Source organism: Sphingobacterium thalpophilum (assembly GCF_038396785.1).
Lineage (GTDB): Bacteria > Bacteroidota > Bacteroidia > Sphingobacteriales > Sphingobacteriaceae > Sphingobacterium > Sphingobacterium thalpophilum_A.
The window spans coordinates 173015-403700 of sequence record NZ_CP151087.1; the positions used below are offsets into that span (position 1 = coordinate 173015).

The 230686-nt window shown below is 40.6% G+C and carries 219 protein-coding genes, 4 tRNA genes and 2 pseudogenes (1 of these 225 only partly in view); 101 read left to right on the forward strand and 124 right to left on the reverse strand.

The features are described from left to right. Positions 1 to 555: 555 nt before the first annotated feature. Positions 556 to 906 (reverse strand): hypothetical protein, encoded by a 351-nt coding sequence (locus AACH28_RS00760; protein WP_341831950.1) that lies wholly within the window; start codon positions 904 to 906, stop codon positions 556 to 558. A gap of 166 nt (positions 907 to 1072) precedes the next feature. Then, complete coding sequence (locus AACH28_RS00765) at positions 1073 to 1480, reverse strand: GNAT family N-acetyltransferase (protein WP_341831951.1); 408 nt, start codon at positions 1478 to 1480, stop codon at positions 1073 to 1075. 893 nt (positions 1481 to 2373) lie between these two features. Here AACH28_RS00765 and AACH28_RS00770 point away from each other — a divergent pair. The 4 genes from AACH28_RS00770 (at position 2374) to AACH28_RS00785 (ending at position 7825) form a co-directional block, all read left to right on the forward strand. Next, on the forward strand, positions 2374 to 3246 hold the full coding sequence (locus tag AACH28_RS00770; RefSeq protein ID WP_341831952.1) for a helix-turn-helix transcriptional regulator: 873 nt from the start codon (positions 2374 to 2376) through the stop codon (positions 3244 to 3246). Positions 3247 to 3320: 74 nt separating this feature from the next. Continuing rightward, the gene (locus tag AACH28_RS00775; RefSeq protein WP_341831953.1) at positions 3321 to 4430 is read left to right on the forward strand and encodes an FAD-dependent monooxygenase; all 1110 of its coding nucleotides are present in this window, start codon (positions 3321 to 3323) and stop codon (positions 4428 to 4430) included. 772 nt (positions 4431 to 5202) lie between these two features. Continuing rightward, complete coding sequence (locus tag AACH28_RS00780) at positions 5203 to 7425, forward strand: glycosyltransferase (RefSeq protein WP_341831954.1); 2223 nt, start codon at positions 5203 to 5205, stop codon at positions 7423 to 7425. Positions 7426 to 7702: 277 nt separating this feature from the next. Next, the gene (locus AACH28_RS00785) at positions 7703 to 7825 is read left to right on the forward strand and encodes a hypothetical protein (protein WP_262707334.1); all 123 of its coding nucleotides are present in this window, start codon (positions 7703 to 7705) and stop codon (positions 7823 to 7825) included. 237 nt (positions 7826 to 8062) lie between these two features. On the opposite strand, the gene AACH28_RS00790 is transcribed toward AACH28_RS00785, so the two are convergent. After that, complete coding sequence (locus AACH28_RS00790) at positions 8063 to 8293, reverse strand: hypothetical protein (protein ID WP_341831955.1); 231 nt, start codon at positions 8291 to 8293, stop codon at positions 8063 to 8065. A gap of 111 nt (positions 8294 to 8404) precedes the next feature. On the opposite strand from AACH28_RS00790, the gene AACH28_RS00795 reads away from it, so the two are divergent. Both AACH28_RS00795 and AACH28_RS00800 read left to right on the forward strand, forming a co-directional pair. Continuing rightward, complete coding sequence (locus tag AACH28_RS00795; protein WP_120333768.1) at positions 8405 to 8776, forward strand: response regulator; 372 nt, start codon at positions 8405 to 8407, stop codon at positions 8774 to 8776. Further along, the gene (locus AACH28_RS00800) at positions 8776 to 9489 is read left to right on the forward strand and encodes a hypothetical protein (RefSeq protein ID WP_341831956.1); all 714 of its coding nucleotides are present in this window, start codon (positions 8776 to 8778) and stop codon (positions 9487 to 9489) included. The genes AACH28_RS00795 and AACH28_RS00800 overlap by 1 nt, the downstream gene beginning before the upstream one ends. A gap of 138 nt (positions 9490 to 9627) precedes the next feature. Here the strand turns inward: AACH28_RS00800 and AACH28_RS00805 are convergent, their stop codons facing one another. The 7 genes and pseudogenes from AACH28_RS00805 to AACH28_RS00830 form a co-directional block, all read right to left on the reverse strand. Beyond that, positions 9628 to 10122 carry an alpha/beta hydrolase gene (locus AACH28_RS00805; protein ID WP_341833096.1) on the reverse strand — a complete coding sequence of 165 codons (495 nt, stop codon included), beginning with the start codon at positions 10120 to 10122 and terminating at the stop codon, positions 9628 to 9630. A 24-nt stretch (positions 10123 to 10146) separates the two neighbouring features. Further along, positions 10147 to 10446 (reverse strand): hypothetical protein, encoded by a 300-nt coding sequence (locus AACH28_RS00810; RefSeq protein WP_341831957.1) that lies wholly within the window; start codon positions 10444 to 10446, stop codon positions 10147 to 10149. A gap of 82 nt (positions 10447 to 10528) precedes the next feature. Next, positions 10529 to 10720, reverse strand: coding sequence for an SHOCT domain-containing protein (locus tag AACH28_RS00815; protein WP_201639097.1), 192 nt, complete (start codon positions 10718 to 10720; stop codon positions 10529 to 10531). 24 nt (positions 10721 to 10744) lie between these two features. Further along, positions 10745 to 10852, reverse strand: a pseudogene (locus tag AACH28_RS25460) (TM2 domain-containing protein); the annotation flags it as partial. A 363-nt stretch (positions 10853 to 11215) separates the two neighbouring features. Next, the gene (ilvD, locus tag AACH28_RS00820) at positions 11216 to 12904 is read right to left on the reverse strand and encodes a dihydroxy-acid dehydratase (protein WP_121124779.1); all 1689 of its coding nucleotides are present in this window, start codon (positions 12902 to 12904) and stop codon (positions 11216 to 11218) included. A 10-nt stretch (positions 12905 to 12914) separates the two neighbouring features. Further along, on the reverse strand, positions 12915 to 13484 hold the full coding sequence (locus AACH28_RS00825) for a Crp/Fnr family transcriptional regulator (protein WP_341831958.1): 570 nt from the start codon (positions 13482 to 13484) through the stop codon (positions 12915 to 12917). A gap of 587 nt (positions 13485 to 14071) precedes the next feature. Further along, positions 14072 to 14581 (reverse strand): dihydrofolate reductase family protein, encoded by a 510-nt coding sequence (locus AACH28_RS00830; protein WP_341831959.1) that lies wholly within the window; start codon positions 14579 to 14581, stop codon positions 14072 to 14074. 89 nt (positions 14582 to 14670) lie between these two features. Between AACH28_RS00830 and AACH28_RS00835 the strand changes: the two genes are divergently transcribed. After that, positions 14671 to 15012 (forward strand): helix-turn-helix domain-containing protein, encoded by a 342-nt coding sequence (locus AACH28_RS00835; RefSeq protein WP_341831960.1) that lies wholly within the window; start codon positions 14671 to 14673, stop codon positions 15010 to 15012. Between the two features lie 179 nt (positions 15013 to 15191). On the opposite strand, the gene AACH28_RS00840 is transcribed toward AACH28_RS00835, so the two are convergent. The 6 genes from AACH28_RS00840 to AACH28_RS00865 all read right to left on the reverse strand — a co-directional run bounded on the left by AACH28_RS00840 (position 15192) and on the right by AACH28_RS00865 (position 21228). Beyond that, a complete protein-coding gene (locus AACH28_RS00840) occupies positions 15192 to 16367 on the reverse strand; it encodes an IS4 family transposase (protein ID WP_341831961.1) in 1176 nt (391 codons plus the stop codon). 117 nt (positions 16368 to 16484) lie between these two features. Beyond that, entirely contained in the window at positions 16485 to 17078 is a 594-nt protein-coding gene (locus AACH28_RS00845) for a nucleosidase (RefSeq protein ID WP_088469095.1), read from the reverse strand. A gap of 1 nt (position 17079) precedes the next feature. After that, on the reverse strand, positions 17080 to 17673 hold the full coding sequence (locus tag AACH28_RS00850) for an LUD domain-containing protein (RefSeq protein ID WP_341831962.1): 594 nt from the start codon (positions 17671 to 17673) through the stop codon (positions 17080 to 17082). Continuing rightward, the gene (locus tag AACH28_RS00855; RefSeq protein WP_341831963.1) at positions 17666 to 19051 is read right to left on the reverse strand and encodes a lactate utilization protein B; all 1386 of its coding nucleotides are present in this window, start codon (positions 19049 to 19051) and stop codon (positions 17666 to 17668) included. The genes AACH28_RS00850 and AACH28_RS00855 overlap by 8 nt, the downstream gene beginning before the upstream one ends. 12 nt (positions 19052 to 19063) lie before the next feature. Further along, positions 19064 to 19813: a (Fe-S)-binding protein gene (locus tag AACH28_RS00860; protein ID WP_031503813.1), complete on the reverse strand. Its 750-nt coding sequence runs from the start codon at positions 19811 to 19813 to the stop codon at positions 19064 to 19066. 239 nt (positions 19814 to 20052) lie between these two features. After that, positions 20053 to 21228, reverse strand: a complete 1176-nt coding sequence (locus AACH28_RS00865; protein ID WP_341830984.1) for an IS4 family transposase — start codon at positions 21226 to 21228, stop codon at positions 20053 to 20055. Positions 21229 to 21404: 176 nt separating this feature from the next. Between AACH28_RS00865 and AACH28_RS00870 the strand changes: the two genes are divergently transcribed. Together AACH28_RS00870 and AACH28_RS00875 are read left to right on the forward strand one after the other, a co-directional pair. Then, positions 21405 to 22139, forward strand: coding sequence for a hypothetical protein (locus AACH28_RS00870; protein WP_341831964.1), 735 nt, complete (start codon positions 21405 to 21407; stop codon positions 22137 to 22139). Between the two features lies 1 nt (position 22140). After that, positions 22141 to 23283, forward strand: coding sequence for a cysteine desulfurase family protein (locus AACH28_RS00875; protein WP_341831965.1), 1143 nt, complete (start codon positions 22141 to 22143; stop codon positions 23281 to 23283). Between the two features lie 59 nt (positions 23284 to 23342). Here AACH28_RS00875 and AACH28_RS00880 read toward each other — a convergent pair whose 3' ends face one another. From AACH28_RS00880 to AACH28_RS00900, 5 genes are all read right to left on the reverse strand, one after another. Next, complete coding sequence (locus tag AACH28_RS00880) at positions 23343 to 24176, reverse strand: hypothetical protein (protein ID WP_341831966.1); 834 nt, start codon at positions 24174 to 24176, stop codon at positions 23343 to 23345. Positions 24177 to 24253: 77 nt separating this feature from the next. After that, positions 24254 to 24754: a hypothetical protein gene (locus tag AACH28_RS00885; RefSeq protein ID WP_259253983.1), complete on the reverse strand. Its 501-nt coding sequence runs from the start codon at positions 24752 to 24754 to the stop codon at positions 24254 to 24256. 17 nt (positions 24755 to 24771) lie between these two features. Further along, positions 24772 to 25092 carry a hypothetical protein gene (locus AACH28_RS00890; RefSeq protein WP_259253981.1) on the reverse strand — a complete coding sequence of 107 codons (321 nt, stop codon included), beginning with the start codon at positions 25090 to 25092 and terminating at the stop codon, positions 24772 to 24774. Positions 25093 to 25501: 409 nt separating this feature from the next. Beyond that, positions 25502 to 26128: a zeta toxin family protein gene (locus tag AACH28_RS00895; RefSeq protein WP_341831967.1), complete on the reverse strand. Its 627-nt coding sequence runs from the start codon at positions 26126 to 26128 to the stop codon at positions 25502 to 25504. Beyond that, positions 26128 to 26379: a hypothetical protein gene (locus tag AACH28_RS00900; protein ID WP_088161872.1), complete on the reverse strand. Its 252-nt coding sequence runs from the start codon at positions 26377 to 26379 to the stop codon at positions 26128 to 26130. The genes AACH28_RS00895 and AACH28_RS00900 overlap by 1 nt, the downstream gene beginning before the upstream one ends. Before the next feature lie 217 nt (positions 26380 to 26596). Here AACH28_RS00900 and AACH28_RS00905 point away from each other — a divergent pair, with 217 nt between their 5' ends. Then, entirely contained in the window at positions 26597 to 27064 is a 468-nt protein-coding gene (locus tag AACH28_RS00905; RefSeq protein WP_341831968.1) for a hypothetical protein, read from the forward strand. Next, on the forward strand, positions 27061 to 27285 hold the full coding sequence (locus AACH28_RS00910) for a hypothetical protein (protein WP_341831969.1): 225 nt from the start codon (positions 27061 to 27063) through the stop codon (positions 27283 to 27285). Before AACH28_RS00905 ends, AACH28_RS00910 begins: the two co-directional genes overlap by 4 nt. Positions 27286 to 27796: 511 nt before the next feature. Here AACH28_RS00910 and AACH28_RS00915 read toward each other — a convergent pair. Genes AACH28_RS00915 through AACH28_RS00930 form a run of 4 tightly spaced genes read right to left on the reverse strand, consistent with a single transcriptional unit; the run spans position 27797 to position 31079 of the window. Continuing rightward, positions 27797 to 28210 carry a hypothetical protein gene (locus AACH28_RS00915; protein WP_341831970.1) on the reverse strand — a complete coding sequence of 138 codons (414 nt, stop codon included), beginning with the start codon at positions 28208 to 28210 and terminating at the stop codon, positions 27797 to 27799. Positions 28211 to 28220: 10 nt separating this feature from the next. Beyond that, a complete protein-coding gene (locus tag AACH28_RS00920) occupies positions 28221 to 29174 on the reverse strand; it encodes a hypothetical protein (protein WP_341831971.1) in 954 nt (317 codons plus the stop codon). A gap of 8 nt (positions 29175 to 29182) precedes the next feature. Further along, positions 29183 to 30382: a LicD family protein gene (locus tag AACH28_RS00925; protein ID WP_341831972.1), complete on the reverse strand. Its 1200-nt coding sequence runs from the start codon at positions 30380 to 30382 to the stop codon at positions 29183 to 29185. Next, positions 30342 to 31079: an IspD/TarI family cytidylyltransferase gene (locus AACH28_RS00930; RefSeq protein WP_341831973.1), complete on the reverse strand. Its 738-nt coding sequence runs from the start codon at positions 31077 to 31079 to the stop codon at positions 30342 to 30344. The genes AACH28_RS00925 and AACH28_RS00930 overlap by 41 nt, the downstream gene beginning before the upstream one ends. A gap of 152 nt (positions 31080 to 31231) precedes the next feature. On the opposite strand from AACH28_RS00930, the gene AACH28_RS00935 reads away from it, so the two are divergent. Then, the gene (locus AACH28_RS00935; RefSeq protein WP_341831974.1) at positions 31232 to 32161 is read left to right on the forward strand and encodes a cysteine peptidase family C39 domain-containing protein; all 930 of its coding nucleotides are present in this window, start codon (positions 31232 to 31234) and stop codon (positions 32159 to 32161) included. Between the two features lie 128 nt (positions 32162 to 32289). On the opposite strand, the gene AACH28_RS00940 is transcribed toward AACH28_RS00935, so the two are convergent. Next, positions 32290 to 32691 (reverse strand): hypothetical protein, encoded by a 402-nt coding sequence (locus AACH28_RS00940; RefSeq protein ID WP_341831975.1) that lies wholly within the window; start codon positions 32689 to 32691, stop codon positions 32290 to 32292. 938 nt (positions 32692 to 33629) lie between these two features. Between AACH28_RS00940 and AACH28_RS00945 the strand changes: the two genes are divergently transcribed. Genes AACH28_RS00945 through AACH28_RS00960 form a run of 4 tightly spaced genes read left to right on the forward strand, consistent with a single transcriptional unit; the run spans position 33630 to position 40015 of the window. Beyond that, a complete protein-coding gene (locus AACH28_RS00945; RefSeq protein WP_341831976.1) occupies positions 33630 to 34004 on the forward strand; it encodes a hypothetical protein in 375 nt (124 codons plus the stop codon). A gap of 18 nt (positions 34005 to 34022) precedes the next feature. Beyond that, the gene (locus AACH28_RS00950) at positions 34023 to 35432 is read left to right on the forward strand and encodes a TlpA disulfide reductase family protein (protein ID WP_341831977.1); all 1410 of its coding nucleotides are present in this window, start codon (positions 34023 to 34025) and stop codon (positions 35430 to 35432) included. Positions 35433 to 35435: 3 nt separating this feature from the next. Beyond that, positions 35436 to 38642 carry a SusC/RagA family TonB-linked outer membrane protein gene (locus AACH28_RS00955; RefSeq protein WP_341831978.1) on the forward strand — a complete coding sequence of 1069 codons (3207 nt, stop codon included), beginning with the start codon at positions 35436 to 35438 and terminating at the stop codon, positions 38640 to 38642. 17 nt (positions 38643 to 38659) lie between these two features. Then, on the forward strand, positions 38660 to 40015 hold the full coding sequence (locus AACH28_RS00960) for a RagB/SusD family nutrient uptake outer membrane protein (RefSeq protein WP_341831979.1): 1356 nt from the start codon (positions 38660 to 38662) through the stop codon (positions 40013 to 40015). Between the two features lie 65 nt (positions 40016 to 40080). Here the strand turns inward: AACH28_RS00960 and AACH28_RS00965 are convergent, their stop codons facing one another. The 4 genes from AACH28_RS00965 to AACH28_RS00980 all read right to left on the reverse strand — a co-directional run bounded on the left by AACH28_RS00965 (position 40081) and on the right by AACH28_RS00980 (position 43308). After that, positions 40081 to 40476, reverse strand: a complete 396-nt coding sequence (locus AACH28_RS00965; protein WP_112376318.1) for a hypothetical protein — start codon at positions 40474 to 40476, stop codon at positions 40081 to 40083. Positions 40477 to 41118: 642 nt separating this feature from the next. After that, positions 41119 to 41793, reverse strand: coding sequence for a hypothetical protein (locus AACH28_RS00970; protein ID WP_341831980.1), 675 nt, complete (start codon positions 41791 to 41793; stop codon positions 41119 to 41121). Between the two features lie 35 nt (positions 41794 to 41828). Next, positions 41829 to 42836 (reverse strand): helix-turn-helix domain-containing protein, encoded by a 1008-nt coding sequence (locus AACH28_RS00975; RefSeq protein ID WP_341831981.1) that lies wholly within the window; start codon positions 42834 to 42836, stop codon positions 41829 to 41831. 85 nt (positions 42837 to 42921) lie between these two features. Then, positions 42922 to 43308, reverse strand: coding sequence for a hypothetical protein (locus tag AACH28_RS00980; RefSeq protein WP_341831982.1), 387 nt, complete (start codon positions 43306 to 43308; stop codon positions 42922 to 42924). A gap of 190 nt (positions 43309 to 43498) precedes the next feature. On the opposite strand from AACH28_RS00980, the gene AACH28_RS00985 reads away from it, so the two are divergent. From AACH28_RS00985 to AACH28_RS01010, 6 genes are all read left to right on the forward strand, one after another. Further along, a complete protein-coding gene (locus AACH28_RS00985) occupies positions 43499 to 44521 on the forward strand; it encodes a hypothetical protein (protein ID WP_341831983.1) in 1023 nt (340 codons plus the stop codon). Positions 44522 to 44621: 100 nt separating this feature from the next. Further along, a complete protein-coding gene (locus AACH28_RS00990; RefSeq protein ID WP_286726974.1) occupies positions 44622 to 45005 on the forward strand; it encodes a hypothetical protein in 384 nt (127 codons plus the stop codon). Positions 45006 to 45454: 449 nt separating this feature from the next. Continuing rightward, on the forward strand, positions 45455 to 46099 hold the full coding sequence (locus AACH28_RS00995) for a DUF6266 family protein (protein ID WP_070561184.1): 645 nt from the start codon (positions 45455 to 45457) through the stop codon (positions 46097 to 46099). A gap of 70 nt (positions 46100 to 46169) precedes the next feature. Then, positions 46170 to 46724 (forward strand): DUF6266 family protein, encoded by a 555-nt coding sequence (locus AACH28_RS01000; protein ID WP_341831984.1) that lies wholly within the window; start codon positions 46170 to 46172, stop codon positions 46722 to 46724. Positions 46725 to 46738: 14 nt separating this feature from the next. Next, a complete protein-coding gene (locus AACH28_RS01005; protein WP_341831985.1) occupies positions 46739 to 47182 on the forward strand; it encodes a DUF5675 family protein in 444 nt (147 codons plus the stop codon). Positions 47183 to 47312: 130 nt separating this feature from the next. Continuing rightward, entirely contained in the window at positions 47313 to 47669 is a 357-nt protein-coding gene (locus AACH28_RS01010) for a hypothetical protein (RefSeq protein WP_341831986.1), read from the forward strand. A 235-nt stretch (positions 47670 to 47904) separates the two neighbouring features. Here the strand turns inward: AACH28_RS01010 and AACH28_RS01015 are convergent, their stop codons facing one another. The 4 genes from AACH28_RS01015 to AACH28_RS01030 form a co-directional block, all read right to left on the reverse strand. Then, positions 47905 to 48840 (reverse strand): 1-phosphofructokinase family hexose kinase, encoded by a 936-nt coding sequence (locus AACH28_RS01015; RefSeq protein WP_159332989.1) that lies wholly within the window; start codon positions 48838 to 48840, stop codon positions 47905 to 47907. Between the two features lie 22 nt (positions 48841 to 48862). Next, positions 48863 to 49429, reverse strand: a complete 567-nt coding sequence (locus AACH28_RS01020) for a hypothetical protein (RefSeq protein ID WP_313419340.1) — start codon at positions 49427 to 49429, stop codon at positions 48863 to 48865. 14 nt (positions 49430 to 49443) lie between these two features. Next, positions 49444 to 49557: a DUF1398 domain-containing protein gene (locus AACH28_RS01025; RefSeq protein ID WP_236560215.1), complete on the reverse strand. Its 114-nt coding sequence runs from the start codon at positions 49555 to 49557 to the stop codon at positions 49444 to 49446. Between the two features lie 132 nt (positions 49558 to 49689). Then, entirely contained in the window at positions 49690 to 50652 is a 963-nt protein-coding gene (locus AACH28_RS01030) for an aldo/keto reductase (protein ID WP_341831987.1), read from the reverse strand. Between the two features lie 105 nt (positions 50653 to 50757). Between AACH28_RS01030 and AACH28_RS01035 the strand changes: the two genes are divergently transcribed. From AACH28_RS01035 to AACH28_RS01045, 3 genes are all read left to right on the forward strand, one after another. Beyond that, positions 50758 to 51117, forward strand: a complete 360-nt coding sequence (locus tag AACH28_RS01035) for a helix-turn-helix domain-containing protein (protein ID WP_341831988.1) — start codon at positions 50758 to 50760, stop codon at positions 51115 to 51117. A gap of 268 nt (positions 51118 to 51385) precedes the next feature. Next, entirely contained in the window at positions 51386 to 52801 is a 1416-nt protein-coding gene (locus AACH28_RS01040; RefSeq protein WP_341831989.1) for an aldehyde dehydrogenase family protein, read from the forward strand. Positions 52802 to 52863: 62 nt separating this feature from the next. After that, positions 52864 to 53658 (forward strand): AraC family transcriptional regulator, encoded by a 795-nt coding sequence (locus AACH28_RS01045; RefSeq protein WP_341831990.1) that lies wholly within the window; start codon positions 52864 to 52866, stop codon positions 53656 to 53658. A 4-nt stretch (positions 53659 to 53662) separates the two neighbouring features. Here AACH28_RS01045 and AACH28_RS01050 read toward each other — a convergent pair whose 3' ends face one another. The 9 genes from AACH28_RS01050 to AACH28_RS01090 all read right to left on the reverse strand — a co-directional run bounded on the left by AACH28_RS01050 (position 53663) and on the right by AACH28_RS01090 (position 64448). Further along, complete coding sequence (locus tag AACH28_RS01050) at positions 53663 to 55147, reverse strand: DHA2 family efflux MFS transporter permease subunit (RefSeq protein WP_341831991.1); 1485 nt, start codon at positions 55145 to 55147, stop codon at positions 53663 to 53665. Between the two features lie 77 nt (positions 55148 to 55224). Then, positions 55225 to 57201, reverse strand: a complete 1977-nt coding sequence (locus AACH28_RS01055; RefSeq protein ID WP_341831992.1) for an ATP-binding protein — start codon at positions 57199 to 57201, stop codon at positions 55225 to 55227. 366 nt (positions 57202 to 57567) lie between these two features. Next, positions 57568 to 58986, reverse strand: a complete 1419-nt coding sequence (locus tag AACH28_RS01060) for an SDR family oxidoreductase (RefSeq protein WP_341831993.1) — start codon at positions 58984 to 58986, stop codon at positions 57568 to 57570. 285 nt (positions 58987 to 59271) lie between these two features. Then, positions 59272 to 60264 carry an ABC transporter permease gene (locus AACH28_RS01065; RefSeq protein ID WP_205397862.1) on the reverse strand — a complete coding sequence of 331 codons (993 nt, stop codon included), beginning with the start codon at positions 60262 to 60264 and terminating at the stop codon, positions 59272 to 59274. Continuing rightward, a complete protein-coding gene (locus tag AACH28_RS01070) occupies positions 60227 to 61228 on the reverse strand; it encodes an ABC transporter ATP-binding protein (RefSeq protein ID WP_341831994.1) in 1002 nt (333 codons plus the stop codon). Before AACH28_RS01070 ends, AACH28_RS01065 begins: the two co-directional genes overlap by 38 nt. A 21-nt stretch (positions 61229 to 61249) precedes the next feature. Continuing rightward, positions 61250 to 62104, reverse strand: a complete 855-nt coding sequence (locus AACH28_RS01075) for an NEW3 domain-containing protein (protein WP_341831995.1) — start codon at positions 62102 to 62104, stop codon at positions 61250 to 61252. Positions 62105 to 62313: 209 nt separating this feature from the next. Beyond that, entirely contained in the window at positions 62314 to 62604 is a 291-nt protein-coding gene (locus AACH28_RS01080; RefSeq protein WP_341831996.1) for a hypothetical protein, read from the reverse strand. Positions 62605 to 62680: 76 nt separating this feature from the next. Continuing rightward, complete coding sequence (locus AACH28_RS01085) at positions 62681 to 63127, reverse strand: Hsp20/alpha crystallin family protein (RefSeq protein ID WP_088161805.1); 447 nt, start codon at positions 63125 to 63127, stop codon at positions 62681 to 62683. Positions 63128 to 63386: 259 nt separating this feature from the next. Then, positions 63387 to 64448 (reverse strand): acyl-CoA desaturase, encoded by a 1062-nt coding sequence (locus AACH28_RS01090; protein ID WP_341831997.1) that lies wholly within the window; start codon positions 64446 to 64448, stop codon positions 63387 to 63389. A 447-nt stretch (positions 64449 to 64895) separates the two neighbouring features. Here AACH28_RS01090 and AACH28_RS01095 point away from each other — a divergent pair, with 447 nt between their 5' ends. Then, positions 64896 to 65348, forward strand: coding sequence for a hypothetical protein (locus AACH28_RS01095; protein WP_153848213.1), 453 nt, complete (start codon positions 64896 to 64898; stop codon positions 65346 to 65348). Between the two features lie 43 nt (positions 65349 to 65391). Here AACH28_RS01095 and AACH28_RS01100 read toward each other — a convergent pair whose 3' ends face one another. Continuing rightward, positions 65392 to 66303 (reverse strand): helix-turn-helix domain-containing protein, encoded by a 912-nt coding sequence (locus tag AACH28_RS01100; RefSeq protein WP_341831998.1) that lies wholly within the window; start codon positions 66301 to 66303, stop codon positions 65392 to 65394. Positions 66304 to 66368: 65 nt separating this feature from the next. Continuing rightward, positions 66369 to 67172 carry an SDR family oxidoreductase gene (locus AACH28_RS01105; RefSeq protein ID WP_341831999.1) on the reverse strand — a complete coding sequence of 268 codons (804 nt, stop codon included), beginning with the start codon at positions 67170 to 67172 and terminating at the stop codon, positions 66369 to 66371. Positions 67173 to 67450: 278 nt separating this feature from the next. Here AACH28_RS01105 and AACH28_RS01110 point away from each other — a divergent pair, with 278 nt between their 5' ends. Continuing rightward, on the forward strand, positions 67451 to 67711 hold the full coding sequence (locus AACH28_RS01110; protein ID WP_112376336.1) for a hypothetical protein: 261 nt from the start codon (positions 67451 to 67453) through the stop codon (positions 67709 to 67711). A gap of 63 nt (positions 67712 to 67774) precedes the next feature. Here the strand turns inward: AACH28_RS01110 and AACH28_RS01115 are convergent, their stop codons facing one another. Both AACH28_RS01115 and AACH28_RS01120 read right to left on the reverse strand, forming a co-directional pair. Beyond that, on the reverse strand, positions 67775 to 68698 hold the full coding sequence (locus AACH28_RS01115; protein WP_159332976.1) for an AraC family transcriptional regulator: 924 nt from the start codon (positions 68696 to 68698) through the stop codon (positions 67775 to 67777). Positions 68699 to 68776: 78 nt separating this feature from the next. Continuing rightward, on the reverse strand, positions 68777 to 69772 hold the full coding sequence (locus AACH28_RS01120; protein ID WP_341832000.1) for an aldo/keto reductase: 996 nt from the start codon (positions 69770 to 69772) through the stop codon (positions 68777 to 68779). Positions 69773 to 70102: 330 nt separating this feature from the next. Here AACH28_RS01120 and AACH28_RS01125 point away from each other — a divergent pair, with 330 nt between their 5' ends. The 7 genes from AACH28_RS01125 to AACH28_RS01155 all read left to right on the forward strand — a co-directional run bounded on the left by AACH28_RS01125 (position 70103) and on the right by AACH28_RS01155 (position 76182). Further along, positions 70103 to 70753, forward strand: coding sequence for a transcriptional regulator (locus AACH28_RS01125; protein WP_341832001.1), 651 nt, complete (start codon positions 70103 to 70105; stop codon positions 70751 to 70753). 152 nt (positions 70754 to 70905) lie between these two features. Beyond that, entirely contained in the window at positions 70906 to 71682 is a 777-nt protein-coding gene (locus tag AACH28_RS01130) for an SDR family NAD(P)-dependent oxidoreductase (RefSeq protein ID WP_341832002.1), read from the forward strand. A gap of 58 nt (positions 71683 to 71740) precedes the next feature. Next, a complete protein-coding gene (locus AACH28_RS01135; protein WP_088161795.1) occupies positions 71741 to 72667 on the forward strand; it encodes an AraC family transcriptional regulator in 927 nt (308 codons plus the stop codon). A gap of 125 nt (positions 72668 to 72792) precedes the next feature. After that, positions 72793 to 74112, forward strand: coding sequence for an NAD(P)-dependent benzaldehyde dehydrogenase MdlD (gene mdlD / locus AACH28_RS01140; RefSeq protein WP_341832003.1), 1320 nt, complete (start codon positions 72793 to 72795; stop codon positions 74110 to 74112). A gap of 249 nt (positions 74113 to 74361) precedes the next feature. After that, positions 74362 to 74694 carry an SDR family NAD(P)-dependent oxidoreductase gene (locus tag AACH28_RS01145; RefSeq protein WP_341832004.1) on the forward strand — a complete coding sequence of 111 codons (333 nt, stop codon included), beginning with the start codon at positions 74362 to 74364 and terminating at the stop codon, positions 74692 to 74694. Between the two features lie 10 nt (positions 74695 to 74704). Continuing rightward, positions 74705 to 75118, forward strand: a complete 414-nt coding sequence (locus tag AACH28_RS01150) for an SDR family oxidoreductase (protein WP_341832005.1) — start codon at positions 74705 to 74707, stop codon at positions 75116 to 75118. A gap of 221 nt (positions 75119 to 75339) precedes the next feature. After that, complete coding sequence (locus AACH28_RS01155) at positions 75340 to 76182, forward strand: helix-turn-helix domain-containing protein (protein WP_341832006.1); 843 nt, start codon at positions 75340 to 75342, stop codon at positions 76180 to 76182. Positions 76183 to 76711: 529 nt separating this feature from the next. On the opposite strand, the gene AACH28_RS01160 is transcribed toward AACH28_RS01155, so the two are convergent. The 16 genes from AACH28_RS01160 to pfkA all read right to left on the reverse strand — a co-directional run bounded on the left by AACH28_RS01160 (position 76712) and on the right by pfkA (position 89231). Beyond that, positions 76712 to 79042, reverse strand: a complete 2331-nt coding sequence (locus AACH28_RS01160) for a GAF domain-containing protein (RefSeq protein WP_341832007.1) — start codon at positions 79040 to 79042, stop codon at positions 76712 to 76714. Between the two features lie 239 nt (positions 79043 to 79281). Continuing rightward, entirely contained in the window at positions 79282 to 79707 is a 426-nt protein-coding gene (locus AACH28_RS01165; protein ID WP_341832008.1) for a hypothetical protein, read from the reverse strand. 45 nt (positions 79708 to 79752) lie between these two features. Beyond that, positions 79753 to 80610, reverse strand: a complete 858-nt coding sequence (locus AACH28_RS01170) for a retropepsin-like aspartic protease (RefSeq protein ID WP_159332967.1) — start codon at positions 80608 to 80610, stop codon at positions 79753 to 79755. A 265-nt stretch (positions 80611 to 80875) separates the two neighbouring features. After that, entirely contained in the window at positions 80876 to 81784 is a 909-nt protein-coding gene (locus tag AACH28_RS01175; RefSeq protein WP_159332966.1) for an SMP-30/gluconolactonase/LRE family protein, read from the reverse strand. Positions 81785 to 81829: 45 nt separating this feature from the next. After that, on the reverse strand, positions 81830 to 82903 hold the full coding sequence (gene arsB, locus AACH28_RS01180; protein WP_341832009.1) for an ACR3 family arsenite efflux transporter: 1074 nt from the start codon (positions 82901 to 82903) through the stop codon (positions 81830 to 81832). Positions 82904 to 82924: 21 nt separating this feature from the next. Further along, entirely contained in the window at positions 82925 to 83344 is a 420-nt protein-coding gene (locus AACH28_RS01185) for an arsenate reductase ArsC (protein ID WP_341832010.1), read from the reverse strand. A 15-nt stretch (positions 83345 to 83359) separates the two neighbouring features. Next, positions 83360 to 83929 carry a DUF6428 family protein gene (locus tag AACH28_RS01190; protein ID WP_341832011.1) on the reverse strand — a complete coding sequence of 190 codons (570 nt, stop codon included), beginning with the start codon at positions 83927 to 83929 and terminating at the stop codon, positions 83360 to 83362. Between the two features lie 39 nt (positions 83930 to 83968). After that, positions 83969 to 84298, reverse strand: a complete 330-nt coding sequence (locus tag AACH28_RS01195; protein WP_112376344.1) for a helix-turn-helix transcriptional regulator — start codon at positions 84296 to 84298, stop codon at positions 83969 to 83971. 101 nt (positions 84299 to 84399) lie between these two features. Continuing rightward, a complete protein-coding gene (locus tag AACH28_RS01200; RefSeq protein WP_341831486.1) occupies positions 84400 to 85248 on the reverse strand; it encodes a transposase in 849 nt (282 codons plus the stop codon). Between the two features lie 115 nt (positions 85249 to 85363). Further along, on the reverse strand, positions 85364 to 85729 hold the full coding sequence (locus AACH28_RS01205; protein WP_149525777.1) for a transposase: 366 nt from the start codon (positions 85727 to 85729) through the stop codon (positions 85364 to 85366). Between the two features lie 188 nt (positions 85730 to 85917). Beyond that, a tRNA-Leu gene (locus AACH28_RS01210) sits at positions 85918 to 86002 on the reverse strand. Between the two features lie 5 nt (positions 86003 to 86007). Continuing rightward, positions 86008 to 86080 (reverse strand) — tRNA-Gly (locus AACH28_RS01215). A gap of 50 nt (positions 86081 to 86130) precedes the next feature. Then, a tRNA-Phe gene (locus AACH28_RS01220) sits at positions 86131 to 86206 on the reverse strand. A gap of 175 nt (positions 86207 to 86381) precedes the next feature. Next, complete coding sequence (gap, locus tag AACH28_RS01225) at positions 86382 to 87380, reverse strand: type I glyceraldehyde-3-phosphate dehydrogenase (RefSeq protein WP_070561154.1); 999 nt, start codon at positions 87378 to 87380, stop codon at positions 86382 to 86384. 4 nt (positions 87381 to 87384) lie between these two features. Continuing rightward, positions 87385 to 88236: a hypothetical protein gene (locus AACH28_RS01230; RefSeq protein WP_341832012.1), complete on the reverse strand. Its 852-nt coding sequence runs from the start codon at positions 88234 to 88236 to the stop codon at positions 87385 to 87387. Between the two features lie 17 nt (positions 88237 to 88253). Beyond that, on the reverse strand, positions 88254 to 89231 hold the full coding sequence (pfkA, locus tag AACH28_RS01235; RefSeq protein ID WP_075994837.1) for a 6-phosphofructokinase: 978 nt from the start codon (positions 89229 to 89231) through the stop codon (positions 88254 to 88256). A 185-nt stretch (positions 89232 to 89416) separates the two neighbouring features. Between pfkA and AACH28_RS01240 the strand changes: the two genes are divergently transcribed. From AACH28_RS01240 to AACH28_RS01270, 7 genes are all read left to right on the forward strand, one after another. Then, positions 89417 to 90088 (forward strand): NrtR DNA-binding winged helix domain-containing protein, encoded by a 672-nt coding sequence (locus AACH28_RS01240; protein ID WP_075992906.1) that lies wholly within the window; start codon positions 89417 to 89419, stop codon positions 90086 to 90088. A gap of 255 nt (positions 90089 to 90343) precedes the next feature. Beyond that, positions 90344 to 90943 carry a TetR/AcrR family transcriptional regulator gene (locus AACH28_RS01245; protein ID WP_341832013.1) on the forward strand — a complete coding sequence of 200 codons (600 nt, stop codon included), beginning with the start codon at positions 90344 to 90346 and terminating at the stop codon, positions 90941 to 90943. Positions 90944 to 90971: 28 nt separating this feature from the next. Then, the gene (locus AACH28_RS01250) at positions 90972 to 92315 is read left to right on the forward strand and encodes a TolC family protein (protein WP_341832014.1); all 1344 of its coding nucleotides are present in this window, start codon (positions 90972 to 90974) and stop codon (positions 92313 to 92315) included. Positions 92316 to 92329: 14 nt separating this feature from the next. Next, positions 92330 to 93385, forward strand: a complete 1056-nt coding sequence (locus AACH28_RS01255) for an efflux RND transporter periplasmic adaptor subunit (RefSeq protein ID WP_341832015.1) — start codon at positions 92330 to 92332, stop codon at positions 93383 to 93385. A gap of 64 nt (positions 93386 to 93449) precedes the next feature. Continuing rightward, positions 93450 to 96632: an efflux RND transporter permease subunit gene (locus tag AACH28_RS01260; RefSeq protein ID WP_341832016.1), complete on the forward strand. Its 3183-nt coding sequence runs from the start codon at positions 93450 to 93452 to the stop codon at positions 96630 to 96632. Positions 96633 to 96781: 149 nt separating this feature from the next. Continuing rightward, a complete protein-coding gene (glmS, locus tag AACH28_RS01265; RefSeq protein WP_341832017.1) occupies positions 96782 to 98623 on the forward strand; it encodes a glutamine--fructose-6-phosphate transaminase (isomerizing) in 1842 nt (613 codons plus the stop codon). Between the two features lie 8 nt (positions 98624 to 98631). After that, positions 98632 to 100812 carry a DUF4954 family protein gene (locus AACH28_RS01270; RefSeq protein ID WP_341832018.1) on the forward strand — a complete coding sequence of 727 codons (2181 nt, stop codon included), beginning with the start codon at positions 98632 to 98634 and terminating at the stop codon, positions 100810 to 100812. Positions 100813 to 100979: 167 nt separating this feature from the next. Here the strand turns inward: AACH28_RS01270 and AACH28_RS01275 are convergent, their stop codons facing one another. The 4 genes from AACH28_RS01275 to lgt form a co-directional block, all read right to left on the reverse strand. After that, complete coding sequence (locus AACH28_RS01275) at positions 100980 to 101546, reverse strand: AraC family transcriptional regulator (protein ID WP_120334066.1); 567 nt, start codon at positions 101544 to 101546, stop codon at positions 100980 to 100982. 429 nt (positions 101547 to 101975) lie between these two features. Continuing rightward, positions 101976 to 102518, reverse strand: a complete 543-nt coding sequence (locus AACH28_RS01280; protein ID WP_341832019.1) for a L,D-transpeptidase family protein — start codon at positions 102516 to 102518, stop codon at positions 101976 to 101978. Between the two features lie 94 nt (positions 102519 to 102612). Next, positions 102613 to 103803 carry a tryptophan synthase subunit beta gene (gene trpB, locus AACH28_RS01285; protein ID WP_341832020.1) on the reverse strand — a complete coding sequence of 397 codons (1191 nt, stop codon included), beginning with the start codon at positions 103801 to 103803 and terminating at the stop codon, positions 102613 to 102615. A gap of 154 nt (positions 103804 to 103957) precedes the next feature. Next, positions 103958 to 104773 (reverse strand): prolipoprotein diacylglyceryl transferase, encoded by an 816-nt coding sequence (gene lgt, locus AACH28_RS01290; protein ID WP_120334068.1) that lies wholly within the window; start codon positions 104771 to 104773, stop codon positions 103958 to 103960. Positions 104774 to 105045: 272 nt separating this feature from the next. On the opposite strand from lgt, the gene AACH28_RS01295 reads away from it, so the two are divergent. The 16 genes from AACH28_RS01295 (at position 105046) to AACH28_RS01370 (ending at position 122607) form a co-directional block, all read left to right on the forward strand. Further along, positions 105046 to 106164, forward strand: coding sequence for a M42 family metallopeptidase (locus AACH28_RS01295; RefSeq protein WP_070561144.1), 1119 nt, complete (start codon positions 105046 to 105048; stop codon positions 106162 to 106164). Between the two features lie 36 nt (positions 106165 to 106200). Further along, the gene (locus AACH28_RS01300) at positions 106201 to 106542 is read left to right on the forward strand and encodes a DUF3467 domain-containing protein (RefSeq protein WP_046672455.1); all 342 of its coding nucleotides are present in this window, start codon (positions 106201 to 106203) and stop codon (positions 106540 to 106542) included. A gap of 333 nt (positions 106543 to 106875) precedes the next feature. Further along, complete coding sequence (locus AACH28_RS01305) at positions 106876 to 108384, forward strand: bifunctional GNAT family N-acetyltransferase/carbon-nitrogen hydrolase family protein (protein WP_046672920.1); 1509 nt, start codon at positions 106876 to 106878, stop codon at positions 108382 to 108384. Positions 108385 to 108413: 29 nt separating this feature from the next. Beyond that, positions 108414 to 110456 (forward strand): M13 family metallopeptidase, encoded by a 2043-nt coding sequence (locus tag AACH28_RS01310; protein ID WP_341832021.1) that lies wholly within the window; start codon positions 108414 to 108416, stop codon positions 110454 to 110456. Between the two features lie 160 nt (positions 110457 to 110616). After that, the gene (rplU, locus tag AACH28_RS01315; protein WP_028068281.1) at positions 110617 to 110928 is read left to right on the forward strand and encodes a 50S ribosomal protein L21; all 312 of its coding nucleotides are present in this window, start codon (positions 110617 to 110619) and stop codon (positions 110926 to 110928) included. A 44-nt stretch (positions 110929 to 110972) separates the two neighbouring features. Next, complete coding sequence (rpmA, locus tag AACH28_RS01320) at positions 110973 to 111236, forward strand: 50S ribosomal protein L27 (protein WP_046672918.1); 264 nt, start codon at positions 110973 to 110975, stop codon at positions 111234 to 111236. Positions 111237 to 111585: 349 nt separating this feature from the next. Further along, entirely contained in the window at positions 111586 to 112329 is a 744-nt protein-coding gene (locus AACH28_RS01325) for a hypothetical protein (RefSeq protein WP_341832022.1), read from the forward strand. Between the two features lie 5 nt (positions 112330 to 112334). Then, entirely contained in the window at positions 112335 to 112925 is a 591-nt protein-coding gene (locus tag AACH28_RS01330; protein ID WP_341832023.1) for a hypothetical protein, read from the forward strand. Between the two features lie 235 nt (positions 112926 to 113160). After that, positions 113161 to 114129 carry an SUMF1/EgtB/PvdO family nonheme iron enzyme gene (locus AACH28_RS01335; protein ID WP_341832024.1) on the forward strand — a complete coding sequence of 323 codons (969 nt, stop codon included), beginning with the start codon at positions 113161 to 113163 and terminating at the stop codon, positions 114127 to 114129. A 26-nt stretch (positions 114130 to 114155) separates the two neighbouring features. Further along, positions 114156 to 115469: a Gfo/Idh/MocA family oxidoreductase gene (locus AACH28_RS01340; RefSeq protein ID WP_046672915.1), complete on the forward strand. Its 1314-nt coding sequence runs from the start codon at positions 114156 to 114158 to the stop codon at positions 115467 to 115469. A 12-nt stretch (positions 115470 to 115481) separates the two neighbouring features. Then, entirely contained in the window at positions 115482 to 116504 is a 1023-nt protein-coding gene (locus AACH28_RS01345) for an FAD:protein FMN transferase (protein ID WP_341832025.1), read from the forward strand. Positions 116505 to 116519: 15 nt separating this feature from the next. Next, complete coding sequence (locus AACH28_RS01350; protein WP_336829920.1) at positions 116520 to 117443, forward strand: TIM barrel protein; 924 nt, start codon at positions 116520 to 116522, stop codon at positions 117441 to 117443. A 95-nt stretch (positions 117444 to 117538) separates the two neighbouring features. Further along, positions 117539 to 118777 (forward strand): nucleoside permease, encoded by a 1239-nt coding sequence (locus AACH28_RS01355; RefSeq protein WP_341833097.1) that lies wholly within the window; start codon positions 117539 to 117541, stop codon positions 118775 to 118777. A gap of 42 nt (positions 118778 to 118819) precedes the next feature. Continuing rightward, positions 118820 to 120505, forward strand: a complete 1686-nt coding sequence (locus AACH28_RS01360; RefSeq protein WP_070561136.1) for a GMC oxidoreductase — start codon at positions 118820 to 118822, stop codon at positions 120503 to 120505. Positions 120506 to 120524: 19 nt separating this feature from the next. After that, on the forward strand, positions 120525 to 121958 hold the full coding sequence (locus AACH28_RS01365) for a Gfo/Idh/MocA family protein (protein ID WP_070561135.1): 1434 nt from the start codon (positions 120525 to 120527) through the stop codon (positions 121956 to 121958). A 19-nt stretch (positions 121959 to 121977) separates the two neighbouring features. Next, positions 121978 to 122607: a gluconate 2-dehydrogenase subunit 3 family protein gene (locus AACH28_RS01370; RefSeq protein WP_070561134.1), complete on the forward strand. Its 630-nt coding sequence runs from the start codon at positions 121978 to 121980 to the stop codon at positions 122605 to 122607. 82 nt (positions 122608 to 122689) lie between these two features. Here the strand turns inward: AACH28_RS01370 and AACH28_RS01375 are convergent, their stop codons facing one another. Then, a complete protein-coding gene (locus tag AACH28_RS01375) occupies positions 122690 to 123415 on the reverse strand; it encodes an acyl-ACP thioesterase domain-containing protein (protein ID WP_341832026.1) in 726 nt (241 codons plus the stop codon). Between the two features lie 324 nt (positions 123416 to 123739). Here AACH28_RS01375 and AACH28_RS01380 point away from each other — a divergent pair, with 324 nt between their 5' ends. Next, the gene (locus AACH28_RS01380; protein ID WP_172462508.1) at positions 123740 to 124006 is read left to right on the forward strand and encodes a hypothetical protein; all 267 of its coding nucleotides are present in this window, start codon (positions 123740 to 123742) and stop codon (positions 124004 to 124006) included. 123 nt (positions 124007 to 124129) lie between these two features. Here the strand turns inward: AACH28_RS01380 and AACH28_RS01385 are convergent, their stop codons facing one another. The 6 genes from AACH28_RS01385 to panB all read right to left on the reverse strand — a co-directional run bounded on the left by AACH28_RS01385 (position 124130) and on the right by panB (position 131441). Beyond that, complete coding sequence (locus AACH28_RS01385) at positions 124130 to 125431, reverse strand: TolC family protein (protein ID WP_341832027.1); 1302 nt, start codon at positions 125429 to 125431, stop codon at positions 124130 to 124132. Between the two features lie 7 nt (positions 125432 to 125438). Further along, the gene (locus AACH28_RS01390) at positions 125439 to 128522 is read right to left on the reverse strand and encodes an efflux RND transporter permease subunit (protein ID WP_341832028.1); all 3084 of its coding nucleotides are present in this window, start codon (positions 128520 to 128522) and stop codon (positions 125439 to 125441) included. 6 nt (positions 128523 to 128528) lie between these two features. Beyond that, complete coding sequence (locus AACH28_RS01395; RefSeq protein WP_341832029.1) at positions 128529 to 129590, reverse strand: efflux RND transporter periplasmic adaptor subunit; 1062 nt, start codon at positions 129588 to 129590, stop codon at positions 128529 to 128531. 187 nt (positions 129591 to 129777) lie between these two features. Next, complete coding sequence (locus AACH28_RS01400; RefSeq protein ID WP_341832030.1) at positions 129778 to 129930, reverse strand: 30S ribosomal protein THX; 153 nt, start codon at positions 129928 to 129930, stop codon at positions 129778 to 129780. An 83-nt stretch (positions 129931 to 130013) separates the two neighbouring features. Then, positions 130014 to 130616, reverse strand: a complete 603-nt coding sequence (locus AACH28_RS01405) for a hypothetical protein (protein WP_336835788.1) — start codon at positions 130614 to 130616, stop codon at positions 130014 to 130016. A gap of 9 nt (positions 130617 to 130625) precedes the next feature. Next, entirely contained in the window at positions 130626 to 131441 is an 816-nt protein-coding gene (panB, locus tag AACH28_RS01410) for a 3-methyl-2-oxobutanoate hydroxymethyltransferase (RefSeq protein ID WP_341832031.1), read from the reverse strand. 83 nt (positions 131442 to 131524) lie between these two features. Here panB and AACH28_RS01415 point away from each other — a divergent pair, with 83 nt between their 5' ends. From AACH28_RS01415 to AACH28_RS01440, 6 genes are read left to right on the forward strand one after another with little or no spacing between them, the layout of a single operon-like run. Next, on the forward strand, positions 131525 to 132268 hold the full coding sequence (locus tag AACH28_RS01415) for an RluA family pseudouridine synthase (RefSeq protein ID WP_046672902.1): 744 nt from the start codon (positions 131525 to 131527) through the stop codon (positions 132266 to 132268). A 15-nt stretch (positions 132269 to 132283) separates the two neighbouring features. Next, entirely contained in the window at positions 132284 to 132877 is a 594-nt protein-coding gene (locus AACH28_RS01420; RefSeq protein ID WP_341832032.1) for a TlpA disulfide reductase family protein, read from the forward strand. Positions 132878 to 132900: 23 nt separating this feature from the next. Continuing rightward, complete coding sequence (gene pyrF / locus AACH28_RS01425) at positions 132901 to 133737, forward strand: orotidine-5'-phosphate decarboxylase (RefSeq protein WP_070561124.1); 837 nt, start codon at positions 132901 to 132903, stop codon at positions 133735 to 133737. A 42-nt stretch (positions 133738 to 133779) separates the two neighbouring features. Next, positions 133780 to 135330: a glutamine-hydrolyzing GMP synthase gene (gene guaA / locus AACH28_RS01430; RefSeq protein ID WP_046672899.1), complete on the forward strand. Its 1551-nt coding sequence runs from the start codon at positions 133780 to 133782 to the stop codon at positions 135328 to 135330. After that, complete coding sequence (locus tag AACH28_RS01435) at positions 135287 to 136570, forward strand: ABC transporter substrate-binding protein (RefSeq protein ID WP_341832033.1); 1284 nt, start codon at positions 135287 to 135289, stop codon at positions 136568 to 136570. The genes guaA and AACH28_RS01435 overlap by 44 nt, the downstream gene beginning before the upstream one ends. Before the next feature lie 7 nt (positions 136571 to 136577). Beyond that, positions 136578 to 137753: an RsmB/NOP family class I SAM-dependent RNA methyltransferase gene (locus AACH28_RS01440; protein WP_312747006.1), complete on the forward strand. Its 1176-nt coding sequence runs from the start codon at positions 136578 to 136580 to the stop codon at positions 137751 to 137753. Between the two features lie 77 nt (positions 137754 to 137830). On the opposite strand, the gene AACH28_RS01445 is transcribed toward AACH28_RS01440, so the two are convergent. Continuing rightward, positions 137831 to 138304: a universal stress protein gene (locus AACH28_RS01445; protein ID WP_046672897.1), complete on the reverse strand. Its 474-nt coding sequence runs from the start codon at positions 138302 to 138304 to the stop codon at positions 137831 to 137833. 73 nt (positions 138305 to 138377) lie between these two features. Here AACH28_RS01445 and AACH28_RS01450 point away from each other — a divergent pair, with 73 nt between their 5' ends. Beyond that, entirely contained in the window at positions 138378 to 139154 is a 777-nt protein-coding gene (locus tag AACH28_RS01450) for a C40 family peptidase (RefSeq protein WP_341832034.1), read from the forward strand. 66 nt (positions 139155 to 139220) lie between these two features. Here the strand turns inward: AACH28_RS01450 and AACH28_RS01455 are convergent, their stop codons facing one another. From AACH28_RS01455 to AACH28_RS01480, 6 genes are all read right to left on the reverse strand, one after another. After that, a complete protein-coding gene (locus AACH28_RS01455) occupies positions 139221 to 139808 on the reverse strand; it encodes an outer membrane beta-barrel protein (protein ID WP_341832035.1) in 588 nt (195 codons plus the stop codon). 314 nt (positions 139809 to 140122) lie between these two features. Further along, positions 140123 to 141277, reverse strand: coding sequence for a molecular chaperone DnaJ (gene dnaJ, locus AACH28_RS01460; RefSeq protein WP_341832036.1), 1155 nt, complete (start codon positions 141275 to 141277; stop codon positions 140123 to 140125). 10 nt (positions 141278 to 141287) lie between these two features. After that, positions 141288 to 141839 carry a nucleotide exchange factor GrpE gene (locus AACH28_RS01465; protein WP_112376358.1) on the reverse strand — a complete coding sequence of 184 codons (552 nt, stop codon included), beginning with the start codon at positions 141837 to 141839 and terminating at the stop codon, positions 141288 to 141290. 151 nt (positions 141840 to 141990) lie between these two features. Then, on the reverse strand, positions 141991 to 142671 hold the full coding sequence (locus tag AACH28_RS01470; RefSeq protein ID WP_070561120.1) for a cell division ATP-binding protein FtsE: 681 nt from the start codon (positions 142669 to 142671) through the stop codon (positions 141991 to 141993). A 5-nt stretch (positions 142672 to 142676) separates the two neighbouring features. Beyond that, positions 142677 to 142880, reverse strand: coding sequence for a fructose-6-phosphate aldolase (locus AACH28_RS01475; protein WP_070561119.1), 204 nt, complete (start codon positions 142878 to 142880; stop codon positions 142677 to 142679). Positions 142881 to 142935: 55 nt separating this feature from the next. Next, on the reverse strand, positions 142936 to 143949 hold the full coding sequence (locus tag AACH28_RS01480; protein WP_341832037.1) for an acyl-CoA reductase: 1014 nt from the start codon (positions 143947 to 143949) through the stop codon (positions 142936 to 142938). Positions 143950 to 144105: 156 nt separating this feature from the next. On the opposite strand from AACH28_RS01480, the gene AACH28_RS01485 reads away from it, so the two are divergent. The 3 genes from AACH28_RS01485 to AACH28_RS01495 all read left to right on the forward strand — a co-directional run bounded on the left by AACH28_RS01485 (position 144106) and on the right by AACH28_RS01495 (position 147725). Then, positions 144106 to 144456, forward strand: a complete 351-nt coding sequence (locus tag AACH28_RS01485; protein ID WP_046672889.1) for a 4Fe-4S dicluster domain-containing protein — start codon at positions 144106 to 144108, stop codon at positions 144454 to 144456. Between the two features lie 175 nt (positions 144457 to 144631). Next, positions 144632 to 146068: a cation:dicarboxylate symporter family transporter gene (locus AACH28_RS01490; RefSeq protein ID WP_341832038.1), complete on the forward strand. Its 1437-nt coding sequence runs from the start codon at positions 144632 to 144634 to the stop codon at positions 146066 to 146068. A 310-nt stretch (positions 146069 to 146378) separates the two neighbouring features. Then, on the forward strand, positions 146379 to 147725 hold the full coding sequence (locus tag AACH28_RS01495) for an IS5 family transposase (RefSeq protein WP_112373584.1): 1347 nt from the start codon (positions 146379 to 146381) through the stop codon (positions 147723 to 147725). A gap of 16 nt (positions 147726 to 147741) precedes the next feature. On the opposite strand, the gene AACH28_RS01500 is transcribed toward AACH28_RS01495, so the two are convergent. The 5 genes from AACH28_RS01500 to AACH28_RS01520 form a co-directional block, all read right to left on the reverse strand. After that, the gene (locus tag AACH28_RS01500) at positions 147742 to 148161 is read right to left on the reverse strand and encodes a YchJ family metal-binding protein (protein ID WP_336829927.1); all 420 of its coding nucleotides are present in this window, start codon (positions 148159 to 148161) and stop codon (positions 147742 to 147744) included. Beyond that, complete coding sequence (gene metQ / locus AACH28_RS01505; protein ID WP_070561115.1) at positions 148139 to 148951, reverse strand: methionine ABC transporter substrate-binding lipoprotein MetQ; 813 nt, start codon at positions 148949 to 148951, stop codon at positions 148139 to 148141. Before metQ ends, AACH28_RS01500 begins: the two co-directional genes overlap by 23 nt. 15 nt (positions 148952 to 148966) lie before the next feature. Next, positions 148967 to 149620 (reverse strand): methionine ABC transporter permease MetI, encoded by a 654-nt coding sequence (gene metI / locus AACH28_RS01510; RefSeq protein ID WP_046672885.1) that lies wholly within the window; start codon positions 149618 to 149620, stop codon positions 148967 to 148969. Beyond that, the gene (locus AACH28_RS01515) at positions 149613 to 150632 is read right to left on the reverse strand and encodes a methionine ABC transporter ATP-binding protein (protein WP_341832039.1); all 1020 of its coding nucleotides are present in this window, start codon (positions 150630 to 150632) and stop codon (positions 149613 to 149615) included. Before AACH28_RS01515 ends, metI begins: the two co-directional genes overlap by 8 nt. Positions 150633 to 150781: 149 nt before the next feature. Then, complete coding sequence (locus AACH28_RS01520; RefSeq protein WP_341832040.1) at positions 150782 to 151642, reverse strand: fumarylacetoacetate hydrolase family protein; 861 nt, start codon at positions 151640 to 151642, stop codon at positions 150782 to 150784. A 165-nt stretch (positions 151643 to 151807) separates the two neighbouring features. Between AACH28_RS01520 and AACH28_RS01525 the strand changes: the two genes are divergently transcribed. Beyond that, positions 151808 to 152983 (forward strand): IS4 family transposase, encoded by a 1176-nt coding sequence (locus tag AACH28_RS01525; protein ID WP_341832041.1) that lies wholly within the window; start codon positions 151808 to 151810, stop codon positions 152981 to 152983. A 72-nt stretch (positions 152984 to 153055) separates the two neighbouring features. On the opposite strand, the gene AACH28_RS01530 is transcribed toward AACH28_RS01525, so the two are convergent. Beyond that, a complete protein-coding gene (locus AACH28_RS01530; protein WP_341832042.1) occupies positions 153056 to 153991 on the reverse strand; it encodes a TIGR01777 family oxidoreductase in 936 nt (311 codons plus the stop codon). Positions 153992 to 154167: 176 nt separating this feature from the next. Further along, positions 154168 to 155001, reverse strand: coding sequence for a DUF3347 domain-containing protein (locus tag AACH28_RS01535; protein WP_341832043.1), 834 nt, complete (start codon positions 154999 to 155001; stop codon positions 154168 to 154170). A gap of 766 nt (positions 155002 to 155767) precedes the next feature. Here AACH28_RS01535 and AACH28_RS01540 point away from each other — a divergent pair. The 7 genes and pseudogenes from AACH28_RS01540 (at position 155768) to AACH28_RS01570 (ending at position 165482) form a co-directional block, all read left to right on the forward strand. Further along, positions 155768 to 156808: pseudogene (locus tag AACH28_RS01540) on the forward strand (IS5 family transposase). A gap of 165 nt (positions 156809 to 156973) precedes the next feature. Then, on the forward strand, positions 156974 to 157426 hold the full coding sequence (locus tag AACH28_RS01545; RefSeq protein ID WP_341832044.1) for a DoxX family protein: 453 nt from the start codon (positions 156974 to 156976) through the stop codon (positions 157424 to 157426). A gap of 293 nt (positions 157427 to 157719) precedes the next feature. Further along, entirely contained in the window at positions 157720 to 158238 is a 519-nt protein-coding gene (locus tag AACH28_RS01550) for a sigma-70 family RNA polymerase sigma factor (protein ID WP_341832045.1), read from the forward strand. Between the two features lie 116 nt (positions 158239 to 158354). After that, entirely contained in the window at positions 158355 to 159413 is a 1059-nt protein-coding gene (locus AACH28_RS01555; RefSeq protein WP_341832046.1) for a FecR family protein, read from the forward strand. 28 nt (positions 159414 to 159441) lie between these two features. Then, complete coding sequence (locus tag AACH28_RS01560) at positions 159442 to 162594, forward strand: TonB-dependent receptor (RefSeq protein WP_341832047.1); 3153 nt, start codon at positions 159442 to 159444, stop codon at positions 162592 to 162594. A gap of 11 nt (positions 162595 to 162605) precedes the next feature. Continuing rightward, the gene (locus AACH28_RS01565) at positions 162606 to 164126 is read left to right on the forward strand and encodes a RagB/SusD family nutrient uptake outer membrane protein (RefSeq protein WP_341832048.1); all 1521 of its coding nucleotides are present in this window, start codon (positions 162606 to 162608) and stop codon (positions 164124 to 164126) included. 3 nt (positions 164127 to 164129) lie between these two features. After that, complete coding sequence (locus AACH28_RS01570; RefSeq protein ID WP_341832049.1) at positions 164130 to 165482, forward strand: glycosyl hydrolase family 18 protein; 1353 nt, start codon at positions 164130 to 164132, stop codon at positions 165480 to 165482. Positions 165483 to 165580: 98 nt separating this feature from the next. On the opposite strand, the gene AACH28_RS01575 is transcribed toward AACH28_RS01570, so the two are convergent. Beyond that, positions 165581 to 166786, reverse strand: coding sequence for a tyrosine-type recombinase/integrase (locus tag AACH28_RS01575; protein WP_341832050.1), 1206 nt, complete (start codon positions 166784 to 166786; stop codon positions 165581 to 165583). Positions 166787 to 166896: 110 nt separating this feature from the next. Between AACH28_RS01575 and AACH28_RS01580 the strand changes: the two genes are divergently transcribed. The 3 genes from AACH28_RS01580 (at position 166897) to AACH28_RS01590 (ending at position 170696) form a co-directional block, all read left to right on the forward strand. Continuing rightward, positions 166897 to 167019, forward strand: a complete 123-nt coding sequence (locus AACH28_RS01580; RefSeq protein WP_341832051.1) for a hypothetical protein — start codon at positions 166897 to 166899, stop codon at positions 167017 to 167019. 97 nt (positions 167020 to 167116) lie between these two features. Then, on the forward strand, positions 167117 to 168463 hold the full coding sequence (locus AACH28_RS01585) for an IS5 family transposase (protein WP_112373584.1): 1347 nt from the start codon (positions 167117 to 167119) through the stop codon (positions 168461 to 168463). Positions 168464 to 168677: 214 nt separating this feature from the next. Beyond that, positions 168678 to 170696, forward strand: a complete 2019-nt coding sequence (locus AACH28_RS01590; RefSeq protein ID WP_341832052.1) for a glycoside hydrolase family 43 protein — start codon at positions 168678 to 168680, stop codon at positions 170694 to 170696. 8 nt (positions 170697 to 170704) lie between these two features. On the opposite strand, the gene AACH28_RS01595 is transcribed toward AACH28_RS01590, so the two are convergent. From AACH28_RS01595 to AACH28_RS01610, 4 genes are all read right to left on the reverse strand, one after another. Further along, a complete protein-coding gene (locus AACH28_RS01595; RefSeq protein ID WP_341832053.1) occupies positions 170705 to 171004 on the reverse strand; it encodes a hypothetical protein in 300 nt (99 codons plus the stop codon). Between the two features lie 113 nt (positions 171005 to 171117). After that, positions 171118 to 173286, reverse strand: a complete 2169-nt coding sequence (locus AACH28_RS01600) for an ATP-binding protein (RefSeq protein ID WP_341832054.1) — start codon at positions 173284 to 173286, stop codon at positions 171118 to 171120. Between the two features lie 163 nt (positions 173287 to 173449). Continuing rightward, a complete protein-coding gene (locus AACH28_RS01605; protein WP_070563921.1) occupies positions 173450 to 174076 on the reverse strand; it encodes a hypothetical protein in 627 nt (208 codons plus the stop codon). A 97-nt stretch (positions 174077 to 174173) separates the two neighbouring features. Continuing rightward, positions 174174 to 174929 (reverse strand): Ku protein, encoded by a 756-nt coding sequence (locus tag AACH28_RS01610; RefSeq protein ID WP_070563924.1) that lies wholly within the window; start codon positions 174927 to 174929, stop codon positions 174174 to 174176. A gap of 125 nt (positions 174930 to 175054) precedes the next feature. On the opposite strand from AACH28_RS01610, the gene AACH28_RS01615 reads away from it, so the two are divergent. Then, positions 175055 to 176260, forward strand: a complete 1206-nt coding sequence (locus AACH28_RS01615) for an FAD-binding oxidoreductase (RefSeq protein WP_070564496.1) — start codon at positions 175055 to 175057, stop codon at positions 176258 to 176260. Positions 176261 to 176268: 8 nt separating this feature from the next. Here the strand turns inward: AACH28_RS01615 and AACH28_RS01620 are convergent, their stop codons facing one another. The 4 genes from AACH28_RS01620 to AACH28_RS01635 form a co-directional block, all read right to left on the reverse strand. After that, entirely contained in the window at positions 176269 to 177228 is a 960-nt protein-coding gene (locus AACH28_RS01620) for a hypothetical protein (protein ID WP_341832055.1), read from the reverse strand. Between the two features lie 36 nt (positions 177229 to 177264). Next, complete coding sequence (locus AACH28_RS01625; RefSeq protein WP_341832056.1) at positions 177265 to 177738, reverse strand: PA2169 family four-helix-bundle protein; 474 nt, start codon at positions 177736 to 177738, stop codon at positions 177265 to 177267. Between the two features lie 215 nt (positions 177739 to 177953). Beyond that, positions 177954 to 178139, reverse strand: a complete 186-nt coding sequence (locus tag AACH28_RS01630) for a hypothetical protein (protein WP_070563932.1) — start codon at positions 178137 to 178139, stop codon at positions 177954 to 177956. 79 nt (positions 178140 to 178218) lie between these two features. Continuing rightward, complete coding sequence (locus AACH28_RS01635) at positions 178219 to 178719, reverse strand: RNA polymerase sigma factor (RefSeq protein ID WP_070563934.1); 501 nt, start codon at positions 178717 to 178719, stop codon at positions 178219 to 178221. Between the two features lie 422 nt (positions 178720 to 179141). On the opposite strand from AACH28_RS01635, the gene AACH28_RS01640 reads away from it, so the two are divergent. After that, positions 179142 to 180317, forward strand: coding sequence for an IS4 family transposase (locus tag AACH28_RS01640; RefSeq protein WP_341832057.1), 1176 nt, complete (start codon positions 179142 to 179144; stop codon positions 180315 to 180317). 157 nt (positions 180318 to 180474) lie between these two features. Beyond that, positions 180475 to 180726, forward strand: a complete 252-nt coding sequence (locus tag AACH28_RS01645) for a hypothetical protein (protein WP_046673499.1) — start codon at positions 180475 to 180477, stop codon at positions 180724 to 180726. A 42-nt stretch (positions 180727 to 180768) separates the two neighbouring features. On the opposite strand, the gene AACH28_RS01650 is transcribed toward AACH28_RS01645, so the two are convergent. Next, positions 180769 to 181119, reverse strand: coding sequence for a hypothetical protein (locus AACH28_RS01650; RefSeq protein WP_341832058.1), 351 nt, complete (start codon positions 181117 to 181119; stop codon positions 180769 to 180771). A 141-nt stretch (positions 181120 to 181260) separates the two neighbouring features. On the opposite strand from AACH28_RS01650, the gene AACH28_RS01655 reads away from it, so the two are divergent. Together AACH28_RS01655 and AACH28_RS01660 are read left to right on the forward strand one after the other, a co-directional pair. Beyond that, positions 181261 to 181839, forward strand: a complete 579-nt coding sequence (locus tag AACH28_RS01655; protein WP_046673497.1) for a hypothetical protein — start codon at positions 181261 to 181263, stop codon at positions 181837 to 181839. Positions 181840 to 182024: 185 nt separating this feature from the next. After that, the gene (locus tag AACH28_RS01660; protein WP_046673496.1) at positions 182025 to 182294 is read left to right on the forward strand and encodes a hypothetical protein; all 270 of its coding nucleotides are present in this window, start codon (positions 182025 to 182027) and stop codon (positions 182292 to 182294) included. Positions 182295 to 182369: 75 nt separating this feature from the next. Here AACH28_RS01660 and AACH28_RS01665 read toward each other — a convergent pair whose 3' ends face one another. The 6 genes from AACH28_RS01665 to AACH28_RS01690 form a co-directional block, all read right to left on the reverse strand. Next, positions 182370 to 184181 carry a glycoside hydrolase family 15 protein gene (locus AACH28_RS01665; protein ID WP_070563945.1) on the reverse strand — a complete coding sequence of 604 codons (1812 nt, stop codon included), beginning with the start codon at positions 184179 to 184181 and terminating at the stop codon, positions 182370 to 182372. After that, positions 184181 to 186364, reverse strand: coding sequence for a bifunctional alpha,alpha-trehalose-phosphate synthase (UDP-forming)/trehalose-phosphatase (locus AACH28_RS01670; protein ID WP_341832059.1), 2184 nt, complete (start codon positions 186362 to 186364; stop codon positions 184181 to 184183). The genes AACH28_RS01665 and AACH28_RS01670 overlap by 1 nt, the downstream gene beginning before the upstream one ends. Before the next feature lie 214 nt (positions 186365 to 186578). Next, positions 186579 to 187220 (reverse strand): hypothetical protein, encoded by a 642-nt coding sequence (locus AACH28_RS01675; RefSeq protein WP_341832060.1) that lies wholly within the window; start codon positions 187218 to 187220, stop codon positions 186579 to 186581. Continuing rightward, positions 187221 to 187727 carry an S-ribosylhomocysteine lyase gene (locus tag AACH28_RS01680; protein ID WP_075992695.1) on the reverse strand — a complete coding sequence of 169 codons (507 nt, stop codon included), beginning with the start codon at positions 187725 to 187727 and terminating at the stop codon, positions 187221 to 187223. A gap of 109 nt (positions 187728 to 187836) precedes the next feature. Next, positions 187837 to 188127: an antibiotic biosynthesis monooxygenase gene (locus AACH28_RS01685; protein WP_088161631.1), complete on the reverse strand. Its 291-nt coding sequence runs from the start codon at positions 188125 to 188127 to the stop codon at positions 187837 to 187839. A gap of 117 nt (positions 188128 to 188244) precedes the next feature. Beyond that, positions 188245 to 189177 (reverse strand): LysR family transcriptional regulator, encoded by a 933-nt coding sequence (locus AACH28_RS01690; RefSeq protein WP_341832061.1) that lies wholly within the window; start codon positions 189175 to 189177, stop codon positions 188245 to 188247. A 77-nt stretch (positions 189178 to 189254) separates the two neighbouring features. Between AACH28_RS01690 and hutH the strand changes: the two genes are divergently transcribed. The 4 genes from hutH to hutG are packed head-to-tail and all read left to right on the forward strand — an operon-like array spanning position 189255 to position 195096. Further along, positions 189255 to 190814, forward strand: coding sequence for a histidine ammonia-lyase (gene hutH, locus AACH28_RS01695; protein WP_341832062.1), 1560 nt, complete (start codon positions 189255 to 189257; stop codon positions 190812 to 190814). A gap of 7 nt (positions 190815 to 190821) precedes the next feature. Next, a complete protein-coding gene (gene hutI / locus AACH28_RS01700) occupies positions 190822 to 192072 on the forward strand; it encodes an imidazolonepropionase (RefSeq protein ID WP_341832063.1) in 1251 nt (416 codons plus the stop codon). Positions 192073 to 192076: 4 nt separating this feature from the next. Beyond that, a complete protein-coding gene (locus AACH28_RS01705; RefSeq protein ID WP_341832064.1) occupies positions 192077 to 194095 on the forward strand; it encodes a urocanate hydratase in 2019 nt (672 codons plus the stop codon). After that, complete coding sequence (gene hutG, locus AACH28_RS01710) at positions 194092 to 195096, forward strand: formimidoylglutamase (protein ID WP_341832065.1); 1005 nt, start codon at positions 194092 to 194094, stop codon at positions 195094 to 195096. The genes AACH28_RS01705 and hutG overlap by 4 nt, the downstream gene beginning before the upstream one ends. Positions 195097 to 195176: 80 nt before the next feature. Here the strand turns inward: hutG and AACH28_RS01715 are convergent, their stop codons facing one another. Next, complete coding sequence (locus tag AACH28_RS01715; protein ID WP_341832066.1) at positions 195177 to 195470, reverse strand: GNAT family N-acetyltransferase; 294 nt, start codon at positions 195468 to 195470, stop codon at positions 195177 to 195179. A 261-nt stretch (positions 195471 to 195731) separates the two neighbouring features. Here AACH28_RS01715 and AACH28_RS01720 point away from each other — a divergent pair, with 261 nt between their 5' ends. After that, complete coding sequence (locus AACH28_RS01720; protein ID WP_341832067.1) at positions 195732 to 197192, forward strand: exonuclease domain-containing protein; 1461 nt, start codon at positions 195732 to 195734, stop codon at positions 197190 to 197192. 560 nt (positions 197193 to 197752) lie between these two features. On the opposite strand, the gene AACH28_RS01725 is transcribed toward AACH28_RS01720, so the two are convergent. The 6 genes from AACH28_RS01725 to AACH28_RS01750 all read right to left on the reverse strand — a co-directional run bounded on the left by AACH28_RS01725 (position 197753) and on the right by AACH28_RS01750 (position 206501). Then, the gene (locus AACH28_RS01725; protein WP_341832068.1) at positions 197753 to 198874 is read right to left on the reverse strand and encodes a DUF5009 domain-containing protein; all 1122 of its coding nucleotides are present in this window, start codon (positions 198872 to 198874) and stop codon (positions 197753 to 197755) included. A gap of 68 nt (positions 198875 to 198942) precedes the next feature. Further along, positions 198943 to 200493 carry a RagB/SusD family nutrient uptake outer membrane protein gene (locus AACH28_RS01730; RefSeq protein WP_341832069.1) on the reverse strand — a complete coding sequence of 517 codons (1551 nt, stop codon included), beginning with the start codon at positions 200491 to 200493 and terminating at the stop codon, positions 198943 to 198945. Between the two features lie 18 nt (positions 200494 to 200511). Further along, complete coding sequence (locus tag AACH28_RS01735; RefSeq protein WP_341832070.1) at positions 200512 to 203784, reverse strand: TonB-dependent receptor; 3273 nt, start codon at positions 203782 to 203784, stop codon at positions 200512 to 200514. A gap of 35 nt (positions 203785 to 203819) precedes the next feature. After that, positions 203820 to 204959, reverse strand: coding sequence for a FecR domain-containing protein (locus AACH28_RS01740; protein WP_341832071.1), 1140 nt, complete (start codon positions 204957 to 204959; stop codon positions 203820 to 203822). A gap of 67 nt (positions 204960 to 205026) precedes the next feature. Beyond that, positions 205027 to 205584 (reverse strand): RNA polymerase sigma-70 factor, encoded by a 558-nt coding sequence (locus AACH28_RS01745; RefSeq protein ID WP_341832072.1) that lies wholly within the window; start codon positions 205582 to 205584, stop codon positions 205027 to 205029. A gap of 212 nt (positions 205585 to 205796) precedes the next feature. Beyond that, positions 205797 to 206501, reverse strand: coding sequence for a TIGR00730 family Rossman fold protein (locus AACH28_RS01750; protein ID WP_341833098.1), 705 nt, complete (start codon positions 206499 to 206501; stop codon positions 205797 to 205799). Between the two features lie 115 nt (positions 206502 to 206616). On the opposite strand from AACH28_RS01750, the gene recR reads away from it, so the two are divergent. Further along, positions 206617 to 207231 (forward strand): recombination mediator RecR, encoded by a 615-nt coding sequence (gene recR, locus AACH28_RS01755; RefSeq protein WP_341832073.1) that lies wholly within the window; start codon positions 206617 to 206619, stop codon positions 207229 to 207231. Here the strand turns inward: recR and AACH28_RS01760 are convergent. The 3 genes from AACH28_RS01760 to AACH28_RS01770 are packed head-to-tail and all read right to left on the reverse strand — an operon-like array spanning position 207228 to position 209391. Then, on the reverse strand, positions 207228 to 208424 hold the full coding sequence (locus AACH28_RS01760) for an oxygenase MpaB family protein (RefSeq protein ID WP_341832074.1): 1197 nt from the start codon (positions 208422 to 208424) through the stop codon (positions 207228 to 207230). The genes recR and AACH28_RS01760 overlap by 4 nt on opposite strands. Beyond that, positions 208409 to 208762 carry a hypothetical protein gene (locus tag AACH28_RS01765; RefSeq protein ID WP_145326766.1) on the reverse strand — a complete coding sequence of 118 codons (354 nt, stop codon included), beginning with the start codon at positions 208760 to 208762 and terminating at the stop codon, positions 208409 to 208411. Before AACH28_RS01765 ends, AACH28_RS01760 begins: the two co-directional genes overlap by 16 nt. A gap of 14 nt (positions 208763 to 208776) precedes the next feature. After that, complete coding sequence (locus AACH28_RS01770; protein ID WP_088161617.1) at positions 208777 to 209391, reverse strand: hypothetical protein; 615 nt, start codon at positions 209389 to 209391, stop codon at positions 208777 to 208779. A 384-nt stretch (positions 209392 to 209775) separates the two neighbouring features. On the opposite strand from AACH28_RS01770, the gene AACH28_RS01775 reads away from it, so the two are divergent. From AACH28_RS01775 to AACH28_RS01785, 3 genes are all read left to right on the forward strand, one after another. Then, positions 209776 to 210627 (forward strand): helix-turn-helix transcriptional regulator, encoded by an 852-nt coding sequence (locus AACH28_RS01775; protein ID WP_341832075.1) that lies wholly within the window; start codon positions 209776 to 209778, stop codon positions 210625 to 210627. A 77-nt stretch (positions 210628 to 210704) separates the two neighbouring features. Further along, on the forward strand, positions 210705 to 211130 hold the full coding sequence (locus AACH28_RS01780; protein ID WP_341832076.1) for a hypothetical protein: 426 nt from the start codon (positions 210705 to 210707) through the stop codon (positions 211128 to 211130). 23 nt (positions 211131 to 211153) lie between these two features. After that, the gene (locus AACH28_RS01785) at positions 211154 to 211960 is read left to right on the forward strand and encodes an amidohydrolase family protein (RefSeq protein ID WP_341832077.1); all 807 of its coding nucleotides are present in this window, start codon (positions 211154 to 211156) and stop codon (positions 211958 to 211960) included. A gap of 81 nt (positions 211961 to 212041) precedes the next feature. On the opposite strand, the gene AACH28_RS01790 is transcribed toward AACH28_RS01785, so the two are convergent. Then, positions 212042 to 212641, reverse strand: coding sequence for a hypothetical protein (locus AACH28_RS01790; protein ID WP_341832078.1), 600 nt, complete (start codon positions 212639 to 212641; stop codon positions 212042 to 212044). A gap of 547 nt (positions 212642 to 213188) precedes the next feature. Between AACH28_RS01790 and AACH28_RS01795 the strand changes: the two genes are divergently transcribed. From AACH28_RS01795 to AACH28_RS01805, 3 genes are all read left to right on the forward strand, one after another. Further along, a tRNA-OTHER gene (locus AACH28_RS01795) sits at positions 213189 to 213250 on the forward strand. A 402-nt stretch (positions 213251 to 213652) separates the two neighbouring features. Continuing rightward, complete coding sequence (locus AACH28_RS01800; protein WP_145326765.1) at positions 213653 to 214747, forward strand: slipin family protein; 1095 nt, start codon at positions 213653 to 213655, stop codon at positions 214745 to 214747. Positions 214748 to 214850: 103 nt separating this feature from the next. After that, positions 214851 to 216272: an RtcB family protein gene (locus AACH28_RS01805; protein WP_341832079.1), complete on the forward strand. Its 1422-nt coding sequence runs from the start codon at positions 214851 to 214853 to the stop codon at positions 216270 to 216272. A gap of 60 nt (positions 216273 to 216332) precedes the next feature. Here AACH28_RS01805 and AACH28_RS01810 read toward each other — a convergent pair whose 3' ends face one another. The 5 genes from AACH28_RS01810 to AACH28_RS01830 all read right to left on the reverse strand — a co-directional run bounded on the left by AACH28_RS01810 (position 216333) and on the right by AACH28_RS01830 (position 219688). Next, positions 216333 to 217622 carry a chloride channel protein gene (locus AACH28_RS01810; protein WP_341832080.1) on the reverse strand — a complete coding sequence of 430 codons (1290 nt, stop codon included), beginning with the start codon at positions 217620 to 217622 and terminating at the stop codon, positions 216333 to 216335. A 95-nt stretch (positions 217623 to 217717) separates the two neighbouring features. After that, positions 217718 to 218176, reverse strand: coding sequence for a GyrI-like domain-containing protein (locus AACH28_RS01815; RefSeq protein WP_341832081.1), 459 nt, complete (start codon positions 218174 to 218176; stop codon positions 217718 to 217720). A gap of 61 nt (positions 218177 to 218237) precedes the next feature. After that, a complete protein-coding gene (locus AACH28_RS01820; RefSeq protein ID WP_341832082.1) occupies positions 218238 to 218702 on the reverse strand; it encodes a YciI family protein in 465 nt (154 codons plus the stop codon). Between the two features lie 165 nt (positions 218703 to 218867). Beyond that, a complete protein-coding gene (locus tag AACH28_RS01825) occupies positions 218868 to 219095 on the reverse strand; it encodes a hypothetical protein (RefSeq protein ID WP_341832083.1) in 228 nt (75 codons plus the stop codon). A 35-nt stretch (positions 219096 to 219130) separates the two neighbouring features. Then, positions 219131 to 219688 (reverse strand): DUF4256 domain-containing protein, encoded by a 558-nt coding sequence (locus AACH28_RS01830; protein WP_341832084.1) that lies wholly within the window; start codon positions 219686 to 219688, stop codon positions 219131 to 219133. 133 nt (positions 219689 to 219821) lie between these two features. On the opposite strand from AACH28_RS01830, the gene AACH28_RS01835 reads away from it, so the two are divergent. Then, complete coding sequence (locus AACH28_RS01835; RefSeq protein ID WP_333627590.1) at positions 219822 to 220691, forward strand: DUF808 domain-containing protein; 870 nt, start codon at positions 219822 to 219824, stop codon at positions 220689 to 220691. Between the two features lie 81 nt (positions 220692 to 220772). Here AACH28_RS01835 and AACH28_RS01840 read toward each other — a convergent pair whose 3' ends face one another. From AACH28_RS01840 to acnA, 3 genes are all read right to left on the reverse strand, one after another. Beyond that, the gene (locus AACH28_RS01840) at positions 220773 to 222158 is read right to left on the reverse strand and encodes a WG repeat-containing protein (RefSeq protein ID WP_341832085.1); all 1386 of its coding nucleotides are present in this window, start codon (positions 222156 to 222158) and stop codon (positions 220773 to 220775) included. Positions 222159 to 222296: 138 nt separating this feature from the next. After that, positions 222297 to 222863 (reverse strand): pentapeptide repeat-containing protein, encoded by a 567-nt coding sequence (locus AACH28_RS01845; RefSeq protein ID WP_341832086.1) that lies wholly within the window; start codon positions 222861 to 222863, stop codon positions 222297 to 222299. A 287-nt stretch (positions 222864 to 223150) separates the two neighbouring features. Continuing rightward, the gene (acnA, locus tag AACH28_RS01850) at positions 223151 to 225919 is read right to left on the reverse strand and encodes an aconitate hydratase AcnA (RefSeq protein ID WP_341832087.1); all 2769 of its coding nucleotides are present in this window, start codon (positions 225917 to 225919) and stop codon (positions 223151 to 223153) included. 233 nt (positions 225920 to 226152) lie between these two features. Here acnA and AACH28_RS01855 point away from each other — a divergent pair, with 233 nt between their 5' ends. From AACH28_RS01855 to AACH28_RS01870, 4 genes are all read left to right on the forward strand, one after another. Continuing rightward, on the forward strand, positions 226153 to 226683 hold the full coding sequence (locus tag AACH28_RS01855) for a TlpA disulfide reductase family protein (protein ID WP_070564020.1): 531 nt from the start codon (positions 226153 to 226155) through the stop codon (positions 226681 to 226683). A 113-nt stretch (positions 226684 to 226796) separates the two neighbouring features. Next, a complete protein-coding gene (gene metA / locus AACH28_RS01860; protein ID WP_112374108.1) occupies positions 226797 to 227738 on the forward strand; it encodes a homoserine O-succinyltransferase in 942 nt (313 codons plus the stop codon). Between the two features lie 60 nt (positions 227739 to 227798). Continuing rightward, positions 227799 to 228008 (forward strand): hypothetical protein, encoded by a 210-nt coding sequence (locus AACH28_RS01865; protein WP_046673330.1) that lies wholly within the window; start codon positions 227799 to 227801, stop codon positions 228006 to 228008. Between the two features lie 105 nt (positions 228009 to 228113). Continuing rightward, complete coding sequence (locus AACH28_RS01870) at positions 228114 to 230117, forward strand: M13 family metallopeptidase (protein ID WP_286802022.1); 2004 nt, start codon at positions 228114 to 228116, stop codon at positions 230115 to 230117. 75 nt (positions 230118 to 230192) lie between these two features. Here AACH28_RS01870 and AACH28_RS01875 read toward each other — a convergent pair whose 3' ends face one another. Beyond that, a protein-coding gene (locus tag AACH28_RS01875; RefSeq protein WP_341832088.1) for an MFS transporter crosses the window boundary here: on the reverse strand, positions 230193 to 230686 show its 3' portion. It continues 721 nt past the right edge of the window; 494 of the gene's 1215 nt are visible here — the last part of the coding sequence; the start codon falls outside the window, past its right edge; the stop codon is at positions 230193 to 230195.

Genomic DNA, 230686 nt, shown 5'->3' on the forward strand with positions numbered 1-230686 from the left:
TATCTCAGGTAACACAGTGTAACTAGCGGTTGTTTTTCCGGCTCCATTGCACCCAGAGATAATGTAGATATTTGGCATATGCGTTTTTTTGTCAAAATAGGGAAAATTGATAGAATTTTAATTTCTTATTTTAAATTGGTTATTTCGGTGTGGTTCTTCTGTATTTATGTTTTCCAAATCTTTTTAAGAAAGATTTTTGTAGACGGAAATTACCTTTTAAGATTATTTGGCGCTTATTTGCTCTCTTCTAAAGGGAAAGTGGCGCAAAGCAGTAGTCACACTTTCTATTTCTTGTTCCAAAGAATTCGATATCTCGAAGGTCAATGCTGCGAAAATAAAATATTGCGGGCTTTTATAAAGTTACTAGATGCCAAATCGATGTTATCTGCTGTTTTTTTAATAAAAGGTGCTGTATAGACGGCGGATTTTCCCCATCTGCCTCGAAGATATCAACCTTTGTTTGTAGCAACCTATCATCTATAATTATCAGATGCTCAGGGAAAACATTGTGTACTTTCGTTTTCAGCTTTTCAAATACCTGAAAATCAGTGTCGCTTACTGGGTAAATGATTTTTCCCGATTGGACAGGCTCATTATCCTGATCGCAAAATAGGGTAAAATAACACTGACAAATAAAGAGTATAAAATGTCTTCATTCTGCTCAAGGCGGAAGGAAAAGTGATATGAAGGGCTTCCCCCTAAGAAGGAGTAGTCCCAGATTTCAGCAGACAGGTCGGTAAGGGACTCTTTTAATTGTTCCCATTGCCCGCGGTCTGACCAGGCTGATTCAATACATCGTTTCCGGTTATTGTAAGCTTCTGAAGCGGAATAAACCATGATATTGTCGAGGGTAAGACCCTCCGGATAATACTCTTTTAACTGCGCTGTTATTTGTTCCTTTCGCATTCGAATTTATTTACAATTAGGATCACAGTTTTTCACTCCAGCCTCAGGATCAGTTCCTGCCATATTGGCTCCTCTCGCAAGATTCGCGCCAAGCTGTGCGTTGATATAAACCTGCATTTCAGTCTTTATAAATGCCTGAGTTTGGGCAGGCTACCTTAACCTTCTCTCAGTGATCATTACCTTTATAGATCCACATCGGCTCTGTTTGACCTGCTCGTTCAAAGCCGTTCTTTTTATAAAAGTCGATAGCATTTCCATCAGCCGTAAGCATCTGCATGTGAAAACCCTTATAGATCTCTTGCATTTTATCCATAATCAAACGTCCAACACCTTTGCCTTGATAGGAGGGGAGCACCAGTAGATGTGGATAATAAACTATGAGATACCCATCGGAAATAGCATTTCCTAGGCCTACCAATGTCGTACCATCCCATGCCGTAACCAAGGAATGCGAATTTAAGAGTGCTTTGATCAGCTGTTCTGGTTTATCGGCTACACTCCATTTGTTAGCTTGATAAAGTTGTAGTATGTCGTTTGCGTTTAAATCTCTGTTGACACTTAGCTGTATGTTCATCTATTATTCTGTAGTTTTCGTTGGTATTTTTAAGCAGCTATTCTTAGCTAATAAATATGCGAATAGGTGTTGTAATATAGCCGTCTCGAATATACAAAAGTGAAGCTGTTTTACCAATTCGCGTGTTGTAAGCTGTCCATTTAGTGACGGCTCACGTCAATTCTTATCTTACAGTTTCCTGTAACCAATCCTCCATTCAACCGATATCTTGGTCTTAAATTGTATGTAAGGCTATTTTAATTGTTACTTTTGGATGATCAGAAGCCGTGTTCGACTTTAAAATTAACTTTCTAATTTGGCAAATTGCGTATATTTGAGAGTTATGTGACATAGTTGTAAATCAAGTACTAAATTGAACAAAGAGAATTTATAAAATTAATACTTAAATTCCTGGAAGGAAATTATCCGCAGTTTGCTCAGACAATAGAGTTTCAAGATGATGTATCTTTTGATTGTGATTTGAAAAGTGAATCCGGAATATTTTAAATTGGGATTGCAACATAAAATACCGAAATAACTATTCGAATTGAAGATCCAAAGGGAAAAACCGATATTCATAGTCATATTCCATGTTATGGGTTAGATGATTTAGAAGCTTGTGTTGCAGAATTATCGTCATTTCTTTCAATATATTAGCAGTTGAAAAACTATTATGATTTCCAAGAATTACCGATGAAACATAACATTTTGGAAAATAGATAGTTTCTTAATTTTTTAAGAAACTATCTATTTTGCATTTACTGGATTGAGCGATTTTTTTTCTTGCCAATAAGATCCTATTTTATAAGTTCTAAAAAAGGATTTTGATTATTGATCGCAGTTAGCTAAATGATATTGGCATTAGAAATTGCAGCGTTTTAATAACTATGATTTTAACGGAATAAAACAAATAAGTGGCAAAAAGACAAGAAAGTATATCTGTAAACCCGATGGACAATGAATTTGTTCATGGGATTGCCATAGATAGAATTTTAATTGAGCAAGCTGACTTTAAAGCCAGTAACTATTATGCACAAGCGACCCAGCCACATCGGGACGAGGGCCACACATTTCATATTGTGGAGAACGGAAGTGTCTTTATTGAAATTGATTTTCAAAAATATCAAATCGATGCACCTGCAGTAGTTTATATGCATCCAAATCAGGTGCACCGAATTTTAGAATTTTCAAGTATGAATGTTTGCTCTCTTGCTATAACATCCGAAAATCTTAATCCAGAATATTGCAGCTTTTTGGAACGTCTGGTTCCTTTAAAACCACTACAGCTAACTCGAGATTTCAGCGCGAAAATTTCTGAACTTTTTGCTATTTGCTTAAACTTTTTGAGGGCAAAAAAAGACGTGCTTCATCATTTAGTTTTAAAAGACAGTTGTAATACTTTGGTAGGTTTTATTATTTCAGCATTTTTAAGCCAAGCAGGACCTCCCGCAAAACTTTCAAGAACAGAGCTAATTTCAAAAAGGTTCCAACAATTGTTAGAAATAAGCTATTTAACAAATAAGCGGCCGAATGAGTATGCCAAGCTGCTGCATATTTCTACCCATTATTTAAACGAAAACGTAAAAAATACCACAGGCTTATCAGTTTCGCAACATATTCAAAATCGTGTTATATTGGAGGCAAAACGCCTACTTTACCACACTGACAAATCAGTGAAAGAAATTGCTTTTGAACTTGGTTACGATGATTATCCTTATTTCTCCAGAATTTTTACCAAGGCAGTAGGATTGTCCGCATTAGCTTTTCGAAGTAAAAGGCACGAATAGTCCAATACTTCCTCCGAAAAGACGTTTTCCAACTTTAGTTTTATTCGGATTTTTGTTGTATAGAATTCAAACAAATGGAAATACAAGAAGGTAAAAAGGTGCTTATATCCGGTGCAAGTTTTGCGGGCCTGACAATGGCATTTTGGCTAAATAAACAGGGAAATAATGTTACTGTAGTTGAAATTGGTGGTCACCTAAAAATGGGTGGAACTCCAGTAGATATTAAAGATGAAACCATAGAGATCGTTAAGCGGATGGGATTGTTTGATCGGATAAAAGCCAATAGAATCGGTCCTAGCAAGTGGGAGTTTAAAAATAAAGAAGATGTCAGCGAGCATACTGTCCAATTGGAAAAATTACCTGACAATGAATTCGAAATAGAAAGAGATCTAATGCTCAATATGCTTTTTGATCTTATAAAAAACGATGTTGATTTTATTTTCAATTCCAGTATTACTGCATTACATGAGTCTGAGCGTAACATTGAAGTTACCTTCAAAGACGGATCTCAAGGAATTTATGATCTTCTATTTGGCTGTGATGGCGTGCATTCTATGGTAAGGAAGATCTGGTTTGGAGAGGAAAAGCTGTATAGTCATTTTTTAGGGCAATATTTTTCCATCGCCATTGCAGATCGATTACTGGTAGAAGAAGGAGCTTACCAAACGTATGCAGAGCCCAATAAAGGTGTGGCACTTTACGCATACAATGCCAAAACAGACATTATATTTACTTTCCGTACAGAAACTGAGATCCAATACGATTTTCGTGATCCGCAGCAGCATAAAAGAATTATTTTGGAGCAATTTGCTGGTGTTAAATGGCGAACTTCAGAATTATTAAAGGAACTGGTAAATTCTAAATCATTCTATTTCGATAAATTTTGCCAGATAAAAATGCCTGCTTGGACAAAAGGAAGAGTGGCACTGGTAGGAGATGCGGGCTATTGTGCTTCACCTGCAGCAGGTATGGGTGGTTCATTGGCTATAATTGGTGCGACCGCTTTGGCGGATGCTTTAGAAAAAAATGACGGAAATTTTGAATTAGCCTTTGCAACCTACAACCGGGACTTGAGATCTTTTATAGAAGGTGTACAGGCGGATGCTGTAGAAACATTGGATAAACTTTTACCCAAGACGGAGGAAGAAGTAAGATTGAGAAATAAAAATGGATTGAATATTTAATTAGCATGGGAGAGTTAGCATTTTATTTTACTCTTTCTTCGGAAGACTTGTTGATCAATAAATTCTGAAATGCGATAATTTTTTTCAGGTATGGTCTCTAAATTCCTCAAGATTTTTGCATCACTATTGGGACTTTAAAATAACCTCAATGATGGAGTTCGGGCCAAGAAATACAGCCCTTGGCATATTTATCTCAATAATGCTTATGTAGGAAGTATTCAATATTACACCTTCACTAAGCAGTTCAATTACCACCTTGAAGACAATTGCTTATTGACCATTGATCAGGTGCAAAAATATATAGTCCTGATCCAACGTGGGGAATTAAAGTGGATAAAGGATGATATTCGATAAAAAAGGATATAAAAGGAATAAAAAAACCTTGAGTCTGGGAGGATCTCAAGGCTTCCTAATTACTACCTATTTTTGAAAAGTACTATTAATACTTATTGAATCCTGTTTGGTTTTAAAAAAAGTTTCCTGTACCCAATCTCGCTTCCAAACCAATACCTTAGCCTTACAGTTTTTACTTAAGAGATGAGCAAGACGTTGCTATTCTTTATAACGCTTCGTTAGAAGGCAATTTGACAATTACGGATAAAAAAGTGTTGATATTCAAAGTTTAACATATCATTACTAGTTTTTCAGATATAACATTCCAGTTAGCATTTCTCTCATTTTATTTTCGTACATTTATAAACCTCCCTACGTGTAGCACCTTGTCAAAGATACAAGAAGATCGTATGCAAGGACTTCACTTAAAAAATCCAACATGATTTCAAAGACAAAAAAAGGAGTTGCGTTCCTTTCCACTTTTCCTCCACGCGCCTGCGGTATTGCAACCTATACAACAGATCTGATAAATGCTATCGCGAGTAAATTTGAAGAGTCGTACCGGCTAATTCCCATACCGATTGTAGATAATAATACATCGCAAGATGATGGCCCATTGGGGAAGCTAGATATTTTAAATCCGCTTTCATTCGATAATATCCTTCAAAATATCCTGTGTGATCTGGATATTAAATTGATTTGTGTCGAACATGAGTTTGGTCTCTTCCTTGGCCAGGAGGCTAAATTCATATCTTTTCTTTCGGATCTCAATGCAGCACAACTTGCTACTGTTGTCACTTTCCATACAGTGTTGCCTGCACCTGATCGCACTATGCTCGAACATGTATCTGCCATTGCTTATCATTGCTCGCAAATCATCGTGATGACCCAGGGATCTGCCGATATCCTTATTCATAATTACAAAATTCCGACCAGTAAAATAACTGTAATTGCGCACGGCACCCATTTAGCCCCAGCTAAGGATAAACATGCCATTCTTGAGTATTTTAACCTCGTGGGCAAGAAAGTCCTCAGTACATTTGGTTTGCTGGGGCCCAGCAAGAGTATAGAAACCACACTTTATGCACTTCCATCTATTATCGAACAAAACCCAAATGTGATATTCCTTGTTTTAGGAATGACACACCCCAACCTGCTGCGAAGCGAAGGAGAGTCGTATAGAAACGAGCTTGAGGCAATAGTTGATGAATTCGGTATTTCAGCTCATGTGCGTTTTATTAATGAATTTCTTTCCACGGAAGACTTATTAGCCTACCTATCTATAACCGATGTGTACCTTTTTACGTCAAAAGATCCGCTACAGGCCGTTAGCGGTACGTTTTCTTATGCGCTTAGCTCCGGATGCCCCATCATCTCTACGCCAATCCCTCATGTGAAAGAGGTTTTAAAGGAAGATATGGGCATCATAATAGATTTTCAAGCTTCTGATCAGCTCGCAGCTGCTGTCAATCATATTTTGGATGATGAACTTCAATTAAGGAAGATTCATCATGTTAACCTTGAGAAGATGGTCAAGACTTCCTGGCAAAACGTTGCTATAGCTCATGTATATCTTTTTGAGCTTCTTATAGATAAAAAAGGGAAAATGATCTACTCCATTCCACCGATCAATCTGGACCATATTTTTCGGATGTCAGAGGAGCGCGGCTTTGTTCAATTTGCTGATATTTCCACGCCGGACCTTTCAAGCGGTTATGCTTTGGATGACAATGCAAGAGCGCTTATAGCCATGTTACATCACTATAGATTGTACGAAACCTACGATGACCTTGGTCTGATACAGAAATATCTGGATTTTATAGGTCATTGTATGCAAGAGGACGGCACGTTTCTGAATTATGTAGATATCTACGGTAATTTCACGATACAAAACCAGCAGGAGAATCTTGAAGATGCCAACGGTCGAGCAGTCTGGGCTCTGGGCGAAGTGGTGGGCATGGCCAATCTTTTGCCGGAAAGAATAGTTAAGCTTGCAATAGAACTTATGGAGCGAGCCTCCAAACATGCTTTAGTGTATTTTTCGACAAGATCGATGGCCTTCACGATTAAGGGACTGAGTTTTATGAAGGGCAAAAATTATAAAGCTATAATCCAAGTACTTGCCGATCGATTGGCAGCCATGTTTGAACATGAGAGCACCGCAGATTGGCAATGGTATGAATCATATATGACCTATGGCAATAGTGTAATTCCCGAAGCCATGTTGATTGCCTATGAGGCCACCGGAGATAGCAGATATAGCGACATCGCTTATCAATCTTTTGATTTCTTGTTGAGCAAGATTATTGTTGACAATGAGGTTCACGTGATTTCCAACAAAGGATGGTCACAACGGGGCCAGCCGGCAACCAAAACTAGGGGCGGGGAGCAGCCCATTGACGTTGCCTATACCATTATTGCGCTAGATAGGTTTTATAAGTTTACAAGAGATGAGCAGTATAAGAGAAATATACGAATCGTATTTGAATGGTTTTTGGGACGGAATCATATTCGGCAGATTGTTTATAATCCTGTTACCGGTGGATGTTTTGACGGTCTAGAAGAGCACACGATCAACATCAATCAAGGCGCAGAATCCACTATAAGTTATTTAATGGCCCGGCTTAAGATGGAGGATTATAAGAATGAACCTGTTCGTTAGTGTCTTTAAAAAACGTGATGCCTGTTTGTCAATTATTATGCGTATATTTATTACTGCGATCTACTATTCATCTTAACCCATTCAGTAGATCCAATATGATAAATACACTTGTTTTATCTTTAAATTCTCCACGATATACCTTTCGGAAATTTTCAGTTCAACAATTAGCAGCTTGCGTACTTCGAAGAGCAAATACGATTCAGCTTAATATTATTCCTTCCGATCAATGATAGCTATTGAAAGTAAAAGGACCATCACTTTATAAAATCCATACATCATGAGTAAAGACATTAAAAAGGAAAAAAGCACCAAAGAGAAAGCACAATCTTCTTATCAAAAGGAAAAAGATGGCTCCTCTAAAGAGGTAACGGAAAATGTTTTCCGTAAAAAAAAGAAATAGGCAATCGAGAAGGTAGCTTATTTTTTGCACTTGCACAAGGCAGATTATTTTGAAGCGGGTATACAGTCTGGATTATTAGACCAGGCTTTTGCTCGCTTTTTTAATTTGCAAAGCTGAATTTGATTAACGTCCCTCTATACTAAACAATTATATTAAAGTTTATTGACATGATCAAATTTAAAGATGCTACACCCATTGTTTTGACAACAAAATGAGTTTCACCACAAAGCGATGTTTTTATACGTCTTCGTCTGAATATACACGTGAAGTATAGGTAATGACGTTTGAAGTAGAACCAAATCTGTTCGATGGACGTTCAATTTTAAAAAGCTCTAGGGCGATAAACTTACTGAACATGGCAACAACAACTAAGAGTACCACACGTGAAAACTCTGAAAATGGCTCGATGAAAAAGCAATCTACAGGCGACACATCTGATTGAACTTCCCTAGCAGAGAACCATCTCAATGCAAAAGCTTATTAATGGCCAATCAACAATCAAGGAAGGTGGATCTTATGCCTAAGATCCATTTTTTAATAAGTGATGAGTGATGAAAAAATATTTCTTAAAAACGTAAGATGAAAAAGACAATAGTAGTGTGCGATGATGATAAAGAAATACTAAATGTATTTTCCTTGGTGTTAGAGAATCAGGATACGATTGTTATATCTGTAGCAAACAGTTTAGTCCTGACGGAAGTGTTGGATACTATAGATGCTGATATACTCTTTTTGGATATTCATATGCATGCACGGAATGGTGACATGATACTGCGTGATCTCAAGAGTTCAGCTAAATATGATAAGCTGCCCGTGATTATGATGTCAGGTCATATCGACGGAAGAAGAATCTCTTTGGAATGTGGGGCCGAAGGTTTTTTAGCAAAACCTTTTGAACTTACCGATCTGGAAAACTACATACGAAGATTTGTTTATGAAAGTGAATCGTAATGCCCAATCGTTACAATAGAGCTTGCCGGCAGTCCATTAGCATTGGACGTTTTACATTAAGGGCTCCATTGCAGATCATTTCATTAAAAAATCTTGAAGATTACAGGCCATTTGAATTTCAGATCGTGGATTTGATATTGAAAAGTTTATGTTGGTCGATCTTATTTACTAAAACTCGAAGAAGAGCTGTCAAAACCAGTTCGGAAGCAAGCTATAAATCTCGATCTCAGGGCGTGTGGCAATTGGCATTCGGTGTACTTGCCGAAGACATCAAGGAAGCGTGCATTGACGCCCTTATACTTCGCTTTGATACGGATGTGCCTGAGTTGTTTTATCATCATGGAAAACGCCAGGTCGTGGAAGTTCGGGCCAAGAAATACAGCCTTTGGCATATTTATCTCAATAATGCTTATTTAGGAAGTATTCAGTATGACACCTTCAGTAAGCAGTTCAATTACCACCTCGTAGATAATTGCTTACTGACCGATGATCACGTGCAAAAGTATAGCCATGATACAACGTGGGGAATTAAAGTGGATAAAGGACGATATTCGATGAAAAAGGATATAAAGTTCGAATGTGACGTGTGTGGTCAAAAGCAAGTGGTTGAGGTTTCTGTTTTGCATGGCGGTGGAACCTTGCAAATTATGATTGATCGGTTTTTTTATAATGGATGTAGATTTTCGCAATGGCGAATGGGTAATGCTATGTAACAATACGAGCTGGTTGACAATCGATGAACTTGCTATTATCCTGTTAATCTAATTACACTCAGTGCTATTGATGGAATACAAAGAAATAATTGTCATTAAAATTCCACAACATGACCACGAAAACACTCCCAATTTTTGCTACGTAAAATGACAAATTAGCCTTCTCATTAAGCAGATATAATACGATTTGTTTGCTCCGGTAAATCCAGCTGATTCAAAGGTCGAGACAAATACAGACAGTTCGCTTTCTTCCATCAGAGGCTTGCCAATTGGTTCTACTGCTCTCGCGGGATTGATCATGAGCATGCCGGGATCAGGTCGAGCGGGAGGGATATCCTTGCGGAATGTGTCCCGCAGGAACCGGTGTACGTTTTCATTCATTATGGCATCTGCAATTCCGATCTGCTTATTGAAATGAACAAAGTAGAAGTCTTCTCCAAATAGGATTTCCATCAGTTCAGTCCATGGTTGTTCTCCTCGCTCCTGATAAGGCAGCGCTAAGTTTATTATTTTATTTACCCGTTCAGGATACAATAGTGCGAGATTCCACACCACATTAGCACCCCAGTCATGACCGACGAAGGTAGCATCTTTGTATCCGAAATGATCAAGTAGAGCGGATAAGGTCAGCAGTCAAGTGCTTTATGTTATAATCCGTTACTTCAGTTGGGCAGGATGAGTTACCATAGCCACGTTGATTTGGGACAATGCCGTAGGTTGATTATTTTCGCTAAAGCCTATGCTGAAATTCTCATTAATTGGAACGAGATCGATTATGGGACAAATTTGATTTGTTTGGCTGACATAATTTTTGTCTAGAAATGACCCTTTAAAGTGAAACCACCGACTATAGCGATGGTCACCAAGCTCATCATTGTAATAATGCCATACTTCACATTCTTTTTTATAACCAATTCCCAAATCTTCGAATAAAAGTTTGATTTCATATTGCCTCATTTAACCGTTATAAAGGTGCCATTTGATGCCCTATTTTTCCAGGTCATAGCTAATAATGTCTCTCTTGACATTCATCAATCCTTTACAGCAGTTTACGTTTTGCATCCTCAAATTCTGCTTGTGTAATCATTCCTTTTTCCATCAATCCATGTAATCGTTCTATTTCAGTCGCAGCATCTTTTTGGGTAATGGGGGAGATAGGCACATAATTATGAACGACGGGTTGTGAAAAATATACGCGGTTGTATTTTAAATCAAAATTCTCTTTGCGCATTGTTAGAAAAGCAATAAAGTCGATCAATGCGATAAAAGCAGGTATAAGCGTCCAACAGAAAAGGAGATAAAGGAAACCTAATCCGGTCTGCCCTAGGTAAAATCTATGTGCACCAAATACTCCAAGAAAAATGCCATTAAAGCTGCGGTTGTTTTATCTTTCATATGTTATTGATTAATGCGGTTTGTATTGTCTTTTCAAACCTAAGGATTGCCTGTTAGACATTCTTACGGTTTTCCGTAACCGATCCCACTTTCAAACCAATATCTTAGCCTTACAGCTTGTAATAATCTAGATAGTTAAAATTGACCAACATATTCATTCAGAATAAATAATGTATAGTAGGCTTTGGTATTAACCTTGCCCGATTGAAAAATAGCATGCCATGATGGTAACCACCACCAGTTCTGTTCTTTTTCTGTTACCTTCCTTATTTGCCTAAATCATTAGAATTTGGCTATCACGTCAATTCGCTAAGCTGAGACGATTTTATTTTCAAAAATCACAATTTAATATGGCACCACTGCTAGCATTGCCAACAAGCTGCCGATATTGACTCAACCATTTAGAATTTAGTTTTTTTCTGATCGGAATAAAGTCTTTTCTTCGCAATTGCATCTCATCTTCGCTAATGTCAGCTGAAAGCATATGTTGGTCGATATCAATAACGATATGGTCTCCGTTTTTTAGTAATCCAATCAATCCACCTTCAGCAGCCTCAGGTGAGACATGTCCAATAGCTATTCCCCGAGTAGCTCCGCTGAATCGGCCATCTGTTACCAACGCTACAGAACTACCCAATCCCATCCCCATGATCAGGCTAGTAGGTGTCAACATTTCCTGCATCCCCGGGCCACCTTTGGGACCTTCGTAACGGATCACCACAACATCTCCAGCTTTGATCTCACCGGCAAGGATGCCTACTATGGCATCATTTTGACTATCATAGCAAACTGCAGTCCCGCTAAATTTCTTTTCGCCTGTGATTCCTGCGGATTTTACCACAGCTCCCTGCTCTGCAAGATTTCCAAATAGAATCGCCAATCCTCCAACAGGACTGTATGGATTGTTTATTGTATGTATGATTGTTGGATCTTTGATCGCTGCATTGGCAATCTTTTCGAATAGCATTTCGCCACCGACCGTCATATTATCCAGGAGAACATGGTTGCTGCGCTTGGTCATTTCGTTCATTACAGCGTTAACACCTCCGGCGCGATGGACATCTTCCATGTGAACGGTGCTTAAACTGGGCGATATTTTTGCGATGTGCGCTACTTGATCTGATATTGAGTTAATGTCCCTAAGCTGAAAATCTATATCTGCTTCGTGAGCTACAGCAAGCATATGAAGGACAGTATTGGTACTACCGCCCATGGCCATATCCACTGCAAAAGCATTCTGGATGGCGTTTGCATTGATGATGTTTTTAAGTTTGAATTGTTTGGAAAGCTGATCGTCTTTAGCGATTTCACAGATCCTTCTGGCTGATTCCCGATATAGATTTTCACGCTCGGGTGTTAATGCCAATATGGTTCCATTTCCAGGTAATGCAATACCCATAGCTTCCATCAGCGTGTTCATGGAATTTGCTGTAAACATACCCGAGCAACTACCACCACTGGGACATGCATTACACTCGATATCTTTGAGCTCTTCGTCACTGATTAAGCCTGCTTCGTGTTTGCCCACAGCCTCAAAAGCAGTAGACAAGTCAATGGCAGTACCATCTTTGGTATATCCTTTTCTCATTGGGCCTCCACTGACAAAGATTGTGGGCACATCTACACGTAGCGCACCCATAATCATCCCGGGTACAATCTTATCGCAATTAGGTATAGCTATCATCGCATCCAATTTGTGTGCATTCATGACACTTTCAATTGAGTTGGCAATCAATTCTCGGCTGGGGAGCGAGTACAGCATACCATCGTGTCCCATAGCAATACCATCGTCAATACCGATCGTATTGAATTCAAAAGGAATACATCCGTTTGCCTTGATTTCTTCTTTAATAATCTCAGCAACCTTATTCAGAAAAAAATGTCCGGGTATAATTTCGATAAAGGAGTTTGCCACTCCAATAAAAGGTTTATCAAAATCGTTATCATTTACGCCTGTGGCCCGAAATAGGGCTCTATGGGGAGTACGTTGGTATCCCTTCTTTACTTCGTCGCTTCTCATTTTTTATTAGTTAGATAGTAGATTTTAACCTACTTAGTGTTTCAGGCGATATCGCCAGATAAGCTGCAAGGTTGACATTAGACAAACGCTGTATGAGCTCAGGATTATTTTTCAGTAGATCGCGATAGCGTTCTTTAGCGGTTTGAGTTAATAAGCTGCTGAGCTTATTATTAACAACAGTTAATCCATATTCGAGAATGTAGATATAAAAATTGTCCCAGCCAGGCATGTTTTCTCTCAAAAAGGTAAAATCAGTGTTGCTGATGCTGAGCACCTCCGTATCTTCTACTGCTTGGATAAATTCTGTAGCGGGCTGTCTTGAGATAAAACTAACGATAGAGGTTAGAAAAGTATGCTCAAAAGCCATGAATCGGGTTGCCGTTGATAGTTCGTCATTGCGAAAATATAGGCGCAAACAGCCCTTACCGACAAAGAAAAGATAGTCTGCAATGGAACCTTCGTTGAGCAGATGGTTATTTTTCTTTATCGATTGATGTTTAAAATAAGTTAGGGCCTCCGTTAATTGCTGTTCGGTTAACGACGCTTTCTCACGTAACAATTGTAATAGTTGCTCTCTCATCGCTTATTATTTATCGGTCAAAGATGCACTTTATATTAGGATATAGTCGTTGACATTGGTCAAAAACGTCAACGATTTATTAAAGTTTTAATCTCCTTTGATAATGGAACTTTGGTAAGTTTAAAGCTAACATAAAATTAAAATATGCGCCAGTTATTTCTTTTTAAGGTGCGAAAGCTGTTCGTTTGACCACAGCTCACCAAAAAAAATAAAATCCATTTCAAACTAATTGATACCTTAGGAAATGTCGTGCGTGAAAGAACGAGGAAAATTAAGCCCGAACCGCAAAACTTTGTTTCTTTCAGAAATACCGACCTTGACATCTATGTATTAGTTAATAGATTCTTTACCGAGACTATTTGCTTTGCACTAGATAACCATGGTGATTTAGTCGTGCCGAGTGAGTCGACAGCTGGCGGTTTTCTTATTCTCTTTCCGCTCGCCGGCGCCCTTAACCATGATGTATATACTTATCGTCGTGTGGATTCAGTCGCCAATTGAAAGATATAGATCCGAAAGAAATAATTTTAGCGGATTTGTTTCCGTCATTCAACTATTTTTGAAAGACATTTTTGCTCTGTTGTTATTCAGTCTTCTTTAGTTAGATACAATTGAAGAAAACCGTTTTTAAGCTTCTGTCCTTTGTACTTGAACGTTGAACTTAACTCCTCATTGTTTGCTAAAATTGCTCCAGCTCCAGTGATTATAGGGCTGACGTTAAAATAAATATCGGTAACCAAATTCTTGTCAAAAAAAGCGTTGAAAGTACCTGCTCCGCCTCCAACGGCTATTTCCCGCACTCCCTTTGCAGACATATATGCAATTGCCTCTTCAGGACTTGCTACAGTCTTGTAGCCATCAGCCGTATAAGGTTTATCGGCCAATATGATGATTTCTATGCCATTAAAATGTTCTTTTACTTGAGCTGGAAAATTTAGAAAATTTTCAAATGTTTTCAATCCTATCACTACATTTCCAATCCGTTTTACAGATTGTATGTAAAATTCCATTGCTTCCGGTGGCAGTTTATGATGCGGATTATCGGATATCAAAATTCTTCCATTAGCCGAAATATTTGCGATTACTGTTACTTTCATAATGATTTTCTTTAAATTTCTGTTCAACAAAACTATTGGATATTCAACATATATTTACTATTCATTACCTTTAGGAAAGTAACTATCTTATGAGCAATAAAAATATTGATAAAGAAACTATATTGGCATTAAAAGATGGCATTGAATTGCTCAGTGGTAAATGGAAATTTTGTATTCTGCACAATTTGCAGAAACACGGCACAATGCGGTTTAAAGATCTGCAAGAGATGGCTCAGGGAATATCCCCAAAAGTTCTATCCAAGGAACTTCAGGAATTAGAAGATAATTTACTGATTAGTAGAACGGTTAAAGACACCAAACCTGTAACTGTTTCTTATGCGCTTACCGCCTATGCTAAAGAAACGGAGGAAGTTGCCAATGCTTTAATTAAATTTGGTCTAAAGCATAGAGATAAAATTAAAGCAAAATGAGGTTTCTATTTTAACAGCTCATTTGGGGAAGTTTGGAGCCTTCTCTATGTAACAATCCGAATAATTATTCCTAACCTTATTAAGTATTGATAACACATCTGTCCTAAATAAATTTTAGGATTGGATTTCTGTGGTACAGGCATAGCTTTTTTCATCATTTCGATATTGACCCCTATTTTTCAATCTGCGAAGATCTTTAGCTGTCCCTTTTTTCCTTTTATAGGGGGCCTGAGAAAGGGATCATCTATCCATTGCCAGATGTTTATTTTCACGACGATATTCATTCTGATGAATGCGACCAGATTGGACAGGTTCCAGTCATATTTGGCCTTTTTTTGTAAGTATTTTAACAGTAATATGCCAATGAGTGAAGTCCAGATCTGGATCATCACTGCATTTTCAGAAGTCCCTATGAATGTCGATACTTTTAAGCGCTGCTTTAGATGCTTGAAGAAGACTTCGATATGCCAGCGTTGTTTATAGATGTTTGCCACCAAAGAAGCCTTCCACTTCGTATTATTGGTCAAAAAGTGGTACTCATTGCCAGTGGTGCTGTCCCAAAAGTGGATCAGGCGTAACGGCTTGCCGTTGTATTTATTGCAGGCAGCACCGGATAGCTCAATGAGCTCATCCTTAAGGATCCCCTTTTCCATGAGTGCTTCACTCTGATAGGACTTGATAACCTTGTACTTCATATTAACTTTACTCCTGGTAACGAAGTAACACCCCCTGCTGTCCAAATCCCCAAGCCAGCTGTAATCCACGTAGCCACGGTCCACTACCACCACGCTTCCCTTGGAAAAACTGTAACTACCGGCTCGCTGGCTCTCATGTACTTTTCCATCGGTAATCTGCATAAAAACAGGTAGGCAGCCATCATAATCCAAGACAGTGTGCAGCTTTACGGCACCTTTGGTGCTGCGAAACTTTGCCCAGTCAAATACAGATAGACATAAGGGGATGATGCTTGCATCCATCAGATATACTTTACGCTTTAGCTGAACAAGATCTTTGCGAAAATGCGTATCCTTTTGCCAAAGCCTTTCCAAAACAGAGAAATAAAGATCTTTGAAAAGTTCATGGGTACGGTGTGTGTTGATATAGGATATATTGGACTTACTTGGAGCTCTTACTACACCTAAGTGGTTCAGATTACCAGTGGTACTGCGTAGACCGTTACTAATATCACGGACCGAATCTGCCGAGGAAAAATGACAGAAAAGCATACTGACTAGATGCGTCCAGCTGTTGATCCCTTTCTGATGTTTGTCACTTTTGTGCTTTGAAACCAAATCTTTGAATAATTCGCGGTCGATAAGAGATAAAATCTGACTAAAAACATTTAAATTTATCATGGCGGTGTGTTATAATTTTGTGATTTAAATATAGCGATCTCGCTATATCAAAACACCGCCATTTTTTAAACGTTTAGGACGCAAGTGCTGTTTTCTAATCCTGTTTTTAAATATAAATTAAATAGTGGGTTTTGTTAAGGAACGACTATCTAGTTCTCTTTTTAATGCGATTGAAGCTTTTTTGACTTCTTGTGTCCAATCATCAGCAGCATTTCCGTCTGCTCCATCAGAAATATATTTCAAACATAGAAAATCGATTTTTTCCTGCTCAGCGACTTTCGCCAACGCAAAAGCTTCCATATCGATGACATTATATTCAGGATTGATATGCTCCATTTCGAATTGGTCGCCGGAACCGCAGATCCCGTTCGGGAGATGGCTTGTTTTAATTCCATATTCCAAAAGAATTGGTTCATCAGAAAATGGCGTCTCAAATTTCTTAAAACCCAATGCTCTTACATCCATATCCCGCTGGATAAAACGGTTGCAGTTAACAATAGTTCCTCTGTCAAAAACTGTACTTCCTGCTGTTCCCAAATTGATTATGAGATCTGGCTTAGATTTTTGAATGGCTTTTACAAGATGATAAGTCGCTTTAATTTTTCCTACACCAACAAACAATTTATTAAAACTCTCAAATTCTTTTCCGGCTTCTGATTCCAGAGCAAAAACCAAAAGGATGTTGCTGTAAAGCTTTCCGTTAATTGTCATTTTAGAGCACAGTTTTTTTCAGAAAGAACAAAGTCAATGTCCGTGCGCCCTGTGCACCGTGTACCAAAACGGCGCTGATGTCCGCTGTTGCAGATGGCCCCATCACAAAACAGCCATAATGTGAGTGTGGAAAATCTACTCTTTTGTAGGCGGTATGCATATTTTCGGTCAAATCTTCAGGATCCAGCAAAACAGCGAGGTGTTGAGATAAATAACCTAATGAATTGGTAACCAGAGATTTTTCGGTGACCCAGACCATTCCCATCTCCGCCACACCAAACTCTGCACGGAAAATACCCAAATCCACATCATTAAGATCCGCGGGCTTTTGCACGTGTATATCTTTATTCCCTCTCCATTCAGGCGTTGCAGAGCAAGTGACCTTAGCATCAGGAAGCTTTTTTCGCATAATTTCCTGAGCTTCTTCTACCGATGCGACATCATAAAAATCGACGGCAGCAATTTTGGCGTTAATTTCAAAAACAGCTTTAAGATCTGTCCCTGGCTTTTTATAATCCGGGATGGCGGGATAATCCACTTTTTCGCGGTTAGCAAGATTGGTTCTTACCGAACTCAGTAATTCTTCTTTAGTCATTGTTTTTTCGGTTTTTTTTGTACCAGTCTCTGAAGGTTTCTTTTTTCACGTCAGGCAATTCACGGTCTTCTACCCAAGGATCCAACGTGCTGTTTTCCAATAGAGATTTTGGGAGAATATTCAGCATATTGTAAGTGGTCTTTTCCATCATTTTAAAAGCAGTTGCACTGCCCAGCATTCGGTCAGCAGCAGCAAATGCCAGCCTTCTGCCAAAAGGTGTTTTATTTTTCTCCATCATCACTTTTCGCCACTCGATAATCTGGTCCGAAATATTAATATGAACGGGGCAGATCTCTGTACAGGAGCCGCAAAGCGATGAATGGAAAGGTAATTCTGAATAGGTGTCTTCATCAAAAGTAGGATCCAGAATAATCCCAATCGGGCCGGAATAAGTAGCACCATAAGACAATCCGCCACTCCTTCTGTACACAGGGCAGGTATTCATACAGGCACCACAACGGATACATTTGAGAGAATGCCAGAATTTGTCCATAGACAATCGTTTGCTCCTACCATTATCTGTGAGTACAATGTGCATCTCAGATCCTTCTCTTGGGCCTGAAAAATGAGAAGTATACTGCGTTGCCGGCGTCCCTAAAGCACTGCGGGAAAGTAGTCTGATAAAAACACCCAGATCTTCTACCTTCGGCAGGATCTTTTCTATACCAATACTGGCAATATGAAGCGGTGGAATGCTTGCAGTAAGATCGGCATTACCTTCATTAGTACAGACTACAAAAGTACCGGTTTCGGCAACGGCAAAATTGGCGCCTGTCATCCCGGCATCTGCCACCAAAAATTTGGGCCGGGCATTGTTCCTCATTGCTTCTGCGAGAGAATGCGGATCATCATCGTTGGGATCCGTACCAATTTTATCTGCAAATAGTTTAGCAATATCTTCTGTCGTTTTTTGGATGGCAGGCATTACAATATGACTTGGGCGCTCGTCTGATAGTTGCTGGATTCGCTCACCCAGATCGGTCTCCAGGACATCAATTCCTCTTTCTTCAAGAAAAGGTGTCATCCCGCATTCTTCCTGCAACATCGATTTGCTTTTGATGATGCGCTTTGCGCCGTGAGAATTCAAAATATCAAAAACAATAGCATTATGTTCATCGGCATCTTTTGCAAAATGAACTGTGATACCGTTTTCCTCTGCTTTTGTTGCAAACTGTTCAATGTAGTGATCCAAATGCGTCAGCGCATGTTCCTTGATTTGCGAAGCCAGATTCCTAAGCTCTTCCCATTCCGGAATCTCAGAGGATACTTTACTACGTTTAATGATAGTATTATAAAGATTTTTATCGTGTTGCGCCTCGTGAATATCATCCTGTTTGATGAATTTTCTCGCATTATCTTCTACGTTTACTTTTCCCATTGTTTGTGATTTTTAGAATGGTCCGTTATTCAAAACCTGAGCAATATGTACAAATTTGAGGTCTGACTTTTCTCTTTTGGCAATGCCTTCCTGATGCATCAGGCAAGACATATCCGGCGAAACTACATACTCGACCTGATGTCTTGTATAATCAGCAACTTTGTCCTGCCCCATCTTGGCACTCACCGCTTCATCGGTTACACAAAACGTCCCACCAAAGCCACAGCATTCTTGTGGCCTGTCAATCGTTTCTACTTTAACCCCTGACACCTTCTTTAACAGATCTTCGGTTTTATTAAAGTAAGGTTCCTGCCACTCAAAACGGGATGCAATGTGTAAGCCGCGGATAGAACTGCAGGAATTATGGATAGCCACCGTATGCTGGAAATCTGCCCAAGGGAATTCTTCTATCTTGAGAACATCGTGTAAAAACTCTACTAATTCTATGGTTTTGTGACGGATTTCTGTAACAGTTTCGGTTTGCGGAATTGCATCCATATGGAGCTTGACGTGCTTGACACAACTCCCTGCCGGCCCAACGATATAATCAAAATTCAAATCCTTAAAATTTTCACAAAACTGAGTTTCTGTCCTTATAGAATGTTTCTGATCGCCCTCATTGGCCATAGGCTGTCCACAACAAGTCTGCTGCAAAGGTACTGTGACCTCTACGCCCAATCGCTCCAAAAGCTCAAGTGTGGCAATACCGACTTTGGGGTAAATCAGATCTATATAACAGGGGATAAATAGTGCTACTTTCATTACAAAATTTTATAGAAACTCTAAATTAGCACTTTTTCTTCTTTTCCTGATTAGGCTTAGGATGAAAAAAGCCTATACGAGAGGTTATTTATATTGAGTAAAAATAATTTACCTGGCATTAAGACAATAAAAAAGACCTTTGAAATCAAAAGTCATATGTGTCCTAAATAAATTTTAGGATTGGATTTCTGTGGTACAGGCATAGCTTTTTTCATCATTTCGATATTGACCCCTATTTTTCAATCTGCGAAGATCTTTAGCTGTCCCTTTTTTCCTTTTATAGGCGGCCTGAGAAAGGGATCATCTATCCATTGCCAGATGTTTATTTTCACGAAGATATTCATTCTGATGAATGCGACCAGATTGGACAGGTTCCAGTCATATTTGGCCTTTTTTTGTAAGTATTTTAACAGTAATATGCCAATGAGTGAAGTCCAGATCTGGATCATCACTGCATTTTCAGAAGTCCCTATGAATGTCGATACTTTTAAGCGCTGCTTTAGATGCTTGAAGAAGACTTCGATATGCCAGCGTTGTTTATAGATGTTTGCCACCAAAGAAGCCTTCCACTTCGTATTATTGGTCAAAAAGTGGTACTCATTGCCAGTGGTGCTGTCCCAAAAGTGGACTAGGCGTAGCGGCTTGCCGTTGTATTTATTGCAGGCAGCACCGGATAGCTCAATGAGCTCATCCTTAAGGATCCCCTTTTCCATGAGTGCTTCACTCTGATAGGACTTGATAACCTTGTACTTCATATTAACTTTACTCCTGGTAACGAAGTAACACCCCCTGCTGTCCAAATCCCCAAGCCAGCTGTAATCCACGTAGCCACGGTCCACTACCACCACGCTTCCCTTGGAAAAACTGTAACTACCGGCTCGCTGGCTCTCATGTACTTTTCCATCGGTAATCTGCATAAAAACAGGTAGGCAGCCATCATAATCCAAGACAGTGTGCAGCTTTACGGCACCTTTGGTGCTGCGAAACTTTGCCCAGTCAAATACAGATAGACATAAGGGGATGATGCTTGCATCCATCAGATATACTTTACGCTTTAGCTGAACAAGATCTTTGCGAAAATGGGTGTCCTTTTGCCAAAGCCTATCCAAAACAGAATAGTAAAGATCTTTGAAAAGTTCATGGGTACGGTGTGTGTTGATATAGGATATATTAGACTTACTTGGAGCTCTTACTACACCTAAGTGGTTCAGATTACCAGTGGTACTGCGTAGACCGTTACTAATATCACGAACCGAATCTGCCGAGGAAAAATGACAGAAAAGCATACTGACTAGATGCGTCCAGCTGTTGATCCCTTTCTGATGTTTGTCACTTTTGTGCTTTGAAACCAAATCTTTGAATAATTCGCGGTCGATAAGAGATAAAATCTGACTAAAAACATTTAAATTTATCATGGTGGTGTGTTATAATTTTGCAATTTAAATATAGCAACTTTGCTATATCCAAACACCGCCACTTTTTAAACGTTTAGGACGCAAGTGTATTGATAAATAATATTTATCTTTAAGCTAATGTTATTTATCCTATGCGGCTAATCTTAGGCGTGTAAGGTTAGCCAAAAGCCTAATTTATGCGTATCATACAAAAGCTTAGCACTTATTTAAACGAGAAATTCGATGGATTAGTTTTAATCGGTACCCTTTTGGCTCTTGTTATTAACGCCATGGGTTTTGAATTTTTTAATCAATATACTGCTTTGTTGTATGGACTGTTTTCGGGATTAATATTGGTTCTTTTTTTTAAAAATTGGCTTATTGATAATTTCTTCACCCTGTGGTCAACGGGATTTTTTACTTTTTGTATAGTTTTTGAATTTGCATTTATGCTATATGATCAGGTTCATCTGAAAGATGATTGGTACTTTCTGCCGTGGGCGGTTCTGTTGGGTGGAGTTGTTGTGGTAGCCATTTCCATCTTAATCGTATTAAAAAAGATCACTCTTCGAAAGACACCTTTGAAAGCGTTGTATATAAGTGCTATTTTTCTCTTTTCAACAGTCTATTCCTACGGGCTGCTATCTCTTATAAACATTTTTAATGCACGGCAAGTCGTTACATGGGAGCGTGCCAAGGTAGGTTTACCATCCTGGGTAATTACTTTTGGAGGAAATTACAATGATGCCGTATTTGAGAACAAAGAATGGGGAGGTCGGATGATGAATCTATTTTTTATAAAATGGGAAGGTGATTTTCCGCATCCGCCAACGACTGCCGAAGTAAAAGTTTTTAAAGGCAACCTGGGAAAAGATTATATGCTCAAAACGTATGATAAAGATGAAAAAAATGACGCAAGGCAAATCGACTAACATGGACAAAATTATATATCTTGACAACAACGCATCCACTCCAATGGATCCTAGGGTCTTAGCTGAAATGATGCCCTATTTGACAGCCAACTATGGTAATGCAGCAAGTCCTCACAAGCTAGGTAAATATTTAGATACTGCGGTAGAGAAGAGCAGGAGAAAGATTGCTGATCTTATCGATACCAATGCAGAAGAGATTTTCTTCACAGCCGGTGCCACTGAAGCTATCAATATGGGATTACGTGGATTAGTGAGGCCAGGGAAACAACATATTATAACTGTGCAGACCGAGCATCCAGCAGTATTGGAAACCTGTATGTGTCTTGAGGCCAGAGGTAATGCGGTTACTTACCTCTCTGTAGATAGCGATGGATTGATAGATTTTGAGGAACTAGAGCTCGCCTTTACACCTTATACAGCTTTAGTGTGTGTGATGCACGTCAACCATGACACTGGTGTGGTTCAGGACATAGAGCGAATTGCAGAAATAACGCATGCCCATGGCGCCTTTTTTATGACCGACGGAAGTCTGTCTGTCGGAAAACTGCCTGTCCGCGCGCGATCATTTATAGATATTCTCACTTTTTCTGCCCATAAATTTTATGGACCAACGGGTATGGGCGGCATTTATTTTAGTTCCGAAGTACCCATGAAACCGCTTATCTTTTCTGGGGGACATGAAGGGGAGGCGAGAAGTGGTACACTTAATGTGCCGGGTATCGTTGGTATGGGCAAAGCCGCTGAACTCGCAGCTTTACAGATGAATGAAGACGAAGAACGCATTGGCAAACTACGTGATATCTTAGAACAACAATTATTGGCAATCGGAGGGACGAAATTAATAGGTTCTAAAACACACAGGATCTATACAACAAGTACTATTCGTTTTGATGGTATTAACAGCGAAAATATTGTTCAAAAACTCGATAATATATGTGTTTCCAACTGCTCAGTACTCAGTTATTTTGAAGCAGCACCTTCTCCTGTACTTCAAGCTATGGGATTGAGTAGGAATGAGGCATTTAATGCACTAAGATTTAGTTTAGGGCGTTTCACTACAGCAGAAGAAATCGGACAAACTGTGGAAGCTGTAAGCGAGATCATAAACCAATTGCACAACAATAAATCGCTATACCGAAATTAGGATTTGAATAACATTTTCTAAGAAAGGAAAAGCTATTATCTCAAATAATCTAACGATCTTTACAATCGTTGACAAGATGTATATGTCTCTTGGGAGAAATGTTTTGTTATATCCAAAAATACTTCTCGATCGGCAATTGAGAATAAGAGCATTTCAGTATAGAAAAGTTGGTCGCATTTCTCTTTTTGTCCAACCCAAAGTCTTTTTGCTATCTCTTTAATGAGGCAATTGAGTGTTTGGTATGCTCGTTCTTTACTGATATATAACTCGTTGTCTATTTTGCTAATATACTTTTTGTTGCTTAGCGATGTTTTATCTGGAGCAACATATTTATGTACATATTTTAGTCTGATCAGCGTATCCATATTGAAAGCGGACATTTTAGAATTGCGGCCGTCTGGGATTGGAAAAAATTTACGACCCGCATTTTGAGAGAGTAATATCCAATTTAGGGAGTAAGCAACACGAGAATCATAAATAATGCATTCTTCGGGGAACATATATGCCGCAACTTTTGAGATACTGGCAATACGGTCAAATTTGGCTACTCGATTTTTGAGAAATTCCTGTATTAATAGTTTGGTACTTTCTTCATTTGCGGCTTTAATTCCACCCCATTCTTTAATAATCCACATTGTCAACTTATCAAACAATATGGTGTCATTGGTATGAGCATCAATTAAATGCGGACGCAAGATAGCTTTTAGTGTTACTTCTTTTTCATAGAAACTTTTACTATTTAGCTCATCTACCATTTCTTGCGCCAGTATTTGCAGAGGAATTAGTGCTGTTAGATTTGCATTCCAGTTGTAAAGTTCATTTAAATAGCCACACAATGGCTTTAAATAATTAACAATTTTATCGACATCAAAATTGGTCATGTTATCCTGCATATAACGTTAATATTTTAGTAGATTTCGAAAATAAAGTATTGACAGATATTCACGTTACGGAATACCGTAAAGCGAAACTATTCTATTTCTTCATCAGGCTGTACTTCATCTTCAATATCTATTTCTTGTTCTTCATTAAAGTCTTCAGATATAGAGCTATCCGTGAACTGGCAATTTTTACCTAAAATAGTTACATTATACTCATAGCCTTTATCGCTTGTAAACGAACAAGCACCACTAGAAATGTCTTCCGAAATAAAATGAGACTCGTCCAGCCAACCACCATTTGGCCAATGTATAATAACTAAGTTGTCACTTTCCACCTCAATATTTAAGGTATATGTACTACTAGTTCCTGTATTTGGATTATAGTATTCTACGGATGCACAGTACATTCCATCTTTGTATTCATATCCGTCATCATCTTTCTCGTCCTCGAGGATGTTCTGCTGTTCAGACTTTTCATAAAAAGAATTTGCGTTATCTTCGTTAGAGTTGACGTAGTATCTTTTATTTACGTCCGATTTACAGGATATAAATAAATAAATGCATATGATGAGAATAGCCCTAATAGTCATAGATCCTGTTTGCCTAATCAATTACACATGCTTCTATCCACATAAGTCTTGTTGCCATTGGAGTTGATATAATAACAGCCTCCACGAGGGCCACGGATGTAATTTCTCGAAGAAGAACTACTTTTAGAAGAATTTGTTCTGCGCGGCGAAGGGGAGTAGCTCGTACTTTTAAATTGATTGATATTTGATGATGTAGATTTGTCTTTTACATATTCCCAGGTTCCGTCGCTTTTTAATAATACCGTTTTTCCATCCGTCGTTGTTGCATACTTGTTTTGTGCGATTACGGGAAACGAGATTGTATACAGTAAAATAATAAACAGTACTTTTTTCATCATAGCTTTACGTGTTATATCTAATGAATTTTCAAACCGAGCAACTTTTAACAAAATTAAATCATTACCATATTTCAATGGCGCCTTGTTGAGTTTCAGTTCGAAAAGATACTTCGTGAATAAGTTAACACTGTCAATTTACAGTTTTTTATTCATAAGCTAAAAATTAAACTATCTAAAAAATGGAGTCTTAATTGTTGGTTGTGGGCCAAAACGGATTGAAACAATAGATGGAAAAAGATATGAAGTACAAAGCGTACCATCTTATAGTTTACGACTGGCTGTCCGAAGTCGAGATCACTCGCTTAAAGACAAATTTGACACGAAGACAATTTCAAAAGAAGAATTTAATAGATAGATTATCTGCAATAGGATAGGAAAGGTTGATTTACTCAATTAAATAAGGCCGAAGTTAGATCAAAGCAGCAATTACAGGCATATAAGTTGTGAACCATTCAGGTAATTCATCTTTTTCCACCGAATACTCTATTTTACCGTCGGATAATTTCAATAAAATGGTATGTTTAAGATCTGAAGTGTCAACAATAGTTAATTCATCGATGAAGTGAAAGTGATCGTTTAGCTTCTCAAGATTTCCAAAAAAATTATTTTCCAATGTTTGAGGATCTACATAATGTCCACCGTCAGTAACTCTTTCCGTTACACGGAACTGAGAAAGTTCGGTATTTTCTAAACCAAAAAACAATAAATATATTCTATAACCCGACTTCTTGAACAGCTTGGGCGTTTCCCAAGTTTCGTCATTTGTAAAATGTCCTTCATAGACGTAATCTAACCGGTTTTCTAATGCATGTTTTGTCTGTTCTTCAAATTGCTGTACTACATAATCCAAAGCCTCTTTTCGAGCGTATTTTGCTGAAGGAACAATTTTTGGGAATATCCGAGATAGTTCTTTCGTATAGAGTAAATCACCATCGAAAATAATATTATTACTCTTTATATGCTCTGGAAGATATTCTGCACCTAATGTAGATTTCCCGGCACCGTTAGAACCCGTTATTATGTAAAGATCAGGCATTAGTAAATATTGAGTTCTCTCAAGATATCTTTTGATTGACGAATATTAAATTCCTGTACTACATCAAAAGATCGTTTATCAGAAGAAACAATCACAATTTTAACTAAATGATTTGGGTATTCGATGTAGCTTTGATTTTTGGGTAATTTGCTAGATCTTATTAAAAATGGTTGCCCTTTATCAAGCTTTTGTTTGCGCAACTTGAGAACAATGCTGTTGCTAACTTCTTTTAAGTGCTCTAAATTTCTCATAATACCACATTAATACTATTCAAAAATAGTAATTTTTAAGGAGAAAAGCAATTGTTCGACCAGTAGAAAATGACTCTTTTTGTGTTATTGCTAGCTATATTAAAGAATTAAAATGCGATGAAATTCAGATCTTTATTACAATGACATATAAAAAATGAGAAACCCTAAATATCTTTACCGTATACAATATTACTAATATTATTAGTAATATTGTAAAATGAAACCGCTAGAAATCTTTTGCCGAAATCGGGTAATGTACGCTCAAATTACCGTGCATGATAAAAGCATGGGCATGAAAGATTATCATCTTTACAACAAAAATGGTCTTGCTTTTTATGTTTTCAGGAAATCTCAGGGAGTGTGGGAACTGGCATTCGGTGTACTTGCCGATGACATCAAGGAAGCGTGCATTGACGCCCTTATACTTCGCTTTGATACGGATGTGCCTGAGTTGTTTTATCATCATGGAAAACGCCAGGTAGTGGAAGTTCGGGCCAAGAAATATAGCCTTTGGCATATATACCTCAATAATGCTTATGTAGGAAGTATTCAGTATGACACCTTCACTAAACAGTTCAATTACCACCTTGACGACAATGGCTTATTGACCGATGATCACGTGCAAAAATATATAGCTATGATCCAACGTGGGGAATTAAAGTGGATAAAGGATGATATTCGATGAAAAAGAATATAAGGTTCGAATGTGACGTGTGTGGTCAAAAGCAAGTGGTTGAGGTTTCTGTTTTGCATGGCGGTGGAACCTTGCAAATTATGATTGATCGGTTTTTTATAATGAATGTAGATTTTCGCAATGGCGATTGGGTAATGCTATGTAACAATACAAGCTGGTTGACAACCGACGAACTTGTTATTATCCTCGATGAGTTGGGCTATGAGGAATAAAAAAACCTTGAGTCTGGGAGGATCTCAAGGTTCCTAATTACAACCTATTTTTGAAAAGTACTATTAATACAATATCGAAACCTGTTTGGTTTTAAAAAAATTATTTCTAGCTATTGAGCACGGAGTACTAGCTTTCAAAAAGTTTTCTGTTACCGGATTTTTGACTATAGATGATCTAAGCACCAAAAAATATTTTACATTGACGGATCAGGTGTGGACGATCATGGAAGAACTTTTTGATAATAGAATGCTGTCATTATCGAGACAGGGGTTGATCTGGAGTGTTCGTGAACATGATAATAATATTTGATGCAATAAACTAGCATTCCGGAATGAAAGTATTATCGGGAAGGAACTTTTGAACAACATATTCAAACAAATGAATAATTATTATCTGTGGGATTTACATACAATTAAACCAAAGAATGAAAGCAATTCACAACCTATGTAGTGGCCATTAATATAAACCCTATAATGAGTCCAGCCGAATCTATCAGCTGGACTTTAGTATTTATCTCTTCAAAGCTTTCTCCTTTTCCTTTTCTTTAAGCATCCAGTTTCGGAGCTTTTCCTCTCTTTCAGGACTGATGCGTTTTAGAACGATTACTCCTTGAAGATTCTGAGTTCGGTTTTCTGTAAACCTATCGAATTCGACTGTAATATCATATGCTAGATGATTCCATTTTGGTGAAGTGAGACTGTCAAATGGAACTCTGAATATGGAGTCTGCCTCCTGAACATAAACCAGTTTAGCCCAATTGACTGATGTCCTACTTGGAACACCAGACATCATTGCAACATCACGGAGATCCAAATGTATTTTTTCGACCAAAGTCTGTAGTATCGATAAGTCCTTTTCTTTTTTTTGACTGTAGGCAGATGTTAAAAAACAAATACCCAAAATTGTTAAAATGTTATTCTTCATTTGTTATCAATTAATTGGGGTTAGAGGATACGCCATGGATCGGACAGTTTTTCCCGTCGCCTAAGTTTGCGTATGGTTTGATCGTTTGTGGTTGACCATCGGCGCCCGTCACTGTGATAGTTTGGTTTTTTACCCAGGTTTCATTTATTTCAACAGGTGGATTACCAAAGGTTGCATAATTATTTGCAAATGCGAAAGCTTCAACTTCATCCTCGATACCGTATTTAAGTTTTATTTCATTATCAAACATGTTAAAACCGATCCTGCCATCTAAAAATTGCTCAACATGCTTTAATTCATGAGCTAATACTTCATTAAAAGCGGCATAGTTTAAATCACCCTTCTTATGAAGGAGGATTTCGGTGCCGGCAAGATATTCATCCTTTTTATAAACCAATTCGGACTGATCCATTGTAATTTTCACATCTTTGTTTCCGCTGAGGGATGTATAGGCTGCGCTGCCATCGGCATCTCCAAAGTTGATCACCAGATTAAAATTAGAACTCTCGATCCTGTTAAAAATCTGATTCAGTCCATTTAACGTGTCTTTGAATGCCTGGTTTGTATTTGGGTTATTTAGATCAGCAGTTATTGCACTTCTAAAAGTACCCAAATGATTAGAATAGTCAACAATCCCTCCGGAACCTAGTCCCACAATTCCTTTTGTACAGGTACATTTCGGTTGTTCTTCTTCATCATTGGAGCCACTATCGCCACCGTGATCATCGCCGTCCCAGTCTTCATCCCATTCATCATCCCATGGATCTTCCGGGCCGTCATCACCGCCATCATCCCAATTGTCATCGTCACCACCACTATCCGGGGGATATACATCGATTTCCGGGCCTTCGGTTTCCCATGCGATATCACTGTCACCACCTTTTAATTTAAATAGCTCATTCTCGGGTAATAGGTCGACATCGCTTGCAATGTCAAAAAAATTCAAAATAGGCTTTCTTTTCATATTTCCATTCATTTATAATTTGTAAATCTTCCTTTCTTGTCTGTGTTGATGGGAACGCTGATCTGTTTGACGCTGTGCTTTTTAAATTTATGCGACCACGAAAATATCTTGATTTCATTTCTCCAGCCTTTATACATTGTGTCCAGTATATCTGTTGCCACGGCGGGATGATAGAATTTAGCATTTTCGAATTCGATAGGCTGCAATGGAAAGTAGCTCTTCTTATCAAAAACATACCCGTCATTGGTATGGATTTTATTTCCGATTTCTTCAGTCCACCAGATGTCCACAAAGGGAAAAGTGTATTCATAGCCTTCTGTTTTATAACCGCCTTCTTTCCAGATTTTATAATATGTTTTTCCTGTTTTTGACCATGTCCATTCGGTCACATTATATATGTTGTCCTTTCGTATAGCAGGGATCAAAATTGTAAGATCTTCCTTTCTCACCATGAGATCGATATCATCGTCCCAGGGCATAATTTTTCCGCTATGCCTGATCGACCCGAGCAGCGTTCCAGCATGCAGAAATATCTTCACATCCAGTGATGCGGCAGTTTCCGAAAGGTAGCATAATATTTCCCGTACTTCTTTTATCTCGTCCTTCTCCCATGCGCTGTACGACTCAATGTATTCGATCATACTTTTTTTTCTTGCCAAATAAGAAGGGGCTTTGCGGTCGGCGAACATGGTCCAGTCCGTATCAGCGACAATCATCTTGATTTTACGGGTAATTCCCAGTTCCAAGAGCTGTTCTGCTAGTGGCCATCTTATTTCCGAACAGTTCTCTATGAGTTCCTTTATGGACTTCCTGGAGATAATATAGGACGAAGTACCCCAATAAAACCCAAATCTGCTGAATGCGATAGGCATTTTAAGACGTGTGTCCGAGTTAATGAGATCAAATGGGAATAGGACATGGAAATTTATATTTTGTTCCCGTAATACCGATTTTATTTCCGCTAGATCTTTTAAAATTACTGTCCCATGTTCCTGGATTAGGCAATAGTCTTTGCTGGAGTTTTCCAAAAAGTCTTTCCAGATCGCATGATGGACCTGAAATAAATTGACTTCGTAATCAGGAATCTTCGTTCCATACTTGCCCTGATAATCTTCTCCCAGAGCTAGTTGAGCCGATCCCTCTTTTGCCGACTTTTTGTAGTCGTTCTTATAATATTTTAGTGTAGGAGTTACCGTATATTTTTCCATTTGTTTCAATTGAACTGCTATCGAGCAATCTGTCAAGTCCTTCTGCGATGTAAAGGTCTTGGGGATGTGTTATTTTTATATTTTCGTAATTGCCCTGGCAGAGCTGTATTTTGTAGCCCGCCATTTCGACGATCGTTCCATCATCAAGCATGTCGGGCGTATAGTTTTGGCAGTATGCGGTTTTTATAATCTTGGAACGGAATACCTGCGGGTTTTGGACAATCTTGACGTACTGCCTATTAAGTGCGTTATTCTGGTTCTCTTTTGCTATCCGAATTGTGTTGACCGCATTAAAGACAGGCACCGCGGTACCGTACTGAGAAGCGGTGGTGTAAGCACCATCGATGGTTTCTAAGGTAACAAAAGGGCGTACGCCATCATGTATTCCGATCAGGTCGTTGTCACTGGAGTCAATAGATGCTAATCCATTTTTTACCGAATGAAATCTTTGTTCGCCACCGTCAATAAATGTTATTTCACGGATAAGCGGATAGTCAAGTTTAAGCTTGTTCCAGTGCGCAATGTGACCAGGGTTGATGACAACTCTTATCCTTTGAGGTTCAAAACGTTGTAGGAATTTATCGATGGTCTTAATGATCACCGGCATACCGTTTATCAATTGAAACTGCTTGCTCATAATGCCTCCGTATCTTTCCCCAAGACCTCCTGCAAGTATCACTATATAATTTTGGTGCATTTATTATTTGTCTTTTAAACGCTGAAAAATTTCTTTAAGTTTCTTTATGTGTAGATTAAATTTAGTAATTTTCATTTGTATTTACAAAATATAGTGTAAGGTTAATGTGTTTTTAACATTAAGTGTACGTAAATTTAATAGCCTAGGATTTTATGAAGTTGTTTTTTAAGCGTTTTCCATCTGAAATTCAGATGGATAAGATGGATTGTGGACCAACCTGCCTCAGGTTGATCGCAAAGTATTATGGACGGTTTTATCCGATCAATTTTTTAAGAGAACTATGCGGCACAACAAAAGAGGGGATCTCTATTATTAACCTGATCCATGCTGCTGAAAAAATAGGACTAAAGAGCAGGGGCGTTAAGTGTACCCTCGCACAGCTGCAGCACGATGTTCCACTCCCTGTTGTTGTTCACTGGAAAGATTCTCATTTTTTGATCGTATATAAAGTAGATAGAAAGTATTTTTACGTTTCTGACCCCAGTGCCGGACTAGTGAAACACCCCATAAAAACGTTTGTTAAAAACTGGTATAAATCGACAACAAAGAAAGGGGTGGTGATCGGATTTGAACCTGACGGTAATTTTTTTGATCTTCACCAGGAAGAGAATTTCAGGCGGAAGAAGAGTTTTAATACTATATTCCAATATTTTAAGCCATACCGGCTGAGTATTATTAACCTTTTTATTGTGATGCTTTTTGTCACAGGGCTTCAGGCCATCATCCCTTTTATTGCGCGGTCAATAATTGACATAGGTATAAGCACCCAGGATATGAATTTTGTCAATATTATGCTCTTTGCAAATATTACCATACTTTTAGCCACGACACTTTCCAATGCAGTAAGGGACTGGATTGTTCTCCATCTCACGAGCCGCATCAATATTTCTTTGATTTCTGATTATCTGGTCAAGCTTATGAAACTTCCCATTGGCTTTTTTGAGAACAAAATGATAGGTGATATTCTTCAGCGGGCACAGGATCATCAGCGTATCAAGGACTTTATTATGAGAGATGGATTTTGCGTAATGTCTTCTTTCTCGATCTTAAAATATTTCAGTAGTGAAATATCAAATTCGTAAAGTAGTGTCAGTAAAAGGTACAATCCACTCAAAAAATAGACCATAAAGTCTCTAAAAGTATATTTTTCACTCATACTAAAAATCAAAATTAAATGCTCTTATTTACCAGAGTAATAAATTTAGAAGGTTTATTTCCTACTTTGTTTATTCCCCTCCGCCTTAGTCTCCGCATCAACAACAACAATCTCAACGACGACATTTTCCATCAATTTTGAATCTGTGCCATCAGCTTTTTTCTTAGGAACTTTCTTATAATGAATTACAATTTGCTCATCTTTAGGTATTCCATTGGGAAAAAAATCATCTAAGCTTTTCAAACCAAACACATTCTTTAATATTCCCATATGGCGAACGTTATACTTTTCAGGTTGGTCGAGCGATTCGCATTTGCCTACAAAATTTTCAGCTAAGCCCATTTTTCCACTTAGTACTTCCTGCGACCACCCCCTTTCTCCACGCAGATCTTTAATATTAAAGATTAATTCGTACTCAATTCGAAATATAGCTTTCGTTTTATAAATTTTATCCATGTCAAAATTTTTACCACCAAATGTTTGGTGGTCTTAATGATTGTTTTTATATTTGTGTACCCAATCAAGGATTGGTAATAAATATGTTAACTATGTCTATTTTAAATAGACCATGAGTTGAACGAGCCTTTGAATCCGAAACTAGCAATTGAAAATTCAGCGTAAGGCAGCAAGTTTAACCCATGTCTAAAGATATTGTGTATCTTTGCACAATCTTTAGGCTGGGCTTGTTGATTGTTACGCTGTGGGATTGCTAGTTCCCGGATGATAGCAGGATACAAGTTCCAGCCTTCTTAATTCTAGCTCGTTCATATAACCAAAATGATTATGAGAACGAACACAAAAAACACCACCCATCACCCGCAATCGATCCAAGTTGGATTGACTAGGTATTCCCGCAAATCACTTTTAAAGAACATATTCCGCGCACCCGAATAGGTCGCGCTCCATCAAACACAGGCTGTAAAGAGCATTAAAGAGGGGAGGTCTTGACTTTCCTTAAAATGAAAAGACAGCTGAACCCGGTTCAGTTTAATTCTCTCTTTTTACGCCTGTCACCGACCTATACATTTATTTAATTGCATTAAAAGGTAATATTGGCCAATGATACAGCTTGATTTAATATTTGCACATTAAAATTAAGCAAATTTTCATTCAGTCCAAAGTTTTTACCTCTAGTTTTTATTGCAATCCAATAGCTGTGGTAGGTCGGTTTTTACTTCTTTCCGACAGGGAGCGCCATAATTAACCCTAATTTATGCTTTGAAATTGTATCAAGGCGCTTTTCGGACTTTTAATATTATTTGTCCATTTGGCATAGGTCGCATTTGACCTGTGCAATGACAAGCCTTTTGAACGTGAAAAAATCGCGAAGGGGAAAGCTATACTTTTAGCTGAGCGAGCATCCAAAGGTTTGTCGTACTCGATGAAACTAGATTATGAACCAACACGCAAACAATCTGCTACCCTTTGAGCTAGCATGTTATGAAATATACGACAATGGATACGATCCATTACATACCATTCGGGAGTTCTGGTCCCAACATACCATTACCGACTGTCAGGAAACCCTGTGGACCCTCTTCGAAAACTATAGAAAAGGCATCGCACAGGAAGATGCTGCCGACGTAAAGCAAATACATACCTTTTTGATGAAAGTATGCCGTGTGCTGATGGCTTATTTCCTGGTACACTTTCGTAAGATCGGCATCGATGCGGTGCCATTTACCTTTGCTGAGCCTGCCGAAGTCATTACGGCAGATCTGGAAGCCAAGCAAAGGATCCATAGTTTCTTTAATAGAATTGTTGAATAATACCTAATCCATAAGCAGATGATAAAAAGATCTAATCTATGCACTGCCTTATTGGATAAGGTAGTCAATATTCCAGTTATACAGATTACATTACTTGTAATCGTGTTCCTCTTAGTTTTTCAATCCTATTTAACTTGTTTTTTAAAGGCATTGAAGAACATAAGAGCTTTTATCGTATTAGCTCTTATGTTTCATATGTTTAGTATATCGGCTCAGACGCCCCGCAAGGACAGCGGGGCCGATGGGCCAACTCCGCTGCAGATCGGTGATACTATACCCGAATCACTTTGGAGTACGCCTTTGCAGGTTGTAAACCACTCCGATGGTAAGAAAGTCATTTCTTTAAATGACTACAGAGGAAGGCTCATTATCTTGGACTTCTGGGCGACTTGGTGTAGCCCCTGTGTAGCAGCCCTTCCAAAATTGCAAAAGCTACAGGCCGCTTTCAGCGACCAAATAGCGATAGTTCCCATTACCTTTCAAAAGGAACAGATTGTAAATACCTTTATAAAGCGTAATGAAATTGGTAAGAAGCTGAACTTCTCACTTGTCACCGGTGACACATTGCTTTCCACCGTTTTCCCGCATCAATTACTTTCACACTTGGTGTGGATTGATAAAAAGGGAATACTTAGGGCAACCACATGGTCTGAATATGCCAATGCTGCAAACATTAGTATGGTATTGGAAGGCAAAGTGCTAAACTGGACAATGAAAAATGACATGCTCCAATTTAATAAGGACATGCCGCTGCTCACATCTACAGAAAACGGGGCTCCAGTGCCATCAAAAATTTATTATACAATGTTTTCAGGGCATCTTAATGGTGTGAACCCAACTGTGGGTACATCTAGGGATAGCATAGCCAAATCAGTCCGTAAATACTTTATCAATGTAAGGTTGGTAAACCTTTGTGTGATCGCATGGGGAAAATCCATACCCGAACTATCTGCAAAGCAATATGTATATCCGACCGCTAAAAAAAGTATGTACGTCCGGCCTGAAGCTGTTTATAGTGAGGACTGGAATAGGGAAAATACCTATTGTTACGAGGCGGTGATGCCCGAACATACAAGCTCAGCAGATTTTAACGATATGCTGGCGCAAGACCTTAAACGCTATTTTGGCATAGCGGGATATTTGAATAGAACCAATATGCAATGCCTTGTTATCCGTTCTACAAAAACTGCTAGAAATAGGATTAAGGTCGGTATCAAACTATCTGATCTAATTTGGAACTTCAATAATACGATTTTTTCAGTTCCGCTGATTGTGGATGAAACGAATGATCCAACGAAGCAAGTCTCTTCTTCGATTATGCAGTGTAAAGATCTCATAAGTTTGCGTACATCGCTTGAAGCCGAGGGATATGCTTGTACGCTGGAAGATCGGGAGATAGAAACATTTACCATCCATAAAATCCGATAAGCCATGAAAAGCATAGTAATAATAATATTCGTTGCCTTAGCCGGAATGAAAGGGTTGATCGCTCAAACTACGCTGCTGGGGAAAGTTTTTGATACAGATACGCATAGGCCATTATCCCATTGTACTATAAAAGTTGGTGGAGAAGCAAATTTCCTTGTCACTGATGAGGGTGGAGTATTCAGTTTAAAAATCGATAAACCAACGGTGATTTTGATGATTAGTTATACGGGATATAAAAAGAAGGAAATACAGGTGGATCTTCCCCAAAAGGAAATGCTCTTAATTCCTATGGGTAAAGAGGTAGTGGCGCTGGAAGAAGTCAGTGTCATCAACACGGGGTATCAGAATATTCCAAAAGAAAGGGCTACGGGCTCATTTGAACATATCGACAGTGCCTTGTTTAACCGAAGGGTAGGGCCCGACGTGCTTTCGAGGCTGGAGGGAGTGACGGGAAGTTTACTAGTCGATAAAAGAAATGCCGACCAGGTGAAACTTCAAATAAGGGGAGTCAGTACGCTTTATGCTACCGATGATCCACTGATTATATTAGATAATTTTCCGTATGAGGGGGATATCAACAATATCAACCCTAATGATATAGCGTCGGTATCAGTTTTGAAGGATGCAGCAGCGGCATCCATCTGGGGTGCTAGGGCAGGAAATGGGGTTATTGTGCTCACCTCGAAAAAAGGTAGGTACAATCAGTCGGTTCATTTGGATCTGAATACAAACCTCACGATTGCACAAAAGCCTAATCTTTTTAACATTCCAATAATGTCTACCCCAGATTGTATTGAAGCGCAAAAGTTTTTGTTCAAAAATGGCTTTTATGATAATGAACTTAATGACTTAGATTATCACCCTCCAGTGGGACAACTGATTGAACTACTGGAAAAGCAGAAAAATACTCCGGAAAGTGACTTGGCGGGCATATCTGCTATTGATCAGCAGATTAAAGCATTGGGAAAGATTGATATTCGTAACGATTTTAAAAAATACCTATACAGGTCAGCTATTAACCAGCAGTATGCACTGAACCTGAATGGCGGGAATGAAAAAATAAAGTATGTGCTGAGTGCCGGCTATGATAAGACTGCCAGTGAGTTAAAAGGCAATAGCAGTGAGAGGTTCTCATTTCGTTTTAATCAAAGTCTGAAACCTATTAAAAATCTTGAAATTAGCACGAATATATTATTTACTCAAAATTCAACCCAATCCAACAGCCCTGGTGGTTATTTTGGAGCCTATTCGATCGGAAATAGACAGCTTTACCCGTATACAAGATTTGCTGATGAAGCGGGTAATCCCTTGCCTATTGAACGGAATCTGCGCCAATCTTATATCGATAGCCTGCAAACGACGGGTTTATTGGACTGGTCTTATAGGCCGTTAGAAGAATTGGAATTAGCCGACAATAGAAATAGGGGTAAAGACCTTCGGATCGGTGCGAATGGTACATATAGTTTTTCATCCGCCTTTAAACTGGATGTCCGTTATCAATATGGTACGTATGATGTAAATGGTAGGAATTACCATAATGCGAAAACCTATTTCGCACGTGATCTGATCAATAGATTTACAGATATATCGTCCGGTAAAATGATCCGAAATATTCCTTATGGAGGTATCCTTGATGAAAATGTGAGTCAGTTGACCGAAAACTCAATCCGTTCTCAGCTGAATTTCAACAAGAACTGGAAAAATGATCACCAAGTTGTCGCAATTGCTGGGATTGAAGCGAGGGAGATCAAAACTCAAAGTAAAACAACGCGAACTTATGGCTACGATGATAATCTGCTCACTTTTGTTCCCGTAGATTATGTTACGGAATTTCCGAGTTACAATAATTTATTTGGGTCGAATAGGATAGAGGGTAATCAGAATTTTGGTTCCTTGTTGAACCGTTTTATTTCGTTGTATAGTAATGTTTCATATACCTATAAAAAGCGATATACGGTAACAGGAAGTGCGCGGAAAGATGCTTCAAATTTATTTGGGGTAGAAACAAATAGAAAAGGAGTGCCACTATGGTCTGCAGGAGTCTTGTGGAATATTGCAGATGAACCTTTTTACAAGATTGATGGATTGTCAAATCTAAAACTAAGACTTACTTATGGTTTTAGTGGTAATCTGCCAGCGAACCAATCTGCCCTGGTAATTATGAACTATCAGCCCGCTACTGCAAGTCAGGTAAAACTTCCTTATGCAACCATTACCAATCCGCCAAATCCAAATTTGAGATGGGAAAAAGTTGGTATGTTCAATATGGGGCTTGATTTTGGGTTAAAGGGTAACAGGCTTTCTGGAACTATCGAATATTTCAATAAAAATGTAAGGGATATGCTTGGAAATAAGACGATGGACGCTTCTACAGGATTTAGCAGTATGGTGACCAATAGTGCCAATATGGAAGGACGAGGGTTGGATATAAACCTAAGCTCTGTGAATACAACTGGTGCCGTAAAATGGAGCTCCAATGTATTGTTCAGCTACGTAAAGAATAAACTTACGCGTTTCCTGACAAAACCATCAGTATATGCAAATAGTTATGTCAACAGTGGCGATTTAATTTCAATTGAAGGAAAAATGCCCTATATGGTGGTGAGTTATAAATGGGCAGGCTTGGATGGCAATAATGGTAATCCCCAGGGCTTTTATAACGGCGAGCTTAGTCAAGACTACTATAATCTCGTCTATAGTTCACTATTATCGGATGCGGTATTTCATGGCTCGCCCTTACCTTTATATTTCGGGGCAATACGCAATGATATATCCTGGGAAAATCTATCATTTTCGCTCAACATCAGCTACAATTTTGATTATTATTTCAGGCGCAACTCCATTGACTATTCTTTATTGGCAAGTTATGGGAAGGGGCATAGCGATTTTGCGCAACGCTGGCAAAAGCCAGGCGATGAAAAATTGACAAATGTACCTTCGTTTACCTATCCATTAGATAATGACCGTGACAACTTTTATGCACTTTCAGAAGCTACGGTAGAACGGGGCGATCATATCCGGCTAAATGATATGCAGATAAATTATAGCATCAACAAAAGTGGTCTATTTAAACAGATCCAGATTTATGCCTATCTGAACAACCTGAACATCATCTTATGGAAAGCCAATAAGAAAGGAGTTGACCCCAATTTTGTCAATGGTTTAAAAGCACCTTTAAGCATTGCTTTTGGGCTGAAGACAAGTCTCTAAATTAAAAGATTTAAATTATGAAAACTAGATTCTATTTCATCGTTATACTATGTAGCATGTTTTTGGGATGCAAGAAATATCTTGATGCAAAACCCGATAAAAAATTAGCTATACCAGCTAAGATAGCAGATTTGTGGGCACTGTTGGATAACTATACAAAGATGAATATGTCTTCTCCAAGAGCGGGAGAAGAATATGCAGACACGTATTATTTAACCGCTACGGGTTTCAAAGCGATTTCCAACATAAATACCCGCAATAATTATATTTGGAATGACAAGGGCGAGCTTTTTAGCGATTGGGTAAATGCTTACAGTGCGATTTTTTATGCCAATGTTGTATTGGATAAAGTTGATGACGTAGCTAAGAACGAGCCTGATGATATGCACCAATTTGATGCAGTTCGTGGATCTGCGTTGTTTTTTAGGACTTTTATGTTTTATGAATTGGCACAGATCTTTGCACCGCAATATGCGCAAAATACTTTATCGGCCCCATGCATTCCACTGCGTCTGAATCCTGATCCTACTATACCTTCGGTGAGGGCGACCGTTAGCGAATGCTATTCCCAAATGATAAACGACCTGCGTACTGCTGCCCGGCTCCTGCCTGAGAATTCAGAAACGAAAAACAGACCAAGCAAAGCTGCTGCTTTCGGACTGCTCGGCCGCATATATTTAAATATGGGGGATTATAAAAATGCCGCGTTGTATGCCGATTCCTGCCTGCGAATTTATAGTAAGCTGATGGACTATAATTCATTAAGTCCAACGGCAGCAGTACCCATCCCAAAATTTAATGAGGAAGTGATCTTTGCAAGCCGTTCTTTTAGTGAATCGTCGTTGCTGTACACATCAAGGTGCAGAATAGATACTGTCTTGTATAGGAGTTATGCGGAAAACGATCTCCGTAAAGACATCTTTTTTAAAGCTAACACGGACGGTTCTTTTACAGTAAAAGCGAGCTATGACGGGAGTTATGGAGGTGCTTATTTTAATGGTCTTGCTACGGATGAACAATACCTGATTTTGGCCGAATGTTATGCAAGATTGAACAATATACCGGCTGCAGTGCAGTATCTGAATCTTATGCTTGAAAAACGATTTTTGAAAGGCAAATATCAGGCAATACAGGCTAGTACTTCCCAACAGGCATTGGATATTGTTTTGTCGGAAAGAAGAAAGGAGCTGGTTTTTAGAGGTGTACGTTGGTCGGATATAAGAAGACTGAATAAAGAAGATCGGTACCGTATCTATCCGGTCAGAAAACTGGATAACGAACTGTTTGAATTAAAACAGGATGATAATCGGTATATCAGCTTGATTCCGTTAAAAATAATTGAAATTACCGGACTTCCACAAAATGAGCGTTAAAAGAGAACTGGAGGCCCATATATCGGCCTCCAGTTCCTTTATTTACAACTAATCTCAATTTACAACTAATCTCTTAATTTAACATTAGTCGTTTCCACACCGCTGGCTTGCGCATTATTGATTTCGTTTTTAAACGCAGTTGAAAACGAAGCAGGGTGCATTCCACTACCTTCCGGCGCATTAATTACACAGATCTCACCTACATTCGGACATAAATTTGCCGCTTCGGTTTCATTTGCAGGCTGTGTGCTTAACAGGGTATAGTTGCTTTCGGCAGTTCTTGACCCACTACCATTGTATTGATACCACTTAGTAGCAAATACTTTATTGGCATTGTGGTTTGAACTGTCTTTAACATCTGGCTTAAAAGCAAATGTTAGGGTCGCAATTCCGACCATAGTGGCTAGCGCAGACGCACTGAACCATCTTTTATTATTTTTAATGATTTTTTTTGAAATCATGGTTGTGGTCTTTTTTATACGTTCAAAAAAAGGTTGCCTCAAAAAACTTTGATTAATTTTTATTTTGTTGGGTGTCTTTTAGCAGACCTCGCTGGCCGGCTTTGCATCCCGATACGTTGCCGGCCTGTTCCCAGATGACCCCTAAGGGCCATCCGGGATTTCCGTGAACACTGCCCCTTTACGGTTGTGCAACGTTCGCTGTACAACTCTCTTCTGGGCGAAGGCAATCCGATGCGGTAAAGTGTCCAGTTGAAACGGGTCTTTGACCAGCCTGCTGACCAATGCCTCGGGCATAGACAGCAGATGCACCTGCGCCCTCCGGGACGAGTATAGCTCTCCGATGCAACGGAAAAGGGCTATCATCCTATTCAATATATGGTACTTTCTGTTCATAAAACTTTGTTTTACCTGATCCATTTGTCTGTTGGCAGCGGCGCATCCTTAGCGCGGCCTGCCCACTGGGCTTTTATTGTTTCTTCGTTTTTATCCTACTAACTTTTTCGTCGTTAACTTATACCAAAGTTCGGCCTTAAAGGAGCACTGGGCTTGGCCGAATCTGGAGTTGGGTATGTACCGGATTGAAGTGATGATAGGGTATGGCAATAAAAAATCCCCTCGGGAGGGGATGCTGCGGTTAAATTTTCAAAGGTGTATTGTGGTGGCTTCTTGGATAATCTCGTCAATGAATGCCAGATATTCGTTTTCGCTTTTAAAATTTGGCTTAATTTTCCGATCTACTCGATAAAGAATATGATCGCGTATAAAGGCTTCTTCAAAAACAGAACAGATAATTACATATTTATGTGTCAGGTCAATCTTCGAAAGAAGATGATTTACTTCAAGATAATCACCACCGCTGCTTAAGATCAATAGCTCGGCTTTCGCAGCAGACAGTTCCAGCGTTTCCTCACGAATTTCTATTAAACGAGGGTGTTTGGTGAGGGTTGTGACGATATCCACTTTTGATAGATTGATCATCTGCCAGGCCACATAGCTATAGCTCGTTTTAATGGGTAATGGCTGCCGTGGTGCCGCTACCTTTCTCGCATGGGACAAAAGATAATAAAGCATAGCCTTTGGAGAATAAATGTTGCCAGCAACATTTGCTGCCTTGATTACCTCTTCATCAAGCTGATAATTTTCAGGGAAATAGGAGGCGGCCATTTCGATACAAATACGTAGCGGGCCATATTTCCAGGCTCTATATTTTCCACAGACTTTTCTCGCAATAATCTTGCTTTTGTCAGCTGGCTCAGCTACAAAAAAATTTCCGATCGCTCTAAAAAATTTTCCGGTTTTTTGAATGATTTCTCTCATGTTTTTAGGTTACTAGGTTAATTTAATAATAAATTTTATAAATAGTCTTGGGTATGCCGCTTAAAAAACTCCGTTGCGGTCATGCCCGTTTTCTTTTTAAAAAAGCGCGCAAAGCTGCTGGGTGACGCATAGCCCAGTTCATAGGCGATTGCATCGGTAGGCATACCGTCTACAATATATTTCTTGGCGAGATCTAGCATGAATTCTATTTTCAGCTCTTGGGGACTCTGTCCATAATGAAGTTGGATAAGCTGATGCAGATAGTCCATACTGATTCCGAGCTGCCAGGCAATATCGTCCAGTTTAAAATCCTGGCCAAGCTCGGCTACTGCCTGCTTAATGGCTGCATGGGCTTCTTTGGATTTGATTTGGGATTCCGAAATCTTGTCATATTCTTCAAAGATCTTTTCCTTCGATAGCTGGATCAGTTTCTTGATACCCCAGAGGATATTGACCTCACTATCGAGGTCGCCTTTCTTGATTTTTGACGCAATGGTTTTTAGCAATGAAATAGTCCTGGTGCCGGCACGGAAATCGATGCTACACCACGAATTCGGATCGTGTTTTCGATAGGCATGGATCAAGGCGTGAAGAAACTGGAAGGGACGCTCATTGCCATCGCGAAAAATGCTGCCGCGGAAATAGAAGTTAACGAGGGTATACCTTCCGGCAGGAACATGGATTTCATAATCACTTCTGGTTAAGTAGAAGTAGCGGCCGCGATTGCAAGAAATGCTGTAACTGATCCGCTTCTGGACATCCCTGATCTGAATGGCACGATCTTCTGTGAAGAGATAAAAGATATGCATATCCGACGCTGTGACTTGCATCGGAATGACAATATTGGCAGGTAGATACAGATCCAATATATTGATGTAGCCGAGCATGCCATCAAACTGCTGCAGGCAGGCTTGCCCATGTTGGTTTTCGTAATGTTGATAGTCCGCATTGGACATGCTTATGCTTGGCTTGAGCGTATCAGTTCTCGGACTGATCGGCTGGTCAAATACTTGTGCGATATCGATCTGTAGTGCTGTTTTCATAATGGTGTATAAGTCAATAAAAATCCCCCCGGTCAGGATTTCGGTATGATCGGGGGAAATGGTTTTTGGATAACGTGGTGTTGGATTACTGCTGCGGACCCGTGTAGGAAATCCGGATAAACAGGGGAGTGAACATCATCGTCGCCACACCATCCTGCCATTCATTGAGGCCGTGAACCATAAGCTCCTTAAATTCTGGATCATCATCATCACCCTTGTCTTCTTTTTGAAATTGAAGTACGTTGCCCTGCATGAGATAATTGCTGATAGCCGTGCCAAGTTGTTTCCGAAATCCAGGTGAAAAATCATAGAGCTGCTCCACCTGATGGGGCTTCAAGTCAAAATTGTATTCCATCCAGTTTGCAAAATCGTCTTTAAGAAGTTGCATCTCGAGCGCGCGCTCCGCTAAGGGTAGCGCAAGAAGCGTGGCTACTTTTTGTGCCACACCTGCATTGTCAAAGTTCACTTTCATACAAATTGTGTTTTTGCAAATATTTATTTAAATAGATCAAATTAGCAACCGACCTGTCCTAACCTCCGGTATTTTGGAGGATAATCTTCTTTTGGCTGATTAAATTTTGCTTAATATTTGATTTTATTTAGTAAATTGGTTCTGTAAACCAGTATAAACCTGAGCCATTTAAGAGAGCTTGACATAACATATGAAAGTATTAAAACTAACGGTGGAGAGTTTACTCATCTCCATGCTTTTTAATTTAATCGGAAATCACGGTATTTATCTGAATCGATTCTGGACACAGACCTATTGGATGTGGACAGTGGCATTTGCAATTGCGATTGGTGTTGCGGTCGTGTTCACGCAGATGTTTCTTGAAGCCTTTTGGACTTATTGGCAGAAGCGGTACCCTGCTTTGATACTCATGAGCAAGGGGAGGGTCATGACCAAGAGTATACCCAAAGGTCAGCTCTGCTGTGCAATTCTTGCTACAACTATATCGATTCTATCGATTTATCTCTTCATTATCTATTGTTTCGCTTCTGTGCGCAGCGAAGATACGTACAGCTTGTTAAGAAGCTATCTGCTGCATTATATGCCTTTTATTGGTCTAGGCTTTATAGCCTACGTGATCTATGTTTTTCGTAACGGCAAATTATGGTGGCTAACAACTGAAAATGTGATGGCTTTGTTAGGGAAAGAGGTCATGTCGCAGGAAAACACAACAGATAGAGCGGGAACTATAGCACCTCCAAGTGCATTGGATAGGACTATCGTAATCGGATCACTCTATGATGTGCTGCATAAAGATTCGCCATTCAATTTAAATACCTTGCAGATGGATGCTGTACGTATGTTTGATGTGCCCTTTTATTTTTCCCAAAAAAGAAAAAAAGAAGTCGTCCTGATCAATGGTATCCGTTTGGAAGCCCATCATTTCATGCAGGAGCTAGAAAGGTTGGGGCTTGATAAATGGTATTTCCGCATCAATAAAACCTGTAGGGTAAATATGATGCTCGTCCGTCAACCGATATTGCCAAATGCCACTTACCTGGAGTTTCGTAAGGAAGTGTTTGACAGCCTCAAGTTGAATATGACGGAATTGGAGATCAGCAACCTGCTGCAGATAACCGAATGGATGCGCAAAGAAAAAAAACTAAAGGATTTTTTGGATAACGTCAATAACCTGGAGCATGAGGGATGGGATAACCTTATTCGGCTCAATTGAATCATCCCACTTTATAAACTTAGATAGACCGAGCGCAGTAGACAACAGGTCTGCTGCTGCGCTGGATTTCGGCGGTTAGTCGAGCTAACCTTACCCGTTTATGTTTTTTGTAAAAGGATCTCCCGATCAACAGGAGATCACGCCTCGTTTTGTGTCCAATGCGACAGCTATTCACCTAAAAATCCACTATTCTTTTCAATTAAAGTCAGGCATCGGATATACGCCCTTAGCGGCCAAGCTGGACCGTATCCTCGACCTGCTGCAAGAACAGCAGTATACGGAGCTCCACAAGCTGACCGGTACAATGACCATCCACGAAGTCGCCTATTTTTTGAGCAAAAGTGTGCGCACCATCGAGCGGCGTATCGCCAAAGGCCTGCTCAAAGCCACCTATAAAGAGGGTAATGCGGATCTCTTTCTCAAAAAAGATGTGGTGCAGCTGTATGTGACCGAATATAAAAAATGGCCGCGGCAAATGCCTTAAATCCCTACGCTATTCGTACCTGCTTCGTATTGTCTTCGGGGCTGCATGTAACAGCCGCTGTTAATCCGTTGCTGAACAGTAATTCCCTGTTCGGAGACTGGTGAAGGTCTGGTCAGTATCTGTACAAGATCTATTGCTGATCCGAAGCAGGTACGGAGAAGGTCCGAAGCAAAGGCCCGAGACTGCTGCTCAAACCCGTAGTTTTTGAAGTGCCAGACGGCGGTGTACCTGGAATATGCCCGATTGCAGGGGCTTGTTTTATAGCGGCTATCGTATAGTCTCCGACAGGTCTCCGACAAAAGACGGGCTGCCGCCGACGAGTCTCCGCCAACCTGTTTTATGCTATTGACAAGGGGCTATGTGATGTGGTATGTTTGTCGAAGTAAAGCAATACATACCGGTATAAATGAAAGCTTTATGGGGTTTAACTTTTTAAAAAAAATAACAACATGGCAACAATCAACAATGGTGTAATCGGAAGAGCAAGTGGTAAAGTGGGCGCGGTGATAGCTTCGTCCTGGAAATCCATCAACTACCTCAAAGGCCTGCCCAAAAAGCGGACGAAAGGGATGTCCGAAGAACAGCTGATCCAACAGGACCGTTTTCTGAAAATCTCCAAATTTCTGATGCCGATCACGCCGATCCTGCAGGTGGGGTTTGGGCTCTCCAAAACCGAAAAGATGACGCCCACAAACGTGGCACTGCAGCTCAATATCGCACAGGCGGTAAGCGGTACTTATCCAAACTTTAGCTTGGATTACAGCAAGATCGAAATCAGTACGGGCTCTTACCTCAACGGCGGCGGCATGGAGGCTGCTGTGGATAATGGAATTCTTTCTATCTACTGGGATACCATCCTCAACAGCCTGTACAAGACCAAGGCCGATGATCAGGTCATTATCTTGGTCTATTCACCCGAAAAGGATGAATTTATGACAGCACCTACACCGCCTACCCGTGCTGCCGGTACGATAGACATCCAGATCCCGGCCCACCTGCTCGGTGGCAAGGGGCATGTCTGGATCTTCTTTACCGACCGCAAGGCCGAAAAGGTATCCAAAAGTACGTATTTGGGCGAATTTGACCTGGCTTAGCCGCTAAAGGATTAATTGAACGGGAGGAGCATGTGGCTCCTCCTGATTTTTGAACACAAAACGATAAGATATGCTGGTGATTTCTGAGTTTAAAAAGCAGGTTACAGATCCGACACGTAGGGAAGCTGCGCAGGAGCGCTTTCGGCTGGCACGCCGATTTTTAAATCCGCTGTACCCGCTCATCCGCAAAGGTTTTGCCCACAGCAAGTGCACGGTGCAGGCGGCTTTTGGCCGGGCCATGTCACATACGCTGACGAACGTGATACAGGGGGAATATCCGGATTTTAAGGTGGTGCCCGCCCTAGCAAAAATTAGCAATGGCATGCTGTCTCCGCTCGCAGTGAATACCTGTTTGCGTACGTCCAATACGATTCAGCTGAGCTGGGATGTAACCGAATCCAACATCAAAGATTATAACCAATGGGATGACCAGGTCATACTCTGTGCTTATGATATTATTGGCGAGCAGGCTGCGATCAATGAACAACAGGTGCTGCGGAAGGATCTCCAGATGACGATCGAGCTACCATCTATCCTGCATGATCGGCCGGTGCACCTGTACCTATTCCTACATGATCGTGATGAAAACCTGTATTCCAGAAGTCAATACCTCGGTCTTTTCTAATGAATAGCTAGCGTATGAAATCAACGATAAAAGTTCTCCGCACAAAACAGGGCAAGCATAGCACGTTGTCCGAGATTTATGTGAACAATCAGTTTGTCTGCTACGGACTGGAGAATATTCCGCGTCCCGTGAAAATAAGGGGCGAAACCGCCATACCAGCAGGGCATTACCCACTCGGTTTTAACCGCGACGGGGCAATGAATGGCCGTTACTACGACGCTTACCCCAAAATGCACCGCGGTATGCTGGAGATTGGAGCTATACCCAACTTTAGCTATGTCTACTTCCATAAAGGAAATAGCTACAAAGAGACCGCCGGCTGCATTCTGGTAGGCGCGCAATATGTACTGGAGGATGGTGATTATCGCCTGTTAGCTTCGGGTGTCGCCTACAAAAAGTTCTATCCGCTGGTGGTCGAACTAATGTTGCAGGGACTGGTCGAAGTACAGGTCGAATGAGTAGCGGTTTCTGCTATAAAACTGATCATCCTTAAAAAAGTAAACATGAAACCATCATGATTTATTCAATCATATTGGGGAATGAATAAATCTGATAGCTTCATCTCAATTGAAAAACAAATTTATACAGATGAAAAAGATCTTCAATAAAATAGGACAGGTGCTGCAGTTGCTGTTGGCGGCACCTGTTAAGCTGCCGGGTAAGGTGGGGAATGTAATAAAATACCTGGCTTTGGGGCTTGGTATTGTCGAAACGGTATTGGACGAGGCTAAGTCACATTCCGAGGTAGACGATGGCAAGGAGCCGCAGGAAGGGAAATACAATCCGGACGATGGCGAAAGGAATCAGTCGGCAATGGATGATACGATGTCGGCAGCTGAATCGCCTACCGATAAGGATGCTTCGGTGGGCGTCAGGGAGAATAAGTCCGTTAAAAATGGAAGCGAAAATACCGTAGAAAGGAGCGCGATGGATGAAAGTGAATGATATCCGCGTCTCGGCCATCGGCGGTACCATCTGTTCCATCTGGGCCAGCATCTCGCTGGGGGATGTATTGCAGACTGCCCTCACGGCAGCTTTGGGCACCCTGGTCAGTTTTGCCACAAGTAGGTTATTGGCGAAACTGGGTAAACGGAAAAGATGAGCAGAACAAAAAGGCGCACGGGATTGTGCGCCTTTTTGTAAAGCAATATCTTCATTAGTAAGGCAGAATCCTCAATATTTATCTTTTTTTTATTTCCGAGAACAGCCGATCGACATCTTCCTTAGCGAATAGCCCAGTTCCTTCCGCCATCGTCGTGGCCGAGCCACAGGCGATTCCCATTTGAAGGACATGCTCCATATCTCCCTGTTGGGCTAAGACAGACACCATTCCGGCAACCATACTGTCACCTGCGCCCACCGTACTGCGTACCTTGACCAGTGGGGAAGGCAGCTGTATTCGTTCTGTTTTTGAATATAATATAGCGCCTTGAGCACCTAAAGAGACAACGATTAAAGTTGCTTTACCCTCCGAAATTAGTTGCTGGGCTGCCATATCCAGGTCGGAATGCCCCAATTCCTCTTTTCCCACAAGCGCAGCAAGCTCGCCGGCATTTGGTTTGATCAAAAAGACACCTTCCTCCAGTGCAAGGCGAAGTGCATCGCCAGAGGTATCAATGATTATTTTACTGCCCTTCGTTTTGTACGTATTGATCAGCGATCGTGTAAACTCGGGCGGCATACCAGCGGGCATACTACCGCTGATAACGACAAAATCCGGAACATAGGTGATTTCCTCAATCGAAGTCCTGATCCCCTCCAGTTCGTTGGACTCAAACTGTTCGCCTGGCAACCCAAATCGATATTGCTGATTCGTTGCGCTGTCAACCACGATAAAGTTTTCGCGGGTCTCGCCGTTCACCCAAATAGGTTCTATAGCAATATCTTCCAGCTTCAATAAGCTTTCGAGTAAACTGCCTGTCTTTCCCCCGGATGTAAAAAGGGCTGTTGATGCCAAACCAAGTCTTTTCAATGCCCGAGATACGTTAATTCCCCCACCGCCTGGTTCATATACAGGCGCTTCACATCGTAATTTCTTTTCAGGAACGATATGTTGTACACGGGTACTCTTGTCTATGGATGGATTCAGGGTAATTGTTAAAATAGATTTTGCCATTTGTTTATGTTATAAATTTGAATCATTGCTGTTGGTAGACCAGGTCTTTGCTCAGGCAGTGTTCTTCCCAGGGTAGTGTTATAAGCCGACTATGGGCATTTTGGGGAATAATACTTTTTGATGTCGGCAGGTAAAAATGGTTTTTATTTCCACTGCTCAGGGTATCGCGTAGATCGGGGATTTTTTTGAGGCTGCGCTGCAAGGCCGCAAAAAATGCTTTTGCGGATTTGTCCGCTTGTTTCATGATCTGACGCAAGTGGATAATTTCCCTTGTCCGGTCAGTTTCATAGCCCCCGCTTCCTGCAATGGTATATTCGGCTACAGGTGAATCATAGAAGATACCTGAATCTAAGATAGTTTCCTGATCTGAAAAAGGATAGGTGGAAAGGAAAAATCCCTGATAATCTACTGAGGAAAAGCTTGCCAAAAACGCCGACGGATTTTCCTTGCTGTATTTCAGATAACTCCGTTTGCCTGAACGACGGTTTATCTTCTCAATATAGGCGTGCGTCCGATGTTTTTCCATCGTTTCTCCGCAATACTGAAAAAACAGCTCGGCAGGTATCGCAATCCAAAAGTATTGACCCATTTTCTTTTATGTATTTAATTTAACTTCGATGTGTCACCTAACTTTTTGATGTCCCGGATATAGGCCGGAAAGTCAGCGCCTGATTTTACGTTGCTATGAGCAGCTTCAATTTGTTCTATTGTAAACATGTTTTCTTGATTTACACGTGTTAAACCCCTCTCCAATATCCTCCCATTTAATAGTAAAGTAAATATACTAAAGAATCTCTTTAGCTCCCTTATATTTCAACTCCGATACTGCTGCTGAAATTCATGCTGTTCTCAACCTCGTACTGTATTCAGCAGGTCGTGTGGATACCCGAGGCTAATGGAGCTTAAAGCGTCCAGTTTGGTCAGCTCATCAGCTGTCAAATTAATTTCAATAGCGCTAATAATTTGCTCAAATTGATTGATATTGCGTGCTCCCAGTAATGGAAATGCCTCTTTCGATAAGTTCCAAGCAAATGCAATCTCACCGGGTGTTGCTTCATATTTTTTTGCGATTAATACCAGTTCATCAATGATCAGTTTGGTTTTCTCGTCCTCGGAATATTCAGCGCCAGAAGAATAGCTGATTCGCCCAGCTTCTCCTTTTCTATATTTTGCGGTCAGCAGGCCGCCAGCCATTGGCGAGTACATCATCACACCAAGACCAAATTCCTTTGCCATCGGGATCAGTTCACGGTCTGCGGTACGCTGTAATAAATTATATTCAATCTGTAAAGCGGTAAGCTTTGTTGCTGATGCAATGGCCGATGCTTTCCATGCGGGGAAATTAGTGAGTCCCGCATACACTATTTTCCCTTCACTGACCAAATCTTGGAGTCCCAAAGCTATTTCTTCCCATGGAGTTACACCATCATCATAATGCGGCATATAAATATCGATGTAGTCCGTCTTCAGTCTTTTCAGACTTTGTTCAACAGCCTGTCGCATAGATTTACGGTTATTCCCAAAATTACTGATGGAAGGGTTGGGATCGCTGCTTCGGGTATATTTTGAGCAGACAATAAAATTATTTCGCTGCCCCTTTAAATAGTTGCCAACGATTTCTTCTGCCTCTCCAAATTGATAAACATCCGATATATCGATAAAATTACCACCCGCATCTGCATAAGCTGTTAAAATCTTTTTTGATTCATCGGGATCGGCTCCGTAGCCTTTTCTTGTACCAAAGTTGGCCGCTCCTAAAATTATTTCACTGGAATGCAGTCCTGTTTTTGAGCCAAATAACTTGTATTTCATATTTTTATATTTACTTTGTTGCAAAGTTAAGGGCATCAAGTAACCGTGTCAATTACGGATAAATTTATCTATACCCACTTTGTCCCTAAGTAAATAATATCAGCTATGTACGAAAAAAAGCTTCCGGTTAATTTAGATTGCGGTTTACATTTGTTTTTGCAGGTCGTTCAGGGCAAATGGAAAATAAACCTGCTCTGGGCCATTCATTCAGGTATCAAGCGTCCGGGTGAGCTGCAGCGGAAAATCCCCAATGCAACCCGCCGTGTACTTGATGCGCAGCTTGGCCAATTGATTGAACATGGATTAATCAATAAAGTCGTCTTTGATCAGCTTCCACTGAAAGTAGAATATGAACTGACTGCTCTGGGGGAAAGCCTTATACCAGTCATTGCGGTAACAGCCCAATGGGGTGAGGATCATAGAAATGAACTGGAAAAGATTTCCACTTTTTATAAACCTGGGTAAATAGGATAGCTAAAGCAACGGTTGATCCCCTCAATATATTTGCGTAAGCGCCTCCTAACGATGTATTGTCAAAATTAAATAAAACCTAGATGTAAGCCCCCAGAAAAATAGGTATTCCAATAATAAAATAAGTAAGTAATAAAATATACCGGTGGTTCTCTTGGAGACTGGTTCAGTAACCTGAGCTTTTTTGCAAAGTATAATTGAGCTTTTTTGCCAAGTTAGGTGAATAGGGTATAGCTAAATTTGTATTATAAATAGGAACAAAATGAAAACAGTCAATAAGATTTATAGCAACGGGGAATTTGTAAACCCGCACGGAACGGAAATTTATGAGCTCATCAATCCGTCTACGAATCAAAAAATCGGTGAAGTCACTTTAGCCGATGTAACCGATACAAGAAATGCCATTACAGCGGCTAAAGCGGCCTTCCGCACATTTTCAAAATCTACCGTTTCGGAACGTATCGGTTATTTAACAAAATTGAAAACGGCGATTGAGAAGAGAAAGCAGGATTTTATCGATGTGATGATCGAAGAATACGGCGGAACACATCAATTTGTCACGATGAGCAATGCGCATACCGGAGTCTGGTTTGACAGTATGATCGAAGTGCTTAAAAGCTTTGAATTTGAACGGACAATTAACGCCGCATCGGTACGATTTCAGCCTGTGGGTGTTGTGGCGATCATTACCCCCTGGAATGCCAGCAACAGTTCGGTGGCCAGTAAAGTCGCTACCGCAATCGCGGCAGGATGTACCGTAGTCGTCAAACCCAGTGAAATGAGTGCTTTGCAGACGAATGTGCTGATGGAAGCTTTTCGCGAAGCCGGTTTACCAAAAGGTGTGATCAATGTGGTAACTGGTCTCGGAAATGTGGTGGGCACGGAACTGACCGAGAATCCCGGAATTGCCAAAATTTCATTTACAGGTTCTACAGCCGTCGGAAAATCCATCGCCAAACAAGCGGTAGATACCATGAAACGCATTACGCTCGAACTGGGTGGGAAATCGCCCAATATTATACTGGATGATGCAGACCTCGATAAAGCAATTCCGATGGCCGTATACGGCGCTTATATGAACAGTGGTCAGGCCTGTATAGCGCCTACAAGACTCCTCGTGCCGCAGCATAAGCTGGATCAGGTAAACGCCTTAGCAAAGGCCACTGCGGAAAGTATGGTTGTCGGCCTGCCACAAAATGCCGATACCAACATCGGACCGATGGTGAGCGTGAAGCAGTTTGATCGCGTACAGCAGTATATTAAAACGGGTATCGAGGAAGGGGCAACCTTGTTGACCGGTGGATTGGGAAAACCTGAAGGTCTGGAAGAGGGTAATTTTGTGAAAGCCACCATTTTTACCGATGTCAGTAATGCGATGACCATTGCGCGGGAAGAGATTTTTGGTCCTGTTCTGTGTATTATTCCTTATCAAACTGAAGCCGAAGCCATAGAAATTGCCAATGATACGCCTTATGGACTAGCGGCCTACATCTCATCGGCGGATAGCGAAAGGGCAAAACGTGTAGCCGCAGGAATCGATGCCGGACGGATCTGTATCAATGGTTTCAGTCACGACCCCATGGTTCCGTTTGGGGGATTCAAGCAGTCGGGCATTGGACGGGAATATGGCGTATATGGTTTGCAACCTTACCTTGAAATCAAAGCCGTACTAAGCTAAATTTTTATACATTTGACAAAGCGTTGTCGTACGCCCGGCGCTTTGTCTTGATCGATCGTCTTATGATAGAAAATTCGGATATTGTCTATTCCTGTTACCACCAGGTGAGCAGAAAAGGGGAAAATTTTGTGGCTCAGCATACGATTTCTTATCAGCTGTCGGGAAATTTTATGTTGTCTGACAATAAAGACAAGCATATTGCGAACCCGGGCGATTTTCATCTCATCCGAAAGAATCAGCTGGCGAAATTTGCAAAAATTCCGCCACCAAACGGCGCCTGTGAAAGTCTGAATATCTATTTGAGTGACGAAACGCTAAAGAATTTTGCGCATGAGTACCAGCTGAAATCCGAACATTCAACCGTAACGGAAGCGCTGGTTAAAATTGATGTCAATGCGGTTCTCGAGAATTTTATTGTGTCGCTGAAGGCCCTTCTCCAAAGCAATTTGAATAATAAATCGCTCACCGATCTCAAAATCAAGGAACTTTTGTTGATCCTCTTACAAACGAAACCAGCGCTCAAAAATATCCTGTTTGATTTTTCTGAACCGCATAAAATAGACCTTGAAGCCTTTATGAATCAGAACTACAGGTATAACGTCAATTTAGAGCGTTTTGCCCATCTTACAGGTCGGAGCCTGGCCACGTTCAAACGCGATTTTGAAAAAGTGTTTCAAACCTCGTCGCACCAATGGATGCTGAAAAAAAGACTGGACGAAGCACATTATCTCCTAAAAGAAGAAAAGCGGGCTGCTTCAGACATCTTTGTTGATCTGGGCTTTGAAGATCTGTCGCATTTTTCTCATGCGTTTAAAAAACAGTTTGGCTACAGCCCCAAAAATCTAACTAAAATTTAAAGGCCTAAGCGGCATTCTGAACTTCTTTCTTGATTGATATACCCCTTAAATTGGCTCCGTCGTTTGGTTTAATTTTGAAATACTCGATCAAGGATAGGAGCGATAAGCCAGCAATTAACTGCAAGGCCAAGCTAAAATCCCGCATCTGATAAACCGTATCCTGATAATAACTGCTTGCCAGGTGTAGCGTCACTGCGCCTAGGGCGATCCCCATACCAAGTGCCATTTGTTGTGCCGTATTATACAGCGTATTTGCATTGCTCATCTGTTCGTTTGGCACGTCTGCGTACGCCAGGGTATTTAGGCTGGTAAACTGGAGCGAGCGTGTAAGTCCCGAGAAAAAGAATACAATTGCCACCAGCCAGATCGGCGTTTGTATGGAAAGGAGGGAGAGTCCAGCGGTTACCACTGTTAAAATAATACCGTTGCCGATCAGGACCTTGCGGAAGTCATACCGTCGTGTTATCCACATAGCTACGGGTTTCATACTCATACTACCGAACATGTTGGCCATATAGAGGAGCCCGGCGTGAAAGGGGCTCAGTCCAAAACCCAGCTGTAACATAAGGGGCAATATAAAAGGAGCAACATTGATGACCATACGGGTGATGGAGCCTGAATATACCGTAACCCGGAAGGTTTTGACCTTTAGAATACTGTAATCAATCAACGGGTACTTGATACGTTTGGAGTGCCAGATTGAAATGGCCATCAGCGCAAAGCTTGCCACAATAGTCGCAGCTGGTTTTGTATAATCGCCTTGGGCTGCGCCGATCATTTCAGTCCCCAGCATAATGCCGGCAAGACCGATACCGCTGATAAAAAAACCGATAATATCAAGCGGACGGCTATTTTCGGAATCCATTGCTGGAATAAATTGATGCACGGCCCACAGGGCAAATATGCCGACGGGTATATTGATAAAGAAAATCCAGTGCCAGCTAAAATAGGTTGTAAAAAATCCGCCCAGTACGGGACCGATAATAGGGCCTAACAATCCGGCCCAGGCAATATAGCCGATCGCTTCGACCAGATCTCTCTTTTCGGTGTGTTTTAGTACAATGAGACGTCCTACCGGTACCATGAGGGCTCCGGCTGTACCCTGGCAGATACGTGCAATGACGAAAGATGTTAGGTTGGTACTCAGTCCACATGCGATTGAAGAAAGTATAAAGCCGATAATCGCCATATTGAAAACCTTTTTTGCGCCGTAGCGATCGGCAATCCAGCCGCTGATTGGAATAAATACAGCTAACATGACGGTGTAAGAGGTAATACCTGCACTGAGGTGTACAACATCACTCTCAAAATCATGTGCCATTTTGGGTAAGGCTGTCGATATCGCTGTGGTGTCGAGCATTTCCATAAGTAAAGTGCCACCTACAATGAGCGATATGATGCGCGATTCTTTCTTCATCTTGCTCTTCTTAAATCCCGAACGGGAAACATTTGCGACAAAAGTAAGCCTATCGTAAAAAAGAAAAGTCATTTAAAGGCAATTAAACGACCAACATGTTCGCGTATGTGTTTTCCGAAGAACCGAAGAAAAGAATTTATAATATTATATTATTGAGCTGGAAGCCGTACCTTAAATGTGGTTCCTCCGGCCGAGTTGCTCTCCACAGCGATATGTCCATTATGCAGTTCTACAATTTCACGGCAGAGATACAGTCCTATGCCAAATCCCGAAATTGTTCCGACCTTATCTTTTCCTGCCCTGTAAAATCGCTCGAATATCTGATCCCGGTCTTCTTCGGCAATACCCATACCCTCGTCACTGACAAAAATTTCGATAACGTTATTTGCCTTGGGCGAATAACCAAATGTAATCTGGGTTCCTATCGGCGAATATTTGGCCGCATTTTCCACAAGGTTTTGGACTACCTGCGAAATCTTGTTGGGGTCAGCAGCAATGGATAGACTTTGCGTCAGGTCAGCGACAATCTGATGGGTGTTGATCCTCAATTTAAATTCATCTTCAAGTTCAGCAAATAATTCCTTCAGATCAAACACTTCTCTTTCTATCATCATTCTGCCGGAGTCGAATCGCGAGATGTTCAAGAATCCATTGATTAAGTTCTTCATATTGCGAACTTGTCGAAGGGATTTCATTGTAATGTTTTGGTAATTCGTGTTTGCTGTAAGGATTGCCTGACGTTGCATTAATTGAAGATAGGCGTTTATGGAGGTCAGCGGTGTCTTCAATTCATGGCTAACGATGCTTATAAAATCATTTTTCCGCTGTTCCTCAGCTTTCTGTTCGGTAATATCCTGTAAAGTACCATTGAGGCTGGCAGCGTTTCCCTTGGCATCATAAAACACTTTACCCCGTGCCTGCACGAGTCTGTCGTTCGGGTCTTGTGGATTTAGGATACGGTATTCAATAAAGTAATTGCCATCCGACTCTTGGCTAAGTGCATCAGTTATGGCAGCCGATACACGTTCCTGATCCTGTTCTGCAATGGAAGCAATAGCAGCCGATAAATCCAGCTGCTCTTCATCGGCCAAACCAAACCATGATTTTAACAGGGCGTTTCCGGAGAACAGATTATTTTGGGGCTCGTAATAGAACGTCGCAAGCTCGCCGGCATCTATTGCCATGGACAGCATGTGTTGATCTTTTTCACTTTTCCGCCGTTCAAGGACTTGGTCGGTAATATCTTCAAGGATAATCAGAATTCCCGTGACTTTATTGTCAGCTGAAAAAATAGGTTGATAAATCGAGTTTACAATAGCCTCCCGCAGCCCATCATTGTGACGCAGCAATATGGAAAGTTCATTGTTTGTTTTCCGTTCGCCTTTTTCGAACGCTTCCCGTAGCCATTCGCTCATGGGCTGGCCTTGCAGCTCGGGCCTCGCAATTTCGTGGGGCCGGCCCTGCACATCGGCTAATTGATGTCCCCAGATTTTTAATATGGTCGGATTGGCTATGTCAATGATTAACTCCGGTCCCTTCAGCATCGCTATGCCGACCGGTGCCTGCTCAATAATTGTCCGTACTTGCTCACGGCTTTCTGCCAGAAGTTGTAAGGAACTGTTGAGTTCATCGTTTGTAGCGGTCAATTCTTCGAGCGTTGCCGCCATTTCCTCCATCAGCCCTTGTTCCTTTTTTTCTTTTTTCTGTATCTGTTGCTGATGCTGCCTTCTTAAAGTAACGTTGCGGGCGGTGTTTAAAATACACCATGTTTTATGGTTTTCGTCTAATAGTGCTCTGTATTCATAATCGAAATAATCAGTCACCGGAACACCATTCTTGATGAGCCGGGCTGGTGCCTCGGTAACGGAATAGGATTTCCCCGTACGCCAAACCTCTTGCAGAATAGCTAAGAACGGCTGATCTTCCAGTTCGGGAATAGCACTGATCAGCGCTTTGCCGATAACGGATGCGTCTTTGCCCCAAAGGGAAAGCATGCCCGCATTGGCAAACTGGATGGTCATCTCTGTTCCAGTATAGATTGATGTAGGCTCGGGAGAACAACTCAGTGCCTGTAAGATAAAGTCTTCGCCAAATGAGGCACTACCAAATTTTTTCTTGATGTCCATTAGAACAAAGATAAAAAATACATTCTATAGCGTAACACATTATCTTCCGCTCTGGGAAGTAAAGTCTTGAAGAAAGCCGAACCGTATGCTTTCTTTATGAAAATCCTAGCGAAAAGTTGCTTAAGGCTTCGCATAAGGTAATCGTTCAATCCGCCTTGTGGTATGATAGCTGTCAAGACCGCTAGAGGTAACTGTCCCGGCTTCTTCGATAGCGATATAACCATCCTCGTTTAAACAATTATCGGGCACGAAAGCTGTTTGTAACTTTTAAATCCGCCCAGCGAGTTTATAAAATTTGCTCTGTATCTTCTTTCAAATGCCGCAATTGCGTTCTCATTATAAATCATCGTTTATGAATTTTTATTTTTAAGGTTTAGCTATTCTATTTATCATGCCCCTAAATATGAAGCCGTGAAAAGGCCATACGGCATACCAATAGAGCCTTCCGGCAAGGCCCAGGGGTCTAAAGGTCGCGGTCTGCAGCAGGATATTATCTTCGATTTTAAATTCTAGCCATGCTTCTCCAGGAAGTTTCATTTCGGCATAAAGGAGTAATCTTTTCGTGGTTCTATCGGCGATCAGTACGCGCCAAAAATCAAGTGCATCACCTGCAGCCAAATCGCTTTTATTTTTTCGCCCTCTCCGTATACCCACTCCGCCGACCAATTGATCCATGAAACCACGGATTTTCCAGAGCCAGTTGCCATAATACCAGCCGGAATTTCCTCCAATGGACCAGATTTTGGTCAATGATGCTTCACTATTGTGGAGGGGAACCGAGCGGACATCCTTAAAGCAACCATAACTGGGCACTTCCAGTAGCCTGCTGAGGCCGCCCGATAAAATGTGACTGGTCTGTGCGTCTTTCCAGCTGGAAACCACATTGTCACTTTCAATTTTTTGAAAAGCTAATTGGATGGATTGCCTGTAATTGATCAACGTAATACCGAGTTCGTCCGCTAGAGTATTGGGTTTACAGATGACTTCTACTTTCATGCTATCGACCAGGTTTTTGGCCAGGTTATAAGACGTCGAGGTAACAAAATAGAGCCAGTAGGAGGAAAGCCGCGGCGTCATGAGCGGGATAACAAAGATCTGTCGCCTAAGTTTTCGTTCGGCAGCATATTGCAGCAGCATCTCTTTGTAGCTAAGAATGTCTGGACCCCCGATATCATAGCTTTTGTTAAAGGTATGCGGGTTGGCGATAACACCGATCATAAATTCGACTACATTACGTATGGTGATGGGCTGACAATTCGTCTGCAACCATTTAGGCGTAATCATAACAGGGAGTTTTTCCACAAGATCCCGAATAATCTCGAAAGATGCGCTTCCCGAGCCAACAATGATGCCGGCCCGCAAGGTGGTGATCGGAATCCGTCCGCTTGCCAGGATGTTTTCTACGTTTCTTCTCGAGTCGAGATGCTTCGATAAGTGATCTGAATTAATTATTCCGCTCAGATATATGATCTGTTGCGCGCTGGTATTTTCCATGCAGTTGCGGAAGTTTGTCGCACATTGCGCTTCCATTTGCTGGAAATCACCTGACTGCGTCGCCATGGAATGGATCAGGAAATAAGCAATATCAATTTCAGGTGGAATTTCTTTCAGACTTTCTTTATTCAGGAAATCGACTTCAACAACTTTAACATGCCCCTGGATTGCCGAGGTATCAAAACGATTCTTATCTCTTACACAACAAATAATTTCATGTCCCTGTTCTAACAGCACAGGCAAAAGACGTTTTCCAATATACCCCGTCACTCCGGTCAATAGAATTTTCATAGCCTGATTTGTTAAGTTCAGCTGTTATTAAATGTATACAAATATACCAAAATACCACCTAAATTGTTTTTATTTGGTGTGTTTTTATTCTAATGTAGCAAGGCGCACGCTATTGATCTTTTCTTTCTTCAGTAAGCAAAACATTAATTGCAACATCCTGTGTACAGCGTTTTTGGCACTACCCTGGCTTCGACCAGTTCCAGTGGGAGATAATAAAGGCGCACAAGAGCGTGCGCCTTACAGTTTATGAATGCAGTTTTTACAAAGCTGCTTTGGTGGAAACACTTAACTTCTGATTTCCCTTCGCATAAAAATGTAATAGGACCAGGCAAAACAGATCATCATGGCTGCGCAGAGTCCACTGACCTGTGGCCAGACCATCAGAAAACTTTCCCGAAAGGAAAGCGGTGCGGGGATGGCACCGACCATCTGTTCCATGGAAATGGGACCTAAGCTGCGTACAGAGGGCATCAATAGGGTAGTGGTGGCATCGGTATAGAGCTGGCTCGGTGATAAGCGGAGCAGATTTAAGATGAGCTCATTATAGCCGATGTACTCCTGCTCCGAAATATAATTGGGGTTGGGCAAAAAGGGGCGTATTGCCAGATTGACCAGGATAGGAAAGAATACCGTAAAAAACAACCAGATGCCGATCGCGGTAAGTGCTGAGGTTGCCGGCTGGCGAAAGCGTATCGACAACAGAATGGAAAGGCTCAGCCAGAAGGCAACATAGAGCACACTGATCAAGGTAAAACCGAAGATACGCAGCAACTCCTGGGGTTCTATCCGGACACCTGTACCCAGGAGACCGCCGCCGATCATAAGCATGACCAGCGCAACAAATAATGTGCCCACCACGGCCAGTGGCGCCAGAAATTTGGCGAACAGCAGGTTGTCTCGGTAAATTGGCTGCGCCAGCAAACGGGTGAGTGTTCCGTTGTTGTATTCTGCATTGACGGCGTCAAAACCCAGGGCTATGCCCAAAAGTGGGGCCAGAAAGTTTAAAAAAACATGAAATGGCGGAATGGAATTATCCGTTGTGGTCAGTAGCTTGAGATAGAGAAATGACTGATCAGGATCGCGCATATTGCTGACAGCGTCTTTCAGCCCCATGGATGAAACGTAGAGGGATGCGCCGAAAGTCAGTACGATGAGCAGGATCAGTATAATAAAACGCCAGCTGCGGATATGTGCCGCAATTTCTTTGCGGACCAACACCTGCATCGGAAAGGATGGCCGTTTATTGGTATCTTTTGAAGAAACCCTTGGATTTTTCATAAGCATTATCTGTAGTTATGCTGTTCTCAAAATATGTATTATAAATATCGTCGAGCTGGTAGTCGTTGCGGTTCACGGAAACGATATCAGCGCCATTGTTTACCAGCATGCGTACCACTATTGCTGTCATATCGCTGTCTGTCTTTAGTTCGATCGTAAATCCGTTCACTTTAAGATTACGGAGTCCGGGCAGGGTCTTTAATGCTTCTTCAAACCGTTTGGTATCGCCCTGGGCATGGTCAAGGGTAATGACGGTACTGATGCCTTTCTGCTGCTGCAGGTTATGGGCAAGGCTTTCAAGTGATCCTTCAACCAGTAATTTTCCGCCAACAAAAATACCCACCCGATCGCATACACGCTGCACCTGGTGGAGGTGGTGTGAAGAAAGCAGTACCGTTAGGTTATGCTCCCTGCTGAGCTGCTTGATGAGCTCAAGGAATTCGTCAACACCCTTGGGATCAATGCCCAGTGTAGGCTCATCAAGGATGGCAACCTCGGGAGCCTTGATCAGCACTTCGGCCAAGCCTAGACGTTGTTTCATACCGCGGGAAAAAGCGCCGGTTTTTTTATGCATTTCCCGTTCGAGCCCCACGACATGTAACATGTCTTTTGCAGAAGCTTGTGCATAGGATTCTGTGAGACCATTTAATCTGGCAATAAAGCTTAGGTTTTCCAGCGCTGTCATATCCGGGTAGAAACCTACGTTGTCGGGCAGGTAGCCGACTTTTCGTTTCACGGCGATCGGATTGCGCGTGGCATTATGGCCACAGACATAGGCTGTGCCGGAAGTGGGTTCGGTCAGGCCCAGCATCATGAGGATGCTGGTTGTCTTGCCGGCACCATTGGGGCCGAGCAGGCCAAAGATCTCTCCGGGATAAATGTGCAGGTCCAACTGATCTACGGCGGTTACTTTGCCATAGTTTTTTGTCAGGCCTGTCAATTGAATGATAGGGTCCTTCATCATGATAATCTTTTTGTAGCGCCCTTATCTGCGGCCGTATTTGCGGATGAGAAAATACACCAAACCAATGGCCAATACAATTATAAGCATACCGATCCAGCCAGAAAGCAAAGAAGTTTTCACAATCATACGGAATGAAATGTCGGCGCTGCTGTTGGGTGATTTGATCTCAAATTTGGAAGCATAGTCACCGGCAATGGTTTTGTCGGGAACTTTTAGGTTGACTTTGACGTCAATAGATTTACCTGCTTCGAGCTGTTTGATGTTCGACGGATCGAAGCTTGCCTCCCATCGGCTGGGTAATTGGGACGTCAGTTCCAAGGCATTGAGCGGCAGGGTGCCCGTGTTTTTGACTTTAAGTAGGATTTCTTTGCTGCTACCAGATATAACTTCGTCACTTAGCCGCCCACTGGGGGTGGTCAACTCAAGGGCATAGGAGCCTTTGACGACTGCTTCGAGCTCAAGCTTTAAGGTATCGGTTGAGGATATAGCCCGTATTGGAATTTTATATTTATCGGGCTTGGCCGTGATCGGACAGCTGATTTCAATGCTGATTTCCTGTGCCTTATTGGGCTGTATCTGAAGGGAAGTCACTTGCGAGCCTTCTACGCGGTAGCTAATCTGCCATCCATCGGGCAGCTGGGCATTCAGGTTGTAGTTAACCAATTGAGCGGATCCGTTGGTCAAGGTGGTCGTATAACGAAAGGGTTCGTTGCTGGGGGCCTCAATATTGATGAGCCTCGCTTCGAAACCGGATTTGAGGGGCTTCAAGACTTGCCCAGATAGATAGAAACTGTTAGCCAGCACAATAATTGCGATAAGAAATGGCCTGAAAGAAAAACGTCGGTCTGTGTTTGTAATTAGTAATTCTGTTAACATGATCCAATAACTAAAATTTATATTTAAATAGAATATTAGCTTTTAAAAAATGTCGGTTTGGGTATCAGCTACCTTTTTGAAAAACCGCACCCAAATTAAAAATCAATTTGATAAAAATCAAGATTGAAATAAAAAAAATAGTGTAAAAAAAATGTGTTTAAATGGTCTATAGGCTGATAGCTTGTGTTGTATGCTGCAATGCACTTCCGTCAGTCAAAGTTTACTGAGCGGAATGTCTTCTTGATGATAATCTTGGTGTTCTCGGCCAACTCATCCAGTGTACAGTGGATGGATCGTAATTGTGTCCGCTGAATCGTAGCGTCGTTCAGAAGAAGATTGATGCGAAGACGTCTGCTGTCTGAGGCTTCAGGCTCACCGCGCAGTTCATCAAACAATTCATGAATAATCTTTTCGCAGCTTTTTTGGTCAAAATTGGCGATAGTGATATAATGTCCGTGGCTGTACATCTGTAATTCAATATAGTAATTCGACGTTTTCATAATCTTCGTTGTAAAGATTGAAAAAAATAGGTTAGCCTCCCACGGAGGCTAACCATTAAATTTGCTATTTGGATCTTTAGGATATTTCGATCATCCGCGGTTCTTTCTGTTTGGCTTCTTCTTTTTTTGGTATTGTCAAACGGAGCATACCATTCTCATAGCGTGCTTGGATATTGTCCTGATCGACAACCTCCTTCTGAAGTTCGAAGCTGCGTTGAAAAGATTGGTAGCTGAACTCCCGGCGGGTGTAGTTGTCCTTATGCTCCTCGTTTTGTTCTTCCTTAGCCGAGGATATGGTCAATAGATTGCCGTCGAGTGTCACCTTAAAATCTCCTTTGGCCATGCCAGGTGCGGCGACCTCCACTTCGAAGCTTTCTGCGTTTTCCTTGATGTTGACTGCAGGAACGGTGGTACTTGTTGATGAGTAATTTTTGTTGTCCCAGTTTAAAAGCTCGCGGTTAAAATTATCAAACATGGGCGAAAAAAGTGAAAAATTGTTCCAGTTTCTTTTTGCAAGTTTCATAGTAACCTCCTTTTAATGAAGTATAACAATAATTTAAATCTATCAGCCGGCCGACTGTATTAAAAATCTCACAAAAAAAGTACCGAGCTTAAAAAACTGAAATTTTTGCAGCAAAACTGTCAAATTTTACCTGATAAATTGACAGAAAAGATATACGCTCTGTACAACATACCGAAAATTTGCTGGAAGCTGCCCACTTCGATGGCACATAATGGCCATAGGGGGGCAAGGGAAATGAAGCGACTAGCTAATAACTAGGTTATTTTGACATGGCCTCCAGCACTTTTAAATGCGATCTAAATGCTGTCCAGAAGCTCCGAAACTCGTTGTATTTTATTTTATATTCCTTGCAGGTCTGCTTCACAATCCTATTGAGCGCAGGATAATGCACATGGCTGATCTTTGGAAAAAGGTGATGTTCAACCTGAAAATTGAGACCGCCAAGCAACCAGGTAAGTACCTTGCTACCCGTAGCAAAATTTGCGGTGGACTGAATCTGATGAATCATCCATTCTTCTTCGACCTTTGACTGGTCAATGGTTTTGAATTCGGTTTCTTCCACCACATGGGCCAGCTGGAATACTGTGGCCAGACTCATACCACACACACTACCAGCAATCAGCAAACCGATAAGTGTGGGCAGCCACCCGACGAAAATGATCGGAATAATGACAAATAAGCTGAAGTGAATTAGCTTACTGACCCAAAAAATAATACGCTCTTTGACCGGAAAATGAAATTGCTCCGTTTTATGTCCCATGCGCCCACGGAAATATTTCTCATAATCCTGATAAAAGATCCACGCTAAATAGGAGATTCCATAGAGCAACGGAAAATAAAAACGCTGATAGCGATGGTGTTTCCGAAGTTTCTGGTCATGGTGTATACGCATAAACTTTACTTCGATATCGTGATCTTCGCCATCGATATTTGTAAAGGTATGGTGTGCAATATTATGTTTGAGCTTCCAAAAGTAGATATTGCCGCCCAGTAGATTGAGCGAGTAGGAGAGCACAGTGTTCAGGTTTTTATTGTCTGAAAAAGAATTGTGCCCAGCATCGTGCATAATGTTAAAACCAATCGCAGCGAGGTTAGCTCCGAAAATGATACATAATGCTATTGCAATACTCCAATGCAAAGGTGCGAATACCAGAAGGAGATACAATACCGCAAAGCTGATCAGGAGGATAGCGGCTTTCAGATAGATCTTTCGATTCCCGGTTCTTGGCTGAAGTGAATTTTGAAAATAATTATTGATTTTTAGTTTTAACGTTTTAGAGAACAATGTATTTACATTGCTGAATTTTACAGACTGGGACATTTGGGGTTTTACTCGAGAAATATGCTTAATTTTTATAACGTTCGATCTTGAGCGATAGAACAATGTAAATATACGCTATAAAATTTGAAAGATCCCAGTAGTAAAGTTAAAGATTGTTAAAGGTCATTCTGCCATCCTTGATTTCCCATGGTCCGGAAGATATACCTTTTGAATTTTTGAAGCCTCCGAAAACAATATTATGACTCCCGAAAAATTCCTTCGGACCCAATAAAATAGATACATATTGCCTCCGGTATTTATCCTAAGGTCGATGATCCAGGCTTTATTTTATAGACCTTCCCTTCTGGGAAGCAAAGGTTGTTGTGCGTCCAAGCTGCATAAAGCAATTAGCGGTGGATTTGATTAAACTATTTTAGGCTGCACGCTGTTCTCAGAATAACTGTACATACATGTGACAGGCAGGATTGAAAACAAAAAGAACACCATATGAATGGATTCAATAAAAATATGCTGGGCGGACTGATCGGTGCGCTTGTACTCAATGTCGTTCATAGCGCGGCTAAAAGATTTGATAATCAAGCGCCTGAAGTCGATAAAGTAGGCGAGGAAGCAATGAAAAAAACAGTTCGTTTTGCCGGATTTAAACCGCCAAAAGGCAACGCGCTGGTGGCAGCAACTTTTGGCACAGACGTAGCTTCCAACGCCATGTTATATACCCTCATCGGCTACGGCGGTCAGAAAAATCTGCTGCTCAAAGGAGCACTGCTCGGAACAGTAGTAGGCCTGGCGACATTGACCATTCCTGAGCAGGCAGGTCTGGACGCTACGCCGATAAAAAAGACCGACCGTACCAAGTTGATGACCGTGGCCTGGTATGTGATCGGAGGATTGGCCGCAGGGATGGCCATGAAAGCATTGGGGAAGCGCAGGTTTCTTTAAATGTAACACACAACTCGCACTAAAATTTTTTTACACTGTTCTGTCAGTTAAACGATTGCCTGAATGCTAAAGGTGAAACATTGGTTTTTTTCTTAAACAGTTTGTTGAACGATTGCGGATGTTCGAAACCGAGTTTGTAGGCAATTTCGGCAACGGAAAGGCTTGTTGCCGTGAGTTGTTCCTTGGCTTCTTCAATTAACTTATCGTGAATGTGCTGCTGTGTGTTTTTACCGGTAACTGAACGTAGTAAATCGCTTAAATAACGTGCTGATACATGGAGGCTTTCGGCTAAATACTCTACGGTTGGAAGCCCCTGTTTTAGGGTTTCTTCGCTGTCGAAATAATCGTCCAGCAATTTTTCCAATTGGGTCAGCAGCGCATGGTTAACCGCTTTTCGAGTAATGAATTGACGCTCATAGAAACGGTTGCTGTATTGCAAGAGCATATCTATTTGCGACAAAATAATGTCTTGGGTATGCTTGTCGATATGCTGATATTCTTGTTCGATTTTAAGAAAAATTTCTATAATGTCTTTTTCTTCCCGTTCGGAGAGATGTAACGCTTCGTTAAGCGCATACGAAAAGAAATTGTAGTTTTTTATTTTGGTGGTCAGGGGATGGGTATACAAAAAATCAGGGTGGAATAGCAGCATGTAACCTTTTCCGCATTCGATATTCATCTTTCTGATTTCGGCGATCGTTAACGATTGAATCTGCTTGGGCGCAATAAAATTCATTGTTCCTTTGTCAAAATCGTAATACTGTTGGCCGTACTTTATTTTTGCAGTAACATCTTTTTTGAGCGAAATACTGTAAAAATTCACGTAGAACTGCTCCCAGATGTCGCTTTCATCGGGTTTAATTCCAGCTACATCAATTACACTGACGAGCGGATGTAATGGGGCCGGCAAGGACAATTGCCGATGAAATTCGGATATGGAATTGATACGATGCATCCTGTTTTTGTTATACAAATTTACAAAAAACAACTGCCTCGCAAGGCAGTTGCTGATTTAAAAAATTAGGCATCAAATTGTTTTGCAATTTCTTGCCTGAACGCTTCTTTTCCGATTTGTAATCGTCTTTCATAGAGTGCATGTGCATCTTCGCCTGCCAGATAACGTACCTGATCTTTATTGTCCGTGGCGGCTTCATACACCACTTGGGCAATTTGCTCGGCTGTGGATGCATTTTGCATCATCAGACCCATTTGTTCGAACAGTTTGTCTTCAATGTCCTGATAGTCGGAAGTTCGGTTTAGATCCAAAGAACGACCTGCAAAATCTGTCGCTATTCCTCCCCGAGCAACTGTTTTGATGGCTATTCCAAATTTTTTCAGTTCAAAGGACATGCTTTCGCTCCAGCCCTCCAAGGCGAATTTTGTGGCATGATACATCGAATGTAACGGGAACCCCATAAATCCACCAATTGATGTGGTTGAAATAAATAAACCACTTTTCTGTGCTCTAAAATGGGGGATAAAGGCTTGTGTAACCCGCAATACACCCAACAGATTCGTGTTGATTTGGCGAAGTATCTTTTCGTCGCTCAACGTTTCAAACGCACCCATTAACCCATAACCTGCATTATTGAAAACGACATCAATGTTACTTATAGCGATCGCTTTTGCTACAGTTTCTTTGATCTGGGCCGGATCGGTAACATCCAATTTTAATAGCCTGATGTTTTCGATCCCGGTAAGTTCGGTTTCATTTTCGGGATTTCGCATAGTTGCGATCACATTCCAACCCGCCTGTTGAAATAATTTGGCAGTTGCTTTTCCCAAACCGGAAGAAGCCCCTGTAATGAAAATTGTCTTTTGCATGCTGTTATTGTTTGATTCCATACCACAAATGTCTAAAGAAGGCATCGGGTACCTGTTGCCAAATTGAGCTTGATTGTAGCCAAAATGACGAAATCAAAATGTGTGAAAAAATCATCGCCAATGGAGCGGGAAATTCATCGACTTTGGCACGATTATTTGTTGATATTCGTTATAAAAACGATGCAATGTTAAGCTGATTTTTGCTCAATTTTATACTTTTTGGCGTATTCGTATTGGCGTAATTGCTGTATTTTAAAAATTTTAGAAGATCTATATTTATGCAAGGCACAATTGACGGGATAAGCGGGGAACCACATCGTTCACAGGTGTTCCGTTTAACTTACAAAGGACAGGATTATCAACTGGTGTTGTTGAAAAAGTCTTTATCAAAGCTCGATACGGAATTGCCAATTTCGCTTGATGGAATTGATCAAAAAATCGTAAAAAAAGGCGACCACTGGTTTTTTGAAAATAGGCATTCAGATCAGCATTTTGCGACAGAAATCTGGCGCAATTTATCGCTTCGATATCGCCTCTAAGGCCAAAAGTCTGCTGTATGGTGGCCCGCAGCTCAATATACAGCAAATTTTAAGGATGTTATCTTAGCTTGAGGCCATCTTCCGTCTAAATTCTAGCGGTGAGAGCTCCGTTTTCTTTTTGAATAAATGATTGAGTGACTGTGGCTGTTCAAAACCCAGCTGATAGGCAATTTCGGCAACGGAAAGTTGCGACCTGGACAGCAGATCTTTCGCTTTTTCGATGAGTTTATGTTGGATATGGTTCTGTGCACTTTCACCGGTCTGCAACCGTAATAAATCGCTTAAATAGTTTTTCGACATATTCAGCCGCTCAGCAAAGTAGCCCACCTGCGGTAAACCCTTGCGTTCGGTGTCGGCTTCAAAATACTGATCCAGCAATTGTTCAAACCGGCTCACCAAGGGTACATTGTGTACCTTACGCGTAATAAACTGCCGGTTATAAAACCGCTGCGAATACACCAGCAACAGCTCGATGAAACTGACAATGGCATCCTGGCTATAGCTGTCGATCGGACTGTCATATTCGCTTAAGATCCCTTTTCCGATATTTCGGATCTGCTCTTTTTCCCGATCGGACAGAAAAAGTGCTTCGTTGACTTCGTAATCGAAAAAACTGTAGCTGCCGATTTTGTGTGCCAGGTCATAGGTGCGGATAAAATCGGGATGGAAAACAAGGGAATAACCTACTTCGGCATGGGCAGTATCGGGATCAACACTGATCGTCTGCCCGGGTTTAAAGAAGGTCATCAGGCCTTCCCGGAAGTCGTACTGATGTGGGCCATAACCCAATACGCATTGCGCATCTTCTTTGATGGAAATGCAGTACAGGTTGAGCTGAAAGGTGGTCTCTACCGTTGGATGTATATGCTTGTTTTTGGAGAAATCGGTGATGCTAAAAAGCGGATGCTGCGGTTTGGGCAGCTGTAGCGCTTCATGATAGTCAGCGATACTGTTGATCCTGATCAGTACGGGTTCTTTCTTTGACATGCTCTTTTTGCCTGTTAAATAATAGCCTAATTTAAGTAAAATGCCATGCGCTTTCTGCGCGCAGGGCATTTATATTTTTTAAGATTGCAGCGGAATACTTACATCGCGGGATCCGGTATCCAGTCCGACCGGAAGAATAGCCTCAATGCGTTGCAGCTCTTCGGCGGTCAACAGGATGTCTGTTGCGGCGATATTCTGCTCCACATAGCGCACTCTTTTTGTCCCCGGTATCGGCACGATTCCTTTCTGGATCAGCCAGGCAAGGGCCAGCTGGGACGAAGTAATGTCTTTTTCTTTTCCAATCTGTTCAAGTTCACGCACCAGATCGGGGTTTTTATAAAACTGCTCGCCCTGAAACCTCGGGATAAGCCTGCGGAAATCATCTTCGGGGATATCGTCCGGCGACTTGATCTCACCCGTGATAAATCCACGGCCTAAAGGGGAGTAGGCGACCAGGCCTATACCCAGCTCCTGTGTCAGATCGTATACGCCATTGGTCTCTACTTCGCGTCCGAACAGGGAGATTTCATTCTGCACAGCCGTGATCGGGAAGGTCGCATGAGCCTTGCGGATCTGCTCGGCACTGACTTCCGAAATGCCTAGGTACCTGACCTTGCCCGCTGTGACCAGCTCGCCCATGGCACCTACGGTTTCCTCATTGGGTACATTGGGGTCGGGGCGGTGCATATAATAGAGGTCAATCACATCGGTATCGAGGTTTTTCAGCGAGCGCTCGATAGACTTTCGGATATAATCTGGCCGACCGTTTATGCGCCAGGTCACCTGGTCCTTATCATCAATCTCAAAGCCGAACTTGCTGGCGAGGATATAGTCGTTGCGCTTGCCCCGTATGGTCCTGGAGATCAACCTTTCGTTTTCAAAGGGTCCATACAGATCGGCCGTATCCAAAAAGTTACCTCCCAGTTCCAACGATCGATGGATGGTGGCTATGGATTCTTTTTCGTCGGCCTTCCCGTAGATATCGCCAGTGGACGCAAAACTGCTCATCCCCATACAGCCTAAGCCGATCATTGGAATTTCAAGTCCCTGCGTGCCTAATTTTCTTGTTTTCATCTGCTTCTTATTTTTGTTACCCAAAATTACAAAGCAGAGCCTGCAGCATGTTTACCCCAATTACGGAAACTTGTAACTGAATTACGGATCTAATCGCTAATTAAGCTACCCTGAATTTATCGTTATAAGCATCTTCTGAAGCTTTTTTAAACGATTTGAATCTGATTAGCCAACTGTTGCGAATATGAATTAATATCCAGCGGATTGTAAATGCGATTAGCCAGATTTCGAACAATAGAGGGAAACAACTGACAAAAAGTGTAATTTACATGAATATCAGGTCTCAAGATCAGATTTTAATCGTTTTGAAATCGCTAAATTAAAACAATCATGATGAGAAAATATGTTGGTATAATACTCTTTTTTATTGCTACAGCGGGTAGCCTACATGCGCAAACGCTGACGACTAAATTGGTTCCGATGCGTTTAGCGGCAAGTTTTGACCGCGTAAAAGAGGGCATCCCCGATATGTCCGGCCAGTTTGTCGACAGCAAGATGAAAATCACAGCCCTGGGAAGTACAGATTCGACTGCCCGATTTGAAATCGAGGAGCAGGGGATAAGCATTGAAACGGTTGTGGATAACGAAAAAGAGTATCATAAATTGGTCACTGCTGCGGCAAAAGATGTTTCCAAACCAAGTATTCATATGCTGTATACGTATTCGTTAAAGAATAAAAAATTGAAAGTACCGCCGCCGAGAAAAGTCTTTTTCTCTCCGGAGTATGGGGTAATCTGGACTTTGACGTTAAAAAAAATAGCCGAAAAGGAAACCGAAGTTGTACTTAACTACAAATCACTATCGCCTGCATTCGCCGAGAAAATCGAAAGTGAGTTTGAAAGCGACACCTATTATAGCCACAAAATCGTAAAAATCGACGTCAATGATAAGAGAATGAATCACCTGATCAAGGAGATTTTGATCAATCAGATGCATGTCGATAGGGATTATCCAGCGCCAACGTATCCCGCGCGCAATTAATTATTCCACATTAATAAATAAAGTACAGTCGCCCAACCGTTGAATCTGAATCTGAATCTACCCTTATTTTGGTTAGAAATATCCTCAATTCAGCTACAATTGACCGCCCATAGTTGCGGAACTTTGTCCTGTTACATTTAAATAAGTTTAACATGCAGACAAATGAAATAAAAGTAGCCCTAGTTACAGGTGCCAATACAGGTGTTGGTTTTCAGATTGCCAAAGCTCTTGCTGAAAATGGATATCATGTGTTTGTTGGATCACGAGATTTAGAAAAAGGAAAGGATGCCGCCAATCAGATGGGGGGTGAAGCGCATGCCATTCAGCTGGATATTACCGACAATAATTCAATCAGGAATGCTGTCAGTAAAATAGAAAATGAGTTTGGGTACCTTACTCTGCTGGTCAATAATGCGGCAATTTCAAACGCAGGGATCCCCGGCCGTACAATGTGGGAAATTCTTAGTGCCCAGAAGGCAAGCGTCACATCCATAGCTGAAATGCGCCAGGTTTGGGAAACCAATGTCTTTGGCACGCTTGCCATAACACAGGCCTTATTGCCCTTCCTCCGGAATGCAAAACAATCTAGGATCGTAACCGTTTCAAGTTCTCTAGGCTCACTAACCCTGAATGCAGATCCAGACAATACATTCCGTAGTGGATTTGATGCCGTATATGGCGCTTCGAAAACCGCTTTAAATGGTGTTTTCCTTTCTCTTGCAAATGAATTGGAAAATACAAATGTTAAGGTGCATCTGGTAAGTCCGGGTTTTACAGCGACAGCCCTGAATAACTTTGAAGGTACAGATACGGTGGAGGAAGGCTCACTTGAACCGATACGCGTGGCACTGGCGGAAGATATACCCAATGGAAGCTTTACTGGACCGGCGACCTATCGCACAGAACAAGGCGATCAAGTGCCCTGGTAGAATCACACAAAGGAAGACCTGTAGCTATAAGCTACAGGTTTTTTTATAAATTTATTGTATGAAAAAGAAAGAGGATAAGTTAAAACGCTTTATTTCTATATCCGAGAGTCACGAAGCTTTTGGCCTGCCAAAACCGCAGCATCCCCTGATTAGCCTGGTCCATTTCAATCAGGATAATCCATTCAATACCGATATGGCACCAATATACGATGTCCTAAGTTTCTACAAGATAACTTTTATAACAAAAAACAGCGGAAAACTCAAGTACGGCAGGGGTTATTATGATTTTAATGAAGGAAGTATGCTTTTCTTTGCGCCCAATCAATTGGTGGGTAGCACAGAATATAATAGGGATACCTATGCTTATCTGCTGCTGATCCATCCTGACTTTTTCCTGGGTTCCCCTTTAGCCCATAAAATTAGGAAGTACGGTTATTTTTCTTATTCTGTGAATGAAGCATTACATCTATCTGATCAGGAAAGAGAAACAATGATAGCGATCTTGAATTTTATGAAAAATGAACTTGACAATCGGATAGACGAATTTAGCCAAGAAGTCATTATCTCGCAGGTGGAGTTGATGCTGAGCTACGTCAACCGGTTTTACAAGCGGCAGTTCATTACGCGAAGAAATATAAACAATGATATTCTACTGAAGGCAGAAGCGCTGTTGGATGATTATCTGGATCATGATCATTCGGTAATTCAGGGAGTGCCAACGGTCCATTTTCTTTCGGAGCAGTTGAATGTGTCTGCGGGTTATCTAAGCGATATGCTACGTTCGCTCATTGGCCAGAGCACGCAGCAGTATATCCACCATAAACTTATTGAGCGAGCAAAAGAGAAATTATCAACGACACAACTTACCGTAAATGAAATTGCTTACGAACTGGGTTTTGAGCATGCACAGAGTTTCAGCAAACTGTTTAAAAAGAAAACCGCTCAGACGCCACTGGAATTTAGAGGGATGTTTAAGTCAAAGTAAGAAGTTGAGTAGTTAAGCACCACAATCTTGTTCTACAAGATATAAACACGCTAGATACTTTTACTTTATTAAAACAAACAGTTTATGTGCTAGGTGTGTTTTAAAACGCATAAAATCATGAACAAATGACTACAGAAATTAAAAACAGAATAAGAGAAGTATTCGAAAAACAGAAAGACTTTTTCGGCACGCAAGCAACGAAGGAAATCACATTCCGTAAAAGACAGTTGCAAAATTTCCGTAAAGTTTTTGCGAGTTATACGGATGCGATCTGTGAAGCAGTGAATATCGATCTTGGAAAAAGCAGGGCAGAAGCAGAATACGTCGAAGTTCAGATTGTTCTCGATGAACTCGACGATATGATCGAAAATATGGAAGAATGGGCAAAACCAACCTATGTCAAATCAAAACCGCATGCTTCGGGAGCGGAAGTCATCAGTAAGTACATCTATGAGCCCTACGGTGTAAACTATATTATAGGTCCCTTCAATTACCCGGTGCAGTTGACTTTCAGTCCGCTGATCGGGGCCCTGATGGCCGGAAATACGGCTATCATCAAACCTTCTGAAAACACGCCCCATGTTGCCCAGGTTATTGAAGATATTGTTAGCGAAGCTTTTGATGAACAATATGTTGCCGTTTTTCAGGGCGCTATTGAAGAAAACACCTATCTATTGAGCCTTGCTTTTGATTACATCTTTTTTACGGGAAGCCCTAATGTTGGCAAAATTGTCATGAAGGCAGCTGCCGAACAACTGATTCCGCTTACTTTGGAACTGGGCGGAAAATCCCCAACGATCGTACACCATGATGCGGATATCGAAAAAGCCGTTCAGCGCATTTCTGCCGGCAAATGGATCAATTGCGGACAGACCTGTGTTGCTCCGGATTACGTGTATGTGCATGAATCTGTGAAGGGCGCCTTTATCGATCAGTTGAAATCTTATCTTAAAGCTACGTACAACGACGAATCTTTAGGGAAAATCGGTAAGATTGTAAGTCAGCATCAGATCGGGAATTTAGCGGGATACCTGGATGCCGCTCCCGAAAAAGTTATTTATGGGGGAAAATATGATCTGGAAACACGCCATTTTGAAGCAACCTTGATGGACGATGTCAACTGGAATGACGCGGTGATGCAGCAGGAAATTTTTGGTCCGATCCTTCCTATTTTAACTTACAGCAATATCGATGAAGTGCTGAAAGAGATCAATGGCAGACCCAAGCCATTGGCGCTTTATGTGTTTTCTGAAAGTCAGCAATTTGCCGATGACGTGATCGCAAGAACCACCAGCGGCGATGCGGAGATCAATAGTACATTGATCCACGTCGGATCGCATTATCTTCCTTTCGGTGGCGTAGGTGCTTCGGGAATGGGAAAATATCACGGCAGATTTAGTCTGGAAAACTTTAGCCACCAGCGTTCGATCCTGCAGGTAAAATAGCGCTACTCCTTCTAGCTATCGAAGCATATGGGTTGATAACCAGTGGACTATTTACTATTTTGATAAGTGTGATAGCATTGTGAAACCCTGTTTTTTTTGATTGGCAGCTAAATTATTGATATTTGGTTTGAGAGATTCCAGCGGGGTAAAATGGCTTTGAGAGGCCCGAATAAGCGCTGATAGAATCTAAACCTGTAATCCAGACGTCCACGGCAAATCAGTGGGCGATGGATTTAAATTTTCAAATTTATGGCAAATCAAGAAGTAAACGGAAAAGTAGTTTTGATCGCAGGTGGTGCGAAAAACTTAGGGGGACTGTTGAGCCGGGATTTTGCGGCACAAGGAGCAAAGCTTGTCATTCCCTACAATAGTGAGAGCACAAGAGCCGAGGCAGAAAAAACATTGTCGGATGTACAAGCGATTGGTGCCGAGGGACTGCTTGTCCAGGGCGACCTTACACAGCTATCAAATATAAAAGCGCTATTCGACCAAGCCGAAGAAAAGTTCGGAAAGGTTGATATCGCAATCAATACAGTCGGTAAAGTACTGAAAAAAACCGTTTGTAGAGACGTCAGAGCTTGAGTACGACAGCATGAGTGATATTAATTCGAAGGCCGCTTATTTTTTTATTCTCGAAGCCGGCAAGCGGATCAACGACAATGGCAAAATCTGCACTGTCGTTACGTCTTTATTAGCAGCCTATACGGGCCTTTATTCGACATATGCGGGAATAAAAGCCCCTGTAGAACATTTTACAAGGGCTGCGTCTAAGGAATTCGGACCGCGTGGAATTTCAGTTACGGCAGTAGCTCCGGGTCCGATGGATACACCTTTCTTCTACGGACAGGAATCTGAAGATGCTGTGGCCTATCACAAGTCGGCGTCTGCGCTGGGTGGACTTACCGATATTAAGGACATTGCACCACTGATTGAGTTTCTGGTAACGGATGGCTGGTGGATAACTGGACAGACTATTTTCGCCAATGGCGGGTATACCACAAGATAACATGTGTAAGCAAAAGGCAGTCAAAGCTGACTGTCTTTTGATACACAGATAACAGAGCATGATAACATAGCACAGCTTCATAATACAGCATAGCTTCATAATATAGCACAGCTTCCAATCCGATTTGGGTTCCAAACAGGGGCAGCTTATGATCTCAGACAAGTGAAGATGATCTGCAGGAGGTTCTCGTGCTGATAACTGTATAAACGCTTATCGAGACGATGATGAATAGTAAGGACCTAGAAATAGGGCTACAGGATTTTGGGATTTGTACACTCGCCGAATTCCAACAAACCGAAAGTGATATAGCAAGTGATACTTATTACATCATAAAAATAAATGAACCGATCGTCATTGCTGTAAATAGGGAGTTTTATACGCTGGATAGCGGACAGCTACTATTTGTAGGGCCTAGAAAGCGAATCAAATTCATGAAGGATGCACCAATAGGGGGCTATGTGCTATCATTTACCGCAGCGTTTTATCTGCGATCAAAATCCGACGTGAAGATGCTCAACTCCATATTGTTCTATGGCATTCAGAATGCCATACAAATTGAAGGTAAAATGGGAAATCAGGCCTATTTTGATGGGGCTATTATTGAACGCATAAAAATGGCGCGGGTACAGGGACCGGAAATATTGGATCTGGTCGCTCATCACTGTGTCGAGTCAATTTTAATGGAAGGACATTACAGGCTCTCTCTTCAGGGGATTCTATCAAAGCTGTGCAGTTCATCGGAGCAGATTGTTTTTAATAGCTTTAACATTTTGGTATACAAGTATTATCGTGAAAGTACGTCCGTCAGTTTTTATGCCAATAAATTAAAACTTACAAGCAGAAGGCTTTCCGCGCTATGCGCAGCTAACAGCGAAAAATCTGCAAAAGCATTCATTTCGGGAATTGTAGTCCAGGAGGCTATCCGCTTGATCAGACATTCGAATCTATCCATTTTACAGATTTCTTTCGAAATAGGTTTTAGTAATGTCGCAAATTTCAGAAATTTCATCAAGAAACATACCGGCAAACAACCCCATTTGTACCGTAACGAAAGAGATCAATAATTTTGGATATCGTATATCATTTGCGGTCTAAGGGCTGGGATGAGTATAAACCAGACAGATCGGTGAGGGTAGGCAACCGCAAACCCTAAGCGGCATTTCACAAAGACTATTTTTTCAATGACGCAGCCCCCGGGCTGCGTCATTTGATATGGAGCAATATCCACAGCTTTAAAAAAGGCTTTTGTAAATCGTGACTTTGCTTTTTCAAATCCTGATTGAAATCAAGTATTTATTTCAATAAATCGATAATTATTTACTAATTTTATTAGTATGTCAATCGCTTTTAGTATATTTGTTTAGTCAACGAAACGTTTCCCCGGATGCAATTTCACGCTCAAAGCATGAGGAATGTAGGTAGCGCAAGGTTATCTCAAGCTCATGGCCGAACAGCCAGATCTGCTGCACAACGTACCCATGCAATATATCGCATCGTTCCTCGGCATGAACCCCAAAAGTTTGAGCCGTATCCGCAAACAGATCATTAGATGATACTCTTCTTGGCCTACCTGATGGAACACCAGGAATTACTTTAGTGCAGATCTTGAAAATTGAATCCCACACGGATCGCTTTCAGACCAACCAGTCCCTGCAGATCTTCCACCTCAAACTGCTCGATATTTTCGTCGAGTAATCCTTTGTGCTGTAGTAGGTTGATGTATCCCATATATTCTGTTTCTTCATGTACATTGGAGTAGACAACAACCAGTTTGCCTTTTTGTGTGATGCGCTCCGTCGAGCCCTTGATCTTGGCTTTATCAATGCGTTTCTTGGCAATCTCGTAGCGTACATTATAGGATCCATCGATATCAAACTGCTTCTCGTCCATGCGAAAGCGGATGGAAATGGGGGTGGCAAAGACCAGTACCAATGAGGTCACTTCCAGCTGATGCGGAAGGGCGGGCTGGAGCTGCCTAAACTCGCGTTCCATCGCGCACATCACCTGCAGCTGCCACAGCCGTAAATTGCGTAGGTAGTAGAGCTCAAAATTCCGACCGGGAGCGATGGAGGCCCCGATATACATGTTGTGCTCGATACCGTCTGTCTTGTAGCGCTCGTAGTAATGTGGAAAGTATTCTTGGGCTTCCACCTGCTTTTCGTCGAGGATGGCCACCAGCTTTTTATTGATCAGCGTGATGGAGTTGTCATAATCCTGTCGGGCCTCATAAAAACCGCCGATAGAGAGGTTGATCCGCTCAAAATAGCGGTCGATGGCTTCGGTGGCGACGCTATTTTTGTTGTTTTTCCTGAAATTTTCTAGAATAGGGTGAATATCCTGGTTAAAATAATCGAGCATAAGCTGTTCCGTATCGGTCAGCAGCGCTTGCTGCAGCGTCGTCAGGTTTCTTTCCAGATCGAAGACCTTCTGCTCAAAGAGTGGCAATCGCTGCGTTTGGTTGACTGCCGTGAACAGTGCGATCAGTTCCTTGCTCTGATTGATGAGGTCCTGACGGATGGCCTGATTGCGGGATTCTGAGGACCCCTGTACGTCGATCTGTCCATAGAGCGGATAAACATGGTCAAAGACGATTTCCTGCAGGACATAGTCTTTTCCAAAGGCACGGTCGTTGAGGAAATGGATGGCTTCCTCCTGAAACCGCCATTTGACACTAGGGTGTATGGCGGTATATTCCTTTTGGATCACCGCTTCGACCTGATTTTCAGTTTCGGCAAATGCTTTCGAGACTTTATCTTTGATAAAGGGTAAAATGAAGTTGAGCTTGTTGGCATTGACCGAATTGAGCTCCCGCACTTTGGATGAGGACATTTCCAGTAAGCCCAGCACTTTGTCGCCTTCGACGAGGGGAACAAAAATAAAGCTCTTCACCTGTTGCTGCTTGAGCTTGTTGATAAAATAGGCCTGCTTTGGATCACCCAGCGGCAGCTTGTCAATATCCGGTACAACAAAATATTCATCCTTGGTGAGCAGGTTCTCCAAGGTCTCGCTGCAGAGCATGTTTTCACATTCCTCGATCGTCGAATCGTAAAGCAGATGACTGTACAGCTGTTTTTCGACAATCCGTAAGTTGTACTCGTTCCTGACCTTTTCAAAGGAGGTCAATCCGATGCGCAGATCATTTATTTTATAAATCGACCTGAAAATGCTTTCTATTTCTGCCAGCTGGACAGCACTTTTTTCGCGCAGCAGATTGCTTTTGAAGCTTGACTCAGCATTTTCAATGGTCGCATCAAAAAGCGTCATAATGGAAAAGCCTTTCAGGATCCAGCTCTGCTCGGGAAATTTGGACTTCCATAGGGCAATATCCGAAAAGTTATCGACCAGTTCGGTAATATCTTCAGCCGTAAGATCGAGCGCCTGTTCTGTCGGAAGGACATCGATAAAATCGGCATTGAATAAGACGCGGTAATGATGGATGATATTATTCTTATCTGGAATATCCAAGAAGAGGGGGGCATCCATGGCATCCACCTTAAAGCCGTAATACTGGCTGATGATAACGCAGCAATTGAGAATATAATAGGTATCGGGCGAGATATCACGAAGACTAAATTCATAGTGATCGCCGGCATCCGCTAATATTTTTTCCAGTCTTGCGGTATGGTTGAACGTATAGAGATGGAAGGGAATGGTAACGGCCTTGATCTCATTATGTGTCAGTGAGCTCGGGAACAGGTCGGCCAGCAGCACCTTGATAATAGGCTCATAGCGCAGAAGGTCTTCTGCTTTTTCGATCCCATCAATAAGTTCGGGGTATTTGCTGATTTCTTCCAGTAGCGATCGGGCATAACTGGCCTGAAAGCCAACCGGCGATAGGGCCGCTGCTTCAAAGGATGGTATAATATTATGAAAAGCGATCAGGGTTTTAAACGGACTGGAATCAAAGGCGAAGTTAAACTGCATAATGGTTGTTCCCGACTAAATTAGATTATTGCTGGAAGATGTACAAAAATATAAAATAATCGGCGAAAAGAAAACCCAAAGCGGACGGATAAAAACACTGCAATGACATTGACGCCATTGAACTGTGTTTGCAAATAATGTTGCATGCTTCGAAAACTACAGTGCAAGAATATGAACGAACTGATGCGGTTTCAGCTGTTTTTGTAGTGCGTATTACTTACATTTTTTGATTTTTTCTTTTAACCTTTTGCTTGCAGTTCTGATGTTCTCCTTTTCCCAAAAGTCAGGGGGATCAATTCCTTTACGAGAAAAGCTGCTAACTTTTCTTTTTCAAGAAATTCTGTATTTCGATCGACCTGCATGATGCCGACCAGATTTGATTTGGGCATTTCAGCAGTCGCGGTAAGGTTATCTGCAGATTGCAAAACAGTTCCGTTTATGTGGGTATCGTCAGCATCAAAATAGATAACGGTCTTCCTTGCCAACGTATCCGATTTGCCCATTAACGATTTGGTGAGTATGACTTTTCTATCGGAATTAAAGATTTGTGATTTAATCGAAAGTGTATCGGATTTTCCATACTGGGTAAGTTGCTGGCCCTGTATGTGCTTAAGATTGCATAGTAAAAATAGGACAATGATCAATAGAGGTTTTATTGTATTCATCTTGTATTTTTTAATAATCCAAATTTTATATAAATCTAAGAGTGATTAATCCAATAAATAGATCTTCTTTTCTTTTAAGTTGAATCCGAGCTTTTTGCCCAGCCAATTGATGCTGGTCTTTCCTTCATAGATCAATCCTTCAACAAATGAGACCGTAGGAGTCTCTACTTTTGAGAAAGAATTGGAGACAGATGAAATTCTTCCTTTGTAATATTTTGTTTTTATCTCGGGATTAAACTCACTAGCTCTCGCCGTTATTTCCAGTTTGGACGGATCCAATCCCAAGATAGGGATAAACCGATCGCTAAACCAAAATGAATCATCGCCAGCTCCTGAATCCAATAAAATGTTGATCCTGTACTTGTCGTTTAGATATACTTCCGTGGTGATATCAAGAGATCGATCGGCATTGGTCGTCAGTTGTATCTGAATAATTTTCTCACTTTTTAGTTTTTCCTTCGGAAAAATAAGCTGTTTCTTTGTGTAGTCTATTATAAACTCAGTGTCGTAAAGCATTGGAAGGGAAATTAGGCCATTAATACCGGCCAATTTCATGTCGAATGTTGAAAACGGAATATCATTAAACTCTTTACCATTGAATTTAATGGTAGAGGATCTGTAAATAGGGATTGTCATTTTTTCACCTGTTGCGCGAAATGCCGTGAGAAAATTATAGCTTTCATTTTTTTTCAGGTCTTTGGCAAAATCTTCAAAAAAAAGATTAATCCCCCCGCCTGTATCGAAGATAAAATTTCCTTTCTTTCCTTCGATTTCAGCTTCTACTACAATATGACCGGAGGCTAATAGTTGTAATGGAAGGCTTTGGCCCAAGGTGGTAAATGGTAAGATTATGATGGCGATTATGCTTAAATAAAATTGCCTCGTTAATACGGTTTTATACATGTCGGAGTGATTTTAGATTTAAAGATGAAATGGTCATTTTTAATCGCTTTTGCCAGAATAGCTAAGCGAATCTTTATTTCAATATAAAGATAAATAAAATTGCTTATAGTTTCATCATCTACCTTTAAAACTGGACTGTTACTTATCAGGTAATAAAGACAGCTGTCGACACACTTTCAATTTCTATCAGCATCAATTCAAAAATTCCAGCTTGTTCATTACGGTCGGAACACGAGACAAGAAAATGTTTTTTCTTTCGTTGGTATTAATCCACTCCCTGGGTATGCATGGGGATCTTATAGATAGCTGTTGATGCGGTTATAAATAAAACCGTACGATCTTCACCTCCAAAACAGACATTGGATGTCCATGGTTCATTTACTTCAATATGGCCAATCAGCAGGCCCGTCGGACTATAAATAAAGACGCCTTTGCCCGTTAGGTAAATATTTCCTTGATGATCCAATGTCATCCCGTCAGATCCTTTATCGATAAGCGCTGTCTGTCCGCTGAGCTTGCCGTCAGATTCAATGGTATACCTGTACGTTTTATTCCGTTCGATATCTGCGACATAAAGGTATCTTCCATCGGGCGAGCCGACAATGCCGTTCGGTTTGCTGACATCATCAGCTACTACGATGGGTTTCTTCGCTTTTCCTGGAGGAAGGTAGTAGACTTTCTGCCCCGCTATTTCTGGCTTTTTCCGGGTCCAATAATCGCGCAGATAAAAGGGGTCTGTAAAGTAGATGCCACCTTTCTTGTCTGCCCAAAGATCATTTGGACCATTCAGTTTCTTTCCATCGACAGCTGTCAGCAGGACGGTAACCTGACCATCTTTGCTGATTGACCAGATTTCGTTCTTTTCGTCGGCACAGGCAAGGAGCTGCCCCTGATGGTTAAAGTACAATCCATTTGCGCGGCCTGCAGAATCTTTAAAAAGCGCAAGTTGCCCTTTGGTGCTATATTTCCAGATTTTGTTGTTGGGCTGGTCGGTAAAATAGATGTCCCCGGCCTTGTCCACTGCCGGCCCTTCGGTAAAGGCAAACTGTCGGGCTATTAATTTTAAGCTGTCCTGATGAAACAACTGTGCGCTGAGATCTAAGCCATTTAAGGAGAAGAGTACGGACAGCAGGAGTGTAGGCCAGTGCCTGCGAGAATGAGCTGAATGGAACATATCAACTAATTTATCAATTTTCTGGCAATAAATAATTTTCTTGGGCTATACCACCTGGCCTTTGTAATATTTCTTTCTTAACCAAAAAGCTACATTGACCAAGGCAATCAATGCAGGCACTTCCACGAGTGGACCGATAACACCGGCAAATGCCTGGCCACTGTTGATGCCGAAGACGCCAATAGCAACTGCAATAGCCAACTCAAAATTATTACCGGAAGCTGTAAAAGAAATGGCTGCATTTTTGGAATAATCTGCGCCCATTCGTTTACCGATAAAAAAGCTCACCAGGAACATAATGGCAAAATAGATCACCAAAGGAATCGCAATTCTGACAACGTCCATAGGAATCTGAACGATCAGTTCGCCTTTCAGGCTGAACATGACTACAATTGTAAATAATAATGCGATTAAGGTGATGGGAGAGATCAGCGGTACAAATTTGCTTTGGAACCATTCTTCTCCATTTAACTTAATCAGGCCATAACGGCTGATTATGCCCATTGCAAAGGGAATGCCCAAATAAATTCCGACACTTTCCGCAATCTGACCGATCGAAATATTGACATCAAGACCTTTCATCCCAAATACTGGGGGCAGAACGGTGATAAAGATATAAGCATAGACGCTGTACAATAAAACCTGAAAAATGCTATTGAGGGCGATGAGTCCAGCGGCATACTCGCGGTTTCCTTCTGCCAGCTCATTCCATACAACGACCATTGCAATGCAGCGGGCTAGCCCGATAAGAATAAGGCCGATCATATATTCGGGGTAGTCCCGCAGAAATACAATAGCTAGGATAAACATTAAAATAGGCCCTATGATCCAGTTCAGGAGTAGGGAGGCCCCCAGTATCTTTGTGTCCTTAAATACCTTGCCCATATTTTCATATTTCACCTTGGCAAGTGGTGGATACATCATCAGTATCAGGCCAATGGCAAGTGGAATATTGGTGGTGCCACTTGAGAAAGAATTGATAAAATCAGACGAAGACGGGAAAAGGAATCCAATAGATACTCCGATTGCCATCGCCAGGAAAATCCATAAGGTAAGGTATCGGTCGAGGAAACTCAATTTTTTCCTTTCATGTGCTGGGGCGCAGTTGTTGGCTGACATATTTTTTTGTTAGTGGGATGTTTATTTATCGAGATTTTCCGCTACAAATTCAGCATTGTATGTTTTGATAAGATCACGTACCCTTCTGAATTCATTCATAACTTCTTCCTCCGTCCCGGTAGCTTTTGCCGGGTCTGGGAAATTGTAATGTAGTTTTTTAGCCCTTGAAGGAAAATATGGACAACTCTCTTTGGCATTATCACAGACCGTAATTACATAGTCAAAGTCTATTGCCGCATACTCATTGACATGATTAGAGGTGTGGGATGAGATATCAATGCCGGCTTCAGCCATAACCTGAATGGCTTTAGGGTTAACACCATGCGTTTCTATGCCGGCGCTATAAACCTCGGCTCGGCTACCTGCGAAATGTCTTAAAAATCCTTCTGCAATTTGGCTGCGGCAACTGTTGCCGGTGCAGAGTACCAATATTTTTTCCATTTTTTAAGTTCTTGATTAGCAGCAGCCGCCACCAGGTTTACAAACGGGGCCATCAGCAGCCAGATTAACCATTTCCAGCTTTACAGGTTCGGCTTTGGCAACGGGGGCGCAGCATTCTTCTCCAGCTGACGTGGTGCCACAACTTCCTCCGCGGTTAATGGCTTTGCACTGGGTATAATCTGGAGTAAGGTTAACGATTAAATCTTGTCCGGACACGGTAAAATTACCCGGATACATTTGGCGTGTATCGAACTGCGAGTTGCCAAATTCAATTTTTACAATAGCATTGGGATTAAGCGGTAATTTCTTTTCAACGATATCCACGATAGACATCGCTTTACTTGCTTGCATTGCACGGCCTTCTTCTGTTTCCCTTGGTTCCCATAGTTGGACAATGATTTCAGTCCAGGAGTTCATTACGCCACCACAATCGACGGATACGATCGGAGCCTGTTTGATTTCTGTGATATGGTAGGAGGGATCTACCCATTTACCTGCTGCATATTCAAATTGTAAAATTTGATTCGGGTTTTGCTGGAGCTGCGTTTTAAACGTTTCCCAGTTGATAAATTCGGAGTTGTTCATGCTATATTGCAATTTAACGATTAATTGATATAAATTTTTTTAGCAACAGTTTGTGTTCTCTTTATAAGAGTCAAAGAAAGCTGCCAGGTTTGTTTTCAATAATTTCCAGGCTTTCGGTTCAATGCAATAGCATACCCGTACACCCTCAATGGTGCCCTGGATAATACCCGCATTCTTCAATTCTTTAAGGTGCTGGGAAATTGTTGGCTGTGCCAATCCTAGTTCCTCAACCAGATCACCACAGATACACGAATTTGCATGGATGATGGATTGAAGGATCGCAATACGGGCAGGATGGCCCAACGCTTTGAGCATTGTGGCGAGCTGATTCTGCTCTTCTGTGAATATTTCTGTCTTAGTAAGTCCCATAATATTATTGCAATATTACGATTAATTTTTCTAAAATCCCAAATTGTAAACATAAAAATTATGCTACGATGATATTAAGGATCAGTTTCAAAACCTGTGGACTACGCAAATAATTTGGTCAATCTGAACAGGAAGAAATTGATGTCACCTACACCTCTAAACTGACTTCTGAAAGCTTTTATCTTTGCATTGAAAGATTCTGCTGAAGCATTTGTACTCTTGTTGTCGAAGTAGTTCAATATTTTTTTGTGATGGATATTTATGGTTCTGGAGACGGTGTTGAATGACTTGAAGCCGGCCTGTTCCACTTTATCCGCCCATTTTGCCAACCTTGTAAAGGCGTAGATCTTATCTATGGTGGTGTTGAATATCCAAGAGAGTTCTTGGGATAGCCTGTACGCCTTTTCAATATCGGGATATCGCTCAAAGAGTACAGCAGCCCTTTCTCTTTGCTCGTAAGTCCATTTATGTTCACTTTTATAAAGCAGGTATCGGCTTCTTGCAAGTAACTGTTTGATGGTTTCACTGTTGGATAGGACTTCCGGAAAATAGGTTTCCTTATTCTTTCGTGCTTGGTCAATTGCTTGATTTTCATCGTCAATGGCCTGCCAGCGGTGCTTTATCCTTATTTCCTGAAGCGCTTCGTTAGCAAGTTGCTGAACATGGAAACGGTCTATTACCTGAACAGCATTGGGAAAGCATCTTTTGGCTATCAATCCCATATTACCGGCTAAATCAAGCGTTATCTCTTGAACTTTATTTCGTAATCTCTGTGGGATCTTTTGAAGGATCGGGATAATGTTCTCTGATTTTGTCCCGTTCAGTATGGCTACAATGGTCCCTTTTTTGCCCCGTGCTTCTTTATTGGTGACAACGGTATAGAGCTCGCCATGGGATAGGCAGGTCTCGTCAATAGAAAGATGGCCGCTGACATTCTGTGGGAAGGTCAATCCATCTCGCGCATTTTCGCGATGCTCCCAATCCTGGAAACCGCTCAGTTTATTGCGGTAGTATCTCCTTAGTTTACTGGCTGATATCCCATAGAATGAACTGATGGTCTGAATGCTATGAGCCTGGTTGTCCGCTGATACCTTTTAAAAAAGCTGCGAAATCCTGTGTGATGCGCGTCCCTTTGGCTACTAGTTCCCAATTTCTGTAGACTACTTTATCGGTATCCTGGTTGAGCCACCTGCGGCGCTTGACATGAAGATAGACCTGCATGCCACGGATAGGAAAATCTTGAAGGGTAACGGGTTCGAAAAACCCCTTGGAAATCAACTTCTGGCCTTGATATTCTTCAGGTGTATTATTGAGTTCCTCCAGAAAGATATCCAGTCTTTTTTCTTCTTTGGAATAGTGGGTCATCTCAAAATAATCGGAAACTCCTTCGGGAATAATTAAGGGCATTAACGCGTTAAAAGATTCGTGCATCTGTATAAATATCAAAGCACAAATATCTAATTATTTTTTATCCCCTCCACAACTTTTGTACATGATCCGATATTAATCGAAGTATTGCGCTCAAATCGAACTCGAAATGGCCTAATATCAACTTTTGGAGCAAAGGGTTATATTGGTGTAAAAAAAAAGAGACAACCGATACTCGGCGTCTCTTTTTGTACCTAGGGCGGGAATCGAACCCGCACTCCCTTAACGGGAACAGGATTTTAAGTCCTGCGTGTCTACCAGTTCCACCACCTAGGCAGGTGAGCGAAAAACGAGATTCGAACTCGCGACCCCAACCTTGGCAAGGTTGTGCTCTACCAGCTGAGCTATTTTCGCATTGGAATTATTATTCTTTCAATCTGTCAGAACCTTGCGTTCTTCCCTTTTGGTGGTGCCAGCTGGATTCGAACCAGCGACACAAGGATTTTCAGTCCTTTGCTCTACCAACTGAGCTATGGCACCTTTTCAATTAAGCTGTTTGCCTTATTGATGATGCAAATATAGACGGATTATTTGAATTACGAAAGCTAAAAGCGCTTTTTTTTGCGTTTAAACGCCAACCTGCTGATTTTTAAGGAAAAAAAATAAGGGGCTATTCGTGTAGAATAGCCCCTCTATAGGATATTGGTCGAGTTGATTAAGACAATTTACCAACTTCTAATACCAAGTCAACGATTTTGTTTGAATATCCCCATTCGTTGTCATACCAAGATACAACTTTAACGAAGTTATCATTCAATGAAATTCCTGCTTTTGCATCGAAGATTGATGTACGTGCATCACCTAAGAAATCTGAAGAAACAACTTCGTCTTCAGTATAACCTAAGATACCTTTCAATTCGCCTTCAGAAGCTTCTTTCATTGCAGTTTTGATTTCTTCGTATGAAGCACCTTTGTTCAAACGTACTGTTAAGTCAACAACTGAAACGTCTGCTGTAGGAACGCGCAATGACATACCGGTCAATTTACCTTTCAATTCTGGAAGAACCAAACCTACTGCTTTAGCAGCACCTGTAGATGAAGGGATGATATTTTGGTATGCACCGCGACCACCTCTCCAGTCTTTTACTGAAGGACCGTCTACAGTTTTTTGTGTTGCTGTAACCGCGTGTACTGTTGTCATCAAACCTTCAACGATACCAAATTTATCGTTTAATACTTTAGCGATAGGTGCTAAACAGTTTGTTGTACATGAAGCGTTTGAAACGATGTGTTGATCAGCTTTCAATTCTTTGTGGTTTACACCCATTACGAAAGTAGGGGTGTCGTCTTTCGCTGGAGCAGACATCACTACTTTTTTAGCACCTGCATCGATGTGTTTTTGAGCCAACTCTTGCGTCAAGAAGAAACCTGTAGATTCGATGATTACTTCAGCACCTACTTCATTCCATTTCAAGTTTGCCGGATCTTTCTCAGCTGTAACACGGATAGTTTTTCCGTTAACAACCAAATTACCGTCTTTTACTTCTACAGAACCGTCAAATTTGCCATGTGTTGAATCATATTTCAACATATAAGCCATATAATCTGGTTCAACTAAGTCATTGATACCAACAATTTCAATTTCTGGACGATTGATAGCCGCTCTAAATGCTAAACGACCAATACGGCCAAATCCGTTAATTCCAATTTTCATATTCTTAATTTTTATTGATATAATATTTAATTAAATTATGTATCGGTTCTTTTATAACAGTACCAATACTGATATTAAATTCGTCTGTGGCAACTTCCCGAAGCAAGTGCTCATAATTAAACGCTACTGAACCCGTAAAGTTTACGTCACTGTCCGGATATTCTTTCATTAAGGGCTTGATGTAGGTTTTTATAAACGTACGAAGCCCATTTTTAACCAATTGACTAATGAATAGATGATCTTTATTTTCGAGGACAAAGTCTGTAAATGAATTCAGAAAATTTGTCGGTTGTGGGGAAATATACACCCTTTCCAAAATGGTTTTCTTATCGATGTTAAATTCTCTTTCCAGTTTGTCCCGCAGATCAACAGGTAAGGTATCCGTCATGTAATGTTTGAGCAGCTGCTGGCTATTCCAGTTTGTCGCCCCCTCATCGGCCAGAATATAACCTAGACCATAGTTATTGTCAATAATTTTTTTCCCTGTATAATAAGCTGCATTTGATCCACTCCCAATGATGCCAATAATTCCTCTTTCGTCGCCGAAAGTGGAAATTGCCGAAGCAATGACATCATGATCAACCCGTACGCGCGCATTGACGAAAAAACGTTCGAGGACGTTTTTTATTTTATCTTTACGTTCCTTCGAGGAAGATCCCGCTCCGAAAAAATAGATCCGTCTGATTTTTTCGGCGTTGTTGATCAGGTTGGTGTTTTTATGCAAATGCTGTAGTATGGAGCGCTCATCTTGAAGATAAGGATTGATCCCGTTCATGCGGAACCCCGTAGTGATCCGCCCCTTGTCGGCCAATCTCCAGTCTGAAAATCGAGATCCACTATATACTACTGCTATCATGTCTGTTCAAATTACGATTATAAAATCTCAGCCATTTCCAATAAATCAGGGCTAAGTTTAATTTCCTTATTGCTGATTGCTTCTTCAATTGGAGTTGTCTTGATTTCATTACCACGAAGCCCAACAGTAACTCGTGTGTTTCCGGCCAATAATTCATTGACCGCAGCAAAGCCCAATCTACTCGCAAGCACGCGGTCGAAACTCGTCGGAGAACCACCCCGTTGCAAATGCCCTAATATACTAACTTTCGTGTCGTAATGATCAAACTTTTCTTTTACTTTTTTTGCGACATAATAAGCACCACCATTTTGGTCGCCCTCTGCAACAATAACTATAGATGACGATTTCTTCTTAATGGCACCGTCTTCTAAATGACGGATTAGATCGTCAATGGCCGTTTCTTTCTCTGGAAGTAAAATGGCTTCGGCTCCGCCAGCAATACCGGCATTTAAGGCGATACAGCCTGAATCACGGCCCATCACTTCAACAAAGAAAAGACGTTCATGTGACGCCGCTGTATCTCTGATTTTATCAATCGCTTCGATGACAGTATTGTTGGCTGTATCGTAACCAATCGTATAATCAGAACCGTAAAGGTCGTTATCTATTGTACCAGGTATACCTATAATAGGTATCTCAAATTCTTTGGAGAAAAAATTAGCCCCTGTAAAGGTACCGTCACCACCAATAACCACCAAGGCATCCACACCGGCAGCGATCAGATTGTCATAGCCTTTTCGACGGCCTTCCGGCGTCTTAAACTCCATGCAACGTGCTGTTTTTAAGATCGTACCACCACGTTGTATAATATTGCTGACCGAACGCGTATCCATTTCAATGAAATTTGCGTCGATCAAACCTTGGTATCCTTGATAAATACCCGTTACTTGCAATCCTTTATGTAATGCTGTTCGAACGACAGCACGAATACAGGCATTCATGCCAGGAGCATCACCTCCCGACGTCAATACACCTATTTTTTTAATTTCTTTTATCACACGCTATATTTTAGGTTTTACGAATATAAGATTTTTATAGTGTATATTCTACACTTTGAATAAATTTTTCAATATTTTTTTGCGCATCACGTTTAGGAAGCGTATAATTGTTACAGATAACCCGATGATTAGTAACCGCTAAATTTAGCTCAGTATATTGCACATAAATAAATTTAGAAGTTTTGTATAGTAATTTTACCGTTGACTGTGTCATATTAGGCTTTCACGAAGGAGAATTAAAAGTTCTTTTGGCCGAAAGAAATGAATATCCTTTTAAGGATTGGTGGGCATTGCCAGGTTTTTTCGTGGATAATGACGAAGAGATGGAAGATGCCGTAAAACGAATTTTGTATGAGAATACAGGTTTGAAAGATGTATTTATGGATCAACTGCATTCCTTTGCCGGATTAAAACGACATCCAAAGGGGCGCATTCTGACGGTGGCCTATTACGCCCTCGTACAGCTGGACAATACCAAATTGAAAACCAAACCTGTTACAAACTATATGAAACAGGCGAAGTGGTTCCCCGTTCGGAATGTACCTGAACTGGCCTTTGACCATAAGCAGATTTTGGACCTCTGTCTGGAGCGGTTGCAGCGCCGCCTCGCCTATAAGCCGATTGCTTTCGAGCTGCTGCCTGAAAAATTTACGCTCACCCAGCTACAGCTGGTGTATGAGGGAATTTTGAATAAACCACTCGATAAACGCAATTTTAGAAAGAAAATGCAGAATTATGGCTTTCTAAAAGAGCTCGATGAAGTGCAGACTGGAGTAGCCTATCGTGCAGCAAGGCTCTATAAATTGGATAAACGAAAGTTTTTAAAACATTTTCAGAACACGGTCGCATTCTAACAGATCTGTTCGTATAATAAAAGGCAAACTCTCGAGTTTGCCTTTTTTTTCTGAAAGTGTCTGATCTTACTGGCCAGAAAGAACCTTCAGTTTGCTTTCATTGCTGTTGGTGTCTGCGAAGTCATGAAGGTTTTGTTGTCAGGTTAATATCAAAATTATTACAATTTCAAAATTTATTTTGCCCAACATGTTACTTTTTATATTTTTGAACAATTTTTGATAAAAGTCAGAAAGTAGAAAGGAGTTTTTTGAAGAATGGAAGATAGAAAAGATCAAATCATTCATGCGGCGATAAGACGCTTTATGCATTACGGTTTTAGTAAGACTACGATGAATGAAATTGCGGAGGATATAAAAATTACCAAAGCGAATTTGTATTACTATTATTCGGAAAAGAATGCACTTATACGGGATGTGATTGTGCGTTTGACGGATGAATATAGGGAAGAGGAGGAGAAGATGGTGGCTGTGCACGTGGGCACCACTTACGAGCTGATCATGAAAATACTGGAGCTGCGCGATGCATTTGTCCGGAAATACTATATGTTGCACATGAATGAAAACCTGGAATGGATCAAGGGACTTTCCATGCAGGATTTTTTTCAATGTCTGCACGACCGAGATGTGAAGGCCTTGTTTGAGATTCTTCAGATCGGTGCCGAAAAAGGTGAAATTGATGGGGAGCACTTATATGAAACGGCGGAAATCTATGTGAAATTGATGAAGAGTTTATCCCTGATGTGCAATATCTCGGATATCATTTCGGGGATTCCAAATCAGGATCGTTTTGATGAAGTGTTGCAGAAACAAAAGCTAGCTACCAAGCTGTTTTTTAATGGTATAAATAAAAAGTAGATATAAAATTAGGACAAATAAATTAGGAATGAAAACAATCAGAATACTAGCCAGCCTTTTATTAGGTACGATGGTTTTCCAGAGTCATGCACAGCAACAATTGAGTTTAAGTGATGCGATTAAATTTGCTTTGCAGAACAAGGCTGATGCGAAAAAGGCAGGTCTCGATGTCGTAAATGCCGAACATAAAATTGCGGAAGTTAAATCGGGTGCATTACCACAGGTCAATTTTAACGGTGGTATCACTTACAATCCAATGATTCAAAAGGTCGCTTTACCAGGAGAGCTTGTGGGCCAACCGGGAACCACAGTAATGGCTGCTTTTGGACAAAAATGGCAATCGACAAATTCGATAAGCTTAAACCAACAGCTATTTAATCAAACTGTATTTACTGGACTGAAAGCTGCCAAGACGACACGCGAATTTTATGTGATCAACAAAACATTGACCGATGAGCAATTGATCGAAAAGGTGGCCAATAGTTATTATGATGTTTATCAATCCAAATTGCAGTTAAAAACGGTTGACAATAACTTGGAAAGTACCACCAAAACTAGGGATGTCATCGAAGGACTTTTTAAGAATGGGTTAGCGAAGAAAATTGACCTTGACCGTACAAATGTAGCCGTTACAAATTTGAAAGCTTCTCGCCAGCAGCTGATTAATGCCGTTGAATTAAAAGAGAATGCACTAAAATTTGTCATTGGTATGCAGATGTCGGAGCAGATTGTTATGCCGGCGTCTACGTTTGAAACAGTTGCTCTGGATGCCATATATGACCCACTTGATGTGTCCAGTAGAACGGAGATCCAGGTGCTCACTAAACAAAATGAATTACTAGAGTTGAACAAAAAAGCTGAAGCATCCAAATACTACCCCACTTTATCTTTGACTGCGAATTACGGTCGTCAGGGTTTGGGACCTGTTTTCCCAATCTTTTCGAAAGCTGAAGGTGTAAATTGGTCGGCATTTTCAGGAATTGGTCTTAATTTGACGGTTCCTATTTTCAATGGTTTCCTCACACGTTCTAAAGTTCGTCAGGCACAGATCGATATCGATAAGTTGCAGGTTGATATCGCGGATACAAAATTAGCACTGAACCTGGCAGCAGAAAACTCCAAGGTTCAGATTAAAAATTCTTTGTTAACAATTGAGGCAAACCGTAAAAACGTGGATTTGGCCAAATCGGTGCTGGACGATACCAATAATAATTACAAAAATGGTCTAGCGACATTGACTGATCTTTTGGATGCGGAAAATGCCTATGCAGATGCTCAGAATAATTTAAATACCTCTTTGCTTGATTATAAAATTGCTGAAGTGCAGTTGATCAAAGCAAATGGAAACCTTAAATCACTAATTAAAGAATAAACGACTAATACAATATGAAACGCGGAATTATTACCTTACTTATTATTGCTGCTGGTCTAGCAGGAATATTTTTTGTGTTAAATAAAAATAAAAAGAAAAATGAGGCCGAAACTGCAGAAGTAGCAAAGAAAAATGTGGCTATTGCAGTGCGTATCGATACGGCAAAAGTATCTTCCATGGACTTACGTTATACGGCTAACGGAACATTTTCTCCGAAACAGGAAGTAACTGTTTCGGCTGAAACTGCCGGCCGGGTAGTGAAAGTATTGGTTGATGAAGGTTCTCATGTGAGCGCCGGACAGACTTTGGCGATCATCGAGGGCGATAAACTGAATGTGAACGTAGCGAATGCGCAGGCTGCATTTACCAATGCGCAGGCCGCTCTGCATCGCTTTGAAAGTGCCTTCTCTACAGGTGGTGTAACCAAACAACAGTTAGACCAGGTGAAATTGCAATTTGAGAATGCGAAAAATAACTTAAAAGCGTCTAAATTAAATGCTGGCGATGTAACCATCAAAACTTCGGTTTCGGGTATCGTCAATTCACGTAAAATCGAACCGGGTACTTACCTAAATGTGGGCGCTGCAGCATTCGATATTGTCAATGTCGCCACCTTGAAATTGCGTGTCAATGTAGACGAAAAGAATGTGGCTACCTTAAGGATCGGTCAATCTGTTGATGTGACAGCGAGTGTATATGCAGATCAACGCTTTACAGGTAAAGTAACTTTTATTGCTCCTAAATCGGATGGTAGCTTAAACTTCCCAGTGGAAATCGAGGTAAATAATGCATCGAACCAATTGCGTGCTGGTATGTACGGTACAGCCATCTTCGGTGAAGGTGTTGCTAGCAATACGTTGATCGTACCTCGTAATGCCTTTGTGGGTAGCGTGAGCGACAACAAGATCTTTGTGCTGAAAAACGGTAAAGCCATCGAAACAAACGTCAAATCAGGTAGAAACTTTGGTGATTACATCGAGATCTTAGGTGGTTTGCAAAATGGGGATCAGGTGATTGTTTCGGGGCAGATCAATCTATTTGACCAAAGCCCTGTAGAGATTATTAAATAGAGCATACTGTAATCGGTAGCAGATGGAACCTCGGTTGCATAGCTATTAAAAATAAATTATTCGAATGAAAATTACCGAAATATCGATAAAACGCCCCAGTATAATTATCGTATTATTTATAATACTGACATTAGGCGGGTTGTTTTCTTATACGCGATTGGGCTATGAATTGGTCCCTAAATTTGAAATTAACGTCATTACGGTACAGACGGTCTATCCGGGAGCTTCGCCCGCAGAGGTGGAGAGTTCGGTGACCAAAAAAATAGAGGATGCTATTTCATCCTTGGAAAGTATCAAAAAGGTGGAGTCGACTTCGCTGGAAGGGGTATCGATTGTCATGATTACCCTCAACAACGGTGCGGATGTCAACTTCCTGCTTACGGATGCTCAACGGAAAATCAATGCCGTGATCAACGATCTGCCGGATGATGTAAAGACACCTTCACTCTCCAAATTCTCCCTGGATGATGTGGCCATCATGAGTTTGGCCGTCACGTCCAATTTATCGGAAAAAGAACTCTACGATCTTTTGGACAATAAAATCCAACCGGTCTTTGCGCGGATCAATGGTGTTGCCAAAGTGGACCTGATCGGTGGTGAGGAACGTGAAATCCAGATCTCTGTAGACCCGAAGAAAATTGAAGGTTATGGACTGACAATTTCGCAGGTACAGCAAATTGTAGCATCATCCAATCTCGATTTCCCGACAGGTAACGTCAGTACTCGTGATAATCGGACAACCATCCGTCTTTCGGGTAAAGTAACTTCGATTGAGGAGCTGCGTAACCTCCCGATCACAACGCCGGCAGGGGTGCAGATTTATCTGCGCGATATCGCCGATGTGCGGGATGGTATCAAAGAGATTGAAAAAGTAGCTCGCCTGGACCGTCAGAATACAATCTTATTGCAGGTCTTTAAACAGTCCGATGCAAATGCGGTAGCGGTGTCCGAAGCGGTCAAGAAAACCATTGCGGTACACGATAAAGACGGAAAAGTAATTTCTGGTGTAGAGAAGGATTATGCGGCACAGAATATTAAAATTCTGGTGGCCAATGACTCTTCAGAATTTACCTTGAATGCAGCCGATAACGTGATCCATGACTTAATGATTGCCATTGCATTGGTGGGCTTTATCATGTTGTTCTTCTTACAAAGTTTACGTAATGCGGCGATTACCATGGTGGCGATTCCTTTATCTTTGATCGCTACCTTTATTGGCTTGCTTTTGATGGGCTATACCTTAAACTTGATGTCTTTACTCGGTTTATCCCTGGTAGTAGGTATTCTTGTGGATGACGCGATCGTTGTTATCGAGAATATTCACCGCCACATGGAGATGGGTAAAAACAAGGTGCGTGCGGCCTATGATGGTGCTTCGGAAATCGGATTTACCGTAACGGCGATCACCTTGGTTATCGTGGTAGTGTTCCTGCCGATCGCAATGTCTACGGGTTTGGTGGCCAATATCCTGGCACAATTCTGTGTGACGGTAATCATCTCGACTTTATTATCCTTATTGGTGTCATTTACGGTAGTGCCTTGGTTATACTCGCGTTTCGGCAAATTGGAGCACTTGAGCAAAACTTCTTTCTTTGGTCGTATTATTCATGGTTTTGAAAGCGGTTTGAACAGCTTTACACATTGGGTTGCTGGATTGTTGACCTGGGCTTTAAAGAACGTCGGTACGAAATTGGCTACGTTGTTTTTGGCAATCGGTTTACTTGTTGCATCGTTTTTTTTGGTCGGTATGGGGTATATTGGTTCGGACTTCTTCCCGAGTATCGACCGTAAGGAGTTTTTCATCCAGTTGGAACTCGATAAAGATGCTTCCCTGGAGAAGACCAACTTGTTGACGCAAAAAGCGGAGGCTTACATTAAATCGAAACCTGATGTCAAAGAAATTATTACGACAGTGGGGCAGTCTTCGGACGGTATGGCTTCAACAACGGGTTCGCGTTATAAATCGGAGATCCACGTGATCCTCGACAAGGAAAATTTTGAGGGTAACTCACAGGTGTATTCAGCGACGCTGAAGCGTGAACTGGAAAATAAACTGATCGGTGCAAAAATCAAAACCGTCAATGTGGGTATCATGGGAGCGGAGCAGGCACCATTGAAGCTGACCATTATCGGTGCTTCTGTCGAAGATGCACAGGAATTTGCAGAGAAGGCGGCAGATCAATTACGTAAGATTCCTGGGGCTGCGGGTGTCAAATTGACTTCTGAAGCGGGTAACCCTGAGATCAATGTGAAGATCGACCGTAATAAAATGACCTCTTTGGGACTGAATGTCTCTACTGTGGGTATGACAATGCAGACGGCATTTTCAGGAAATACGGATAACAAATACAGAGCGGGTGATAACGAGTACGATATCAATATCCGCTATGCGGAAAATGGTCGTGCCAATATCGACAACGTACGTGATCTGAAATTTATCAATAATCAGGGTGCCTCTATTTCTTTGGATCAATTTGCCAATGTAACTTTTGGTTCGGGACCTACGTTGTTGGAACGTCGCGACAAGTCGCCGGCAGTATCCATTCAGGGACAGGCAATCGGTAGACCAATGGGTACCGTAGCGCAAGAGTGGCAGGCACAGTTTGAAAAACTGCCGCGTAAACCGGGTATCGTCTTTATCTGGGGTGGTAATATGGAAAACCAAACCGAAGGTTTTGGTACTTTGGGTATTGCCTTATTGGCATCTATTATCCTAGTATACTTGGTAATGGTTGCTTTATACGATAGTTTTATCACACCATTTGTGGTCTTGTTCTCGATTCCATTGTCGTTTATCGGAGCCCTATTGTTCTTGGCGCTGGGAAATCAGACCTTGAATATCTTTACGATTTTGGGTATCATCATGTTGATTGGTCTGGTGGCCAAAAATGCGATCATGCTGGTTGACTTTGCCAACCATCGTAAGGAAGCTGGCGATAATACACACGATGCGTTGGTGGCAGCCAATCACGCGCGTCTTCGTCCGATTTTGATGACGACAATTGCCATGGTATTTGGTATGATTCCTATCGCAATCGCTACTGGAGACGGTGCCGATATGAATAGAGGTCTTGCGATCGTTATCATTGGTGGTTTGTTATCTTCTTTATTTTTAACCCTGGTTGTTGTACCAGTGGTGTACTCCATTTTTGACAGTCTTCAACGTCGTTTTGGAAAGAAAGAAAAGACAAATTATGAAGCCTTGATGAAGGAAGATTATGACCATGTCGACGTGGCAGAACACTAAAAAATAATATATTTTACAATAGAAAAAGGCGGCTAATGAAACATTAGCCGCCTTTTTTGTGTTAATTTTAGGTTAATCAATCGATTGCGTAAAATTTTTTATTACATTGCGGCGCATTAACAAAATATACACTTAAAATTGAGACATACATGTGTGGAATTGTAGGATACACAGGTTATCGTCAGGCGTATGGTATCGTCATTGACGGATTACAAAAGTTAGAATACCGTGGTTATGACAGTGCTGGAGTGGCATTGCATAAAGGTGAGCAGATCGATGTTTACAAAAAAACAGGTAAAGTTGCAAACTTGGAGGAGTTTGTATACGACAAAGATCTACAGTCGACCACAGGGATAGGCCACACCCGTTGGGCTACCCATGGTGAACCTTCTGATCGGAATGCACATCCGCATTATTCCAATAGCGGACGTATTGCGATGATTCATAATGGCATCATTGAAAACTATGCTTCCTTAAAATCAGAATTAATCAATAAAGGTTATACATTTAAAAGTGATACCGATACAGAGGTTCTGGTCAACTTTATCGAAGAGATCCAATTGCAGAACGAATGCTCTTTAGAAGAAGCTATTCGTATTGCTTTGAAACGGGTTGTAGGGGCCTATGTGATCCTTGTATTGGAGGCAGGTCATCCGGATCGTATTATTGCAGCGCGTAAAGGAAGTCCTTTGGTGATTGGTATCGGTAAAAATGAGCATTTTTTGGGTTCAGATGCTTCCCCGATGCTAGCATACACCAAAGAAGTTGTTTACATCAATGACTACGAACTGGCCATTATCACTCCGGAGGAGTTGATCCTTAAAAATCTGGGTAATGAGCGCATCACACCTTATGTCCAAAAATTGGATCTGGAGTTGTCGGCTATTGAAAAAGGTGGCTTTGATCACTTTATGTTGAAAGAGATCTTCGAGCAACCGCAAACGATCTTTGACTCCATGCGTGGACGTCTGGATCTGCAATCCCATCAGATTACATTGAGTGGCATTGAAAAATTTGCGAATGAGATCAGCAATACCAATCGCATTGTTATTGTTGCCTGTGGTACGAGCTGGCATGCTGGACTTATTGCAGAATATGTTATTGAGGAATTATGCCGTATTAATGTAGAAGTTGAATATGCGTCGGAATTCCGCTACCGTAATCCGGTTATTCATCCGGGGGATGTTATCTTGGCAATTTCCCAAAGTGGTGAAACGGCTGATACATTGGTTGCATTGGAAAATGCAAAAAAACAAGGCGCTATCATATTGGGTGTTGTCAATGTTGTCGGATCTTCTATCGCCCGACTTTCGGATGCAGGTGCCTATACACATGCTGGACCAGAAATCGGCGTAGCAAGTACAAAAGCATTTACAGCACAGTTGACTGTATTGAACCTGATTGCCTTAAAGATTGCTTCTTTGAGAGGTTCGATCAGCGAAGGACGTTATCAAAAACTTGCACAGGAATTAAACGAGGTGCCTGAAAAGGTCGAGTGGATTTTGGATACGCAGGTTGATAAAATCAAAGCCATTGCCAAAAAGTACAAAGATGCCCGAGACTTTCTTTTCTTGGGTAGGGGGTATAATTTCCCGGTTGCCCTGGAAGGTGCGCTTAAACTCAAGGAAATTTCCTATATCCATGCAGAAGGTTATCCTGCAGCAGAAATGAAGCATGGACCTATCGCATTGGTTGACGAGAACTTGCCGGTTGTTTTTATTGCTACAAAAGATGCTTATCACGAGAAGATAGTTTCAAATATTCAGGAGATCAAAGCGCGTAAAGGAAAGATTATATCGGTGGTTACCAAAGGCGATGCTGTTTCGGAAAATCTATCGGATGATTTTATGGAAATTCCGGAGGCCGATGAGATCATTGCTCCATTGATTTCGGTTGTACCATTACAATTGTTATCGTATTATATTGGTGTAGAGCTAGGCTTGGATGTGGACAAACCACGTAACCTGGCGAAGTCGGTAACTGTAGAGTAAGGAGGCCGATGAGTGTATTGAAAAAGAAACCTTTGGAACGGCTGGGCTATGGATTTATCCCAGATGAGTTTATTCCAGCAGAACAGGACGAATATACCCTGCGCTTTCAGCAAAACCCGCGTAATGACTACCGTGATTTGACGGAAACGGAGGTTCAACAGTTGATTAACAATGGAAACTGGTCCAGCGACTGGTCCAAGGTCAAAGTATCGGCAGTCTTTGATCCGAATCAGGTTCAGCACTGTAAATTCTATGGTCTGGTCCGTATCGGCAATTTGAGTCCGAGTTACCTGGATTACCGCAATTTGCAGCTGCCCATTGGCCTGTATCATTCGACGATCATCAGTTCGGACTTTGGCGACGATGTTGCTGTCCACCATGTGGGTTACTTGTCCTACTTTATTGTTGGTAATGAAGTGCTGTTGAGCCAGATCAAGGAAATGGAGACCGGCAGTACAGCCAAATTCGGTAATGGTATTCTCCGTGATGGTGAAGAGTCAGAAAAACGGATCGAGTTGGAGCTCTGCAACGAAAATGGTGCCCGCTCAGTTTATCCTTTTGATGGTATGCAGGCTGCAGATGTGTACCTGTGGACCCGCAATCGACATGATCATGCTCTACAGCAACGATTTGGAGAACTGACTGATCAGAAATTTGGAGGTCAACGGGGCTATTACAGCCAGATTGGCGACCGTTGCGTCATCAAAAATACGTTAACGATCAAGAATGTCAAGATCGGGACTGATGCTTATATCAAAGGGGTCAGCAAGCTGAAAAATGTTACCGTCAATTCCTCGCAGGAATCGTATACGCAGATCGGTGAAGGCTGTGAGCTTGTTAATGGAATTATTGGCTATGGCTGTCGTATATTTTACGGCGTTAAAGCTGTACGTTTTATCCTGGCATCCTATTCGCAGTTGAAATATGGCGCGCGTCTGATCAACTCTTATTTGGGCGACAACTCGACAATTTCCTGTTGTGAAGTGTTAAATTCCTTGATTTTTCCAGCGCATGAACAGCACCATAACAACTCGTTTTTATGTGCGGCATTGGTGATGGGCCAAAGTAATATGGCTGCTGGAGCAACCGTAGGATCCAATCACAACTCCAGAGCTGCGGATGGTGAAATTATTGCGGGACGTGGTTTTTGGCCTGGGCTCTGTGTGAGCCTAAAACATAACTCCAGATTTGCATCGTATTGCCTTATCGTAAAAGGGGATTTTCTGCATGAACTGGATATCAAGTTGCCTTTTACCTTAGTGAGCAATGACGTACAACATGATCAACTGGTCTTGATTCCGGGGTATTGGTTTATGTACAATATGTATGCTTTGGTACGGAATGCCAATAAGTATGCGGCGCGAGACAATCGACATTTCAAAAACCAATATTTTGAATACGATATGTTGGCACCGGATACGGTGAACGAGATGTTCGAAGGGATGGATATGCTGGCCTTGGCTGTGGCAGATAGTCTCCACACTGCAGTTGGGAAGGATAAGCACGAACGTATTGTTGTCGGCCGGGCACTGCTTGCCAACAACATGGACCTGAAAGATCAGACAATTGTGCTGCAAGGAGCCGAAAATTCACGCAGACCGACTGTTATTCAGAAGGTTGGCGAGGCTTATCATTTATATCGTTCGTTTATTAAATACTATGGTGTACTGCACCTGATGGATGCCCTCGAGGAAGGCCTGTCACTGCAGGATATTATTGGAGCCTTATCGGGTAGATCGCGTACGAGCTGGGAAAATATAGGTGGACAGCTGATCGAAAGCAATACCCTGCAAACTTTCCTAGATGACGTCAAATCAAAAAAAATAGATTCATGGGATGATATTCATGAATTCTATCATGATAAAAGTAAAGCATACCCCTTAGATAAACGTGAACATGCACTCTTGTCTTTAATAGAAGTCTTAAATTTGGAAGGTATGGTTTTATCAACAGATAAAGTTGTATCTTTGTTGGATCAGGCGCTTGGACACCGGATCTGGATTGGTGAACAGATTTATAAATCCCGTGCCAAAGACTACAATAATCAGTTCAAAAACATGGTTTATGCCAATGATGAAGAACGTGATATTGTGGTAGGAAAATTGGAGGAGAATTCTTTTATCAATCAACAACAAAAAGAATTAGAGATATTTAAGATAAGGGTTGCTAATTTGAAAGGGCAATTTTAAAAGAAAGGCTTCCGCTCGGAAGCCTTTTCTTTTTTTTGTGAATCACGTATTAGCGGTCTTGACTGTTGGTAATGTCCCAAAAGTGGCGTTGTAGATTCTTTTTCTGCGATAGCCAGAAGCGGTCAAACTTTGATTTCTTCCAGCGCTGTGAAGCGCATCGCAGGTCCTTAGTCGTTGATCTTATCAAGTGGTTTGCGTTTATTATCTTTGATTTGCTTAAAGTGGCTTGGCGTCAATCCGGTTACTTTTTTGAATTGATTGCTTAAATAAGCAACACTGGAGTAATTGAGTTTATAGGCAATTTCACTCAAGGTAAGTTCATCGTAAACCAATAACTCTTTGACATATTCAATTTTCTGGCCGATGAAGTATTTTTCGATGGTTATGCCTTCAACATCCGAAAAAAGATTGGAGATGTAGTTGTAATCATGGTGCACCTTCGTGCTGATGATTTCGGAAAGATTAAGGGTGGTATCGTTATGTTGATTACGGATAAGATCCAATACGACATGTTTTACTTGTTCGATGATGACGGTTCTTTTATCGTCAATGAGTTCAAAACCAAGTGCCGAAAAATTTGAGGCAAGTTGCTTGCTCTCCGCTTTGGTCAGCTCTTCTTCAATCTCAACCTGCCCCAAAGAAATATGCTTAACATGGAGATTGAGCTTAGCCAATTCATTTTCAACAACCATAATGCATCTATTGCATACCATATTCTTTATTGCAAGTTTCATATATAAATTATTACTGATTTGTGTCTGCATCCTATGGTTTCATGAATGCTTCGCATGTTGTCTTTTAGAGGTCCTAAGGAATATCCTGTTGATTTTATGTAGGTATATTTAATTCTTGGATGCCCTGCATGCTGTGATGCGGTCATCGGTATTTGTGCTTATCACATTGGATATTCCATCGGAATTATTTTAAATACAAGTTACTAATGTAAACTCAAAAATCGATAATTTATTAGACATGGAGTTGTAATATTTAGGGTTTATCTTGTAGTATTTTGAAAACCGTGTGTGGAAAAAAAGGACGGAATGGCTAATCGGCCAGCGGATGAGCGTAATGGGCGTAATGGGCGGGCCATTCGGCGCTTTGGCCTTGAGGTCGTTAGGGGTGTGTTCCAGCCAAGAGTTGTTTTAGTTAAGTCTTTATTCCAGTTAGGGTTTTATTTCAATAGCTGCACCCATGGGAACAGCATCAAAAAGTTCGTCAATCTCTGCATTTGTAAGTGCCATACAACCGAAAGTCCAGTCCATGTGGCGCTGCAATTTACCAATAAAGCCTAGTCCGTTTCGAAGTCCGTGGATCTTGATGTCGCCACCGGCCTCTTTTCCTAAACTTTTGGCGTGGGCAATATCCTGTTCATTTGGGTAGGAGACCCCCAGGTTTTTGTGATAGCTGCTATATTGATTTTTATCGTTGATCGTGTAAAGCCCTTCGGGTGTTTTTAAATCGCCTTCAAATTCTTTGGCGCCCACAGGTTGGCCGCCCAATGAAATACGGTAAGATTTTAGGAGCTTTCCCTTACTATAGGCCAATAGTGTTCTTTTTGATTTATAGACGATAAGCTTGTCTACTTTGGCATGCTGATCCAACGTTGGTTCTGGATAAAGATTATAGCCTATCAGGCCCAGGCAAAGTAAGATGACGAGGCTGATTACTGTTTTTAAAACTATTCGACGATTTCTTGGTCGCTTCATCTTGGAGATTGTTAGCTAATGGATAAAACGTTTAGACCGAGTGCCTAACCTAGGGCCCTGCACTCGGCCTACTCATGTATTTTGATGCTGCAGCTTAGAATTCGCGGTCAACATCTTTGTCGCCACGTCCCGAGAGGTTCACAATAGCGATTTTGTTTTTGTCTTTTAGCAATTTCACCGCAAGGGCAACAGCATGGGATGATTCAATGGCCGGAATAATACCTTCCAGTCGGGAAAGTAGCTTGTAGGCTTCAATCGCTTCTGCATCTGTCACGGGGTGATAGTTTGCACGATTGCTATCTTTTAGCTGGGCATGTTGTGGCGATATCCCTGGGTAATCAAGGCCTGCAGACACCGAGGTTGACGGGATCGGGTTGCCCTCATCATCGACCAAACAGTACGAAAAGGTTCCCTGGAATACGGTTGGTTTGCCAAAAGAAAGTGTCGCAGCTGTTTTTGGATAAGTTCCGGTTCCACCGCCTTCGCCACCATGAATTTCGACCTCATGATCATCGAGAAAACCCGAAAATAAGCCAATGGCATTTGATCCGCCACCTACACAGGCGAAGATGCTGTCTGGAAGGCGCCCTTCCTGATCAAGTATCTGCTGGCGTGCTTCCTTACCAATAACGCTTTGAAAATAGCCGACCATTTTTGGATAGGGGTGCGGGCCGACGTGCGATCCCAGTAGGTAATAAGATGTTGGATTTTCAACGTAATACATCAAGGCCGCATCGACGGCATCTTTCAATGTACGGCTACCTAAGTTGGTCGTTACAACTTCGGCGCCCAACAATTCCATGCGTTTGACGTTCAGGGCCTGGCGTGCAGCGTCGATTTCGCCCATAAATACTTTACATGGTATGTTTAACAATGCTGCCGCTGTTGCTGTTGCAACACCGTGTTGACCGGCGCCAGTTTCGGCAATGATCTCTGTTGCTCCCATTTGTTTAGCCAAAAGAATTTGACCGATACAGTTGTTTATCTTGTGGGAACCTGTATGGTTTAAATCTTCCCGCTTTAAATAGATTTTGGAACCTACGTGTTCGCTTAAATTCTTCGCGTAATATAAAGGTGAGGGGCGACCGACATAATGTTTTAAGATCGCAATAAACTCTTTCTGGAATTCTTCTTTTTGGACATGACTATCGAAAAAAGCAGCCAGTTTATTCAATTGCTCTTCCAATACCGGTGGGATGTAAGATCCGCCAAATTCTCCATATTGACCATTGTATTGAAGCATCTTCTCATTTGCTTCGACAGATGCAGCTTGTGTTAGACTCATTTTAGGCTTATGTTTCTTGTTGTAAAAAGATATATTATTTATTGAAGCCTAATATAGTAATCTTTGCAGGTATAGAAAAAAAACAAGGCATCTTTTCTAGAAAAGATGCCTGTAAAATCTTGTATTTGCAAACAAGGATATATTGCAGCCTGTTTTAAGCTTTGGTTTTCCGGAAGATAAAGTAGAAGCCCACCAGGATAAAAGGTATACTCAGTAATTGGCCCATGTTTAAAGCCATACTTTGCTCGAAAGCTTCCTGGTCAATTTTAAAATGTTCCAAGACCATGCGTGCACCAAATAATAGGACCATGAATATGCCAAATAATTGGCCTTTTTGGCGATTGGGATTTGATTTGAATAGGGAACCAATGATAATAAAGATCAAAATATAGGCGATTGCTTCATAAAGCTGCCCAGGGTGGCGTGGTACATTGTCTACACGTTCGAACACGATAGCCCAGGGTAGATCTGTAGGTGTGCCAATAATTTCGGAATTGAAGAAATTTCCGATACGGATAAGTGCACCGGCAATAGGGACTACAACGACCAATCGGTCCGCTAACCACAAGAAGTCGGTTTTTGTTTTTCTGCAGAATAAATAGAGTGCGAGGATAATTCCGATGGCGCCGCCATGGGAAGCCAATCCTGCGAAGCCGGTAATATGAAATCCTGTTTTATCCCATTTGAATGGCAGGAAGATTTCAAGTATATGATCTTTGTAATAGTCAAAATCGTAAAATAGGCAGTGTCCTAATCGTGCTCCGATCAAAGTGCCCAGAAAAATATAAATTGAAAGCTGATCCAACTGTTCCTGTGTGCGGCCTTCCTTTTTGAATATACGCAACATGATCACGTATGAAACAAAAAATGCTAACAACCAGCATAAGGCATAATAGCGAAGGGCAAAAGCGCCAAAGTTGAACATTTCGGGGTCAATATTCCAATGTATTGCACTTAATATTGAATTCATAAATTTTATAGCTTTTTAAATTACTTTGAAGTAAAGATAAGCTTTAATCTCATTTTTTTATTCCTACAATTTGTTTTTAAGCAGAATATCATTGGGCTGCGGATCTAATTCATTCATCGTGAACAAAATATTGTCTTTTGCGGATCCTTTTTACTTAAAGAGGAGCGTATAACCTAAAATAAATTGCGCAAACAATATTTCAAAAAACATTTTTACTTTTGCATTTCATTGAAATTTTCATATTTTGACGAAAGTAAAAAGAAAAGGAAAAGATGGCAGAAAAAAACAAGAAAAAAGAGCCGAAGCACGACGCGGTTGTGACGAAAGATTCGCTTTCATTTTTTGAGAAATATATCAATAATGCTTCTCCTACAGGATTTGAGTGGGAAGGACAGCGCCTGTGGTTGGATTATTTGAAGCCTTATGTTGATGATACATTCGTTGACAACTACGGTACAGCTGTAGGGGTAATCAATCCAAAAGCGGAGTATAAGGTCGTTATAGAGGCTCATGCGGATGAGATTTCTTGGTTTGTCAATTACATTACCAAAGACGGACTGATCTATGTAATACGTAACGGTGGTTCAGATCACCAGATTGCGCCGTCTAAGCGCGTGAATATTCATACGGAAAAGGGCATTGTCAAAGCGGTATTCGGCTGGCCGGCAATTCATACGCGTTCGGGAGAGAAAGAAGAAAATCCTTCGCTGAAAAATATCTTTTTGGACTGTGGCTGTAGTACCAAAGAAGAGGTTGAAGCCTTGGGAATACATGTCGGTTGTGTCATTACATACGAAGATACATTCTCTATCCTTAACGACCGTTATTATGTTGGGCGGGCTATGGACAATCGTGCCGGTGGTTTTATGATCGCTGAGGTTGCTCGTTTGCTAAAAGAGAATAAAAAGAAATTGCCATTTGGATTATATATCGTAAATTCGGTGCAAGAAGAGATTGGTTTACGCGGTGCCGAAATGATTGCAGATCGTATCAAACCGAATGTCGCCATCGTAACCGATGTGACACATGATACGCAAACTCCGATGATCAATAAGATCACGCAGGGCGATCTATTTTCAGGGAAAGGTCCGGTATTGTCCTACGCTCCAGCGGTTCAGATCAATCTGAATAAACTGTTGGTTAAGGTTGCTGAGAAGAATAATATTCCTTTCCAGCGTCAGGCTTCTTCTCGTTTTACAGGAACTGATACGGATGCATTTGCCTATAGCAATGGTGGTGTACCGTCTGCATTGATTTCTTTACCACTCCGTTATATGCACACAACAGTGGAGATGGTGCACAAGGAAGATGTGGATAACGTGATCCGGTTGATCTACGAAACATTATTGAATATTGAGAACGGACAAGATTTTAGAACATTTACAAAGTAGAATTTAAGAATATATTAACTTATCATTAGAATTATTATGGAAAATAACCAAAATCAAAACGAATTGAGCATCGAGTTGACAGAAGAAGTAGCAGAAGGAACCTACTCAAATCTTGCGATTATCACTCACTCTAATACTGAATTTGTGGTTGACTTTATCCGTGTGATGCCAGGAGTGCCAAAAGCAAAAGTGAAATCAAGAATCGTTTTGACTCCAGAGCATGCAAAACGCTTGTTAGGTGCATTGGTTGATAACGTGAACCGTTTCGAAGCATTAAATGGCCCAATTAAAATGGACTTAGGTGTTGCTGAACAACCTCAACAAGGTGGTGATCCTACAGTTGCATTCCCTTTTGGAACGCCACAAGGTCAAGCATAGTTGATTGCAGCTATCATTGAGATATCAAAAGCGCCAATTGAACATTGGCGCTTTTTTTATGATGTTATTTTTAGGAAGCGCCTAACTTTAGCCGCGTAGCTGATTCTTCGAGATTCATCGGCTGATTCTTCTTTTCCATTCTGACCGGCTCTTGGAAGGAATTTTCTAGGCATATTGGCTATGCCTGCGAACTAAAACGGATAAAGTTTGTTATCTATGGATATTGGCGCCTGTAGTCGATGCGCCATACCTGGTATATTACCTGTGGCCAGCCCTTGTGCCTGGCCTTTACTTTTACTAAATTTAGATAACTAATTCAAAAAGGAGATTTATATGGATATTCAAGTGCGGAACTTGACAAAGAAGGATTATGTTGATTTGAAACGATCGATGGAACAGGCTTATGATGGTGCAGGTGAGACCTGGTCAAAGGAAAATATTCAGGATTTGATTGATATATTTCCCGAAGGGCAATTATGTGTGGAGATTGATGGACATGTCGTTGCCTGTGCCTTGTCCATTATCCTGAATTCAAAAAAGAATAATATTTACGATAGCTATTATGAGATTATCGATGATGGTAAGTTTACCAAGCATAGTGATGATGGAGACACCCTTTACGGGATAGAAGTGTTTGTTCATCCGGCACATCGGGCGTTACGTCTCGGCCGGCGTCTCTATGATGCGCGAAAGGAGCTGTGTGAACAGATGAACCTCAAATGTATTGTTGCCGGGGGCCGTATTCCCAATTACCATAACTATGCGGATAAAATGAGTCCGCGGGTTTACATCGAGAAAGTCAAACGCAAGGAGATCTATGATCCGACGCTGACCTTTCAGCTTTCAAATGATTTTCATGTCAAAAAAATACTCAAGCATTATCTGCCTGAAGATGCTGAATCGATGGAGTTTGCTACCCTGTTGGAATGGAATAATATTTATTATGAGTCAGAGACACGGTCCATTTCGACCACCAAGCAGACGATCCGTTTGGGGCTGGTGCAATGGCAGATGCGTTTGTTTGATAATCTGGAGGCATTTTATGATCAGATCGAGTTTTTTGTGGATACCGTGAGTGATTATGGAACAGATTTTATCATGTTTCCGGAATTTTTCAATACGCCACTCATGAGCCCTTATAACGATCTTCCCGAGCGCCTGGCGATGGAAAGGCTTGCGCAGCATACCTCCGAGATTATCGATCGCATTCAACAGTTTGCTGTTTCCTACAACGTCAATATCATTGCAGGGTCGATGCCTTTGATGGAAAACAAAAAGCTCTATAATGTTTCCTACCTCTGTCATCGCAACGGTAAGCTGGATGAGTTTAAAAAAATTCACATCACCCCAAATGAATTTAAATATTATGGTATGGTGGGCGGAAGTGAGGTAAAGGTGTTTGACACCGATTGTGGTAAAGTGGGACTGTTGATCTGTTACGATGTAGAGTTTCCTGAACTGAGCCGTATTTTGGCCGATCAGGGGATGCAGATCCTATTTGTGCCCTTTATGACGGATACCCAAAACGGATACATCCGGGTGCGTACCTGTGCGCAGGCTAGGGCGATAGAAAATGAATGTTATGTGGCTATTGCAGGCTCCGTGGGCAATTTGCCGCGTGTGAATAATATGGATATACAATATTCGCAGTCCGCTGTTTTTACCCCTTCGGACTTTGCTTTTCCCAATAATGCCATTAAAGCTGAGGCGACACCGAATGCCGAGATGGTGCTTATTGCGGACGTTGATCTTTATGCCCTGCGAGACCTACATGAGTACGGTACCGTTAAAGTCAAGAAGGATAGACGGAAGGATTTGTATGAAGTGAAACTTTTGAAGTAAATTTAAATACGCTTTTAATCTCTTAAAATATGATACAAAAAGTCAAATGGGGGACGCTATCCATGGTCTTAATGCTGATGTCATGTCAGTCAAATAAGAAAAGCGATACTGCTCAGGAGGTCCGCACAAATTTTTTTGATGTCTCAGGCATGGATACCACCGTGAATCCAGGAGATAATTTCTTCCAATATGCAAATGGGAGCTGGATGAAAAATACCCAGATCCCGGCTTCTGAAACTGGCTGGGGTTCATTTTATATTCTTGCTGATGAAAACCTGGCAAACCTGAAATCTATTTTGGAAGGTGCGGCGAAGTCTGACAACAAAAAAGGTTCCGATCAGCAAAAGGCCGGCGATTTCTTTGCGAGTGGTATGGATACGGTGACGATTGATAAATTGGGCGCGAAACCAATCGAAGGGGCCATCAAAAAAATCAATGGGTTGAAAAGTATCGATGAATTGATCGCTTATGCTGCGGATGGATTTAAAGAGGGTGATGGTGATCTTTTTACATTTTATGTGGCCGCAGATGACCGGATCAGCACTAAAAATGCATTGCAATTTTTTCAGGGAGGACTCAACCTGCCTGAAGCAAGTTATTACTTAGATCAGGATGACAAAGCGAAGAAAATCCGGGAGGCCTATGTTGCGTATCTGGTAAAATTATTCGGGCTGATCGGCGAAGGGGCAAATGCAAAAAAGTCGGCGGAGGAAGTGCTGCGCTTGGAAACAGAAATTGCCAAATCGCATGCTACACCGGTGGAATTGCGGGATCCCATCAAAAACTACCATAAATTTGCGGTGCAGGAATTTCAGAAACAAACGCCAAACCTCAATTGGAAGGATATTTTGCAACGCTTGGATGTGAAGACCGATACCATTTTGGTACAGCAACCTAAATTTTATCTTGCGCTAAATAATTTGTTGAAATCACAGTCCTTAGCTAGTTGGAAAACAAAACTAAAAGCAGATTTAGCGAATGCTTCTGCGACGGCACTGAGCAAAGGTTTCAGGGATGCAAAGTTTGAATTATTCGGAAAAACCCTAAATGGACAGAAACAGGAGAAAGAGCGTTGGAAGCTGATGGTGAGCTCGGCCGACGAGAACCTTGGCGAGATTGTCGGAAAGTTGTATGTGGATGAGTATTTTAAACCCGAAGCAAAAAAACGAATGCTCGAATTGGTTGACAATTTGCAAAAAGTCTATAAGAGCCGGATTGAGAAATTGGACTGGATGACACCTGAAACCAAAAAGAAAGCGATTGAAAAATTGGAAGCGTTCACCAAAAAAATCGGCTATCCCGAGAAGTGGAAAGATTATAGTGACGTGGAGGTAGCCAAAGATACCTACTATGCCAACTTGCAGTCTGCTGCAAAGCATGCCTATAAAGAAATGGCGGGTAAAATCGGCAAACCGGTTGACAAGGCCGAATGGCTGATGACGACACCTACGGTGAATGCCTATTACAATCCACCATATAATGAAATTGTATTCCCGGCTGGGATCTTGCAGTTCCCATTCTTCGATGCCAACGCGGACGATGCGATCAATTATGGCGCTATCGGTGCCGTTATCGGACACGAGATGACACATGGTTTTGATGATCAGGGGCGTCAATATGATAAAGACGGTAACTTGAACGATTGGTGGACGGCAGTGGATGCGAAACAGTTTACGGAACGCGCCAATCAGGTAGCGAAGTTATATGGTGGTTTTACGCTGTTAGACAATCAACATGTAAACGGTGAGCTTACGCTAGGTGAAAATCTGGCGGACATCGGCGGTTTAAATATTGCCTATGATGCTTTCAAATTAACCAAGCAAGGGCAGGGGCAGGATAAAATTGATGGCTTTACACCAGATCAACGTTTCTTCCTGAGTTTTGCGCAAGTGTGGCGCGTAAAGAGCAGCGATGAGCGTATGCGGTTACGTTTAAAAGTTGATCCACATAGCCCCGAACAATTTCGGGTAAATGGTCCCGTATACAATATGGAGGCCTTCTATAAAGCATTTAATGTACAGCCTACGGCAAAAATGTATGTAGCACCTGAGAAGAGAATTTTGGTTTGGTAAGCGAAAACAGGGGTGAACAGCATTGTCCCGATACGGATTAAGACAATGCTGTTCAACTCATAACGTTTAAATGGAAACGAAAAAGTAAATTTGTCTTTGAATTATGATAAAAACTGATTACTTTTGCCCTTCATTTAATAACACATTTAATTAATTAACAATGTACGCAATAGTAAATATAGCAGGACAGCAATTTAAGGTTGCAAAAGACCAGTTCCTTTTTGTACACCGTTTACAAGGAGATGAAGGCGCTAGTATTGAATTTGACAATGTATTGTTAGCAGAAGACGGTGGTAAATTTACCATTGGTACACCTAGCGTTGCTGGTGCAAAAGTTTCGGCTAAAATTTTGTCTCATTTAAAAGGCGATAAAGTTATCGTTTTCAAGAAAAAACGTCGTAAAGGCTACAAAAAGAAAAACGGTCACCGTCAACAATTTTCTAAAATCCAGATCACTGGTATTACGTTATAATTGAATTTTTAATCAGACAAATAGTCTTAAATTAAGATAAAGAAATGGCACACAAAAAAGGTGCGGGTAGTTCTAAGAACGGCCGTGAGTCACATAGCAAGCGTTTAGGTATCAAAATCTTCGGTGGTCAACAAGCAATCGCTGGTAACATCATCGTACGCCAACGCGGTACACAACACAATCCTGACACAAACGTTGGTATTGGTAAAGACCACACATTGTTCGCTTTAGTAGACGGTAAAGTAGTTTTCCGTAAAAAAGCTAACAATAAATCTTATGTATCTGTAGTTCCTACAGAACAAGCGTAAGGTTTTGCAACAATATTGGAAGGCATCAAGAAATTGATGCCTTTTTTTGTTTGTCTGTTCTCCCATGGATCTACCCTTGGGCAATATGAACGAAATCGGATGCTACTTGCTGCACTTTCGTTGCACAGAGCCACTGTTGGCAATATCGTTGACCCGCAGCGCTGCTGCCCCGCCAATTTATCGGAGTTGGTAATGAGTGCGTTAAGGTTTTGGTTTTATTTAAATTGTTATTTTCTGTTAAATGTAAAGCTTTGGTACAATTTTTATAAAGGATAGGTGTTTTTAAGACAATAGGCGAAACATTCCGGAATACCATTGGATGCAAGCACGATTGAATAAATACTTACATATGAGATACAACAAGTTTGGATATGGTTTGTGTGCCGGGTTATTTGCCTGTTCATTTTATTCCTGTAGTTCGATTTACATGCCTAATGTGCCTTCAGCGCCGATGTTTACAGAAGCTGGGGAGGTATATGTTTCCGGTAATATCAATACAAAGGCTAATGTATCGGCCAACCTGGGGGTAGCCGTAACCGATCATGTAGCTGTCATTGCCAATGGTTCCTATGTGGATAATAAATCCAATATCAAAGACTATGCGCAAAAGATGGGCGAAGCGGGGGTTGGCTATTATACACGCTTTGGTCGGAAAAATAATCGTGTATTTGAGGTTTACGGGGGGTATGGGCTAGGCAATACCAGTGTGGTTGATAAGCGTTCGTCGACGATGGGACAAGCTATTGTGGAAACGAAGGATATGGATTTTGAAAAGGTGTTTGTGCAGGTAAACTTTTCATCGGAGAAAAAGGATGCCCTAAAGTTGTTTGGCAACCGGTACGATATCGATTACGGTACCATCATTCGGTTGAGCAATATGCGGATGAAGAATTTCGCTATTGATGGTCTTCCGGCAGAGAAAGAAGACAATATGCTTATTGAACCTGTATTTTATACAAGGATGGGCTTAGGGAAAGGATGGAAGCTGCAATATACGAACGGTATGGTATTTGGTTTTAAAAGTAATACCTATTTAAAAGCAGGGTACCCATTGTTTACACTGGGAGTTTTATATAAATTTGGAGGAAAATAGGGATTATGAGCAAGAAAATTTTATTTGGATGTTTGGTTCTGCTGGGTTTGTTTATCTCCGGCTGCGGCGTGAATCGACAAAAGGCACAGATCGAGAATTTGGCGAAATGTAAGTTCGATGTGGAATCGGTAGATAGTATTCGGTTGGCCGGAACATCATTGCAACGACTGATCAAGAATAATCAAATCGACCTGGGAGCAGCGCCGAGCCTGGCGTTGGCCTATTTGCGGAAAGATATTCCATTGAATGCAGTTATCCGGCTTAAAATAGACAACCCGACGCTCAAAAAGGCATCCATTAATAAGTTTCAGTATATCATTCTTTATGGTGGACAGCAGCTTGTGGAAGGGATTGTCAATCAATCATTACAAATAGAGCCCGGAGAATCTACCGTAGCCAATGTGCGTATAGCGACCAATATCTATGATTTGTTGAAGAATTCGGACCTGCAGGATTTTTTAATGTCGAGAGATGAGAATAAAAAGGGAATATTTACGTTAAAAGTGAAACCTTCTATCAATATCGCAGGGCAGTCGGTATTCTATCCGGGATATATTACCATCGATAAAGCGGTAAGTCGTAAGATTCTGCTTTAGACAGGGGCATACTGTGATAAGATATTAAGGTTTTCCATGAGAATGGAAAACCTTTTTTATTGATCTTGATTTTCAGGCTAGTTAAGTTAACCTGGATACTTGCCAGCATCTGGCTAAATCGCTATTACGAATGGACTATTATGTTAAGAATTAAACTGTAATAAAAAAGTTATAGATTCAAAGTGTAAAATATACACCTTATTTTATATTTTAGTCTTTAATTACAAACCTAAATATGTTAAAAAGAATCTTTATTCCTGTTTTGTTATTTGCCGGCGTGCACGCTATGGCTCAGAAAGCTTTCGAACCTTATGAACAACCTATTGAAGGGACTAATCTGACGTTCAAAATGCTGGCAATCCCTGGCGGTAGTTTTAAAATGGGAACTACAAGTGGTGGGAAAGAGGATGAAAAACCTGCACACGAGGTGAAGTTGGATCCATTTTGGATGGGCGAGTATGAAGTAACCTGGGATCTGTTTGAGCCATTTCTGTATAAAGATTATGAGATCGCAAAGAGTAAGGACGGTAAAGTATCGAAAGAGATTGATGCCGTTACGCGACCGACCAAACCTTATTTGGATATGACTTTTGGTTTTGGAAAGGAAGGGCACCCGGCCCTAGCGATGACCCATTACAATGCTATTCAATTCTGTAAGTGGCTGTATGTCCGTACCGGTGTATTTTACCGTTTACCAACAGAGGCCGAGTGGGAATATGCAGCTCGAGCAGGTTCAAAGACGACTTATTTTTTCGGTGATCAAGCGACGCCATTAGCAGATTATGCCTGGTTTAAAGATAATGCTGAACAGAAAACACATATTGTAGGACAGAAGAAACCGAATCCTTGGGGCCTTTATGATATTTATGGCAATGTTGCCGAATGGACTTATGATCAATATAAGGTCGATAGTTACAATGAAGGTAAAGGCAAGGTATTGACTAATCCTGTAGTCGTTCCGACAACCCTGTATCCACATGTTGTACGTGGTGGTGCTTTTGACAGTGGTGCCGAGGACATGCGCTCTGCAGCGCGTGGTGCCTCAGATCCCGTATGGAAACAGTTGGATCCACAAATTCCAAAAAGTAACTGGTGGTTTCCGGAAGCCCCATTCGTGGGCATGAGACTAGTCAGGCCCCTCAACCCACCTAGTCACGAAGAGATTATGGCTTATTACGATAAACAGCCAATCAAAGACTTTTAATATAAAATAATCAATATAAAACTGTTATGGAAAATCTAGAAAGAAGAGATTTTATTAAAACTTCTGCTGTAGTTGCTGGGGGCGCTGTGCTGAGCTCAATGCCTTTATCAGGTGCATATGCCGCTGGTTCGGATGTTATCAAAGTTGCCTTAGTGGGCTGTGGGGGCCGCGGAACTGGAGCTACATTTGATGCGCTAAGTTCGGGCATGAACATTAAAGTGGTGGCTCTTGCAGATGCTTTTAAAGATAATTTAGAGAGTACTTATAAAACGCTGAAGGAAAAATGGCAAGATAAGATCGATGTAAGTGACAATCACAAATTTGTGGGGTTCGATGCATATAAAGATGCAATTCAATTGGCGGATGTTGTTATTTTAGCGACTCCTCCAGGATTTAGACCAATGCATTTTGAGGAAGCGATCCGTCAAGGTAAACATGTTTTCATGGAGAAACCGGTTGCTGTTGATATCCCTGGTGTACAGCAGGTCTTACGCGTGGCTGCAGAAGCTAAACGTAAAAAATTGAATGTTGTAGTCGGTTTACAACGCCGTTATCAAACGAATTACCGTGAGGCGATCAAACGTATTCACGAGGGTGCAATCGGTGATGTTACTTCGGGACAAGTTTATTGGAACTCAGGTGGTGTATGGGTGCGTCCGCGTAAGCCAGAGCAAACTGAAATGGAGTACCAAATGCGTAACTGGTATTATTTCAACTGGTTGTGTGGCGATCATATCGTAGAGCAGCACGTACACAATATTGATATCGCCAATTGGGTGAAAGGTGCTTACCCGGTATCGATCCAAGGTACAGGTAGCAGGGCACACCGCACCGGCAAAGAGTATGGTGAAATCTATGATAATTTTGCATTAGAATTGACCTATGCCGACAACAGCGTTGTTTATAGTCAATGTAGACACTTCGAAGGTATACATAACCGTGTAGACGAGCAATTCCAGGCAACAAAAGGACGTGCTTATCTTTCTGCAGGTGGACAGGCAGTATTGTACGACTGGAAAGGAAAGGAAATCTATCGCCATGATGCGAAGGGTAATCCAAACCCTTATCAACAAGAACATAAAGAACTATTTACGGCAATTTCGAAAGGCGAATATAAATTTGATAATGCAGAATATGGTGCTTACAGTACGTTAACAGGTATTATCGGACGTATCGCTTGTTATACCGGTAAGGTAATCAAGTGGGATGAAGCCTTGAAATCGACCATCAAATTGGGACCAGATGTACTTGCTTGGGATGCTAAACCAAAATTACTTCCGGATGCAGAAGGTTTTTACCCAGTAGCGATGCCTGGTCAAAACACCAACTTATATATTTAAGCAATTGGGCCGATGGGATTAAAGTGGAATTTGTGCCTTCTATTTTTTGCTACGATTTGTTGCATTGATGCACAGGCGCAGATACCGGCAACGAAACCCCATAAAATTCGGCTGGAGGGACCCGCGCAGGGTACCCAATTCCATATCACTTACTTCGCTTCCGACAGTCTTGTTAGGCGGTCGGAAGTTGACAGTATCTTAACGGCAATCGATTTGTCGATGTCAATTTACCGCAAAGACTCGAGGATATCCAAGTTCAATACAGATACGGTAATGTCTGTTGTGATGGATAGCCACATGGCTAAGGTGATAAATGCTTCCTTTAAATACCACAAATTATCGAAAGGTCAATTCGATATCACTATTGCCCCGCTGGTCAACCTATGGGGCTTTGGTGCTAATAAGAGCCCGGTGGCCCCGGATTCGGCGACGGTGCTAAAAGCGAAGGAACTGGTGGGAATGCATTACCTGAAGGTCAGCGGCAACCGGCTGATTAAAAAGAAACAGGGGATTAAAATCGATGTTAATGGTATTGCACAGGGGTATACGGTAGACGTCTTGGCCGACTATCTCGAACGTAAGGGAATTGCCAATTATATGGTCGAGGTAGGTGGTGAAATCAGGGCTTTGGGAACTCCGCCAGGTGGGCAGGGCTTTTCCATTGGTATTGTTCAGCCCGATGGTGAAAGTGGGGAGGAATTGATGACTGCTGTTGCGCAGCTCAATGAAGGGGCGCTGACAACAGCCGGCAGTTTCGAAAAGTTTATTCAATACAAAGGGAAAAAATTGGGTCATCATATTGACCCTGTTTCGGGTTTCCCATACATGACCGATATATTGAGTGTCAGCGTCTATGCGAAGACTGCTATGGAAGCGGATGCACTGGATAATTATTTTATGGGCATGGAACCCGAACAAATTAAGACAAAGGCCAAAAAATTGAAAGGTGTGGCGGTTTTTGTCATTTTTAAAAATAAAAATCAGTCCATAGAAACGATTTATTCGGATGGATTTGGTAAATTATTTAAAAATTAATCAATTATAAATAAAATGAAGAGATCGGATTTTATTAAAGGTAGTCTTTTGGCCGCGGGGGCAGGACTAGCTGGACAGACTTTTGCGTCTACAACTCAAAATACAGCAAATACGATGGATAAAGGAAAGACATTCAATTTAAATTATGCTCCCCATCAGGGAATGTTCAAAAATCATGCAGGTGATAGTTTCCTGGATGAAATTCGGTATATGTATGATTTGGGATTCCGTGGAATAGAAGATAATGGCTATTTGGGTAGAACATTGGACGAGCAGCAGAAGATCGGTGATTTATTAGCGAAGTTAGGCATGACCATGGGTGTATTTGTTGTGGATGGCGGACAAAACTGGATGCCTTCTTTAGCGACAGGAAAACAGGAGTATTTGGACAAGTTTGTCGAAACATGCAAGAAGTCTGTCGAAGCTGCCAAGCGTTGTAACGCAAAATGGCTGACTGTGGTACCGGGCTTTTATGAAAGAAAACTGCCTTGGGGTAATCAGTTCAGCAATATCCTTACTGCGATGCGTAAGGGTGCGGAGATCTTTGAACCACATGGTTTGGTGATGGTGTTGGAAACCTTAAGTGATACACCAGATTTGTTTTTGCAGCAAACGCATGAGACCTATGCTTTATGTAAGGCCGTGAATAGTCCATCCTGTAAAATTTTGTATGATATTTATCATATGCAGCGTACCGAAGGAGATTTAATTGCAAATATGAATCGTTGTTGGGATGAAATTGCGTATATTCAAATCGGCGATAATCCAGGTCGTAAAGAACCGACTACGGGCGAGATCAATTATAAAAACGTATTCAAACACATTCATAGTAAAGGATATAAGGGTATCATGGGGATGGAGCATGGTATTTCCAAGCCTGGTAAAGAGGGTGAGGATCGCTTGGTGGCGGCATATCGCGAGGTCGATAGCTTTTTGTAATATTTTAATAGTGTACTATTGACAATTAGATTTAATTTCTTAAATTGAGCAGGTAAAACCAATTAGTAGTATTGTAAAACACCATTTTTTTTATGATTTCATCAACAATAAAATTTAAACTATCCTTTATGATGTTCCTCGAATTTTTTATTTGGGGGGGATGGTTTGTCACATTAGGTACTTTCTTGAGCAAGAATTTGAATGCAACAGAATTTGAAAAGGCCAATGTATTTTCAACACAATCATTGGGAGCGATTATCGCGCCTTTTATTGTCGGAATGATTGCAGACCGTTATTTTAATGCGGAGCGTATTTTGGGTGTTTTACACTTGGTCGGTGCAGTATTAATGTATCAGATGTATAGCGCAACAAACATGTCGACATTTTATCCGTATGTTTTGGCTTATATGATACTTTACATGCCAACATTGGCTTTGACTAGTTCAGTTTCTTTTCGGCAATTGACCAATCCGGAAAAACAATTTTCAGGAATACGTATCTGGGGGACAATTGGTTGGATTGTTGCTGGTTTAGTTATTAGCTATTTTTGGGATGCAAAAGCATCTGAAGGAGCATTAAAAAATACCTTCCTATTATCGGGTGTTGCTTCTTTAGTATTGGGTATATTTTCTTTTGCATTACCTAAAACTCCACCGGTTAAACTGGACGAAACCGAAAAACCGTCCTTTGCATCAATCATTGGTCTGGATGCGATCAAATTGTTGAAAGACAAAAACTTCTTGATCTTTTTCATTTCTTCGGTATTGATCTGTATTCCATTGGCATTTTATTATTCAAATGCAAACCCTTTTCTTTCTGAGATAGGGCTGGAAAATGCTACTGGTAAAATGACAATTGGTCAGGGATCTGAGGTATTGTTCTTGTTGGCACTCCCAATTTTCTTTACAAGATTTGGCTTTAAGAAAACAATTTTGGTCGGTATGTTGGCTTGGGTAATCCGTTACCTGTTATTTGCTTATGGCAATGCAGGTGAATTGTCGTTCATGTTGTTGATCGGTATTGCATTGCACGGTATCTGTTATGACTTTTTCTTTGTTTCGGGACAAATTTATACGGACAGCAAAGCAGGTGTTAAATACAAATCTGCAGCACAGGGCTTGATCACGCTGGCAACATATGGTGTTGGACAGTTGATCGGTTTCTGGGTAGCGGGTTACGTCGGAGACAAATACAAAGCAATGAAAGCAACAGACCTAGCAGGATTCTGGAATCATACCTGGGTTGTACCTGCAATTATCGCAGCTGTTGTATTTTTTATCTTTTTAGCTTTATTTAAGGACGAAAAGATCGACAGTACAAATGCTGCACACTAAACAGAAAAAATAACTATTTAAAAACAAATAATTAGAAGAGAGATGGCAACAAATACTTATGACGCAATTGTAATCGGTTCGGGGATAAGTGGTGGATGGGCTGCGAAAGAATTGACAGAGAAAGGGCTGAAAACAATTATGCTGGAGCGTGGTCGTAACATTGAACACATTAAGGATTACACTGCGCCAAATAAAAATCCATGGGAATGGCCTCATGCTGGCGGTCGTACACAAAAAATGATCGAAGAATATCCGGTTTTGCGTAGAGATTATCCGTTGAATGAGAAGAACCTGGATTTTTGGGTAAATGAAAAGGAGAGTCCATATACAGAGGTAAAACGTTTTGACTGGTACCGTGGGTATCATGTTGGTGGACGTTCTTTAATGTGGGGAAGACAATCTTATCGTTTGGGCGATTTGGATTTTGAAGCTAACTTAAAAGATGGCCACGGTGTGGATTGGCCGATTCGTTATAAGGATATTGCCCCTTGGTATAGTTATGCTGAAAAATTTGCGGGTATCTCCGGAAATAGAGATGGTGTACCATCTTTGCCAGATGGAGATTACATGCCAGCAATGGCGATGAACATTGTTGAAAAAGACCTGGCTGAGCGTTTGAAAAAGCAATATGGTGGTCAACGTCATTTCATCATGGGTAGAACAGCCAACATTACTGTTCCGCATCATGATCGTGTAAATTGTCAATATCAAAATCAATGTTGGTTGGGTTGTAATTTTGGTGCTTATTTCAGTACGCAATCGGCAACTCTTCCTGCAGCACGTAAAACAAACAATCTAACTTTACGTCCTTTTTCTATCGTAACAAAGATTATCTACGATAAAAACACGAAAAAGGCAAAAGGTGTTGAAATTGTTGATGCTGAAACAAACCAAACGTATGAGTTTTTCGCTAAAGTAATTTTTGTTTGTGCATCTGCATTGAACTCGACTTGGGTGTTAATGAATTCAGCTACAGATGTTTGGGAAGGCGGTCTGGGTAGCAGTAGCGGTGAATTGGGCCACAATTTGATGGATCACCATTTCCGTTGTGGTGCCGGAGGTAAAATAGATGGATATTTGGATAGCTATGTATATGGTCGTAGACCAACAGGCTTGTATGTGCCACGTTTTGTAAATGTAGAAGGTGATACCAAAAAACGTGACTATGTACGTGGATTTGGTTACCAGGGTGCTGCAGGTCGTGGACGTTGGTCTGGTGCTGTTGCCGAGATGGAAGTTGGTGGTGCATGGAAAGATGCGATCTGTGAGCCAGGTGACTGGACTGTTGGTTTTACTGCTTTCGGAGAAACCTTGCCATATCACGAAAATAAAATTACACTTGACAAGAGCAAAAAAGATAAATGGGGCTTACCTGTATTATCATTTGACGCTGAGATCAAGGATAATGAATTGAAGATGCGTGGCGACATGCAAAATGAAATGAAGGAAATGTTGGAAAGCATTGGCGTAAAAGATACCTATACGTACGATAACGTATATGGTTTGGGCCAAGGTATCCACGAAATGGGAACTGCCCGCATGGGACGTGATCCAAAAACTTCGGTATTAAATGGTAACAACCAAGTTTGGGATGCATTGAATGTTTTCGTAACGGACGGTGCTTGTATGACTTCTGCAGGTTGTGTCAACCCTTCATTGACGTATATGGCACTTACTGCTCGTGCGGTTGATTTCGCAGTAAGCGAATTGAAAAAAGGTAACATCTAATAGCTAAAGATTGATAACAATGGAAAATAACTCAAATAAGACGAGTAGAAGAGGTTTTATAAAGAGCGCGGCAACAGCTGCTGCGGCTTTTATGATCGTCCCTCGCCATGTATTGGGCGGAAATGGCTTTACAGCTCCAAGTGACAAATTACAAGTAGCAGGTATTGGTGTAGGGGGTAAAGGTTTTAGTGACATCAATGCATTCCATGATTCAGGAAAAGCAGATCTTGCTTTCTTGTGTGATGTGGACGACCGTCGTGCAGCTGGTGCATTGAAACGTTACCCGAAAGCAAAGTATTACAAAGACTACCGTGAGATGTTGGATAAGGAGCACAAACGTATAGAAGCCGTTTCTGTATCAACTCCAGATCATCAACATGCGATTCAGGCACTTGCAGCTATGCAATTGGGTAAACACGTGTACGTTCAAAAACCGTTGACTCACGATGTATGGGAAGCGAGAGCATTGACGCATGCAGCTAAAAAATATAAAGTGGTTACCCAGATGGGAAATCAAGGTGCATCGAATGATGGACCACGTTTTGTACGTGAATGGTACGAAGCAGGTCTGATCGGTGATGTACATACGGTATATTGTTGGACAGATCGTCCGGTATGGCCTTCAGGTATTGCATGGCCAACAGGCAAGGCCGAAGTTCCAAAAGAATTGGATTGGGACCTTTGGTTAGGTACAGCGCCTTATAAAGAGTATGTGGATAAATTGGTGCCTTTCAACTGGCGCGGCTGGTGGGATTATGGTACTGGCGCATTGGGCGATATGGGCTGTCACTTGTTGGAAGTTCCTTTCAGTACCTTGGGATTGACTTATGTACAGGATGTACAGGCAACTGTAGGATCGGTGTATGTGGATGAATTCAAACGTGGATATTTCCCTGAAAGCTGTCCTCCATCGAGCCATGCGACATTAACATTCCCTAAAACACCACGTACCAATGGTCCGGTGACTTTACATTGGATGGATGGTGGTATTCAGCCTGCTCGCCCGGATGAATTAGGTCCAAACGAAATTTTTGGTGATGGTGGTAACGGTATCTTACTTGTAGGTACAAAAGGTAAAATCCTTGCGGATACCTACGGCCAGAATGCACGCTTGTTGCCGACTTCAAGAAAAGAGCAGGTGGCACAGAAATATGCCCGTGTACCAGGACAAGAAGGTGGACACTACGCACAATGGGTTGAAGCTTGTCAGGCTGGATACGGCAAGAAAGAAGTAAGTTCACCTTTTGAAATAGCAGGTCCGTTGACAGAAGCTTTATTAATGGCTAACCTGGCAATCAGAGGTGCTGATTTACGTATTGATGGTAAATACCCTGGACGTAACCTGAAATTGTTGTGGGATAACGATAACATGCGTGTCACCAACTTTGACAACGTCAATCAATATGTAAAACGTAATTACAGACAAGGTTGGGAAATGAAATATAATTTCTAAAATTAAGATATTTAGTAGTATGAATAGAAGAGAAGCATTACAACGAGTTGCCTTAATTTTAGGAGGTACCGTTATCGGCGCTAATTTATTTTTGGAAGGTTGTACACGCTCAGCAACCAAAGATGTGCAAGCATTATTTGAAGCGAAGACAACTGATTTATTAGGTGACTTGGCTGAAGCAATCTTACCAGCTACCGCAACTCCGGGTGCGAAAGAAGCAGGGGTAGGAAGTTTTATCCCAGTCATGGTTCGCGATTGTTATACGGAGAAGCAACAAAAGGCATTTTTAACTGGTTTTGCGAGCTTAGATGATAAGGCAAAAGAGGTGAAAGGAAAACCATTCCTGGAGCTTTCTGCGGAAGACAGAACGGCTGTTGCAGCTGCTTTGGATAAAGAAGCAAACGAGTTTAATAAAAAGCAAGCTGAAGATCAAAAGGATATTCTGGAGAAGAATAAAGAAAAACAAAATCAATTGTATAATTATGTTGAGAACGATCCACCACATTGGTTTACGATGTTCAAACAATTGACATTGACCGGTTTCTTTAACTCGGAGCTGGGTTGTACAAAAGCATTACGTTTTGTGAAGATACCGGGAAAATTTGATGGTAACCTTCCTTACAAAAAAGGCGATAAAGCATTTGCATAAACGATGCGCTATGTAAGATAAAAAGGGAGGCCCGTAGCCTCCCTTTTTTTATTGTTTCGCGTTCTTATCTTGTTTTCCCTTTTTATTTTGTTTCTATGGCCAGCGCAAAATGAATGCGCTGCTGTTTGGTCACTGTCATAAAGTAACCCTGATCTGTCGCATCACCATTAATCTCTACAGTATCATTATAGCGTAATTCACGCAGGTAATTCATCTCTAAGGATCTGATCTGATTGGTCAATACAAGCTCAATGGGCAATCTGTCCATACACCAGTCCAGGTATTTTACATTGTTGGCGTGATTGACAATATCCAGGTCAGAAAGCCTAACGCTATATTCATCAATATTTTTGACGGTCTGGGAAATATCCAATTTTGAAAATGGCTGTTGTGTTGCCGGGCGATCAGGATAGGTGGTAAAATCTTCAGTGGAAATTGCGAGTGTTTCAGAGCTCCTTTTCACGGTATTGATAATAGCCCAATAACTGGTTGCAGTAACAAAGATCTCTCCATTGACTGTAATTTCGAAATTCCGCGTTGAGCGTGCGCCCTCTAATTCTTGAACCCAAGTTTTCACCTTGACATGGTCCATCCATTTGGGCAAGCGTGCAATCTCTATGCGTATGCGGCTAAGTACCCAGGTTTGGTTATGTTTGGCCATTTCTTTAAAACCGAATCCAACAGCATTGGCATGTTCTCCCGCGGTAAGCTGCAGGATATTGGATAAATCGGAGAAACGAATACGGCCGTTAGAATAGCATTGTGTGAAATAAATTTCCCACTCTTTTTCAAAAACAGATTTTTCCATTTACATATTGTTTTGATCAAAAATAGGCAATATGAATGATTTGGGCTATAAATTCAAAATGAAATGACACTATATTTAGATATCTCGTTATAAATGCCTGTTGGGCTTGCTGGTGCCCCTCAAAGCGGAGCAGTGTGTCCAAAGTACAATCGTTTTTTTATTGTAAAATAAATGATAGTTTTCAAGGATTTAATTGATTTTTATCATGGGAATCGGTAGATTTAAATAAGCCAATGGCAGAAAGAGATAAAATAAGATTGGCTTTAAAGCGTTATAAAAGTAGCATAGCGCAAAACAATAATTTACACATTAAATGCTAGTATTATGGTTGGAGAACTAATAGCTAAAGAGGAAATTCCTCAATTTAAATTTATCCCGGCGAGTGAAGATAAGACAGCGACTTTTATGGATAAATTGAAAGGGGCACTTCGGTTGGGAAATGAGTTTAAATCCAAAACTGAAATCGCCTTTGAGACTGATTCCGGACCAAAGCGTATCGAGACCACCGTATGGTCGTTAACCGATAGATATATTCAGATAAAAAGTGGCGTGTTAATACCACTGAAATCTATTATAGCAATAGACTATTAAATAGACAAACGAAAGGCTCCTCATTTAGTTAAGGAGCCTTTCGCTTTTTAAAAATAGATGCTGATGAAAAGCGCTTCAAAATCCTGTTCCTTCATGAAGAGGACCTCTTGAAAAAAGAAATTTCTAATACGTTTCGCCTGTTAATTCTTTTAGGCGTATCTCGGATACCTTCGCATCATATTGTGCTGTATAGCTACGTGTCATTACATTGATGTAGTTTAACTGCGCTGTTCTTACTTCTAAGGTTGTGTTGGTACCGATACGGAATTTATCCATCGTGATGTTTAAATTTTCTTTTGCCAGTTCCTCATTTTTCCGTTCTACATTAGCCAGCTCCATATTGGTGATGTAGGTTTGGAATAGGGTTCTGACCTGAGCCTGGATATCTTGTTTTTGTTGCTGTATCTGTAGCTCGGAGCCTTTAATCTGAAATTTGGCAATCCGTTCGTTTCTATTTTGCAGAAATCCATTGAAAATATTAAGGGAAGCCGATACGCCGTAGGTAAGACCTCTATTTTTGTTTTCTGTCGAGAAACCGAGGGAGGAGTGGGATTCGTTCCAGTTGTACCCACTATTTAGGCCAATTTTTGGATAACGTTCGGCCTTAACTGCTTTTAAGTTGAGCTCGGCCACCCGATTGTTGATGATGGCAAGCTGAATCTGCGGATTTTGTCGATCGGCAATTTCGATCAGATTACCAAGTTTAAGATCTGTATCAAGTTTCATTTCGTCTTCAATTTGAAAATCCAGGCTCAAGTCGCGCGTCATCAGCTGATTGAGGTAAGTTTTGGTATTTTTGAAGCTTTCCTGCTGTCTGAGCAGGTTTGTCTGATCGGTATTCAAATCGACTTTTGCATTCAGGAGGTCAAGCTTGGAGCCTTTTCCGATCTCCAGGCGATTTTCGGCAAGCGTGACACGGTATCTCGATAAGGTGATGGTTGTATCTAGGGCATTTAACAGACGCTTTTGCTGCACCAGATTGTAGTAGGTTGCCATGACTTCGCTGAGCTGGGTAATCACTTGATATTTAATCTCCGCTTCCCCTTGACGTTGTATTTCTTTGAAGCGATCGCGACGGGCGAACATGCCCAATCCATCGAATATCGTCCAGTTTAGGTTGACTCCATACGACATGTTATCATTCTTTGCATTGGAAATCTGTTGTATTTGACCATCTGCTCTGACCTGTCTTGAATTCTGGATGGAGTTACTTCTATTGAACGTTCCAGTTACTGCCGGAAGCATACCAGCGCTTCCCAGACTGGTATTCTCCATATCGATATTATTGTCATTTTTAGCCAAAAGAATCTTGAAGTTATTGCTCAACGTTGTTTTTAGCGCATCTTCCAAGGTCAGTATCTCTTGTGCACGAGCTTGAAACATGATGGAGTAAAGTAATACTAGTAGGATGAAATTTCTCTTCATGTCTTTATTATTCGTAGCTTTTAATGTTATCAAATTCAGGTCTATGCTTTTTTTGTCTTGACCACATGTAATAGATTGCCGGGATAATGAACAAGGTTAGGATAAGGGAGAATATTGTACCACCAACGATAACAACCCCCATACCAATTCTACTCGTTGAAGCAGCTCCAAGTGACATGGCAATCGGTAATGCACCCAAGGCAATGGCTAGACTTGTCATTAAGATCGGTCTGAGGCGTGATTCGGCAGAGTGCATAATGGCCTCAAATTTTTCCATTCCCTCTTCGCGCATCTGGTTGGCAAACTCAACAATCAAGATACCGTTTTTGGTCACGAGACCGATAAGCATAATGGTTCCAATTTGGCTGAATATATTCCAGGTTTGATCAAATAACCATAGACTTATCAGTGCTCCGGCAACGGCCGTGGGGACCGTAAGGATAATGATAAATGGGTCGAGGAAGCTTTCAAATTGAGCTGCTAAGATCAGGTAGATAAGCAACAAAGCAAGCCCAAAGGCAAATAGTGTATTGGAACTACTTTCAACGAAGTCACGTGATTCGCCGCTGAGGTCGGTGGTGAAACTTTGATCGAGTACCTTTTCTTTTATGCGATCCATTGCTGCGATTCCGTCGCTCATACTCATGCCTGGCGCCAAACCGGCTGAAACTGTAGCCGACATGTAACGGTTATTGTGGTAGAGTTGAGGAGGGCTGCTTTCTTCCTTGACGCTTACAACGTTGTCTAACTGGATAAGCTGTCCGAGGTTATTACGCACGTAAATTGACGCAAGGTCCGTAGGTGTGGCTCTACGGTCGTTTTCAACCTGGCCTATGACCTGATATTGTTTTCCATCACGCATAAAATAAGCGAAACGCTGGCCGCTTAGTAATAATTGGAGGGACTGCGAAACGTCAAGTACGGAGACGCCCAGACTGAGGGCTTTCAGACGATCAATTTCGACATGCAGTTCGGGTTTGTTGAACTTCAAGTTGATGTCCGTTGTGGAGAATGCCGGATCGCTATTGACCTCATTCATAAATTCGGGTATCTTTTCCTGAAGTTTTTCAAAATTTTGTGCCTGGATAATGTACTGAACAGGTAATCCACCTCTGCGATTCATGGATATCGTTGGTGTTTGCGAAACATTGACGCGGACACCATCGTATTTTTTTGTCCATTTGGTCAGTTCTTTTGCAATATCATCCTGAGACTTTTTACGTTCACTGGGATCTACCAGTGTCATCCGTATACGTCCGGAGTTGACTGAGCTTGCGCCGAAACCCGGAGAAGTAATGTTTAAACTGATTTTGTTCTCAGGAATGGAATCGTAGACCAATTTGTCCAATTCCTGCATGTATCGGTCCATGTATTCATAAGTGGCACCTTCAGGGCCCGTCACATTGACAGAAATGCTGCTTCTGTCATCATAGGGCGCCGTTTCTTTTTTAATGGAGGAGAAAAGGATGCCAATAATCACAAAACATAGGATCAGAATTGGAAAGCTTATCCATTTGAATTTCATGAATTTTTCCAGCGCATTGGCATAACCTTTATTCATTTTGACGAACATGGGTTCTGTCCAATCGTAAAATTTCGTCTTCTTGTGTCCACCGCCTTTGATCAGATAGGCGTTGAGCATCGGCGTGAGGGTGAGGGAAACAAATGCGGAAACCAATACGGCCGAGGCGATGACGACACCAAACTCCCGGAAAAGCCGTCCCACAAAGCCCTGAAGAAATATAACGGGTAAGAATACGGCTGCAAGTGTGATTGAAATGGAAATAACAGCGAAGAATATTTCCTTAGACCCTTTCAGGGCCGCCTCAATAGGCGACATTCCCTCTTCAACTTTCTTGAAGATATTTTCGGTAACCACGATACCGTCGTCGACAACAAGCCCTGTCGCGAGTACAATAGCGAGCAGCGTCAGTACATTGATGGAAAAACCAAAAATATACATAATAAAGAATGTCGCGATCAAAGACACGGGAATATCCAGAAGAGGTCGTAGGGCTATGCCCCAGTCGCGGAAGAAAAAATAGATAATCAAGGTGACCAGAATGATCGAAATCAGGAGTGTCTCGGCAACTTCCTCAACAGATTTTTTAATGAATGTCGTATTATCAGAAGCGATGTTGAGTATAATATCCTGCGGCAGATCTTCTTTGATCTGATCGAGCATTTTATAGAAATTGTTGGCAATATCGAGGTAATTTGTTCCCGGTTGCGGAATAATGGCAATACCGACCAGCTGTTTACCATTACTGACCATTTTTGTTTCGAGATTTTCAGCATCTATTTCTGCCCGGCCAATGTCGATGAATTTAACAATGCGGCTGCTGTCGGCTTTTAGAATGATATCATTGAATTGCTCGGGTGTGGAAAGATTTCCTACTGTTTTTACGGTAAGCTCAGTGGTGTTGCCGACAATCTTTCCAGAAGGCAATTCAACGTTTTGATTATTCAATGCCGTACGAATATCCGAAGCGGTGATACCATAGGCGGCCATACGGTCGGGGTTGAGCCACAGACGCATGGCATAGCGTTTTTGACCATAGATCTGTGTGCTGCTGACACCGGGGATGGTTTGCAACCTTTCGGAAATCACATTTTCGGCGTAGTCGCTCAGCGAAAGTTTATCGCGCGTCTCACTTTGCAGTGTCAATGTAATAATCGGATCGGAGTCCGCATCGGCTTTGGATACCACCGGCGGGGCATCAATATCCTGTGGCAGGCTTCGCACGGCTTGGGATACTTTATCCCGGACATCATTTGCGGCTTCCTCAAGGTTCTTTTTTAAATCAAACTCAATGGTGATATTACTGGATCCCTGATTGCTCGAAGAAGAGATGTTGCGGATACCATCGATCGAGTTTATGGCCTTTTCTAGCGGCTCGGTAATCTGAGATTCAATGATATCTGGATTGGCGCCGGCATAATTTGTTCTGACGGAAACAATCGCTGGGTCAATAGAGGGGTATTCGCGTACGCCAAGAAAACTAAAACCAATATAGCCAAACAATATGATGGTAATATTGACGACAATAGTTAAAACAGGGCGTTTAATAAAAACTGCAGATAAATTCATGTACAACTAGTTAGCTAATGATACCTTAACTTTTGCTCCATCTTTTAAAGACAGAACGCCCGTGGTTAAAACGGTGTCACCGGCACTGATGCCAGATAGAATGACGATGTCTTTGTCGGTACGCGCACCTGTTTCAACCTTCACTTCCTTGGCAAGGCCATGCTGTAATACAAAGACCTTTTTCCCGTCCTGTACGGGAACAATGGCTTCTGTTGGAATGGATATCGCATCGTTTTCCACTTCAATCGGCACAATCACATTGACAAAGGATCCGACTTTCAATTTGCCCTGATCGTTCGTTGCTCTGGCGCGGACGGTGAGTGTTCTGGTGTTAAGTGATACTTGCGGTTCAACGGCGTAAATGTTTGCTTTTATGACGGTTGGGTCGTTGGCTACGCTGAACTCAATGGGCATGTTTATTTTAACAATATTGCTGTATTTTTCAGGAACTGCAAAAGTAATTTTGACAAGATTGTCCTTCACTAAGTTCGTAATCAGGGTACTGGATGAGACAATGGCACCTACGGAAATATTCCGAAGTCCAATCATGCCACTAAAAGGGGCGCGGATGGTTGTTTTAGATATTTGTGCCTGAATCAACTGGATCTGTGCTAAGGAGGTTTTTAAGGCTGCACTGGCTATATCAAACTCTTCCTGACTGATTGCTCCTTTTTGCAATAGCAGTTTGGCTCGACGTTCATTTTCGGCATTCAGCTGGTTTGTTGTTTGTGCTTGTCTTAATTGCGCCTGAAGTTCAATATCATCAATCTTGATCAAGGGTTCGCCCTGTTTGATGCGCTGCCCTTCGGAGAAATAGATTTTGGTGATTCGACCACTTACTTCACTTCTGATTTCAACCTGCTCTTCTGCGTCAATGCTTCCCGAGAGATTAATGGATCTATCGGCGACGGAAGATTTGGCAATGATAGCCTGTGCGGGGACTGGCATATCTTTTTTCCCATTGGGCTTATCAGCTTCTTTTTTGTCTTTTTTAGCATTTATCAGAAAGTATCCACCTCCGAACACAGCACAAGCCAAAAGGAGGTAAATGATCGATTTTTTATTCATACGGATATAGTCTCTTATGTACTTTTTACATTTAACGGGTAAATATAGGTTTATTATTATGCCAATATCAGTTGTCAAAAGGATTTTACAATACGACCAAAACTTTGCAAATGAACATCGAAATGGACGTAGCGGGAACGATTGGAAATAAAAAAAGCCAGAAATAAGTTTCTAGCTTTATTGTTAACTATTTTTTTGATTTTGTTTTTTGTGCCACTTCTGTTGAAGTCTCATTTTTTACTTTTGGCTTAATGTCTGATTTCGATAGATGTGGTCTTCTTTTTCCAAAAGAGCCATTTGATATTTTTCCTCTTCTGGTTTTGATATCACCTTTTCCCATAGCGTAAAATATTTTGGTTTTAACAAATTATATTGATTACCTAAATATAACACTTTCTTTTCGGATGTTCAACCTGTTCATTATTAAATAATTGGAAAAATACGTTTTTGAATAGCTACATTGAAGTTTTGGTTAATCGTGTCGAAAAATAAATTATTGATGGGCCTGTTTTCGGCGACTAAATAGGGGATTTCCAATATTTTGTTCTTTAACTTGATACGGTAGTAGCCGTATAATAAACCTTTGGTCGTTTGAATTGATTCTATTTTCTGAACGGCTTCTATGTCCTTAAAAATGTTAAAAGCATAATTTTCTCCTTTTAGCTGTTCAATAAAAACCGCATTGGTTTTCGCATTGTACCAGATTTGTTGGCTTTTGAGCTTACTAAAGTGGTTGTTGAACAGAAAGAGATAGCCCAACAAGAAAAAGGCAATCGGAAGCAAGAACAGGACAATTTTTATCTTCATGAACAGCAAAACGGTGATCAAAATGAGGATAACCCCCATAACAGCATTGGAAACGCTCTTCTTTAGATTTGCCTGGATGACTGGCGTTGAAGCTTCAATCAACTGAAAACCTGATTTTAAATTTCTGGACATATCCTCGGTAAACCCAAATAGATTGAATTTTTTGCGTATCATCAGATAAGCAATAAGAACAATAAGCCCAATGATCAAAAACCGCATATTTTTCTTCTAGTATTGTTCGTCTTCGTTCGGGTATTGTACCGCTTTTACTTCGGCCACATAATTTGCTACTGCTGTTGTGATTTGTTCGTGCAAATTAGCGAAATGACGCATAAATTTTGGTTTGAAATCAGCATTCATTCCAAGCATATCGTTAATCACAAGGACTTGTCCATCGCAATCCGGCCCGGCCCCAATACCAACAGTTGGAATCACCAATTTTTCGGTTACTGTTTTAGCTAATTTTGCTGGTATCTTTTCCAGAACAATTGCAAAACAGCCCGCCTCCTGCAAAGCGAGTGTATCTTCGATAAGTTTAGCGGCTTCTTGTTCTTCTTTTGCCCGCACACCAAAATTTCCAAATTTATTGATGGATTGGGGAGTCAAGCCCAGGTGTCCACATACAGGGATGCCTCCGGCAACGATTTTTTTGATGTTTTCGATGATTTCAAGACCTCCTTCTAGTTTCAATGCGTGCGCACCTGATTCTTTCATCATGCGTACAGCGGCATTGTAAGCTTCATTGGCGGAGCCCTGATAAGATCCAAATGGCAAATCTGCTAATACCATGGCACGTTCGGTACCTCTAGCAACGGCAGCGGCATGGTAGATCATATTATCTAGGGTGATAGGCAAGGTAGTTTCGTAGCCAGCGAATACGTTAGCAGCAGAATCTCCAATTAAAATAACGTCAACACCGGCTTGATCGACCATTTTGGCCATGGAGTAATCATAGCTTGTAAGCATAGAAATCTTTTCCTGACGTTCTTTCATGGCTTGCAGCATTGCTGTGCTTACTCGTTTCATTTCTTTGTTTACAGACATCTTAACTTATATTGTGTGTTCAAAAGTAAGCTTTTTATCATACATTGACCAATATTCTGCCTTGTGTTTTGTATTTTTGCAGAATGATACAAAATGAGACTCGTCTATTTAAATTCCCCAAATTTTCAGAATTAATCATCCATGAGGATGAAAATTTGATCGTTATCAATAAACCGCCGTTTGTCGCTTCGTTAGATGAACGTGAGGGAGGGGAGGTCAATATTCTTCGTTTGGCGAAGAAATATCATCCTGATGCACAGGTGTGCCACCGCCTGGATAAAGAGACCTCGGGTATTTTACTAATTGCAAAAAATCCAGAAACATACCGTACAATCTCCATTGCATTTGAAAAAAGAAAAGTGAATAAGATTTATCATGCGGTCATAGGAGGTACACATACTTTTCAGGACTTGCTTGTCGATTTACCCATCTTGAACCAGGGCAATAAAAACGTATCTATTGACCGTGCAAACGGTAAACCGGCCGAGACCATCTTCAATTCGATCAAATACTATAAGAATTATACTTTGGTGGAATGTAAACCTATTACAGGACGTATGCACCAAATCCGTATTCACCTCGCGACACAACATGCCGCTATCGTGGGGGATGATATGTATCGCGGTAAACCTGTGTATTTGTCCCAAATTAAGAAAAGGGGATATACATTGTCCAAAGATGAAGAGGAGCAGCCTATTATGAAACGTTTTGCGCTCCATTCAAAACAGGTTGAATTTGAGTTGAATGGAGTTAAGATGGCTTTTGAGGCACCTTATCCAAAGGATTTTGCGACCTTATTGAAGCTGTTGGATAAGTTCGATGCTTAATACCGGGATTGCCTAATGAGTCCAAAGACAAGAAACATCATCGGAAACGTTGTATTTGTACTGCTCATCGGTTTGTTGATCTGGCCAACAAGTAGAAGTTATTTTCAGCAATTTTTAATGAAACTGGGTTTTTTCAACCCTAAACTGGAGCTTGTTTCAGCTACTAAAGAATCCGACAGGCGGGCTCCAGAGACTTCATTCAATCATGTCTCCTTTGTCAATTCGCGGGAAGAAACAATCAAGGTGGCGGATCTGAAGGGAAAAGTGGTCTTTATTAATTTTTGGGCAACCTGGTGTGCTCCCTGTCGTGCCGAAATGCCTTCGATCAATGTACTCTATGAGCGGTATAAAGATGACCCAAATATGGTGTTTTTAATTGTGGAGATTGAAGGCGACAGGGCTAAGGCTGAGGCTTTCATGAAAGAACAGCAGTTGACCCTGCCAATTAGTTTTCCAAATAGCGATATTCCAAAAGAATGGCTCTCGGGGCCGATTCCATCAACGGTAATATTGGACAAAGCGGGTAAGATCGCGACACGGCATGAAGGTATGGCGGATTATTCAAGTCCGGATGTAGGCAAATTTATGCAAGATTTAATCAATAAATAATTTTTAAGATCTCTAAATATAGTATGACAAGAGCAGAACTTATTCATCAAATAAAAGCGAAACGCTCATTTCTATGTGTCGGACTCGATACAGACCTCACCAAAATCCCGGAGCATCTTTTAGATGATGAGGATCCGATCTATAGCTTCAATAAGGCCATCATAGATGCAACAGCTGATTTATGTGTTGCCTATAAGCCTAATATTGCGTTTTATGAATGTTATGGTATTAAAGGCTGGCAGTCGCTTCAAAGAACCTGGGCAGCGTTGCCAAAGGATTGTTTCAGTATTGCTGACGCAAAAAGGGGCGATATCGGTAATACGTCGGGACGTTATGCGATGGCATTTTTTGATGAAAAGACGTCTGGACTTGGATTTGATAGTATTACTATCGCACCTTATATGGGGAAGGACTCGGTGACACCATTTTTGGATTTTAACGATAAATGGGCAATCGTACTTGCGTTGACATCGAATGAAGGTAGCCTGGACTTTCAAAATTTTGAAAACAAAGAAGGATTGCAATTGTTCGAACAGGTGATCGATAAAGTCAATACTTGGGGTACACCTGACAATTTGATGTATGTGGTCGGAGCAACACGTGGGGAGGGCTTTATTAAAATTAGAGAACATGCACCAGATCATTTTTTATTGGTTCCAGGAGTGGGGGCACAAGGCGGCTCGCTTGAAGATGTTTGTAAATTTGGTATGAACAAAGATTGCGGGCTTTTAGTAAACAGCACAAGGGGAATTATCTATGCCTCAAACGGACGTGATTTCGCTGAAAGGGCACGGGAGGAAGCGCTGATTCTACAGAAAGAAATGGAAGTAGAACTATTAAAAGCAGGCATTATTTCCTGATTTGACATTTAATAATTCATTCGTAATACTTACCTTTGCAGCATGCCAGAAAAAATTATAATTCTAGACTTCGGGTCTCAATACACACAGTTAATCGCTAGACGTGTCAGAGAACTAAATGTGTATTGTGAGATACACCCGTTCAATAAATTGCCAGATTTTGACGATACCGTAAAAGGTGTTATCTTTTCGGGAAGTCCTTATTCTGTTAGACAAGAAGATGCACCGCAAATTGATTTTGTTGCTATTCAGGATCGTTTCCCACTTTTAGGAGTTTGTTACGGAGCGCAATACATTGCTCAAAAATCAGGAGGTGAAGTGTTGCCATCTGAAATTCGTGAATATGGTCGTGCAAATCTGCAGTTTGTCAATAGCGAGAATGAATTATTGGCAGGAGTACCCATTCAATCGCAGGTATGGATGTCACATGGAGACACCATCAAAGAAGTCCCTGCAAATTTTGATATTATTGCAAGTACGGATAAAGTGCGCGTTGCAGCTTATCAAGTAAAAGGCACCCGTACCTATGGTATACAATTCCATCCGGAAGTAACACACAGTACAGATGGTGCTATCTTATTAAAAAACTTCGTTGTAAACATTTGTGGTTGTGCACAGGATTGGACACCAGACGCATTTGTTGAAACAACAGTATCCGCTTTGAAAGAACAATTGGGTGACGATCACGTTATCATGGCTTTGTCAGGGGGCGTAGATTCTACAGTAGCAGCGGTATTGTTGCACCAAGCAATTGGAAAAAATTTACATTGTATTTTCGTAGATCATGGTCTGCTTCGTAAAGATGAATACGAGCAGGTATTGGATTCTTACAAAAATATGGGGTTAAATATTAAAGGAATAAATGCCAAGGATTTATTTTATGGTAGATTAGCTGGAATCTCTGAACCAGAAGAGAAACGCAAAATCATTGGTAATTCATTTATTGATGTTTTTGATGAAGCTGCAAAAGAAATCCAAAAGGAATTACCTGAGGGAATTGAAGCGAAATGGTTGGGACAAGGCACAATTTACCCAGATATTATCGAGTCGGTTTCAGTGAAAGGACCTTCAGCAACAATCAAATCACACCATAACGTTGGTGGTTTACCTGATTTTATGAAATTGAAAGTCGTAGAACCACTTAAAACGTTGTTTAAAGATGAAGTAAGAAGAGTAGGAAAAGCTTTAGAAGTGGATCAGGCAATTTTAGGCAGACATCCCTTCCCTGGACCAGGTTTGGCAATTCGTATTTTAGGTGATATTACGCCTGAGCGTGTACGTATTGTACAAGAGGCTGATGCGATCTTTATCAATAATCTGAAGGAAGCTGGCTGGTACGATAAAGTATGGCAAGCTGGTACAATTTTCTTGCCAGTGCGTTCTGTAGGCGTGATGGGTGACGAGCGTACTTACGAGCATGTTGTTAGCTTACGTGCAGTTGGTTCTCTTGATGGAATGACTGCGGATTGGATACATTTACCATATGACCTGTTGGCAAAAATTTCAAATGAAATTATCAACCATGTGAAAGGAATAAACAGAGTTGTATATGATATCAGTTCAAAACCGCCCGCTACAATTGAGTGGGAATAAAATATGGGTTGCGGCACTTGTAGCATTATGCCTTGCAAGCTGTACAACCAAAAAAAGCACAGTATTGCGTTCGCCTTCCTCTGGTCAAGGCGAACAGCAAACTGCTGTGACTAAACCGGCCGTTGACAAAGAGACGACGATTGCCAAAGTGGGCGATGTGCAAAATGTCAATGGGCACGCCGTGAAGAATAATCGAATAGCACTACTATTGCCATTTGAGTTAAGTGGTATTGCCGGTACAATTACAAAAGAAGATGTGGAGCGTTCTTCCCTGGCACTTGATTTTTATCAGGGGTTTCAGTTGGGCCTTGACAAAATTGCCCAAGAGGGCGCTTTATTTGATTTACAAGTAATTGATTCTCGAGACAATGTTGCCTATAATGCGACCTTGGGGACAGCGGTCAATGTGAAGGATGCCGTACTTGTGGTGGGCCCGGTGTATCCACGTGAGATAAAAAGCTTTGGGCAAACATTTGCAAATAAGAATGTGCTGCAAGTTTCTCCCTTGGCGGCCACTATGGCTTCTGAATTTAGCTTACCTAATTTGGTTTCCATAACACCTTCTATTCGAACACATTCCGAGACATTGGCGAAATATGTTGCTGATCAATACTATACGGGTGATCAAATATTAGTATACGATGCCGGTGACGATGAAAGCAAACAGTTTCTAGTTAATTTTGTTAGCGAAATTTCAAAAGCCAATGCACAGGCAAAAGTGAAAACGGTTTATAATCTTGCTGAACTGGATAATAGTCTTGTCTTGACCGGTTCAAATCATATTGTAAGTGGTACAGCCAATAAGAATCTTGTTAAAGCTTTATTGGATAAGATGGACGAACGCTTTTTGAATCCAGGTAATCAATTTAAGTTGTATGGACATCCAAACATGGCTAAGCTTTCGTATGAGAATTTCGAAAATATGGATTTTTATGGACTTACTATTACTTCTTCCAACTTGGTGAATGAGAGTGATAGTGATACCCGTAAATTTATTGGAAATTATAAATCGGCTTATAAAGTGGACCCGTCTGAATTTTCTTATAAAGGTTATGACGCGGCGTTGTATTTCGGTCGATTGATCCACAAATATGGCGTAGATTATGTTAGCCGAATGACGCAGGATAAGTTTTCGGGATTGAATAGCGATTACAAATTTGAATTTTATCCAAAATGGGGCTATGCCAATAGAGCTTTGGGTATGATGGTTTATCACAACAAAAAATTTGAAAGAAAATAATCTTTGAATGGCTGAATTCAGTGAAAGACGTGTTCATCAGCAAATACGTAATTTTGAGCGGGCAATGGATGGTTTTGAAGCGGATCAACCCTTTTCGCGTTATTTGACTACTTTTTTTAAGCTGAATAAGCAAATGGGATCATCCGATCGCAAGGCTACTTCCCGTTTATGTTATAATTATTTTCGTCTGGGAACGGCAGCTTCGCAGCTGTCACAACAGCGTAGATTGGTGCTTGCGGAATTCCTGTGTGAACACGAAAGCCCCTTGGTGGCTCTTTTTGAGCCTTCGTACAGCGATAAGATCCAGCAACCACTGAAGGACAAAATTGCATTTCTGGAATCAGAAGGCGTTTTTAACCTGAATGACCTCTTTCCATTTACGGATCATATTTCTGATGAGATCGACATGGTACAATTTTTAGAGAGCCAGTTGATACAGCCTTATTTATATATTCGGGTGAAACGCGGCAAGACAAAAGTCGTGTGCGCTATTTTGGATAACAATCAGATTCCTTATTCCATGATTGGCGATCAGACTATTGCCTTGAATAATGGAACATCTTTGCAGCGATTTGATGTGTTGGATGGGATGATAGAAGTGCAGGATCTTTCTTCACAGCGCACGTTGGATTATATGGATCCAGCTGAAAAGGAATCCTGGTGGGATGCGTGCGCAGCTTCAGGTGGCAAATCTCTCTTATTGATGGACGCTTGTCCGACTGTCAATCTTTTGGTATCCGATGTTCGCATGAGTATTCTCCGAAATCTCGATGAACGTTTTGACCGTGCTGGAATAAAGCATTACCGAAAGAAAATACTCGATCTTACCAAGGATACCTTTGCGCTTCTTGGGAGCGAAAGATTTGATGGAGTGTTATTGGATGCGCCTTGTACAGGATCGGGGACTTGGGGGCGTACACCAGAAATGGTTAGACAGTTTCGGGCTGCTAAGATTGGCGAATTCAATGCACTACAAAAAAATATTGCAAGTAATGTAGTAGGACATGTTAAAGTGGGCAAGCCTTTGATTTATATAACCTGCTCCATTTTTAAAGCGGAAAATGAAGATGTTGTCAATTACATTGTGGATAATTTTGGTTTTGAAATCGAACGCATGGACTATTTGAAAGGTTATGAAGAGAAAGCGGATAGTATGTTTGTGGCGCGATTGATTAAAAGGTAATTTTCAGAAGCAATAAAAGCAAAAGGCTATTTTTTCCAATGAAAAAATAGCCTTTTATATTTAGGGATCAATTAATATCAGTCACATTTACTGGGAATAACGAGCACAGGGCAAGTTGATTTGCGAATGACTGACTCGGATACGGAACCAGAAATGAAATGATCAAAGCCAGTCCGTCCATTGGTCCCCATAATAATAAGATCGGCGGACCACTCATGGGATGCCGCCAGAATTTCTTCTTTAATGGATCCAATTCGATTAAAAAGATATACTTCGCCTGCACCTGTAAACTCGCGGCTTATTTTCTCAAGGTATTTTTGTGCATTATCCTGTTCCATTTCCGATACTTCCGGAACAATGATAGGTTGCTGACCTAATAGTGGATCCGCGCCAAAGTTGGCCGGAGAAGTAGGGGGAACAACAGTGACAAGCGCTATAGAGGCTCCAAATACTGCGGCCATTTCTTTGGCATATAGTATCGCCTTCTCTGAGCATGGTTCGTCGTCGACAGCGACGAGTATCCTTTTGAATTTTGAGTTTGTATTGTCCATTTCTACTATAATTAATTTATCTTCGTCATATAATATATAATCACATTTTTGACGATTTTGTTTTGTTTAGCACATGAAATATGGTATTTGTACACTAGCTCTCGTTCCGTTACGTTCAGAACAGGCACACCGCAGTGAAATGGTTTCTCAGGTATTGTTTGGGGAACTTTTTGAGATCCTTGATGAACAGGCCGATTGGACCTCAATACGTCTATTGGAAACGGACTATTTGGGTTGGATTCAAAACGGACAGTTTCAGGAACTAAACGATTTGGATAGGCAACATTATCTGAGTGGAAAACCTACTATCGTTGGACGGGAGGGGGGAGTTCTTTTTACCGATACAACACAATTTCAGCTCTGTCATGGTACCAAGCTTTATCTAAATACAGGGAATACCGTCAATTTATCGCCATTGACATTAACGTATCAAGGTAGTATCAATACCTTTACCAAAGAGCAATTTGAAACCGAGGTGGTGCAATTGGCCTTAAGCTATCAGGACGTTCCTTATTTATGGGGTGGACGTTCACAATGGGGAATTGATTGCTCCGGTTTCTCCCAATTGATTTATAGTTGCTTTGACCTTTCCTTACCTCGCGATGCTTACCAGCAGGCGGAGATGGGGCAGACAGTGGATTTTGTTTCGGAAATACGGGTAGGGGATTTGGCTTTTTTCGATAACGCCGAAGGAAGGATTACCCATGTAGGGATTATGCTGGATCGCGATACGATTATCCACGCTTCAGCGAAAGTGCGTGTCGATCGGATGGATGCGGAGGGTATTTTTAATGCTGAACAGAACCGTTACACACACAAACTCCGGATTGTTAAACGGTATTATTGGTAACAATTTTGACAGGAAAAAAAGGCTATAAGTAATTATAGCCTTTCCTATTGTTAAATTCCGTACTGACTAGAAGTGGAATTGTACACCTAAAGTTGGCGCTAATGAGTTAACGTTCAGACCAAATGTATTTACTGCAACGTCATTCGTTTTATCTTTATTGTAGTTGTAATATAAACCTCTGACTTTTAGTTCGATACCGATTTTGCTTGTCGGGAAGTAAGCTAAACCTGGAGCTAGTTCCACACCATATGATTCGAATTTATTTTTTGTCTCTACGTTAATTACTTCAGTTGTGGTTGTACCCCACGCCATTGGAACTGACAATTGAGCAAAGAATCTTACAGGGCCATTTGCAGAATACTTTCTAGCGAAAGGTGATACCTGAAAAGCATCGTTTTTAACGCTATTATCTTTACTTGTTTCAGTTTTTCCCCAGTTGTAACCAATTCCAGTACCAATTGCCAAGTTGTCGCTTACAAAGTAACCAACTGTTGGGTTGATTGAGAATGAATTATTTTTATGATCAGTATCTTTCACTTTCGATGTTTCGAAGCCAAGTTGACCACCAACCATAATTTTTCCTTGTTCAGTTTGCGCTTGTGCTGCTATTGTTAAACCTGCAATGGCAGTCAATGTTAGTAAAACTTTTTTCATGTCTTTTTTATTTAAAATAGTTTGTTCTAATAAGCCAGTAAATACTTCCTGACTTTTTAAATTTGTTAGTCAAATATCGAAATCTTATTTTAATTTTTTGTCACTAGATTGTCTAGATGTTTTGCCGTTATGGTAATTGATAGTAGTTCAGCGCGTTAAAATTTAGTGTATTTTTATTTTTATCGTTTCTATTTAACGATAATGATATTGGCCTGACTTTTTGTTTTTAATTGTCAATTTCAAGTAAGAAGATAAAAAAAAGCCATTTGTCAACAGCGGACAAATGGCTTTTTTTTGTATTTGAAAGACCGATTTTAATCGAAATATTCTTTGATTCGCTCGAAGAATGATTTTTCACTTTTACCTGGTTGAGGTTTAAAGTTTGGTGATTCTTTCAGTTTGTTCAATAATTCTTTTTCTTCGTTAGACACAGCTTTTGGTGTCCAGATATTAACGTATACAAGTTGGTCCCCTTTGTGATAAGAGTTGACTTCGGGAATACCTTTTCCTTTTAACCGTAAAATTTTACCGCCTTGTGAACCGGGCTCAATTTTGATCTTCGCTTTTCCATCTATTGTAGGAACTTCCACGCTAGTGCCTAAGGTCGCATCTACGAAATTAATGTATAGATCATAGATTACATTTAGTCCGTCGCGTTTTAGACTTTCGTGTGGTACTTCTTCGATCAGGATAATTAAATCACCTGGGACGCCGCCACGCGGAGCAGCATTTCCTTTTCCACTCATGGAAAGTTGCATGCCTTCACTTACACCCGCAGGAATATTGATCGCAATTGTTTCCTCACCGCGTTCGAGTCCTTCACCTCTACAAGTTGTACATTTTGCTGTGATTTCAACACCTTCACCATTACACGTAGGGCAAGTGCTTGTTGTTTGCATTTGTCCTAAGATGGTATTTGTTACTCTTCGAACTGATCCTGATCCGCCACAGGTTTTACAGGTATGGAACGAAGATTTATCTTTAGCACCAGATCCGTCACAAGAATGACAGACCACTTGTTTGTTGACCTTTACCTTTTTCTCGACGCCTTTGGCAATTTCTTCGAGTGTTAATTTAACTTTTATGCGTAAATTGCTTCCACGAGCTACCCGACGGCCGCCACGTTGGCCACCGCCACCGCCAAAGAAACTTTCAAACGGATGTCCTCCACCAAAGATATCACCAAATTGGCTGAATATGTCTTCCATATTCATACCGCCGCCACCGCCAAAACCACCACTTGCAGAATTACCGGCATGGCCAAATTGGTCATAACGTTGACGTTTTTGTGGATTGCTCAAGATATCGTATGCCTCAGCAGCTTCCTTAAACTGTTCTTCAGCTTCATGATCACCAGGATTTTTATCCGGATGGTATTTTATCGCTAATTTGCGATATGCTGATTTAATCTCCTTCTCGTCCGCTGATCGCGAGACACCAAGTATATCGTAATAATCTCTTTTTGACATCGTCTTAATATTATTGACCTATAACTACCTTTGCGTGACGGATCACTTTGTCACCTAGGTAGTACCCCTTTTCGATCACGTCAACTACTTTATTCTTTAATTCTGCTGTGGGTGCAGGAATTGCTGTGATAGCCTCTTGTAATTCAGGATCGAAGGCTTGGCCTATGGTATCCATTTCCTTTAACCCCAATTGCGACAACGTTTGTCTGAATTTGTTGTTAACAATATCCATTCCTGTTTTTACAGATTCAACATCTGTCGCTGTTTCCATGGCTGTTAACGCTCTGTCAAAATCATCTAGTGTAGGTAATAGCTTACTGATGACATCTTTTCCTGCTGATTGAATCAATTCAACACGTTCTTTGCTTGTACGTTTTCTATAATTGTCAAATTCAGCAGAAAGACGAATGTATTTATCCTTTGCCTCTGCCAATTCTGCAGCCAATTTCTCTTCAGTAGACAGTTCTTCTGCTATATTATCAGCAGGCTGTTCCTGTTGTTCAGAAGAATTTGTTTCTACTGGATCTTGACCTTCATCGTAATAATTATCTTGCTCATTCATATCTTCAATGCTAAAATTAGATTCAAAAATTTACTCTATGCTTCGTTTGTCAAAGTTTTTGCCAAACAATAAAATTCCGACAGCTTGTCAGATTTTATTAAAAAAGCCTAACAATTTGTCGGAATCTTATTTTTATATGTCAGTTTTCTGTCTAGATACTGACATTGTCCTGTAATACCCCATCAGTAGTTTTGATGATGCGGGATGGCATATTACGGATAATGGTATAATCGTGTGTTGCCATTAAAATAGCCGTTCCCGAATTGGCAATGTCACGCAATAATAAGACGATTTCTTCTGATGTCGCAGGATCTAAGTTACCGGTCGGCTCATCTGCCAGAATAATTTCAGGATTATTTAGTAATGCGCGGGCAATTACAATGCGTTGTTGCTCACCACCAGAAAGCTCATGTGGCATTTTCTTAAGTTTGGAACGAAGCCCAACTTTTTCCAATACATCCAATATCCGGCTATCGATCATTTTCTTATCTTTCCAGCCTGTTGCTTTCAGTGCAAATTCGAGGTTTTTCTCGATGCTTCTATCGGATAAAAGATGGAAGTCCTGGAATACAATACCCAATTTTCTACGCAGGTAGGGAACATCATTTTCGTGCAGCTTTTTAAGATCAAAGCCCGCAATCATTCCCTCACCATTGCCGATGTATAAATCGCCGTAAATGATTTTTAGTAAACTACTTTTTCCACTGCCGGACTGGCCGATAAGATAAATAAACTCTCCTTTACCAATGTTTAAATTGACATTGGACAATACCAAATGTTTTTGTTGGAAGATATCAACGTTTTTTAATGTAATGACTTTATTTTCAATCATGGAAGCTAAAATTCTAATTTTTTAATTTGCCCAAAAGGCATTTCTTTAACCAGTTGCATGATATATTCTGCCTTTTCTCCTAATCCAATCTTATCAAGTGATTTATCTGGGCGGTCGACTCTAAAATATGCCAGCAAGGTGAAGGCATCATCTCTTAATTGAACATAATCAGGGATTTTGGCGACACCTTTTACTTTAATGATATACATAATTTCAAAGTTAGTATTTTTAATGCAATTTATTTACTATGAATTTAAAGGAAGCTTATTGGTTTGCGAATAAAAAATCCAATGTATTCACGCCGTCAGCAAAATCATCCAAAGCAGGGCATTGGCTCTCTCCAAAACGAAATACTGGCGAGGGCACATTTAAAGCTATTTCTGATACAACACATTGGATATTTTCTTGCGCTAATTGGAGTTTATTTTCAACTTCAGCCAGTGTTTCGTATGTTTCATAATAAACTACAGCAAGGGGAGAAGCTGTGCGCTCATCCTCCTTTAGCAATAAAAATCCATTATCAAAATGCTTGTCACCGTTGATCAGATAGATGGATTTGTTGTAGTCGTAATTGTTATTATATTTAAAATGTTCCGTCACGTTGTTAAACGCAGCGATACCTTCGAAGAAGTTTGCTATTGGATAATCTTTTGGAATGAATAACTTTGATACAGAGCGACAGCCTAACCCAAAATAATCAAAGATGTCATGTCCCAGTGATTCAAGCTGGTCAGGAGATTCTTTTCCACCGATGATGGCAACACTATTTCTATTGCGACGAATAATATGTGGTTTGGTTCCAAAATAATAGTCAAAATAACGCGAGCTATTGTTGGAACCTGTTGCTATAACCAGATCGAAATCTTTTAGTTTGTCAACAATTTCAAAGGCATCGGTAAAGGACGGGGCAATTTGTTTAAGGAGGCGGAGCACATAACTTGTCAATCCTGCGTCGTCCGATGAGACTTTGATTTTGGCTCTAAAGCCACTGATCAGTACCGATAGCATATCATGGAAGCCAACCAAGGGGATATTGCCGGCCAGAATTAATCCTACAATTTTCGTTGAATTTAGATCTGGATAAGGAGCCAACCAGTGATTCAGCTTTTCTATTGTCAGATTGGCAGCAATGGCTTGAATGGCACGTTCAACATTTTGAGGCGTATACCAGGGGTTTTTATGTTGGGCGAATTGAATGATTTGAATCAAATCATCAGGTCGCTCTTGCAGCCGCTCGCCTAATTTTACAAATGCATTTATTCGTTGTTGCTTTGTCAAAATATTAAAATTTTAAAAGATGAATACACAAATTTGTATTATATTTGTGCTGTTAACATTAATCAACGTGAATCAACTAGCCTTATTGTTCAATCAGACTTTGTTTCATATTGATAATGCAAAAATAGTTTATTTATCATAATTGTGAGGTTATAAATGGCGATTAAAATTACAGACGAATGCATTAACTGTGGTGCTTGCGAACCGGAATGCCCAAATAATGCAATATACGATGCTGGTGTAACTTGGAAATTCTCAGATGGGACGGCTTTGGATGGGGTTATTGATTTTGGCGATGGTGTTACACTGGATGCCAACGAGTCTCAAGAAGCGATCTCTAATGAAGTCTATTATATTGTTTCAGATAAATGTACGGAATGTGTAGGTTTCCACGATGAGCCTCAATGTGCAGCGGTTTGCCCTGTAGATTGTTGTGTGGATGACGAAGATGTACGTGAATCGAACGATGAGCTATTAGCGAAAAAAGCTTGGTTACACGCGGAATAAATTTAGTGTTCCGTTAAAATATAAGGCAGGATAAGAAATTTTCCTGCCTTTTTTGTGCCTTTCTATTTTGGCGAAATCGATATTTTGTTGTGAATCTTGGCTATTTGGAATAATAATATTTGCAAAAGCATAGTATTTTTTTATTTTTGTTCTTTTGACCATTAAAATCTTTTAAATGTTAAAAACCAAAATAGGGTTGATAACCCTAATCACAGTTACATTAGCTTGTATCATTGCTGTATTATACGAATTTGATGTTGTAGGCTTTTCGCATGAATTTCTAATGGCTGTCCGTTGGATAGTTGCTACCGTTTTGGTTGTAAATGCGCTCTTTAAGAAAAATTTGACCACTTGGATTTTGACCTGTATGATTATGGGGATATTTGTCGGGTTGGATTTTCCAAATCTAGCGATTTCCCTGCAACCTTTGAGTAAAGGTTTTATCAAGTTAGTCAAGACGATTGTGGGACCGATTCTCTTTGCTACGCTTGTATATGGAATTGCAGGGCATTCTGATTTGAAACAGGTGGGACGTATGGCATGGAAATCGATGCTTTATTTCTTTTGCGCAACGACATGTGCTATTTTTATTGGTTTAGGTGCTATAAACCTGACTCGAGCAGGAGTGGGCGTTGATGTTGCACATATGCCACATGAAGAACTCCCTGCGCCGAAGGAAAGTATGGATGAGCATATCCTTAAAACCCTTCCGGACCATGTGCATCCTGTATACAAGTTCACTTCTTTTATACGCGACTTGTTTCCTGAAAATATTGTCAAATCTGTAGCGGATAACCAAGTTTTACAGATTGTTGTATTTTCAATTTTGTTCGGGATTGGATTGGCAATGGTCGATGAGAAAAAGCGTAAACCCTTGGTTGATTTTACCGAAAGTATGTCTGAAACGATGTTTAAGTTTACGAACATGATTATGTACTTTGCGCCTATCGGGGTTGGTGCTGCCATGGCTTACACTGTGGGGCATCTCGGTGTCGATATCCTTAAGAATCTTTTCATGCTTTTAGCGACGCTGTATTTTGCTTTAGTATGCTTTTTATGCTTGGTATTGCTTCCTGTAGCTTTGTATTTAAATATACCTGTTAAACGTTTTATAAATGCGATTAAGGAACCTGTTTCCATTGCATTTGCCACTACAAGTTCAGATGCGGCATTACCGAAAGCAATGAGCGCAATGGAGAAATTTGGTGTGCCACGTAAGATTGTTTCGTTTGTCATTCCGACAGGATATAGTTTTAATTTGGATGGTACTTCACTCTATTTATCATTGGCTGCCATCTTTGTCGCTCAGGCGGCTGGTATCCATTTGTCGTTTGGACATCAATTGATGATTGCATTTACATTGATGATCACCTCCAAAGGTGTTGCTGCTGTCCCAAGGGCTTCATTAATTATTTTGATTGCGACAGCGGATCAGTTTGGTTTACCAACATTTGTCATTGCTGCAATTTTAGGTATCGATGAACTCATGGATATGGCGCGTACCTCTGTCAATGTGATCGGAAATTGTTTGGCAACCATTGTTGTTGCTAAATGGGAGGGTGAGTTTGATGAAGAAGCGCCTTATCGCGAAGATACTGAACAGGCGATCTAATAGAAATAACTAACGAATATTCGTTGCAGAAAAGCAGTCTTGACATCCCCGTTGAGACTGCTTTTTTATGAGCAAAAATAAGGACTTAGTTGAAAACACATTTTATTTCATAGAAGGGAATTTTTATGGAACGGAAAGCCGCTTGCAAGCTGTTGTTGATAGTCTGGTATCCTTTCCAATGGCTTGCAAGCAAACTATTTAGTCTCTCCTTAAACCACCTATAATTTACTGATTATTAGTATTTTGGGTTTAAAATAGCTTGTTTTTTATTGCAAGAATTTGTATCTTAGAGCTTTAAAACCTTGCAAATATGTTGGGGAAAAATCCAGAAAAGAAGCCAGAATTATTTCGCCCAATGTTGGTGGATTTTATTGACCACGAGCATGAACTTGTTCTACTTTCAGAAAAAATAGATTGGAATTATTTTGAGAAAGAATTTTCGCCCTTGTATTCCAAAGTGGGCAATCCGAGCCATCCGATTCGGTTTATGGTGGGTTGTTTGCTACTGAAACATTTGTATAATTTGGGCGATGAGACGTTGGAAAAAGCCTGGATCATGAATCCTTATATGCAGCATTTTTGTGGCAGGGTTTTCTTTGAACACGAATTTCCTTGTGACCCGAGTAATTTTGTTCATTTCCGAAAAAGAATTGGCGAAAAAGGTATCGAAAAAATCTTTGCCTACAGCGTAAGAATGCACGATGCCAAGACGAACACCTCAAATTTTGTTTTGTCCGATACTACCGTTCAGGAGAATAATACCTCTTTTCCTACCGATGCAAAATTGTGCAAAAAAGTGATTGATTATTGCAACAAAATAGCCGGAAATGAAGGCATAAAACAAAGACAACGCTACACAAAAGTCAGCAAACAAATGGTGCGCAACACCTACAACGGAAAACATCCCAAGCGGGCAAAAGCGGCAAGGAAATCTCAAAGACAGCTCAAAACCATCGCCATGAGACTGATTCGTGAATTGCAACGGAATTTTAATGCAGAACAGCAAGAATTTTATAAAGATTTAATGACATTGTACACCAAGGTTGTCACACAAAAAAGAAACGATGCCGATAAAATTTACAGCATTCACAAGCCTTTTACCCGATGTATTGCCAAAGGAAAAGCGCATAGCCAGTATGAATTTGGGAATAAGGTAGGTTTGATAACCACCGCCAACAAAGGCAAGAAAATCATTCTCGGGATTAAAGCATTTTTGCAAACTCCTTACGATGGTCACACCATAGAACCACTTTTGGAACAGATGGAAACCGGTGGTCAAAAGCTCCCAAAAGAACTCCTTTACGATAGAGGTGGCAGAGGAAAATCAGAAATAAAGGGCGTGAAAATCTCCATCCCAAGCACTCCAAGAAAAAAAGACACTGCTTATCAAAAGCAGACAAAGCGCAAAAAATTTAGAACCAGAGCGGCAATAGAACCTATCATCGGACATTTAAAAACCGATTTTAGGCTGGCAAAAAATTACTTCATGGGAGAAACGGGACCACAAATCAATGCATTACTAGCTGCAACCGCTTGGAACATGAAGAAAATGATGGAACTACTGAAACAGAAAATTATTTTCTTATTTTATAAGATACAAATTATGCTGTTTTCTAATCCTGTTTTTAAAAATAAATTAAATAGTGGGTTTTGTTAAGGAACGACTAATTATATCAGCGCCCGTCAACGTAGTACCATAAATCACCTTGTTTTTTGAAGGCAGACTTTTCATGGTGAATATGAACTTCCATCTGTGGATCCAGATAATGTGCTTCAAACTCGACCGTATGGAGTGTAGATTTCAGGATCGCGAGTTGCATCCATTTATTGTCCCGCGCCCATTGCCCAATGGCCTGTTTATTTTGGAACCGTCGTGTCGAGGGGTGAAATGTATCGTATAGGAAATCGATCTGTTGTGTCACAAAAGCACTATAACGTGCACGCATCAATGCCTCTGCTGTGGTTGCTTTGGCATGGAAACGATGAATTTGTTGGCAGCATTCTCCAAAGGTATTGCCAGAGCCACAGGGGCATAATTGATCTGATGCTATCACTTGTATTTTAAAAATTTTACCAGCCTTTAATGGCGCCATTCTTGAAGACTTTTTTTGCGGTAGCTTCCACTTCAGGTGACTGATACGCTTGAATAAACTGCTGCACCTTTTCATCGTTTTTATTATCCGAACGGGCAACAATCAGATTAACGTAAGGTGATTCTTTGTCTTCTGTGAATAAGCCTTGTTTTTCGGGATCCAACCCAGCCTGAGCGGCGAAACTATTGTTGATGATGGCAATTGTAACCTGAGGATCATCCAGAACGCGCGGCAACTGTGGTGCCTCCATCTCAATGATTTTAACCTGCTTAGGGTTGCTTACTATATCTGTTACTTTAGGCTGTATGCCTACATTTTCTTTTAGGCCGATAATGCCCTCGCGTTGGAGAAGTAAAAGTGAACGGCCACCATTGGTAGGATCATTGGGGATGGCAATACTGGCGCCAGGCTGTAACTCGGTGATGCTTTTTATTTTTTTAGAATAGGCAACGATCGGAAATACAAATGTGTTTCCGACGATGGTTAACTTTGTAAAACCGCGTTGTTTGGATTGTTCCTGTAAATAAGGCTGATGCTGAAATACATTTACATCGATATCTCCTTGATTTAGGGCTTCATTGGGCACAACATAGTCGTTGAAAGCTACCAACTCCACATCAAGATTGAACTTTTCTTTTGCAACCTTCTTAGCCGTTTCTGCAAGCTCCTTTTCTGGTCCGGATACCACACCGACTTTAAGGGTATTCTCTTTCTTTTCGCTGTTGTTGCATGCCACAATCGATACGAGACTGAAGGCTAAGATTGCAAATGCATAGTTCAATTTTTTCATATGATATAATTTATGTTAACGATGGTTTACTTTTTTTGAGATGTAGTCTCCTGTATACTGTAACAGGAATACGATTAAAATTAATAAAATTAGAACAGAATTCATGATAAAAGTATCATATCCGACATAACCATACTGATAACCAATCTGTCCAAGTCCACCGGCACCTACAGCGCCACCCATCGCGGAGTATCCAACAAGTGTGATCAACGTAATTGTTGCATTGTTTACCAGCGAGGGGAGAGCCTCAGGAAGTAAAACTTTGAAAATTACCTGTTGGGCATTTGCTCCCATTGCTCTTGAGGCCTCAATCAGGCCATTTGGAATTTCTAGAAGACTATTTTCCACAAGTCTTGCAATAAAGGGAGCTGCACCTATACTCAAGGGAACCAATGCTGCGGCCATACCAATAGATGTTCCGACAAGGTTGCGTGTAAACGGAATCATCCATACGATAAGTATAATAAAGGGGATAGACCTAAACACATTCACTAGCAATGAAACAAGTTGGTGCATGGCTTTGTTTTCAAGCAGTTGATGTTTGCGGGTCAAGAACAGGTAAATCCCGAGTGGAAGACCCAGTACAAAACCAAAGAAACCTGATAAGAAAGTCATGGTTAGGGTTTCTAAAGTACCCGATAGCAGAAGATTAAATACCTGATCAGACATAGCCTAAGATTTTAGTTTGTGAATGCTTTTCTTTTAAGAAAGATAGACTATGCATAACATTTTCTTTTTCACCCGATAGTTCGGCTAATATAACACCAAATTTCATTTCGCCAATATAATCTATTTGAGCGGTGATGATATTTGTCTTGACTTGAAATTGTTGTTCCAAATGTTGTATAAATGGGATGGATTCTTCATTTGAAGTTAGATAGATTTCTACGAGTGGGTTTCCAGCGCTTTTCAAGCGTTCCTGAAAACTTAGTGGAATTTCAACTTCAAGTGAAGACTGAATAAAGTTTTTGGTTGTTGTTTCCTGAGGATTGGCGAATATTGATTCTACCGGACCAGTTTCAATCAATTTTCCGTGGTCTAATACGGCAACCTGATCGCAAATACTTTTTATAACATCCATCTCGTGCGTAATCAATAATATCGTAAGGTCAAGCTGCTTATTGATTTTTTTTAGCAGTTTGAGGATAGATTTTGTGGTTGCTGGATCTAAGGCACTTGTAGCCTCATCGCAAAGTAGAATGTAAGGATCATTGGCTAGTGCACGCGCGATGGCAACGCGTTGTTTCTGGCCTCCGGAGAGATTTGCAGGGTACACCTCGGCTTTATCTTCCAACCCGACCAAACGCAATAGTTCCAACACTTTTTGGCTGATAAATTCTTTCGATTTGCCTTCAAGTTCGAGCGGGAAGGATATATTTCCATACACTGTTCGTGATGATAGTAAGTTGAAGTGCTGGAAAATCATACCAATTTTTCTTCTTTTCAACATCAGACCAGTGGAAGATAGCGACATCAAGTCGTCATTTTCTATAATTACTTGTCCACTGTCTGGTCTTTCCAAAAGGTTGACGCAACGGATCAAAGTACTTTTGCCGGCTCCGGAAGCGCCTATTACACCAAAAATTTCACCTTTTTCAATAGACAGTGAGATGTCTTTTAAGGCATCAATACGTGCCGCTTTTACCTCAAAAGATTTGGATATGTTGTTTAGTTGAATCATTGACCCTGTAGGGATTTAGCAATTTTAGTTGGACAAATGGATGATGTTGATATAAATGTACACAAATGCCAGGGATAAAATAAAATGAAGTGAAAGAAAATGGGTTCTTTCAGACCGAAAAAGAATGAAAGAACCCAGATATATGTTTTTTACAACGCTTGATAAGCCGAAATCACTTGTTTTGCAGATCCGAGTCCATCGATGCCATATTCGATGATATCGCCATCTTTCAGGAATCTTTGTGGGGATTTGCCCATGCCAGATCCTGCAGGTGATCCTGTGGAAATGATGTCGCCTGGAAGTAAGCTCATAAAATGGCTTAAATAAGAAATCAATTTGGGTACACGATAGATAAAATCACTTGTATTGCCATCTTGCATAAGCTCACCATTGAGTTTAAGCCATATTTTTAAATTATCAATATCTGTGAATTCATCTTTGGTTGCTATAAATGGGCCAATAGGAGCGAAAGTATCACATCCTTTACCTTTATCCCAGGTTCCGCCACGCTCGATCTGAAATTCACGCTCTGTAACGTCATTGTGTAACACATAGCCAAACACATGGTCCAAAGCTTCTTCTTCAGTAACATAAGAAGCTTTTTTCCCAATTACAATGGCAAATTCGGTTTCCCAATCAGATTTTACAGAGAACTTCGGAAGGGTGATTCCATCAAAAGGGCCATTGAATGCAGATACAGATTTCATAAATACAATAGGCTCTGAAGCTTGTTGCAATTTGGTTTCTTTGACGTGATCATCGAAATTAAGCCCTACACAAAGTATTTTGGACGGAGCTTCCAATGGTGTACCGATACGCTCGTTTTCGGCTATCTCTTTAAGCGTGTCGCCTTTTTCATTTATATATGTTTGAAGTCTTTCTAAATTTGCAATATCCGCAAAGAAATCGCGGTTGTATTGAAAATTTCCCTCTGAAACATCATATTTCTTTTCGTTTAAAATGACTCCCACTTTTTCGGAGCCCTTTGCGCCATATCTAAAAATCTTCATAAGCCGCAAATATACGGATTTTGTCCCAAAAAGGGCAGAAATTAACGCGAATTAACAATTAATCAATATGTAAATTATCACTTGCGTCCTAAACGTTTAAAAAGTGGCGGTGTTTGGATATAGCAAAGTTGCTATATTTAAATTGCAAAATTATAACACACCGCCATGATAAATTTAAATGTTTTTAGTCAGATTTTATCTCTTGTTGACCGTGAATTATTCAGGGATTTGGTTGCAAAGCACAAAAGTGATAAACACCAGAAAGGGATCAACAGCTGGACGCATCTAGTCAGTATGCTTTTCTGTCATTTTTCCTCGGCAGATTCGGTCCGGGATATTAGTAACGGTCTGCGCAGTACAACTGGTAACCTGAACCACTTAGGAGTAATAAGAGCTCCAAGTAAGTCCAATATATCCTATATCAACACACACCGTACCCATGAACTTTTCAAAGATCTTTATTTCTCTGTTTTGGAAAGGCTTTGGCAAAAGGATACGCATTTTCGCAAAGAGCTTGTTCAGCTAAAGCGTAAAGTATATCTGATGGATGCAAGCATCATCCCCTTATGTCTATCTGTATTTGACTGGGCAAAGTTTCGCAGCACCAAAGGTGCCGTAAAGCTGCACACTGTCTTGGATTATGATGGCTGCCTACCTGTTTTTATGCAGATTACCGATGGAAAAGTACATGAGAGCCAGCGAGCCGGTAGTTACAGTTTTTCCAAGGGAAGCGTGGTGGTAGTGGACCGTGGCTACGTGGATTACAGCTGGCTTGGGGATTTGGACAGCAGGGGGTGTTACTTCGTTACCAGGAGTAAAGTTAATATGAAGTACAAGGTTATCAAGTCCTATCAGAGTGAAGCACTCATGGAAAAGGGGATCCTTAAGGATGAGCTCATTGAGCTATCCGGTGCTGCCTGCAATAAATACAACGGCAAGCCGCTACGCCTAGTCCACTTTTGGGACAGCACCACTGGCAATGAGTACCACTTTTTGACCAATAATACGAAGTGGAAGGCTTCTTTGGTGGCAAACATCTATAAACAACGCTGGCATATCGAAGTCTTCTTCAAGCATCTAAAGCAGCGCTTAAAAGTATCGACATTCATAGGGACTTCTGAAAATGCAGTGATGATCCAGATCTGGACTTCACTCATTGGCATATTACTGTTAAAATACTTACAAAAAAAGGCCAAATATGACTGGAACCTGTCCAATCTGGTCGCATTCATCAGAATGAATATCTTCGTGAAAATAAACATCTGGCAATGGATAGATGATCCCTTTCTCAGGCCGCCTATAAAAGGAAAAAAGGGACAGCTAAAGATCTTCGCAGATTGAAAAATAGGGGTCAATATCGAAATGATGAAAAAAGCTATGCTTGTACCACAGAAATCCAATCCTAAAATTTATTTAGGACACATATGGTAAATTATCTATACAATTATTGTCCAAAAGAGGATATTTAAAAGGGAATTTTTCATGTACTATCTTTTTGTTGCTTACCCAAGTACCATTGAGCACCATTTCCTGCCCTTTTTTTCCAAGCATAAATTTAATCAAAAATGACGGGACGGGTAGGGGAATATAGAATGGACCGTATTTACGTTTGGCTATTCTTTTTGCAAACTCCGCGAGGGGAAGTGGTTCGGATGAACAGGCATTATAAATTCCGGCTATGGTATCATTTTGTATGCCAAAGAGCAGCATCCGACAGAGATCATCCATATGGATCCAACTGAGTATCTGCTTTCCAGAGCCTAATACCGGAATTGAACGAAAGGGTAGGAAACGGTTAATTTCCTTGAGTAAGCCTTGATCCTTGCTGATAACTACTCCAAAACGGAAGACAATGAGTCTTTTTCCCAATGTTTCGATAGGTTTCACGCTTCCTTCCCAGAGGTTACATACCCAGGACAGAAAATTTCCGCCTTGTGGATCTCCTTCTTCAAAAGGTTTTTTTTGGTACTGATCGTCTGTTCCATACCAACCTATAGCGGAGGCCGATATGACTGCTTTTACTTGATTCGGTATTTGTTTTAAACTTTGATAGAGCAGTTGCCCACTTTCTACCCTGCTGGCAATAATTTCTTGTTGATATGATTTTGTCCAGCGTTTCGAATTGAGGTTTGCACCCGCCAGGTTGATGATATAGTCGGCTTCTTGAATTGATTTGACATCAATCTCCTGTTTACTGGGATCCCAATGTACGTAACGGACATTGTTTTGTATGGGATGAGGCTTCGGATTTCTGGTAAAAATAATAACTTCATAGAAATTGGCAACCAATAGCTTTGTTAAATGAAGGCCTATAGCTCCAGCACCACCTGTAATAATTACTTTTTCCATGAATTGAACCTTGTTTTATAATATACGCGTGTTATCATTTAAGCGAACCAATTTCTGTTGATACTAAATATACTATTTTGGTTTATAAAAATCGACCATTTCGGCAGCAATTACAAAAAAAGGTTTATCTCGTGGGGAGATAAACCTTTTAAGAGTCGATTAAACGACGTTATTTGTTAAAGCGTTTGAATTGTGCTGCCACATGTTAGCATCTGTGCGCCGTAGTATGGATTTTTGATTTCTTTATGACGGCTTAACCAAGTCGCACCTTTGCCTTTGTTGAACATTGGACACTTTTGGTAATAAACAGAAGAAGACGGTTTCGAGTTTTTGGACAAGCTATAGATATCTTCTGACAATAGCGCGAAGGCTTCTCGTTGTTTACTGATATCCTTTGCCTGTTGTAGGCTCTTCACTGTCGCTTTGAGTGATGTTGTTTTGGTTTTCCAGACCTCCTGTTCCGCTTTCGTTAGATTAGCAGTTTGTATTTTAGCGATTGCATCGGCAAGATCGTTTGCTAGTCCAGCAGCTTGTTTACTATCCGCAGCTACAAGTGCATCTTTAAGCAGAAAGTATTGGTCATAGATCTTTTGAAAATTGCTTGCGTTGCTGATGTCATCTACTGAAGCTACCGGCTCAATGCTTGTGTCTTGTGGGCTATCTGAAGCTGGAGGAGCTAAATTTCTTTCGTATTGGCAGCAAGCATGTAGTTTAGCATAAGTATCTTCCGCGGCAAGGTATTTTTCATTGTCATAGCCTGCTCCTGCGATACTTTTCAATACAGCATCTAAGGAAGTTTTCTTTGCGTCATAGGCTATTGTTGCTGTTTGGTTGTCTTCGTTCCATTCAACTTTAGCCTGAGCGGAGGCTCCTGCATTTTCTATTGTTTTTTTACACATACCGCAGTTTCCCGCAATTTTAACAGTGGTGTTCACGGTGTTGTTTTGTGCATAGTTTGTCAAGGACGATAGTATTAAAGCCCCTGTTATAATATAATGTTTGATTTTCATATGATTGGATGAAAGAATAAATAAAAATAAGTAATCAAAAATGATTGATAAATGATCAACGTATGGATTAACTTATTTTTGGCGGGACCCAAGGACAAAAATATCCCTCAGAATAAATGTTGGCGCTATGGGTTTATAATTTTTTTTGATTGCTATACCGCAAAGTTCATGATTTTGTTCAAGGGGATTGGAAATTGCCAAAAATGTACCGCTATACGTGCATTGACAATTGCAATTTTTACATGGTTTGTGATGTTTACAAAAAGCCTTTTTTTGGGAAGATTTAAATTTTGAACAACACTGGTCCTTTTTGTCAGTGGTAGCATTACCTTGTGTGTGACTACTGTGTGCATTCATTTTATGGCAGGCAAAAGCGTCGGGTGCGCTTAAAAGGAAACCGAAGGTTAAAAATAGTAGTATAAGTCGCTTAAGTGCCATATCAGCTCAAATATAATTGTTTTGGGTAGAATCTGCTTCCACTTTTAACTTTTTTTGGCATTATGGACTTTTTTATACGCTCCATGTTATTTGAGTTTGGGAGGACCAGATAACATGGAGCGACGTTTGGAATTCTTTTTTCGGAAAGCAAAGAAATACTTAAAACTTAAAACCAGAAAAAAAGCCGGGCTTTTTCCAGGTACGTAAGACCGTTGCAAAAGTGTTTGGTTTTTATTTTATTGATATTCAAGTTTTTAATTTGTTTCTTGTTGATTTTCGTTATATTTAAGGTATGGAAAAGACAGAAAAAGTTAGCTTTGTTGATTACATGGTTCAAAGACGGAAAATCAAGCAGGAATTCTTCGATCAGATCAATACATTGGTAAATTGGCGTCCGATTTCAAATATTATCAACAAGCATTACCACAAAGGGGAAAGCAAAATGTGACGCCCTAGTTATTCTGGTCTTGTCCTCTTCAAAATGACACTTCTACAGACCTGGTATGGTCTGAGTGACTACGAAGTAGAAGACCGTATAAACGACAGTATCTCCTTTAGTCGCTTTGTTGGCATCAGTTTGGACGATTCGGTTCCCGATCACAGTGTTATTAGCCGTTTTCGCAGCTCGCTGACAGAAAAGGGTGTTTATGAGAATCTATTCAAGGAGCTGAACAAGCAGTTGAATAAACATAAAATATTGGTAAAACGTGGAGCTATCGTTGATGCCAGTATTGTTGATTCTCCGCTAAAACCAAAAGGCAAAGTTATTTACGAGATCGAAAGTGACCGTAGTGAACATCCTCGCTAAGATTCTGAGCTGGATAAAGAGAATAGTGAACAGTTATTGATCCAACAAGAGAGCCCGGGTGTTGACCATGAAGCTCGTTGGATAAAGAAGGCTGGGAAAACACGTTATGGCTATAAAAAGCATTATGTCACCGATACAGAAGGCCTGGTTCTGGGCGTGGTAACCACTCCAGCAAATGTAAATGAAATTGCCAATCTTCAACAGGTAATATCTTCGGCTGACCTTCCAAAGGGCATCCATATCTATGCTGACAAGGGATATCGTTCCTCTAAAAATGAGGAATTGATCAAATCAGGAAAGCTAAAAAGCAGGATCTTGCATAAGGCAAAGAAAGGAACAGCGTTAACCGAAAGAGAGAAGTTAAGAAACAAACTGATCGGCAAGATCAGGTTCAAAGTTGAACGGACCTTCGGGAGCATCCGGCGATGGTTCAACTCAAGCTGTGCAAGGTATAAGGGGATCGCCAAAATGCATACACAAAATCTAATGGAAGCCATGGCGTACAATCTTTACAGATCACCTGGGATACTTGTGTCCAATGCAATAAAAAACACAAATTAAGCAGTTGAAAAGGCCTCAAAAAGAGGATTTTTCAAGAAAACGCAACTAGATTTCCGAATCCAAATCGGAAAAAACTGCAAAAAAAAGCAAAAATAACCGATCAGAAAATATCAACATTATTTTGCAACGGTCTTATATTATGAACGCTAATTTAGATTGGATTAAATGATTGAGACTATTGTCCATACAGAAGCCGATTATACCTATACTTTATTGAGAATTGTTGAGGGTGTGATTATATTTCCCTATGGCATGCAAAAACTATTTGGATGGTTTGAGGATTTTGGCGGAGGTGTAGGTATTAGAGAAACACTTAGTACAATGAAATCAAAGAATATCCCTGTTACGTTGGGATGGTTGGTTATTTTAAGTCAATCTATTGGAAGTATATTGCTTATAGCAGGCTGTTTGGGGAGACTTGCTGCAGGTGCTAATATCATTATTTTCCTGGGCGCGGTTTCTTTCCACATTTCAGAAGGCTGGACCATGAACTGGACTGGGAGGAAGAAAGGAGAAGGTATCGAATATTTTGTTCTTCTCCTGTCTATTTTGCTCATCGTTGCTATTAAAGGAAGTGGTGCTTTATCTATCGATCTATGGTTCTCTATAGAAGAGTAATCAATACTTTATCACTTTAATCGTTAATCTATTTTCATCCGTATAGAATAGAAAGGAATGAAAGTTTGGAAATTTTTTTGTGATAAACGATAGATTTATAGTAATATTGTAATTGATAGATTTTATCATAAGTTACTGAAAAAACAGTGCTGTATGAAATATTCTTTGCTGTCAGCTGGACTGGCTAAGGGATTAATGTTCCTTAGTTTGATCCATTAAAACGCTGAAGAAAACCCTACCAACTAAGAGATTTTTTGTATGTTTGACCTATTACAATTATAATCTAATAAACTATGGCTTACCTATCCGAGAGTTTGTTCAGTGAGCTTTTTTTTCAATATTATGATAAAATTTATACCGGTCTGTATAAAAAGACAAATTCACATGAGATCGCACAAGATCTTACACAAATAACATTTCTCAATATCTGGAAATACAAAGATTCATTTAAATCAGATTTTCCGGTAGATGTTCAAATTTATAGGAAGGCAAAACTTGTTTTTATCGATTGGTTGCGAAAAGAGGCAAATCAAAGGGCATTGATGAATGAGCTGAGAGCAGATCTTCCAACCTCCATTCAAAATTCGTCAATAGAACTCCGTGAGGAACTTAATCAGGCCATGTTGAAACTCCCAAAGATGCGACGTAAGGTCTTCGAACTTGCCTATATCGAAGGTTACTCACATAAAGAAATAGCCGAACAGCTTAACATTTCTGTTAAAACGGTAGATGCCCACGTCTACCAGTCTCTCCAACAGCTCAGAAAGATTTTAGCATACCTCAATCTATGTTTTATACTGTTTTTAAAATAAAATATTTATCTGAAATACAGTCTGTTATCAATTTATTGTATTCAATTTCAAAAAGGAATAGGTAATAACTGATTTTGAAACGAATAATAGGTAAAACAGTTTAAAACAAACAAGTAATGTCGAATCAGAAGTATACTTCCCAAGAAATTGACCAATTTTTGGCAAACCAGTGTACAGCCGAAGAAGCGAAGTCAATTGCTCGCTACTTGGAGGAGAACACAGAGGAGCTGGATAAAATCGAAATCTTCGAACATCTTGTAGAAGAGGAAATGATCGTTATTGCCGCTGATCAAAAAGAACTGTTTTTAGGAACATTAATTCAGCCGAATAAAATTGTACCACTATGGAGGAAATATCTCGCAGTAGCCAGTCTTATTGCTGTTTTTCTAACAAGTGTATTCTTAATTTATAGGCTTCAGAATGATAGCGTCCCTATAAAATCAAAAGATGAAATAAATTATGTAGAAATAGCAAATCAGTCTTTACAAGATACATTGATCATCTTGCCAGACCATTCACGTATCTTAATGAACCCAAAGTCTAAACTCAGGTACCCATTTGATTTTAAAACAAATAGAAGTATCCGGCAATTAGCTGGAAGTATCCTTTATAAAGTAGCTAAGGACAGTGTCCATCCATTTCGTGTAAATTTAGATGATATTGTCACACAAGCTGTCGGAACAGAATTTTGGGTTTCAAAGCAACACAATGAGATTGCCATTACTCTTTTGGAGGGAAGGGTGAAACTTAATTCACTTGATCCTTATTACGAATTAAAAGATCTCTATTTAGAGCCGGGACAAATCTGTAAAATCGATAAAAATAACCGCAAATTGAATATTGCACAACTTGTAACAACGCATCATACAGCTTCTGTACCAAATAGGTCACAAAGGCCATATTTCGGACAGGGTCTTGAAGGTGTCACATGGTCAACTGATGAAGTGGTTTTTGATCAGGTACAGCTAAATCGACTCATTGGTCAACTGGAGCAACAGTATCATGTAAAAATAAATGTCGATGGTGTCAATCTTCAAAAGCAATCATTTACCGGGCGTGTATTTGTAACAGATTCTTTAGAGACCCTTTTACAGGCTATCTGTGAAATAAATAATCTAGATTATAGCATTAAAAACAAGACATATTATATTAAACCTAAATCCAAGAACAAATAGATAATCCTAAAAATTAAGTAAACCTTTTATGAACTATAGAAATTTTAAATCAGGAGCATTGACCATGCTTTTACTGAGCGGGGGAACTTTGCTTTATGCGCAGCAACGAATACAAGTCAATGGAAAAGTATTGTCAAAAGATGGTGTTTCACTTCCAGGAACAAGTATCACTGTAAAAGACAATCGGACTGGTCAAAAAGCAATTTTTTCAGCCGGCGACAAAGGACTATTTCAATTGAAAAATATAAAAGTCAACGAATTATATAACCTTTATTTTGAGCACCTTGGATATTTGCCCGATTCTGTGACCAATTTTAGAGTGTATGGTAATGAAAATAATGCCTTACTGATCCGATTGATAGCCAAGGAGCAGCGATTGGATGATGTGATAGTGATCGGCTACGGTACGCAAAGTAAAAGTAATATTACCGGAGCTATATCTTCTGTAAAAGCAAAAGATCTGGTGGACATGCCCGTAAGCAGACTGGAGGATGCATTAAAAGGGCGGGCTTCAGGAGTCAATATTACGGCCAATTCCGGTTTACCTGGAACAACTTCCACGGTTAATATCAGAGGTATTACCTCAATTAATGGCGGCAATCCGCTCTATGTGGTCGACGGGATCCCTGTAGAGGGCGGAATAGATTATTTAAATCCTTCAGATATAGCATCAATTGAAGTACTCAAAGATGGAGCATCCGCTGCAATTTATGGTACAAAAGCTGGTGCCGGGGTTATTATCGTATCCACAAAAAAGGGGGCGATAGGCAAAATAAAATTGAATTTTAACGGATATTATGGTTTCCAGCAACCTGAAAGAAGAGTGAAGGTCGCAACAGGGGAGCAGTATGCAATTTTGCGAAATGAATCCTTTTTAGCAGCCAACCCAGATAAACCGCTCTTGTTTTCTGATCCAAAGTCGTTTGGGAGAGGCACGGACTGGCAAGACCAGATATTTAATAATTCGGCTCCGATTAGCAATCAGGAATTAAGCATCAATGGCGGAAACGATAAATCTACTTTTTATATTTCTGCTGGTCACTATGCACAGGACGGTATTGTATTATCCGATATTTCCAAATACAGACGATATACCATGCGCATTAATTCGTCTCATAAAATATTTGATTGGCTTACTTTTTCAGAAAATATTTCCTACGCAAAAACTAAAAATAAAATAGAAGTTTCTGAAAATAACTATTTGGGAGGTACACCGCTTATTTCCGCATTGAATTTAGATCCATTGACACCAGTCGTTGTTACCGATCCCAAACAAATAAATGCTGAGCCCTATCTTTCCAATAAAGATCTTTTGATGTACGATAATAGTGGAAACCCCTATGGCATATCAAAATATGTCAAGGAAATGGCCAATCCTTTAGCCTATGCAAAAACCAAAGCTGGAAATTTTTATTGGGGAGATAAGTTTGCAGGGAGCGCTTTTTTGGAGGCAGAACCAATTAAAGATCTAAAATTGCGGTCTACGATCGGCTTTGATTACGCCTTCTGGGGGATGGAAGCATTTAATCCAAGATATTACCTCAACGAGGTCTTTTCCAATCGGGGGAGCAATAGCTATAATCGGGACATGAATAAGGCATTAACTTGGATCTGGACAAATACCATGAACTATGAACGAAGATTTGGCTTACATCAGGCAACCATATTATTGGGTACAGAAGCCATCGATAGGTCTGCCCAGTTTGGACTAAATGGTAATTTCCTTAATTTGCCAGTGGACAATTTCAAAGATGCCAGTCTAAATTTTCCGACGATTCCATCCAATACCGTTGCAACAGGCTGGGAAGCTCAGCCCTATACAATGGCCTCCTATTTTGTCAGAGGTACTTATAATTATGACGGTCGTTATCTATTTACAGGCGTAGTTCGTCGTGATGGTTCGAGCCATTTTGGACGAAATAATCTATATGCTACTTTTCCCGCAGTTTCGTTGGGTTGGGTTTTGTCCAAGGAACCCTTTTTGAAAAATAGTACAGTGGTTAATTTTCTCAAACTTAGGGTTGGCTATGGCGTTACAGGCAATGAAAATATAGCTCCATTTTTATTTGTTTCAACGGTTGGCGGAGCGGGAATGTACGTGGTCGGTGATAAAATAGAAGTAGGGAATGCACCTCAGGCTCCGGCAAACCAAGATTTAAAATGGGAACGGATTGCTCAGAGTAATATCGGTCTGGATGGTAAGCTATTTGACTATTTCAATTTCAGTATTGATTACTATCAGAAGAAAACATCCGATATGTTATTGGCTGTTACATTACCATCTTATTTAGGAGCGACAGCTAGCCCTTACGGTAATATTGCTTCAATGCGGAATAATGGTGTAGAGGTAGAGCTGGGATATCAACGAAATCTTGGTGGTGTGGGAATTGATGTTTCAGGAAATGCGTCCTATGTCCGTAACGAGATAACAGATTTAGGAGTCAACGCCTTCTTCGCAGGAGCCGGTTTTCAGGCGGCATCCTATGAAATAAGTCGTAAAATGGTGGGGCAGCCGATGAATTTCTTTTATGGTTTTCAAAACATGGGGATTTTTCAATCAGCGACAGAAGTAGATCAATATCGGAGTGCTAAGGGTGAGTTGATTCAACCGGAAGCAAAACCTGGCGATTTCAAATGGGCAGATTTGAACCAAAATGGCAAAATAGATGCTGATGACCGTACCTATCTGGGGGACCCAACACCACATTGGACCTTTGGCTTGAATCTGGGACTAAAATATAAAGACTTTGATATGAAGATTTTTGGCCAGGGTGTCGCTGGTAACAAAATTTTTCAACAGTTACGGCGGCTAGACCTAGCTAACGCCAACTATATGGCCGCTGCATTGGACCGTTGGACAGGCCCGGGCACGAGTGATCAATATCCCCGGTTAACAGATAACGATTTGAATGGAAACTTCACCAATCCAAGTTCATTTTATCTGCATAATGGTGCCTTTTTTAGAATTAAGACATTGCAACTAGGTTATAATTTCCCTACCACACTTTTGGAGAAGATCAACATGAGCCATGCAAGAGTTTATCTCAGCGGTAATAACCTCTTCACGTTCACGGAGTATGATGGTTATGACCCCGAAATAGGGGGTGGTTTATTTGGGATCGACCGTGGAATATACCCACAGGCACGCTCATTCACATTAGGTTTAAATATTACATTTTAATTTTCAACACAATGAAAAGAGATAATAAAATACAACTAATCATTTTGCTCTTGACCCTGTTTTTCTTTGAAAGCTGTTCGAAAGGTTTTTTAATAGATGATCCTAAAGGGAAAAAACTGGAAACCAATTATTTCAAGACGAGTGAGGAGCTTTACAGCGGATTAATAGCTGCTTATTCCGTATTGTCCAGAGAGATTTCAGATAGATCAAGTAGCTGGTATAACAGTAAGTTGGTGCCGTTAAATGCGGCATCAGATGAATGTTATGCCGGCGGTGGAAATTCGAGTGACCAACCCGCATGGCAGGCCATGTCGAACTATAAGACATTGACCCCTACAGTCGGGCCTCAATCCGGATTCTGGGGAAATAATTTCGATGGTATATACCGATCCAATCTTGTGATCGAGAAAGCTCAGGAAAATATAGCTGATCTAACAGACGCAAATAGAAGTCGCTTTGTTGCGGAAGCAAAATTTCTGAGAGCCTATTTCTATTTTGAATTAGTACGGTTATTTAAAAATGTACCCTTAATTCTCGGTCCTATTTCCGCGGATAAATGGTATACCATTGCGCAGGTTCCAGCTGGTGAAACTTATGCTCAAATTGAGAAAGATCTTAAGGAATCCATAACCATTCTTCCGGAAGTTTTGCCCACAACGGAAAATGGACGAGCGACCCGTGGGGCCGCGATGGCCTTATTGGGCAAAGTGATCTTATTTCAAAATAAAGAGGACCGAATGTATGAAGCAGCCGAATATTTTGAAAAGGTGTCTGGCTCGGGGCATTATCAGCTGCTTACAAAGTATGGGGAAATTTTTGATCCAACTCATAAATTCAACGCTGAATCAATTTTAGAGATCCCACATACAAATGCACAAAACGCCACCTGGGAACATGGGTATATTCTAGGTAATATTTACCCTACAATTATCGGTCCCCGTGCATATTCCGGACCGATTTACTTTAGTGGTGGTTATGGGTTTAATCCCATTATTGAAAAGTTTGCATTGGAGATGAAAGGAGATCCACGCTATCCTTATACCATTGCAAATATAGATAGCCTAGTCAAAAATAATGTCGGTGCAAGCTATAGTCAGGGATATCAAAACTCGGGTTATTTTATACAAAAATTTGCACCATTAAAGAAGTTTGAATCCACTACGGGGATTGCAGAGATAAATTGGCCAAATAATTATATCGAAATACGATTAGCCGATGTCTATTTAATGGCAGCTGAAGCCTTGTTGCGTTCGGGGCGGCCAACTGTAGGAAGCCATTCTGCGCAGTGGTTTTTGGATCAGGTTAGAAAAAGAGTGAATTTGGTCAGTATTCCCGCCACACTTGACAATATCTATCAGGAGAGAAAACTGGAGTTAGCAACCGAGGGGCATCGATGGTATGATCTTGTGAGAACCGGAAAGGCAAAAGGAGCCCTGGCATTTAAAGGATTTGAATTGAACAAAAACGAAATTTTGCCTATTCCATTGAATGAACTAAACAATACCAAAATAAAACAAAACCCAAATTATTAAATTATGAAAACACTTAAATTGAGCTTATTGAGTATGGCTATTGGCAGCCTGCTTATTGCTGGCGCATGTCAAAAGGAAATCGCTACCATTGGATCCCCTACAAAGGGTGACTTCGATGTTATTCAGCGAGATGACAATCATTTTGTACTGATCAACAAAACAAAAGGGAGTAATATTTCCACCTGGAATATTCCAAATTTAGGAAAAAGCTTTCAGGGAGATTCTGTATCACTTTATATTGGTGGATCGGGCACTTATGATGTGTTGCTATATCCTGCTACAAAGGGTGGGATAGACTCTGTTGTGAAACAGATAAAAGTTGCGAAAAATGATCCCGTACTATTTAAGAAACAAAGCGATATTGTCGTATCGGGCTGGTACAATGATGGCTGGAATGCGGAGAGCCATCAAATATATATGAATAATAATACATTGTTTTCGGAAGTCAATCCCTATTGGTACAATTTGGGAACAGGAACTGATGCAATAGGTAAAACAGTCGCAGATGGTTCAATCTACGAGCGTAGTTATGCATTCAATGCAAGTATGATAACCCAGGTGCGTAATAAAGGCGATCTATTTATCCCTACAGTGGGTGATATGTCAACAGGTCAGTTAAATACGATTTTGTCTAATACAACAGCACGGCAAAATTTGATAAACAACCTCGTAAATAAAGCAATACAGCGTAACTATGATGGTTGGGACCTAAATTTTGAACATGCAAATGAAAGTGGTAAACAAGCTTTCTCATTGTTTGTCCATGATTTAGGTGCAGCTCTCCAAGCCCAAGGTAAAGTTTTGGATGTTACCATCGGCGGATTTGAAAATGCAACCAAAGAATCCTATTGGATATTTGATTATGATGGCTTGAATATTCCCCAGGTGAGATACATTAAAATCATGGCATATGATCAGTTTTTAGGCCCCAATCCGTCGCTCAACCCTGTTGGGGACATTAACTGGGTGGAAGATATTCTAAATTATGCGATAACGACTAGGGGAGTACCTGCAAAAAAAATAATATTAGGCATTGCCAATTATGGTTGGTCCTTTAAACAAAATCCTACAACGCAAAATATGGAAATTATTTATCCGTTTACGACTTATAGTCAATATATGGCGAAGGCAGGATTTGCGAGTTGGTATCAGCCTTGGTGTGAAGAGCTCTATGGCGAATGGACCGAAAACGGAATATATCATGCTGCATTTTTTAACAATGCAGAAAGTGTCGGTAAACGGCTTGCACTGGTAAATACCTATGGTATTGCAGGGGTTTGTTTTTGGGTTTTAGGACGTGAAGACGCTGCGATTTATTCGAATAAAATCCCTACTATTTTAGGTGCAGGACGGTAAACCGTAAAATTGCAGTTGCAAGAGTACAACAGCCAAATGAGCAAATCATTTGGCTGTTGTATTTCAGACCTTTGGTGGAGATTATAGATATATCAAGTTTAGAAATTTATTGTTTTTCGCTTCATTACTGTGTTGTCGATGACAAGCTCTCTTTTATATGCTTCAAAGGCAGCCCTGTCCCTGTGGCCAGTAAGGGTCATCACCTGGTTATCATCAAATCCTGCTGTGATCAGTGAAACGACCCGTGTGTGCTTCCAGGAATACAGCGTATAATTGTAGTCAAGTTTAAGTAGGTCTTTGATTTTTTGATATCTTCTCCTGAAATAATCCTCATAGACCTGTTCCTGTGAAATACGTTGTCCTTTTCCAAAGACAAAATAGTTGAGATCAGCCCTATCGATTCCCATTTCCAGTATAAGTTCATGGAGTTCATCACAGATCGGTACAAGTCTGTCGCCTGTCTTTCCGGTAGGTCCGGGAACCTTGATCTGTCGGGAATATAGATCGATATGCTGTACCTTTAGAAAACGGATCTCTTTTGGTCTCATACAGGAATAGAAGATCCATTTGGAATAATTGTAGAGTTCCTGATCTTTGATAAGTTCTGCTTTGACTTTTTCAGCAACGATAGGGGAGTAATACCTGTTTTTTTCAGCTCTATCTTTCTTGATGATCAGATCGGAAAGGTCTATTTCATATTTTATGCCACGGTTATGTTTCTTCTCCAGTTTGGCGATCCGGCCAAAGAACTGACTCATGAACTTCGCGTGATTGTTATATGTTCTGGGAGTCCATTCCTCTTCAAAGAAATAATAGTCCAGAAAATCCTGTATATGGAGATCATTTAATTCTGAGCAGGGGATATGGGGATCATCCATGGATTCCACATATTTTTTAAGATTGTTGAGGAAGGAGACATAGGTGCGTACCGTATTATTCTGTAATTCGCATTTTCGGCAGTATTCAAGAAATTTTTCTGTAGCTTCCGGTACCGACCATGGTTTTTGGGATTTTTCCTCCCTGTGGATGTTTAAGGTTCTTTCTTGTTCACTGATTTGGCTGCAAAGGATCTCTTCAGGCAGAAATGGGTTGAATCCGTAGGCCAGTACGTAATCTATGTCATCCCTGAGCTGCTGCGCGGCCAGTTCCTTTTCCTCAGGGTCATGGATGTAGTTGATTCCATCCCTGACATAGAATTTTCTGAATTTTCCCGCCTGGCCGGGGATCCGGTACTCATAAACGACTCTCCAGTCCCCATCTGCTGCCCTGACGATCCGCGCGTTCTTGAACTGTCTTGTCCTCATGAACCGCTTTCTGTAGGAATTTAAACTTGGTGCTGTTTTTGGGGATCAAGCAGAATTCTTGGGGGAATACAAAAAATTTCCTAGTTTAGTTTGTTTAATACAGATATCCCTTGCAAGACGCCGAACGTAAATTACTTTCCCTATTGATGCCCGAAGGGCTTTTAGAATACTTTCAGATTTTAGAAGTCGATCAGGTTGACAATCAGCTCCACATTTATTTAGTCTCTCCTTAAACCACCTATAATTTACTGATTATTAGTATTTTGGGTTTAAAATAGCTTGTTTTTTATTGCAAGAATTTGTATCTTAGAGCTTTAAAACCTTGCAAATATGTTGGGGAAAAATCCAGAAAAGAAGCCAGAATTATTTCGCCCAATGTTGGTGGATTTTATTGACCACGAGCATGAACTTGTTCTACTTTCAGAAAAAATAGATTGGAATTATTTTGAGAAAGAATTTTCGCCCTTGTATTCCAAAGTGGGCAATCCGAGCCATCCGATTCGGTTTATGGTGGGTTGTTTGCTACTGAAACATTTGTATAATTTGGGCGATGAGACGTTGGAAAAAGCCTGGATCATGAATCCTTATATGCAGCATTTTTGTGGCAGGGTTTTCTTTGAACACGAATTTCCTTGTGACCCGAGTAATTTTGTTCATTTCCGAAAAAGAATTGGCGAAAAAGGTATCGAAAAAATCTTTGCCTACAGCGTAAGAATGCACGATGCCAAGACGAACACCTCAAATTTTGTTTTGTCCGATACTACCGTTCAGGAGAATAATACCTCTTTTCCTACCGATGCAAAATTGTGCAAAAAAGTGATTGATTATTGCAACAAAATAGCCGGAAATGAAGGCATAAAACAAAGACAACGCTACACAAAAGTCAGCAAACAAATGGTGCGCAACACCTACAACGGAAAACATCCCAAGCGGGCAAAAGCGGCAAGGAAATCTCAAAGACAGCTCAAAACCATCGCCATGAGACTGATTCGTGAATTGCAACGGAATTTTAATGCAGAACAGCAAGAATTTTATAAAGATTTAATGACATTGTACACCAAGGTTGTCACACAAAAAAGAAACGATGCCGATAAAATTTACAGCATTCACAAGCCTTTTACCCGATGTATTGCCAAAGGAAAAGCGCATAGCCAGTATGAATTTGGGAATAAGGTAGGTTTGATAACCACCGCCAACAAAGGCAAGAAAATCATTCTCGGGATTAAAGCATTTTTGCAAACTCCTTACGATGGTCACACCATAGAACCACTTTTGGAACAGATGGAAACCGGTGGTCAAAAGCTCCCAAAAGAACTCCTTTACGATAGAGGTGGCAGAGGAAAATCAGAAATAAAGGGCGTGAAAATCTCCATCCCAAGCACTCCAAGAAAAAAAGACACTGCTTATCAAAAGCAGACAAAGCGCAAAAAATTTAGAACCAGAGCGGCAATAGAACCTATCATCGGACATTTAAAAACCGATTTTAGGCTGGCAAAAAATTACTTCATGGGAGAAACGGGACCACAAATCAATGCATTACTAGCTGCAACCGCTTGGAACATGAAGAAAATGATGGAACTACTGAAACAGAAAATTATTTTCTTATTTTATAAGATACAAATTATGCTGTTTTCTAATCCTGTTTTTAAAAATAAATTAAATAGTGGGTTTTGTTAAGGAACGACTAATTAAGTATTTGATTATTTTAAATAGAACGGGTCTCAGAAGTAAATGGTTTGTCAATTAAATGAAACAGTTGCATTTAACTAAACTTGGTTAGAGAAATGGTTTTATGATACAAAATGATGTTCAATTGATACAATATTACCGGCAATTGAGCGATTAATTATTGAATTTTAGATATCTGTATACCAAATAGCTATTCAATTCAATGAACAAAATATACCTCTTAATTAGTGCCCTTTTTCTGTCTTTTGTACAGACGACAATCGCACAGCATACCACAGCAGTATCGATAGGAAAGGCGAATATTCCAATAGACGGGATTTTTCAGGCTGATCCAACCGTATTCTTTTACGGGGGATATTATTACCTGTACGGTACGAATGGAGATTCTGAAGAACAGCAGGGGTTTAAAGTGTATCAATCTACAGATTTGAAACATTGGAAGGTCCCGGCAGGCACAACTTCAGGTTTTGCTCTTTTAAAAGGAGATGCTTTTGGATCGACGGGATTTTGGGCGCCACAAGTATGGTTTGAAAAGGGTAAATTTTATATGGCTTATACAGCAGATGAGCATATAGCAATTGCAGTTAGTGATAGCCCTGTAGGTCCTTTTAAGCAAACTTCCAAAGCACCACTTGAAGTCGGGCAAAAGCAGATAGATCCATTTGTATTCAGCGATCGCAATGGGAGGAAATACCTGTTTCATGTCAGATTAACGCAAGGAAATAGAATTTTTGTCGCCGAATTAAAGTCCGATTATTCGGGAATAAAAGGAGAGACGCTAAAAGAATGTGTCCATGCGGAATTACCCTGGGAAAATACAGCAAATGCAGAGTGGACGGTTACCGAAGGTCCTACTGTTATCCAGCAAGGCCAGTATTATTATATGTTTTATTCGGCAAATGATTTTCGAAATAAAGACTATGCTGTCGGCGTGGCAATCGCGGATAATGTCTATGGGCCTTGGAAAAAACTGGAAGGTCAGCCGGCATTAAGCCGAAAAAATAGCGGTTTTGCCGGAACTGGACATGGCGACGTTTTCAAAAAAGGAAAGCAATGGAATTATGTCTTTCACACACACTTTTCAGATGAAAAAGTGGCACCTCGGAGAACCGCTATCATACCGTTTAATTTTGCATCAACTGGTGATGGTATTACGGTTCCTCGGTTTGATACCGCAAAGTTTCGCTTCCTGGCTACAGATCAGGGATTGACCCAGAATGGAAAATCCTATCAAACGGATGTAGCCTTTGGCGATCCCTTTATTGTATTTGATCCGCCTACCGATCGATATTATTTATATGGCACAGGTGGAACTGAAAACGGCTTTATTGCTTATAGTTCCAAAGATCTGAAAACATGGACGAAGGAAAGGAAAGTATATGATGCCAACCAGCCTAATGGCTGGGGAGAAAAAGATTTTTGGGCGCCTGAAGTTTACCGGGTCAATAACAAATACTATATGTATTATAGCGCCCATTGGAAAGATAATCCAAAACAACATATTGAAAACTATCGCATCGGGGTAGCTGTGGCGGATAGTCCCTTAGGGCCATTCAAAGACCTTACTGGAAAACCTATTTTTGATCCGGGATATCCAATTATTGATGCGAACGTTTTTAGAGATACCGACAATAGGAATTATCTGTTTTATTCGCGTTGTTGCTACGAGCATCCGGTGGAGTCGGAGGTTGCGGATTGGGCGAAGCAGAAGTATGGCTATAGCAGGATCGAAGAGAGCTGGGTGTATGGTGTTGAATTGGACAGCAGTATGACTAAAACGATCGGGGACCCAGTCCTTTTAATGCGACCTCCAGTTTCGATGAATGACGCACAGGCTGAATGGGAGAGTAGGTCAGTCACTTCGGGTGAGATAAATAGACGATGGACAGAAGGTTCTTTTCTAATGAAAAAAAACGGACAATATTATATGATGTATTCCGCCAACTATTTTGCTGGAGCCAATTATGCGGTAGGCTATGGAACGGCAACTGCCCCATTGGGAAGCTATGAAAAGTCACCTGCTAACCCAATCATTGAAAAAAATACCCATAGCGGGAGAGTAATTTCGGGTACCGGACACAATAGCCTATTTAGCGATAGAGAAGGAAAGCTCCGCTGTGTGTATCACGGACGTACTATAAAAACGGGTGATAAACGCATCGTTTTTATCAGCGACGTTTTTTTTAATGAAAATGGCCAATTGCATATCGTTACAGATTGACCCACGGGTCAATCTGTCTTTTTGGGTATTGCCGGATTTTCGACATTTTCATCCCAAGCAGCGGACGAGGCCGATCTAGCATTTGTTCCGTCGCTTGTTTGTGTCTTTTTATGGGCATAATTGACATTTTCTTCTTCTTCAGGATCGGTTTCATCCACGTCCGGTTCAGGACGCTCAATTGGATCAGTATCATTGGGATCCGGAATAGTATGTTGCCCGAATAATCCTTTACGATACCATATGTTACTAAAGTAATAGGCAATAATCAAACCTCGTTTTACTACTGCATGTTGCAATATCTCTTCCATGTTTTCGATTTCGTTTAAGTGGTACAACCCTCTTTATTCGCGTTGTATTCTCTCGAATAATGAACAATATCAGCAAGGAAATAGTTTGCGAGATTTCAGGATGCTGCATCAGGTTAATTGAGCAACATTTGTTCGGGAAATGGCTTAACAATTGGAAAGTAAAGATGAACTGTTGTACCCAAACCGACTTCCGATTCAATTTTTATATTTCCTCCCAACCGCTCCATGATGCGCTTTACGAGTGAAAGACCAATGCCCGTACCTGGTATGGAGCCCACGTTATCCGCCCTTGTAAACATTTCGTATATGTGCGGTAGGTGTTCACTGGGTATGCCAATTCCATTATCCTTGATTTGATAATGGGTATAATCATCTTCATGCGAACTATCTATGGATACCACAGGGCTGTCCGACTGGGCTGAATATTTTATAGCGTTGATAATTAAATTGGAAAAAATTTGATAAGCGGCACTTTTCTCGCCCCAAATAGGCAATAATGTACCAAAAGTGGGCCGACAATTATTGACGTTATATAGAATACTGTTTTCTTGGAATATACGCTGAATGGTGTAGGCCATTGGAAGTGGCTCTTTGTCTAAAATGCTGGATCGGTGTTGACTTAATTGTACCATATTGTTGATAATATCCTCAATGTTGGTGACACTTCGGCTGAAATTCTGATACCATTTATTGATTTTTTTAAAATCGATATTGTCGGGGTGTTGCTGAAGAAATTGTATACCCATTTTTAAGATGGACAGCGGGTTTTTCAAATCGTGGGAAAGCGTATGGGTAAACATTTCCAATTCATTGTTTAAGCTGAGAAGTTCGTCATTGAGGAGCTGGCGTTCTTTCAATTTCGCAAAGATGGATTCTTTGATGATTTGATTTAAGCGAAGTACAAAGTTAATTTCAGCATCATTCCATGGCTTGGCAACATCATAACGCGTATCTTCCCAGATTTTGAGCTGCTTTTTACCATCCTGTTCTTCTTTTAACTCCAATTGCATGACCTGACTGCTATATTCTCTTCTAAACCAAACGATGTAATAATCGTTCTCCAAGCCTACCTTTAAATACATTAGACCGGCAAAACCAAGCTTTTCTTTAAAGTTTTCTTGATGATTTAGACGAAAGTTGTAGTCTTTAAAGAGGGCTTTGTCGGTATGTTTCTGCAGGAATTGAATGAGTTCATAAAACTGTGCTTTAGGAGGAGACTGCCCATAGTTAAAAACGTCGCCTTGATTGAAAATTGCCAAACCATCTGCATCCACAAGCTGAGTTAGAATGTCCATATGTTGTATCAAGGCACAATTTACCATCTTATTTTCAGAGAGACTTTTCTTTAATTCTTCTTCTGCAAGCTTAAGAAGTTCTGTTCTTTCCAAAAGATTCTGTTTAATATGACTTTCATATTTGTTGGTTGCCGCCTGGATGGCAAATGTGCATAGTTTTCGTTGTTGTAGGTCGACTACACGCTTTTCGTCATGCTGCGCAACCACAAGTCCCCAAAAATCATCATCAATACAGATTCGAAAAAAAAGGGCACTTTGAACATTTATTTCTTTTAAAAAAAGCTGATGGAGTTCAGGCAGAGGAGATAATAAGCTCGAAAGGGGATCGATGGCCTCATCTTTATAATAGAATTCTTGTCCCTGATCGTCCATGTTGGGAGCGTATCTATACGAATAACTACGATAGTAAGACAAAACTTCCTCGGGCATAAAATCTTTGGAGAATTCCTTGCCCTTGAAAGAAGACCGTCCATTTGCCGTATGCTCAGCAATCACCGAACTATACCCCGTTTCTTGAATTTGCAAAACGAAAACACGATCATAATTCAATATCTTGTTGATGGCCGAACAAACGCGATTCCAGTTATTTGGCTGAATGGTATCCAACAAAAAATTGAGCTCGTTAATTTTTTTAGCGGCAATATATTTTTTATGTTGTTGTTCCCATTCAATGTAAAGATATTCATCATGTCTACGTAATTTTACATAAACACGGTCGTTTTTAATTTTAATGGGTAAAATGTGGCGCGACTGTCCGTTTTCAAGAAGTTCCATCACAGCATTCCTCACTTTTAACAAAGCTTCGCCGAAGATATGGCCAAAGCTATGAAAAAAATGAGTTCCTAATAGAGCTTCACTGGTATAATGTTCATTTACGACAGACTCCGTTACTCCGACGATCGTAAAGTGCCGATCTAAAATGACCAGTTTGCCAAAAGATTGAAGCTTAATAGCGGTTTGATTGCTCGATTGGATTGTATGATTCATAGTACCCCAAAACTCCTAATGTATACATAAATGTACGAAAAAAAATTACGACAACATAGATCGAATCTTTAATATTAGAACGTTGGAAAGTAGATAAAATTGCTTTATTGGCTTCTTTTTACTTTGGAATTAAAAATAGTACCATTTTCTCACATGTAACATACTATAAATGGGCATTAAATTCTTTGGCAACAGCATTCGCCATTCCTTTAATTAATGATTTCCACTGCGGATAGGAGGCTCCTATTTTCGCCGCCAAACCGACGAGATAGTTCCGAACATTATCGCTAAAATTTTCATTGTCAACGTTTATGATCTCGTTTCTGCCAGCATATTGAAACAATATACTGTTTCTACGCTGTTCGATCAGGAAAGTTGACGATGAAATTCCTTCGAAAAAATGAGCTGTATTTTTATCGCCGGGATGGCTTGGATCGGGACAAGGCTTTAAGGTTAGGGCAAAAACTTTATAATCATCGGTTTTGTCTAGCGTGAGGTTAACGACATGCACCCAGTCATAACCACCGCTACTTGGAAGTCCCGGCCCGGGGATATCCAGTCTGATATAATCATGTAATTCGAGTAAGCGATCTATCGGTGTACCATAACCGCCTGTCAATTGAAATGTGGTAGCGGGTAATTGGGCTAACGTGTACCAATGGTTGACCTTTCTCAGGTTCTCTACGCCCAATTCAAATGCTAAGTTAGCGATATCTTCACTTGCAAATTCAAGTGATTCAAAACAATCAAGTCTTTTCCCTTCTTTTTGTTCCGGTATGATATTTTTCATCGTTTTTCCATTTATGTTTAAAATACTGGATTTCTTATTCCTGCTTTTAGCTTCCTTGAAGGTAGCTAAGCCACCTAGGTTTTTATGTCGGTGCGTCTTAACCCAAGCTCGCTTTTAGTTTGGCAAGGAGATCGTCTGCTTTTGTATGCTCAACTTTCATTTTTCGGATGGTTGGGCGTTTTCCCTTGTCTTTTTGCTTGATAATTTTTAGGAGCTCGTCCATGTATTCATTTTTATATTTACTAATATCAAAGGACTTACTGTGCTGCTCAATCAGCTGTGTCGCCATGTCCATTTCCACCTTTTGAATTTTTATTGTAGTGGGCAATTTAAGGTCGTCCAAGCCCCTAATCTCCTGCTGATAGCGAATTTTATTCAATACCAATGCATTACGATAGGGTTTTATAAGGGCTAGATGTTCGACATTTCGCATCACAAATGCTCCTAAACCCGCCATTTTTGTTTTTTCTAAAGCTTTGACAAGCAGCTGATAAGCTTTCTCACCGCCCTTCTGTGGTTCGAGGTAATAAGGTGTTTCAAAATAAATACTGTCAACATCCATCAGTTTTACAAATGCATGCAGATTGATAAGTTTTGATTTCTCCGGACTTGCATCTTCAAAATCGGCGTCTTCCAAAACTACATAGTGGTCTTTCATAAAGTATCCTTTAACAATATTGTCCCACTTTACTTCTTTACCAGTCTGTTCATTTACCCGTTTGAATTTAATATTGGATAAATCTTTACGATCAAGCATGTCCAAATCGAGACTTGCATTTTCAGTTGCACTATATAATTTTATGGGAATATTAACTAAGCCAAAACCAATAGCCCCTGTCCAAATTGCACGCATATGTTGTCCATTTATTGCTAATACGATAACCTTCGCTATGGAGGAATGGTTTGAAATTTAATAAAATAGCTGGCAAACTATTCCTAAAGGAATCGGTTATATACTGTAAAGCTGCTATTATTATCATGGATTTAAAGTCAAATGAGCCATTTTGGTTGGTGAAGAATGGTCTCTTAAATACCTATCCTTCCTTACAAAAAGATATAAGCTGTGATGTACTTATTGTAGGAGGGGGGATCACCGGAGCCTTGATTGCGCATCAATGTATGGCCGATGGAAAGAAATGTGTTCTTATAGATAAGCGGGAAATTGTGAATGGGAGTTCGGCGGCAACAACTTCCATGTTACAATATGAGATTGATATTCCCTTATATAGATTAAAGGAATTAATCGGCATTCAGGGGGCAATTGCGAGCTACCGAGCCTGTGGAGAAGCGATTGATAAATTAGGTAGACTTGCCAAGAAAATCCGATCGAAAGCTGGTTTTAGAAGCAAACAGTCACTCTACTATGCGGCAAAGAAAAAGGATATAGCTTGGCTAAAGGTGGAGTTCGAAGCAAGGCAAGAAGCTGGCTTCGACGTCAAGTGGCTGACGGAGCGGGATATCAGGGAACGTTATGCAATGTGCGGTGCTTATGGGGGTATACTTTCGGATCTAGGGGCAAGCATTGACGCCTTTTGTTTCACACACGAACTATTGGCATATAATGTTAACCGAGGGTTATCTATTTTTGACAAAACAGCGTTGGAAAAAGTGTTTTATAAGTCTGGTTATAATTCAGCGATTACTTCAACAGGGGCTAAAATCAAAGCGGAAAAGATTATCTATTGTACAGGATACGAAACAACAAATCTCATTTCCGAAAAATTTGTTGACCTGCTAAGCACATTTGCTATTGTATCGGAAGCTGATAAAGAACATAATCAGCTATATCGCGACCTTCTCATCTGGAATACGGCCACGCCCTATTTGTATATGCGAACAACAGACGACGATAGGTTTCTGATTGGAGGAGAAGATGAGACCTTTAGAGATCCCATCAAGCGAGATGAGCTCATTGCAAAGAAGTCTCATAAGTTAGCGCAGTCATTTAATAAAATTTTTGTCGATAAAACCTTCCGCACTGATTTTACTTGGGCAGGTACATTTGGGACGACCAAAGATGGATTACCTTATATCGGAGAACATAGAAAGTTCAAAAATTCATATTTTGTATGTGGCTTCGGCGGAAATGGTATAACCTTTTCTGTTGCAGCAATGGAGATGGTTGCGAGTTGGCTTCATAAGCTAAACCATCCATTGGAAGAATGGTTTAGATTTGGCCGGTAATTTCCTGCTTAGCCATGTTTACGTAAAAATCGGAATACTCTCTCTTCAAGCTTCGCTAGTGGTAATTTATCTTTTATAAAGGGGAACTTTGCTTCCATAAATACCTGTTGTATGGCCGGATGGATATAATAAGTCTGCGAAACAGACTTCGTATTACCAAGTTGCTCTGCAACCTTCTTGATGACGCTATTTAATTGTCTTTTCCGTGCACTGAGTGATTCCGCCTGTTTTGTTTGCGCAAGCTGATAAAAGGCTTCACGACTGGCGCCCCAAATGCGAATACTCTTGCAACTGATCTCACCCGTACAATTCTTCCGCAGATACTGATTAAATGCGGAACCACAGAAAGTGCTTTCGCAACTTGCACTATCCATTTGGAATATCCTTTTGCCTTTCATTTTTAGTAATTCTTCCAAAAGTTTAGCTTGTTGTTTGTTGGTCCAGGATTTCTGCTGGAAAACCCCCTTTTTACCTTTATAGGCTAGCGATATCCGATTGCCTTCAATGCTGACGTGTCTTTTTTCCAAAGTACTCAGCCCATACGATTTATTTGTCAGTGTATAACGCTTATTGCCAATACGAATCAATGTACTGTCCATTATTTTAAAAGCAACTGCACAAAGTTTATCCATGTCCCAAAATTCGTGTTTGAGGCGTTTGGAACTGATGTTTCTCAACTCTTGTAAGTATTTACCCATATAGAGGATATTGCTAAACTTTGCAGCTTGCCGTTGGCCGACAAATTTGGAATGATAGATATATTGTTTGCGTCCTTTTTGGTCGAAGCCAAAAGCCTGTAAATCGCTTTTTGAGCTTTTAGCAATCCAAACATCTGTCCAATTTGGTGGAATAACGAGTTTTGCGATCCGCTCTAAAACCTTTTTATCGGACACTTCCTTTTCCGAAGCGTCGAAATATTTAAAAGACTTACCTACTTTTCTTCTTGTATACCCCGTTCTTGCTTTCATAGTGCATTTTCCCTTGTAAAATATGTTGATAATAGGTTAAGACGTTGTGGCCTTGTCTCGTAACGTTTTAATATATTCGTGAGCTTCGAGCTGTATACCAAGTTGTTTTTCGATGAGCAGGAGCAGATCATGGCTGATTTCCCAGTCTTCATGGTCAACAACATCCTTATAGGTATGTGTAAAGGCATCTTCACCTTGCTCACAGCTGCATAGTAAACTCCTTTCATCATTTCCTGAAATGGCGGATTTTATCTCCATCCAAATTCTGAATAGCTTGCCACTGATCATCGTTCCTCCGATTGAGTCGTCTTCCCGCGGAGCTAGGTAGGGTTTTAATTCTTCAATAAATACCTCGGATTGGTTCATAAACTCAATAAAGGTGTTATTTAAATGTTCAAGATGGAGGCGCGTGGCTATTTCTACAGCTTTTTGATAACCTGCAATCCGATCGTTGTTGATCTGTATAAGGTCGCTGGTTAATGTACGATCATTTACCGTATTGTTTTCCATTTAATGTCGGCTTTGTGAATTTCTATTTTTCACTTAAGAACGCCTCAAGTAGCCCTGCAGTTTTGTGAAAGAACTGGATAGGTATAATTTCATCCATGAAGGCGATTTTATACTGCGTACCATCAGTAGATTGTTGCACGATAGCTGGAGCGAAACGCAAAAAAAAACGGCTGCTTTAAATTGCTAAAGCAGCCGTTGGACGGTAATTGCTATCTTTATTTTTTATTAAAAGAAGTTTTTTTACCTTTTTCCGTATCGACCTTAATCTGTTTCTTGTCTACTGATTCCGAAACTTCTGGTTGAACAATGGTTTTGCTATTTCCTTTTCCTATCGGACCGCCGCAGATAATTAGCGCAATGACCATAGCTTGCTGATTATTTATTTTAACTCTTGATTTCATATGTTTACCATTTAACGAATTGTTGTGATGTCGGTTAGCTGCTTCTAGATAGATAACCCTAGAACCACCTTTTTGTTTTTTATTTGAGCCTGTAAATTTTAAGTTGCTTTTGAAGTTTCTTTCTTGTCATGTGGATCCGGGTTTTTATAGTGCCTTCGGGCATGTCAAAATAAGAGGCTATCTCATGATACTTGTATCCTTCGAGAAATAATTGAAACACTTGATAATTTTCTTCAGATAAACTGCACATCGCTTTTTCAATATCATCCGCGATGAATTTATTGTCACTTTTATTTGTTTCTATTGTGTTGGTACTTTCGAGACCGATGTAGGTTTCGTGGATATCATTCGTACGCTTCGCTTTGCGGTATTGATTGATGTATACATTTTTCATAATAACGTAAAGCCAAGACATTAACTTGGGGTGACGGATAAAATCATCGATCGATTTTAATGCGCGGATAAGTGTTTCTTGAATCAAATCCTCTTTTTCATCAGGATCATTGGTGAATTTTCCCGCGAAATGTTTCAAAAGACTTCTTTTTTCTTCGACTAACAAATTTAAATTGGAATTGTTCATAGTACCTTTTGTTAAATTGATTGATGTGTATTCGATAAACAGAGGTACAATTAAAGTGCTAGTTTTGCGATTTAGAGGTCATCCAAACCTTGTTTAAACAGGTATATGGGAAAAATACGTAATGCTGCGTATCGTTGATTTTGTAGTAGAAACACTACAAAAAAGCAGGATTAAACGTGTCGCAATAAAATTTACTGCCATGAATAGTTTTTTTTAATTGGGTATTTGTTCCTAAAAAAAATGTCTTTATTACGGGTATTACCTGTTTTAATGATTTATGCCAGTGTCCATTTTTTCAAGCAAGTTTTAAATTTCTTGTTTTTATCAGCTTTTATCACTTGCGTCCTAAACGTTTAAAAAATGGCGGTGTTTTGATATAGCGAGATCGCTATATTTAAATCACAAAATTATAACACACCGCCATGATAAATTTAAATGTTTTTAGTCAGATTTTATCTCTTATCGACCGCGAATTATTCAAAGATTTGGTTTCAAAGCACAAAAGTGACAAACATCAGAAAGGGATCAACAGCTGGACGCATCTAGTCAGTATGCTTTTCTGTCATTTTTCCTCGGCAGATTCGGTCCGTGATATTAGTAACGGTCTACGCAGTACCACTGGTAATCTGAACCACTTAGGTGTAGTAAGAGCTCCAAGTAAGTCTAATATATCCTATATCAACACACACCGTACCCATGAACTTTTCAAAGATCTTTATTTCTCTGTTTTGGAAAGGCTTTGGCAAAAGGATACGCATTTTCGCAAAGATCTTGTTCAGCTAAAGCGTAAAGTATATCTGATGGATGCAAGCATCATCCCCTTATGTCTATCTGTATTTGACTGGGCAAAGTTTCGCAGCACCAAAGGTGCCGTAAAGCTGCACACTGTCTTGGATTATGATGGCTGCCTACCTGTTTTTATGCAGATTACCGATGGAAAAGTACATGAGAGCCAGCGAGCCGGTAGTTACAGTTTTTCCAAGGGAAGCGTGGTGGTAGTGGACCGTGGCTACGTGGATTACAGCTGGCTTGGGGATTTGGACAGCAGGGGGTGTTACTTCGTTACCAGGAGTAAAGTTAATATGAAGTACAAGGTTATCAAGTCCTATCAGAGTGAAGCACTCATGGAAAAGGGGATCCTTAAGGATGAGCTCATTGAGCTATCCGGTGCTGCCTGCAATAAATACAACGGCAAGCCGCTACGCCTAGTCCACTTTTGGGACAGCACCACTGGCAATGAGTACCACTTTTTGACCAATAATACGAAGTGGAAGGCTTCTTTGGTGGCAAACATCTATAAACAACGCTGGCATATCGAAGTCTTCTTCAAGCATCTAAAGCAGCGCTTAAAAGTATCGACATTCATAGGGACTTCTGAAAATGCAGTGATGATCCAGATCTGGACTTCACTCATTGGCATATTACTGTTAAAATACTTACAAAAAAAGGCCAAATATGACTGGAACCTGTCCAATCTGGTCGCATTCATCAGAATGAATATCTTCGTGAAAATAAACATCTGGCAATGGATAGATGATCCCTTTTTCAGGCCGCCTATAAAAGGAAAAAAGGGACAGCTAAAGATCTTCGCAGATTGAAAAATAGGGGTCAATATCGAAATGATGAAAAAAGCTATGCTTGTACCACAGAAATCGAATCCTAAAATTTATTTAGGACAGATGTGAGCTTTTATTGAACTAATAAGCTTTGAATGTGGTTCTTATCGAAAAAGATTAACGCAAAATAAAATAGACTATGAAAAAGAGCAAAAGATTCACCTTAACTTTAGGAACATTATTATGTTGTGCTGCACTATCCTTTTCGTGCCAAAACTCGACCAAAAATCAAACTGAAGGAAGCGGTCAGTCAGACAACATTGCACCTACTGATGCCGACGAAACCCGCTATAATTTAAGCGAACAGCAAAAAATGACCATGCAGAAAGATACGAGTTTAGCAGACACACTTAGGAAAGACAGTATCAATAATAGTAAATCAAAACCGTAACCATTTCGTCGACCTATCAATATATCTGATAAAAAAACTCCCTTAATTAAGGGAGTTTTTTTGCTCTTTCTTTTGATCCGGATCAGCATCATAAATATTTTCTTCCGAATGATCCGGTTGCTCTTTATGTTGATCCTCTTCCGTATTAATCTTTTCTTTATTACTACGATCGCGTTGTTCTTCTTCACTTGGATCTGGCCCCTCTGCATTTTCAGGATAGTATAGGTCAGGAGTTACGTCTTCTTGTGAAGGGACTTGAGGCTGCTGACGTACAGAAGTGCCATCGTCGGTACTTGGATCGTTGTCTAAAGGGTCTATTTCGTTTATGTACATGGAGTTTCTCCAATATGAATGTGAAATAGAATCACCAAATTGAATTGCTGTATTCATCATCTTTTTAATAGAGAACAGTAATTAAAACTGAATGGTTGTTTTTTTTTATTAAAGGTGATACCTATATTTTAATGATAAATTTAAAACTTTTCATTTATTGACCTTGTTATTAAATTAAAGTAATTTAGAACATACATATATATGAAAAAATCGACACTTCTTTTATTAATAACAGCAGGTATTGGGTATCAGGCCCATGCGCAGAAAATTGAGACCACGCCACAGATGTCATCGGAGGTAGGCATCGAACCTATAAAGCAAGGAAACTGGATGGTCGGTGGATCGATCGGTAATCTAGGCTACAGCTTTGAAGCAAAATCGTTTAACATTGCACTTCAACCGAGAGCGGGCTATTTTGTTTCGGATGGTTTGGCCATCGGAGCGCAAGCCAACTTAGGTTTGGCCACAGTAAAGGATGCTGATAATGAATGGACATATGGGGTTGCACCTTTTGTACGCTATTACTTCCCCAATGCAGGTTCAACTACAGGGAGATTCTTTGGGCAGGGAGACATCGGGATTTCGGGTAGCTCGAAAGGGAAAGATGTTGCGCTGGCCGTAGGAGCGAATGTGGGTTATGCACATTTTATTACCAGGACAGTGGCTTTGGAAGCCACCTTCGGTTATAACTACAGTAAAGCCAATATCAATACGGGTAGTGGAGCGAGTGGATTGGGGGTAGGTTTGGGTTTTCAGATCTATCTGCCTGGCAAAAGATAGATTAATCTCGTACAGACTTAATAAAAGCATGTTTTCAAACCATAATGGTGAAAACATGCTTTTTTTATATAACGTGTTTATACTTGATACTGTGTATAAAAGACGCATTTTTGCTGGAATCAGCAAATGATGCAAACATTTAGACAATTACTGATGTTCCCTTTTTAAGAAAGGAGCAAATTACGATGACTGGAACAAAAAATATAGGGTTGGTACTAAAAGATAAAATGGGGAAATGGTCTTCTTATGATATACCATTGCTTAAGGAATGTCATCTAAATAATAAACTGGTCAAAAGCAACGAGCAGGAAGGTATTTTTGTGGTGGGAAGCTTGGCAACAGGATTATATATTTTCTCATTGTATAAGAACCGTTTTATAGATTTAATGGGTAAACAAATTGGGGTGGAAGAAATCTGTGAGCATTTTGATCGATACAAACAGACCTTAATATAAGCACCGATAGCGCTTTCGAATGCTCAAACCGAAGGTGTTAACCTGACTTTTTAACACCTTCATGTTTGTTTTATGTTAATGAAAAATTGGTTTATCCAATTTTATCGCTAGGCGGTAAACAGCATTCATCAATCCAACGTGACTATAGGCTTGAGGGAAATTACCCCATTGGCTACCGTTATCTTCCGTAACATCTTCGCTGAACAGACCTAAGTGATTGCTGTAGGTCAGCAAACGTTCGAGAATCTCTTTCGCTTCTTCCACACGCCCTACGCAGGCCAAGGCTTCTACATACCAAAATGCACAGACCAAGAACGTGGATTTGGGGCGGCCAAAATCATCTTGATGCTTATACCGATAAAAAAGTCCATTTTCGCCTTTTAATTCTTTTTCCAGCATCTCGAGGTGATGACGTGCACGGTCCGATTTTGGGTCAAGATAATCCATAACAATAAGCTGTAAGGTGCTTGCATCTAAATTTCGGCTGTCTAATGCGTTTTGATAGACTTTTCGCTCCTCGTCATAACAAGCTTCAATGTAAGCTTCTGCCTTTTTTAGGAGAACATTCGCGCGATCCTCCATATCCTGATAACCATTTTGGCGTGCAATTAATAGGGCAGCTTTGCATCCAACCCATTGGAAAAGATTCGAATAGCAGTGATGGTTGGCAAAGTTCCGGAACTCCCAAATGCCGGCATCTTTTTCCTCGATTGTGGCTTCTATTTTTTCCAGAATAAAATTCACCCAGCCTAAGACATTTTTGTTTTCATGGATTTTAAAACGCTGATCAGTGAAAAGAGGCAACAATGCAATCATAGCCTGACCATAGACGTCATTTTGGATATGTTCAAACGCCTGGTTCCCGATTCGCACTGGACCGCTTTCCTGATATCCTTTTAGATAGGGTAAAATATGTTCCGTAAGCTCGGAATTGCCGAGAATACCGTACAATGGTTGAAGCCTTCCCGGATTACGATGTGTGATGCCGGCAATATAGTTTGCAAAGCTTTCCATTTCTTCAAATTGACCGATATGCGTCAGTGCCGTTAGCACATAGTAGCTATCCCGTACCCAGCAATAGCGGTAGTCCCAGTTTCTGCCAGAACCAGGGTACTCGGGCAAGCTTGTTGTCGAAGCTGCTATAATTGCTCCTGTGTCCTCATATTGATGGAGCTTTAGCACCAAAGCGGATCGAATAACTTCTGTTTGATAGATGTTGGGAATACTACATCTTTTAATCCATCGCTGCCAATAGCTAATTGTCTTATGGAGGAAATCTTCGCAGGTACCTGCGATAGCTGATTCGAAAGCAGCATCATAGGTCAATACAAGGTATTTATTCTCACTGATGATGGTCCAGCTCTCCTCTTGAAAGAAATGAGAAATGGGCAGATCCGTAGTAAGGCGAATTCGTTCCCCGATCTGGTCGTTACTATACAGGATATGATTGCTTCCACGGGTTGGTTTAAGTGCCAATCGGCCATAGTCGCCAGTAGGATGACACCTAACGTTTACACTGGGGACCCCATATAAAGGTTCGATCTTCCGGACCAACATCAAAGGTTTAAAATATCGTCCGAATTGTTCAAATCGAGGGGCAAAATCCGTAACGCGATAGGCATAGGACGCTGTATGGATTTCCGTGCAGAGCACGTTGGAGTTTTTGATGTAGTATTGCTTGGTTTCGACAATAGGTTCCTCTGAGCTGATCTCAAAGCGCCCGCCTTGCTGTTTGTCGAGCATACTGCCAAATACAAAGCTATCTTCGAAAGAGGGCCAGCACAGCCAAGATATATTGGTATCCATACCGACATGCGCAATATAGGAACAATTGCCAATGATTCCAGATTGATAGGTATGTCTTTTTTCCATTGTATTTTCGTTCATTATTTTATGATAAGTTGATTCAAAAATTGAAGAACATCTTCTTGTTCATCCAGATAATATTTTGCCGCAGACTTATTGCTACCAACTTTAATACTTATCGTCGATTGAGGAAGATAACGGAATAGGTCTTCATCGGTAATGTCGTCGCCAATGGCCAACATAAAATCTGCTTTTATATGACCTGCAATTTCCAATGCTGCTTTACCTTTGTTAACTTCCGTATTTTTAACCTCAATGACCGCATTTCCGTCAAGTAACTGTAAGCCATAATCATTCAGCATCGGGTTTAAAATCTCTTTTAATTCAGTGGCTTTAAGTTCGCCCAAGCCTAATTCTACTTTTCTATAATGCCAGGCCAACGAATAAGGCTTGACTTCAATAAATGCGCCTGGAGTTTGGTCGGCCAATTTTTCCATCAATTTTTTTACTTCGGGCATCCAATGAAGTGCCAGTCCTTTTTTATATGACCAGTTGAAATTTGGGAAATTTGACCAAATGCCATGTTCGGCAACCAAATAGTAAGACCGACCGTCAAACCAAGACGATAGGCTCTCTTGTGATCGGCCGCTTATGATGACCAATGTATTGAGTGGATCAGAAATGATATTATCCAAAAGGTTATACAACAGGGTCGTCGGACTCGCTTTCTGGGCATGATTCTGGAATTTGACCAAGGTACCGTCATAGTCCAGAAAAAAGAGTCTATTGCTACTTTTGCTGTACCTTTCTGAAATACTATTCAATACCTTATCCGAGATTCGTCTTGCCCATTCGTCACGTTGTATGGCTTTGGTCTCAGCCAAACGATTGGTAAAAAGCTGCACCCAATGCTGCACATTAAACTTCTGTATAATCTGAATATTGGCATCGGTACGTTCCTGAATTTCTTCGGGCGGCATTTTAAGCGCTTGGTAAATACTGTCTGCCGTTTCCGTACGGTTATAGGGGTTAATAATCAAGGCATCAACAAGTTCCTTGGAGGCGCCTGCAAACTCACTTAAAATCAATACGCCCTTTGACAAAGTCTTACTGGCGATGTATTCTTTACTTACAAGATTCATCCCATCTCGCGTAGATGTAATCATACAGATATCGGATGCAACATATAATCCAACCAGTTCTTCGAATGGAAGCGATTTATAAAAATATAATACTGGCGTCCAGCTTAGATTGCCATAAATGGAATTGATTTCACTCACCTTCCGGTTAATCTCATCTTTCAGTTTTTTGTATTGCGATACCTTATCCCTGGAGGGCACGATAAGCATATATAACACAACTTTTGTATGCCATTCGGGGTATTTTTCAAGGAAAGTGAGGAATGCACGTAATCGCTCTAATATCCCTTTGCTATAATCGAGCCTATCTACAGCTATAATAATCTTTTGATCGGGAAAATGGCTCCGGAATTGGCTTGCAATGGCCTGGATTTTAGGCTGACTGCTGACTTCGACGAATTTATCAAAATCAATACCCATCGGAAAGGATTCTATAAATATATGACGGTCTTTGTACTTGAGCTGGTTATGTCCAGATGATACATGCAGTATTTTTTTGCAGGCATTTAGAAAGTTCTGACTATCGGCGAAAGTATGAAATCCGATAAGATCTGCTCCCAGTAAACCTTCAACCAATTCTTTACGTTGCGGAATGTTCATAAAGAGTTCCTCCGAAGGAAAAGGGATATGGTGAAAATAACCGATGTTGAGCTCTTGGTTCTCTGAACGCAGCAGTTGAGGGAGCAGCATAAGCTGATAATCATGGACCCAAATAAAATCGGATGGCTCATCGATAGAAAGCGCAGCCTCGCAGAATTTCTTATTTACCATGACATAGGTAGACCAATATTCGCGGTCAAAATGGATGTAGCTCGGCTGATAATGGCAAATAGGCCAGAGGACCTCATTGGAATAACCTTCGTAGAAATTGCGTATTTCATCTTTGGATAAGAAAACAGGAAGCAAGTTCATCGGTTTGAGAAGCTCGACAATCTTTTCTTTTTCCTCTTCATCTTTGGGAACAATTCCCGGCCAGCCAACCCAAAGTATTTCATCCGTATCAAAGGCGGAATTTAAACCGGTTGCCAGTCCGCCCGCACTCGGCTTGATGATTAATTTTTCTTTTTTTCGCTCTATTTGTATCGGCAGTCTATTTGAAATTATTATTTTCTTCTTTTTCTTCATAAGAATATTAGATCGATTTATTTGCAGTGTGGAAGAGTTATATTGAAATAACGATGGGCTTGTAATCCACTTATCTGAACAACCTCGGGAGAGAATAGTTTGAATAAATTCAAATTAGAAAGACAATAGGGAAGCTGTTGAAGAAAGAACGCGGTAATTTGCAAAAAAAAAGACCTCTATTTCTACAGGTCTTTTTTTTTGCTATTTCATTAGATTACGATATACTGACCGCAGCAGCTTTTTCGTTATCCAGCTTTTTCATGAATTGATCGAGAATATCACCTAATCTCCCTGAAATTTCTCCTAAAATACTTTCCCAATCTTTAACTGTGCCATCACAATTGTCTGAAACAATTTTAATACTATGAAAGGTGAGATTTTTTTGAAAACAGAAATTCGCTAGGGCATAAGATTCCATATCAAATGCCAAAGGATTAAAATGTTTGATATCCTGATAAAAAGCAGTATTTACATTGATAAAACGATCCGATGTCAAAAGTGCATCTTCGTAGCGAAATTCATCAAGAGATATGGATTCCAATACGCCTTGACCTTTAAAAAACAAGGTGTTTTCCAGGAAAAATCCATCCGTATAAGTATCCCCTTGTGCATAGTATGCCGGATAAAGGACATGGCCTATCGGATGCCTTGTACAACCTACCGTGCCAACATTGAGAAGAACAGGACTAATCCCTAATGCTTTGATGTCTTCGTAAAGCGTAGCTACGGACAGGAGCGCATTTACTTTACCTACACCAATTTCGTATACAAAAGTCGATTCACTTGTCGAATTAAAAGATAGCTCATTTTTATTTGCTACCAAGATAATCGTTTCAATATCTTTATTCAGGATCATTTAATTTTCTTCGATATATGGATACTCAAATTCCAATTCTTCGGCAGTAATTAGATTTAAGAAGTTAACACAAGCCTGTTTTGATGTGGGAAAATCCATGAATGTGTAATTTCCGCAGCTAATCGGGTTTTGGAAAGGTACTTCGTATCCTTCTGTAAGAACAGTCTCTAATACTTCTTTCATCAATTCCGCCACGTTCTGAGGAGTTTTCGCTGTTCCAGCCAATACAACATAAAATCCCGTGCAACAACCCATTGGCCCAACATAAATAACTTCATCACCTAAGATGGTTCTAATTTCTGTTGCAAAACAATGTTCTAAGGTATGCATGACCTCAGGTGATAGCATACGCTCCGGAGAATTCGGTCTGATCATGCGAATGTCGTAAGTTGTATAACTTTCAACATTGCTGTTATTGGTTGTAGAAGCTTTAGCGTAGATCCCTTGTTTTAACTTGGTATGATCTACCGTAAAACTATTTACTTTTGCTTTTTCTTTTGTGTACATCTTGTTCTGTTCAAAGCTATAACGCTTGTGACGTTATAGGGGTTAAAAGTTGAATATCAAAAATTTCTACAAAGATACTAGATTATTGTAGAAAAGGACGACAAAACTACTATTTTAACACTTCATAATGTTCGACTGTTGGAAATGGATCGTAGTAATGGTGTAAAAGTTTCTCCCATTCCTTAAATAATGCCGACTCCCTGAAACCAATAGTATGGTCTTCTAAAGTTTCCCATTCAACCAACAAAATGTACTGGTTATCTTTTTCAATACATTTACGTAAGGAATGCGTGATATAACCTTTACTCGCACTAATATACTGGCAAGCTGTTTTATAATCTCTTTCAAAATCGGACTGTTGCCCTTCAATAATTTGTAATACAGCTACTTCTAAAATCATAATTCGTTTTTTAAATAAAGTTTAGTAAATATATCAAACTTAGAGAATTTGTTTTTTATATGCAATGCAATAACAAGCTTATCCGAACAATTTATTTGACATTCTTTTGATGCAGGCTTAGCTATTATTGTTTATGTCGGCAGTATCAGGTCCAGCTCTGTTGGTTTGCGAAGCGATGATCTGAACAACTAATGGAATACCGGGATTACGATTTTGGGCATTCCAAACCAAGGAGAGGGTCGTTCGCTGCGGCAAAGTATCCAATTCAAGGAAAGTGACGTCAACATGGTATCCGTTCTTTAGAGATGAAGGAACTATTGCAACACCCAGTCCCTGAGCAACCATATTGAAAATAGTTAAAGCATTCACTGTGCGTAAAGTAACTTTGGGGATAAACTTATGATCACTAAAAATACTCATCACGAGATCATAATAAGAGTGGCTATAGTTTTTGGAAAATAAGATAAATGATTCATTTTTGAACGCATCAAGACTTGGTTGCGGCGACTTCAAAAGGGGATGATCGTTGGGTAAAACGAGGCTAAAATGCTCTCTATGTATAGGCAGGCTACATAACCCGGGGGGCGTTTCGGAAAGACGAACAAACCCTAAGTCCAGTTCTTTTTTCTCCAACAGATCCAGTTGGGTTTCATTCGCTAGTTCGTGAAGTAATAACTCGATATCAGGCTGCTGCTGTTTTAAGGTGACAAGCAATTGCGGTAAGATTGTTTGAACAGCCGACCCGATAAACCCCAGCTTTAAGGTGCTTATTTTACCGTTGGCAAAACTTTGAAGTTGAGTTTCAATCTGATCCAAGTGCCTAAATAGTTCTTTCACCTCCTGAAAGAGATACATCCCCGCTTCAGTCATTTGAACATTTCGTTTATTACGCTCAAAGAGTGTTACGCCATAGGATTCCTCCAGCTGCTTAATTTGCCTGCTCAAGCCTGGCTGCGCAATAAACAATTTTTCGGCAGCCCTTCTAAAATGCAGTTCTTCTGCCAATACTTTAAAATACAGTAAATGTCTTAGCTCTATTTGATAATTCATGGTTATCAATTGATGATAAAAATGGTATTTCTAATTATCAAATATAGCAAGTACATTTGAGTAAAGCAGTTATGATAATGGAAAAATTTTTATATGGCAGTGGGCAGCTAACATGCTCCACCGCTTTAGCGGTAGCAAAAGGAACGGTTACCGGGGAAATTTCCCCCGAAGTCAAGGATAAGATCGAGCAAAGCGCCAGTTATGTCAGGAAAATAGTTGAGCGCGGTGAGGTTGTCTATGGGATCAATACTGGTTTTGGTCCATTGTGTACCACACTTATTGATGCAAGTCAAACGCAGCTGTTACAAGAAAATATTCTCAAAAGCCATGCTGTGGGTATGGGAGAACCTATAGCCAACGATTTGGCCAAATTGATGCTTATTCTTAAAGTTCACACGCTTTCTAAAGGATTTTCAGGAGTTCAGTATACGACGATTGAGCGGATTATTTGGCATATTGAAAATCATGTCATTCCTGTGGTTCCCAAACAAGGTTCTGTCGGCGCATCGGGTGATTTGGCCCCATTGTCACATTTATTTTTACCATTGATTGGTTTAGGAAAAGTTAACGTAGAAGGGGAGATTGTGGAGACAGCTGCCGTTTTGGAAAAACACGGTATGGCACCGGTTCAGCTGGGCGCAAAAGAAGGGCTGGCTTTAATCAATGGAACTCAATTTATGGCTGCACATGGTGTGATGGCTGTTGCCGAGTTAAATCGTGTACTTCAGAACGCTGACATTATTGCTACCTTAATGATTGAAGGCTTAAATGGTTCAATAAAACCATTTTTTACAGAATTACATCAATTACGCCCGCACCCAGGAAACCGCTATGTCGCTGCAAGCATTTTTAACATGCTTCATGGCTCGGCCATTTTGGAAAGCCACAAAGACTGTTCTCGTGTACAAGATCCCTACTCGCTGCGTTGTATCCCTCAGGTCCATGGAGCATCACGCAACGCTTGGTTTCATTTGAAGGATACCATAGAAATCGAAATAAATGCAGTGACCGATAATCCTGTGATCATTAATGATGAACTAACCATTAGTGGCGGTAGCTTTCACGGACAGTCAATTGCTTTGCCTTTGGATTATGCCACACTGGCCGCATCGGAAATTGGCAATATTTCGGACCGAAGGGTCTATTTGTCTTTAGAAGGTCAAACCAACGGAGTCCCAAAATTGTTAATGAAGTCAACCGGTCTCAATTCAGGATTTATGATCTTACAATATAGCACTGCCGCGATTGCAAGTGAGAATAAAGGACTTTGTTTTCCTGCAAGTGCAGATAGTATTCCTACCTCTTTAGGCCAGGAAGATCATGTCAGTATGGGATCTATTGCCGGCCGAAAATTACTGCAGGTCATTGACAATGTCGATAAAATACTAAGTATTGAACTGTTATGTGCGGCACAGGCCAAGGATTACCATCAGCCATTAAAATCGACTGCAGCATTGGAAGCTATCCATGCAAGAATTCGCCAGTCTATTCCGCATATTGAATCCGATCAACCTATGGAAGAGCTGCTGACTGAGGCACAAAGGCTCGTAAAATCAGGCGAACTGATCACATTGCATCGTCAATATGCTACAGGTGAGATTGAAGCGGATTTGAAACAAAGGTTTGAAATGTTTTAAACGAAGAATGATGGAAAAAGAGCTGAAATTAGTTGGACCTTTTAGGCAGGTATTAACGATGTCAAATATGCCCGTTAATGGGGCGCTCCACGATAAACAATTGGCTATTATTAAAGAAGGAGGTATTTTAATAGCAGGTAACAATATATTGGAAGTGGGGGATTTTGAGCAACTACAACTGCAATGGGGAAAGGAGGCGGCACTTGTACTTGTAGAAGGAGATCAGGTTGCTCTGCCAGGCTTTATTGATTGCCATACACATATTGCTTTTGCCGGTAATCGAGCGAATGATTTCGCCCTTCGAAATGCAGGCTCAAGCTACCTGGAGATTGCAGCGGCAGGAGGTGGGATCTGGAGCACCGTTTCCCATACGCGGGATTGTAACTTAGAAGAATTGATTGATCACACTATCCAGCGCGCAAATTTTCTATTAAGGCAAGGAATCACAACAATTGAAGTTAAAAGTGGTTACGGCCTCAATGTTAAAGAAGAACTTAAGATATTACGGGGCATTCAGAAATCGGATCGTCGTACAGCATCAGACCTTATTCCAACTTGTTTGGCTGCACATATGCTCCCACGGGACTTCGACGGATCCGCAAAAGATTATCTTCATCTGATCACAACAGATCTTTTTCCCCTATTGAAATCAGAAGGGCTGTCGAATCGGATTGACGCATTTATCGAAAAAACGGCTTTTCAGGGGGAAGACATTGTGGCCTATTTACGAAAAGCAAAAGAAATGGGTTTTGATCTGACTATTCATGCCGATCAATTTACCACTTCGGGAAGTCAGATTGCTGTAGAACTCGGAGCTCAATCTGCGGATCATCTTGAAGCATCAACTGCGGCTGAAATAGAATTTATCGCACACTCAGCTACTGTTGCTGTAGCGCTGCCTGCAGCCTCTATCGGCCTTGGATGTGGTTTTACACCTGCTAGAAAGTTGCTGGATGCAGGTGCATGTTTGGCAATAGGAAGTGACTGGAATCCAGGGTCCGCGCCCATGGGACAGTTACTGACGAGTGCGAGTATTTTGGCAACAGCAGAAAAGTTGACGAATGCGGAGTTGCTTTCGGCACTAACCTACCGTGCTGCAAAAGCCTTAAACCTGTCGGATCGCGGCGTGTTGACCAAGGGCATGAAAGCAGATTTTAGTTTATTTAAAACAGATAATTATCAGGATATTACTTACTACCAAGGAAGCTTGCAGCCTACAGCAGTATGGAAAAATGGTCAGGAAGTATTCTCAATATAACAACATGGAAGATACATTTAAGAGTGAGGTTGCGGAAGGTATTCCGACCGTATTACCTCCAAAAGTAGAACGAGATCATACAATAAGTCATGCCCCCAGACGAAAGGATATTCTCACCAAGTCGGAAGAGAAGCTGGCCCTACGGAATGCATTGCGTTATTTTCCAAAACAATGGCATACGGTTTTAGCACCTGAATTTTTAGAGGAGCTTCGTAGTTTTGGGCGAATCTACATGTACCGCTTTAGACCCCAATATGCAATGCACGCTCGACCGATAGATGATTATCCAGCAGTGAGTAAGCAGGCGGCAGCTATTATGTTGATGATTCAGAACAACCTCGATCCAGCTTTAGCACAACATCCTCATGAACTGATTACCTATGGTGGGAATGGAGCTGTTTTCCAAAATTGGGCTCAATATCGCCTCACCATGCAGTATCTTTCGCAGATGACAGATGAGCAAACTTTACATCTTTACAGTGGTCATCCAATGGGGCTTTTCCCTTCCGCACAACATGCACCTCGTGTTGTTGTAACCAATGGCATGATGATTCCAAACTATTCGAAACCGGATGACTGGGAACGTTTTAACGCCTTAGGCGTTACACAATATGGGCAGATGACTGCAGGTTCCTATATGTATATTGGTCCACAGGGTATTGTGCATGGCACCACAATTACTGTCATGAACGCTTTTCGAAAACATTTAGCAGTAGACGATACCATTCAAGGCAAGGTGTTTTTGACTTCTGGTTTGGGAGGTATGAGTGGCGCACAGCCCAAAGCAGGTAATATTGCCGGCTGTATCACCGTATGCGCTGAAATAAATCCCGCTGCGGCAAAAAAGCGGCATGAACAGGGTTGGGTAGACCGATTGATAGAAAATATCAATGAACTCGTTGAACAGGTACAGTTGGCGATGGATCAAAAGGAAACAATTTCCTTCGCCTATATCGGTAATATTGTCGAAGTGTGGGAAGCCTTTGATCGCGAAAATATCCACATCACGGTAGGATCTGATCAGACATCATTACATAATCCTTGGTCTGGGGGCTATTATCCAATAGGGCTGACCTTTGCAGCATCCAATGCGTTGTTAGCGACCGATCCTGACCGGTTTAAGCGATGTGTACAAGAAAGCTTGATACGACATGTCGATGCCATCAATAAGCATGTAGCCAAAGGAACCTATTTCTTTGATTACGGTAACGCGTTTCTGTTGGAGAGCAGTCGTGCCGGTGCAGCGGTTTGGAATGATAAAAAGGATCAATTCCGCTACCCATCTTATGTACAGGATATTCTTGGTCCAATGTGTTTTGACTATGGTTTTGGACCCTTTCGCTGGGTTTGTACGTCTGGAAAGGCTTCGGATCTTGAAAAATCAGACGAAATAGCCATGACAGTTTTAGAAAAGCTCCGAAAAGAAGCCCCTGTGGAGATTCAGCAGCAGATGCAAGATAATATTCAATGGATTAAAGAAGCTGGTAAAAATAGACTTGTAGTAGGCTCTCAGGCGCGTATTCTTTATGCAGATTCCAATGGACGTATTGCCATAGCCAAGGCTTTTAATGAAGCCGTAAAAAGTGGCTTATTTGAAGCACCTATTGTTTTGGGAAGAGACCATCATGATGTGAGCGGTACCGATTCACCTTATCGGGAGACCAGTAATATCTACGACGGCAGTCAATTTACAGCAGATATGGCTATTCATAACGTCATTGGCGACAGTTTCCGGGGGGCCACTTGGGTATCTATTCACAATGGCGGCGGAGTCGGCTGGGGTGAAGTCATCAACGGTGGCTTCGGTCTACTGCTAGATGGCTCTGCAGAAGCAGCTTTTAAATTGGAAAAGATGCTGTATTTTGATGTGAACAATGGGATTGCCAGGCGCGCCTGGGCTAGAAATAAGGAAGCTAATCAGGCGCTAGATCGTGCAATGGAGAGAAATTCCACATTGCAGGTTACGCGCGCGCAACTTGTAGATGAAGATATTATCGAACAATTATTTGATCTGAGCGAATGAACTTATTGTTGAATAATCCGGAAATATATAACGAAGGAGACCAAGCGGTCTGGAAGGGGCGTATCGATGGTCAGGATCGTGAATGGATGCGTTGGCATCAATTAATGGATTGTGTCGATCTTCTCGATCAGCCCGATTTAAGGCAGTCCATTGCTTTTCTCGGATTCTGTAGCGACGAGGGTGTTGGACGCAATCAAGGTCGTGTAGGGGCCAAAGATGGACCGACAGCACTCCGGAATGTATTAACAAACCTTCCTGTCCATTTTTCTGATAAACTAAAACTTAAAGATTGTGGTGATATACTTTTAAAAGACAGTGATTTAGAGTTGTCCCAGCAGGGGCTTGGGGCTGCTTTAAATTGTATTCTCGAACAAGAAGGATTTCCAGTCATCTTAGGTGGTGGCCATGAAGTAGCTTATGGCCATTATTTGGGTGTTAAAGAATTTCTAAAGAGTCGTAATCAAAGTCTTGGCATTATTAATTTGGATGCCCATTTAGACATCCGTCCATTGCAGGATGGCAAAGGAAATTCTGGAACGGGCTTCTTTCAAATCGAGCAGGATCAGTCTAAAGCTGATTTGCCATTTCATTACTTAGCGATTGGTATTCAGGAGATTAGTAACACCAAGGGGTTGCTGGACTATGCCAAAGAGAAGGATGTGCAGATTATTGAAAGAGAGAGTTTGATCATTGAAAAGCTTAATTTAATTAGGGAAAAAATTGTTCGTTTCTCCAAATCGGTGGATTATGTGTATTTGACGGTTGATCTTGATGCTTTCGCAGGAGCCTATGCGCCGGGAGTAAGTGCCTTGGCATTTAACGGTATTGTCCCGGATCAGCTATTTTTTACAATTTATGATATCCTTTTAGATCTACCCAATATAAGATCTGTCGATTTTGCCGAATTAAACCCTTATTTTGACATAGATTCCAGAACAGCCAAATTGGCAGCTGATCTGATATTTAAGTTGACAAACAAAATAGCAACAAAAATTGATTAAGAAATATACTGTAAAGTATATTGTTGTTGATAAAAAAAGGTTAGGTTTTCTTTGAAAAAAGCCTAACCTTCTTCTCATTATTAGGAGAGGTTATAAAAAAGTACATCGGCTAATGTGGGATCCTTATCAAAAACTGATTTTGCAAATGGACATAGTGGCATAATTTTTAAATGTTCTCTGCGGGCATAAGCAACTGCTGCCATTAACATTTGTTTGCCTAGCCCTTTCCCAGCATACTCGGAGCCCACTTCTGTATGATCTATGATGAATTTTGTAGGGCCAGCCCAAGTGTATGTCATTTGTGCAACGGAATTTTCCTGATCGATAACCTCAAAGCTACCATGTTTGTCGTTATTTTTTTGTATTACTTCCATGAGCTTGAAGATAATTAAAGGAAATTACAAAATAAACAAAATTCAACAATATATAACATGAACAGTTTTCGCTGGGTGGAGCGTAGTTTTGTAATAAATCTGTTGTTTTAATCATTTGGTTAATTATTGTCGTATCTTCAGGTAGCTTCTAAAAATTGCTATTTTCATTATTTGGATTATATAATTGGTTTCCCCGTATTTTGTAAAAGTGCGGGGATTTTTTTTGAATAGCTAATATTTTTAGTATGTTTGCTTTGCGTTATGAGGGTAAATCAAAGCAAAAAACAAGAGTTTGCCATTGTGGACATAGAGACTACAGGTGGCAATGCAAAATCGAGCAGGATCACAGAGGTTGCCATTGTTATTCATGATGGTAATCAGGTTTTGGAACGTTGGGAGACCTTGGTGAATCCAGGGAAAGAGATTCCGAATTCGATTTTTGCGCTTACGGGCATAGACAATGACATGGTGAAGGACGCTCCGTTATTTGATCAGGTAGCCGAGCACATTTATGAAATGCTCAAAGACCGTATTTTTGTTGCGCATAATGTAAATTTTGATTATTCATTCATTCGATTTCAGCTTCAGGAATCGGGTTTCGAGTGGTCGGCGATTAAATTGTGTACAGTACGCTATGCGCGAAAAATAAAGCCGGGATTATTGTCCTATAGTTTGGGACGCCTATGTGATTATCTAGATATCCCGATTGAAAATAGGCACCGTGCGGGTGGCGACGCTGATGCAACAGCCATTCTCTTTGCTTATTTGAAAGTGCTAGATACCGAACAGGTATTTCAGGATATGATTAAACATAAAGCGCTAGATCAACGTTTTCCACCGCATTTAAATCCCTTGGAATATGAACAATTGCCCAACGAGGCTGGAGTCTATTATTTTCACGACAAAGCTGGAAAAGTAATTTATGTTGGCAAGGCCGTCAATATAAAAAAAAGAGTATTATCTCATTTTACAGGGAATAATATTCAAGCGCAAAGGCAACATTTCTTAAAAGAAATTCATCATATAAGTTATGAGTGCTGCGGGACAGAGCTGATGTCATTGTTGTTGGAATGTGCTGAAATCAAAAAATTCTGGCCAAAATATAATAGAGCACTTAAACGGTATGAGCCTAAATTTGGTTTGTTCTCTTATGAAGATCAAAATGGCTATCTCCATCTGGCAATTGGGAAGACAACAAGGGGACAAGAATGTATTCAGTTGTTTCAGCGGGAATATGACGCTATACAGTTGTTGCAAAGCTTTATTCAGCAGGACGCTATTAATCCGCAATTTTGTCAGTTTGGGCACGCCAGTTTGTCTACGAAAGCTTTAAAGAAGACCGAATTTCCCGATCGAGACCTACACAATACCCGGGTGGAACGTTGTATCGAGGATTGGCTCAAACAGCAGCCATCCTTTGTATTGATCGATAAAGGACGTAATTCCGATGAAAAAAGCTGTATTGTCATTGAAAATGGTGTTTTTTATGGAATGGGATATATTGATCAATACGGCCAGTATAGCAGGTTTGAAGATATAAAAGGACAAGTTAAAAGATATCAGAGCAATCACTACATGATGGAATTGGTCAAAATGGCAGCAGAAAGACAACCCGCTAAAATACATTTCTTAACAAAATCAAAGATTTTACCTGATGTTGCGGCAGAACCTGATTTCTCTTATGAAAAATTGGCTCCGAATAGCCTCTTTAATTTCTTTTAACAGTATATTTTCTATTCTTATTTTGGAAATGTCTTGCGTTTAGTCATTTCAATCTCAGTAATCTGTTAAAGAAATGTGAAATAGTAATTTATGCGCGATTTTGGTCCAATAGTTGAAATATTCTTTGTGTAGAATATTAAAAAAAGACTTTTCATAATTTAGGTTAATAATTGGTTAGTTAAAACCTGGGGCTCCCAACCTCAGGTTTTCTTTTTTTTATATTTCCGGACAAGAATTTTAAGCGAAGTATGACTTCTATTATGATTATTCAAAATAAATTAGCGTTTTTTTTTATTTAAATATGTGTTTCAATTTGCTGTTTTTCAGGTGATTGCCTTTTGTCCCCCCTTTGTCCCCCTAAATTTTTTCTCTGTGTAGTTAGTTTGAGCTATTTTAGTGTCAGCATACTGTAATAGCGGAATTAGTAAAACAAAGATGGGGCGTTTTCTAAAAGTAGCTGCGGTATATCTTATCCATATCTTTATATATAAAAAGGGCCTTGGCCCTTTTTTTTATTCTTATTATTCAGATTGCCTATTTTGAGCCAAAGACACCTTGACCTAGATTTTGATATAGATCTTTTTCTTCCGTAGGCAATATGCGATCAACCAATTCAAAGCCACAAATAGCAGCGCAAATAGAGCGGAGGATAATCGTTGGTTTTGCCAGCTATCAAACAGGGAATGGTAGCTTAAGTTCCAGAGATTTTGATGCGTATCTCCGATGAGAACAAAAGAACAAATCGTAGGGATTAAGCCGCTAAGACAATAGATAAATAGTGTATTCTTACCGAAATCGTCAAGGACAGTGTAAATTATCCCTTTGATGTTTTGAAATTCGATAAGATAGATTAATATACCAAGAAAAGAGAGTGCAATTCCAGTGCTGAATACGGAGTAGCTGCTGGTCCAGATCTTCTTATTAATAGGAAAAACAAATGACCATAGATAGCCAATCAGGATAAAGGACAGACCTACGATAAATAGGTTCATCAGCTCCCTTTTTCCTGTCAGTTTTTGAATAATGTACTTTCCGGTAATATACCCGAATATCGTTTGACTGATGGCCGGTAATACGCTCCAGATATCCTCTGGATCAAACGCTGTTCCCTCGCCGTGATAGAGATGGGATGCACCAAAGATTCGGATATCCAGTGCCGTTCCAAACCACCCCTCCAGACTATATGGATCTGTTGGATTACCAGAATAGCAAATTAGCCAATAAACTAATAGGAGCAAGATACTAATAGTGGCCGCACCTTTGTCTCTAAAATAGTATAGTATAATCGCCGTACTGAAATAGCAGAGCGCAATACGCTGCAGCACCCCAAAATACCTATACTTGGCAACGTGAATCCACTCGAGCTGGTGAAGACTATTCCATTCTACAAAAGGGAAAATATTTAAAAACAGACCGAGTAGAAAAAGGATGATTGTTCTTTTGACAATTTTATTCCAGTACAGTCCTGGTGCCAGCTGATCACTATTTTTTAAAGAAAATGCCATTGAGTTTCCGACAGCAAATAAGAAAAATGGAAATATAAGATCTGTAAACGTACATCCATGCCAGATGGAGTGTTCAAGTTGAGGAAATACATGATGATAGTTGCCGGGATTATTGACGAGAATCATAGCCGCGAGTGTAAACCCACGGAAAATATCCAGTGATTTAAAACGAGTCATAACAAAGTATATTAGTAAAAAAGGCTGTTCAAGAAATTAATCCTTTGAACAGCCTATGCTTGGTCTAATTAATAGCCTGGATTTTGAGTCAGGCTCGGATTTGCCTGCAGTTCCAATAATGGTATTGGAAGGAGCAGGCTATTTTGGTTAAAATTATACTTAATTAACGTGGGGTTGCTCTGTTTGCCGTTATCGCATGTAAATTTTATTTCATTTAGTTTATTCATTACATCTACCGTGACACCATAACGATTTAAATCATCCCAACGTTGACCTTCGAAAGCAAGTTCCAATCGCCGCTCGTTGAGAATGATGGCCTTTAGTGCACTGGAGCTGACACCGGATAAATCGGACAGCCCTGCGCGATGACGTATGACGTTAATGGTGTTTATCGCACCAGAAGTATTTCCCAAGGCGTTTTGAGCCTCTGCTTTAAGCAGAATGATGTCCGCAAGCCGCAAAAGGTAAAAATGATCGCCACTTTGGAAGCTGTTGGCATGTTTTTGCTTTACATTAAATGGTATTTCTGTATCGGCATCTCCACAAGGGTTCCAGAACTCATCTGCCCAAGGGACAGAGAAAAACCAGATGTTGGCATTCTTTCGTTCAGTGTCGCCAGCGCTGTCATAAGCTTCGACTAGATCTTTCGAAGGTGTGCCATACCGGCGCCATTCGTTTTCGTTGATTTGGCCATTTTCATCAAGATCCGGGAAAAAGAATGCACCACCCCAACAGCTTAGATTGGGACTGCCGGCGATATAGGGAATCTCTATGATGGATTCACTGTTATAGTTATGTTTACCGTCAAAAAGATCCGCATAGTTTTGAAGGAGCTGATAGCCACCTTTTCCAGTAATCACTGCATCGGCGTATTGCAATACCTTATTGTAATCTCGATCAGGGCGTTGTGCCCATATCTTGGTCAGCAAGGCATTTGCTGCACCTTTTGTAGCTCTAACCTTGTCGATAGAGGCTTGCCCAAATCCATCGGGAAGATTGTTTGCTGCCACTTGTAGATCCGAATCTATAAAATCATAAACCTCCTCTACAGTTGATCGCTTGATGCGTAATACTTCGGCATCGGTACTGTTGGAGTGTTTTTCCAAGGGTACACCACCGTAAAGTTTGACCAACTGATAATAATGGAAGGCTCTTAAAAATGAAGCTTCTCCAAGAATTTGTTTGCGTCTTTCATCCGAAAAAGTAGGATCTGTGACTTTATCAACGTTGTCAATAACGATATTGCATTTTGAGATTGCTCCATACAGTTCTTCCCAGTCCCTGCGTACCATTTCATTGGTATTGGTGATGTTATTATAGTCAATTTGTGCAAAGTCTATCTCACCACCACCGGCCGCATGCGCATTGTCCGAACGGATATCGGTCTGTAAAATCATCTCCCATTGATAATAATTGGCATTGCTTCCTGGGCGGGTACCATTGCCTATAAAAGAATTATAGGCCCCGTTTAATGCTTTCTCAATATTGTCTCCGGTGAGATAGGCATTTTCACTCGTTACCGTGGAGGTAGGCTGAAGATCTAAAAACTTTTTGCAGGAATTTAGAGCAAGAGAAGCCAATAAGGCGATGGCTAATGAGGTATATCTAGTTGATTTCATTGTTTGTAAGCTAAAAGGTTAAAAAGTTAGGTTTAAACCAACAATAAAGGTGCGTGCCTGTGGCGAAGTACCAAAATCGATGCCCGGTGCCATATTGGAGCTCACGGTTTGCTGGTTAGTTCCCCCGTACATGCTTACCTCAGGATCTAAACCTGAGTATTTTGTGAATGTTAACAGATTCTCGCCTGTCACATAAAAACGGACCTTATTGAGCTTCCATCTTTCAAGCACTTGTTTAGGCAGGGTATAGGCCAAAGTCATCGATTTTACCCTGAGGTAGGAACCTTTCTCTACAAAACGGGAAGAAATCTGTGAATTGTAGTTGTCATCTGTATTGTTTAGATCCGGACGCGGCATAGTACTATTTTTGTTATTGACTGTCCATCTGTTTAACACGGCAGCACTTTGGTTTCTCGGTTCCCACATACCTTCTGTATAAATACGTGTCGCATTAAGGATATCATTTCCCTGTACACCCTGTAAGAAAAAAGAAAAGCTGAAGTTCTTATAGCTGAAATCATTTGTCATGCCATAAGAGAATTTTGGTGTAGCATTACCAATGATAGCCATATCACTCGTTTGAAGACCTGCTTCAGGATCGGCCATCTGATAGATCATATCTCCGGTGTCTGGATTGACGCCTTTCGCGACATAGCCCCAGAATGATCCCAATGCAACCCCTTCTTTTGCAATCGTACTATTGCCGCGGCCATCAATATTTCCGTCATAGTAGGTCCCGCCATCAATATTCAGTACTTTATTGCGATTGAGCCCAAAGGTAACTGTTGTATTCCATTTGAAATCGTGAACGAAATTTCGGCTACTCAATTCGAATTCGAAACCTTTATTCTGTAGGTCGCCGAGGTTTTTCAACGCAGTTCTGTAACCGGAACTATACGGAACTCTTGAGTTGAGAAGTAGGCCTACAGTCCTTTTTGCATAATAATCTGCACCAAATATCAATCTGGAATTAAAGAAACTGGCATCCACACCAATGTCGGTCTGGTTTGTTGTTTCCCATTTTAGATTGGGGTTGTCCAAGGTAGCAGGTGTATACCCCGGTACAACCTGATCGCCGATATTGTACGATCCCGTGACGTCAACTAAACCAAGATAGGAAAAGGCCGGAATTTGGCTATTTCCAACCTTACCCCAACTAGCGCGGATTTTCAAATCGTTTACTGTGTTTTTCAGGGAACTAAAGAAATCTTCATTGGATAAACGCCAGCCGGCAGAGAAAGAAGGGAAGTAACCCCAACGGTTATTAGGCCCGAATACAGATGACGCGTCAGCTCTCAGATTTGCTGTAAATAAGTATTTGTCGTTATAATCATAACCGATTTTTGCAATGCCAGAAACAGTGGATACAGCAGCATCTATCGCTGTTGGCATCTCCGTAATCATCGAACCTCCATTAACGGTGTGAATTGCTGGATTAGCAAAATTCTGGGTAGCGATATTTGAGATTGTTGTTTGTGTTTTAGTGGTAATATAACCTAGTAAACCTGTGAAGTGGTGCTTGTCACTAAAAGTTCTGTCGTAGTTTAATGTATTTTCGGACATCCAATACTGATTATCCTGCTGCTGGAGCGTCGCCATTCCTTTATATTTTCTACCCTCCGTCGTGCGGAACGGATCCACAAAAGTGCGGTACTGGTTGTTAAATTTCTCATACCCAAACAGCGATTTGAATTTTAATCCAGGTAGGATATTGGCTTCCACAAAGGCATTTCCTGTAAATCTGTTGTTGATATAGCTGTGCTCGTTGCCTGTTGCCAATGCAACGGGGTTGTCGAGATCCGTATAGAATGGATCTACTGTGAAAGCCCCCTTATCACCGTATATGCCGATGACTGGAGAGCCTAGATAAGCATTCATGATGACTCCATTTCGGGAATTCTCGTTAATGTCCACATCGTACCAACGGTTGTAAGATAAGCTTGTCCCGACTTTAAAGATTTTATTGATCTGATGATCTAAATTGACCTTGAAATTGACCTTGTTTACTGTATTTGTGATGACTGTACCATTATCTTTTTGATAAGATCCAGAGATGTAAAACCCTGTCTTTTCATCTCCACCGCGTACTGAAGCCTGGTATTTTTGGCTGTGGCCGGTGCGGAATAACTGATCTGGCCAGTTCGTATCATCGGTATATTTCGACCAATCCAAGGCTTCTCCCATCTCAGTCATTAATTCTCTATATTGTACCGCATTTAGAACACTAGGCTTTTTTCTGATGGCTGAAAATCCTTGATAGGTTTCGAAATTTACCTGTGTCTTACCGTTTGTTCCTCTTTTGGTCGTAATCAACACCACGCCATTGGCTCCTGACGATCCGTAGACAGCGGCAGAAGCAGCATCTTTTAAGACCGAAATGCTTTGAATATCTGATGGATTGAGCTCCGATATATTTTCTGTAGGGACACCATCTACAATGTATAATGGGTTGCTACCTGCAGTAATTGTAGAGGTTCCACGAACACGAATGGAGAAGCCAGCTTGCGGTTGTCCGGAGGATTTTACAATTTCTACCCCCGCCATTTTACCTTCCATGGCACTCGCCAATTGGGTCACAGGGCGATCTTCAATATCCTTTGTGCTTATGGTTGCAATGGCTCCCGTGATGTCCTTTTTTTTCTGTGTTCCAAAACCGACCACAACGATCTGCTCCAGTTGGTTGTTGGCAGTTTTCATCTGTATATTGAGGTAACTATTGGAACCTACCGTACTACTGATAGTCTCATAACCTATCGAACTAAAGCTCAGTTGATGTGTAGAGGTTGCTTCAATCGAGAATTCACCTTTACTGTCTGTTTCCGTTTGTTTACCTGTTGTTGTATTGCGGATTGTGACCCCTGTTAATGCTTTACCATCGCTATCGGAAACGCGCCCTTTGACAAGCTGTTGTACATTGATCGTGTTTCTTAAGGGCATATCATCTGTTTTCCTTTTTAGGACAATGGTGTTGTTGACAATTTTATAAGAATACGATAGCTCTTTCAGGTTGTCATCCAGAATTTCAACAATAGAACCATCTTTATGGTTTATTCGGATTTTTTGGTTATCATTAATCTGCGAGTTATCGTACAGAAACACATAAGAACTCTGACGCTCGATCTCTTTAGCAAACTTTGCCAAAGTGTATTCCTTGTCTTGTAACTTGATTTTAGTTTGGTTTACATTCGCCATCGCCAAATTATTTGCATGGGAAACGCATTGGATAGCGAGTAAAGCAGCAAATAGTTTTGCCTTTTTACCAGCCCCCTGGATGGTTTTAAGTTTATACATAATTAGTTGGGTAAGTTTGTTTTATATTAAATAATTTAGAGTTCAACTTCAATTTTATTGTTTTGCAATCGACATTTTATATCCAGGAAGTTAAGGGTCTCAACCAGTTGCTGGGCCGTTGAATTACGTTTTATTTTTCCTGTCAGCTCACGCTTTTCATTTGTTCCTTTATAGACAATATCTACATTGTACCAGCGTTTTATGGCAGCGAGTGCATCTTTTATTGGTGTCGATTCAAAATAGAAAAAGCCATTTTTCCAGGCCATTGCCTCTTCGATATTAGCTTCTGCTACGATAAGATTCCCGCCTGTGGTAAATGCCGCTTGACCAGGTTTCAGCATTTTTGACTTGCCGAATTGCGAGACTTGTACAGAGCCTGCTATAAGTGTGGTTTTATTGTTTTCATTTGGATAGGAGCTTACATTAAAATGTGTTCCGAATACGCGAATGGTTTGTTCATTCGATCGCACATAGAATGGTCGATTACTATCGTGGCTGACTTCAAAATAGGCTTCACCAGATAATTTTACTTCACGGCTATTTGACGCAAAAGATTCAGGAAATGTCAGCACGGAGCCAGCGTTTAGCCATACCTTACTGCCATCGGCCAAAATTATCGCATATTCTGTTCCAATCGGCGTTTCAATGGTATTGGTACGGCTAGCAGCGGTATTCTTACTGGCTGTAAATTGATATTGCACGGTTCCGGCAGCAGTTGTAACGACTTTCACCTGTTCATCCTGATGGAGAACGCTTTTTTGGTGGGCAGAAAGGTCAATTTTAGTTCCGTCGGCTAAAGTTAATACGGCTGCTTTAATGCCCGGATGAACTTGCTGTTGCGTCTTCGCGGCTACCTGCGGGCTATCTTCGGTTGTTCTTTTAACAAGGTAAAGGGGCAATATAAATAACAGTGCCAAAGCAGCAGCTATTCCACCCAATTTCATCCATTGTGGAATTCGCTTGATTTTTGACGCTTGGATTTCCTGCTTGATATGTAAGAATAACAGCTCTTTGAGTTGTTGTTCATCTGTTGCGAGCTCCTCGGGGATAGGGAGAGGTTCGCCATTACTTGTTTCATACCATTGTTGCAGTTCGGCTTCTTCTTCAGGGGTACATGTGCCTTGAAGCCATTTATAAGCCAATTGCTTTATCCGGAATTGATTATGATCAACCATATTTAGGGGTTATTTATATATAGAGTCCCTAAATTGGGCTGATACCCTGACAAGAAGAGAAAAAAAACTACAAAGTAATCAGAAAGCGCTGAATACCAGTGCGTATTTTTTTTAAGGCACGGCTTAATTGGGTTTCGACAGTTTTCACAGAGATATTCATACTTTCAGCGATCTGTTTATAGGAGAGTCCTTCTTCGCGGGATAATCTGAAAACAAGCTGGCATTTTTCAGGCAGTTCCGAAACAAGTTGATCTAGCCGAACACGAAGCTCCTCAAACTGGAGCCAATTTTCCGTCGAGTTATCAAAATCCACCCATTCCGTATCATGCTTAAAAGCTTCCTGCTTGTATTGTTGTGCGAGATATTTAAATACTTTGTATTTAACGGCCACAGCGAGGTAGGAGGCGAGATTGCTTTCAATTTGGAGTTGATGGCGTCTCAGCCAAAGCGAGGTAAAGATATTTTGTACAATTTCCTGCGCATCTTCCAGTGAATTTGTTTTGCGGGCCGCCTGGTAATAAAGCTTTTTCCAATAGCGATCATACAAAGCTTCGAAAGCTAAGCTATCGTCTTGTTGAATCAACACGATCAACTCTTCATCTGAATGGCTTCCAAAATCTTTCATGCAAGACAATAATTTGTTTTTCTATGGTTATACGACGTGAAATGCTAATTGCGCTATAAATGTAGGGACTAAATTATGAATAATGCAACTTTAATATATAAAAGCTGGCTTTAAGCAGCTAAACGCGTATTTTACAAAGGATAGCAGCTTCGAATAGACAAAAAAAAGGAGTATCTGAATCAACAGATACTCCTTTTTTGAAGTGGTGCTTCTTAGAAGTTTGGTTTCAACAAGTATTTATCGTAGAATCGGAAAATATGATCAGCTGCTTCCTCGGCAGTATCCACAATTCGAAATAGTTTTAAATCCTCTTCACTGATATATTTGTTTAAAATCATTGTATTTTGAACCCAGTCCATTAATCCTTTCCAATATTCAGAGCCGACCAATACGATTGGAAAACGCGCAATTTTACCGGTTTGAATCAGTGTGATTGCTTCAAAAAGTTCGTCCATGGTTCCGAAACCTCCAGGCATAACAATATATCCTTGAGAATACTTCATAAACATGACCTTTCTGACGAAAAAGTACTTAAATTCAAGCAATTTGTCGCGGTCAATATATTTGTTGTGAAATTGCTCGAATGGCAATTCAATGTTTAGACCAACAGACTTCCCTCCAGATTCGTAGGCGCCCTTATTGGCTGCCTCCATAATACCCGGTCCACCACCGGAGATAATACCATAACCGCGTTCCGTCAATAAGCTAGCAATATCTACCGCCATTTGATAATATTTGTGTTCGCGTGGGGTACGTGCTGATCCAAATATTGAAACACAGGGGCCAATTTTTGCTAATTTCTCAAACCCATCCACAAACTCTGACATCACTTTAAAAATCTGCCATGAGTCCTTTACTTTAATTTCCTGCCATGTTTTGTTTTCAAATGCGCGGATAATTTTATCTTCTTTTGTAATGTCCATATATAACGTTATACATTTAATTTCTAAAACCTAATTTTTCAAAAAGGAATACAATATAGCTATTTTTTTAATACTAGCTACTTTTTCGGATTATTCTTACATTTGCATTATGAATTTTTCTTCTAAACTTCTCGAGAACGCAGTTGCCGAATTTGGAAAATTACCTGGCGTGGGACAAAAGACGGCATTAAGACTGGTTTTGCATCTGTTGAAGCAATCCGATGCAGATGTAGCGCGTTTTACGGCCTCTATCGATCGCTTGAAAGAAGATATTCAATATTGCCAAGAATGTTTCAATATTTCTGACCACAGTATATGTGAGATATGCGCCTCATTCAAACGCGATAAAAGTTTGATCTGTGTTGTAGAAGACACGCGAGACGTGATGGCCATCGAAAATACAAATTCCTATCAAGGTGTATATCATGTATTGGGAGGATTAATTTCGCCAATGGATGGTATTGGCCCTGCTGATCTAAAAATCGAAGGGTTAATTAATCGAATCCAAAGAGGTGAGGTAGAAGAAGTTATTTTAGCCCTTTCAGCAACAATGGAAGGGGATACCACCATTTTTTATTTATACCGTAAATTGCGTGAATTTTATGTAAAAATTACAACGATTGCCCGCGGTATTGCCTTTGGTGGCGAGTTGGAATATGTCGATGAGCTAACCCTGGGACGCTCCATTGCGACACGGGTGCCTTACGAGCGCAACGTTGGTTAATTGTATTTCAGATAGATTTGTTTCACGCCTTCGTGTACTTTTCTTCCTTTGTCAATTTGTTGTTGTCGCCATAAGCTGTCGGTAACCATACGATTTGCTTTTTTATTTTTTAAGATATTCACATAAGCCATTTTACCGAGTACCGTCTTCTTTAAACCCAATAGTGAACAGGAATAGTCTCCCAATAGATAATGATTGTAGTAGAGATGAATTTCGCGCATGAGCTTTCGTCCCCATTTGTTTGTGGGGTATGCTGCTTTAATGGGCTCTTCCATTAGCGCTTTTGCTAAAGCTAAACTATCCTGATCTCCTGATTGTTGTGTCATGGTCCAATAATACAAAGCTTCAATGGCTTGCTCCTCTGTGTCGGGGAGAAGTTGCATTGGAATACCCAGCAATGTTCCGATAAATTTCCAGACATGGAATAAACCTTCAACCTCATTTTTCAATACATTGAATTTCATGCGTTTTAGCCCTGTTAGGTAAACAAGAGAAAATCCGAGATTGGTTGCAAGCATATCCCACGTATTTAATGGAATACCCCATTTTTCTGTTTGCCACTGACCGTGCTTTAGGATGTTTAATCGCGCATACGAATGGATACATCGGGTGAGTAGAATGGCCTCTATGCCGATATTACCCTTTTTCAGCGCATCATCGCCTGTGATATCCACCCAAAAGGTTACCGTTTCGGTGAGTCGTTTGACAGCCCCTTTTTTTAACGCACCTGTAAAGATTAAGGGTTTATTGATCGCACTGGATTCATAGCCCCCCATGAGGACATAATCCCGTAATACAATAAGTCCTGATAAACCAGAACGTTGACTGAGCCCAATGCCTTGTTCTATTTTATCCCAATCTAACCAAGAAGGGCTGAGATCTAATGTATTTAAAAAATTCAGCAATACATGTTCATATGCTGCATCAATAGGCTTGCCTGCAAGTGCATCTTTAAGCAGTTGTTGACCTTGATGGAAACCAATTTTTAGATGTAGCTGCTCGACAAGTTGGTCGCAGCTATTGTCAAATTGATAGAGTAAAGGAGTAAATTGATCGGCAGCAGCGATGGAAAGTTTCGTCGGCAATTTGCGAAGCAATTCGACACCAAGACCCTTTGACCAATAAAAAGAAAATGAACTTGTATTAACTTGATAACGTTCGGGTACTCGCATATCTTCTATTGAATTGTCCAAACGGTATAACTTCCAGTTAGTGTGATACTATCATTTGATTTATTAAACTTAAAGTCTATATAATCCATTTGACACGATGAGAGATCACTACAACAAAATTGACGATCAATTTTAAAATGAAGTCTAAAAGAACCTTCGGTACTATTTGTATAAAAAGTCAATCCACTTATGCTAAAGTCACTTAAATGCGGTGCGCCATCTTTATCTTCCAATTGCTCGATAACGTAATCATTGATTTCTTGCTGATGTTTGTCGATGAATGGTATAAGATCTTGATTGCTGAATGGTATGATTAAATCGTCTTTTTTTAGTTGGATTCTGATGTTAATTTCTGTCATCTTATTATGCTGTACTAATAAAGATCTCTCCAGTTTGGAATATATAAACTGAAAATTGCCTCTGTTTCTTTTTGCGTCTTATGAGCAAATTTACAGAAAGCCTTTAGAATAATTAGATTGATGTGTTCTTTTTCGAAATCAATGAGTCGATTTGAAAAATGAAATCCACCTTCAACGATTCTAAAATCGTTTTTGGATAATTTATGGATGGTTACTGTAGCTACATCATATATATCCAACTGTTCTTCCCAATAAGCAATCTGCTTGATTATTTCATGATAGAGTAATTCCTGACTCCATTTGTGCAGTAATTTCAATGTATTCGTGCTCTTCTTTTGATATACACATATGCTTGTAGCTGTCAGTTCAACGGTTGCTAGCGTTGTGGAAGGATAGATTTTGACCAAATAAGGTTTTCCAAAAAGGTAGTAGGGATTTTCTAGATAGGAATAGGATATACCTTCCGATTTACTTTCTGGCGGGTTTAACTTGATGTACTCTTTAAGGAAAGCAACATCGCAATGTGCCGGAGCATGTACACGATAGGGTGATGAACTACCCGAAATTTGGATATAATCTTTATTCCAGGGAACTATTTCATAAAATATACGACCGATTTCGATTTGCATTTCTCGATTTTAAATTAGATTTGGGGCGTCGGCATTCAATATCGCTTGACACCCTAGCAGCCGCGTTAAAGTAACATTTTTTTATATTAAACAATAGTTATAATCGTAACAATTTTCTTTTATACAGGGAGTCCAAACAATAAGAGTTTCGTTTGAACAAATAATGGACTAGGAGTAACCAACTTCGGACTGTAAGCAGTATGTCTGTACGATGCATCCATAGTAAATACACTTAAAAAAGGTGGACTCAACGTGGACTCACTGTGGACTCACTGTGCTTACAGGACGAAGTTGGTCATAAGTTAGTCGTAATTTGTAGCATTGTTACCAGCTCTCACTAGTTTTTGTTTTTAATATTTAGATACTATCTTTGGAATACTGTTTATGTATCAACCCAACGACCATTTTCCAATATTAGACCTGCAGAAATTTCAGGAAGGGATTATCGCTGACCGCGATTTGCTTTTTCATGAGCTCATTGGCCCTAGAGAAATTAGTGAACCGCACAAACACGATTTTTTTATCCTTTTATTGTTTCAGGAGTCTGTAGGCACACATACAATAGATTTTGACCGTTTTGTACTAGGCGCAAATCAGTTACATCTGGTTTTTCCGGGACAGGTGCTTCAGTGGCAGATGGCCGATCCTACCTATGCACTGCAGCTCATGATCAGTAGGCGTTGGTTCGAAAGCTTATTACCTGCGTTGCGATTTCCTATTTCCTATTACCTTAAGCATTTGGTCATTGATCTTTCAACGGCCAATTTTCAGTCGTTATTGACAGAATTCAAGGCAATTGCAGATGATTTACAGGATGGTGAGATCCTATGGGAATTGATTTACGCACGGGTCAAAGTAATTACGCTTCTGATCAGCAAGATCGTTCAGGATAATTATGATGATTATGAACAATATCAGGCTAATCCAATTATGGCAAAATTTGTGCAGCTTATCGATGAATGGTATAAAAGTGAAAAATCAGTCGCTTTTTATGCCGAGAAGCTAAATATTTCGGCAAATTATCTGAATGTGTTAAGTAATCGGGTTTTACAGAAATCAGCTTCATTTTTGATTCAGGAACGTGTGTTACTGGAAGCAAAGCGATTGCTTAGAATTTCGGATAAAACGATCAAAGCGATTGTTTTTGATTTAGGGTTTTACGACAATGCAAGCTTCAGCAAGTTTTTTAAAAGCCATACGAATATGACGCCAAGTCAGTTTAAAGCACAGCCATAATATCTACATAAGCTGTGATAATTCGTACAAAGATCATTGGCTCAAATCACTTAGCTTTGGTGAAAAATGATATAGGCATGAATGAAATCAATCAGAATCAAGAGACATATTTGTTGAAGAATGTATTGCTAGAAACAGGCTTTCTTTATGAGAAGGACGAAATTGTTGCTACGAAAACGGCATTATTTGATATTCAAATTGAGGCAAATAAAATAAAAAATATTGAGCGAGCGCAATCGGTAGCGAATGGAAAAGCTTTTGATGTGAAAGGTAAATTGGCATTGCCACCATTCCGTGACATGCATATTCATTTGGATAAAACATTATACGGCCTGCCCTGGAAGGCGGTATTTCCAAAAAATAGAACTGTAAAAGATATGATTGCCAAGGAACAGGTGATTATCCCCGAGTTGTTGAAAACCTCTGTCGAACGGGCCGAAAAGTTAATCGCGCTTTTACAGAGGGCTACGGAACAAATTTTGCACGTACGCATTTTAATGTAGACCCAACATCGGGAACAAAGTCATTGGAGCATTTGTTACAGGCGCTGGAACATTTAAAATATTCATTTGCTGCAGAACTGGTCGCATTCCCCCAGCACGGTCTATTCTATACAGAATCGGCGAAACTAATGGAGGAGGTAGCTAAATGGGGGCAGGTGGATTTTATTGGTGGTTTGGATCCCTTTAGTATTGACGGCAGTATTGAGAAACCGATGGACTTGACCGTTCAACTTGCATTGGATAATAACAAGGGAATCGATATCCACTTGCATGAGGGAGGGGAATCAGGTGTTAAGACCATACATTATTTGATTGATAAAGCATTGGAAAATCCGGTATTGCAGGGACGTACATTTATCAGTCATGCTTTCGCCTTAGGTTACATGCCGAAAAAGGACTTAGCACATACGGCCGAACGATTGGCAGAAGCGAAAGTTGGTATCTGCAGTTCGGTTCCTTTTCGCAATATGTTGATGCCATTTCGGGAATTGAAAAAAGCGGGAGTGGAAGTTTTTGCAGGAAACGACAATGTTCAGGACCATTGGGGTACTTTCGGTTGCGGTAATATGCTTCAAAAAGCCAATCTAGCTGCGGAATTATATGGTTATGAAACTGAATTCGAGTTATCCCGTTGCCTTCGCTATGCGACCAATGGCAAAATTCCGCTTGATGATCAAGGGAATTCCGTATGGCCGAAAGTTGGAGATGATGCTAACCTCCTTTTTGTCGATGCGAGTTGTTCTGCAGAAGCAGTTTCTCGCATCTCAACTGTCTATGGGCTTATCCATCAGGGAAATGTGGTCAAATGGAACAATAGTTCCCAAGCTTAATTGAAAGTAGCAAATAATCATAAATTGAAAATGCTAATTTATCGTCTAGAAAATTGGCATTTTCAATGCTGGGGGTAACGTTTAGTGTAGGAAAGTCGTCTTGCAATAATCTATTTTATAAGAACCTTGCTCATTGACCAATTGAACTTCATTTTTTGTTCGGATGTCATTACCGTAATCAATAAATACGATAAATTTGCTTTCAGTTACTCTGTCGATTTTGACATCCTTGATATCCAATGCGTCGTCATTACCTCTTCCAAATAACCAGGTTTCCGCTGTATATAAGGGGTAGATTTTTCCCCATTTGGCCTTGTAAGCTGCCTCAGCTTTGGGTAGTTCTTCATCTGTGAGGTTGGAGGGCCCGTAAATTTCATTCGCATCTTTTAAAAAGGCTTGGAATCGCTTGGTACATAATGCGTCCTCTTTATCCAGATAGTAACAATATTTCCCAGATGCGGAACCTGTACATTGAAAAATTCCTTTCAACCAAGCTTCTGCTTGCTGATGCTGACCCACTGCCGTGTCTTGCTCCGCTGTCCTTGTGCTGTCTTTGATTGGTATTTGCTTTGCAGGATGATTTGCAGGATGATTTGCAGTAGCGCTTTTATGGTCTTGCGCTGAATTTGTACAGCTTGCTAACATGCAAAACAGCCCTATTGTTGCATATAAACTTTTCATTTTTGATATCGTCTTAATATTGGAATAAAATTAGGATATAAATTGGATAACATGATCACGGATTACCACTATATTCAACAGAATATTCATCAAAAAATCTAATTTTCCATTCTTTTTGAAACAATGCAGAGGGCCGTAAGTCTACCATGTCGATTTAAGACGCAATGAATTTGCGTAGTTCAGGACTTCTAAATCTTTTTTTACAGCAATTATTTATTTTTATCATCTGTATATCAGTACTATAGAGTTTTTCATGGGTTTTTCTTATTTCTTTTTATTGTTACGCAAATTCCCTGCGTAGTAAACCAACGATATTTGTAATGTCAACAATGACAAACGTTCTTTGATGGAAATTATAGCGAAAAGCTTTAAGATATATACTTTATTATGAAGTATAAAAGAGCCTTTCTTCTTCAGATGGCATCCTGGTCACCTGTTTCAGTATAGCAGGTTAGTATTGTTCTCTATGAGCTTCAATATACTGATAAAACGAGAAGTTGAAAGGAAAGTGCTCGTGTTAGAGGTTCGAATCCTCTCCTGTAAAAAAGGTAGCTCAAGGGTAGAGCAAAGCAGTTAGTTGTGGGTCGTAGGTTCGATTCCTACTCCTGAGCAATCAGGATAGTTCAGTCTGGTTAGAATAACAACACAATCGTGTGGGTTCGAATCCCACTTCCATTTTCGGATGGAATAGCATAAGGGTATTGCATCGAACTGTCCATTCGGACATTCAAAGTTAAGACTTTCTTCAAAAAGGTCGTTTGGTAGAAGCTTGCTATCTTTTATCCTGCTTATACGCTGTTTTCATGCGATTGAGCAATTGATTGATGGCCTGAGATTCCTAAGTGAGGTATCTGCATTTATAATAAAATGTCATGACAATAAGATGGGGTATTTGTTCATCGACTTTTGATTTTAAAAAGGGTATCTGGACTTTCGAATCCCGCTTGAGGTCAAGGGATAAAAAATAGCAGGTTTTATAATAGAAATGAGGAAAATTTAAAAGAATATACAATGAAAAGAGTACAACTAACTACAGACGAAATCGGATTGGTTGTTAAGAACAATGCGGTGATCCGTGTTTTGAAATCCGGTAACTACTGGTTGGGATTTGGTGAAAAACTGGAGAAGTACACGACTACTCATCCATTTCCTTCCGGTCGCAATGTCGATGTACTGTTGCAGTTGACAGGTTTTCGCGAATTGGTCGATATCGTTGAAGTGGGTGATACGGAGATCTGTCTTGTTTTTTTGAATGGTAATTTTGAAAAGACGTTAGCGTCTGGCAGACATCTTTTTTGGAAGGAATTGCGCGAACGCAGATTTCAATTAGAAGACATTACGGAGATTGAGATCCCTACATCTGTTAATCGTCAATTGCTGGAGAAGCAGAGCTTAGGCTATTATGTACGTCAATATAAAATTGAACCAAATGAGAAAGCATTGCTTTTTGTGGACGGTGTGTTTGTAGATATTTTGAAGTCGGGAACGTATTGTTGGTGGAAGAATGCAAAAACCATAGCGATTTCAAAAGCTGATATGAGAGTCTTGACGTTGGAGGTGGCGGGACAGGAGATCTTGTCCAAAGATAAGGCACAGATCAGAATCAATTTCACGCTGCAATATCAGATTGTGGATATTGTCAAAGCGCTATTGGATAATAAAGAATATGAAAAGCAATTGTATTCGTTGATGCAGTTGACCTTACGGTCCTATATTGGCCAGATGACTTTGGACGAGTTGATGGAGCGAAAGACCGAAATACAAGGCTATGTCTTAGAAAATACATTGCCACAAGTCGCGGGCTTGGGTATAACACTGTTGACCTGTGGCATTAAAGATGTTATTTTACCAGGAGATGTGCGGGACATCATGAACCAGGTGTTGATTGCAGAGAAGAGGGCGCAGGCGAATAGCATCATGCGTCGTGAAGAGACTGCTTCAACACGGAGTTTGTTGAATACCGCGAAGCTGATGGAAGAAAACAGTATGTTGTTTAAATTGAAGGAAATGGAATATGTGGAAAAGATTGCTGAAAAGATCAATACGATTTCGGTTTCCGGAAATGGACAGATTGTTGACCAACTCAAGCAATTGTTTGTGAAATAAAAGATTAATAAGTTGAAAGAGGTGCAGGTAGCAACGTAAAGAGATGTTGTTACCTGCTTTGGAGAAGTTGTATGGCTGCTCCATCAAAAAAGAACGTAAAAAAATGGAAAATAAAAGAATAAATGGCAATGATTTAATTGCATTAGGATATAAAGAGAATCATTCCTTGGGCGTGGCATTAAAGATCAATAGTAAAAGACACGGTTTTACGCGGTTAGAAATGCTCGAAAAATTCAAGTCTGTCCTGGAAGATCCGACCGGGTATTCAGAAGATGCTGTTTTCGGAATTTTGGCTCATGCCATACTTGGACAAGAGGCTGTTGATAAGTCGTTAATTGCATTGAACGAGACTCCGGCGGAATATACGATTTATGGCGCGTCTGAAATCGAAACAGGGGCAAAAGTACAGATGAATATCGCTATGAAATTGCCTGTTTCAGTTGCCGGAGCGCTGATGCCGGATGCGCATCAAGGATATGGGTTGCCAATTGGTGGAGTACTGGCGACTAATAATGCGGTGATTCCTTATGGGGTCGGTGTCGATATTGGCTGTCGTATGGCTTTGTCGATCTTTGATTTGCCAGCCTCATTTTTGGAAGAGAATTTAATGACCTTGAAAGACATTATTCTGCGTAATAGTAAGTTTGGTGCTGGCAATGGATATTTGAGACATGAACGTGTAGATCATGCTATATTGGATAACGAATTGTTCACTGAGAACAGCTTCCTTTCCGCATTGAAGGATAAAGCCTGGACGCAATTGGGATCTTCAGGTGGGGGGAACCATTTTGTGGAGTTCGGTATAGTCGAATTTGAAGAAAGAGATGAGGTTTTGAACATTGATAGCGGAGCCTATTTAGGCTTACTGACCCATTCAGGTTCAAGAGGAATGGGCGCCACCATTGCTGCACATTATACAAAATTAGCCAAATCCTTGTGTAAGTTGCCTTACCAAGCTGAAAATCTAGCCTATTTAAACTTAGATACTCATGAAGGGCAAGAATATTGGCTAGCGATGAATCTCGCCGGCGATTATGCATCAGCTTGCCATGAAGTGATCCATGAAAAGATTACGTTGGCTTTAGGGGCCGAATTGTTGGCGAAGGTCGAAAATCACCACAATTTTGCATGGAAGGAAACGTGGAATGGTCAAGAGGTTATTGTCCATCGAAAAGGTGCTACGCCAGCTGCAAAAGGGGTTATGGGGATTATTCCAGGCTCCATGGCTACACCAGGATTTTTGGTTCGTGGAAAAGGGGAGTCGAATGCGATACAATCGGCATCTCATGGGGCAGGTCGACTAATGAGCCGTACGCAAGCGATTAAAACGCTATCTTCCCATGATCTCCATTCGATGCTTAAAGATAAAGGTATTATGTTGCTTGGGGCAGGGATGGATGAAGCGCCGATGGCCTATAAAGACATCCATACCGTAATGGCTTCACAAAAAGATCTTGTTGATGTCGTGGCAAAATTTTCGCCCAAGATTGTCCGCATGGCAGATGATGGGAGCAGAGAAGACTAATGGCAAGAAAAAGCGGCTCAGATTGATGTTTGAGCCGCTTTCGTATTTAATTTCTTTTGATTACCTGGCCGTCGCCACTTCCTTATAGGTGTATACGTTATAAGGATATAGTTTTTTAGCTAGCGTTTTCGCAATAAAACTGCTGATGAGTAGGGGGGCTAGTAATAAATATCCGGAAGGAACAAGGCTTGCAATAATAAAGATCGCCGTGAAAGGTGCATGTATAGCCGCAGAAAGCATTGCTGCAGCACCAAAAAGGGCAAAATTAATAACCACCAATTGTGTGCCTAGATAATGGTTGCAAAGCTGTGCAAACAAAACGCCTAACAATGCACCTGTAACAATACTGGGGGCAAAAACGCCGCCGTCACCACCAGCACCTAGCGTCAGAGAAGCCACAAAAGGTTTTAAGAGAACAAGCAGGATCAACGGAAGAAAGTAAAGTAAATTGACAGAATCATGCAGACTGCTTTTTAGAATCTCTCCAAGACCATGATAGCTGTCGCCATAGAGTACCGGTAAGAAAAAGATAAATGTTCCAACGGTGATTGCACCCAAGTTGACACGGATAAAATTACTTTTTATGCCTGCAAAATAGGACTTCGCATAAATTACCGTTTTAGTAAAATATAATGCTAAAATCCCGCCAATCAATCCCAAAATAGCGACAAAAGGGATCGCTTGCCATCGCCATGCTTTTACCTCAAATGTAAACAAAGGACTTGCGTCAAGATAATAGACAAATACGGAAGCCAGGGCCATTGAAGTTAGTCCGCTAATGAGCAAGGTCTTGTTATATCTGCGTGCAATTACCTCAAAAGCAAAAAGAAAACCACCCAATGCGCTTCCAAACAACAGTGTGACTCCAGCAATTACGCCAGCGCAGATCAACTCGGTTTTGTAGGCCCAAGCCGGATGCAATCTCCTATACGCTTGGTTGCCTACTGTAGCTGTGGCAACAACTGTGGAGACTTCAACACCGGTTGAACCACCAAAAATTACAGTTAGAAAACCATTGATATAATGGGAAGGAATCTTAAAAAAAGGCAAATGGTCTTTTCTTGTTTCCAATGTTGTATAGATTTCTTTGATCCCTTTGTTTTTTCTGTTTTGAAAAGCGTATTTCCGTAAAAAATAAATAGCTGTAATACCGATGCTGGGTAGAATAATAAACAGTTTAGGATTCCAGGAAAATACTCTTTCAAACAATTCTTCCTGTACATAACCTGTGCTGTGCTTGAGACTGTATGCCAATAAGCAACAAATGATACTAACGAGAGCTGAACTTCCAATTAATTTTAAATAGCTATATCGAACAACTTTTTTTCTGTATGTCGTATTGCCTTGCATAATGTTTTTCTTTAAATCGGCACAAAGGTAAGTGTTATTTAGTTTAAAATAAATGATTAATATCTTAAGACATACTTTTTGTTACGATAGAGGGCTTACTGGATACCGATGAAAATATCCACTTTTGCGTCTTGTGGATTTTGAGCTTTTTCGCCATATATTTCGAAGTCTGCAGCATATGTTCTTGGTAAATCCGAACTCCATATCTTTTGCCAAGTTTCATAAACGATGCCATCTTCTAAACTTCCTTCCGCGGTAAAGTGTTGGTAATGATTTTCAGCGATATGAATACCATCCAAGTCTTCGGGTACTTCTTCAAGATTGCTTACTTTACAGCCCAAGAAAGTCGTATAAGGTAGGGTATGATCCTTTTCATATTCGGTATAGATACAGTAAAGTTCGTTGGATATCTTGTTGGGAATACGGCTTAATACATCTTCTTTAAAAAAGCGGGCCCTAAGTTCCGGAATGTCCTTAGCTGCCTGTCCATTTTGGTTGCTCGTACGGATGGCGAGGCCAATTATACTGAATGAAGGGATTGTTTGATTTTTCATGACTTTTAGTTTTCCCCAAAGTTAGCTCTGTAAATGACAGCTGTATGTCACGAACAAACAGCTAATGTTGTTTTTTCCAGATTTTATCTACTTGGGACAGGTATTCTGCCAAAGCAGCTGAACCATACCAAGGGTAAAATGAAGCTTCTAAGAGACCATTCTTTATCGCTGGATCGTTTTCTAAAATATGCTTCGCGGCATCAATAGAAGCCATGTTATTTAAGATAAAAAGGCCCCGGAAGTTATTGTCATTTTTTCCAAACGGGCCAGCAACAATCAGTTGCCCATTTTTTACGAGAAGATTGATGTTTTCCATGTGACCTTTGAAACATGCATTAATAAATTGTTTGTCTGTTGTTTTATTCTCGCCAGTTTTCAGGAGGACAAAGATGTAGGATTTCATCCCATAATCATCGGCTCCTAATTTTTTTGCGAGTTCTTGATCGTAATTTGGGTTCGCTACGGTCGGTGTGGGGACGATTTTCGTCGCATAAAAAGATCTGATTTTTCCTGATTTTCCTTCCACTGCAATATAAAGTCGGTTTGTAGTAACGGGTGTATATCGAATGTAATTAGGGAAATCATGGGCCTCATTGACAAAAGAATAGGTACCATCCTGATAATTTAGCTCAAAATTGACTTCTTTCCCATTGTTTTGTCCGATGACCAGTGCTGTATATATGATTTTATCCTATATTTTGGTCAATTTTAGGTATTCACTAACTATCTTTTGGCCATTTTTCAACGTATAGGAAAGGCCTTTTAATTCATGTTCGTTTATACGATCCCATTGTTCGTATTCCTCTTTATTGTCAACCTTCCACGTCCCTTCTAAGAAAGATGGAAAAGAGACTTGTGAAAAAAGTGTTTGAGCAGTTCCTAAGCAAAAGAGTAGGGTAGCGATTAAAATTTTTTTCATATAGGTTTTATATTTTGATGGTTAAGTGCTTTTATTTAAAGAAAAAGTATGGCACGAAAGCCCCGTGCCGCATAATAGGAGATCGCGCCATTATGATAGGTGAAAACTTGGTTGTAACGTCTGTCACCAAATAAGGCGCCACCAAGCTTACGAATATCCGCTGGAGTTTGTATCCAGCTGGAAGTTTTTAAATCAAATTCACCTAACATTTGGAGTTGGCGATATTGATGTTCAGAAAGCAGTTCGGTTCCCATTTTTTTAGCTTCTTCGACAGCGCTTCCAATAGGCTTGTTTTCCTTCCTTTCATCTAAGGCTTTTTGGTCAAAACAGAGGCTTCTCCTTCCTTTGGGACTTTCTTCTGTACAATCCACAAAAGCATACTGCTTTTTGTTTGGATCAATAATAACAAGGTCGGGCTCGCCACCGCTCTTTTCCATTTGGAACAAGCTCCATAATTTTGGGGGGCTTTCAAGCAATTTATGCACTACTTGGTCCCAGCTGATCTGTGGGTGTCGTTTGGGGAATTTCTGAAACCTTTCTTTTAGCGTTTCAAGTAGCATTGACTGTTCCTCTTGTGTAAGCGAATTTTTCATAATGGTTGTCCTTGTGGTATTAAAATTACGTATTTAATTCAAATGTAATGTAGCTTGATATTGCAAATGGATTAAATTCCTTATTTCAGAATTGAATTAAATTTATATTTTTACGTTCAATCTTTATATAACTATGGCTTCAGGAATATTTGCAATTCTAGATGATATTGCAGCGTTGATGGATGATGTGGCAGTAGCGAGTAAAATCGCAACAAAAAAAACTGCTGGAATCTTAGGTGACGATTTAGCGGTTAATGCCGAGAAAGCGACTGGCTTTTTAGCTTCACGCGAGCTCCCGGTTTTATGGGCAATTACAAAGGGCTCACTGCTCAATAAGTTGATAATTGTACCAATAGCATTATTACTGAATGTCTTTTTTCCAATTGCCATCAAATATATTTTAATCTTGGGAGGTTTCTATCTTGCTTTTGAAGGTGTTGAGAAGATTATTGAATACCTGTTCCATCGCAAACGTCCTACGGAGGAAACAAAAGTGGAGACTGTCGTTGCTGAAAACTCAGTTGCCGCTGAAAAAGCGAAGGTAAAATCGGCTATTACGACAGACTTTATTCTTTCTGTGGAAATCGTCATTATTGCTTTGGGAACGGTTCTGGGAAAAAGCTTGTCCTTACAAATTATTACGGTTTCGGTTGTTGCTTTTCTGGCCACAGTTGGAGTCTATGGTATTGTAGCGCTTATCGTTCGTATGGACGATGCCGGTTATAAATTGATTAAAACCTCCCGCGAAAAAGGTCCTATTGCGAGCCTAGGTCGGTTTTTAGTCCGTGCGCTTCCCTTTGTTATCAAATTATTGGCTGTTGTAGGTACATTTGCTTTAATTCTGGTTTCAGGCGGAATATTTGCGCATTATATTGATTTCTTACACCATGCGCTACCAGCTCTGCCAGGCATGATAAAAGAGCTGTTATTTGGCCTAGGAGGAGGTCTTATCGTGGTGGTTTTATTTACGATCGGCAAAGGGCTGTTTAAAAAGAAAAAATAAACTCCTATTGATCTTTGATGATCGGCAACCATATAAAAAAAGGCAGCAGGTATATCTGCTGCCTTCTTTGTTTTCTGGTTCTTAAATTGTGTCTGTTGCCTCTGCCGCGGCATCGATTTCTACACGTTTACCTTTGGTATTAATCAAAATTACATCGTCCGAATCCGCTAATGAGACAGAAGCTACACCATCACTGAAAGTGGTGGCCCCGCTGTATATAAATGGTATGGCCACTTTTCCTTGGCTATCTAAATAACCATATTTTCCATCTTTACTAGCAAGGAAAAGATTAGGTTCTTCTGTAACTGAAATCAAATCGTAGTCGGGAGCAACAATTTTATTGGTCTTTATTTCAGTAAGATTATACCTGTCGTTTTCAATACTGATGAAATGCGTTGAATTATTTTCAGAAATATAGCTATACGTCGCCGGGACAATTATTTTGCCCGCCTGATTCAATATACCATATTTATTTTTCTGCTGAAATACGGCATAACCACCGTTAATGAACGATATCATATCATAATTTGCGGAAATTAAAATTTTTCCAGATTTATCCATGACCCCATATTTTTCGTTTAGTCCAAAAACCAGTTGTCCGAGGTGATCATCGTAACCTAAATAATCGTATTGGAAGGGGATGATTGGTTTACCAGCCAGATTAATGGCGCCATATTTTTCATTTTTATATTGAACTATACTAAGATCGCCAACAAATGGTGCGATATAGAGGTATTGTGCTGGAACAATTGTTTTTTCTTCGCTGTCTTGTACCCCTAGGAGATTAGTTGCAGCATCTTCAAATAAATACAGATTTTCAGCAATCTGGTTGCTTTCTTCCGAATCTTCCTCGGCGTCATAAATGGATGCTACTTGCTCATAATCCTCAGGTACGATAAAATCTTTATCGTCTAATTGGCTATCGGCGATGTTCTGGGCAATCATATCCATTCCGAGGGGTGTTGTTAGCTGTAGCACAGCCCCGGGGATTTTTTTGAATAGATCAAATCCCTCCCAATAGGTGGCTGGCAATTTATCGCTATACCAGATCGATAAGGTGCTGTTTTCGTCGTTATCTTCTGAAATAGGAATTTCGACCTGAGCTAGTTTGCAGGGATAACCGGCAATCATTTTCGTCTGGTTTGGGACGAATTTGATCGTATGTGGGCTGAGCGCATTTTCTTTAACGACGTATTTTGCCAGTCCTGGGTACAATACAATTGATTGTTCTTCATTTTTTTTAATGAGAAAGATTGACTCTTCGCCATCTCCGGAAGCCGATATAACTTTTATTTTATCATTGTTAACATACGCTTCGTAAACAGAAACTGGATCTGCTTGTGCTTCTTCGCTGGGATCGACAGCATACGTAACGGCATAGTTGATCTTGAATGCTTTATTGATCTGTGCAAACGACATTGTGCTGGCCGCTAAGATAGCTGCGAATGATAGGGATATTTTTTTCATTTTTTTAAACTTTGAATGACAAATATCCTGATTCAAAGTGGGGAGTTTTATCCCTGAAATCCGTTATTTAACGATAAATCAACATGTTTCAATGGAATACATTGATTTTGGGAGTTAGTTGAACGGCCTTTTCCATATTTAATCAATAACCAGTTGATATTTAAGTAGTAGACCAGGCAGTTGTTCCGGGCCAAATTTACTTTTTTTCATACGATTGGCCTCAGGATCTAGCTGGATATTGATCGAAGACCGAAAATCGCAGCCCTCGAGATTGCATTGTACAAAGCGGGCATTTAGCAAATTCGTTTTTTTAAACAGCACCTGTTGAAGGTTGGCCCGTTCAAAATCCACATGTTGCAAAGAGCATTGTTCAAACTGGAACTTCTTTATATTTCTTTCAAAAAAAGAGGAGTAATCCAGAACCGAGTTACTGAAATTGGCATGAAAGGAAAATGAACTACATTCATTAAAGTGTATACCTAGCATTTTGCAGTCATTAAAGACAACATGATCTAGTTGTGTCCCCTTCAGACTGACGTTGGATCGATTACACGATTTAAATTCACAATTTGTGAAAATGAGGTCTAACAGTTCCGCGCTCTGAAAATCACATTGCTCAAAGGTGCATTTGTAGAATTCCTGAACTTGTTTCAGTTCAGGAGTCCATGTTTGTTTCGTGATTGTTTGTTCGATAAGTTCTTTCATTCTGTATGCTGTTGGCATTGATCTTAGCGAAAATAAACAATTCTCCCGAATGATTTTACTTTAAAATGAAGTGAATGCGCTACATCCGCTTATATGCAAAATACCTGATTTCAGGGATAAAAAGGGTAATTTTTTCCAACTATATTTGGCATAGCCATAAAACATAATTCTGGGGGCAAGACTGAAGTATTGTAGAACTCTGGTAGGTTTTAATATAGTTGTTAAAGGGCACCCTATAGAGTGCCCTTTACTTTTTTAGCTATTTCGATTCTTCAATTTGCCGAATATTAGTTGTTTTTTAAATATTGCCGTAGCACATATTGCAGAATACCGTCATTCTTAAAATACTCGATTTCAATGGCAGAATCGAGTCTTGCTTTCACTTGAAATGTGGTTGTTTTTCCATTGTCATGCACCGCCTTTACCGAGAGGAGTTTATGGGGTGTTAAATCGTTCGCAAGTCCCGTGATGCTATAGACTTCTGTTCCATCTAGTCCTAATTTCTCTGCATTTTCGTCATTGATAAACACAAGTGGTGCTACCCCCATACCGACAAGATTACTTCGGTGAATACGCTCAAAACTTTCAGCAATAACCGCCCGTACGCCGAGCAGGAATGTTCCCTTTGCAGCCCAATCTCTTGAGGAGCCCGAACCATACTCTTTTCCTGCCAGCACAATGAGTGCAGTGTTGTTTTTTCGATATTCCATTGCGGTTTCATAAACCGTCTTCACCTCATTGCTTGGGAAATAACGGCTAAATCCACCTTCACGATCAGTAATTTTGTTTTTAATACGCACATTGGCAAATGTTCCACGCATCATAACTTCGTGGTTCCCACGTCTAGATCCATACGAATTAAAATCTTCTTTACTTACCTGATGTGCGCTGAGGTATTGCCCAGCCGCAGTTTCTTCTGTGAATGACCCTGCAGGTGAGATATGATCCGTTGTAACCGAATCACCAAGATAAAGTAACACCCTTGCATTTTGGATGTCTTGTATCGGATTTGGTACAGCCTGTAAATTTTCAAAAAAAGGTGATTCTTTAATGTAGGTAGACGTGTTGTCCCACTGGTAATTTTGATCCAGATTCACTTCAAGTTCTTGCCAGTCTGTCGATCCGTCGAAGATGACATCATAAACTTCTTGAAAATCCGATTGTTTGACGCAGGCATTGACGGTTTCGATAATATCCTCGCGGCTTGGCCAAATATCTTTCAGATATACGGGCTGACCGTTAGGGTCGTAATCCAATGGTTCCTCCAAGAGATTAATATCCACTCTTCCGACCAGCGCATAGGCCACAACAAGCATTGGCGACATTAAGAAGTTCATTTTGACCTGTGGATGCACACGGGCCTCAAAATTTCGGTTACCAGATAATACCGAGGCAACAATCAATTCACCTTTTTCCACCGCTTCTGCTATTTGTGGTGGAAGAGGACCGGAGTTTCCAATACAGGAGGTACAACCGTAACCTACGGTGTGAAAACGCAGGGCATCAAGATCAGCACTAAGTCCTGATCTTTCAAGGTATTGCGTAACGACTTTTGAGCCAGGGGCTAAAGAGGTCTTTACCCAGGATTTGGTGCGAAGCCCGCGCTCGATGGCGTTACGGGCCAATAATCCTGCACCGATCATGACAGTAGGGTTCGAGGTATTGGTACAGCTTGTTATAGCTGCGATCGCAATACTGCCATCACTTACAATATACTCCTTATGATTGTGTTTGATGCGAACGGCATGAATAGACTCTTGAATAACTTCATGCGGTGAATCATGTTCGACAGGTACCTTACCAAAGGTAAACTCTGTTCCTGAACCGCCGTCAGCAAGCCAGGCAGATTCCGATCGCTGCAAAACAGGGACATATTGTCGATGGTGTTCGCTGTCCAAAAGTTGTGAAAATGTAGTTTTTAAATCCTTCACAAGAATTTTATCCTGAGGCCTTTTGGGCCCAGATACAGTTGGTTCAAGGCTTGATAAATCGAATTCAACTACCGACGAATATTGAATTTCTTCCTTGCCAGTGCGCCAGAGTAAATTGCTTTTACAATAATCTTCAACAATTTTAATCTGCTCTGCACTACGATTGGTGCTATGCATGTATTCAAGGGTTCGGTCATCAATCGGAAAATAGGTAACTGTACAGCCAAATTCTGGGGACATATTGGAAATTGTCGCACGGTCTGTCACCGAAAGGCTGTCCAATCCATCGCCAAATACTTCAACAAATTTGCCCACAACACCTTTATCGCGAAGTATTTTTGTTATCGAAAGGACCATGTCTGTGGCGGTGCATGTCGCTGGTATCTTTCCCATAAGTTTAAGGCCGATAACCTCGGGGCAGGTGAAAAAGATGGGTTGTCCAAGCATGGCTGCCTCGGCCTCAATACCACCAACTCCCCAACCTAATACACCAATACCATTGACCATTGGTGTATGCGAATCTGTCCCTACTAATGTGTCAGGAAAAAGCCAATTGTCATGTTCAATGACTCCTTTGGCAAGATATTCCAAGTTGACCTGATGGCAGATACCCATACCTGGGGGAACAACGGTAAAATTTTTTAATCCTTTCTGTGCCCATTTAAGGAGTTCATAACGCTCACGGTTGCGTTCATATTCCAACTCGACATTCTTGTCATACGAGTACTGTGTACCAAAGTAGTCGACCTGAACGGAATGATCAATGACCAGATCCACCGGGATAGCAGGATTTATTTTTTGTCCATCCTTGCCATGACGGATAAATTCGGCACGTAGTGATGCCATATCGACTACAGCAGGTACTCCGGTGAAATCCTGCATTAAAATTCTGGCCGGTTTGAAGGGGATATCTTTGTCAACAGGTTGTGGAGTCCAATGAATCAGGGTATTGACATGCTCGTCTGTGATACTGAATCCATCATGGTTTCGCAATACATTTTCCAGTAGTATCCGGATGCTGAACGGTAGGTGCATAACATTACCTTGAGGGAGATCTTTAATAGAACTATACTGGTAAACTTTGCCGTTAATTTCAATTTCTTGTATTGATTTCTCTTTGCTCATATTCATTTACTTATTTTCATACTATATAATATACATATCCCTAAATTTGTTTGTAATATCTTTTACACTTACCTTTTCGCTTTCGTATTCTAACACCGAATTTTAAACCTCCATTGCCGCTGAAAAATCCGTTAAAAAAACGCGTGAAAAAATTCGATTAATTTTCTGCTATAAAAGCAATCAAATTAGGATACAAACGTTATGGTAATGTTTAAGCTTAGTTAAAGTGTTATATGACAAAAAAAGTAAATTATAGTCTCCTTTTATTGGTTAGTTTGTTGTTTTGCAATCCATTTTTGGTTAAAGCAAGCAAGCATTGTGTGGTCGAGGAGGAGAATAAGAGCAGAACCGAAGGATACAATCTTAGTTTTAGGGACAGTAAAAACAATATATTGAGCCTAAACCAGCTCAAAGGAAAAGTTGTGGTTATTAATTTATGGGCGACATGGTGTCCACCATGTCTTGCTGAGATGCCTTCCTTGGATCAACTCTATAAGGACTTTAAGGGCAACGATGCTATTGTTATTTTGGCTGTCGATATCGATGGAAATCTTAGCGCTTCGCGGAAGTTTATGGCGAAAAGAAAATATAGTCTACCGGTCTATCAATTAAATTCGGCTTTACCCAAAGAATTGAGTACCACAAGCATACCAACAACGATTATTTTGGATAAGGCTGGTAAGCTGGTCATTAAACACGTAGGTGGAATGAACTTTGGGTCGCAGAAATTCAGAAAATCCCTATTGGATTTAAGCAAGGAATAGCTTTTGGTCTTGGAGACTATAACAATATAATGGAAGATAATTTATGTTTCATTTAGCATTTATGGCATTTTCTTGCTAATTTTGCATGCTAATTGTATAAGGAGAAATTATCTATGCCGGTCAAACTTCCTAATAACCTTCCTGCCATTGAGCTGTTGAAAAAGGAGAATATATTTGTCATGAGTGATTTAAGAGCAAATGAGCAGGATATCAGACCGCTTCGTGTTTTGGTATTGAACTTAATGCCGCTTAAAATTACGACAGAGACAGATTTTATTCGTTTGCTGTCAAATAATCCTTTGCAGGTGGAAATGGAATTTTTGCGACTTGAAACGCATGTTTCAAAGAATACCCCCGAAGAGCATTTGGAAATGTTTTACAAGAGCTTGACCGAGGTTAAGGAGAATTTCTACGACGGAATGATTATTACGGGGGCTCCAGTTGAAATGGTTGCTTTTGAGGAAGTGACCTACTGGGATGAAATTCAGACCATCTTCGACTGGGCAAGGACCCATGTAACATCAAGTTTGTATATCTGTTGGGCGTCTCAAGCTGCATTGTATCATTTCTATGGTGTAGAGAAGAAGCCATTAACGGAAAAACTTTTTGGTGTATTTAAGCACACTGCGTTAAACAAAAGACATCCTTTATTCCGTGGATTTGACGATGAGTTCTTTATACCGCACAGCCGCCATACAACAATTGAGAAGGATGATCTCCTGGTAAAAGAGGGTTTAGAAATTCTTTCAGAATCGCCAGAAGCCGGTATTGCTATCGTTTCTTCACGCGGGGGACGCGAGTTTTATTTGACGGGACATTCAGAATATGCTCCTTTTACACTGGATGAAGAGTATAAAAGAGACTTAGAAAAAGGGCAGGAGATTGCTATGCCGGCAAATTATTATGTTGATGACAACCCCGAAAATCGCCCTCTGGTGCGCTGGACAAGTCATGCGAATCTTCTTTTCAATAATTGGTTGAATTACTTTGTGTATCAAGAAACTCCTTTTGATCTAAAAGACGTGGTTTATTTAGGCGAAATCAAACAAGGATAATTTAATTCCTTCAAACAAAAACAGCTAAAAGAGTATTCTATTCATATGAAGTGATTAAATATGAAAAAGACTGCTTTAATAGTTTGTCCTGTTTTTTCAGTTTTTTTATTGAAAGCACAGGTTACCCTGGAAGAGAATCAAAAGCTTAAAGAAGCGAATGGGACGTTATGGTATGCTAATCCGTGGATTTGGATTGCCGGTGTCGCACTGTTTCTACTGATTTTTATCCTTGTACTACGTAAATCAACACGCAATAAAACCAAGACTTAATTATCCCCATTAATTTTAGTTGCGATTAGAATCCCAATTGTTGCATTAACAATAGAAGAACTTTGCTTAAGTTTGTGTATAGCGATAGACAAACTAAATTTTTATATGAAGAAAAATCTACTTTTAGCAGCTTTGTTGACCTGCGGCTCATTGGCGGGCCAAGCGCAAAACAACGCAATCAATGTGAGTTACATGGACAAGAGTGTTCGTCCTCAAGATGACTTTTATAATTTTGTGAATGGACACTGGATGAAAACAGTCAAAATACCCTCTGATAAAGCACGTTGGGGTTCTTTCGACGAATTGCGTGAAAACACCGATATTGCTACGTTGAAGGTCTTGCAAGAATCGCTAACTGGACAATTCCAAAAGGGTACAGACAATCAGAAGATAGGTGATTTGTATAAATCATTTGTGGATATGAAAACACGTAATAAACTTGGTTTAGAACCTGTTAAACCTTATCTTGCTAAAATTGCAGCAATTAAAAATTTTGATGATTTATACAACTATCTTGTTGAGGTAGCACCGATTGGTGGAAATCCTTTTTTTAGTGGCTATGTATATGCGCATCTTAAAAATTCCGATGTTAATACAGTATACCTCGGCGGAGGAAGTCTGGGGCTTGGACGTTCTTATTATCAAGTAAAAGATAAGAAGAACGAAGAAACGTTAACGGATTATTCAAATTATATTTCTGCACTTTATGCTAAATCAGGCCAAATTACGAAGGATTTAAAAGGTCCAAAAATTGTCGCCTTTGAAAAGCAGCTGGCGGCAAACCTTAAAACCGTTGAGCAATCACGCGATGCAAATGGGCGATATAATCCGATCGCTGTAGCCGATCTAAAAAAGATTGTGAAAAACGTCGATATTGCAAAGTACCTAAAGGATGTCGGTTTTAAGGCTGATACTGTTATTGTACCGGAAATAAAGTATTACGAAAATTTGGATCGGGTTTTCAACCCTGAAAATCTACCGGTGATCAAAGAGCTATTGACATTTCATATTTTAAATAATGCAGCGTCATATACTACACAGGAGTTAAATGATCTGTATTTTGATTTCTGGGGTCGTAAGTTAAAAGGACAAAAGGAGCAGCGTGCTCTGGACAAGCGCGGTGTGGAATTTGTCAATTCGATCGCAGGTGAGTTATTAGGGAAATTGTATGTGAAAGAAAACTTCCCTCCAAAGGCCAAAGCTGAAGCGGAAGAGCTTGTAAGCCACCTCGTTAAATCTTTCGGGCAGCATATCAAGGGATTGACTTGGATGTCGGATGAAACGAAAGTAAAGGCATTGGACAAACTGACTAAGTTTAAAGTTAAAATTGGTTACCCGGATAAATGGAAAGATTTTAGCAAACTTGATGTTGGGACATCGTTGTATGAAAATGTATTAGCTTCGAGTAAATGGGCATTTTACCAGAATTTGGCGAAACAAGATAAGCCAGTGGACAAATCTGAATGGGGGATGACTCCACAGACTGTGAACGCTTACTATAGTCCACTGTTTAATGAGATTGTCTTTCCAGCAGCGATTCTTCAGCCGCCATTCTATGATTATAAAGCTGATGCTGCAGTTAATTTCGGCGGTATTGGTGCGGTAATTGGTCACGAACTTTCGCACGGATTTGACGACCAGGGTGCGAAATACGATGGGAATGGAAACCTGAACAATTGGTGGAGCGACAGTGATAAGGCGAAATTTGAAGCAGCGGCTGATGCTTTGGTACGTCAGTTTGAGTCCTACGAACCTGTACCAGGTGTTTTTGTGAACGGTCGCTTTACATTAGGGGAGAATATTGGGGATTTAGGTGGCTCATCAGTGGCTTTTGATGCATTGCAACTCTATCTGAACGATAAGGGAAATCCTGGTTTAATAGATGGTTTTACACAGGACCAGCGCTTTTTCCTTTCCTGGGCAACGATTTGGAGAACGAAAACTACCGATGAGTTTGTGGTCAATCAAGTAAAAACTGATCCACATTCTCCAGCACAGTACCGTGCTTTTGCCCCAATCATTAACCTAGATGCTTTCCATAAGGCTTGGGATACAAAGAACGGCGACAAAATGTTTGTTCCGGTCGATAAACGTATCAAAATTTGGTAGGTTTCAGGCATGTTTAATGAAAAACGGGTGTATCTCACATGAGCATACACCCGTTTTTCATTTCTCAAGTGTAGGTTACTTCATCCATCTCAGAACCAAGTAGAATCCGATCGCCGTAGCAGATAAGGTTAATGCGGTTGCCCACCATAAGGTTGTAAAACCGAAGGAATCGACAATGCTAGTCCCTAAAAGCGGCGAAAATATATTTGCAGCTGAAAATGCCAACGAATTGAACCCCATGTATGCTCCTTGTGTTTTAGGTGTCGAACGGTTAACAGAAACCGTTGCCATAAATGGTAGTGTCAGCATCTCGCCAAGGCCGAAGATAAAGAATGTGAAATATAACCACCCGAGTCCACCTGAAAAATTTAACATGGCATAAGAGCTGGCACATAAAAACGTTCCAAAGACGAGCGTGCTTATAAGCGAGAATCTTTTTTCAGCTATATGGACAATGAACATCTCCAGTAATACGATAACGAATCCACTCCAGCCGAGTAGAAATCCGATTTGGTGATCATTCAAATGGTGAACTTCTCGGTAGAAAATAGGTAACGTTGTGATCAACT

Excerpts from the sequence above, each read along its gene's own strand:
- AACH28_RS00760 (WP_341831950.1), bottom strand. The coding sequence starts at position 906 with ATGCGAAAGGAACAAATAACAGCGCAGTTAAAAGAGTATTATCCGGAG.
- AACH28_RS00765 (WP_341831951.1), bottom strand. The coding sequence starts at position 1,480 with ATGAACATACAGCTAAGTGTCAACAGAGATTTAAACGCAAACGACATA.
- AACH28_RS00775 (WP_341831953.1), top strand. The coding sequence starts at position 3,321 with ATGGAAATACAAGAAGGTAAAAAGGTGCTTATATCCGGTGCAAGTTTT.
- AACH28_RS00780 (WP_341831954.1), top strand. The coding sequence starts at position 5,203 with ATGATTTCAAAGACAAAAAAAGGAGTTGCGTTCCTTTCCACTTTTCCT.
- AACH28_RS00785 (WP_262707334.1), top strand. The coding sequence starts at position 7,703 with ATGAGTAAAGACATTAAAAAGGAAAAAAGCACCAAAGAGAAAGCACAA.
- AACH28_RS00795 (WP_120333768.1), top strand. The coding sequence starts at position 8,405 with ATGAAAAAGACAATAGTAGTGTGCGATGATGATAAAGAAATACTAAAT.
- AACH28_RS00800 (WP_341831956.1), top strand. The coding sequence starts at position 8,776 with ATGCCCAATCGTTACAATAGAGCTTGCCGGCAGTCCATTAGCATTGGA.
- AACH28_RS00810 (WP_341831957.1), bottom strand. The coding sequence starts at position 10,446 with ATGAGGCAATATGAAATCAAACTTTTATTCGAAGATTTGGGAATTGGT.
- AACH28_RS00815 (WP_201639097.1), bottom strand. The coding sequence starts at position 10,720 with ATGCGCAAAGAGAATTTTGATTTAAAATACAACCGCGTATATTTTTCA.
- ilvD (WP_121124779.1), bottom strand. The coding sequence starts at position 12,904 with ATGAGAAGCGACGAAGTAAAGAAGGGATACCAACGTACTCCCCATAGA.
- AACH28_RS00825 (WP_341831958.1), bottom strand. The coding sequence starts at position 13,484 with ATGAGAGAGCAACTATTACAATTGTTACGTGAGAAAGCGTCGTTAACC.
- AACH28_RS00830 (WP_341831959.1), bottom strand. The coding sequence starts at position 14,581 with ATGAAAGTAACAGTAATCGCAAATATTTCGGCTAATGGAAGAATTTTG.
- AACH28_RS00835 (WP_341831960.1), top strand. The coding sequence starts at position 14,671 with ATGAGCAATAAAAATATTGATAAAGAAACTATATTGGCATTAAAAGAT.
- AACH28_RS00840 (WP_341831961.1), bottom strand. The coding sequence starts at position 16,367 with ATGATAAATTTAAATGTTTTTAGTCAGATTTTATCTCTTATCGACCGC.
- AACH28_RS00845 (WP_088469095.1), bottom strand. The coding sequence starts at position 17,078 with ATGACAATTAACGGAAAGCTTTACAGCAACATCCTTTTGGTTTTTGCT.
- AACH28_RS00850 (WP_341831962.1), bottom strand. The coding sequence starts at position 17,673 with ATGACTAAAGAAGAATTACTGAGTTCGGTAAGAACCAATCTTGCTAAC.
- AACH28_RS00855 (WP_341831963.1), bottom strand. The coding sequence starts at position 19,051 with ATGGGAAAAGTAAACGTAGAAGATAATGCGAGAAAATTCATCAAACAG.
- AACH28_RS00860 (WP_031503813.1), bottom strand. The coding sequence starts at position 19,813 with ATGAAAGTAGCACTATTTATCCCCTGTTATATAGATCTGATTTACCCC.
- AACH28_RS00865 (WP_341830984.1), bottom strand. The coding sequence starts at position 21,228 with ATGATAAATTTAAATGTTTTTAGTCAGATTTTATCTCTTATCGACCGC.
- AACH28_RS00870 (WP_341831964.1), top strand. The coding sequence starts at position 21,405 with ATGCGTATCATACAAAAGCTTAGCACTTATTTAAACGAGAAATTCGAT.
- AACH28_RS00875 (WP_341831965.1), top strand. The coding sequence starts at position 22,141 with ATGGACAAAATTATATATCTTGACAACAACGCATCCACTCCAATGGAT.
- AACH28_RS00880 (WP_341831966.1), bottom strand. The coding sequence starts at position 24,176 with ATGCAGGATAACATGACCAATTTTGATGTCGATAAAATTGTTAATTAT.
- AACH28_RS00885 (WP_259253983.1), bottom strand. The coding sequence starts at position 24,754 with ATGACTATTAGGGCTATTCTCATCATATGCATTTATTTATTTATATCC.
- AACH28_RS00890 (WP_259253981.1), bottom strand. The coding sequence starts at position 25,092 with ATGATGAAAAAAGTACTGTTTATTATTTTACTGTATACAATCTCGTTT.
- AACH28_RS00895 (WP_341831967.1), bottom strand. The coding sequence starts at position 26,128 with ATGCCTGATCTTTACATAATAACGGGTTCTAACGGTGCCGGGAAATCT.
- AACH28_RS00900 (WP_088161872.1), bottom strand. The coding sequence starts at position 26,379 with ATGAGAAATTTAGAGCACTTAAAAGAAGTTAGCAACAGCATTGTTCTC.
- AACH28_RS00905 (WP_341831968.1), top strand. The coding sequence starts at position 26,597 with ATGAAACCGCTAGAAATCTTTTGCCGAAATCGGGTAATGTACGCTCAA.
- AACH28_RS00910 (WP_341831969.1), top strand. The coding sequence starts at position 27,061 with ATGAAAAAGAATATAAGGTTCGAATGTGACGTGTGTGGTCAAAAGCAA.
- AACH28_RS00915 (WP_341831970.1), bottom strand. The coding sequence starts at position 28,210 with ATGAAGAATAACATTTTAACAATTTTGGGTATTTGTTTTTTAACATCT.
- AACH28_RS00920 (WP_341831971.1), bottom strand. The coding sequence starts at position 29,174 with ATGAAAAGAAAGCCTATTTTGAATTTTTTTGACATTGCAAGCGATGTC.
- AACH28_RS00925 (WP_341831972.1), bottom strand. The coding sequence starts at position 30,382 with ATGGAAAAATATACGGTAACTCCTACACTAAAATATTATAAGAACGAC.
- AACH28_RS00930 (WP_341831973.1), bottom strand. The coding sequence starts at position 31,079 with ATGCACCAAAATTATATAGTGATACTTGCAGGAGGTCTTGGGGAAAGA.
- AACH28_RS00935 (WP_341831974.1), top strand. The coding sequence starts at position 31,232 with ATGAAGTTGTTTTTTAAGCGTTTTCCATCTGAAATTCAGATGGATAAG.
- AACH28_RS00940 (WP_341831975.1), bottom strand. The coding sequence starts at position 32,691 with ATGGATAAAATTTATAAAACGAAAGCTATATTTCGAATTGAGTACGAA.
- AACH28_RS00945 (WP_341831976.1), top strand. The coding sequence starts at position 33,630 with ATGAACCAACACGCAAACAATCTGCTACCCTTTGAGCTAGCATGTTAT.
- AACH28_RS00950 (WP_341831977.1), top strand. The coding sequence starts at position 34,023 with ATGATAAAAAGATCTAATCTATGCACTGCCTTATTGGATAAGGTAGTC.
- AACH28_RS00955 (WP_341831978.1), top strand. The coding sequence starts at position 35,436 with ATGAAAAGCATAGTAATAATAATATTCGTTGCCTTAGCCGGAATGAAA.
- AACH28_RS00960 (WP_341831979.1), top strand. The coding sequence starts at position 38,660 with ATGAAAACTAGATTCTATTTCATCGTTATACTATGTAGCATGTTTTTG.
- AACH28_RS00965 (WP_112376318.1), bottom strand. The coding sequence starts at position 40,476 with ATGATTTCAAAAAAAATCATTAAAAATAATAAAAGATGGTTCAGTGCG.
- AACH28_RS00970 (WP_341831980.1), bottom strand. The coding sequence starts at position 41,793 with ATGAGAGAAATCATTCAAAAAACCGGAAAATTTTTTAGAGCGATCGGA.
- AACH28_RS00975 (WP_341831981.1), bottom strand. The coding sequence starts at position 42,836 with ATGAAAACAGCACTACAGATCGATATCGCACAAGTATTTGACCAGCCG.
- AACH28_RS00980 (WP_341831982.1), bottom strand. The coding sequence starts at position 43,308 with ATGAAAGTGAACTTTGACAATGCAGGTGTGGCACAAAAAGTAGCCACG.
- AACH28_RS00985 (WP_341831983.1), top strand. The coding sequence starts at position 43,499 with ATGAAAGTATTAAAACTAACGGTGGAGAGTTTACTCATCTCCATGCTT.
- AACH28_RS00990 (WP_286726974.1), top strand. The coding sequence starts at position 44,622 with ATGTTTTTTGTAAAAGGATCTCCCGATCAACAGGAGATCACGCCTCGT.
- AACH28_RS00995 (WP_070561184.1), top strand. The coding sequence starts at position 45,455 with ATGGCAACAATCAACAATGGTGTAATCGGAAGAGCAAGTGGTAAAGTG.
- AACH28_RS01000 (WP_341831984.1), top strand. The coding sequence starts at position 46,170 with ATGCTGGTGATTTCTGAGTTTAAAAAGCAGGTTACAGATCCGACACGT.
- AACH28_RS01005 (WP_341831985.1), top strand. The coding sequence starts at position 46,739 with ATGAAATCAACGATAAAAGTTCTCCGCACAAAACAGGGCAAGCATAGC.
- AACH28_RS01010 (WP_341831986.1), top strand. The coding sequence starts at position 47,313 with ATGAAAAAGATCTTCAATAAAATAGGACAGGTGCTGCAGTTGCTGTTG.
- AACH28_RS01015 (WP_159332989.1), bottom strand. The coding sequence starts at position 48,840 with ATGGCAAAATCTATTTTAACAATTACCCTGAATCCATCCATAGACAAG.
- AACH28_RS01020 (WP_313419340.1), bottom strand. The coding sequence starts at position 49,429 with ATGGGTCAATACTTTTGGATTGCGATACCTGCCGAGCTGTTTTTTCAG.
- AACH28_RS01025 (WP_236560215.1), bottom strand. The coding sequence starts at position 49,557 with ATGTTTACAATAGAACAAATTGAAGCTGCTCATAGCAACGTAAAATCA.
- AACH28_RS01030 (WP_341831987.1), bottom strand. The coding sequence starts at position 50,652 with ATGAAATACAAGTTATTTGGCTCAAAAACAGGACTGCATTCCAGTGAA.
- AACH28_RS01035 (WP_341831988.1), top strand. The coding sequence starts at position 50,758 with ATGTACGAAAAAAAGCTTCCGGTTAATTTAGATTGCGGTTTACATTTG.
- AACH28_RS01040 (WP_341831989.1), top strand. The coding sequence starts at position 51,386 with ATGAAAACAGTCAATAAGATTTATAGCAACGGGGAATTTGTAAACCCG.
- AACH28_RS01045 (WP_341831990.1), top strand. The coding sequence starts at position 52,864 with ATGATAGAAAATTCGGATATTGTCTATTCCTGTTACCACCAGGTGAGC.
- AACH28_RS01050 (WP_341831991.1), bottom strand. The coding sequence starts at position 55,147 with ATGACTTTTCTTTTTTACGATAGGCTTACTTTTGTCGCAAATGTTTCC.
- AACH28_RS01055 (WP_341831992.1), bottom strand. The coding sequence starts at position 57,201 with ATGGACATCAAGAAAAAATTTGGTAGTGCCTCATTTGGCGAAGACTTT.
- AACH28_RS01060 (WP_341831993.1), bottom strand. The coding sequence starts at position 58,986 with ATGAAAATTCTATTGACCGGAGTGACGGGGTATATTGGAAAACGTCTT.
- AACH28_RS01065 (WP_205397862.1), bottom strand. The coding sequence starts at position 60,264 with ATGAAAAATCCAAGGGTTTCTTCAAAAGATACCAATAAACGGCCATCC.
- AACH28_RS01070 (WP_341831994.1), bottom strand. The coding sequence starts at position 61,228 with ATGATGAAGGACCCTATCATTCAATTGACAGGCCTGACAAAAAACTAT.
- AACH28_RS01075 (WP_341831995.1), bottom strand. The coding sequence starts at position 62,104 with ATGTTAACAGAATTACTAATTACAAACACAGACCGACGTTTTTCTTTC.
- AACH28_RS01080 (WP_341831996.1), bottom strand. The coding sequence starts at position 62,604 with ATGAAAACGTCGAATTACTATATTGAATTACAGATGTACAGCCACGGA.
- AACH28_RS01085 (WP_088161805.1), bottom strand. The coding sequence starts at position 63,127 with ATGAAACTTGCAAAAAGAAACTGGAACAATTTTTCACTTTTTTCGCCC.
- AACH28_RS01090 (WP_341831997.1), bottom strand. The coding sequence starts at position 64,448 with ATGTCCCAGTCTGTAAAATTCAGCAATGTAAATACATTGTTCTCTAAA.
- AACH28_RS01095 (WP_153848213.1), top strand. The coding sequence starts at position 64,896 with ATGAATGGATTCAATAAAAATATGCTGGGCGGACTGATCGGTGCGCTT.
- AACH28_RS01100 (WP_341831998.1), bottom strand. The coding sequence starts at position 66,303 with ATGCATCGTATCAATTCCATATCCGAATTTCATCGGCAATTGTCCTTG.
- AACH28_RS01105 (WP_341831999.1), bottom strand. The coding sequence starts at position 67,172 with ATGCAAAAGACAATTTTCATTACAGGGGCTTCTTCCGGTTTGGGAAAA.
- AACH28_RS01110 (WP_112376336.1), top strand. The coding sequence starts at position 67,451 with ATGCAAGGCACAATTGACGGGATAAGCGGGGAACCACATCGTTCACAG.
- AACH28_RS01115 (WP_159332976.1), bottom strand. The coding sequence starts at position 68,698 with ATGTCAAAGAAAGAACCCGTACTGATCAGGATCAACAGTATCGCTGAC.
- AACH28_RS01120 (WP_341832000.1), bottom strand. The coding sequence starts at position 69,772 with ATGAAAACAAGAAAATTAGGCACGCAGGGACTTGAAATTCCAATGATC.
- AACH28_RS01125 (WP_341832001.1), top strand. The coding sequence starts at position 70,103 with ATGATGAGAAAATATGTTGGTATAATACTCTTTTTTATTGCTACAGCG.
- AACH28_RS01130 (WP_341832002.1), top strand. The coding sequence starts at position 70,906 with ATGCAGACAAATGAAATAAAAGTAGCCCTAGTTACAGGTGCCAATACA.
- AACH28_RS01135 (WP_088161795.1), top strand. The coding sequence starts at position 71,741 with ATGAAAAAGAAAGAGGATAAGTTAAAACGCTTTATTTCTATATCCGAG.
- mdlD (WP_341832003.1), top strand. The coding sequence starts at position 72,793 with ATGACTACAGAAATTAAAAACAGAATAAGAGAAGTATTCGAAAAACAG.
- AACH28_RS01145 (WP_341832004.1), top strand. The coding sequence starts at position 74,362 with ATGGCAAATCAAGAAGTAAACGGAAAAGTAGTTTTGATCGCAGGTGGT.
- AACH28_RS01150 (WP_341832005.1), top strand. The coding sequence starts at position 74,705 with ATGAGTGATATTAATTCGAAGGCCGCTTATTTTTTTATTCTCGAAGCC.
- AACH28_RS01155 (WP_341832006.1), top strand. The coding sequence starts at position 75,340 with ATGATGAATAGTAAGGACCTAGAAATAGGGCTACAGGATTTTGGGATT.
- AACH28_RS01160 (WP_341832007.1), bottom strand. The coding sequence starts at position 79,042 with ATGCAGTTTAACTTCGCCTTTGATTCCAGTCCGTTTAAAACCCTGATC.
- AACH28_RS01165 (WP_341832008.1), bottom strand. The coding sequence starts at position 79,707 with ATGAATACAATAAAACCTCTATTGATCATTGTCCTATTTTTACTATGC.
- AACH28_RS01170 (WP_159332967.1), bottom strand. The coding sequence starts at position 80,610 with ATGTATAAAACCGTATTAACGAGGCAATTTTATTTAAGCATAATCGCC.
- AACH28_RS01175 (WP_159332966.1), bottom strand. The coding sequence starts at position 81,784 with ATGTTCCATTCAGCTCATTCTCGCAGGCACTGGCCTACACTCCTGCTG.
- arsB (WP_341832009.1), bottom strand. The coding sequence starts at position 82,903 with ATGTCAGCCAACAACTGCGCCCCAGCACATGAAAGGAAAAAATTGAGT.
- AACH28_RS01185 (WP_341832010.1), bottom strand. The coding sequence starts at position 83,344 with ATGGAAAAAATATTGGTACTCTGCACCGGCAACAGTTGCCGCAGCCAA.
- AACH28_RS01190 (WP_341832011.1), bottom strand. The coding sequence starts at position 83,929 with ATGAACAACTCCGAATTTATCAACTGGGAAACGTTTAAAACGCAGCTC.
- AACH28_RS01195 (WP_112376344.1), bottom strand. The coding sequence starts at position 84,298 with ATGGGACTTACTAAGACAGAAATATTCACAGAAGAGCAGAATCAGCTC.
- AACH28_RS01205 (WP_149525777.1), bottom strand. The coding sequence starts at position 85,729 with ATGCACGAATCTTTTAACGCGTTAATGCCCTTAATTATTCCCGAAGGA.
- gap (WP_070561154.1), bottom strand. The coding sequence starts at position 87,380 with ATGAAAATTGGAATTAACGGATTTGGCCGTATTGGTCGTTTAGCATTT.
- AACH28_RS01230 (WP_341832012.1), bottom strand. The coding sequence starts at position 88,236 with ATGATAGCAGTAGTATATAGTGGATCTCGATTTTCAGACTGGAGATTG.
- AACH28_RS01245 (WP_341832013.1), top strand. The coding sequence starts at position 90,344 with ATGGAAGATAGAAAAGATCAAATCATTCATGCGGCGATAAGACGCTTT.
- AACH28_RS01250 (WP_341832014.1), top strand. The coding sequence starts at position 90,972 with ATGAAAACAATCAGAATACTAGCCAGCCTTTTATTAGGTACGATGGTT.
- AACH28_RS01255 (WP_341832015.1), top strand. The coding sequence starts at position 92,330 with ATGAAACGCGGAATTATTACCTTACTTATTATTGCTGCTGGTCTAGCA.
- AACH28_RS01260 (WP_341832016.1), top strand. The coding sequence starts at position 93,450 with ATGAAAATTACCGAAATATCGATAAAACGCCCCAGTATAATTATCGTA.
- glmS (WP_341832017.1), top strand. The coding sequence starts at position 96,782 with ATGTGTGGAATTGTAGGATACACAGGTTATCGTCAGGCGTATGGTATC.
- AACH28_RS01270 (WP_341832018.1), top strand. The coding sequence starts at position 98,632 with ATGAGTGTATTGAAAAAGAAACCTTTGGAACGGCTGGGCTATGGATTT.
- AACH28_RS01275 (WP_120334066.1), bottom strand. The coding sequence starts at position 101,546 with ATGAAACTTGCAATAAAGAATATGGTATGCAATAGATGCATTATGGTT.
- AACH28_RS01280 (WP_341832019.1), bottom strand. The coding sequence starts at position 102,518 with ATGAAGCGACCAAGAAATCGTCGAATAGTTTTAAAAACAGTAATCAGC.
- trpB (WP_341832020.1), bottom strand. The coding sequence starts at position 103,803 with ATGAGTCTAACACAAGCTGCATCTGTCGAAGCAAATGAGAAGATGCTT.
- lgt (WP_120334068.1), bottom strand. The coding sequence starts at position 104,773 with ATGAATTCAATATTAAGTGCAATACATTGGAATATTGACCCCGAAATG.
- AACH28_RS01295 (WP_070561144.1), top strand. The coding sequence starts at position 105,046 with ATGGCAGAAAAAAACAAGAAAAAAGAGCCGAAGCACGACGCGGTTGTG.
- AACH28_RS01300 (WP_046672455.1), top strand. The coding sequence starts at position 106,201 with ATGGAAAATAACCAAAATCAAAACGAATTGAGCATCGAGTTGACAGAA.
- AACH28_RS01305 (WP_046672920.1), top strand. The coding sequence starts at position 106,876 with ATGGATATTCAAGTGCGGAACTTGACAAAGAAGGATTATGTTGATTTG.
- AACH28_RS01310 (WP_341832021.1), top strand. The coding sequence starts at position 108,414 with ATGATACAAAAAGTCAAATGGGGGACGCTATCCATGGTCTTAATGCTG.
- rplU (WP_028068281.1), top strand. The coding sequence starts at position 110,617 with ATGTACGCAATAGTAAATATAGCAGGACAGCAATTTAAGGTTGCAAAA.
- rpmA (WP_046672918.1), top strand. The coding sequence starts at position 110,973 with ATGGCACACAAAAAAGGTGCGGGTAGTTCTAAGAACGGCCGTGAGTCA.
- AACH28_RS01325 (WP_341832022.1), top strand. The coding sequence starts at position 111,586 with ATGAGATACAACAAGTTTGGATATGGTTTGTGTGCCGGGTTATTTGCC.
- AACH28_RS01330 (WP_341832023.1), top strand. The coding sequence starts at position 112,335 with ATGAGCAAGAAAATTTTATTTGGATGTTTGGTTCTGCTGGGTTTGTTT.
- AACH28_RS01335 (WP_341832024.1), top strand. The coding sequence starts at position 113,161 with ATGTTAAAAAGAATCTTTATTCCTGTTTTGTTATTTGCCGGCGTGCAC.
- AACH28_RS01340 (WP_046672915.1), top strand. The coding sequence starts at position 114,156 with ATGGAAAATCTAGAAAGAAGAGATTTTATTAAAACTTCTGCTGTAGTT.
- AACH28_RS01345 (WP_341832025.1), top strand. The coding sequence starts at position 115,482 with ATGGGATTAAAGTGGAATTTGTGCCTTCTATTTTTTGCTACGATTTGT.
- AACH28_RS01350 (WP_336829920.1), top strand. The coding sequence starts at position 116,520 with ATGAAGAGATCGGATTTTATTAAAGGTAGTCTTTTGGCCGCGGGGGCA.
- AACH28_RS01360 (WP_070561136.1), top strand. The coding sequence starts at position 118,820 with ATGGCAACAAATACTTATGACGCAATTGTAATCGGTTCGGGGATAAGT.
- AACH28_RS01365 (WP_070561135.1), top strand. The coding sequence starts at position 120,525 with ATGGAAAATAACTCAAATAAGACGAGTAGAAGAGGTTTTATAAAGAGC.
- AACH28_RS01370 (WP_070561134.1), top strand. The coding sequence starts at position 121,978 with ATGAATAGAAGAGAAGCATTACAACGAGTTGCCTTAATTTTAGGAGGT.
- AACH28_RS01375 (WP_341832026.1), bottom strand. The coding sequence starts at position 123,415 with ATGGAAAAATCTGTTTTTGAAAAAGAGTGGGAAATTTATTTCACACAA.
- AACH28_RS01380 (WP_172462508.1), top strand. The coding sequence starts at position 123,740 with ATGGTTGGAGAACTAATAGCTAAAGAGGAAATTCCTCAATTTAAATTT.
- AACH28_RS01385 (WP_341832027.1), bottom strand. The coding sequence starts at position 125,431 with ATGAAGAGAAATTTCATCCTACTAGTATTACTTTACTCCATCATGTTT.
- AACH28_RS01390 (WP_341832028.1), bottom strand. The coding sequence starts at position 128,522 with ATGAATTTATCTGCAGTTTTTATTAAACGCCCTGTTTTAACTATTGTC.
- AACH28_RS01395 (WP_341832029.1), bottom strand. The coding sequence starts at position 129,590 with ATGAATAAAAAATCGATCATTTACCTCCTTTTGGCTTGTGCTGTGTTC.
- AACH28_RS01400 (WP_341832030.1), bottom strand. The coding sequence starts at position 129,930 with ATGGGAAAAGGTGATATCAAAACCAGAAGAGGAAAAATATCAAATGGC.
- AACH28_RS01405 (WP_336835788.1), bottom strand. The coding sequence starts at position 130,616 with ATGCGGTTTTTGATCATTGGGCTTATTGTTCTTATTGCTTATCTGATG.
- panB (WP_341832031.1), bottom strand. The coding sequence starts at position 131,441 with ATGTCTGTAAACAAAGAAATGAAACGAGTAAGCACAGCAATGCTGCAA.
- AACH28_RS01415 (WP_046672902.1), top strand. The coding sequence starts at position 131,525 with ATGATACAAAATGAGACTCGTCTATTTAAATTCCCCAAATTTTCAGAA.
- AACH28_RS01420 (WP_341832032.1), top strand. The coding sequence starts at position 132,284 with ATGAGTCCAAAGACAAGAAACATCATCGGAAACGTTGTATTTGTACTG.
- pyrF (WP_070561124.1), top strand. The coding sequence starts at position 132,901 with ATGACAAGAGCAGAACTTATTCATCAAATAAAAGCGAAACGCTCATTT.
- guaA (WP_046672899.1), top strand. The coding sequence starts at position 133,780 with ATGCCAGAAAAAATTATAATTCTAGACTTCGGGTCTCAATACACACAG.
- AACH28_RS01435 (WP_341832033.1), top strand. The coding sequence starts at position 135,287 with ATGATATCAGTTCAAAACCGCCCGCTACAATTGAGTGGGAATAAAATA.
- AACH28_RS01440 (WP_312747006.1), top strand. The coding sequence starts at position 136,578 with ATGGCTGAATTCAGTGAAAGACGTGTTCATCAGCAAATACGTAATTTT.
- AACH28_RS01445 (WP_046672897.1), bottom strand. The coding sequence starts at position 138,304 with ATGGACAATACAAACTCAAAATTCAAAAGGATACTCGTCGCTGTCGAC.
- AACH28_RS01450 (WP_341832034.1), top strand. The coding sequence starts at position 138,378 with ATGAAATATGGTATTTGTACACTAGCTCTCGTTCCGTTACGTTCAGAA.
- AACH28_RS01455 (WP_341832035.1), bottom strand. The coding sequence starts at position 139,808 with ATGAAAAAAGTTTTACTAACATTGACTGCCATTGCAGGTTTAACAATA.
- dnaJ (WP_341832036.1), bottom strand. The coding sequence starts at position 141,277 with ATGTCAAAAAGAGATTATTACGATATACTTGGTGTCTCGCGATCAGCG.
- AACH28_RS01465 (WP_112376358.1), bottom strand. The coding sequence starts at position 141,839 with ATGAATGAGCAAGATAATTATTACGATGAAGGTCAAGATCCAGTAGAA.
- AACH28_RS01470 (WP_070561120.1), bottom strand. The coding sequence starts at position 142,671 with ATGATTGAAAATAAAGTCATTACATTAAAAAACGTTGATATCTTCCAA.
- AACH28_RS01475 (WP_070561119.1), bottom strand. The coding sequence starts at position 142,880 with ATGTATATCATTAAAGTAAAAGGTGTCGCCAAAATCCCTGATTATGTT.
- AACH28_RS01485 (WP_046672889.1), top strand. The coding sequence starts at position 144,106 with ATGGCGATTAAAATTACAGACGAATGCATTAACTGTGGTGCTTGCGAA.
- AACH28_RS01490 (WP_341832038.1), top strand. The coding sequence starts at position 144,632 with ATGTTAAAAACCAAAATAGGGTTGATAACCCTAATCACAGTTACATTA.
- AACH28_RS01495 (WP_112373584.1), top strand. The coding sequence starts at position 146,379 with ATGTTGGGGAAAAATCCAGAAAAGAAGCCAGAATTATTTCGCCCAATG.
- AACH28_RS01500 (WP_336829927.1), bottom strand. The coding sequence starts at position 148,161 with ATGGCGCCATTAAAGGCTGGTAAAATTTTTAAAATACAAGTGATAGCA.
- metQ (WP_070561115.1), bottom strand. The coding sequence starts at position 148,951 with ATGAAAAAATTGAACTATGCATTTGCAATCTTAGCCTTCAGTCTCGTA.
- metI (WP_046672885.1), bottom strand. The coding sequence starts at position 149,620 with ATGTCTGATCAGGTATTTAATCTTCTGCTATCGGGTACTTTAGAAACC.
- AACH28_RS01515 (WP_341832039.1), bottom strand. The coding sequence starts at position 150,632 with ATGATTCAACTAAACAACATATCCAAATCTTTTGAGGTAAAAGCGGCA.
- AACH28_RS01520 (WP_341832040.1), bottom strand. The coding sequence starts at position 151,642 with ATGAAGATTTTTAGATATGGCGCAAAGGGCTCCGAAAAAGTGGGAGTC.
- AACH28_RS01525 (WP_341832041.1), top strand. The coding sequence starts at position 151,808 with ATGATAAATTTAAATGTTTTTAGTCAGATTTTATCTCTTGTTGACCGT.
- AACH28_RS01530 (WP_341832042.1), bottom strand. The coding sequence starts at position 153,991 with ATGGAAAAAGTAATTATTACAGGTGGTGCTGGAGCTATAGGCCTTCAT.
- AACH28_RS01535 (WP_341832043.1), bottom strand. The coding sequence starts at position 155,001 with ATGAAAATCAAACATTATATTATAACAGGGGCTTTAATACTATCGTCC.
- AACH28_RS01545 (WP_341832044.1), top strand. The coding sequence starts at position 156,974 with ATGATTGAGACTATTGTCCATACAGAAGCCGATTATACCTATACTTTA.
- AACH28_RS01550 (WP_341832045.1), top strand. The coding sequence starts at position 157,720 with ATGGCTTACCTATCCGAGAGTTTGTTCAGTGAGCTTTTTTTTCAATAT.
- AACH28_RS01555 (WP_341832046.1), top strand. The coding sequence starts at position 158,355 with ATGTCGAATCAGAAGTATACTTCCCAAGAAATTGACCAATTTTTGGCA.
- AACH28_RS01560 (WP_341832047.1), top strand. The coding sequence starts at position 159,442 with ATGAACTATAGAAATTTTAAATCAGGAGCATTGACCATGCTTTTACTG.
- AACH28_RS01565 (WP_341832048.1), top strand. The coding sequence starts at position 162,606 with ATGAAAAGAGATAATAAAATACAACTAATCATTTTGCTCTTGACCCTG.
- AACH28_RS01570 (WP_341832049.1), top strand. The coding sequence starts at position 164,130 with ATGAAAACACTTAAATTGAGCTTATTGAGTATGGCTATTGGCAGCCTG.
- AACH28_RS01575 (WP_341832050.1), bottom strand. The coding sequence starts at position 166,786 with ATGAGGACAAGACAGTTCAAGAACGCGCGGATCGTCAGGGCAGCAGAT.
- AACH28_RS01585 (WP_112373584.1), top strand. The coding sequence starts at position 167,117 with ATGTTGGGGAAAAATCCAGAAAAGAAGCCAGAATTATTTCGCCCAATG.
- AACH28_RS01590 (WP_341832052.1), top strand. The coding sequence starts at position 168,678 with ATGAACAAAATATACCTCTTAATTAGTGCCCTTTTTCTGTCTTTTGTA.
- AACH28_RS01595 (WP_341832053.1), bottom strand. The coding sequence starts at position 171,004 with ATGGAAGAGATATTGCAACATGCAGTAGTAAAACGAGGTTTGATTATT.
- AACH28_RS01600 (WP_341832054.1), bottom strand. The coding sequence starts at position 173,286 with ATGAATCATACAATCCAATCGAGCAATCAAACCGCTATTAAGCTTCAA.
- AACH28_RS01605 (WP_070563921.1), bottom strand. The coding sequence starts at position 174,076 with ATGAAAAATATCATACCGGAACAAAAAGAAGGGAAAAGACTTGATTGT.
- AACH28_RS01610 (WP_070563924.1), bottom strand. The coding sequence starts at position 174,929 with ATGCGTGCAATTTGGACAGGGGCTATTGGTTTTGGCTTAGTTAATATT.
- AACH28_RS01615 (WP_070564496.1), top strand. The coding sequence starts at position 175,055 with ATGGATTTAAAGTCAAATGAGCCATTTTGGTTGGTGAAGAATGGTCTC.
- AACH28_RS01620 (WP_341832055.1), bottom strand. The coding sequence starts at position 177,228 with ATGAAAGCAAGAACGGGGTATACAAGAAGAAAAGTAGGTAAGTCTTTT.
- AACH28_RS01625 (WP_341832056.1), bottom strand. The coding sequence starts at position 177,738 with ATGGAAAACAATACGGTAAATGATCGTACATTAACCAGCGACCTTATA.
- AACH28_RS01630 (WP_070563932.1), bottom strand. The coding sequence starts at position 178,139 with ATGAAATCAAGAGTTAAAATAAATAATCAGCAAGCTATGGTCATTGCG.
- AACH28_RS01635 (WP_070563934.1), bottom strand. The coding sequence starts at position 178,719 with ATGAACAATTCCAATTTAAATTTGTTAGTCGAAGAAAAAAGAAGTCTT.
- AACH28_RS01640 (WP_341832057.1), top strand. The coding sequence starts at position 179,142 with ATGATAAATTTAAATGTTTTTAGTCAGATTTTATCTCTTATCGACCGC.
- AACH28_RS01645 (WP_046673499.1), top strand. The coding sequence starts at position 180,475 with ATGAAAAAGAGCAAAAGATTCACCTTAACTTTAGGAACATTATTATGT.
- AACH28_RS01650 (WP_341832058.1), bottom strand. The coding sequence starts at position 181,119 with ATGATGAATACAGCAATTCAATTTGGTGATTCTATTTCACATTCATAT.
- AACH28_RS01655 (WP_046673497.1), top strand. The coding sequence starts at position 181,261 with ATGAAAAAATCGACACTTCTTTTATTAATAACAGCAGGTATTGGGTAT.
- AACH28_RS01660 (WP_046673496.1), top strand. The coding sequence starts at position 182,025 with ATGACTGGAACAAAAAATATAGGGTTGGTACTAAAAGATAAAATGGGG.
- AACH28_RS01665 (WP_070563945.1), bottom strand. The coding sequence starts at position 184,181 with ATGAACGAAAATACAATGGAAAAAAGACATACCTATCAATCTGGAATC.
- AACH28_RS01670 (WP_341832059.1), bottom strand. The coding sequence starts at position 186,364 with ATGAAGAAAAAGAAGAAAATAATAATTTCAAATAGACTGCCGATACAA.
- AACH28_RS01675 (WP_341832060.1), bottom strand. The coding sequence starts at position 187,220 with ATGATCCTGAATAAAGATATTGAAACGATTATCTTGGTAGCAAATAAA.
- AACH28_RS01680 (WP_075992695.1), bottom strand. The coding sequence starts at position 187,727 with ATGTACACAAAAGAAAAAGCAAAAGTAAATAGTTTTACGGTAGATCAT.
- AACH28_RS01685 (WP_088161631.1), bottom strand. The coding sequence starts at position 188,127 with ATGATTTTAGAAGTAGCTGTATTACAAATTATTGAAGGGCAACAGTCC.
- AACH28_RS01690 (WP_341832061.1), bottom strand. The coding sequence starts at position 189,177 with ATGAATTATCAAATAGAGCTAAGACATTTACTGTATTTTAAAGTATTG.
- hutH (WP_341832062.1), top strand. The coding sequence starts at position 189,255 with ATGGAAAAATTTTTATATGGCAGTGGGCAGCTAACATGCTCCACCGCT.
- hutI (WP_341832063.1), top strand. The coding sequence starts at position 190,822 with ATGATGGAAAAAGAGCTGAAATTAGTTGGACCTTTTAGGCAGGTATTA.
- AACH28_RS01705 (WP_341832064.1), top strand. The coding sequence starts at position 192,077 with ATGGAAGATACATTTAAGAGTGAGGTTGCGGAAGGTATTCCGACCGTA.
- hutG (WP_341832065.1), top strand. The coding sequence starts at position 194,092 with ATGAACTTATTGTTGAATAATCCGGAAATATATAACGAAGGAGACCAA.
- AACH28_RS01715 (WP_341832066.1), bottom strand. The coding sequence starts at position 195,470 with ATGGAAGTAATACAAAAAAATAACGACAAACATGGTAGCTTTGAGGTT.
- AACH28_RS01720 (WP_341832067.1), top strand. The coding sequence starts at position 195,732 with ATGAGGGTAAATCAAAGCAAAAAACAAGAGTTTGCCATTGTGGACATA.
- AACH28_RS01725 (WP_341832068.1), bottom strand. The coding sequence starts at position 198,874 with ATGACTCGTTTTAAATCACTGGATATTTTCCGTGGGTTTACACTCGCG.
- AACH28_RS01730 (WP_341832069.1), bottom strand. The coding sequence starts at position 200,493 with ATGAAATCAACTAGATATACCTCATTAGCCATCGCCTTATTGGCTTCT.
- AACH28_RS01735 (WP_341832070.1), bottom strand. The coding sequence starts at position 203,784 with ATGTATAAACTTAAAACCATCCAGGGGGCTGGTAAAAAGGCAAAACTA.
- AACH28_RS01740 (WP_341832071.1), bottom strand. The coding sequence starts at position 204,959 with ATGGTTGATCATAATCAATTCCGGATAAAGCAATTGGCTTATAAATGG.
- AACH28_RS01745 (WP_341832072.1), bottom strand. The coding sequence starts at position 205,584 with ATGAAAGATTTTGGAAGCCATTCAGATGAAGAGTTGATCGTGTTGATT.
- recR (WP_341832073.1), top strand. The coding sequence starts at position 206,617 with ATGAATTTTTCTTCTAAACTTCTCGAGAACGCAGTTGCCGAATTTGGA.
- AACH28_RS01765 (WP_145326766.1), bottom strand. The coding sequence starts at position 208,762 with ATGACAGAAATTAACATCAGAATCCAACTAAAAAAAGACGATTTAATC.
- AACH28_RS01770 (WP_088161617.1), bottom strand. The coding sequence starts at position 209,391 with ATGCAAATCGAAATCGGTCGTATATTTTATGAAATAGTTCCCTGGAAT.
- AACH28_RS01775 (WP_341832075.1), top strand. The coding sequence starts at position 209,776 with ATGTATCAACCCAACGACCATTTTCCAATATTAGACCTGCAGAAATTT.
- AACH28_RS01780 (WP_341832076.1), top strand. The coding sequence starts at position 210,705 with ATGAATGAAATCAATCAGAATCAAGAGACATATTTGTTGAAGAATGTA.
- AACH28_RS01790 (WP_341832078.1), bottom strand. The coding sequence starts at position 212,641 with ATGAAAAGTTTATATGCAACAATAGGGCTGTTTTGCATGTTAGCAAGC.
- AACH28_RS01800 (WP_145326765.1), top strand. The coding sequence starts at position 213,653 with ATGAAAAGAGTACAACTAACTACAGACGAAATCGGATTGGTTGTTAAG.
- AACH28_RS01805 (WP_341832079.1), top strand. The coding sequence starts at position 214,851 with ATGGAAAATAAAAGAATAAATGGCAATGATTTAATTGCATTAGGATAT.
- AACH28_RS01810 (WP_341832080.1), bottom strand. The coding sequence starts at position 217,622 with ATGCAAGGCAATACGACATACAGAAAAAAAGTTGTTCGATATAGCTAT.
- AACH28_RS01815 (WP_341832081.1), bottom strand. The coding sequence starts at position 218,176 with ATGAAAAATCAAACAATCCCTTCATTCAGTATAATTGGCCTCGCCATC.
- AACH28_RS01825 (WP_341832083.1), bottom strand. The coding sequence starts at position 219,095 with ATGAAAAAAATTTTAATCGCTACCCTACTCTTTTGCTTAGGAACTGCT.
- AACH28_RS01830 (WP_341832084.1), bottom strand. The coding sequence starts at position 219,688 with ATGAAAAATTCGCTTACACAAGAGGAACAGTCAATGCTACTTGAAACG.
- AACH28_RS01835 (WP_333627590.1), top strand. The coding sequence starts at position 219,822 with ATGGCTTCAGGAATATTTGCAATTCTAGATGATATTGCAGCGTTGATG.
- AACH28_RS01840 (WP_341832085.1), bottom strand. The coding sequence starts at position 222,158 with ATGAAAAAAATATCCCTATCATTCGCAGCTATCTTAGCGGCCAGCACA.
- AACH28_RS01845 (WP_341832086.1), bottom strand. The coding sequence starts at position 222,863 with ATGAAAGAACTTATCGAACAAACAATCACGAAACAAACATGGACTCCT.
- acnA (WP_341832087.1), bottom strand. The coding sequence starts at position 225,919 with ATGAGCAAAGAGAAATCAATACAAGAAATTGAAATTAACGGCAAAGTT.
- AACH28_RS01855 (WP_070564020.1), top strand. The coding sequence starts at position 226,153 with ATGACAAAAAAAGTAAATTATAGTCTCCTTTTATTGGTTAGTTTGTTG.
- metA (WP_112374108.1), top strand. The coding sequence starts at position 226,797 with ATGCCGGTCAAACTTCCTAATAACCTTCCTGCCATTGAGCTGTTGAAA.
- AACH28_RS01865 (WP_046673330.1), top strand. The coding sequence starts at position 227,799 with ATGAAAAAGACTGCTTTAATAGTTTGTCCTGTTTTTTCAGTTTTTTTA.
- AACH28_RS01870 (WP_286802022.1), top strand. The coding sequence starts at position 228,114 with ATGAAGAAAAATCTACTTTTAGCAGCTTTGTTGACCTGCGGCTCATTG.